Source organism: Stenotrophomonas sp. Ste96 (genome assembly GCF_024519495.1).
GTDB lineage: Bacteria > Pseudomonadota > Gammaproteobacteria > Xanthomonadales > Xanthomonadaceae > Stenotrophomonas > Stenotrophomonas bentonitica_A.
On sequence record NZ_JALJRX010000004.1, the window covers coordinates 55,317 to 225,858 of the forward strand.

163 protein-coding genes and 3 pseudogenes (1 of these 166 running past the window's edge) are annotated in these 170,542 nt (G+C 66.7%); 71 read left to right on the forward strand and 95 right to left on the reverse strand.

Annotation, left to right across the window (positions count from 1 at the left end; translation table 11 throughout):
- Both proC and OC373_RS12355 read right to left on the reverse strand, forming a co-directional pair.
- A protein-coding gene (gene proC, locus OC373_RS12350) for a pyrroline-5-carboxylate reductase (protein WP_046274047.1) crosses the window boundary here: on the reverse strand, nt 1–273 show its 5' portion. The gene continues 549 nt to the left of window position 1, outside the view; 273 of the gene's 822 nt are visible here — the first part of the coding sequence; its start codon is at nt 271–273; its stop codon lies off the left edge, out of view.
- A gap of 27 nt (nt 274–300) precedes the next feature.
- Entirely contained in the window at nt 301–981 is a 681-nt protein-coding gene (locus tag OC373_RS12355; protein WP_019185384.1) for a YggS family pyridoxal phosphate-dependent enzyme, read from the reverse strand.
- Nucleotides 982–1,089: 108 nt separating this feature from the next.
- Between OC373_RS12355 and OC373_RS12360 the strand changes: the two genes are divergently transcribed.
- The 4 genes from OC373_RS12360 (at nt 1,090) to OC373_RS12375 (ending at nt 5,251) form a co-directional block, all read left to right on the forward strand.
- Complete coding sequence (locus tag OC373_RS12360) at nt 1,090–2,127, forward strand: type IV pilus twitching motility protein PilT (RefSeq protein WP_019185385.1); 1,038 nt, start codon at nt 1,090–1,092, stop codon at nt 2,125–2,127.
- 51 nt (nt 2,128–2,178) lie between these two features.
- Nucleotides 2,179–3,315, forward strand: coding sequence for a PilT/PilU family type 4a pilus ATPase (locus OC373_RS12365; RefSeq protein WP_019185386.1), 1,137 nt, complete (start codon nt 2,179–2,181; stop codon nt 3,313–3,315).
- 111 nt (nt 3,316–3,426) lie between these two features.
- Nucleotides 3,427–3,990, forward strand: coding sequence for a hypothetical protein (locus OC373_RS12370; protein WP_070426772.1), 564 nt, complete (start codon nt 3,427–3,429; stop codon nt 3,988–3,990).
- A gap of 277 nt (nt 3,991–4,267) precedes the next feature.
- Nucleotides 4,268–5,251: an aldo/keto reductase gene (locus OC373_RS12375; RefSeq protein ID WP_261997780.1), complete on the forward strand. Its 984-nt coding sequence runs from the start codon at nt 4,268–4,270 to the stop codon at nt 5,249–5,251.
- Between the two features lie 103 nt (nt 5,252–5,354).
- Here the strand turns inward: OC373_RS12375 and OC373_RS12380 are convergent, their stop codons facing one another.
- Nucleotides 5,355–6,176: an alpha/beta hydrolase gene (locus OC373_RS12380; protein WP_261997781.1), complete on the reverse strand. Its 822-nt coding sequence runs from the start codon at nt 6,174–6,176 to the stop codon at nt 5,355–5,357.
- A gap of 204 nt (nt 6,177–6,380) precedes the next feature.
- On the opposite strand from OC373_RS12380, the gene OC373_RS12385 reads away from it, so the two are divergent.
- On the forward strand, nt 6,381–7,088 hold the full coding sequence (locus OC373_RS12385; protein WP_261997782.1) for a YitT family protein: 708 nt from the start codon (nt 6,381–6,383) through the stop codon (nt 7,086–7,088).
- Between the two features lie 10 nt (nt 7,089–7,098).
- Here the strand turns inward: OC373_RS12385 and OC373_RS12390 are convergent, their stop codons facing one another.
- Entirely contained in the window at nt 7,099–7,350 is a 252-nt protein-coding gene (locus OC373_RS12390; RefSeq protein WP_156785748.1) for a hypothetical protein, read from the reverse strand.
- A 171-nt stretch (nt 7,351–7,521) separates the two neighbouring features.
- Nucleotides 7,522–8,058 (reverse strand): DNA-3-methyladenine glycosylase I, encoded by a 537-nt coding sequence (locus OC373_RS12395; RefSeq protein WP_019185392.1) that lies wholly within the window; start codon nt 8,056–8,058, stop codon nt 7,522–7,524.
- A 110-nt stretch (nt 8,059–8,168) separates the two neighbouring features.
- Between OC373_RS12395 and OC373_RS12400 the strand changes: the two genes are divergently transcribed.
- The 3 genes from OC373_RS12400 to OC373_RS12410 are packed head-to-tail and all read left to right on the forward strand — an operon-like array spanning nt 8,169 to nt 10,192.
- Nucleotides 8,169–8,735, forward strand: coding sequence for a YqgE/AlgH family protein (locus OC373_RS12400; RefSeq protein ID WP_261997783.1), 567 nt, complete (start codon nt 8,169–8,171; stop codon nt 8,733–8,735).
- Nucleotides 8,728–9,225, forward strand: a complete 498-nt coding sequence (gene ruvX / locus OC373_RS12405) for a Holliday junction resolvase RuvX (protein WP_019185394.1) — start codon at nt 8,728–8,730, stop codon at nt 9,223–9,225. The genes OC373_RS12400 and ruvX overlap by 8 nt, the downstream gene beginning before the upstream one ends.
- A gap of 16 nt (nt 9,226–9,241) precedes the next feature.
- Entirely contained in the window at nt 9,242–10,192 is a 951-nt protein-coding gene (locus OC373_RS12410; RefSeq protein ID WP_019185395.1) for an aspartate carbamoyltransferase catalytic subunit, read from the forward strand.
- A 25-nt stretch (nt 10,193–10,217) separates the two neighbouring features.
- Here OC373_RS12410 and OC373_RS12415 read toward each other — a convergent pair whose 3' ends face one another.
- The 16 genes from OC373_RS12415 to OC373_RS12490 all read right to left on the reverse strand — a co-directional run bounded on the left by OC373_RS12415 (nt 10,218) and on the right by OC373_RS12490 (nt 23,141).
- On the reverse strand, nt 10,218–11,018 hold the full coding sequence (locus OC373_RS12415) for a prolyl oligopeptidase family serine peptidase (protein ID WP_261997784.1): 801 nt from the start codon (nt 11,016–11,018) through the stop codon (nt 10,218–10,220).
- Between the two features lie 67 nt (nt 11,019–11,085).
- A complete protein-coding gene (locus OC373_RS12420) occupies nt 11,086–11,352 on the reverse strand; it encodes a hypothetical protein (RefSeq protein WP_046274053.1) in 267 nt (88 codons plus the stop codon).
- A 13-nt stretch (nt 11,353–11,365) separates the two neighbouring features.
- Nucleotides 11,366–12,727 (reverse strand): magnesium transporter, encoded by a 1,362-nt coding sequence (mgtE, locus tag OC373_RS12425; RefSeq protein ID WP_019185398.1) that lies wholly within the window; start codon nt 12,725–12,727, stop codon nt 11,366–11,368.
- Between the two features lie 174 nt (nt 12,728–12,901).
- Nucleotides 12,902–14,620, reverse strand: coding sequence for a phosphoenolpyruvate--protein phosphotransferase (ptsP, locus tag OC373_RS12430; RefSeq protein WP_261997785.1), 1,719 nt, complete (start codon nt 14,618–14,620; stop codon nt 12,902–12,904).
- A 59-nt stretch (nt 14,621–14,679) separates the two neighbouring features.
- On the reverse strand, nt 14,680–14,949 hold the full coding sequence (locus OC373_RS12435) for an HPr family phosphocarrier protein (RefSeq protein ID WP_019185400.1): 270 nt from the start codon (nt 14,947–14,949) through the stop codon (nt 14,680–14,682).
- Complete coding sequence (locus OC373_RS12440; protein WP_019185401.1) at nt 14,942–15,334, reverse strand: PTS sugar transporter subunit IIA; 393 nt, start codon at nt 15,332–15,334, stop codon at nt 14,942–14,944. The genes OC373_RS12435 and OC373_RS12440 overlap by 8 nt, the downstream gene beginning before the upstream one ends.
- 197 nt (nt 15,335–15,531) lie before the next feature.
- Nucleotides 15,532–16,428 carry an RNase adapter RapZ gene (gene rapZ, locus OC373_RS12445; protein WP_019185402.1) on the reverse strand — a complete coding sequence of 299 codons (897 nt, stop codon included), beginning with the start codon at nt 16,426–16,428 and terminating at the stop codon, nt 15,532–15,534.
- Nucleotides 16,425–17,375 (reverse strand): HPr(Ser) kinase/phosphatase, encoded by a 951-nt coding sequence (gene hprK / locus OC373_RS12450; RefSeq protein WP_019185403.1) that lies wholly within the window; start codon nt 17,373–17,375, stop codon nt 16,425–16,427. The genes rapZ and hprK overlap by 4 nt, the downstream gene beginning before the upstream one ends.
- Nucleotides 17,372–17,824 (reverse strand): PTS sugar transporter subunit IIA, encoded by a 453-nt coding sequence (locus tag OC373_RS12455; RefSeq protein WP_019185404.1) that lies wholly within the window; start codon nt 17,822–17,824, stop codon nt 17,372–17,374. Before OC373_RS12455 ends, hprK begins: the two co-directional genes overlap by 4 nt.
- Nucleotides 17,825–17,845: 21 nt before the next feature.
- Complete coding sequence (raiA, locus tag OC373_RS12460) at nt 17,846–18,172, reverse strand: ribosome-associated translation inhibitor RaiA (RefSeq protein ID WP_046274055.1); 327 nt, start codon at nt 18,170–18,172, stop codon at nt 17,846–17,848.
- 58 nt (nt 18,173–18,230) lie between these two features.
- Nucleotides 18,231–19,670, reverse strand: a complete 1,440-nt coding sequence (locus OC373_RS12465; protein ID WP_019185406.1) for an RNA polymerase factor sigma-54 — start codon at nt 19,668–19,670, stop codon at nt 18,231–18,233.
- Nucleotides 19,671–19,712: 42 nt separating this feature from the next.
- Nucleotides 19,713–20,432, reverse strand: a complete 720-nt coding sequence (lptB, locus tag OC373_RS12470) for an LPS export ABC transporter ATP-binding protein (protein ID WP_019185407.1) — start codon at nt 20,430–20,432, stop codon at nt 19,713–19,715.
- Complete coding sequence (gene lptA / locus OC373_RS12475; RefSeq protein ID WP_070426778.1) at nt 20,432–21,007, reverse strand: lipopolysaccharide transport periplasmic protein LptA; 576 nt, start codon at nt 21,005–21,007, stop codon at nt 20,432–20,434. Before lptA ends, lptB begins: the two co-directional genes overlap by 1 nt.
- The gene (gene lptC, locus OC373_RS12480; protein WP_019185409.1) at nt 20,985–21,551 is read right to left on the reverse strand and encodes an LPS export ABC transporter periplasmic protein LptC; all 567 of its coding nucleotides are present in this window, start codon (nt 21,549–21,551) and stop codon (nt 20,985–20,987) included. The genes lptA and lptC overlap by 23 nt, the downstream gene beginning before the upstream one ends.
- The gene (locus OC373_RS12485) at nt 21,548–22,096 is read right to left on the reverse strand and encodes an HAD hydrolase family protein (protein WP_070426779.1); all 549 of its coding nucleotides are present in this window, start codon (nt 22,094–22,096) and stop codon (nt 21,548–21,550) included. Before OC373_RS12485 ends, lptC begins: the two co-directional genes overlap by 4 nt.
- 43 nt (nt 22,097–22,139) lie before the next feature.
- Nucleotides 22,140–23,141, reverse strand: a complete 1,002-nt coding sequence (locus OC373_RS12490) for a KpsF/GutQ family sugar-phosphate isomerase (RefSeq protein ID WP_019185411.1) — start codon at nt 23,139–23,141, stop codon at nt 22,140–22,142.
- Nucleotides 23,142–23,194: 53 nt separating this feature from the next.
- Between OC373_RS12490 and OC373_RS12495 the strand changes: the two genes are divergently transcribed.
- The 3 genes from OC373_RS12495 (at nt 23,195) to OC373_RS12505 (ending at nt 25,112) form a co-directional block, all read left to right on the forward strand.
- On the forward strand, nt 23,195–23,428 hold the full coding sequence (locus tag OC373_RS12495; protein ID WP_019185412.1) for a BolA family protein: 234 nt from the start codon (nt 23,195–23,197) through the stop codon (nt 23,426–23,428).
- A gap of 104 nt (nt 23,429–23,532) precedes the next feature.
- Entirely contained in the window at nt 23,533–24,807 is a 1,275-nt protein-coding gene (murA, locus tag OC373_RS12500) for a UDP-N-acetylglucosamine 1-carboxyvinyltransferase (RefSeq protein ID WP_261997786.1), read from the forward strand.
- Nucleotides 24,804–25,112 carry an EF-hand domain-containing protein gene (locus OC373_RS12505; protein ID WP_261997787.1) on the forward strand — a complete coding sequence of 103 codons (309 nt, stop codon included), beginning with the start codon at nt 24,804–24,806 and terminating at the stop codon, nt 25,110–25,112. Before murA ends, OC373_RS12505 begins: the two co-directional genes overlap by 4 nt.
- 33 nt (nt 25,113–25,145) lie before the next feature.
- Here OC373_RS12505 and OC373_RS12510 read toward each other — a convergent pair whose 3' ends face one another.
- The 5 genes from OC373_RS12510 to purM all read right to left on the reverse strand — a co-directional run bounded on the left by OC373_RS12510 (nt 25,146) and on the right by purM (nt 28,872).
- Entirely contained in the window at nt 25,146–25,829 is a 684-nt protein-coding gene (locus OC373_RS12510) for a DUF3108 domain-containing protein (protein ID WP_019185415.1), read from the reverse strand.
- Between the two features lie 2 nt (nt 25,830–25,831).
- Complete coding sequence (locus tag OC373_RS12515; RefSeq protein WP_261997832.1) at nt 25,832–26,575, reverse strand: DUF3108 domain-containing protein; 744 nt, start codon at nt 26,573–26,575, stop codon at nt 25,832–25,834.
- 100 nt (nt 26,576–26,675) lie between these two features.
- Entirely contained in the window at nt 26,676–27,329 is a 654-nt protein-coding gene (gene purN / locus OC373_RS12520; RefSeq protein WP_019185417.1) for a phosphoribosylglycinamide formyltransferase, read from the reverse strand.
- Complete coding sequence (locus tag OC373_RS12525; RefSeq protein WP_019185418.1) at nt 27,326–27,808, reverse strand: hypothetical protein; 483 nt, start codon at nt 27,806–27,808, stop codon at nt 27,326–27,328. Before OC373_RS12525 ends, purN begins: the two co-directional genes overlap by 4 nt.
- Before the next feature lie 8 nt (nt 27,809–27,816).
- On the reverse strand, nt 27,817–28,872 hold the full coding sequence (gene purM / locus OC373_RS12530; RefSeq protein ID WP_019185419.1) for a phosphoribosylformylglycinamidine cyclo-ligase: 1,056 nt from the start codon (nt 28,870–28,872) through the stop codon (nt 27,817–27,819).
- A 108-nt stretch (nt 28,873–28,980) separates the two neighbouring features.
- Here purM and OC373_RS12535 point away from each other — a divergent pair, with 108 nt between their 5' ends.
- Genes OC373_RS12535 through hda form a run of 3 tightly spaced genes read left to right on the forward strand, consistent with a single transcriptional unit; the run spans nt 28,981 to nt 31,981 of the window.
- Complete coding sequence (locus OC373_RS12535) at nt 28,981–30,105, forward strand: DUF2066 domain-containing protein (RefSeq protein WP_235319018.1); 1,125 nt, start codon at nt 28,981–28,983, stop codon at nt 30,103–30,105.
- A complete protein-coding gene (locus tag OC373_RS12540) occupies nt 30,102–31,274 on the forward strand; it encodes an AI-2E family transporter (RefSeq protein WP_046274061.1) in 1,173 nt (390 codons plus the stop codon). Before OC373_RS12535 ends, OC373_RS12540 begins: the two co-directional genes overlap by 4 nt.
- Nucleotides 31,271–31,981: a DnaA regulatory inactivator Hda gene (hda, locus tag OC373_RS12545; protein ID WP_046274062.1), complete on the forward strand. Its 711-nt coding sequence runs from the start codon at nt 31,271–31,273 to the stop codon at nt 31,979–31,981. The genes OC373_RS12540 and hda overlap by 4 nt, the downstream gene beginning before the upstream one ends.
- 195 nt (nt 31,982–32,176) lie before the next feature.
- On the opposite strand, the gene murU is transcribed toward hda, so the two are convergent.
- From murU to OC373_RS12565, 4 genes are read right to left on the reverse strand one after another with little or no spacing between them, the layout of a single operon-like run.
- Nucleotides 32,177–32,890, reverse strand: a complete 714-nt coding sequence (murU, locus tag OC373_RS12550; protein ID WP_261997788.1) for an N-acetylmuramate alpha-1-phosphate uridylyltransferase MurU — start codon at nt 32,888–32,890, stop codon at nt 32,177–32,179.
- The gene (locus tag OC373_RS12555; protein WP_261997789.1) at nt 32,887–33,912 is read right to left on the reverse strand and encodes a phosphotransferase; all 1,026 of its coding nucleotides are present in this window, start codon (nt 33,910–33,912) and stop codon (nt 32,887–32,889) included. Before OC373_RS12555 ends, murU begins: the two co-directional genes overlap by 4 nt.
- Nucleotides 33,913–33,970: 58 nt before the next feature.
- Entirely contained in the window at nt 33,971–34,240 is a 270-nt protein-coding gene (locus OC373_RS12560; RefSeq protein WP_019185648.1) for a GlsB/YeaQ/YmgE family stress response membrane protein, read from the reverse strand.
- A 59-nt stretch (nt 34,241–34,299) separates the two neighbouring features.
- A complete protein-coding gene (locus OC373_RS12565; protein ID WP_019185649.1) occupies nt 34,300–35,793 on the reverse strand; it encodes a M20 family metallopeptidase in 1,494 nt (497 codons plus the stop codon).
- Between the two features lie 253 nt (nt 35,794–36,046).
- On the opposite strand from OC373_RS12565, the gene OC373_RS12570 reads away from it, so the two are divergent.
- The 4 genes from OC373_RS12570 (at nt 36,047) to OC373_RS12585 (ending at nt 39,175) form a co-directional block, all read left to right on the forward strand.
- A complete protein-coding gene (locus tag OC373_RS12570) occupies nt 36,047–36,322 on the forward strand; it encodes a ComEA family DNA-binding protein (RefSeq protein WP_019185650.1) in 276 nt (91 codons plus the stop codon).
- A gap of 408 nt (nt 36,323–36,730) precedes the next feature.
- Nucleotides 36,731–37,792, forward strand: coding sequence for a L,D-transpeptidase (locus tag OC373_RS12575; protein WP_019185651.1), 1,062 nt, complete (start codon nt 36,731–36,733; stop codon nt 37,790–37,792).
- Between the two features lie 27 nt (nt 37,793–37,819).
- Nucleotides 37,820–38,527, forward strand: a complete 708-nt coding sequence (locus tag OC373_RS12580; RefSeq protein WP_261997790.1) for a murein L,D-transpeptidase catalytic domain family protein — start codon at nt 37,820–37,822, stop codon at nt 38,525–38,527.
- A gap of 36 nt (nt 38,528–38,563) precedes the next feature.
- Nucleotides 38,564–39,175, forward strand: coding sequence for a HutD family protein (locus OC373_RS12585; RefSeq protein WP_261997791.1), 612 nt, complete (start codon nt 38,564–38,566; stop codon nt 39,173–39,175).
- 17 nt (nt 39,176–39,192) lie between these two features.
- On the opposite strand, the gene OC373_RS12590 is transcribed toward OC373_RS12585, so the two are convergent.
- The 19 genes from OC373_RS12590 to OC373_RS12680 all read right to left on the reverse strand — a co-directional run bounded on the left by OC373_RS12590 (nt 39,193) and on the right by OC373_RS12680 (nt 58,185).
- The gene (locus OC373_RS12590) at nt 39,193–40,806 is read right to left on the reverse strand and encodes a sulfite reductase subunit alpha (RefSeq protein WP_261997792.1); all 1,614 of its coding nucleotides are present in this window, start codon (nt 40,804–40,806) and stop codon (nt 39,193–39,195) included.
- Nucleotides 40,803–41,783 carry an FAD:protein FMN transferase gene (locus OC373_RS12595; RefSeq protein ID WP_261997793.1) on the reverse strand — a complete coding sequence of 327 codons (981 nt, stop codon included), beginning with the start codon at nt 41,781–41,783 and terminating at the stop codon, nt 40,803–40,805. Before OC373_RS12595 ends, OC373_RS12590 begins: the two co-directional genes overlap by 4 nt.
- Before the next feature lie 119 nt (nt 41,784–41,902).
- Nucleotides 41,903–42,709 (reverse strand): DUF4198 domain-containing protein, encoded by an 807-nt coding sequence (locus tag OC373_RS12600; protein WP_261997794.1) that lies wholly within the window; start codon nt 42,707–42,709, stop codon nt 41,903–41,905.
- A 25-nt stretch (nt 42,710–42,734) separates the two neighbouring features.
- Nucleotides 42,735–43,253: a DUF2271 domain-containing protein gene (locus OC373_RS12605; RefSeq protein ID WP_261997795.1), complete on the reverse strand. Its 519-nt coding sequence runs from the start codon at nt 43,251–43,253 to the stop codon at nt 42,735–42,737.
- Between the two features lie 23 nt (nt 43,254–43,276).
- Nucleotides 43,277–43,915, reverse strand: a complete 639-nt coding sequence (locus OC373_RS12610; protein WP_341987111.1) for a PepSY-associated TM helix domain-containing protein — start codon at nt 43,913–43,915, stop codon at nt 43,277–43,279.
- Between the two features lie 150 nt (nt 43,916–44,065).
- Nucleotides 44,066–46,489, reverse strand: coding sequence for a TonB-dependent receptor (locus OC373_RS12615; protein ID WP_261997796.1), 2,424 nt, complete (start codon nt 46,487–46,489; stop codon nt 44,066–44,068).
- A 140-nt stretch (nt 46,490–46,629) separates the two neighbouring features.
- Nucleotides 46,630–47,064, reverse strand: coding sequence for a hypothetical protein (locus OC373_RS12620; RefSeq protein ID WP_261997797.1), 435 nt, complete (start codon nt 47,062–47,064; stop codon nt 46,630–46,632).
- Between the two features lie 129 nt (nt 47,065–47,193).
- Complete coding sequence (locus OC373_RS12625) at nt 47,194–47,907, reverse strand: tetratricopeptide repeat protein (protein ID WP_261997798.1); 714 nt, start codon at nt 47,905–47,907, stop codon at nt 47,194–47,196.
- A complete protein-coding gene (locus tag OC373_RS12630; RefSeq protein ID WP_019185662.1) occupies nt 47,900–48,589 on the reverse strand; it encodes a Fe2+-dependent dioxygenase in 690 nt (229 codons plus the stop codon). The genes OC373_RS12625 and OC373_RS12630 overlap by 8 nt, the downstream gene beginning before the upstream one ends.
- A 49-nt stretch (nt 48,590–48,638) precedes the next feature.
- The gene (locus OC373_RS12635) at nt 48,639–50,921 is read right to left on the reverse strand and encodes a TonB-dependent siderophore receptor (RefSeq protein ID WP_261997799.1); all 2,283 of its coding nucleotides are present in this window, start codon (nt 50,919–50,921) and stop codon (nt 48,639–48,641) included.
- A 147-nt stretch (nt 50,922–51,068) separates the two neighbouring features.
- The gene (locus OC373_RS12640) at nt 51,069–51,455 is read right to left on the reverse strand and encodes a hypothetical protein (protein WP_083279861.1); all 387 of its coding nucleotides are present in this window, start codon (nt 51,453–51,455) and stop codon (nt 51,069–51,071) included.
- A gap of 89 nt (nt 51,456–51,544) precedes the next feature.
- A complete protein-coding gene (locus OC373_RS12645) occupies nt 51,545–51,877 on the reverse strand; it encodes a non-heme iron oxygenase ferredoxin subunit (RefSeq protein WP_261997800.1) in 333 nt (110 codons plus the stop codon).
- Complete coding sequence (locus OC373_RS12650; protein ID WP_019185666.1) at nt 51,874–52,410, reverse strand: GNAT family N-acetyltransferase; 537 nt, start codon at nt 52,408–52,410, stop codon at nt 51,874–51,876. The genes OC373_RS12645 and OC373_RS12650 overlap by 4 nt, the downstream gene beginning before the upstream one ends.
- Before the next feature lie 107 nt (nt 52,411–52,517).
- Nucleotides 52,518–53,774 carry a cysteine desulfurase gene (locus OC373_RS12655; protein ID WP_070426799.1) on the reverse strand — a complete coding sequence of 419 codons (1,257 nt, stop codon included), beginning with the start codon at nt 53,772–53,774 and terminating at the stop codon, nt 52,518–52,520.
- Nucleotides 53,771–55,033: a Fe-S cluster assembly protein SufD gene (gene sufD / locus OC373_RS12660; RefSeq protein ID WP_261997801.1), complete on the reverse strand. Its 1,263-nt coding sequence runs from the start codon at nt 55,031–55,033 to the stop codon at nt 53,771–53,773. Before sufD ends, OC373_RS12655 begins: the two co-directional genes overlap by 4 nt.
- Complete coding sequence (gene sufC / locus OC373_RS12665; protein WP_019185669.1) at nt 55,033–55,797, reverse strand: Fe-S cluster assembly ATPase SufC; 765 nt, start codon at nt 55,795–55,797, stop codon at nt 55,033–55,035. The genes sufD and sufC overlap by 1 nt, the downstream gene beginning before the upstream one ends.
- Nucleotides 55,798–55,842: 45 nt before the next feature.
- A complete protein-coding gene (locus OC373_RS12670) occupies nt 55,843–56,247 on the reverse strand; it encodes a lysozyme inhibitor LprI family protein (protein ID WP_019185670.1) in 405 nt (134 codons plus the stop codon).
- Complete coding sequence (gene sufB / locus OC373_RS12675) at nt 56,244–57,719, reverse strand: Fe-S cluster assembly protein SufB (RefSeq protein ID WP_019185671.1); 1,476 nt, start codon at nt 57,717–57,719, stop codon at nt 56,244–56,246. Before sufB ends, OC373_RS12670 begins: the two co-directional genes overlap by 4 nt.
- 13 nt (nt 57,720–57,732) lie before the next feature.
- Nucleotides 57,733–58,185, reverse strand: coding sequence for an SUF system Fe-S cluster assembly regulator (locus OC373_RS12680; RefSeq protein ID WP_026070170.1), 453 nt, complete (start codon nt 58,183–58,185; stop codon nt 57,733–57,735).
- A 172-nt stretch (nt 58,186–58,357) separates the two neighbouring features.
- Between OC373_RS12680 and OC373_RS12685 the strand changes: the two genes are divergently transcribed.
- Both OC373_RS12685 and OC373_RS12690 read left to right on the forward strand, forming a co-directional pair.
- Nucleotides 58,358–58,825 carry an SET domain-containing protein-lysine N-methyltransferase gene (locus OC373_RS12685; RefSeq protein WP_019185673.1) on the forward strand — a complete coding sequence of 156 codons (468 nt, stop codon included), beginning with the start codon at nt 58,358–58,360 and terminating at the stop codon, nt 58,823–58,825.
- A 123-nt stretch (nt 58,826–58,948) separates the two neighbouring features.
- On the forward strand, nt 58,949–59,491 hold the full coding sequence (locus OC373_RS12690; RefSeq protein WP_019185674.1) for a type 1 glutamine amidotransferase domain-containing protein: 543 nt from the start codon (nt 58,949–58,951) through the stop codon (nt 59,489–59,491).
- A gap of 39 nt (nt 59,492–59,530) precedes the next feature.
- On the opposite strand, the gene OC373_RS12695 is transcribed toward OC373_RS12690, so the two are convergent.
- From OC373_RS12695 to OC373_RS12705, 3 genes are all read right to left on the reverse strand, one after another.
- On the reverse strand, nt 59,531–60,127 hold the full coding sequence (locus tag OC373_RS12695; protein WP_019185675.1) for a DUF1439 domain-containing protein: 597 nt from the start codon (nt 60,125–60,127) through the stop codon (nt 59,531–59,533).
- Nucleotides 60,128–60,207: 80 nt separating this feature from the next.
- On the reverse strand, nt 60,208–60,519 hold the full coding sequence (locus OC373_RS12700; RefSeq protein ID WP_026070171.1) for a DUF3861 family protein: 312 nt from the start codon (nt 60,517–60,519) through the stop codon (nt 60,208–60,210).
- Nucleotides 60,520–60,806: 287 nt separating this feature from the next.
- Nucleotides 60,807–61,205 (reverse strand): HU family DNA-binding protein, encoded by a 399-nt coding sequence (locus tag OC373_RS12705; protein WP_019185677.1) that lies wholly within the window; start codon nt 61,203–61,205, stop codon nt 60,807–60,809.
- 364 nt (nt 61,206–61,569) lie between these two features.
- Here OC373_RS12705 and OC373_RS12710 point away from each other — a divergent pair, with 364 nt between their 5' ends.
- Both OC373_RS12710 and OC373_RS12715 read left to right on the forward strand, forming a co-directional pair.
- Nucleotides 61,570–62,004, forward strand: coding sequence for an OsmC family protein (locus tag OC373_RS12710; RefSeq protein WP_070426802.1), 435 nt, complete (start codon nt 61,570–61,572; stop codon nt 62,002–62,004).
- Between the two features lie 83 nt (nt 62,005–62,087).
- Complete coding sequence (locus OC373_RS12715; RefSeq protein WP_261997802.1) at nt 62,088–63,761, forward strand: amidohydrolase; 1,674 nt, start codon at nt 62,088–62,090, stop codon at nt 63,759–63,761.
- Nucleotides 63,762–63,776: 15 nt separating this feature from the next.
- On the opposite strand, the gene OC373_RS12720 is transcribed toward OC373_RS12715, so the two are convergent.
- Nucleotides 63,777–64,652 carry a PhzF family phenazine biosynthesis protein gene (locus OC373_RS12720; RefSeq protein ID WP_046273018.1) on the reverse strand — a complete coding sequence of 292 codons (876 nt, stop codon included), beginning with the start codon at nt 64,650–64,652 and terminating at the stop codon, nt 63,777–63,779.
- Between the two features lie 205 nt (nt 64,653–64,857).
- Between OC373_RS12720 and OC373_RS12725 the strand changes: the two genes are divergently transcribed.
- From OC373_RS12725 to murD, 3 genes are read left to right on the forward strand one after another with little or no spacing between them, the layout of a single operon-like run.
- Nucleotides 64,858–67,461, forward strand: coding sequence for a bifunctional aspartate kinase/diaminopimelate decarboxylase (locus OC373_RS12725; protein WP_070426805.1), 2,604 nt, complete (start codon nt 64,858–64,860; stop codon nt 67,459–67,461).
- A 33-nt stretch (nt 67,462–67,494) separates the two neighbouring features.
- Entirely contained in the window at nt 67,495–68,847 is a 1,353-nt protein-coding gene (gene murL / locus OC373_RS12730; RefSeq protein WP_070426806.1) for a UDP-N-acetyl-alpha-D-muramoyl-L-alanyl-L-glutamate epimerase, read from the forward strand.
- Nucleotides 68,828–70,237, forward strand: a complete 1,410-nt coding sequence (gene murD, locus OC373_RS12735; protein WP_070426807.1) for a UDP-N-acetylmuramoyl-L-alanine--D-glutamate ligase — start codon at nt 68,828–68,830, stop codon at nt 70,235–70,237. The genes murL and murD overlap by 20 nt, the downstream gene beginning before the upstream one ends.
- A gap of 48 nt (nt 70,238–70,285) precedes the next feature.
- Here the strand turns inward: murD and OC373_RS12740 are convergent, their stop codons facing one another.
- The gene (locus OC373_RS12740; RefSeq protein ID WP_070426808.1) at nt 70,286–70,882 is read right to left on the reverse strand and encodes an SMI1/KNR4 family protein; all 597 of its coding nucleotides are present in this window, start codon (nt 70,880–70,882) and stop codon (nt 70,286–70,288) included.
- A gap of 206 nt (nt 70,883–71,088) precedes the next feature.
- Here OC373_RS12740 and OC373_RS12745 point away from each other — a divergent pair, with 206 nt between their 5' ends.
- Nucleotides 71,089–71,889, forward strand: a complete 801-nt coding sequence (locus OC373_RS12745) for a dienelactone hydrolase family protein (RefSeq protein WP_070426809.1) — start codon at nt 71,089–71,091, stop codon at nt 71,887–71,889.
- 180 nt (nt 71,890–72,069) lie between these two features.
- Here OC373_RS12745 and OC373_RS12750 read toward each other — a convergent pair whose 3' ends face one another.
- Nucleotides 72,070–73,068, reverse strand: a complete 999-nt coding sequence (locus tag OC373_RS12750) for a polyprenyl synthetase family protein (RefSeq protein ID WP_070426810.1) — start codon at nt 73,066–73,068, stop codon at nt 72,070–72,072.
- 315 nt (nt 73,069–73,383) lie between these two features.
- Between OC373_RS12750 and OC373_RS12755 the strand changes: the two genes are divergently transcribed.
- Nucleotides 73,384–74,997: an alpha-glucosidase family protein gene (locus OC373_RS12755; protein ID WP_070426811.1), complete on the forward strand. Its 1,614-nt coding sequence runs from the start codon at nt 73,384–73,386 to the stop codon at nt 74,995–74,997.
- Nucleotides 74,998–75,232: 235 nt separating this feature from the next.
- Here OC373_RS12755 and OC373_RS12760 read toward each other — a convergent pair whose 3' ends face one another.
- From OC373_RS12760 to OC373_RS12770, 3 genes are all read right to left on the reverse strand, one after another.
- The gene (locus tag OC373_RS12760) at nt 75,233–75,460 is read right to left on the reverse strand and encodes a hypothetical protein (protein ID WP_156785749.1); all 228 of its coding nucleotides are present in this window, start codon (nt 75,458–75,460) and stop codon (nt 75,233–75,235) included.
- 400 nt (nt 75,461–75,860) lie between these two features.
- The gene (locus OC373_RS12765; RefSeq protein ID WP_261997803.1) at nt 75,861–78,620 is read right to left on the reverse strand and encodes a TonB-dependent receptor; all 2,760 of its coding nucleotides are present in this window, start codon (nt 78,618–78,620) and stop codon (nt 75,861–75,863) included.
- Nucleotides 78,621–78,878: 258 nt separating this feature from the next.
- On the reverse strand, nt 78,879–80,945 hold the full coding sequence (locus OC373_RS12770) for a glycoside hydrolase family 97 protein (RefSeq protein ID WP_261997804.1): 2,067 nt from the start codon (nt 80,943–80,945) through the stop codon (nt 78,879–78,881).
- Between the two features lie 233 nt (nt 80,946–81,178).
- On the opposite strand from OC373_RS12770, the gene OC373_RS12775 reads away from it, so the two are divergent.
- The 5 genes from OC373_RS12775 to OC373_RS12795 all read left to right on the forward strand — a co-directional run bounded on the left by OC373_RS12775 (nt 81,179) and on the right by OC373_RS12795 (nt 87,637).
- Nucleotides 81,179–83,380: a Six-hairpin glycosidase-like protein gene (locus OC373_RS12775; protein WP_261997805.1), complete on the forward strand. Its 2,202-nt coding sequence runs from the start codon at nt 81,179–81,181 to the stop codon at nt 83,378–83,380.
- Nucleotides 83,377–84,864 (forward strand): MFS transporter, encoded by a 1,488-nt coding sequence (locus OC373_RS12780; RefSeq protein ID WP_261997806.1) that lies wholly within the window; start codon nt 83,377–83,379, stop codon nt 84,862–84,864. The genes OC373_RS12775 and OC373_RS12780 overlap by 4 nt, the downstream gene beginning before the upstream one ends.
- Entirely contained in the window at nt 84,864–86,585 is a 1,722-nt protein-coding gene (locus tag OC373_RS12785) for an alpha-amylase family glycosyl hydrolase (RefSeq protein WP_070426816.1), read from the forward strand. Before OC373_RS12780 ends, OC373_RS12785 begins: the two co-directional genes overlap by 1 nt.
- 91 nt (nt 86,586–86,676) lie before the next feature.
- A complete protein-coding gene (locus OC373_RS12790; RefSeq protein WP_070426817.1) occupies nt 86,677–87,174 on the forward strand; it encodes a GNAT family N-acetyltransferase in 498 nt (165 codons plus the stop codon).
- Between the two features lie 70 nt (nt 87,175–87,244).
- Nucleotides 87,245–87,637: an SseB family protein gene (locus OC373_RS12795; RefSeq protein WP_070426818.1), complete on the forward strand. Its 393-nt coding sequence runs from the start codon at nt 87,245–87,247 to the stop codon at nt 87,635–87,637.
- A gap of 9 nt (nt 87,638–87,646) precedes the next feature.
- On the opposite strand, the gene OC373_RS12800 is transcribed toward OC373_RS12795, so the two are convergent.
- The 4 genes from OC373_RS12800 to OC373_RS12815 all read right to left on the reverse strand — a co-directional run bounded on the left by OC373_RS12800 (nt 87,647) and on the right by OC373_RS12815 (nt 93,219).
- A complete protein-coding gene (locus OC373_RS12800; RefSeq protein WP_261997807.1) occupies nt 87,647–91,231 on the reverse strand; it encodes a M1 family aminopeptidase in 3,585 nt (1,194 codons plus the stop codon).
- A gap of 13 nt (nt 91,232–91,244) precedes the next feature.
- Nucleotides 91,245–92,138 (reverse strand): ABC transporter ATP-binding protein, encoded by an 894-nt coding sequence (locus OC373_RS12805; protein WP_070426819.1) that lies wholly within the window; start codon nt 92,136–92,138, stop codon nt 91,245–91,247.
- 68 nt (nt 92,139–92,206) lie between these two features.
- Nucleotides 92,207–92,623 (reverse strand): hypothetical protein, encoded by a 417-nt coding sequence (locus OC373_RS12810; RefSeq protein WP_070426820.1) that lies wholly within the window; start codon nt 92,621–92,623, stop codon nt 92,207–92,209.
- Nucleotides 92,620–93,219, reverse strand: a complete 600-nt coding sequence (locus OC373_RS12815; RefSeq protein WP_070426821.1) for a sigma-70 family RNA polymerase sigma factor — start codon at nt 93,217–93,219, stop codon at nt 92,620–92,622. Before OC373_RS12815 ends, OC373_RS12810 begins: the two co-directional genes overlap by 4 nt.
- Nucleotides 93,220–93,332: 113 nt before the next feature.
- Here OC373_RS12815 and OC373_RS12820 point away from each other — a divergent pair, with 113 nt between their 5' ends.
- Nucleotides 93,333–93,659 (forward strand): hypothetical protein, encoded by a 327-nt coding sequence (locus OC373_RS12820; protein ID WP_019185699.1) that lies wholly within the window; start codon nt 93,333–93,335, stop codon nt 93,657–93,659.
- Between the two features lie 140 nt (nt 93,660–93,799).
- Nucleotides 93,800–95,296: a serine hydrolase domain-containing protein gene (locus OC373_RS12825; RefSeq protein ID WP_070426822.1), complete on the forward strand. Its 1,497-nt coding sequence runs from the start codon at nt 93,800–93,802 to the stop codon at nt 95,294–95,296.
- A gap of 6 nt (nt 95,297–95,302) precedes the next feature.
- Here OC373_RS12825 and OC373_RS12830 read toward each other — a convergent pair whose 3' ends face one another.
- Nucleotides 95,303–96,334, reverse strand: coding sequence for a LacI family DNA-binding transcriptional regulator (locus tag OC373_RS12830; protein WP_019185701.1), 1,032 nt, complete (start codon nt 96,332–96,334; stop codon nt 95,303–95,305).
- A gap of 313 nt (nt 96,335–96,647) precedes the next feature.
- Here OC373_RS12830 and OC373_RS12835 point away from each other — a divergent pair, with 313 nt between their 5' ends.
- From OC373_RS12835 to OC373_RS12890, 12 genes and pseudogenes are all read left to right on the forward strand, one after another.
- Nucleotides 96,648–97,187, forward strand: a complete 540-nt coding sequence (locus OC373_RS12835) for a single-stranded DNA-binding protein (protein WP_019185702.1) — start codon at nt 96,648–96,650, stop codon at nt 97,185–97,187.
- A gap of 141 nt (nt 97,188–97,328) precedes the next feature.
- Nucleotides 97,329–98,651, forward strand: coding sequence for a site-specific integrase (locus tag OC373_RS12840; RefSeq protein WP_234500060.1), 1,323 nt, complete (start codon nt 97,329–97,331; stop codon nt 98,649–98,651).
- On the forward strand, nt 98,638–100,218 hold the full coding sequence (locus OC373_RS12845) for a site-specific integrase (RefSeq protein ID WP_234500160.1): 1,581 nt from the start codon (nt 98,638–98,640) through the stop codon (nt 100,216–100,218). Before OC373_RS12840 ends, OC373_RS12845 begins: the two co-directional genes overlap by 14 nt.
- Nucleotides 100,211–102,052, forward strand: coding sequence for a hypothetical protein (locus tag OC373_RS12850; protein ID WP_197581832.1), 1,842 nt, complete (start codon nt 100,211–100,213; stop codon nt 102,050–102,052). The genes OC373_RS12845 and OC373_RS12850 overlap by 8 nt, the downstream gene beginning before the upstream one ends.
- Before the next feature lie 6 nt (nt 102,053–102,058).
- Nucleotides 102,059–102,508, forward strand: coding sequence for a hypothetical protein (locus tag OC373_RS12855; protein ID WP_197581834.1), 450 nt, complete (start codon nt 102,059–102,061; stop codon nt 102,506–102,508).
- Nucleotides 102,509–102,519: 11 nt separating this feature from the next.
- Complete coding sequence (locus OC373_RS12860) at nt 102,520–104,577, forward strand: class I SAM-dependent DNA methyltransferase (RefSeq protein ID WP_234500056.1); 2,058 nt, start codon at nt 102,520–102,522, stop codon at nt 104,575–104,577.
- Between the two features lie 122 nt (nt 104,578–104,699).
- Nucleotides 104,700–105,839, forward strand: coding sequence for a hypothetical protein (locus OC373_RS12865; protein ID WP_197581836.1), 1,140 nt, complete (start codon nt 104,700–104,702; stop codon nt 105,837–105,839).
- Between the two features lie 9 nt (nt 105,840–105,848).
- A complete protein-coding gene (locus OC373_RS12870) occupies nt 105,849–109,091 on the forward strand; it encodes a DEAD/DEAH box helicase family protein (protein ID WP_234500054.1) in 3,243 nt (1,080 codons plus the stop codon).
- Nucleotides 109,092–109,747: 656 nt separating this feature from the next.
- Nucleotides 109,748–110,650, forward strand: coding sequence for a TIM barrel protein (locus OC373_RS12875; protein WP_172838081.1), 903 nt, complete (start codon nt 109,748–109,750; stop codon nt 110,648–110,650).
- Between the two features lie 26 nt (nt 110,651–110,676).
- Nucleotides 110,677–112,363, forward strand: a pseudogene (locus OC373_RS12880) (GMC family oxidoreductase).
- Nucleotides 112,363–112,938 (forward strand): gluconate 2-dehydrogenase subunit 3 family protein, encoded by a 576-nt coding sequence (locus OC373_RS12885; RefSeq protein ID WP_070426824.1) that lies wholly within the window; start codon nt 112,363–112,365, stop codon nt 112,936–112,938. The pseudogene OC373_RS12880 and the gene OC373_RS12885 overlap by 1 nt, the downstream one beginning before the upstream one ends.
- Nucleotides 112,938–113,696: a DUF1080 domain-containing protein gene (locus OC373_RS12890; protein WP_083279942.1), complete on the forward strand. Its 759-nt coding sequence runs from the start codon at nt 112,938–112,940 to the stop codon at nt 113,694–113,696. The genes OC373_RS12885 and OC373_RS12890 overlap by 1 nt, the downstream gene beginning before the upstream one ends.
- A gap of 30 nt (nt 113,697–113,726) precedes the next feature.
- On the opposite strand, the gene OC373_RS12895 is transcribed toward OC373_RS12890, so the two are convergent.
- From OC373_RS12895 to OC373_RS12915, 5 genes are read right to left on the reverse strand one after another with little or no spacing between them, the layout of a single operon-like run.
- Nucleotides 113,727–114,023: a cytochrome c gene (locus OC373_RS12895; RefSeq protein ID WP_070426826.1), complete on the reverse strand. Its 297-nt coding sequence runs from the start codon at nt 114,021–114,023 to the stop codon at nt 113,727–113,729.
- A gap of 19 nt (nt 114,024–114,042) precedes the next feature.
- Entirely contained in the window at nt 114,043–114,909 is an 867-nt protein-coding gene (locus OC373_RS12900; RefSeq protein ID WP_261997808.1) for a sugar phosphate isomerase/epimerase, read from the reverse strand.
- 19 nt (nt 114,910–114,928) lie between these two features.
- The gene (locus tag OC373_RS12905) at nt 114,929–116,053 is read right to left on the reverse strand and encodes a Gfo/Idh/MocA family oxidoreductase (RefSeq protein WP_261997809.1); all 1,125 of its coding nucleotides are present in this window, start codon (nt 116,051–116,053) and stop codon (nt 114,929–114,931) included.
- Between the two features lie 12 nt (nt 116,054–116,065).
- Nucleotides 116,066–117,283 carry a nucleoside permease gene (locus OC373_RS12910; RefSeq protein WP_261997810.1) on the reverse strand — a complete coding sequence of 406 codons (1,218 nt, stop codon included), beginning with the start codon at nt 117,281–117,283 and terminating at the stop codon, nt 116,066–116,068.
- Nucleotides 117,284–117,309: 26 nt separating this feature from the next.
- On the reverse strand, nt 117,310–118,362 hold the full coding sequence (locus OC373_RS12915; protein WP_261997811.1) for a sugar phosphate isomerase/epimerase family protein: 1,053 nt from the start codon (nt 118,360–118,362) through the stop codon (nt 117,310–117,312).
- A 95-nt stretch (nt 118,363–118,457) separates the two neighbouring features.
- Between OC373_RS12915 and OC373_RS12920 the strand changes: the two genes are divergently transcribed.
- Nucleotides 118,458–119,510 carry a LacI family DNA-binding transcriptional regulator gene (locus tag OC373_RS12920; RefSeq protein WP_261997812.1) on the forward strand — a complete coding sequence of 351 codons (1,053 nt, stop codon included), beginning with the start codon at nt 118,458–118,460 and terminating at the stop codon, nt 119,508–119,510.
- Nucleotides 119,498–120,523 (forward strand): AI-2E family transporter, encoded by a 1,026-nt coding sequence (locus tag OC373_RS12925; protein WP_070426832.1) that lies wholly within the window; start codon nt 119,498–119,500, stop codon nt 120,521–120,523. Before OC373_RS12920 ends, OC373_RS12925 begins: the two co-directional genes overlap by 13 nt.
- 13 nt (nt 120,524–120,536) lie before the next feature.
- On the opposite strand, the gene OC373_RS12930 is transcribed toward OC373_RS12925, so the two are convergent.
- On the reverse strand, nt 120,537–122,582 hold the full coding sequence (locus OC373_RS12930; protein ID WP_261997813.1) for a TonB-dependent receptor: 2,046 nt from the start codon (nt 122,580–122,582) through the stop codon (nt 120,537–120,539).
- A gap of 216 nt (nt 122,583–122,798) precedes the next feature.
- Here OC373_RS12930 and OC373_RS12935 point away from each other — a divergent pair, with 216 nt between their 5' ends.
- The 8 genes from OC373_RS12935 (at nt 122,799) to OC373_RS12970 (ending at nt 129,671) form a co-directional block, all read left to right on the forward strand.
- Nucleotides 122,799–123,260 (forward strand): DUF1801 domain-containing protein, encoded by a 462-nt coding sequence (locus OC373_RS12935; protein ID WP_261997814.1) that lies wholly within the window; start codon nt 122,799–122,801, stop codon nt 123,258–123,260.
- 88 nt (nt 123,261–123,348) lie between these two features.
- Nucleotides 123,349–124,473 carry a metallophosphoesterase gene (locus tag OC373_RS12940; protein WP_261997815.1) on the forward strand — a complete coding sequence of 375 codons (1,125 nt, stop codon included), beginning with the start codon at nt 123,349–123,351 and terminating at the stop codon, nt 124,471–124,473.
- Nucleotides 124,473–125,324, forward strand: a complete 852-nt coding sequence (locus OC373_RS12945; RefSeq protein WP_261997816.1) for an alpha/beta hydrolase-fold protein — start codon at nt 124,473–124,475, stop codon at nt 125,322–125,324. Before OC373_RS12940 ends, OC373_RS12945 begins: the two co-directional genes overlap by 1 nt.
- An 83-nt stretch (nt 125,325–125,407) precedes the next feature.
- Complete coding sequence (locus OC373_RS12950; protein ID WP_019186208.1) at nt 125,408–125,842, forward strand: pyridoxamine 5'-phosphate oxidase family protein; 435 nt, start codon at nt 125,408–125,410, stop codon at nt 125,840–125,842.
- Nucleotides 125,843–125,845: 3 nt separating this feature from the next.
- The gene (locus tag OC373_RS12955) at nt 125,846–126,601 is read left to right on the forward strand and encodes a DUF72 domain-containing protein (RefSeq protein ID WP_261997817.1); all 756 of its coding nucleotides are present in this window, start codon (nt 125,846–125,848) and stop codon (nt 126,599–126,601) included.
- Nucleotides 126,594–127,430 carry a DNA-formamidopyrimidine glycosylase family protein gene (locus OC373_RS12960; RefSeq protein WP_261997818.1) on the forward strand — a complete coding sequence of 279 codons (837 nt, stop codon included), beginning with the start codon at nt 126,594–126,596 and terminating at the stop codon, nt 127,428–127,430. The genes OC373_RS12955 and OC373_RS12960 overlap by 8 nt, the downstream gene beginning before the upstream one ends.
- A gap of 121 nt (nt 127,431–127,551) precedes the next feature.
- Nucleotides 127,552–128,229: a methyltransferase domain-containing protein gene (locus tag OC373_RS12965; protein WP_070426838.1), complete on the forward strand. Its 678-nt coding sequence runs from the start codon at nt 127,552–127,554 to the stop codon at nt 128,227–128,229.
- A 215-nt stretch (nt 128,230–128,444) separates the two neighbouring features.
- Nucleotides 128,445–129,671, forward strand: a complete 1,227-nt coding sequence (locus OC373_RS12970; RefSeq protein ID WP_070426839.1) for an MFS transporter — start codon at nt 128,445–128,447, stop codon at nt 129,669–129,671.
- A gap of 146 nt (nt 129,672–129,817) precedes the next feature.
- Here the strand turns inward: OC373_RS12970 and OC373_RS12975 are convergent, their stop codons facing one another.
- The 4 genes from OC373_RS12975 to OC373_RS12990 all read right to left on the reverse strand — a co-directional run bounded on the left by OC373_RS12975 (nt 129,818) and on the right by OC373_RS12990 (nt 135,800).
- Complete coding sequence (locus tag OC373_RS12975; RefSeq protein WP_070426840.1) at nt 129,818–132,016, reverse strand: TonB-dependent siderophore receptor; 2,199 nt, start codon at nt 132,014–132,016, stop codon at nt 129,818–129,820.
- A gap of 331 nt (nt 132,017–132,347) precedes the next feature.
- On the reverse strand, nt 132,348–134,039 hold the full coding sequence (gene mqo / locus OC373_RS12980) for a malate dehydrogenase (quinone) (protein ID WP_261997819.1): 1,692 nt from the start codon (nt 134,037–134,039) through the stop codon (nt 132,348–132,350).
- Between the two features lie 152 nt (nt 134,040–134,191).
- Nucleotides 134,192–134,776, reverse strand: a complete 585-nt coding sequence (locus OC373_RS12985; RefSeq protein ID WP_070427553.1) for a hypothetical protein — start codon at nt 134,774–134,776, stop codon at nt 134,192–134,194.
- 118 nt (nt 134,777–134,894) lie between these two features.
- The gene (locus OC373_RS12990; RefSeq protein ID WP_046272993.1) at nt 134,895–135,800 is read right to left on the reverse strand and encodes a LysR family transcriptional regulator ArgP; all 906 of its coding nucleotides are present in this window, start codon (nt 135,798–135,800) and stop codon (nt 134,895–134,897) included.
- A 134-nt stretch (nt 135,801–135,934) separates the two neighbouring features.
- Between OC373_RS12990 and OC373_RS12995 the strand changes: the two genes are divergently transcribed.
- The 3 genes from OC373_RS12995 to OC373_RS13005 all read left to right on the forward strand — a co-directional run bounded on the left by OC373_RS12995 (nt 135,935) and on the right by OC373_RS13005 (nt 140,285).
- Entirely contained in the window at nt 135,935–136,570 is a 636-nt protein-coding gene (locus OC373_RS12995; RefSeq protein ID WP_019184554.1) for a LysE family transporter, read from the forward strand.
- A gap of 150 nt (nt 136,571–136,720) precedes the next feature.
- Nucleotides 136,721–138,688, forward strand: coding sequence for a S9 family peptidase (locus OC373_RS13000; protein ID WP_070426842.1), 1,968 nt, complete (start codon nt 136,721–136,723; stop codon nt 138,686–138,688).
- A gap of 154 nt (nt 138,689–138,842) precedes the next feature.
- Complete coding sequence (locus OC373_RS13005) at nt 138,843–140,285, forward strand: hypothetical protein (protein ID WP_156785751.1); 1,443 nt, start codon at nt 138,843–138,845, stop codon at nt 140,283–140,285.
- Nucleotides 140,286–140,322: 37 nt separating this feature from the next.
- On the opposite strand, the gene OC373_RS13010 is transcribed toward OC373_RS13005, so the two are convergent.
- Nucleotides 140,323–142,098, reverse strand: coding sequence for an oligopeptide:H+ symporter (locus OC373_RS13010; protein ID WP_070426844.1), 1,776 nt, complete (start codon nt 142,096–142,098; stop codon nt 140,323–140,325).
- Nucleotides 142,099–142,203: 105 nt separating this feature from the next.
- Nucleotides 142,204–143,355 (reverse strand): heparan-alpha-glucosaminide N-acetyltransferase domain-containing protein, encoded by a 1,152-nt coding sequence (locus OC373_RS13015; RefSeq protein ID WP_261997820.1) that lies wholly within the window; start codon nt 143,353–143,355, stop codon nt 142,204–142,206.
- A gap of 223 nt (nt 143,356–143,578) precedes the next feature.
- On the opposite strand from OC373_RS13015, the gene OC373_RS13020 reads away from it, so the two are divergent.
- The 3 genes from OC373_RS13020 to OC373_RS13030 all read left to right on the forward strand — a co-directional run bounded on the left by OC373_RS13020 (nt 143,579) and on the right by OC373_RS13030 (nt 149,179).
- Complete coding sequence (locus tag OC373_RS13020) at nt 143,579–145,549, forward strand: oligopeptide transporter, OPT family (RefSeq protein WP_019184547.1); 1,971 nt, start codon at nt 143,579–143,581, stop codon at nt 145,547–145,549.
- A gap of 154 nt (nt 145,550–145,703) precedes the next feature.
- Nucleotides 145,704–147,767 (forward strand): S9 family peptidase, encoded by a 2,064-nt coding sequence (locus OC373_RS13025; protein ID WP_019184546.1) that lies wholly within the window; start codon nt 145,704–145,706, stop codon nt 147,765–147,767.
- A 173-nt stretch (nt 147,768–147,940) separates the two neighbouring features.
- Entirely contained in the window at nt 147,941–149,179 is a 1,239-nt protein-coding gene (locus tag OC373_RS13030) for a DUF819 family protein (protein WP_261997821.1), read from the forward strand.
- Between the two features lie 204 nt (nt 149,180–149,383).
- Here OC373_RS13030 and OC373_RS13035 read toward each other — a convergent pair whose 3' ends face one another.
- Genes OC373_RS13035 through OC373_RS13055 form a run of 5 tightly spaced genes read right to left on the reverse strand, consistent with a single transcriptional unit; the run spans nt 149,384 to nt 152,422 of the window.
- Entirely contained in the window at nt 149,384–149,869 is a 486-nt protein-coding gene (locus tag OC373_RS13035) for a hypothetical protein (RefSeq protein WP_070426846.1), read from the reverse strand.
- 47 nt (nt 149,870–149,916) lie between these two features.
- Nucleotides 149,917–150,177: a cell division topological specificity factor MinE gene (minE, locus tag OC373_RS13040; protein WP_017355894.1), complete on the reverse strand. Its 261-nt coding sequence runs from the start codon at nt 150,175–150,177 to the stop codon at nt 149,917–149,919.
- A 2-nt stretch (nt 150,178–150,179) separates the two neighbouring features.
- Entirely contained in the window at nt 150,180–150,989 is an 810-nt protein-coding gene (gene minD, locus OC373_RS13045) for a septum site-determining protein MinD (protein ID WP_019184543.1), read from the reverse strand.
- Nucleotides 150,990–151,024: 35 nt separating this feature from the next.
- On the reverse strand, nt 151,025–151,810 hold the full coding sequence (gene minC, locus OC373_RS13050; protein ID WP_070473440.1) for a septum site-determining protein MinC: 786 nt from the start codon (nt 151,808–151,810) through the stop codon (nt 151,025–151,027).
- 15 nt (nt 151,811–151,825) lie between these two features.
- On the reverse strand, nt 151,826–152,422 hold the full coding sequence (locus OC373_RS13055) for a GNAT family N-acetyltransferase (RefSeq protein ID WP_019184541.1): 597 nt from the start codon (nt 152,420–152,422) through the stop codon (nt 151,826–151,828).
- A gap of 138 nt (nt 152,423–152,560) precedes the next feature.
- Between OC373_RS13055 and OC373_RS13060 the strand changes: the two genes are divergently transcribed.
- From OC373_RS13060 to OC373_RS13085, 6 genes are all read left to right on the forward strand, one after another.
- Nucleotides 152,561–153,757, forward strand: coding sequence for a sensor histidine kinase (locus OC373_RS13060; RefSeq protein WP_019184540.1), 1,197 nt, complete (start codon nt 152,561–152,563; stop codon nt 153,755–153,757).
- Nucleotides 153,757–154,398 carry a response regulator transcription factor gene (locus OC373_RS13065; RefSeq protein ID WP_019184539.1) on the forward strand — a complete coding sequence of 214 codons (642 nt, stop codon included), beginning with the start codon at nt 153,757–153,759 and terminating at the stop codon, nt 154,396–154,398. Before OC373_RS13060 ends, OC373_RS13065 begins: the two co-directional genes overlap by 1 nt.
- Before the next feature lie 92 nt (nt 154,399–154,490).
- A complete protein-coding gene (locus OC373_RS13070) occupies nt 154,491–154,655 on the forward strand; it encodes a hypothetical protein (protein WP_160298430.1) in 165 nt (54 codons plus the stop codon).
- Nucleotides 154,656–154,711: 56 nt separating this feature from the next.
- Nucleotides 154,712–155,791, forward strand: coding sequence for an SRPBCC family protein (locus OC373_RS13075; RefSeq protein WP_019184538.1), 1,080 nt, complete (start codon nt 154,712–154,714; stop codon nt 155,789–155,791).
- A 103-nt stretch (nt 155,792–155,894) separates the two neighbouring features.
- Nucleotides 155,895–156,266 carry a DUF423 domain-containing protein gene (locus OC373_RS13080; protein WP_019184537.1) on the forward strand — a complete coding sequence of 124 codons (372 nt, stop codon included), beginning with the start codon at nt 155,895–155,897 and terminating at the stop codon, nt 156,264–156,266.
- A 1-nt stretch (nt 156,267) separates the two neighbouring features.
- Nucleotides 156,268–156,942, forward strand: coding sequence for a DNA-3-methyladenine glycosylase (locus OC373_RS13085; RefSeq protein ID WP_261997822.1), 675 nt, complete (start codon nt 156,268–156,270; stop codon nt 156,940–156,942).
- A 31-nt stretch (nt 156,943–156,973) separates the two neighbouring features.
- On the opposite strand, the gene OC373_RS13090 is transcribed toward OC373_RS13085, so the two are convergent.
- From OC373_RS13090 to OC373_RS13115, 6 genes are all read right to left on the reverse strand, one after another.
- A complete protein-coding gene (locus OC373_RS13090; protein WP_070426849.1) occupies nt 156,974–157,783 on the reverse strand; it encodes a M15 family metallopeptidase in 810 nt (269 codons plus the stop codon).
- 9 nt (nt 157,784–157,792) lie between these two features.
- Nucleotides 157,793–158,350: a PH domain-containing protein gene (locus OC373_RS13095; protein ID WP_261997823.1), complete on the reverse strand. Its 558-nt coding sequence runs from the start codon at nt 158,348–158,350 to the stop codon at nt 157,793–157,795.
- Nucleotides 158,347–159,639, reverse strand: coding sequence for an alpha/beta fold hydrolase (locus OC373_RS13100; RefSeq protein WP_261997824.1), 1,293 nt, complete (start codon nt 159,637–159,639; stop codon nt 158,347–158,349). Before OC373_RS13100 ends, OC373_RS13095 begins: the two co-directional genes overlap by 4 nt.
- A gap of 1 nt (nt 159,640) precedes the next feature.
- The gene (locus tag OC373_RS13105; RefSeq protein ID WP_261997825.1) at nt 159,641–159,829 is read right to left on the reverse strand and encodes a DUF4177 domain-containing protein; all 189 of its coding nucleotides are present in this window, start codon (nt 159,827–159,829) and stop codon (nt 159,641–159,643) included.
- Complete coding sequence (locus OC373_RS13110; RefSeq protein WP_046272204.1) at nt 159,826–160,005, reverse strand: hypothetical protein; 180 nt, start codon at nt 160,003–160,005, stop codon at nt 159,826–159,828. Before OC373_RS13110 ends, OC373_RS13105 begins: the two co-directional genes overlap by 4 nt.
- Before the next feature lie 87 nt (nt 160,006–160,092).
- Entirely contained in the window at nt 160,093–160,962 is an 870-nt protein-coding gene (locus tag OC373_RS13115) for an SPFH domain-containing protein (RefSeq protein WP_070426852.1), read from the reverse strand.
- A gap of 131 nt (nt 160,963–161,093) precedes the next feature.
- Between OC373_RS13115 and purT the strand changes: the two genes are divergently transcribed.
- Nucleotides 161,094–162,281: a formate-dependent phosphoribosylglycinamide formyltransferase gene (gene purT / locus OC373_RS13120; RefSeq protein WP_046272202.1), complete on the forward strand. Its 1,188-nt coding sequence runs from the start codon at nt 161,094–161,096 to the stop codon at nt 162,279–162,281.
- A 148-nt stretch (nt 162,282–162,429) separates the two neighbouring features.
- Here purT and OC373_RS13125 read toward each other — a convergent pair whose 3' ends face one another.
- Complete coding sequence (locus OC373_RS13125) at nt 162,430–163,635, reverse strand: endonuclease/exonuclease/phosphatase family protein (RefSeq protein ID WP_261997826.1); 1,206 nt, start codon at nt 163,633–163,635, stop codon at nt 162,430–162,432.
- A gap of 37 nt (nt 163,636–163,672) precedes the next feature.
- On the reverse strand, nt 163,673–164,428 hold the full coding sequence (locus tag OC373_RS13130; RefSeq protein ID WP_261997827.1) for an arginyltransferase: 756 nt from the start codon (nt 164,426–164,428) through the stop codon (nt 163,673–163,675).
- A gap of 154 nt (nt 164,429–164,582) precedes the next feature.
- Between OC373_RS13130 and OC373_RS13135 the strand changes: the two genes are divergently transcribed.
- Nucleotides 164,583–165,188: an EF-hand domain-containing protein gene (locus OC373_RS13135; protein ID WP_261997828.1), complete on the forward strand. Its 606-nt coding sequence runs from the start codon at nt 164,583–164,585 to the stop codon at nt 165,186–165,188.
- Nucleotides 165,189–165,245: 57 nt separating this feature from the next.
- Here OC373_RS13135 and OC373_RS13140 read toward each other — a convergent pair whose 3' ends face one another.
- From OC373_RS13140 to OC373_RS13155, 4 genes are all read right to left on the reverse strand, one after another.
- A complete protein-coding gene (locus OC373_RS13140; RefSeq protein ID WP_261997829.1) occupies nt 165,246–166,454 on the reverse strand; it encodes an RNA polymerase sigma factor in 1,209 nt (402 codons plus the stop codon).
- Between the two features lie 84 nt (nt 166,455–166,538).
- Entirely contained in the window at nt 166,539–167,048 is a 510-nt protein-coding gene (locus tag OC373_RS13145) for a DUF2007 domain-containing protein (protein WP_070473420.1), read from the reverse strand.
- Nucleotide 167,049: 1 nt separating this feature from the next.
- Nucleotides 167,050–167,958 carry an acyl-CoA thioesterase II gene (tesB, locus tag OC373_RS13150; protein WP_026069994.1) on the reverse strand — a complete coding sequence of 303 codons (909 nt, stop codon included), beginning with the start codon at nt 167,956–167,958 and terminating at the stop codon, nt 167,050–167,052.
- Nucleotides 167,959–168,105: 147 nt separating this feature from the next.
- On the reverse strand, nt 168,106–168,885 hold the full coding sequence (locus OC373_RS13155; protein ID WP_070426859.1) for an enoyl-CoA hydratase/isomerase family protein: 780 nt from the start codon (nt 168,883–168,885) through the stop codon (nt 168,106–168,108).
- 34 nt (nt 168,886–168,919) lie between these two features.
- On the opposite strand from OC373_RS13155, the gene OC373_RS13160 reads away from it, so the two are divergent.
- On the forward strand, nt 168,920–169,369 hold the full coding sequence (locus OC373_RS13160) for a copper chaperone PCu(A)C (RefSeq protein ID WP_019184521.1): 450 nt from the start codon (nt 168,920–168,922) through the stop codon (nt 169,367–169,369).
- Between the two features lie 74 nt (nt 169,370–169,443).
- On the opposite strand, the pseudogene OC373_RS13165 reads toward OC373_RS13160, so the two are convergent.
- From OC373_RS13165 to OC373_RS13175, 3 genes and pseudogenes are all read right to left on the reverse strand, one after another.
- Nucleotides 169,444–169,590, reverse strand: a pseudogene (locus OC373_RS13165) (acyl-CoA thioesterase); the annotation flags it as partial.
- 9 nt (nt 169,591–169,599) lie between these two features.
- The gene (locus tag OC373_RS13170; protein ID WP_019186285.1) at nt 169,600–170,325 is read right to left on the reverse strand and encodes a hypothetical protein; all 726 of its coding nucleotides are present in this window, start codon (nt 170,323–170,325) and stop codon (nt 169,600–169,602) included.
- Between the two features lie 69 nt (nt 170,326–170,394).
- Nucleotides 170,395–170,542 (reverse strand): annotated as a pseudogene (locus OC373_RS13175) (acyl-CoA thioesterase); the annotation flags it as partial.

The window sequence follows — 170,542 nt, forward strand, 5'->3', positions numbered from 1 at the left end:
TTGCTTGCCGTGGGCGATGGCGGTGAGCGAGGCGCAGACATCGCGCAGCACCTGCGGCTTGACCGCCAGCACCCACACGGTGCCCTGTGCGGCAGCTTCGGTCGCGCTGGCGTAGGTCCTGACGCCGAATTCGGCCGTGAGCGCGTCACGCAGCTCGGTCACCGGCTCGGCGACATGGATGCTGGCCGGGGCCACGCCCTGGCGGACCAGGCCGGCGATCAGGCTGCGGGCCATGTTGCCGCCGCCGATGAAGGTGATGGGGGACGTACTCATGAACTCTCCTTGGAACGGGCGGGGCGCTCAGGCCGGTCGCGGGCGTGCACCGAACAGCGCGGTGCCGACGCGGACCAGGGTGGCGCCATGGGCGATGGCCTCAGGGTAATCGCTGCTCATGCCCATCGACAGCGTATCCACCTGCGGGTGCGCTGCCGCCAGCTTGGCAAACAACGTGGCCATGCGGGTGAAAGCGGCCTGCCGGCGTTCAGCGTCAGGCCACGGGGCCGGGATCGCCATCAGCCCGCGCAGGCGCAACTGCGGCGCGGCAGCGATGGCGGTGGCGAGGGCATCGATGTCCTCCGGCGCGCAGCCGTGCTTGCTGTCTTCGTCGTCGATGTTGACCTGGATCAGCACGTTCAGCGGCGGCTGGCCGGCCGGGCGATGCGCGGCCAATGCGGTGACCAGCTTGAGGCGGTCCACGCTCTGCACCCAGTCGAAATGGCGGGCGACGAGTTCGGCCTTGTTCGACTGCAGGTGACCGATCAGGTGCCACTCCAGGCCCAGCGATGCCAGTGCCTCGATCTTGGCGACCGCCTCCTGCACGTAGTTCTCGCCGAAAGCGCGCTGGCCCTGCGCGGCCAGGGCCTGCACGGCCTCGGCCGGCTGGGTCTTGGAGACCGCCAGCAGGACCGGATCTGGCCGCCCGGCGGCCGCGGCCGCGTTGTGCAGGTTCGTCAGGAGGGTGGGCAGAGGCTGGGGGGTCACGGCGGGTCCGGTGGATCAGGGGCTGGCGCGTATTGTGCACATCTCGCTCTATACTGCCGCCCGGGGAAAGAACCTTCCAGTCGCAGCAGTCATGGGGAGTAGCAGCGCATGGATATCGCCGAACTGTTGGCGTTTTCCGTAAAGAACAAAGCGTCGGATCTTCATCTGTCGGCCGGCCTGCCGCCGATGATCCGCGTTGACGGCGATGTCCGTCGCATCAATATTCCGGCCCTGGACCACAAGCAGGTCCACGCGCTGGTGTACGACATCATGTCGGACAAGCAGCGTCGCGATTACGAAGAGTTCCTCGAGGTCGATTTCTCGTTCGAGATTCCCTCGCTGGCGCGCTTTCGTGTCAACGCTTTCAACCAGAACCGCGGTGCGGGTGCGGTGTTCCGTACCATTCCCTCCGAGGTGCTCACCCTGGAAGACCTGGCCTGCCCGCCGATCTTCCGTGAGCTGATCGATCAACCGCAGGGGCTGATCCTGGTCACCGGCCCGACCGGTTCGGGCAAGTCGACCACGCTGGCGGCGATGATCGACCACATCAACAAGAACGAATACGGCCACATCCTCACCGTCGAGGATCCGATCGAATTCGTGCACACCTCGCAGAAGTGCCTGATCAACCAGCGCGAAGTGCATCGCGATACGCACGGCTTCAATGAAGCGCTGCGCTCGGCACTGCGTGAGGATCCGGACATCATCCTGGTCGGCGAACTGCGCGATCTGGAAACCATCCGCCTGGCGCTGACCGCCGCGGAAACGGGCCACCTGGTATTCGGCACGCTGCACACCAGCTCGGCCGCCAAGACCATCGACCGCATCATCGACGTGTTCCCCGCCGGCGAAAAGCCGATGGTGCGCTCGATGCTGTCCGAGTCGCTGCGCGCGGTGATCTCCCAGGCCCTGCTGAAGAAGGTCGGTGGTGGGCGTACGGCTGCGTGGGAAATCATGGTCGGCACGCCGGCCATCCGCAACCTGATCCGCGAAGACAAGGTCGCGCAGATGTACTCGGCGATCCAGACCGGCCAGCAGATGGGCATGATGACCCTGGACCAGCACCTGCAGGACCTGGTCAAGCGCAGCCTGATCACCCGCAACCAGGCACGCGAGTACGCCAAGGACAAGCGGATTTTCGAATAGTGGTAGTGCCGGCCGCTGGCCGGCTCCTGAAAACCTCCGGAGTACACCGCGATGAGCACCACCACCATCGACTTCACCTCGTTCCTCAAGCTGATGGCGCACCAGAAGGCCTCGGACCTGTTCATCACCGCGGGCATGCCGCCGGCGATCAAGGTCAACGGCAAGATCTCGCCGATCACCCAGACACCGTTGACGCCGCAGCAGAGCCGCGACCTGGTGTTGAACGTGATGACGCCGGCGCAGCGCGAAGAGTTCGAAAAGACCCACGAATGCAACTTCGCCATCGGCCTGTCCGGTGTCGGCCGCTTCCGCGTGAGCTGCTTCTACCAGCGCAACCAGGTCGGCATGGTGCTGCGCCGGATCGAAACGCGCATTCCCACCGTGGAAGAGCTGAGCCTGCCGCCGATCGTCAAGACGCTGGCGATGACCAAGCGCGGCATCATCCTGTTCGTCGGCGCGACCGGTACCGGTAAATCGACCTCGCTGGCGGCGATGATCGGCTACCGCAACCACAACTCGACCGGCCACATCATCACCATCGAAGACCCGATCGAATTCGTGCACAAGCACGAAGGCTGCATCATCACCCAGCGCGAAGTCGGCATCGATACCGACAGCTGGGAGGCGGCGCTGAAGAACACCCTGCGCCAGGCCCCGGACGTGATCATGATCGGCGAGGTGCGCACTCGCGAGGGCATGGACCACGCCATCGCTTTTGCTGAGACCGGCCACCTGGTGCTGTGTACGCTGCACGCCAACAACGCCAACCAGGCGATGGACCGCATCATCAACTTCTTCCCGGAAGATCGTCGCAACCAGCTGCTGATGGATCTCTCGCTGAACCTCAAAGGCGTGGTCGCCCAGCAGCTGATCCCCTCGCCGGATGGCAAGACGCGCAAGGTCGCGATGGAAATCATGCTGGGTACGCCGCTGGTGCAGGATTACATCCGCGACGGTGAGATCCACAAGCTCAAGGAAGTGATGAAGGACTCGGTCCAGCTGGGCATGCGCACCTTCGACCAGAGCCTGTTCGAGCTGTACCAGGCCGGCGAGATCAGCTACGAAGACGCCCTGCGCTACGCCGATTCGCAGAATGAAGTACGCCTGCGCATCAAGCTCTCGCAGGGCGGCGACGCACGCACGCTGTCGCAGGGGCTGGACGGGGTGGAGATCTCGGAGATCCGCTGAGCGGGGGCTGTAAAAGCCGGCGCGGCTCTGCGATAGTCGCGCCGTCGCGGGCCACCGCGATGCAGGGGGCGCCGGCACCTCGCCGGTATCAACGTATCAGGTGATGGGCATATGGACATGCACGATCCGTACCGCGCGCCGGCGGCGTCTTCCGCACTGCCGGCGGCGACTTTCGCCACCAACGGCGTCGCAACGTACTACGCACCACCCACGCTGAAGATCGCGGCGTTGTCGCTGGCCACGCTGGGTCTCTATCCGGTGTACTGGTTCTGGCGCAACTGGCGCGCGATCAAGCGCGAAACCGGTGGAGATCAGTGGCCGTGGGCGCGCGCGTGGTTCTCACCGCTCTGGTCGTTCCTGTGCTTCAGCGACCTGCGCGATGTGGCCGCCAATCGCCGCCGCACGCTGGCGATCGCACCGGGCCTGCTGGGCGTGGCCTACTTCCTGCTGTATGTGGCCAGCCGACTGCCCGATCCCATGTGGCTGGTCGCGCTGTTCACCTTCGTCCCGCTGTTGCCGGTCAACAGCCTCCTGCGGCGCTACCATCGCGACGAAGGCATGGACACGCGGGCGCTGGACCGCTTCGGGGTGTGGCACATCCTTGCGGTGGTCGTGGGCGGTCTCTTCCTGCTGCTCACGGTGGTTGCCACCCTGCGCGGCGATGGCGTTTCCTGAGGGCTGGATAATGGTGGCAGTGCGCAACTGATCCTGATCGACGACGAGCACGTGCAGCTGAAGACCTTGGATCCAACAGCTGCAGCAGCGCCGATGCATCACGATCAAGGCTGAAAAGATCACCTGCACGCTACCGGGATGATGCGTATCTGCCTCGTGCATGGATTGATTAGCCACGCTCATGACCGACAGCGCTCCACACCCTCCAATCTTGGCAGCCGGCAGGGCTATGGTGGCATTCCCCCATGACGCCGGTCCCACCGGCAGGAGTACCACCATGCAGACACGTGAACTGGGCCGCAGCGGCCTGCGGGTTTCGGCCCTCGGGCTCGGCTGCATGGGGCTGAGCTACGGCTATGGCCCGGCCACCGACCGTACCGAGGCGATCGCCTTGCTGCGCGCGGCGGTCGAGCAGGGGGTCACCTTCTTTGATACGGCCGAAGCCTATGGGCCGTTCCTCAACGAGGAACTGCTGGGCGAAGCGCTGGCGCCGTTCCGTGACCAGCTGGTGATCGCCACCAAGTTCGGCTTCAAGGATGGCCACGCCGACGCCGGCCTGGACAGCCGCCCCGAGCGCATCCGCGCGGTGGCCGAGGCCAGCCTGTCGCGTTTGAAGACCGACCGCATCGACCTGTTCTACCAGCACCGGGTCGATCCGAATGTGCCGATCGAGGACGTGGCCGGTACGGTCAAGGACCTGATCGCCGAGGGCAAGGTGAAGCACTTCGGGTTGTCCGAGGCCGGCGTCGATGCCATCCGCCGGGCGCACGCCGTGCAGCCGGTGGCGGCGCTGCAGAGCGAATACTCCCTGTGGTGGCGCGAGCCGGAACAGGCCGTGCTGCCGGTGCTTGAAGAACTGGGTATCGGCTTCGTGCCGTTCAGCCCGCTCGGCAAGGGCTTCCTGACCGGGGCGATCAACGTAGGCACGCAGTTCGCGGCCGATGACTTCCGCAACAGCGTGCCGCGGTTTGCGGCCGAAGCCCGCCAGGCCAATCAGGTGCTGGTGGACCGCATCAGCGCGATAGCCGCCGACAAGCGGGCCACGCCGGCCCAGATCGCCTTGGCCTGGCTGCTGGCGCGCAAACCGTGGATCGTGCCGATTCCCGGCACGACCAGGCTGCATCGCCTGACCGAGAATCTGGGCGCGGCTGCGGTGGTGCTGAGTGAGGCCGACCTGCAGCAGATCGGTGCGGCGCTGGACAGCATCGCCATCGTCGGGGATCGCTACAACGCCGAGCGGCAGAAGCTGGTCGCGCGCTGAGCGGGGCGCTGGGCGCACGACACCAGCCAACGCAGCCAGGATCGGCACGCGCGATACCGTCCCGCACATTCGGGTAGGTGCCGACCGTTGGTCGGCACACACCTCACCCGCGAATGAACGCCAACAGATCCGCGTTGATCACGTCCGCATGGGTGGTGCACATGCCATGTGGGTAGCCTTTGTAGACCTTCAGCGTGCCGTGCCTGAGCAGCTTGATGGCCAGCTCCGCCGAATCGGCGATCGGCACGATCTGGTCGTCGTCGCCGTGCATCACCAGCACCGGCACGTCGATCTTTTTCAGGTCGTCGGTGAAGTCGGTTTCCGAGAAGGCCTTGATGCAGTCGTAGTGCGCGTTGATCGCGCCCATCATCCCCTGCCGCCACCAGTTGTCGACGATCCCCTGTTGCGGCGGCGTGCCCTCGCGGTTGAACCCGTAGAACGGAATCGGCACGTCGCGGTAGAACGCCGCACGACCCGCGACCAGTGCCTGCCGGAAGCCGTCGAAGACCTCCTTCGGCGTGCCGCCGGGGTTGGCCTCGCTCTTGACCATGATCGGTGGCACCGCACCGATCAGCACCGCCTTGGCCACGCGCCCGGGCTTGGCCTGCGCGACGTAGTGCGCGACTTCGCCACCGCCGGTGGAATGCCCGATGTGGATCGCATCGCGCAGGTCCAGGTGATCGGCCAGCGCATTGACGTCGGCAGCGTAAGTGTTCATCTCATGCCCGCCGCTGGTCTGTGAGGAGCGGCCATGGCCGCGGCGGTCGTGCGCGATCACGCGATAGCCCTGCAGCAGGAAGAACTGCAGCTGGCTATCCCAGTCATCGGCGCTGAGCGGCCAGCCGTGATGGAACACGAGGGGCTGACCCTTGCCCCAGTCCTTGTAGAAGATCTCGGTGTTGTCGGCGGTGGTGACGTAGGGCATGGCACGGAACTCCTGAGGGAGGGGAGGGCACAGCGGGGTACCCGCACATGCTGCGGCTGGGGGGTGTTCAGCGGGGATGAACGGCGGATGTCGGTCCGGCGTCGGTGGCCCGGCACCTCCGCCGGCGGCGGCTGAATCAATTTCACCAGCAACTGTCACGCCGATCGTGTCTAATACCGCTCCCCACGCCACACCCCCACCCCCATGTCCCTTGAATCCCATGGCCCCGCGCCGTGCGACGACGCTGACGGCCACCTGGTCACCGCAGGCCCGCTGACCCCGCCCCCCGACAGCGCCGGCACCGTGGCCGACGAGAAAGCCCTGCGCCATTCCGTGGCCGAGGACGTGCAGGGCATGATCCTGGCCACGCTGGTGGCGTCGCTGGGCCTGGCCATCTTCGCCAAGGGCGGGCTGATGATCGGCGGCATGGCCGGGCTGGCCTTCCTGGTCCACTACGCCTTCGGCTGGAACTTCGGCCTGGTGTTCGTGCTGGTCAACCTCCCTTTCTACTGGGTGGCCGTGCGCCGGATGGGCTGGGAATTCACCCTGAAGACCTTCGCGGCGGTAACCGCCTGCGGTGTGCTGACCGACCTGCTGCCGCGCTGGGCCGACTTCGCCCACATGAGCTCGCTGTACTCGGCGATCGTCGGCGGCGCGCTGGCTGGCCTGGGCATCCTGTTCTACATCCGCCACCGGGCCAGCCTGGGGGGCATCGGCATCCTGGCGGTGTACCTGCAGCGCACGCGGGGCTGGAGCGCCGGCAAGGTGCAGATGTCGTTCGACACGCTGCTGATGTGCGTGGCGTTCTCGGTACTGTCCCCCTCCAAGGTGATGTACTCGGCGATCGGTGCGGTGGTGCTCAGCCTGGTGCTGATGTTCAACCACCGCCCGGGCCGCTACATGGGCGTCTGACGCCGGTTACTCACCCAGCGGCGGCACCGGCACGACGGTCACGCCGGAGACCCAGCGGCGGCTGCGCAGGTCCAGCGTCGCCGCCGACGTGTGCGACGCCGTCACCATCGATGGTCAGGGCGGCCAACAGCTGGTCGATGTGCGTGAGCAGGCGCCGGTCCGCTGCGATCGCCGCGGCATCGGCATCCAGCGGTTCGCCATCGACATGCATCACCGGGTCGGCCAGCCAGTGCTCGCGGCCGTAGCGCACCTGCAACTGCACCGCCGGGCTGTGCTCGCGCGGGTCAACCGACAGCGGCCGGTTCAGCAGCAGGGTGTCGCCGTAGTAGTCGCCATCGCGTTAGGCGCTCCGGCACGGTGTCCAGGTCGCTTGCGGCAGCCAGCGGGGGCAGGCTCAGGGCAGCGAGCCGCGCAACCCGCACGACGGGGTGCGTCACGCCTGGCGCCAGGCCGGCTTGAGCGTGTCGATGCGCTTGAACACCGGGCAGTCCGGGCTGTGCGCGCCGGGCAGGTAGCCCAGGCTCATCAGGAACTCGCCGGTGATCTCCCCGCCGGTGAAGCGGAACGTCTTCTTGAACAGCTTCACCCAGGCCGCCTTGTCCAGCGGATGGTGGGCATCCAGCCACCCGGCGAAGCTGCCGTGGCTGGCCCGCAGCTGCTGGATCACCTGGGCATTGTGGACGGCCGCGTGCACCTTGAGCCGGTTGCGGATGATCCGGGCATCGTTGAGCAGGCGCTCGATATCGCGCTCGCCATAGGCGGCCACGGTGTCCACGTCGAAGCCGTCATAAGCGGCGCGGAAGCCCTCGCGCTTCTTCAGGATGGTCTCCCAGCTCAGGCCGGCCTGGTTGATCTCCAGGATCAGGCGCTCGAACAGCTCGCGCTCTTCGCGCTGCGGGAAGCCGTACTCGTGGTCATGGTAGTGGCCGTGGACCGGATGGCCGGGGGCGATGAGGCAATAACCGGACACGTGCAGCTCCTTGCGATGGCGGATCAGGCGCGCGGGCCGGGGGCACGCGCGCAGGCCTGCATTATGTCAGCGCGAAAGCGCACATCACGGCCAGCGGCTAGAATGGGGCCATGTCTGAACTGTCCACTTCGCTTGCCCACCACCTGCTGGTCGCGCTGCCGTCGCTGACCGACCCCACCTTTGCCCGTACCGTGGCGCTGATCTGCCAGCACGACGAGAACGGCGCGATGGGCGTGCTGGTCAACCAGCCCTCCGAGTACACCCTCGGCGAGGTGCTGGCCCAGATGGAGATCGCGACCACCAGCGACACCCTGCGTGGCCAGGTCGTGCTCAACGGCGGCCCGGTGCACCCGGAGCGTGGCTTCGTGATCCACGATGATCCGCGCAGCTGGGATTCCAGCCTGGCCGTGGGCGAGGGCGTCTTCCTCACCACCTCGCGCGACATCCTCGAAGCCATGGCGCGCGGCGAAGGCCCGCGCAATGCGCTGGTCACCCTGGGCTGTGCCGGCTGGAGCGAAGGGCAGCTGGAAACGGAAATCGCCGAGAACAGCTGGCTGGCCGTGCCGGCCGATGCCGAACTGCTGTTCAGCACGCCGCTGGACGAGCGCTGGCAGGGCGCGGCCGCGCGCATCGGCGTTGACCTGTTCCGCCTCACCGATTACAGCGGCCATGTCTGAGCCGGCCACGCCAGCGCCCGCCGCGGCCGCACCGCCGACGATCCGCCGTGATGGCACGGTGCTCGGTTTCGATGTCGGCTCGCGCCGGATCGGCGTGGCCATCGGCAGCTCGTTCGGCACCCATGCGCGTGCGATCGCGGTGGTCGATGTGCATGGCAACGGGCCGGACTGGACCGCCGTGGAGCGCCTGATCAAAGAGTGGCGGCCGGATGGCCTGGTGGTGGGCGATCCGCTCACCCTGGATGGCCAGGACCAGCCCAACCGCAAGCGCGCGCAGGGCTTTGCCCGCCAGCTGCGGGAACGTTTCAAACTGCCGGTGGTGCTGGTCGACGAGCGCTCCAGCTCGGTCGAGGCCGCGCGCCGGTTCGCGGTCGAGCGCGCCGAAGGCCGCAAACGCCGCCGCGACGCCGCCGCCCTGGATGCAGTGGCTGCGGCGGTGATCATCGAACGCTGGCTCTCCTGCCCGGATGACGCCACCCCCGTTTCCTGACCCTCAGACCCTGCCCATGACCGCCTCGCAACTCGATTCCGATGGACGCCTGCGCCACCTGCTGACCCTGGAAGGTCTGCCCCGCGAAACCCTGCTGCAGCTGCTCGACCGCGCCGGCCAGATCCGCGATGCGGCCGTCGGGCGGGTGGGCAACAAGCGCCACGTGCTCGGCGGCTCGGCGGTCTGCACGCTGTTCTTCGAACCCTCCACGCGCACCCGCAGCTCGTTCCAGCTGGCCGCGCAGCGGCTGGGCGCGGACGTGCTGAACTTCGATGCCTCCACCTCGTCCACCCGCAAGGGCGAGACCGCCTGCGACACGCTCAAGAACCTGGAAGCGATGGGCGTGCGCGGCTTCGTGGTGCGTCATCCCGATGATGGTGCGGTGGCGGCGCTGGCCGCCGCGGCGGGCGAGGGCACGGCCCTGGTCAACGCCGGTGACGGCCGCAGCTCGCACCCGACCCAGGGCCTGCTGGACATGCTGACCCTGCGCCAGGCCAAGGGCAGCGATTTCTCGAAGATGAAGGTCATCATCGTGGGTGACGTGAAGCACTCGCGCGTGGCCCGCACCGACCTGCACGCCCTGCGCACGCTGGGCGTCGGCGAGATCCGCGTATGCGGCCCGCAGTCGCTGCTGCCGGACGATGACACCCTGAAGGGCTGCATCGTCGGCGACGATTTCGACGCGATGCTGGAAGGCGCCGATGCGCTGATGATGCTGCGCCTGCAGCGCGAGCGCATGGAAGAAGGCCTGGTGCCCTCGCTGGAGCAGTATCACGCGCAGTACGGCCTGGATGCGACGCGCCTCAAGCGCGCCGGCACCGATGCCGCCGTGTTGCACCCGGGCCCGATCAACCGCGGCGTGGAGGTCACCGACGAGGTGGCCGATGGTCCGCAGTCGTGGGTGCTGCGCCAGGTCGCCAACGGCGTGGCCGTGCGCATGGCGGTGCTGGAAACGTTGTTGGGGTAAGCGGCCGGCACTACCGAAAATGCCATTACCGCTTCTGCGCGAACAGCCATTCCCACATCGCCGCATCGGCATAGGTGGCGTCCCAGGCGTTGTGGTTGCCGTCGGGGTACTCGGTGTAACGCACATCCTTCGCGCCGGCCTGCTGGAACGCGGCGTGCAGCTTGCGGTCGTCCTCCGGCGGCACCACGTCGTCCAGCGCGCCATGGAACATCCAGATCGGGACGTTGCGCAGGCGCTGGGCGATGGCCGCGTACGGATCGGCTTCGTGGGCGACGTCCTCCACGAACAGGGTGGGGCGCACTGCACGCGGCGCAAGCACCGCGCCGCAGACCGGCACGATGGCGGCGAAGCGGGTCGGTTCGGCCAGCGCGATGTTCCAGCTGCCGTAGCCGCCCATCGACATCCCGGTCAGGTACTGGCGCTGTGGATCCGCACCGAATTCGGCGATGGCCGCATCCAGTGCAGCCAGCGCGATGCGGTTGTTCTCGCCCGACCACTCCTGGTCATCCGGCGTCTGCGGCAACACCACCAGCGCCGGGAAGGTGGAGGCGTGCTGGCGCAGGTATGGCCCGAGCCCGGCCTGGGTCTGGCGGCGGCCGTCGCGGCCCCGTTCGCCGGAGCCGTGCAGGAACAGCACCACCGGCAGTTCGCCGCGTGAGGCCGCTGCGTTGCGCGGCACGAATACCTGGTAATACGCAGTCTGCCCATCCACCTTGACCGCGCGGCCGACGAACTGGCCCCCGGATGTTTCCGGCGTGCTCGCGCATCCGGCCACCGTCATCATCGCCACCGCCCACAGCAGCCAGCTTCCCCAACGTCGCGCCATTGTCGTGCCTTGTCTGAAATCGATTTCAGTCTAGGCCCGGTAGCGTGTCGGAGCATCTTGCAGTGCATCAGTCCGGGCGCGGCGCCGCGGCGAGGATGTCCAGCTGTTCGATGGCTTCAGGGTGGCCTTCGGCGGCTGCCGCCTGCACCTGGGCCAGGCTGGGGTGGACCACCAGCAGGATCGGGTTCTCGCACTGCGGGCAGTCGAACTGGGCTTCGTCTTCGTGCAGTTCCATCGGCATCTGCCGCGCGCTGCCCTGCCATTCGCAGGCAGCGCAGGTATACGTCGCGTCACGCCAACCGGGGACGAAATAATTGTCGAGGGTCACGGCCATGCGGGGTCCAGGGTCAGTGCAGCAGGATCAGGGTGGCCAGGCCGAGGAAGCTGAAGAAGCCCATGACGTCGGTGACGGCGGTGACCACCACGGTGCCGGCTACGGCCGGGTCGACGTTCATGCGCTTGAGCAGCAGCGGCAGCAGCACGCCGGCCAGGGCCGCGGCGCAGAAGTTGATGATCAGCGCCAGGGTGATCACCAGCGACAGCAGGAAGCTGTGGAACCAGAGGTAGGCGATGATGCCGACCACGGTGCCGATCAGGGTGCCGTTGATCAGCGCGACGCGCGATTCCTTCCACAGCAGGATGCGCGCATTGCTCTGGCCGACCTGGCCCAGGGCGATGCCGCGCACCATCAGGGTCAGCACCTGCACGGCCGCATTGCCGCCCACGCCGGCGACGATCGGCATCAGCACGGCCAGCGCCACCACCTTCTGCAGGGTCAGTTCGAACTGGCCGATCACGCTGGCTGCCAGGAACGCGGTGCACAGGTTGATGCCCAGCCAGACCACTCGGCCGCGCACGGCGCGCTTGATCGGCGAGAACAGATCTTCTTCTTCGTCCAGACCGGCGGCGCCCAGCGCCTGGTGCTCGGCCTGCGACCGGATGATGTCGACCACGTCATCGATGGTGATGCGGCCGAGCAGGATGTTGTTGTCGTCCACCACCGGGGCGGAGACCCAGTCATGATCGGAGAACTGGCGCGCGACTTCATCGGCGCTCTCGCCGACGTCGATCGCCGGCTGTTCGTCATCGATCAGGCGGTTGATCGGGGTGTTGTCCTCATGCGTCACCAGCGCGGCCAGCGAGAGGCGGCCCAGGTACTGATGGCGGCGGCTGACCACGAACAGGTGATCGGTGTGGTCGGGCAGTTCGCCACGCAGGCGCAGGTAGCGCAGCACCACGTCGACGTTGACGTCGGCGCGCACGGTCACCACGTCCGGGTTCATCAGGCGGCCGGCGCTGTCCTCGGGATAGGACAGCACCTGCTCGAGCCGCTCGCGGTTCTCGCGGTCCATCGACTTGAGGACTTCGTCGATGACCGTGTCCGGCAGATCCTCGACCAGGTCGGCAAGGTCATCGATGTCCAGGTCTTCGACCGCGGCGATGATTTCGTCCGGGTCCATGTCGGCCAGCAGGCTTTCGCGCACTTCCTCGCCGACGTGGACCAGTACCTCGCCATCGTCTTCCGGATCGACCAGGCCCCAGACAATCTCGCGCTTGCCCGGGGGCAGCGATTCGAGCAGGTTGCCGATTTCCGCCGGCGCCAAGGTATTGACCAACCGACGGACCGGACCCAACCGCCCGCTGTCCAGTGCATCGGACAACAGCCGCAGCTGGCGCGCCGTCTTGTCGTGGCGTACGGCTTCGGCCATGCGCAGCTCCTGCGGAAAAAGAAAAAGGCCGCTATCCGGTGGAGGATGCGGCATGGGCGGTGGTCACCGCGTCATTATCGCGTGCTTGTGTGTCAATCGGGTAGCGCGCGACCGTTGGCCGTGCCGCACATGCGACGTCGCGCGGTCAAGCGCGTATCGACCAACGGTCGATACCTACCGATGCAGGCCGGCCTTTTCGATCCAGCGTTCGATGCCACGCCGGTCGCGCGCCTGCAGCAGCTTGGGCGCCATCGCCTGCAGCACGGACAGGTCGCTGTCGCGCACCGCGCGGCGCACTTCCAGCAGGGTGCCCGGGTGCAGGCTGAATTCCGTCAGCCCCAGCGCCAGCAGCAGACGCGTCATCAGCGGGTCGCCGGCGATCTCGCCGCACACCGCCACCGGGATGTTGTAGGCCTGGCCGGTGCGCAGGATATGCGCCAGCAGGCGCACCACCGCCGGGTGCAGCGGTGAATACAGCTCGCCGACCGCCTCGTTGTTGCGATCGGCGGCGAGCAGGTACTGGACCAGATCGTTGGTGCCGATCGAGAGGAAGTCGACCAGATCGATGAAGCTCTCCAGCGCGATCGCCGCTGCCGGGACTTCGATCATCGCGCCGAACGGAATGTGTTCGGCCACCTCGTGGCCTTCGGCGCGCAGCAGCTCGGCCTGCTTGGCCAAGCGCCGGCGCACGGCGAGGATCTCCTCGCGGGTGCTGACCATCGGGATGAGGATGCGCAGCTTGCCGTAGGCCGAGGCGCGCAGGATCGCGCGCAGCTGGGTGTCGGCCACCTTCGGCCGCGCCAGCGACAGGCGCACGCCGCGCAGGCCCAGCGCCGGGTTCTCTTCGTTGCTCAGGGTCAGCCCGGTGCGGTCGGCCTTGTCCGCGCCCAGGTCCAGGGTGCGGATGGTGACCGGCCGTCCGCTCATGCCCAACGCGGCATCGCGGTAGGTCTCGAACTGCTCCTGCTCGTCGGGCAGCTCGTTGCGCTGCAGGAACAGGAATTCGGTGCGGTACAGGCCCAGCCCGTGCGCGCCCAGCGCATGGGCCTGGGTGACGTCTTCGCTGGATTCGGCGTTGGCCAGCAGCGCGATGTCGACGTTGTCGCGGGTGCGGCTGGGCTTGGTGCGCAGGCGCCCGAGTTCGCGCTGTTCGCGCGCATGCTCGCGCAGCCGCACGCGGTAATCGCGCAGGTCCGGTGCCTGCGGGTTGATGGTCACCGTGCCGTCGCTGCCATCCATGATCAGCACGTCGCCATCGGCGACCTTCTGCAGCACGTTCGGCACGTTGACGATCAACGGCAGGTGCAGGCTGCGCGCCAGGATCGCGCTGTGCGACAGCGCGCTGCCGCCGGCGGTGATGATGCCGACCACCCCGTGGGCCTGCAGCTGGGCCAGCTCGGACGGGGCGATGTTGTCGCAGATCAGGATCTCGCCGGCCATGCCTTTGACGTCCGGCGGGCGCTTCTGCAGGAAGGCATGGATGCGCCCGATCACATGGTCCAGATCGTCCATGCGGCTCTTCAGGTAGGCATCGTCCATGCCATCGAAGACCTTGGCCAGGCGGTCACGCTGCACGCGCAGCGCGTAGCCGGCGCTGTAGGGGCCACTGCGGATCAGCTCGTCCAGGCCGAACAGCAGTTCGGGGTCATCCAGCAGCAGCGCATGCAGGTCGAGGAACTCGCCGACTTCCTGGTTGAGCGCGCCATGCAGGCGCTGGCGCAGATCGTGCATTTCGCCGCGAGCCGCTTCCACGGCCACGTGCAGGCGCTCCAGTTCGGCCTCGACCTTGGCTGGCGGAATGCGCTGCTCGGCCACTTCCAGGGCGTGCGGCAAGCGCACCCGGGCGCGGCCCAGGGCGTTGCCGCGCGAGGCACCGTGGCCGGACAACAGCATCGCCCCGGACGCGGTCCGGGCCGGTGCGGAGGATCCCGGTCGCGGTTGCCCCCCCATGCTCAGTTGTCCTCGTCGAAACGCCGTTCGAACAGGGCCACCACCGCGTCCATCGCGGCGGCTTCATCCTCGCCGTCGATGCGCACGGTGACCGGGGTGCCCTGGCCGGCGGCCAGCAGCATGACGCCCATGATGCTCTTGGCGTTGATCTCACGGCCCTTGGCGGCCATGGTCACGTTGCAGCGGAAAGGCGCCAGCTCCTGCACCAGCTTGGCAGTGGCGCGGGCATGCAGGCCCAGGCGGTTGGAAACAGTGAGTTCACGTTCAAGCATCGTCGACAATCGCTCCATTGCGAGTGCCTGCCGCGGCTGTGGCAGGCAGTTGATCCAGTCCCTGTTCCGGATAATTCATCACCCGCATCAACATCGGCAGGCTCAGCGCCGAAACCCGGCGTGCCGGGGTGCCCAGACGAGCCAGTTGCCCGGCCAGATTGCTGGGGCTGGCGCCGTACAGGTCGGTCAGGATCAGCACGCCCTGGCCACTGTCCACCCGGCGCAAGGCGGCCGAGGCGAGCGGGAGCAGGACGTCCATATCTGCGTCGAACGGTACTTCGAAAGCTTCGGTCTTCAGCGGCAGGTGCCGCAGCAGACGGGTCGCCACGTCCAGCAGGGCCGTGCCGACACCGGGATGAGTTACGAGGAGAATGCCACAGGTCATTGCCGAACGTTAACAGGTCAACATGAATTGGCGATAGCACGCGTGAAAGACTGCTGTGTTCCGCGGTTCAGCGTGTCGATGACCTGTCCCGGGTCGGCGCAGGACAGGGCGATGGGGAGACGCCGCGTCGAGGGTCGGCCAGGCATGTCGCCACGCCCGGCCCCGGTACTTGCCGGCGGCCGCCGGCGATGCCGTTTTCAGTCAAGTTCGCGATGGAACGTGGCCACTTCCGGCCAGCCCTGGTCGCGGGCATGGCGGGCCATGCGCTCGGCCATGTAGACCGAGCGGTGCTTGCCGCCGGTGCAGCCGAAGGCGACCGTGACATAGCTGCGGGTGTCATTGCCCAGCCGTGGCAGCCAGGTGTCGAGGAAATCGACCAGCTGGCCGGCGTAGCGCTGTACGTCGGGCTGCTCGTCCAGGTGCTCGCGCACGCCGGCATCGCGGCCGGAGAGCGGGCGCAGCTCCGGGTCCCAATGCGGATTGGGCAGGACCCGTACGTCGAACACGAAGTCGGCCTCGGCGGGGACGCCGCGCTTGTAGGCGAACGATTCAAACAGCAGCGACAGCTTGTTGCCGTGGGCGAGCGCGAATTCGGTGACCACCTTGCGGCGCAGCTGGTGCACGTTGAGGCTGCTGGTGTCGATCACCGCATCGGCGGCACGGCGCAGCGGCGCGGTGAGTTCACGCTCGCGGGCGATCGCTTCGGGCAGCGACAGCCCCAGCTGGCTCAGCGGATGGCGGCGCCGGGTGTCGGCGTAGCGCTTGAGCAGGGTCTCATCGGTGGCATCGAAAAACAGCAGCTGCGCATCCAGGCCGGCGGCCTTGGCGTCTTCGCGCCAGTGCGAGAGCTGGGTCAAATCGCTCTGCGCGCGCACGTCGATGCCGACTGCCAGCCGGCGCGGCGCTTCGCGGCCCGGATCACCCAGCAGGCTGCGCACGAAATCCGGCAGCAGGTCGATCGGCAGGTTGTCCGAGCAGTAGTAATCCAGGTCTTCGAAGGTCTTCAGCGCGACCGTCTTGCCGGAACCGGACAGGCCACTGACGATGATCAGGGTGGCGGCGGTCGGGGCGGAGGCGGGGGCGGGGGTGGTCATGGCGTGCGGCGTTCCAACATGTTGCTGTGGCGGGCGATGAACATCGCGGCCGGGTCGATGCCCTTGGTCCGTAGGATGTGCAGGCGCGTGGCGGCTTCGGTCAGCACGGCCAGGTTGCGGCCGGGCATCACCGGCAGGGTAATCAGCGGCACATCCAGGTCCAGCACGTGGCGGGTACCCGAGTCGCCGGTCAGGCGTTCATAGCCGTAAGGGGTGGGCTCGGTCATCGGCTTGGTCAGGTGGACGATCAGCCGAAGGTACTTGTTCTTCTTTACAGCCGTGTCACCGAACATCTCGCGCACGTTGAGCACGCCCAGGCCGCGCACTTCCAGCAGGTCCTGCAGCAGCTCCGGGCAGGTGCCGTCGAGCACGTCGGGGGCGATCTGGGTGAATTCGGGGGCATCGTCGGCCACCAGGCGGTGGCCGCGGCTGAGCAGTTCCAGCGCCAGCTCGCTCTTGCCCGAGCCCGCTTCGCCGGTGATCAGCACGCCGATGGAGTAGATCTCCATGAATACGCCATGCAGGATCACCCGCGGCGCCAGCGTGCGCGCCAGGTGGTAGGACAGGTGGTTGAGCAGTTCGTGCCCACGCTTGGGCGAGATCCACAGCGGGGTCTGCGATTCGTCCGCAGCCGCGCGCAGGTCTTCCGGGCAGGACTGGTTGCGGGTGATCACCAGCGCCAGCGGATGGGACTGCATGATCCGCTCGATCGTTTCCCAGCGCTGGCGCGAGTCCAGCGAATCCAGCCAGGACAGCTCCTCGGTGCCGAGGATCTGCACCTTGTTGGGGTAGATCGCGTTGAGGTACCCGGCCAGCGAGGGGCGGCGGGAGACCTTGTTGCCGGCCTCCAGCTCACGGCGCTCGCCCTGCTGGCCGGCCACCCAGCGCAGGCTCAGGCGGTCGCGCTGCTGTTCGAACAGTTCGCGCGCGGTGATGCTGGTATTCATGCGGCACTCGCCGGCGGGGGGAATTCGATGACCCGACGCAGCGCGTCGCCGTCGCGCGCTTCGCGCAGCGCCTGGCGGATGGCCGGCTCGGAGAACAGCTCGGCCAGCTCGGACAGCAGCATCAGGTGTTGATGGGTGTAGTGCGCGGGCACGGCAATCGCGAAGACCAGATCGACCGGCTCATCGCCGCCGAACTCCACCGGCGATTCCAGCCGCAGCAGCGCGCCGCGGGGGCGTTCAAGCAGCGGGGCACGGCCGTGCGGGATGGCGATGCCGTGGCCGATCGCGGTGCTGCCCAGCGTTTCGCGCTGGCACAGGTTCTGGTACAGCAGCTCGGCGTTGGCTTCGCGGCAGGCCAGCAGGCGGGCTGCGGCCATCAGCACGCTGTCGCGATCGGCGGCCGGCAGCACTTGCGTGCGGACGGCCGCCAGAAGATCAGTCAGAGGCATGTCGGGGTGGAAACGAGGGCATCAGCCCTCATTGTCGCCCACCGGCAGCGGTTGCGGTGCGTGCTGCTGCTTTTTCTCTTTGTGCTTGATAACGAGGCGGTCGAGCTTGTCGGCCAGGATGTCGATTGCCGCATACATGGTCGGGCCGCTGGCGTCCGCGTGCAGAGTCTGCCCGGGAACATTCACACTCGCATCGGCATGGTGCTCCGGCTTGCGGATCGACAGTTGCACGCGGACCTCGCAGTGCTGGTCGAAATGCTTCCTCAGCCGTTCCAGCTTCGTCTCCACGTACTCGTTCAGAGCCGGGGTGATCTCAAGGTGGTCCTTGCCAAACGTCTCGATGTGCATCGGGTTTCTCCTTTGTTCGGATGTGCCAATGAACCTTCCCGCCGGGCGCGGTGGAGCGTCAGACGATTCGTACCCTTTCGTGCGAGGCGGAAATGTTCATGGCTTCACGATACTTCGCCACGGTGCGTCGCGCCACCGGTATTCCCGAGGTTTTGAGCAGGTCAGCCAGCTTGGCGTCAGAAAGCGGCTTGCGCGGGTTCTCGTCATCGATCAGGCGGCGCAGCATGGCCTGGATGGCGGTGCTGGAGGCTTCGCCACCGCTGTCGGTGTCGATGCCGGAGGCGAAGAACGCGCGCAGCGGCAGCGTGCCGCGCGGGGTGCGCACGTACTTGCGGGCGATCGCCCGGGAAATGGTGGATTCGTGCAGGCCGAGCTCGCCGGCCACTTCCCGCAGGGTCAGCGGGCGCAGGGCCTGTTCGCCGAACTCCAGGAAGGCGGCCTGCTGGTCGAGCAGGCAGCGCATCACCCGCAGCAGGGTCTCGCCGCGGGCCTCCAGGCCCTTGAGCAGCCAGCGCGCCTCCTGCAGATGGGCGCGCATGTAACCGGCGTCGGCCTCCCCGCAGCGGCGGATCAACTGTTCGTAGCCGCGGTGGATGACCACCCGCGGCCCAGCGTGGCCGGCCAGGGCCGCGCGCCAGACGCCGTTCTGGCGCCAGACCACGCAGTCGGGCACCACGTAGCTGTCGTGGGAGAGCTCGCCGATCTGGGTGCCCGGGCGCGGGTCCAGCGAGCGCAGCAGCTGCACCGCCACCTCGACCTCGGCCAGCGGCTCGCGAAGCTCGTGGGCGATGCCGGCCACGCCGCTGCGCGGCAGGCGCTCCAGCGGCCCATCGGCGATGCGCCGGGCCAGGGCCAGGCCGGGGGTATCGGCGGGCAGTACCAGCAGCTGCAGGTCCAGGCACTCGCCCAGGCTGCGCGCACCCACCCCGACCGGGTCGAAGCGCTGTATCTGGTGCAGGACGGTCAGGATTTCGGCCTCGTCGGCCTGGATGGCCGGGCGCAGGGTCTCGGCGATGGCCGTGAGCGGCTCGCGCAGGTAGCCGTCCTCTTCGAAAGCGTCGATCAGGGCCGCGCCGATGCTGCGGTCGCGGACCGACAGGTGCGACAGGTGCAGCTGCCAGAGCAGGTGGTCGGCCAGCGATTCGGTCTCGGCCACGCGTTCGGCGGCACTGCCGTTGTCGTCATCGTCGAAGGAGCCGCCACTGCTGCCGCTGGTCCAGTCGCCTTCGCCGGGCGACCACTCGTCGCCGGCGGAGACCTGGTGCTCGCCATCGGCATGGGTATCGGCGGGGGCGGGCGGGGGACTGTCCTCGCCGGGGCTGGCCTCGAGCGCCGGTTCAGCGTTCTCGGCCCAGTCCAGCAGCGGGTTGGTTTCTACCGCCTCGTTGATTTCCAGCTCCAGCTCGGCGCTGGACATCTGCAACAGCTTGATCGCCTGACGCAGCTGCGGCGTCATGACCAGGTGTTGCCCCATCGATGTCTGCAGCCGTGCTTTCATGCCTGTGCCGAACGGAAGGAAGGCGTTGCGGCGGCCGCTGGATCAGAGCTTGAAGGTATCCCCAAGGTAGACGCGGCGGACGTCGGCGTTGGCCAGGATCTCGTCCGGCGCGCCCTGTGCCAGCACGCTGCCCTCGTTGAGGATATACGCGCGGTCGCAGATTCCCAAGGTTTCGCGGACATTGTGGTCGGTGATCAGCACCCCGATCCCGCGCTGCTTGAGATGGGTGACGATGCGCTGGATTTCACCGACCGAGATCGGGTCGACGCCGGCGAACGGCTCATCGAGCAGGATCAGGCGCGGTTTGGCCGCCAGCGCGCGGGCGATTTCACAGCGGCGGCGCTCACCGCCGGAGAGGCTGGCCCCGAGCTGGTCGGCCACGTGGTTGATCTGCAGTTCGTCCAGCAGGCTGGCCAGTTCCTTTTCGCGGCCGGCCTTGTCCAGGTCCTCACGCAGTTCCAGCACCAGGCGCAGGTTGTCGGCCACGGTCAGCTTGCGGAACACCGAGGGTTCCTGCGGCAGGTAGCCCACGCCCTGCTTGGCGCGGGTGTACATCGGGTCGCTGGTGATGTCCTTGCCGTCCAGCACGATGCTGCCGGCATCGGTCTCGACCAGCCCCACGATCATGTAGAAGCAGGTGGTCTTGCCGGCACCGTTGGGGCCGAGCAGGCCGACCACTTCACCGGCCTCCAGGGTCAGCCCGAAATCCTTGACGACTTCACGCTGCTTGTAGCGCTTGCGCAGGCCTTTGGCGACGAGCATTACTTCTTGCTCCCGGCGGCGGGCGGGGTGGCGGGCTTGGCCGCGGGCGTGGCCGGCTTGGCCGCCGGGGCGGCCGGTGCGGCGCCCTTGTTCTTGGGCTGGATCACGGTGCGCACGCGGGTGCCGTCGCCACCGCTCTGCATGTTGCCGGTGCGCGTGTTGTAGGTCATTTTCTGGCCGCTGTTGGTGCCGCGCGGCGACTCGACCTTGTAGTTGCCGGTGAGGATGATCACTTCGCTGTTGACGTTGTAATCCATGTTGTCGGCCCAGGCCTTCATCTTGGAGCCGTCATCCATTTCCTGCTCCAGCGTGGCCTGCTTGCCGGTCAGCACGACGCGTTCGATATCGCCGTTCTTGCGGAACAGATCGGCGTTGGCCGCATGGATCACCAGGGTGCCCTGGGTGATCACCACGTTGCCGGTGAACGTGCACTTGCCCGCATCGTCGGTCAGGTTGCAGTCGTTGCTGTTGGATTCCAGGTTCATCGGCTGGTTGCGGTCGGACGACTTGGCCAGCGCCACGCCGGGCAGCAGCAGGGCGAGCAGCGCGAGCTTAGCGGGCAGCGTTCGGTTCATAGCGGGTCTTGACCTGTGAAAGGAGTTTGTACTGCCGGGTTTTCATGTCGGCTTCAAAGCCGACGCCTGTCTGTGACAGGCCCGGGCGGGTCATGGTGACCCGGGCATCGGTCCTGGCGCGGTTCTCGTTCGGGAACACGTCCAGATGATCGGTGCGGAAGGTGGTGGGCACAACGCCGGGGACCTTGGGGCTGTCGCCGCTGACGTTGCCGATGAGCTTGAGCTGGTCGCCCTTGGCGCTGACCCAGCCGCTGTCCCCGCGCATCTCCCAGTGATTGCCGTCCTGGTCGGGCAGCAGGAACACCGGGGTGGTCAGGGTCATGGTTTCATCGCTGCGCGCACGCTCCAGCAGCGGGGCGCGCAGGGTGGTGGATTCCTTGCCCTGTTCGTCCAGCGCCACGATCTGGAAATCGTGCAGCACGTAATCCTTGGTGGCATCCTCGCCCTCGGCCACGGGGGCCTTGTCGCGATGGTGCAGGGCCAGCCAGCCGGTCAGCAGTGCGGCGACCAGGAGCAGGCCGCCGATGGCGGTACGCACGTTCATGCGCCGAACCTCGCCAGCACGGCGTCCACATGGCCCTGTGCGGCCAGCAGGACATCGCACAGCTCACGCGCGGCACCCTGGCCACCGTCGCTGCGGGTCTGCCAGTGCACGCGTTCGGCGATCCACGGGTGGGCATTGGCCGGCGCGACCGCCAGGCCGACCGCGCACAGCGGGCCGAGATCGGGCAGGTCGTCGCCCATGAAGGCCACCTGGTCCAGGCCGATGCCGTGCTGCCCGCACAGCGCCTTGACGCTGGCCAGCTTGTCGCCGACCGCGATCTGGGTATCGATGCCCAGGTCCGCGCCGCGCTTGAGCGCGGACTGGCTGTTGCGCGCGGTGATCAGCACCGGGTGGATACCGTGGTGTTGCAGCAGTTTCAGGCCGAGTCCGTCCTGCACGTAGTACGCCTTGCTCTCGTTGCCATCCTTGTCGTAGTAAAGCCGACCGTCGGTGAGCGTGCCGTCCACGTCGAAGCACGCCAGCCGGATACGGCCGGCGACGGCATGCAGGTGGGACGGGAAACCGGGCAACGGGGAGTAGGGCATCGTCTGGGGGCAGCTCAGCTGAATGGAGGAAGGCAACTGTGGTTTAAACCACCCGGGCCCGCAACAGGTCATGAATGTTGAGCGCGCCGACCAGATGGCCGTCGGCATCGACCACCATCAAGCCGTTGATCTTGTGGGCTTCCATCAACTGCGCGGCCTCGGCCGCCAGCTGGTCGGCACCGATGGTGCGCGGGCCGCGGGTCATCACATCGGCGATCTTCGCGCTGCGCACGTCCAGGTCGGTATCCAGCGCACGGCGCAGGTCGCCGTCGGTGAACAGGCCGATCAGGTGGTTGTCCGCGTCCACCACGGCGGTCATGCCCAGGCGCTTGCGGCTCATCTCCACCAGGGCTTCGCTGAGGCTGGCGCCGACGTCCACGCGCGGCAGCTCATCGCCGCTGTGCATGACATCGGTGATGTGCAGCAGCAGGCGGCGGCCGAGGCTGCCGGCCGGGTGCGAGCGGGCGAAATCATCGGCGGTGAAGCCACGCGCATCGAGCAGGGCCACGGCCAGTGCATCGCCCATGGCCAGCGAGGCGGTGGTGCTGGAGGTTGGGGCCAGTGCCAGCGGGCAGGCCTCGGCCGGTACGCTGACATCCAGGTGAACGTCGGCGGCGCTGGCCAGGCTGGACTGCGGCCGGCCGGTCATCGCGATCAGGCGGTTGCCCTGGCGCTTGAGCACCGGCAGCAGCATCAGCAGTTCGTCGGACTCGCCCGAATAGGACAGCGCCAGCACCACGTCGGCCTCGGTGATCATGCCCAGGTCGCCGTGACCGGCTTCACCGGGGTGCACATAGAAGGCCGGGGTGCCGGTCGAGGCCAGGGTAGCGGCGATCTTGCGGGCCACATGGCCAGACTTGCCCATGCCGGTGGCGACCACGCGGCCCTTGCCCTGCAGGACCAGTTGGCAGGCCTGGCTGAATGCCTCGCCCAGCCGCTCGGCGACCGCGCCCAGCGCATCGCGCTCGATCTCGAACACGCGGCGGCCGCTGGCGACCAGTGCCGCAGCGTCGGCCGGATGGGGGAGTTGGGGCGAGACAGCCATGCGAGCGCCACGTGGAAGAGTAGAATGAGCGCTCATTTTATTAGGAAAGCCCGTTGGACGCCGAGACCATCCGCAATCTGATCGAAACCGGCCTGCCTGGCGCCCGCGCGGACGTGCAGGGTGACGACGGCGTGCACTTCGAGGCCACCGTGGTCTGCGACGCCTTTGCCGGCAAAATGCCGCTGGCCCGCCACCGCATGGTCTACGCGACCCTGGGCGATCTGATGGGCGGGGCGATCCACGCGCTGGCGCTGAAGACGGTCACCCCGGCCGAAGCGGGCGGTTGATTCCGGGGTACCCCTCACGGTTATCGTTTCAGCCGACCCACGGTCGGCTACCCAGACCATTCAGCCGACCCACGGTCGGCTCTACCTCATTCCAAGTAGATTCCATGGCCAAGATCGTAGTGACCGGCGGCAAGCCGCTGCACGGTGAAGTGAACATTTCCGGCGCCAAGAACGCTGTCCTCCCCATCCTGTGCGCGACCCTGCTGGCCGATGCGCCGGTGGAGATCACCAACGTGCCGCACCTGCACGATGTGGTCACCACCGTGAAGCTGCTCGGCGAGCTGGGTGCCAAGGTCACCATCGACCAGGGCACCCTGTCGCGCGGCAGCGCGATCGTGGTCGACCCGCGCTCGGTGGACCAGCACGTGGCGCCGTATGAGCTGGTCAAGACCATGCGCGCCTCGATCCTGGTGCTCGGCCCGCTGCTGGCCCGCTTCGGCGCGGCCGAAGTGTCGCTGCCCGGCGGCTGCGCGATCGGCTCGCGTCCGGTCGACCAGCACATCAAGGGCCTGCAGGCCCTGGGTGCGGAAATCACCGTCGAGAACGGCTTCATCAAGGCCCAGGCCAAGCGTCTGAAGGGGGCCCACTTCACCTTCGACATGGTCAGCGTCACCGGTACCGAAAACGTGCTGATGGCCGCCGTGCTGGCCGAAGGCACCACCGTGCTGGACAATGCGGCGATGGAGCCGGAAGTCACCGACCTGGCGCACTGCCTGATCGCGCTCGGCGCGAAGATCGAAGGCCTGGGCACCGCCCGCCTGACCATCGAAGGCGTCGAGAAGCTCTCCGGTGGCCGTCATGAAGTGCTGCCCGACCGTATCGAAACCGGCACCTTCCTGGTCGCCGCGGCGATGACCGGCGGCAAGGTCACGGTCAACCGTGCCCGCCCGAACACCATGGACGCGGTGCTGGCCAAGCTGGTGGAGGCCGGTGCGCACATCGAGACCACCGAGGACAACATCACCCTGGACATGGGCGGCAAGCGCCCGCGTGCGGTCAACCTGACCACCGCGCCGTATCCGGCGTTCCCGACCGACATGCAGGCGCAGTTCATGGCGCTCAACTGCGTGGCCGACGGCGTGGGCGTGATCAACGAAACGATCTTCGAAAACCGCTTCATGCACGTCAACGAACTGCTGCGCCTGGGCGCGGACATCCAGGTGGAAGGCCACACCGCGATCGTGCGGGGTGCCGAGCAGCTCAGCGGCGCCCCGGTGATGGCCACCGATCTGCGCGCCTCGGCCTCGCTGATCCTGGCCGGCCTGATGGCCGAGGGTGATACCACCATCGACCGCATCTACCACCTGGACCGCGGCTACGAGAACATCGAAGAGAAGCTGTCCTCGCTGGGCGCCACCATCCGGCGCGTCGCGGCATGATCCTGCGCGGCCGGTTCACCCGCCGCCGCAAGGCGCTGCTGGTCCTGGTGCTGATCGTGCTGGCATGGCTGGGCTACGCCTGGTATGCCGGCATCGCGATCACCCAGGGCATCCAGCAGGAAGACATGGACTGGAACGCCGACGGCACGGTCAGCCGTACCGAGGTGTTCCAGTCGTTCTATGCGGTCGGCGTGGACAAGAGTGTCGACGGCAACCGCCACTGCAGCACCTACTACTGGCGCGATACGCGGCAGCAGATCCGGGTGGACTGCAAGACGGTTTTCGGCGAGGCCAAGCCGGAATGAAAAAACGCCCGCGGAAGCGGGCGTTTTTCTGGGTCAGTTCATGCCTTTGATCGTCAGGTCCAGCGCATCCTTGCCGCTCTCACGCTGCAGCAGGCGCGCGGGCACCGGGAACTCCGGCACGATCCAGGCGATCAGTTCCTTGTTGCCGTCCACGCGCGAGACCTTCGTCGCGTCGTAGGACTTGCCGGCCACGGTGATCTTTTCCTTGCCGACCACCTTGTAGGACATCGGCTTGATCCGGCCTTCGTCGACCATGCGGTAGTTCAGCGGCTTGCCGGCAGCCAGATCCCGCGCGATCGCCAGGTTGATCAGCAGGGCGTCCATGTCGCCGGCCTTGAGCGCGACCGGGCCGCGACGGTCCGGCTTGACGTCGCCGGTCCAGGTCGCCTGGTTGCTGGTCCAGTTGTAGTTGGCGTCCACGTTGCGCTTCTTGACCAGCAGCACCGAGCGGTCGTTGCTGCTCAGCGGGCGCAGGCGGCCGTTGGCTTCCTCGAAGACGGTGTTCTGGCTGAGATCGGCCAGCTGGTTCTTGACGTTGAGGCTGTAGCGCCACTTGTTGGCGCCTTCGCTGGTGAGGGTCATGGTGCCATTGGCCTGCATGCCCATGTAGCTGGCCTGGTAATCGGCCTTGAACGGCTGCAGCGCCATGGCGGGCAGGCTCACGACAGCCAGGGCGCCAGCGGCGATCCAGGTCAGCGGACGGTTCAGTGTGGTCATGCTCAGACTCCTTGGTATTCGATCAGGCGCAGATCAATCCGATCTTCGCCATCTTCGCGTTGCAGGATGCGCACCGGCGTGGGAACACCGTTGGCGATCCAGAGGATGGTTTCATCGTTGCCGCCGTTGGTGCGGTACACCCGCAGCGCGTTGTAGGACAGGTCGCCCACCGGCACGTTCTCCGTGTCCGGCGCGGCCTGGTAGTCGTGCTGGCGGACGCGGCCCACGTCCACATAGCGGTAGTGCATCTGTCCGCCGGGGCGGGCGTCGCGCATGATCGCCAGATTCAGCAGCAGCGCGCTCTGGTCGCCGGGCTGCAGCGGGATCGGCTGGCGGCGTTCCTTCTTCAGATCGCCCAGCCACTGCGCGGTGCCGGCCTGCCAGTCATAGGTGCCGGTCACCTTCTTGCCCAGGAACAGGCCCTTGCGGACGGTGCTCTGGCTCAATGGCACGTAGGTGCCGTTGCGGTTCTCGAACACCGTGCTCTGCTCCAGGTTCAGGCCGAGCACGCTGGCAAAGCCGCTGCGGCCCACCACCTGCATGTCCACCCGCCACTGGTCGCCACCGGTGTGGGTGACGCGCATGGTCGCATCCCCGGCCTGCTTGCCCTTGTAGAGGGCCTGGTAGGTGGCGGTGAATGGCTGCAGCGGCGGCGCCTCCCAGTCCATTGCAGGCAGGGCGGGCAACGGGGGTGTCGCCGTCTCCTGCGCGTGGGCAAGGGCGGCGGTGCACAACAGGGAGGCCATCAGCAGCACGGGCTTGAACAAAGGCGTTCTCATGCGGGCCGGTCGGTGGGGGAAGGGGAAGAATGCCAGCGCCGGGATCAGCGGCGTGTGTGCGCGGCGCTTATCGGTTCAGCTGTCCGGCGCAATCTAGGCGCAGCGGGCTAAACAGGGGGTGACCGTCGAGCTGGAGCTGACCTGCCTGTTCAGTTACGCGGCCGCTGACCAGCAGCCCCAGGCTGGCGATCAGCAGCGGATGCTCCACGGCCAGCACCCGCAGGGCCAGCGCTTCGGCGGTGTCACCGGCCTGCACCGGCACGCGGGCCTGGGCAAGCACGGTGCCGGCATCCAGTTCGGGCACCACGAAGTGCACGCTGGCGCCGTGCTCGGCATCACCGGCTTCCAACGCGCGCGCATGCGTGTGCAGCCCCTTGTACAGCGGCAGCAGGGAGGGATGGATGTTGACCAGGCGGCCATCGAACCGCGCCACGAAGGCCGGGCCGAGGATGCGCATGTAACCGGCGCAGACGATCCAGTCCGGGGCGAACGCGTCCAGCGCATCGGCCATCGCCGCATCGAAGGCGGCGCGGTCCGGGAAGTCCCTGGGCGAGCGCGCCCAGCGCTGGGCCGGGCCGACCTTGAGCAGGGCCGAGGCCTCGGGTTTGTCCGAGAGCACGGCCACGACCTGCGCATCCAGCCGCTGCGCGGCGATGGCGTCGAGGATGGCCTGCAGATTGCTGCCCCGGCCGGAGGCGAGTACGGCGATACGGCTGCTCATGCGGTTTCGAAGGCCGCCTTGACTGCCGGGCGCGACAGCACCACCAGGGTGAACACGCCCAGGGCGGTACCGAACGGCATGAAGATGCAGGCGATACCGGCCACCACCATGCACAGCAGGTAACGCCGGCGCTGCGCCAGGCAACGCCCGGCATAGGCCATGTACCCGGCCAGCACCAGCCCGGCAGCGCAGCCCAGCCCACCGATCAGCACGAACACCCACCCAAGCAGGCGCGGATCGAACGGCGGCGGCGCCTCGCCCGGCGCCAACGGCGGTGGTGCGGCGAAGATGACGGCCACGCCCATCAACAGATAGATCAGCGGGAACAGCGAGAACAGCGCGGTCAGGCCGGCCAGTACATAGTGGAAGACCGACAGCAGTTGCAGCTGCGAGGTATCAACCGCGGTGCCCGGCACGGCCGGCGCCGCTGCGGCGGGCAGCGACGGCGGTTGGGCAGCGGCCTCCAGGCGGGGCTCCATGACCGGGCTCAGCCGATCTTGACGCGTTCGGTGCCATCGGCGGGGGTCACGGCACCGATGGTCCAGTGGTCCAGCCCCTGCGCGGTGACGGCGGCAGCGACCGAGGCCACCTGGTCGGCGGCCACGATCAGCACGAAGCCGATGCCGCAGTTGAAGGTGCGCCACATCTCGCTGTCGGCCACCGCGCCTTCCTTCTGCAGCCACTGGAACACCGGCGGCAGGGTCCAGGCATCGGCCTGGATGTCCAGGCCCAGGCCCTCGGGGACGACGCGGATGATGTTTTCGGTCAGGCCGCCACCGGTGATGTGGGCCATGCCGTGGATCGCCGCGCCATGGGTCTTGAGCAGCGCCAGGATCGGCTTGACGTACAGGCGGGTCGGCGCCATCAGGGCATCGACCAGCTTGACCCCGCCCTCCAGTTCCAGGTCGGCCGGCTGGCCGGCGCGGTCATAGATGCGGCGCACCAGCGAGTAGCCGTTGGAGTGCGGGCCGGAGGAGGCGATGCCGATCAGCACGTCGCCGGCGGCCACGCTCGCGCCGTCCTTCAGTTCGCTCTTCTCGACGCCGGCGACGGTGAAGCCGGCCAGGTCGTACTCGCCCGGGGCATACATGTCGGGCATTTCAGCGGTCTCACCACCGATCAGCGCGCAACCGGCCTCGGTGCAGCCGTTGGCGATGCCGCCCACGACCGCTGCCGCGGTATCGATGTCCAGCTTGCCGGTGGCGAAATAATCCAGGAAGAACAGCGGCTCGGCGCCCTGGACCAGCACGTCGTTCACGCACATGGCGACCAGATCGATGCCGATCGTGTCGTGGCGGCCCAGCTGTTGTGCGAGCTTCAGCTTGGTGCCCACACCGTCCGTTCCCGAGACCAGGACCGGCTCGCGGTACTTGCTGGAGAGGTCGAACAGGGCGCCGAAGCCACCCAGGCCCCCCATGACTTCCGGGCGGAAACTGCGCTTCACCAGCGGCTTGATGCGCTCGACCAGCTCATTGCCCGCGTCGATATCGACACCGGCATCGCGGTAGGTCAGGGGAGAGGGGTTGGACGGGGAATTGGTCACGGGCGTCGGCGCTGCGCTGGGGTGAAAGCGCGATTTTAACAGGCCACGTTGGCGCGCAGGCCCTATTCGGGCAACAATTCCCCCCGGATACGCTCAATGGAAGTCCTGATGCGCCGCAGCCTCTTTTTCATGATGTTCCTCGCGCTGTGCCTGCCGGTGGCCTCGATGGCCCAGAGCGGCCTGCGCACCGAAGGCGATGTGGCCACCGCCAGTGGCGCTTACGAGGCCGAGGTCCCGGTCAACAGCCAGGCCGATTCGGACCGCAACGGTGCCCTGGCCAGGGCGCTGGGCAATGTGCTGGCCAAACTCTCGGGCGACCGCAGCGTGATGAGCCGCCCCGGGGTGATGCAGGCCCTGCGCAACGCCAAGGATTACGTGGCCAGCTATGACTACCGCCAGGACCAGAGCACCTCGGCCGGCGGCGCCCCGAGCTACCGCACGATCCTGGTGGCGCGCTTCCGCGAGGATGACGTCGACGGGCTGATCTCGGCCCTGGGCCTGCCGCTGTGGCCGCAGCCCCGCCCGAAGCCGGTGATCTGGCTGGCCATCGACGATGGCTCCGGCCCGCGTCTGGTCACCGTGCAGCAGGCCAACGCGGCCCGCCCGCTGCTCAACCGGGCCATCGAACGCGGCTACAAGCTGGGCCTGCCCTCGGGCAGCGCGGCCGAGCAGGCGCTGGTCGGCGCGATCTGGCGCCAGGACACGGCCGCCGTTGCCCGCGCCTCGGCGCGCTATGCCCCGCCGATGCAGCTGATCGGCAAGCTCTACCGCGATGGCAGCGGCTGGGTCGCCGACTGGGTATTCGTCGATGGCGGCAAGGAACTGAACAAGTGGAGCACGAAGGACAGTGATGCCCGCCGCGCCATGGCCGGTGGTGCCGACGGCGCCGCCGATGCGCTGGTGCGCCGTTACGCCAAGGCCGGGGCCGCCACCGGTGCCGCCGGGACCTACACGATCGTGGTGCTGGGCCTGAACAGTGCCGAGGACTACATGCGCCTGGCTGCCGGCCTGCGCGAGACCGCGGTGGTGCGCAACGTCACCCCGGTGCGCGCCTCGGGCGACCGCCTGGAGCTGTCGCTGGAGCTGACCACCGGCCTGCCCGGCCTGAACCGCATGCTGGGCGACAACGGCGTGATCGCGCCGACCGCGCCGCTGGCCCTGCCGGTGCCGATCGATGAAACCAACCCCTCGGCCCTGCCGCCGCCCGCCAGCAACGAGTACCGCCTGCGATGATCCTTACCCCCGAAGCGGAAATCGCGCAGTTCCTCAGGCGGTTGAAGTATGTGCTGGTGGCGCTTGCCGCCGGCTGGGTGATCTGGCTGCTCGGCCCGATCCTGACCCCCTTCGTGCTGGCCCTGGCGCTGGCCTGGCTGGGCGATCCGCTGGTCGACCGGATCGAGGCCACCGGCCGCTCGCGCAACACCGGCGTGGTGCTGGTGTTCGTCGCGATGATCCTGCTGATCACCGCCGCGCTGCTGATCCTGGTGCCGATGATCGAGCGCCAGGTCGCCACGCTGGTGGCGGCGATTCCGCAGGCACAGCAATGGCTGATGGAAAAAGGCATCCCGTGGTTCGAGCAGAAGACCGGGCTGGAGGTCATGCAGTGGATGGACCCGGACCGGCTGATCGAATGGGTGCGCAGCCACTGGCAGCAGGCCGGTGGCTTCGCCAAGACCTTCTTCGGTTACGTGCAGCGCTCGGGCTTCACGATGGTCACCTGGGTGGTCAACATCCTGCTGCTGCCGATCCTGGCGTTCTACTTCCTGCGCGACTGGGACAAGCTGGTCGAGCGCGTGGCTTCGATGATTCCGCGCAACCACGTCGGCACCATCACCAACCTGGCGCGTGAATCGGACGAGGTGCTGGGGGCATTCATCCGCGGCCAGTTCCTGGTGATGATCGCGCTGGGCGTGGTGTACGCCGCGGGCCTGTCGCTGGTCGGCCTGAAGCTGGGCCTGTTGATCGGGCTGGTGGCCGGCCTGATCAGCTTCATTCCCTACCTGGGCGCGACCACCGGCATCGTGATGGCCGTGGTGGCCGCGCTGGTGCAGGCGCAGGGCTTCGATCTGAAACTGCTGATCCTGGTCGGCGTGGTGTTCACCGTGGGCCAACTGCTGGAAAGCTACGTGCTGACCCCGCGCATCGTCGGCGACAAGATCGGCCTGCACCCGGTGGCGGTGATCTTCGCGGTGATGGCCGGTGGGCAGCTGTTCGGCTTCCTGGGCATGCTACTGGCGTTGCCGGTGGCGGCGGTCAGCAACGTGCTGCTGCGCTATGCGCACCAGCGCTATCGCCAGAGTGATCTGTATGCCGGTGAGAAGTCGGCGATCGTGCTCGATGCCTACGTCGACAAGCCCGAGATCGTGATCGTGGGCACCCCGAAGGGGCCGGACGCGCAGTGAGTGTCGTGCCGCAGTTGCCGCTTGCCCTGCGCTACCCGCAGGACGAGCGGCTGGAGACCTTCATCGGTGCGCCGGATGGCGCACTGGCGCAGCTGCGCGCCATCGCCGTGGGCGCGGCGCACGACTGGGTCTACCTCGAAGGCGCGCCGGGCACCGGCAAGACCCACCAGGCGCTGGCGATGTGTTCGCTGGCCGAACAGGCCGGCCGCCAGCCGACCTACCTGCCGCTGAAGGCGGTGGTCGGACGCACCCGCGCCGCGCTGGAATCGCTGGAGGGGCGCGACCTGGTCGCGCTGGACGGGCTCGACGCCGTAGCCGGGCAGCGCGAAGACGAAGTGGCGCTGTTTGATTTCCACAACCGTGCGCGCGCCGCGGGGATCACCCTGCTGTACACCGCGCAGCACGCCCCGGACCAGCTGGGGCTGGTGCTGCCGGACCTGCGCTCACGCCTGCAGCAGTGCGTGCGCGTGGTGCTGCAGCCGCTGGACGACGAAGGCCGTGCGGCGGTGCTGCGCGAACGCGCGGCGCGACGTGGCCTGGCCATCGACGAGGCCGCCATCGAATGGTTGCTGACCCGTACCGGCCGCGAGCTGGGCAGCCTGGTCAGCCTGCTGGACTGGCTGGACCGCGAATCGTTGGCGGCGCAGCGCCGCATCACCGTACCGTTCCTGCGCCAGGTCCTTGAAGACGGCCCACACCGCCTGTAGCGCCGACCGTTGTTCGGCTGCCCGGGAGACGGCCCCACCGTGTAGAGCCGACCGTTGGTCGGCTGCCAGGGAGACGGGCCCGCACCGCGTAGAGCCGACCGTTGGTCGGCTGCTCTGGTGGGCTCGGGCGGAGAGCAGCCGACCAACGGTCGGCTCTACCACCGGGTCGCCCAAGGGGGGGATGCCCGCGGTGTTTTACCCGTGCGGGGATTGCAGCTGCGCATCCAGCTGCGCCAACCGTTCCGGCGTGCCCACATCGGTCCATCGGCCGCGATGGTGCTGGCCGGTCACACGGCCCTGCGCCATCGCATGGCGCAGGAGGGGCACGAGGCTGAACTGCGGCGGTGTCGCGCCGGCCCCGGTGGTGTCGCCGATCACCGCCCGCCAGCCATCGAGGATCGCCGGGCGGTACACGCCGATACCGGCGTAGGTGAGCCGCGCGCTGTCGCCGTCATCGCTGACGTGGCCATCGTCGTGCAGGATGAAATCACCGCGCGGGTGCTGCGCGGGATTATCGACCAGCACCAGATGCGCATCGCCGGCAGGCGTGCGCGGCAACCTGGCGACCTCCATATCCGTCCACACATCGCCGTTGATCACCAGAAACGGTGCGTCGCCGAGGATCGGCAGGGCATTGAGGATGCCACCACCGGTTTCCAGCGGCACGGCGCCCTCATCGATGAAGTGCAGGCGCAGCCCCCAGCGCGCACCGTCGCCCAGCGCGGGTGCGAACTGGTCACCCAGCCACGCGGTGTTGATCACCACCTCATCGATGCCGGCTGCGGCAAGCCGCTCCAGATGCCACACGATCAGCGGTTTGCCACCGGCGACCAGCAGCGGCTTGGGCGTGTGCAGGGTCAGCGGGCGCATGCGCTCGCCTTTGCCGGCCGAGAAGATCATGGCCTTCATGGGCGCGCCAGCACGGGTTCGGCGATGCGGGCCAGCGCCGGTTTGATCCGCAGTTCGAACAGATCGAGCAGGGGTGCGAGCTGCGGATGACGCGGCAACACTTCATCCAGATAGCCGATGAAGCGCGGTGCATCCTCGAAGTAGTGACCTTTGCCATCGCGGTCGCGCAGGCGCACGAACAGGCCGAGGATCTTCAGGTGGCGCTGCACGCCCATCCAGTCGGCGTCGCGCAGGAACTGCGGCCACGGCCGCACCGGCAGACCGGCGGCCAGGGCGAGTGCGTGATAGCGCGCCAGCCAGGCGTCCACGCGTTCGATCGGCCAGCTCAGGAACGCATCCTTGAACAGGCTGACCGGGTCGTAGGCGATCGGCCCGCGCACCAGGTCCTGGAAATCCAGCACCGCCGGCCCCCCATCGATCGGCATCAGGTTGCGCGGCATGAAATCGCGGTGGGTCAGCACCTGCGGCTGCTGCAGGGCGTTGTCCATCAGCAGGCGGTGCATGCGCTGCAGGTTCTCGATCTCGCCGCAGTCCAGTTCCAGGCCGAGGTGACGTTGCAGGAACCAGTCGTCGAACAGCCCGGCATCGCGCTGCAACAGCGCCTCGCCGAAGCTGCCCATGCCCTCGGGCACGGGGATCGACTGCAGCCGGATCAGCTGCGCGAAGGCGGCATCGAACCAGGCATCGGCGTTGTCGTTGTCGATATGGCGCGCCAGCGTCGGGCCGCCCAGGTCTTCCAGCAGCAGGAAGCCGTTGTCCTCATCGCGCGCCAGGACCTGCGGCACGCGCACGCCGTTGGGCTCGAGCAGGTCGTGCATGCGCAGCCACGGGCGCACATCCTCCAGCCCGGGCGGGGAGTCCATCACGATGTGGCTGCCGCGCGCGCTGGTGGCGCGCCAGTAGCTGCGGAAACCGGCATCGACCGACGCACGATCAAGCGCAGTGGCCGGGTCGCCGAGGGCGGCACAGGTCCACTGCCGGCGGTGTTCGGCGCGCAGCGGATCGGAAGCGGGATCGTTCATGGACGGGTACGTCGAAGCGGCGCCGGACGGCGCGCGGGAAGAAAGAAGAGGGCGATGCTCAGCGCTTGCTGCTGAACAGCCGCAGCACGGCCAGGACCGCGACCGCACCCAGGATCGCGCCGATGAAACCGGCCGGCTCGCCGCGGGCATACCAGCCCATGTACTGGCCGAACCAGCCGGCCAGCAGCGCGCCGACGATGCCGAGCACGATGGTCAGCAGGCAGCCCATGCGGTTGTTGCCCGGCATGAAGAAACGCCCGAGCAGACCGACGACGAAGCCGACCAGGATGATGTAGAGCCAGCTGGTGCTGCCAAACAGTCCGTTCATGCCAAATGCGTCAGTAGAGGTGGACGCAGCCTAGCAAGGCCGGGCTGCGTCCGCCAACGTCAGCAGCAGCCGTGGCCGCCGTGACGGGTACCGCTGTCGGCGGCGACCGGCGAACCGCTGGTCTCGCCACGCAGGCTGGCCGCGTAATGCTCGCTGATCACCTTGGACACGCACGAGGTCACGCGCTTGCCCATCGGGATGTGCAGGAACTCGTTCGGGCCGTGTGCGTTGGAGTGCGGGCCGAGCACGCCGGTGATCATGAACTGCGCGCCCGGGAACTTCTCGCCGAGCATGCCCATGAACGGGATCGAGCCGCCTTCGCCCATGTACATCGCCGGCTTGCCGAAGAAGGTCTGGCTGGCATCGTCGATCGCCTGGGTCAGCCACGGCGCCATGGCCGGGGCGTTCCAGCCGCTGGAGGCCTTCTCCAGGTCCAGCTTCACTTCGGCGCCGTTCGGCGGATCGCGCAGCAGCGCTTCCTTGAGCAGCTCGCCGCAGGCCTTGCCGTCGGCGGTCGGGGGCAGGCGCAGCGACAGCTTCACCGCGGTATGCGGGCGCAGCACGTTGCCGGCCGAGGCGAGCGGCGGCAGGCCGTCCACACCGGTGACCGACAGCGCCGGGCGCCAGGTGCGGTTGAGCACCAGTTCGGCCAGGTCATCGTTCATCGGGCGCAGGCCGTCGACCATCGGGAATTTCTCGAAGATGGCGGTGTCCACCACTTCAGCGGCGCGCTTGGCCTGTTCCTGGCGCTCGGCCGGGATCTCGACATTCATGCCGTCGATCAGGATGCGGCCGGTGTTCTCGTCCTCGATGCGCGAGATCAGCTGGCGCAGCAGGCGGAAGCTGGACGGGATCACGCCGGAGGCATCGCCGGAATGCACGCCTTCGTTGAGCACCTTGACCGAGAAGTTGCCGCCGGTCAGGCCGCGCAGCGAGGTGGTGCACCACAGCTGGTCGTAGTTGGCGCAGCCCGAATCCAGGCACACCACCAGCGACGGCTTGCCGATGCGCTCGGCCAGGTGATCAACGTAGGCGGGCAGGTCGTAGCTGCCGGATTCTTCGCAGGCTTCGATCAGGATCACGCAGCGCGCGTGCGGCAGGCCTTGTTCCTGCAGCGCCAGCACGGCGGCCAGCGAACCGAACATCGCGTAGCCGTCATCGGCGCCGCCGCGGCCGTACAGCTTGTCGCCGCGCAGCACCGGGATCCACGGGCCCAGGTCATCGTCCCAGCCCGTCATTTCCGGCTGCTTGTCCAGATGGCCGTACAGCAGGATGGTGTCGTCGCCAGTCTCGGCGCCGGAGGCCGGAATTTCCAGCAGCAGCAGCGGGGTGCGGCCTTCCAGGCGCACGACCTCGACGGTCAGGCCGGGCAGATTCTGGGCCTTGGCCCAGGTTTCCATCAGGGTGACGGCCTGTTCCATGTAGCCGTTGGCGACCCAATCGGCGTCGAACATCGGCGATTTGTTGGGGATACGGATGTAATCGACCAATTGCGGGACGATCTCGTTGTCCCACTTTTCACTGACGAATTGGCCGAGCTTGGCGCTGTCCATCTGAACTCCGGAGTGCTTTTGACAAGTCCGTCCATTCTACGCCTGCGCTGGGGTAGGTATTTCCCTACATCACGTCGGGTGTTAGGCCTGCTGTGTGAAGGCGCCGTGGACGATAGGCTGTGTGTATGTGGCGAGGGACGCTGGAACCTTCGACAGGATTGCCGGCAGGGGCCGGTTCCGAGCCACAAGGAGCTACACAGTGGGACCTTGGTTTTCGTGCAGGGCGCTGGTGCTGGGACTGCTGTTGAGCGGAATGGCCTTCGCGGCCGATCGGATCAACATCAATACGGCGGATGCGTCGACGCTGCAGCAGGGATTGGCGAACGTGGGCCCGATGAAGGCCGAAGCGATCGTCGCGTACCGGCGACAACACGGCCCCTTCGAACACGTCGAGGATCTGGCGCGGGTGAAGGGGATAGGGACAGCTACCGTCGAACGGAATCGACAACGGATGACCACCGGGGCCAGGCAGGCGCCGGTCCAGGCACCGCCCAGGAGGGCAGCGCCGGCCACCGTACCAAGGCGCTGAACAACAGGACACGTCGGGACGGGCAGGATGCCGGTCACTGGCTGCCACGGCAGGATGCCGCGGTGGCACCGACCGCTGCAGGGAGGCGGCACGCACGGAGGCGGCGCGGAAGGAGCGGCGCGGACCCACCAGGACGGTGGCATCCAGACCCCGGGAAGGGCTGAGATGGCGGAAGCATATACGGCCGAGTGCACGGAGCATGGCCGGCACCCAGACTGCGCAGGACGCACAGGGGGAAGGCGGGATGCCGACAAGGATGTATCGATTGCCCGGTCTGCACACGGAGGTGTGGCCGGGCAATTACTGTTTGGGGCGAACGAAATACGACGCGTGGCCGCGCGTGGTTTTCGCGAACGCATGGCGGCACTTCGTGTAGCGTGGCGGCATCTCTTCGAATGGATGCACGACATGGCAGTACGCAGCACGCTGTTGAGTCTGGCGCTCGGAACGCTGTTGGCGACCGGGATGCTTCCCGCCACGGCCGCCAACACTGCGCCGACGGCCAGCAGGACGACCGAGGCCCCGCGCGGCCCCACCGATCTCAAGCCCGGCGAGTTCCTCTGGCATCCGGAGATCTCCCCGTCCGGCCCGATCGTGCTGGTGGTCAGCCTCGATGAGCAGCGCGCTTACGTGTACCGCAACGGCATCGCGATCGGCATGAGCACGATCAGCTCGGGCAAGGCCGGGCACGAAACCCCGACCGGTGTGTTCACGATCCTGCAGAAGGACAAGGACCACAAATCCAACCTCTACAACAGCGCGCCGATGCCGTACATGCAGCGCCTGACCTGGGACGGCATCGCGCTGCACGGCGGCAGCCTGCCCGGGCATCCGGCCTCGCACGGCTGCGTGCGGTTGCCGCAGGCGTTCGCGCAGAAGCTGTTCGGCGAGACCCATCGCGGTGATACCGTGGTGGTGGCCGATGCCAAGAGCGCGCCGATGACGCTGGCCTATCCGGCCGTGCTGGCCCCGGTCAGCAGCACCGGCAAGCCGCTGGTGGAGAGCACCGACGCACCCGCGCACTACTGGAACGATGCGGCCGCACCGGCCGGCCAGGTCGGCATCCTGGTCAGCCTGCACGACCAGCGCCTGTACGTGCTGCGCGATGGCGTGCTGATCGGCGAGTCGCGGCTGGAAGCCAAGGCGCTGCCGGCCTTCGAGGGGACCACCCTGTTCGTGATGGGCCAGGGCTACCAGGACAACCCCAGCCCGCTGGACCCGCACCGTCCGCTGCACCGCTGGACCGCGTATCCGCTGCTGGGCCAGACCGCCGCCAATGCGACCCCGGACCTGCTCGCCACGCCGAGCCTGCCGATGGCGCTGCCGCCGGAATTCGCCGAACAGCTGTACAGCGTGCTGGTGCCAGGCACCACGCTGCTGGTGACCAGCCTGCCGGCGGTACGCCCGGTGGCCGATGAACAGAACCTGCAGCCTGTCTTGGAATCCGACGCCGGTGGGTCCACTTTGTAAGGGTTGCCTCCGCCTGGTGAGCTGCCCATGCCCGTTGTGAAATTGCTGCCTGCTGCGTTCTGTGGCCTGATCGCGTCCGCCACGGCGGGCGCGACCAGCCCTGCGCCGGCGCCGACCGGCAGCCCGGTGCAGATGGCCGAGATGCTGGCCAAGGCCGCCCCTGCGGCGGACAAGCACGTCCTGCAGCTGGCGGCGCGTGCGATGCGCTGTGCGCTGCGCCGGCCGGAGCTGGGCGTCGACCCGGGCAAGTTGAGTGTGATCGATTACTCGCGGCCGTCGACCGAACCGCGCATGTGGATTTTCGATCTGACCCGCCAGCGGCTGCTGTTCGAGGAGTGGGTTGCGCATGGGCGCAACAGCGGTGACAACCGCACCCAGCATTTCTCCAACAAGGACGGCAGCTTCATGTCCAGCCTGGGCGCGTTCACCGCCAAGGAAACCTACATGGGCGGCAACGGCTATTCGCTGCGGCTGGAAGGGCTGGAACCCGGCTTCAACGACCATGCCCGCGACCGCGCGATCGTCATCCACGGCGCGCCGTACGTGAATCCCGCGGTCGCACGGCTGCAGGGTCGCCTCGGCCGCAGCCTGGGCTGCCCGGCGGTGCGGTTGTCGGTGGCGCGGCCGCTGATCGACAGCCTGCGCGGCGGCACGATGGTGTTCGCGTACTACCCGGACAAGGACTGGCTGGCGCGTTCGCGGCTGCTGGAACCCGATTGCGGCGGTATGTCCTGACAGGACTGCCCACCTCGGCTCAGGCACACTAGGGCCATGTCCCCCGATACCGTCCTGAGCGCGGCCAGCCGCGTCATTCCCGCTTTCGAGTACCGCCGCGAACGCTGGCGCAATGGCCTGGGCTGGACCCGCGAAATCCTGCGCGTGCCCGACACCGACGATTGGCAGGTGCGCCTGTCGATCGCCGAGATCGAGCAGGACGCCGCGTTCTCGGCGTTTCCGGGCATCGAGCGCGAACTGGTGCTGCTGCGTGGCGAGGGCCTGCGCTTGCGTTTCGACGATGGCGCGCTGCACACGCTGATGCCGCCGCACGACCGGCTGCGGTTTGCCGGCGAAGCGCGGGTGACCGGCGAACTGGTGGACGGGGTGACCCACGATTTCAATCTGATGTGGCGGCGCGAAGCGGTCCAGGCCGAGCTGCTGCATCGCCCATTGGTCGGCAGCATGTTCTTTTTCACCGAACCCGAGGCGGCGTGGGCGATCCATCTGCTGGCCGGCCAGGCCGAATTTGAAGGGGAGCCGTCGTTGGCACCGCTGGCCGCCGGTGATACCGCCTGGTTGGCTGCCGGCGAGCGCCGCCGCTTCGCGTTGCACGGCGGCGGCGAGTTGCTGGCGATCCGCGTCAGTGCGGGTGGCAGCAAGGCCTGATCGGCCGTAGGTAACCCTCAGTACACGTCGCGCCGGTAGCGCCCGGCCACGATCAGCGCTTCTTTGCCGTCGCGGCCCAGCGCCTGCTCGATCACCGCATCCACCGCCGGTGCCATGCCCTGCAGGCTGCCGCAGACCAGGATCGTGGCACCGTCGTGCACCCACTGCTGCAGCGTGTGGATCTGCGCCTGCAGCCGGTCCTGCACGTAGTGATGCTCACCACCGTCGCGACTGAACACCGTATCCAGCCGTGCGATCCAGCCGTCGCGCTGCCAGGCGCGCAGGTCGTCGCCGAAGAAGAAATCGTGCGCGGCCGTACGCTCGCCGAACAGCAGCCAGTTGCGGCGCGCGCCGGCGCTGATCCGCTCGCGCAGGTGCGCGCGCAGGCCGGCGATGCCGGTGCCGTTGCCGATCAGGATCAGCGGCGTTGCGGCCGCCACACCATGGAAGTTCGGGTTGCTGCGGAAGCGCAGATCGATGCGCCCATCGAGCGCAGCGTGATCGCACAGCCAGCCGCTGCCCAGGCCCGGCGTGCCATCGGGCCGCAGCTGGCGGCGCAGCAGCAGCTGCACCTGGCCTTCGGCGGGCAGGGTGGCGATGGAGTATTCCCGGTGCGGCAGGGGACGCAACGCGGCGACCACGGCATCTGGGTCGGCAAGCGCCGCCATCTCCTCAGCACCGGGCAGATGCGCGCGCGAAAGGTGCGCACGCAGCGTCTGCCCATCGATGAACGTGTCGCCCGCCCACGGCGTCTTGCGCAGCCAGGCCTCGACGTCGGCCGGTGCATGCTGCGGCCCGATCTCGGCCACGTCGCCGGCCTGCCAGACCGGCAGGGTGCCATCGGCAGGCACCAGGGTGATCCGATAGGTCGGTGCCCCCGGGCTGCCCGGGTTTTCAAGATGCCGCGCCTGCAGTTGCCAGGGCAGATACTCGGCCGGCGTCCAGTCCGGCAGCTCGGTGGCTTCGCCGCCAAGCTGGCCGAGCAGCTGCTGCCAGTGGCGCAGCGCACCGGGATCGGCATTGTCCACTTCAACCGTATCGAACAGCGGGTGCGCACCACGCTGGCGCAGCCATGCGTCGAGCTGGTGGCCGAAGGCGCAGAAATGGCCATAGCTGCGATCGCCCAGGGCCAGCACGCCGTACTGCAGGTGGGGCAGTGCGGGCGCCTGCGGCATCACCTTGCGCAGGAAGGGCAGGGCATGATCCGGAGCATCGCCCTCGCCGGTGGTGCTGACCACGAACAGCACCTGCGCGCTGCGCTGCAGAAGCTCGGCCGTCACCGCATGCAGCGCACGGATGCGCACTGGCAGCCCGGCAGCGCGCAATGCCTCTGCGCTGCGGTCGCACAGCTGCTGCGCGAAGCCGGTCTGGCTGGCCCAGACCAGCAGGATCGGTGCGGGCCCGTTGTCGGCCACCCGCGCCTGCCGGGGTCGTCCACGCCACCAGATCAGGGTGCAGAACGCGGCATAGAGCACCAGGCTCCCCGCTGCCCAGCGCCAGTGCGCGGCCAACGGTGCGGCTGGCCACCAGGCGTCGCCCAGATGCAGGCGCAGCAGCGCCCAGGCAATGACGCCCAGCAGCACCATCACCATCAGGTTGCCCAGCCACGCACGCGATGGGCGCAGGCTCATGCCGCGCCCACGCGGTCGTCGGCAAGCAACTGCTCGAATGCAGGACTCATGGATTCCTCGCTACCGTGCGCGCCACGGCCGACAAAGCGTGCGGCCAGCGCATGGGTGCGCGCAAATGCCATGCCCTCGTCCCTGCCCATCACGGTCAGCGCCGTGGCCCAGGCGTCGGCCTGCATGGCGCTGTCGGCAACCACGGTGACGGCCGCCGCAGCGCGCGTGACCGGCGCACCGATGCGCGGATCCAGCGTGTGGCTGAACTGCTCGCCGCCCTGCTCGAAGTGGTGCCAGCGATCACCGGAGGTGGCGACTGCGCGGTCCGTCAGTGCCAGCACGCGCGGCGGATAGGTGGCCTGCGCGTCTTCCTCCGGTGCCGATTCCACCAGCACGCGCCACGGCTGGCCATCGGGCTTGTGACCAAACCCGTGCAGCTCGCCGCCAACCTCCACCAATGCGGCGTGTACCCCGTTCTGGCGCAGCCACGCACTGACCTGATCGACACCAAAGCCCTTGGCGATCGCCGACAGATCCAGTGCCAGTCCGCCGGGTTGCAGCAGGCGACCGGGCTGCCACTGCAGGCGTTCCCAGCCACAGCGCGCGCGCGTTGCCGCCAGCGTGTCGGCATCGGGAATCCGCCGGGCCTGCGCCTGCGCCCCGAACCCCCACAGCGCCACCAGCGGGCCCACGGTGGGATCGAAGGCGCCGCCACTGCGCTGCGCGATCTCCAGCGCACACTGCATCACCGTATTGAACAACGGCGGCAGCACCTGCCATTCACCGGCGGAGGCACGGTTGAAGCGCGCGATATCGCTGTCGGCTTCCCACGTGCTCATCTGCGCCACGATGGCATCGAGCTGCGCCTGGATGCCGGCATGCAACGGGTGCAGGTCGCGGGTGCGCGCCACGGCCAGTTTTACCTGCCAGGTGGTGCCCATGGTGTGGCCACCGAGGCGGGCGATGTCGAAATCCGGGTTGTTCATGGGGGGGGCAGGTCGGGCCTTGGTAAGCCCGATGGCCGGAATGCGTCGGGTGAAAAGCCCCCGTCAGGTCGGCGGGGGCAGGTGGGGAGGACGGCGCACGCAACGCACGCCGGATGCCGTTACTCCGGCAGCACTTCCAGCGTGGCCACGTAGCTCAGGCGACGCTTCTTGGCTTCCTTGATCGAGGTCTTGCTGTCCTCGGTGCCGGTTTCCAGCCAGTACATGCCCGCTTCCGGCCAGGTCACGGCGAATTCGCCCTTGGCATCGGTGCTGACCTTGATCTCCTCCTGCGCGTTGCGGTACCGGGTGCCGCCGCGCGTGATCTCCAATTCAAGGCCGGCGGTCGGCTTGCCATCGACCAGCACGCGGAAACTTGCGGCCTCACCGGCGACCAGATCGTTCGGATGGGCGAGCGCGATCATCTCGATGGCCTGGTTGGTCGGCTTCAGCGCGGTGTCGTTCGGGCTACCGTTGGTGACGAAGGTTTCCACGCGACCGACCGACTGCGAGACCTGCAGGTTCCTGGCGTTCTTCGGGACTTCGGTGGCGAAGGTGGCCGGGGTGCCGCGCCAGCGCTTGGGCTTGCCGTCTTCTTCCCAGCTGGCCGACAGGCCGTTGTTGATCGTGGCCAGGCGGTAGGTGCCCTGCTGGGTCAGCTCGACATCGAACACACTGCGGAACTTGCCGGTCGCCGCGTTCTGCGGCTGCACGGTGCTGCCGTCGGGCGCGGTGATGACCAGGTTGTCCAGGCGCAGCGGCACGTGGTTGAAGTAGAACAGGTCGTTGGAGACCGCCGCATCGACGGTGATCCACGGGTTGGTGCCCGCGATCACGGTCTGCGAGGGCTGCAGCCAGGCCTTGTGGGCCAGGGCGGAGAACGGAAGTGCGGCGGCCATGGCGGCGGCGAGGACGAGCGTGCGCTTCATCGAAAAACTCCAGGTGGATGGGGTATCAGGGCTTGGCGGACAGGGTGACCAGACCGAGTTCGGTCGCACCCTGCGCCTTGCCCGACTGTGCGGCCGTGACCGGCCAGGTGAAGGGGATCTTGAGCAGTTCGCGTCCGCCGACTTCGCGCACCGCCTCCACCACGAGGGTGTAGTTGCCCGGTGCCAGCGCCTTGAGCGCGGGCTGCTTGTCGTTGAACGACAGCGCGTGCTTGCCGACCGGACGGGTCGGGCCGGTCACGCCGTCCACCGGCACCTCCAGCGTGCGGCCGCTCTTGCGCCACCACTGGCGCAGGTCGGGCAACCACTTGGTGCCATGGCCTTCGGCGTTGCCGGTCTGCTGGTACCAGACCGAAAGGTTGGCGGCGACCTTCTGGTCGGCGCCTTCCAGCCACACGGCCACATACGGGCGGTGATACTCGGCCACGTTGAGCTTGGGCACCTCGACGTTGATGTCCAGGGTGGTGGCATAGGCCGGCGAGGTGGCCAGCAGGCCGCTCAGGGCGATGGTCAGGGTGACGCGCATGGTGCGGCTCCGGAAGGGGACGGTCAGTGGATGAGGATCAGGGCGATCAGCAGCGGGATCAGCAGGCCCAGGCCGACCAGCGGCCAGGTCATGCGGCGCTGGCGGGCATGCAGGTGCAGCAGGAACAGGCCGGTGATGCAGAACACCAGGCAGGCCACGGCGAAGATATCCAGGAACCAGCCCCAGGCGGGCCCGGCATTGCGCCCTTTGTGCAGATCGTTGAAATAGGAGACCCAGCCGCGGGCGGTGGATTCGTACTCCACCTCGCCCGTTTCACGATCGATGCTCAGCCATGCGTCCGCGCCTGGGCTGGGCATGGAGAGATAGATTTCGCCATCGGACCATTCGGCCGGGCGACGCCCGATCGAGATGCCGAGCTGTGCATCCAGCCAGCGGCTGGCCACGCGCGGGATCGGTGCCTTGCCATCGGCGCGGTCGCCCAGCTTGCCGAGCAGGTCGGCAGGCAGTTCCAGCTGGCGGCTGACCACCTCCGGCGTGGCTTCGATCCGGGAGGCGTGATTCAAGGTGATGCCGGTCGCGGCGAACAGCAGCATGCCGATCAGGCACACCGCCGAGCTGATCCAGTGCCACTGGTGCAGCGTGCGCAGCCAGAAGCCGCGGCGTTGTTGTTGCACGCTGGAAGAAGGAGCGCTGGCGGCCACGGTCGGAAGAGAGAGTACTGAGGGGCGAATTACACCATTGATGAGAATGATTCGCAATTTGTAGACAAAGAAGGCAGCGGCCCGTTGCCGGCCCGCTGCCCGAGGTCAAGACCGGGCGCGGCGTCACCACGGACGCCGCGCCGGTGTGCCTCAGAACTTGGCGTTCAACGAGATCCAGTAACTGCGCCGCTGGTCCTTGGTGGAATAGTCATCCACGCAGTCGTATTCGCTGTCGCTGATCAGCACGCAGGACTGCGACACGAAGTCCTTGTCGAACAGGTTGTTGACCCGCGCGTTGACGGTCAGCCAGTTGTTGATGTCCCAGCTGCCGCCGAGGTGGAAGATCGTGTAGTCCTCGTAATAGCGGGTCTGCGAGCTGCTGACGCCGCCGACATTGCTGACCAGCGTGTCGCGGTAGCGGTCGTAGCGGCCTTCGCCGATCAGCGACAGGCTCACCGCCTCGCTGATCTGCCAGTTCAGGCTGGCATTGGCCATGTGCCTGGCCGGGTTGCCGGTGATTGGCAGGCCCTTGCCGGTGCCGCTGGTCTGCTCGCTCTTGGTCCAGGTGTAGTTGCCGCGCAGCTGCAGGTTGTCCAGCAGATCGACCTGGGCCGCCGCCTCGACGCCGCGGGTTTCGGCCTTGTCGATGTTCACGCTCTGCCCGAAGGTGCTGTAGCCCAGCTCGGCCCAGCCCGGGCCGATGTCCACGCAGTAGCTGCCATCGTTGGGGGCCACTTCGCAGTTGGCGAAGGTGCCGCCGCTGGCGATCTTGTCATCGAACTTGTTGAGGAAGCCGGTGACGTTGAAGCCCCAGCGATCGCCTTCGTAGTACGCGGCGATTTCGTAGTTGGTGCTGGCCTCCGGCTTCAGGTTGGGCGAGCCGACCAGCGGGGTCACGCCCTGGCCACCGAAGCCGACGATGCCGGGGAACAACTGGTCCGGGCGGGGTGTCTTGTAGCCGGTGCTGACGCCGCCCTTGAGGGTCCAGGCATCGTTGGCGTTCCACACCAGGTAAGCGCGCGGGCTGACGTGGCTGCCGAAGATGTTGTGGTCGTCATAGCGCACGCCGACCGTCGCGGTCAGGCTGTCGGTCAGCGACCAGTTGTCCTCGGCGAACAGCGCCCACATGCGGTGCTGCTGCTTCACGTTGTCTTTGTAACCGGCGCCATCCATGCCGAACACGCCGTCGACCATGTCGGTGTCGTTGTACTGGCCGCCCACGGTCAGCTTGTGCGCACCGAAGGTGAGGTCGAGCATCGTGTCCAGCACGTTGCCCTTCAGCTCCATGGTGCGCAGCGGGCGTGGCAGGAAGGCCTGCAGGCGCGCCATCTCGGCCGGGTTGAGCGCGCCCAGTCCGTTGCGTGCACCGGCCGCGCAGTTGGCGGCGGCACCGGTGCGGCGGCAGACATCATTCCACAGCGTCTGCAGATCGGCGCGTTCGTCCAGCGTCAGCGGCAGCGAGCGGCCGAGGTTGTTGCTGGTGATGTGGGTCAGGGTGGTCTGCCAGGTACCGAATTCATAACGGCCCTGATGGGTCAGCGCCAGCTGGTCGCGCTCGTAACGCTGGTAGGCGGTGTAGCCCACGCGCGGCTGCACCACGCGGCGGGTGACGTTGCCGGGGCCGTTCGGGTTGGGGATCGTGGCATTGCCCACGCGCCACAGGCTGGCCAGGCTGTCCAGGGTGCCGGTCTGGCCTTCGCTGTTGTCGTACTTCTGGCGCGACACGTCGTAATCCAGCCACAGCTCGTGGTCGTCATTGACGATGAAGTTCAGGCGCATGCCCGCGTTCCAGTTCGTGTTGGCCACCGCCTTGCCACCGGCACCGAAGCCGATGCTGCGCGACCACATCGTGCCGTCCGGCAGCGGCAGGTCATCCCATTCCGGGTTGGAGGCCTTGGCGTCGTAATAGCTGCCGCGCACTGACATGCCCAGACGGTCCTTGACCAGCGGGCCGCTGAGGTAGACATCGGTGCTGCGCGCGTCACCGAACTGGTCGTCCTGCTGCACCGTAAAGCCCTGGGTGACCGCGCCATGCCACTCGGTCTGGTTGCGGCGGGTGATGATGTTGATCACCCCGCCCATGGCATCGGAGCCATACAGCGTGGACATCGGGCCGCGCACCACTTCAATGCGTTCGATCGCATCCAGCGGCGGCATGTACGAGAACTGGCCACCGCCGAAGTTGTTCGGGTACAGGTTGCCGGCGTTGCTCTGGCGGCGACCGTCGATCAGCACCAGGGTGTAGTCCGAGGGCATGCCGCGCATGGAGATGGTGGCGCGGCCGTTCTTGTCGGTCGGTTCCATGCCCACGTCGATGCCTTCCACGTCGCGCAGCGCATCCACCAGGCTGGTGTAGGGGCGCTTGCTCAACTCTTCGCGGCTGATCACGCTGATGCTGGCCGGGGCATCGGCGATCTTCTGTTCGAAGCCGGCGGCGGTGACCACTACCTTGTCCAGCGTGGTCGGAGCGGCGGCGTCACCGTGGGCGAAGGCCGGGGCGCTCAGCGCACCGAGCAGGGCGAGGGACAGGGTGCAGCGGGACAGGGACGTGCGACGACGATGGCGCTGGGCCATGGGGGCAACCTCGGAAAGGAGAAAACGGACGCGACGTGGCAGGCCGCAGGGCGGCAGCACGCGCAGGAATCAGGAACGCCCGGGGCGGGCGGAACGCGCAGGACCGGAGGCGGGCACGGTGGCGCCGCCGAAGGTCGGCATCAGCCCTGCGGTGGGGCTTGGCCGCGCTGGACGCGCAGGCCGGGTGCGGCAGGCAGCGGCGTGGCCGGTGCAGAGTCAATGGCCGGTACGACCCGCGGCGGCTGTGCCACCAGTGTGGCCATCAGCGAATCCAGCGATTCCACCACCGGCGGCAATGCGGGCGGCAGCGGTGGCGCCGGGGCAGGGCGCACGCTGGCCACTCGGCGTGGCTTGGCGGGGGCTTCTTCCTGTGCGGTCTCACCACCGCCGGCCGGGTGCTCGCCCATTGGCATCTGCAGGACCATCACGGTGCTGCCCGGGGCGGCCCGTTCCAGCACGGGCAGGCCGGCCAGCAGCAGCGACAGCAGGCCCAGCCACGCCAGCACGCTCGACAACGCCCGCTGCCGCCCGCGCATGGCGGGAGCAAAGCTGCGGTGGCGGTGTGGATGGCGCAAGGCGGGCCCCTGTGAACGGCCAGTCGATCAGCCGACCAGCAACGCGGCGGGATTGTAGGTGAGATTCGTTAGCGGACGCAAATGAGAATGATTAATGATTTCGGTCCCTGCGCGCCCCGAACGCAGGAATCAGCTGACCAGTGCCCGGATCGCGGGATGCGGAGAGGCCGCCAAGCTGGGGCGCACGTGAGCCAGAAACGACGCGCTCCCGTGCGCAAGCGCGCGCCGTAGCCAGTCCGCCGCACCGTCGATATCACCGGCGGCGAGCAACAGGGAGGCATGGCTGGCCTGCCCGCGGAAGTCACCGGCCTCGGCCGAACGCCGATACCAGGCCGGTGCCGCACCCGGATCGGCCGGCACACCGATGCCGTCTTCCAGACAGCGGCCGACCAGGTTCATCGATTTGGCATGGCCCAGCCGTGCCGCGCGCAGGTACAGCGCGAATGCGGCGGCGTCATCGCGCGGCACGCCGCGGCCGGTGCCGAGCAGGTTGGCCAGGTTGTACAGGCCCCAGTCCAACTCGGCATCCGCTGCCTTGCGGTACCAGACCGCGGCCAGTGCCAGGTTGATCGGCGTCCCGGTGCCGAGTTCGTGGCAGCGGCCGAGCATGTTCATGGCGAGGGGCAGACCACCGTTGGCGGCGCGCTCGAACCAGAGCACGGCCGCCGCCGCATCGGGCGCGATCCCGCGCCCTTCCATCCGGGCCTGCCCGAGCAGGAACTGCGCCTGTGGGTCGCCGCGCTGCGCGGTCGCTTCCAGCGCGGCGAGCGCGGCGGCCGGATCGTGCTGCAACTGGTCGGCCAGTGCTGCCACGTCGAACGCGGGCGGGGCCGGATCAGACATCGGCCCACTGCCGCAGCAGGTTGTGATACACGCCGGTGAGATTCACCAGCGCAGGGTGTTCGGGGTGGTCATGGGTGAGGCGGCGGATCGAGACATCCAGGTCCCACATCAGGCGCCGCTGGCCGTCATCACGCAGCATGCTCTGGATCCAGAAGAACGAGGCCAGTCGCGTGCCGGCGGTGACGGGGGTGACCTGGTGCAGGCTGGTGCCCGGGTACAGCACCATGTGGCCCGCCGGCAGTTTCACCCGCTGGTTGCCGTAGGTGTCTTCGATCACCAGCTCGCCACCCTCGTACTCATCCGGGTCGCTCAGGAACAACGTGGCCGACAGGTCGGTGCGCACCGGCTGCGGCTGGCCGGGGGCGGTGTAGTCGTAGCGCACGGCGTTGTCCACATGGAACCCGAAGGTCTGCCCCGGCTGATAGCAGTTGAACAGCGGCGGGAAAATGCGACGCGGCAGTGCCGCCGAGAAGAACGTGCTGTTGCGGCCGAGTGCATCGAGGATGGCCGAGCCGACCGCACGCGCGGCCGGATCGGACTCGGGCAACTGCAGGTTGTGCTTGGCCTGCGCGGACTGGTAACCCGCGGTCAGGCGGCCGTCGGTCCAGCCGGCCGTGGCCAGCTGCTGGCGGGCCTGGGTGACCTGCTCGGCGGTGAGGACGTCGGGAATGTGCAGCAGCATGGTGGGCTCCAGCCCCTCCCGCACGAGCGCGCGGGAGGGGGCGTATCGCTTAGAACTTGAAATTGAAGGCCAACGTGGCCGAGCGGCCCGGCGCGATGGCGGCGTAATGCGAAGCGTACGCCTTGGTGAAGTAGGTTTTGTTGGTCAGGTTCTGCACGTTCAACTGCAGGCTGTAGCGCTCGCTGAAGGCATAGCCGACCATCGCATCCCAACGGGTGTAGGACGGCACCCACTTGGTGTTGTTGACGTTGCCGTAGACCTTGTCAACGTAGTTGGCACCGGCGCCCAGGCTCAGGCCCGGCACGAACGACGGCGCCCACGTGGTCCACAGGCTGGCGCTGTGCTTGGCGGTGTTGGGGAACGCGTTGCCGTTGAACGGCGATGGCACGTAGACCCCGTTCACCAGCGCAAAGCCGTTGTCCTCGACCACGGCATCCAGGTAGGTGTAACCACCGAAGACCTGCCACCCCTCCATGATCGTGCCGCTGAAGCCGAGTTCGGCGCCCTTGACCTTCTTGGTGCCGGCGTTCTGCGTGGTGCCCGCATCGCTGGTCACGCGCGCGTTGCTCATCTCGGTCTGGAAGATCGCACCGGTCAGCGACAGGCGGGCATCGAACAGGTCCCACTTGGTGCCCAGCTCGATGTTGCGGCTGCGCTGCGGCTTGAGATCCTGGATGGTCGCGCTGATGCCGTCGGCGCCATCACCGCCGTCCACGCCGACCGGGGTGGAGGAGGTACCCCAGGAGACGTAGATGCTGCCGTTCTCCATCGGCTTGAACACCAGGCCGGCCTGGCCGTTCCAGAACGAGGTGTCGTTGCGCAGATGCTGCACGTTCGCCGCGGCCGTCGGGTTGAACTGATGGGTGTTGTAGTCGTCGAAGCGCGCGCCCAGGTTCAGCATCCACTGCTCGCTGAAGCTGATCGTGTCGAACACGTAGGCCGACTTGGTGCGCGTGGTCTGGCGCACGTCGCGGGCCGGGTCGCTGCGGGTGACCGTGTGCGTGGCCGACCACGGATCGTGCGGGTTCGGGTTGGTGAGGTCGGTGCAGTTGTAGCCGGTGGCCGCGCCGGTGGTCGGGCAGCTCTGGTTGCCGGTCAGCGGGTTGTTGGTGCCTGCGGTGGTCTGGCCATTGGGGCGGCGCACATCGGCGATCGCGTAGGTGCCACGCACGGTCTTTTCGCTGCTGTATTCCACGCCGGCGTTGAAACTGTGGCGCAGCGGACCAGTCTCCAGTTCACCCGTCACACTGGTCTGGTTGACGAAGCTGTCGGTCTGCGTGGCGCGCGCGTTGGTGCGGCGCCAGACGGTGCCGAACAGGTTCGGATTGCCCTTGCTGTCGTCCGGCTGGGTCCACAGGTAATCGTTGCTGGTGTCCCCGTAGCGGGTGATGTTGCGCAGGACGATGCCGCCGAAATCATGCGACAGGTTCAAGGTGGTGATGTCCGCCTTGGTCTTCTGGAAATCGCGGTCGACCAGGCCGTAGAACGCGTCGCGGTTGGTCACGATCGGGCTGCCGTCGCCATTGAGCGCCAGGTTGGGGCCGCTGGTGAACGGGTTGTTGTACGGGAAGCCGCCGGCATCGGGCAGGTCGTCGGTTTCCATGTGGTAGTGGCTGATCACCGCCTGGGTCGGACCGTTCAGACCGAACGCCAGCGACGGCGCGATGCCCCAGCGGCTGCTGTTGACTTCGTCACGGCCGGCCACGTCGGCCTCGTGCTTCATGATGTTCACGCGGGCGGCGATGCCGTCGCCGATCACCTGGTTGGCATCGAGCGTGCCGCGGTAGTAGCTGTCCGTGCCGGCGGCCAGGGTGCCGGCCACGAAGTTCTCCAGCTTGGGCGTCTTGCTGACCAGGCTGATGGTGCCGCCGGCTGAACCGCGGCCGGAGTAGGCCGAGCTCGGGCCTTTGACCACGTCGATCTGCTCGATGGCGAACACTTCACGGGTCTGGCTGCCGGCGTCGCGGATGCCATCGACGTAGATGTCCGAGGCCGAATCGAAGCCGCGGATGAAGGGACGGTCCCCGGTCGGGTTGCCGCCTTCGCCGGCGCCGAAGGTGATGCCCGGCACGGTGCGCAGTGCATCGAGCAGGGTGGTGGCGGCGGTCTGTTCGATCACCTGCTGGGAGATCACGCTGACCGACTTGGGCGTATCCAGCAGCGGCGCGGTGAATTTGGACGATTGCGCACGCACGCGCTCGCCGTGGACGTCGACGCCATCCAGTTCGGTGGCGCGCTGCGGATCGGCAGCGTCGGCCTCGGCATGGGCGATGGCGGGGGCGGCGATGGCCAGCAGCAGGGCGGACGACAACGGAGTCGGGCGGACGGTCATGGTGATTCCTGGCAGGACGGACGAAGGCCGGACAGCGTGTGGCGGTCACGGCGGAGCGGAGGCAGGTGGGGAAAACGGGCAGACGGCCCACGGCGGCGCGATGGCGCGGGCGTGGGCGGGCAGCGACGCGCAGCGTCGCCGCCGGAATCAGGCGTGGGGCGGGGCGTGGCCGGGGTTGAGCCGCAGCGAAGGTTCCAGCCGCTGCCAGCGCAGCGCGTCGGACGGCCACAGCGGGACGACCGCGACCCAGGGCGTGCGGCGCAGCTGGGTCAGTACCGCCGGCGGGCTGGGCTCGGGGTCGGCACCGGTCTCCGCCGCCAGGGTCGGCTCGGCAGGAAGCTCCGGTGCAGGCGTGGACGGCGCCGATGCCTGGCGCGCGCTGTCGGCGCCCAGCAGGCCCGCGGTGTGCGCCGCCGCCGGCGCCGGCCCGGCGTTACCGGCGCCGCCGGCCGTCAGCCAGCCGCAGGCCAGCAGCACCACGCAGAACGTGGCCCACAGGGCGGCGAGACCAAGGGCGGAGCGGTTGGCGGACACGGCTTACCGGGCAGAAGCGGCCGGGTGGCCGCAATGCCTATGGTAATAGGAACAATTCGCGTTTTCAAAACGCCCGCGTTCAGGCCGGCTCAGTCGCGGTCGTCGCGGGCCCAGACGGCGTCGTCTTCCCGCTTGACCGGGAACTTCGCTACCGGCGAATAGGCCGGCGCGCAGAGGGCAGCGCCGTCACGCACGTCGAAACGGGCCCCGTGCAGGACGCACTCGATGCTGCCCTCGCCGGTATCGAAGGTGCCCGAGGACAGTTCGAACTCATCGTGGGTGCACTGGTCTTCGAGTGCGTACAGTTCCCCGTCCAGGTTGAACACCACGATCGGCGTCCCGGTCACTTCGTCGAAGGTGCTCTTCATCTCGCCGGGGAGCAGCTCGGCGCTGGCGCAGACGAAGGTCCAGGTCTCGCTCATGCCGGCACCGCCAGCGGTTTTTCCAGGATCTCGAAGCGCAGATCGTCGCGCTTGGGAATGCCGAAACGCTCATCCCCATACGGGAAGGGCTTCTTGATGCCGGTGCGCTGGTAGCCGCGGCGCTCGTAGAAGGCGATCAGCTCGTCGCGGACGTCGATCACCGTCATCTGCATGACCGGCACGCCCCACTCGCGCGCCGCGTGGGCCTCGGCGGCGAGCATCAGCTGCTTGCCGATGCCGCCGCCCTGCTGGGACGGGTCGACCGAGAACATGCCGAAGTAGCCCTTGCCGTGGTCATCGGCCACGTGCGCGCAGGCCAGCAGCTGGCCATCGCGCTCGGCCAGCAGGATGGTCGAGCGTGGCTTGGCGAGGTCGGCCTGCAGGCCGTCGGCATCGATGCGGGCGCCGTCCAGCAGGTCGGCCTCGGTGGTCCAGCCGGCCCGGCTGGCATCGCCACGGTAGGCGGAGGTGACCAGGGCGATCAGGGCGGGGATGTCGGCGGCAGTGGCCGCGCGGAAGGTCAGGGTGCTCATGCCGCCATTTTAGGCCCGCAGGGGGCGCTACGGAAATGTGCGGGGCGCGCCATGAAAAACGCCGTGGCAGGCCACGGCGTTCGAGTGGGGCGCAGTCTGGCGCGGGCTCAGCCCAGCAGCCTGCGCACCTTGTTGAGCGCCACGATGAAGCGCTCGATTTCCTCATGCGTGTTGTAGAACGCCAGCGAGGCACGGCAGGTGGCGGCGACGCCGTAGTACTGCAGCAGCGGGTGCGCGCAGTGCTGGCCCGAGCGGACCGCGACGCCTTCCAGGTCGAGCAGGGTGGCCAGATCGTGCGAGTGCGCGCCGTCCACCAGGAAGGAGACCACCGCCGCCTTGTCCGGCGTGGTGCCGAAGATGCGCAGGCCGTCGATCCTGTTCAGCTCTTCGGTGAAGTGCGCCAGCAGTTCGCTTTCGCGGGCTTCCACGTGCTCCAGGCCCAGCGACTCGAGGTAATCCACCGCCACGCCCAGGCCGATGAAGCCGGCGATGTTCGGGGTGCCGGCTTCGAACTTGTGCGGGGCGTCGTTGAACACGGTGCCTTCGAAGCTCACTTCCTTGATCATCTCGCCCCCGCCGAGGAACGGCGGCATGGCATCAAGGTGTTCGCGCCTGGCCCACAGGGCGCCGGTGCCGGTCGGGCCGCACATCTTGTGGCCGGTGATGGCGTAGAAGTCGCAGCCGATCGCGGGGATGTCGACCTTGCGGTGCGGCACGGCCTGCGAGCCGTCCACCACGGTGATGATGCCGCGCTTGCGGGCCTCGCGGCAGATTTCGCGGACCGGGTTGACCGTGCCCAGCACGTTGGAGACATGGGCGACGGCGAGCAGCTTGACCTCGGGGGTCATCGCCGCGCGCAGCGCGTCCAGGTCCAATGCGCCCTCCGGGGTGATCTCGGCCACGCGGATCGTCGCGCCCGTGCGCTGGGCGACCAGCTGCCACGGCACGATGTTGGCATGGTGCTCCATGCGCGAGACGAGGATGACATCACCGGCCTTGAGCCGCGGCAACGCCCACGAATACGCGACCAGATTGATCGCGAAGGTGGTGCCACTGCACAGCACCAGCTCGCTGGCACGGACGTTGAGAAAACGCGCCAGCTTGCTGCGTGCGCCCTCGTAGGCATCGGTGGCCTCGGTGCCGAGCGCATGCACCGCGCGGCTGACGTTGGCGTTGTAGCGGCGGTAGAACTCGTCCACCGCGCCGATCACCTGCACCGGCTTCTGGCCGGTGTTGGCGTTGTCGAAGTACACCAGCGGCTTGCCGTGCACTTCGCGCATCAACAGCGGGAAGTCCAGGCGCACGCGATCCCAGTCGGGCGCGGTGCCGGTATCGGCGGCCGGGCGCGGCGTGGACAGGTTCATGCCACGCCCGCCACGGCCAGCGCACGGCTGAGCTGGGCGGTGAGCTGCTCGGTCAGGCGTGCGTCGAGGACGTTCAACGGTTCATGGCAGAACGCGGCGCTCAGCAGTTGCTGCGCGCGATCGGCCGGCAAGCCGCGCGAGCGCAGGTAGAACAGCGCGTTGGCGTCGAGCTGGCCAACCGTGGCGCCATGTGCCGCCTTTACTTCGTCGGCATCGATCACCAGCGTGGGCTGGGTATCGATCTCGGCATCGGCCGACAGCAGCAGGTTCTTGTTGGAGAGGTTGGCGTCGGTGCCATCGGCGCCTTCGCGGATGTGGATGCCGCCGTGGAAGACCACGCGGCTGCGGTTGGCGGCGACGCCACGCCAGACCATTTCCGAGGCGGTATCGCGCGCGATGTGCTCGATGCCCAGGCGCGTATCGACATGGCGGCGGCCATTGCCGAGCAGCACACCGTTGGCGGTCAGCTGGGCGTTGTCGCCTTCCAGGCGGACGTTGAGCTCATGGCGGCTCAGCGCCCCACCCAGCTCCAGGTCCACGCGGCGGTACTGCGCGTTGCGGGCCAGCACGGCGTCGGTGCGCAGCAGCGAGGTGGCGCGGGTGGCATCGGCCTGCACGCGGGCGTGCGAGAGCACGGCATCCTGCGCGAGGTGGACGTGCACCAGGGTGTTGTCCAGGTGCGCGGCATCACCGACATGCAGGTGATGCTCGACCACGCCCAGCGCGGCACCGCTGCGCAGTTCGATCAGGTGGCGATGGTGCCAGGACAGATCGGTCTCGCCGGCCACGCTGATGAAGACCAGCTGCAGCGGCGCCTCGACCTGCACGCCTTCTCCCACGCGCAGCAGCACGCCTTCATCGGCGAGTGCAGCGTTGAGACGGGCGAATACTTCCTCGCTGCGCTCGAAGCGACGGCCAAGGAAACGGCCGGCTTCATCGCCGGCGGCCAGCGCCGAGGACAGCGTGGCCAGCTGCACACCGGCCGGCACCGCAGCGACATCGCTGAGCGCGCCAGACGGGCGGCCATTGACGAACACCAGCCGCGGCGACGGGATGTCGGCCAGCAGGGCGGCATCGACCACGGCCGGGGCGAGCGGGGCGGGCTGGAAGCTGCGACGCTCCAGCTGGCGCAGCGACGTGTATTTCCAGGCTTCGGTACGCGGGCCGGGCAGACCGGCCTGCAGCGCGGCATCCAGCTCGGCGCGACGTGCATCGCTGCCGCAGAAGCCGCTGGCGAGGGAATCGAGCAGGGCGCTCATCAGACCGCTGCCTCCGGCACCACGCGGTCCTTCAGGAAGTGGTAGCCGTGGGCTTCCAGTTCCAGGGCCAGTTCCGGGCCGCCGCTCTGCACGATCCTGCCATCGGCCAGCACGTGCACCACGTCCGGCTTGATGTAATCGAGCAGGCGCTGGTAATGGGTGATCACGATGAAGGAACGGTCCGGCGAACGCAGCGCGTTGACGCCGTCGGCCACGCTCTTGAGCGCATCGATGTCCAGGCCGGAGTCGGTTTCATCCAGGATCGCCAGCTTCGGCTCGAGCACGGCCAGCTGGAAGATCTCGTTGCGCTTCTTCTCGCCACCGGAGAAGCCTTCGTTGACGCCGCGGTGCAGCAGTTCGTCCTTCAGGTGCAGCACGGCCAGCTTCTGGCGCACCAGCTTGAGGAACTGCATCGAATCCAGTTCTTCCTCGCCGCGCGCCTTGCGCTGGGCGTTGAGCGCGGCGCGCAGGAAGTAGGTGTTGTTCACGCCCGGGATTTCCACCGGGTACTGGAAAGCAAGGAACAGGCCGGCGGCCGCGCGTTCTTCCGGCGCCAGCTCGAGCAGGTCACGGCCTTCGAACTGCACGCTGCCTTCGCTCACGTCATAGCCGTCGCGGCCGGCCAGGACATTGCCCAGGGTGGACTTGCCGGCGCCGTTGGGGCCCATGATGGCGTGCACCTGGCCGGGCTTCACGTCGAGCGAGAGGCCCTTGAGAATCTCTTTTTCGCCGATGCGTGCGTGGAGGTTGTCGATCTTCAACATGTCGATAATCGTCTTGTCAGATAAGGGAACTGGAGGCAGCGCGACTCAGAGGTCGTATTCGCTGCGCTCGAGGAATTCTTTGCGCAGGTAATCGGTGCGGGTTTGAGTCAATGCAGTCTTGGCCCCGGAATAGAGCATCGGGTACATCGAGCCGTACAGCATGCGCGGGTCTTCATCCTTGCCAACCGGGTACTGCGCTTCCAGATCGGCATCGCGCAGCTGCACCCACAGGCGCTGGGCGGCTTTGAGGTTGGCCAGCGCCACCGGTGCATCGGCCAGCTTGCCCACCACCTGCCGATACACCGCGTTCAACGCGGCGTCGGCTTCTTCGAACCCTTCGTTGGCGCACTCGTTCATCTGCATCTGCGTGCTCAGGTCATCGCAGGCCGATTCGGCAGACGCCGGCGCCGCAGCCCCAAGCAGCAGGGCCAAGGTCAGCACGCTCTTCATCCGACCGAGCCTTCCAGGCTGACTTCCAGCAGCTTCTTGGCTTCCACCGCGAACTCCATCGGCAGCTCGCGGAAGACCTGCTTGCAGAAGCCGTCGACGATCATCGAGACCGCGTTTTCCTGGTCGATGCCGCGGGCGCGGCAATAGAACAGCTGGTCGTCGGAGATCTTGGAGGTGGTCGCTTCGTGCTCGACCGTCGCGCTGGGGTTCTTCACCTCGATGTAGGGGAAGGTATGCGCGCCGGACTTCTTGCCGATCAGCAGCGAGTCGCACTGGGTGTAGTTGCGCGCGCCTTCGGCGCCGCGATCGACCTTGACCAGGCCACGATAGGTGTTCTGGCCGTGGCCGGCGCTGATGCCCTTGCTGACGATCTTGCTCTTGGTGCGCTTGCCGATGTGGATCATCTTGGTGCCGGTGTCGGCCTGCTGACGATGGTGGGTCAGCGCGACGGAGTGGAACTCGCCGACCGAATCATCGCCAAGCAGCACGCACGACGGGTACTTCCAGGTGATCGCCGAGCCGGTCTCGACCTGGGTCCAGGTGACCTTGCTGCGCGCGCCACGGCACTCGGCACGCTTAGTGACGAAGTTGTAGATGCCGCCCACGCCGTTCTCGTCACCCGGGTACCAGTTCTGCACCGTGGAGTACTTGATCTCGGCATCTTCCAGCGCGACCAGCTCGACCACTGCGGCGTGCAGCTGGTTCTCATCGCGCATCGGCGCGGTGCAGCCTTCCAGGTAGGACACGTACGCCTTGTCTTCGCAGATGATCAGCGTGCGCTCGAACTGGCCGGTGTGGCCGGCGTTGATGCGGAAGTAGGTGCTCAGCTCCATCGGGCAACGCACGCCCTTGGGGATGAACACGAAGCTGCCATCGGAGAACACCGCCGAGTTGAGCGCGGCGAAGTAGTTGTCGCCGACCGGCACCACGGTGCCCAGGTACTGTTTGACCAGCGCCGGGTGCTCCTTGATCGCTTCGGACATGGAGCAGAAGATCACGCCCTTCTCGGCCAGTTCCTTGCGGAACGTGGTGCCGACGGAGACCGAATCGAACACCGCATCCACGGCCACGCCGGCCAGCTTGGCGCGCTCATGCAGCGGCACGCCGAGCTTGTCGTAGGTGTCCAGCAGTTCCTTGGGCACGTCGTCCAGCGAGGCGTACTTCGGGCCCTTCGGCGCGGAGTAGTAGCTCAGCGCCTGCAGGTCGATCTGTGCGATCTGCAGCTTGGCCCAGTCCGGCATCGGCATGGTCAGGAAGTGGCGGTAGGCGTCCAGGCGCCACTGCGTCATCCACTCCGGCTCGTCCTTCTTGGCCGACAGGGCACGGATGGTGTCCTCGTCCAGGCCGGGCGGCAACGAGTCCGATTCGATGTCCGTGATGAAGCCGGCCGAATACTTGCGGCCGAGCTGCTCATGGATCTCGCGGTTGGGGGTATCGCCGGTGGCGACGGTATCGAGGGTATCGGTGGCCATGGGGGCTGCCTGATCAGGAGACGACATCCGCCGCGATCGCGCGGCGGTGGGCGTCAACAAGGGGAAGAGGGGGCAGGATCTGCGCCAGGGTGACCGCGCGCAGCGCTTCGGACACCACGTCGTTGATCATCCGCCAGCTGCTGCGGGCGCCGCACTGCAGCTCGCGGCCGCACTGGCTGTGGTCGTGGGCGCATTCGGTCAGGCCCAACGGCCCTTCCATGGCTTCCACGATCTCGAACAGCGTGATCTGGTCCGCCGCGCGGGTCAGCCGATAGCCGCCGCGCACGCCGCGCAGGCCTTCCACCAGCCCGGCCTGGGCCAGAGGCTTGAGCAGCTTGCTGACGGTCGGCGGTTCCAGACGGGCGAACTCGGCCAGTTCGGTCGCACTGAGTACCTCGCCCGGGCGGGCGGCGAGTACGGTCAGCACGACGGTGGCGTAATCGGTAAGCTTGGTGACGCGGAGCATGGTGGGGGCAGAACCATAAAGCGGACTGAAATTGTACGCTTTTCTCCGCCGGCATCCAACCCGCCCGTTCAGGCGCCCGCAGGGCGGCCTTTGAGGCGTATTGAACCGCATCGCTTTGGCAATCACAAAGATTAAGCGAGAATCGGGGCTTCCCACCGCAACGGTCAGCCAGATGCCCAAGAAGATCCAGGCCCGCAAGTCCACCATCCATGGCAATGGCGTATTCGCGCTGGCGCCGATCAAGAAAGGTGAGCGGGTCATCCAGTACAAGGGTCTGCTGCGCAGCCACGCCGACGTGGATGCCGACGACACCGGGGATGTGGAGAGTGGTCATACCTTCCTGTTCACCCTCAATGACGACTACGTCATCGATGCGAACTACAAGGGCAATGACGCGCGCTGGCTCAACCACAGCTGCGAGCCGAACTGCGAAGCGGTGATCGAGGAAGCCGAGGGCGACAACCGCCGCGAGGACAAGGTCTTCATCGAGGCGATCAAGGACATCCAGCCGGGCGACGAGCTGACCTACAACTACGGCATCACCCTGGCCGAGCGTCACACCGCGCGCCTGAAGAAGATCTGGGAATGCCGCTGCGGCTCTAAAAAGTGCACCGGCACGATGCTCCAGCCCAAGCGCTGACCGCGCTGGCGCTCACCGGCCACGTGCGCCGGTGACTGCGCCGACACGCTGTGCACATCCTGGTCACTGTCGCCCAATGCGTGCCTGGCCACACTGAAGGCTCCTACTTACTGGAGCCGCTCAATGGCACATGCACTCAACGGCAAGCACATCGCGATCCTCGCCACCGATGGTTTCGAACAGTCCGAGCTGCAGGAACCCAAGCGACTGCTGGAGTCCTGGGGCGCCTCGGTGAAGGTGATCGCCCCGGGTGACGCCAGTCAGATCCGCGGCTGGAAAGACAAGGACTGGGGCGAAAACGTGAAGGTCGATGCCCCCCTGAAGGGCGCCAAGGCCGACGACTACGACGCGCTGGTCCTCCCCGGCGGTGTGATCAATCCCGACAAGCTGCGCATCGATACCGACGCGGTGGCCCTGATCAAGGCCTTCGGCGCCGCGGGCAAGCCGGTTGCTGCGATCTGCCACGGGCCGTGGCTGCTGGTCGAGTCCGGCCTGGCCAAGGGCCGCAAGGTGACCTCGTGGCCGTCGCTGAAAACCGATCTGGGCAATGCCGGTGCCGAGTGGACCGATGCCGAGGTGGTGGTGGATGGTGGCCTGATCACCAGCCGCAAGCCGGGTGACATCCCGGCGTTCGCCGATGCCGTGGCCAAGGCGCTGGCCGCTTGATGGATGCAGGCACCGACCGTGGGTCGGTGCCATTTCCGGTTACTTGCTCAGCAAGCCTGCCGGCACCAACGCACCGAGGTCCTGGTTGAAGGTGACCACCAGCTTGCCGTTCTCTACCTGCGCCGACTGCACCTGCAGCGTGCCCAGCACCGCCGCGACCGTCGGGTCGATCTTGTAGATCGGCTCGCGCCGGGCGTAATCGACCAGCCAGGCATTGAGCAGGCCACGCGTGCGCGAATCGAGCTTGCCGCCATTGTTGGCCGGCGTGAAGTCATCGACCGTCGGCTCCTGCAGGTGGAAGCCCTGGGTCTGCGCGTCATAACGCAGGCCACTGCTCAGCTTGACCTTGCCCAGCGGGGCCGGGTTGCCGCCGGCAGTGGCCATGGCGATGTCGAAACCCAGATCCAAGCGGTTGCCTTGCGGCAGGGTGAGCTGGGGATGGCTCATGGTCATCGCGATCAGGCCGCCCAGCGCGTCCTGCGTGCGCGGGAAACTGCCATCGAGGTACTGCTGCACATCGGTGGCGCCCACCGACAACTGACGGCCGGAAATGCTGGGCGCGGCCTGCGCGCCGATGGCGGCGGCCAGCAGCACGGTGCAGGCGGCGAGGCGGGACAACAGCGGGCGAACGTTCATGACGGCAGGCCGTGCGGGGATGAGACGCCAACAATAACCCGCGCGGCTGAATCCAGCTTTGACGCGTGCGGGTGGTGGGCTCAGGGCGCGCCCTGGATCGATTCCAGCGCGGCCAGCACCTCGTCCAGCTGCGGCTGCAGCACGGTCAGCGGGTGGCTGGGTTCATCGGCGTGGCGCTGGGCGAGATCGCGCAGCAGCTGGGTGGCGACGATCGCCGCGGCCCGTTCGTCTCCGCTGAGGCCGGTGTTGCGCCGTGCGATTTCCAGCAGGCGCATCCAGTCCTGCTGCGCGCGATGCTCCAGCTCGATGGTGCAGCGCCCGCTGCACTGCAGGCCGTCCTTTTCGATCGGGGTGACGGTGATGCGGTAACGCTGGGAAGAAGAGCTGGCCATGGCTGCCTGCGCGGTGGGGGACAAGGCCACCATAGGCTGCGATCCGCACCGCGACGACAGGCGCGGTCGCACGCAGTGTTCCACCCTGTGCGTTCCGGCCGGTCCTGCCATCGCGTGGATCACGGCAGGAGAGGCATCTGCGCGGGAAGGGCGCGCCGTTGATGGCTTTGGAAACGCTGTGTTTCGCCAGCGCAGGACCCACCCGCCGCCTCGATGGGATGGCAGAACCTCCAAAAAAAACGGGACGGCGTGAGCCGTCCCGTCGGGTGCTGCAGGAAGCGCGCAGATCAGAGCGCGGCGTCCTTGAGCTTCTTGAGCGGACGCACCTTCAGCTTGGTCGACGCCGGCTTGGCGGCAAACCACTGCTCTTCCTTCGTGAACGGGTTGATGCCCTTGCGCTTCGGCTTGGCCGGCACGCTGACGGTGGAGATCTTCAGCAGACCCGGCAGGGTGAAGCTGCCAGCGCCCTTCTTGTGCACCGAAGCGGCGACGGCGCCTTCCAGCGAGGCGAGCACGGCGCGCACGTCCTTGGCGACAACGCCGGACGCTTCAACGATGTGTGCAACCAGACCAGACTTGCTCAGCACTTCCTTGATCGGCTTGGGAGCGGCCGGCTTCGCGGCTGCCTTCGTAGCGACTTTCTTTACTGCCTTCTTCGGGGCAGCCTTCTTAGCGGTCTTTGCCATGGTTTCCTGTTCCGTGAACGGTTGGTTGTTTGGTCGCGCCGAACCCCGTCGGCAAGCGAAATGTAGGGCAACTATGGGGCGCCGCCAATAGGCAGACGCATAAAAATTCGTGATTTCCACGCCCTTCGTTACCGCGGTGCATCAGGTCATAGCCAAAAAACAGGGTCCGCCCTCGCGGCGGGTGCCATCGGTCATGGACCGTCGCATCCCGACTGTCGCACGAAAACCACTTGAAAACAGCATCCATCCTGATCGCCGATTCAGCTGGGGGCGACACCCGGCGGCAGGCTGACGGCGGCCAGACACGGTGCTAACGCGGACCGGTCTAGGCTGGCCTGGCCATTCATCCCGCAGGAGATCAACGATGGGTATTTCGCGTCATGCCACCGCGCATTGGGAAGGTGACCTCAAGACAGGCAAGGGACAATTGAGCACGCCCCAGAGCGGCTTGATGGATAAAACCCGCTATGCCTTCAGCAGCCGCTTCGGCGATGAGAAGGGCACCAACCCGGAAGAACTGATCGCCGCCGCACACGCCGGCTGCTTCACCATGGCGCTGTCGGCCAAGCTCACCGAAGCCGGTTTCGTGCCGACCTCGCTGGATACCGAAGCCAAGGTCGACCTCTCGATGGAAGGTGGCCCGCAGCTGTCGCAGATCACGTTGAAGGTGAAGGCCGTGGTGCCGAACATCGAGGCCACCCAGTTCCGTGCCATCGCCGATGACGCCAAGCAGAACTGCCCGGTCTCCAAGGCGCTCAGTGCGGTGCCGATCACGCTGGAAGCCGAACTGGCCAGTTGATCGGCGCACGATTGGTGCACAGCAGATTGTGATGGGAGAGCGGCGGCCGCATAGTCGCCGCTTTCCTTTTGTGGGGTGTCTGCATGCGTCCGACTGCTCTCGCTGCCCTGATGGCCTGCCTGCTGGCGGGCACCGCGCAGGCCGATGTCCGCCTGTTGACCGCCGCCACCATCCACACCGGCGATCCGGACGCGCCGACCGCCACCGCGCTGGCATGGGAGACCGAGACCGGGCGCGTGCTCGCCGTCGGTGACCGGCAGGCGATGCTCGAGCTGTATCCACTGGCGGCGCTGACCGACGTCGGCCAGGCGACCGTGATCCCGGGCCTGATCGACGCGCACGCGCACCTGATGTTCCTCGGCGGCACCCTGATGCAGGCCGACCTGACCGGCGCGACCAGCACTGCCGACATCGTCGCGCGCCTGCAGCGCTTTGCGGCGGAGAACCCCGAGGGCTGGCTGCTGGGCAGCGGCTGGGACCAGAACCGCTGGGCGGGCAGACAGTTTCCGACCGTGGCCGATCTCGACGCTGCATTCCCGGACCGCCCGGTCTGGTTGGGCCGCATCGACGGCCACGCCGGCTGGGGCAACAGCGCGGCACTGCGCGCGGTCGCCCAGCGCCCCGGGCAACGCGCGCTGAAGGGCAACTGGCAGCCTGCAGGCGGGCGCATCGTTCGCGATGCCAAGGGCCAGCCGAGCGGGGTGTTCATCGATGAAGCGATGACCCTGGTGCAGGCGGCGATACCGGCCCCGGGCGAGGCCGCACGCGAGCAGATGCTGACCCGCGCGCTCGACAAAGCAGTCAGCCAGGGCCTGACCGGCGTGCACGACATGGGCGTATCGCGCGCCGATCTGGCCCTGATGCGCCGCTTCGCCGACGCCGGCAGGTTGCCGCTGCGCATCGATGCCTATGCCGATGGCAACGGCGACGCATTGGCCGATCTGTGCGCGAACGGGGCCTACCAGCACGCCGGCGGCCGGCTGGAAATGCGCGGGGTCAAACTGTTCATGGATGGCGCGCTGGGCAGCCGCGGTGCGGCGCTGTTGGCCGATTACAGCGATGACCCGCACAACCGCGGCTTGCTGGTCACCTCACCTGAGGACTTCGAGACCGCCGTGCGCAAAGCCGATGCCTGCCATGTCCAGGTCGCCACGCATGCGATCGGCGACCGCGGCAACCGGATCGCGCTGGATACCTATGCACGGGTGCTCGGCGAGCGCCGCAGTGGCGACCATCGCTGGCGCATCGAACATGCGCAGGTGGTCGCGCTGGAGGACATTCCGCGTTTCGCCCAGCTCGGCGTGATCGCCTCGATGCAGCCTACCCACGCCACCTCGGACATGGGCTGGGCGCAGGATCGGGTCGGCCCCGAGCGCATCCTCGGCGCCTATGCCTGGCGGCGGATGCTGGCCTCCGGTGCCCGGCTCGCGCTGGGCTCGGACTTCCCGGTCGAGCAGGTCGACCCGCGGCTGGGCCTGCATGCGGCGGTCACCCGCCAGGATCGTGCCGGCAGACCGCCCGGCGGCTGGCAGCCCGATCAGCGGCTGACCGCAGCCGAAGCGCTGCGCGGGTTCACTTCCGATGCGGCGTGGGCGGGTCATGACGACACCCAGGTCGGACGGTTGCAGCCGGGCCTGCGCGCAGACTTCGTGGTGCTTGATCGCGATCCGCTCAGCGTGCCGCCCGCCGGGCTGGCCGACCTGCAGGTGCGCTCGACCTGGGTCGATGGCGCACCGGTGTACGACGCGGCGCGCTGAGGCGCCGCCTCAGGATCACCAGTCCAGCGTGCCGCGGATGACGGTCTGCACCTGGCCGCCGGACCAGACATCGCCGTGGTCATCGATGCGCAGGGTCAGGCGCGCATCGTGGCCGACTTCGCGGCCCTGGCTGACCACGTAGCCGTGCGCGGTGCCGGGCAGGGCATCGCGGCTGTCCAGCCAGGCGGCCAGCACCGCATTGGCCGCACCGGAGGCGGCATCTTCAAAGCGACGGCCATTGCCGACGAAGGCGCGTACCGCGAGATCCCAGGCCTGGCCCTGGCTGCGCGCATAGGCGAACACGCCCATGCTGTCGGTGGCTTCGGCGAGGGTGGCCACGGCATCCCAGTCCGGGGTGAGTGCGCGCAGGGCCGCTTCGTCTGCCAGTTCAACCACCCACCAGCTGCGGCCACCGGCCATGCGCGCCGGCGGCAGGCTGCCCAGCGGCCAACCGGCCAGCGCGGCCTGCAGGCGCGGATCGTTGGCGGTCGTCACTTCGGCCACCGCTGCACGCGGCGTGCGGATCGCAATGGTGCGGGTAGCGCCGCTGCCGTCCACGCGCAGGGGCAGCGCCCCGGCGATGCCGTCCTGGACCAGCACGCCCTCGACCGGCGCGGCCACGCCCAGTTCCAGCACGGCATGGGCGGTGCCCACGCTGGGGTGCCCGGCGAACGGGACTTCCTTCTGCGGGCTGAACATGCGGATGCCGTAGCTTGCGCCCGGGGCCTGCGGCGGGAACACGAAGGTGGTTTCCGGCAGCCGCGTCCAGCGGGCAATGGCCTGCATCGCCGCCTCGTCCAGCCCCTGTGCATCGAGCACGACGGCCAGCGGGTTGCCGGCGCCGGGGTAGGGCGAGAACACATCCAGCTGCAGGAAACGACGGGAGGTCATGGCAGATCGCTCAACGAAAAACGGGCGGGCAGCTTACCAATCGGGGCTGCGTTCCGGGCCGTGACCGGCGCCCCGCGCACCGGCGACCGGCCAAATCCGCCCGGCCTGGGCCGCCCGGGCCCTGCAACGGCCAGGCTTGGCATAGAATCGGGGGTTCGGCCCGGCGTGCCGGGCGATTCCCCTCACTACCCAAACCTCCACCTCCATGTCAGCTTCCCCCCTTGTCGATCGCTGGATCGTACTGAAGTTCGGCGGCACCTCCGTGTCGCGTCGTCACCGCTGGGACACCATCGGCAAACTGGCGAAAAAACGGGCGGAAGAAACGGGCTCGCGCGTGCTGGTGGTGGTGTCGGCGCTGTCCGGGGTGACCAATGAACTCACCGCGATCGCCGATGGCGCCGCCGACAGCCGCGACCGCGTCGCGGCGCTGGTCGCGCGCCACCGCGCGTTCCTGACCGAGCTGGAGCTGGATGCCACCGCGCTGGACGTCCGTCTGGATGCGCTGGCCGGGCTGCTCGATGATCCCCGTGCCGCCGGGCGGCCGCTGGAATGGCAGGCCGAGGTGCTGGGCCAGGGCGAACTGCTGTCCTCGACCGTTGGTGCGGCCTATCTGCGCGCCAGCGGTCTGGATTTCGGCTGGATGGACGCGCGCGAGTGGCTCGATGCGCTGCCGCCGCAGCCCAGCCAGAGCGAGTGGTCGCAGCGCCTGTCGGTGAACTGCCAGTGGCGTGCCGAGGCCGATTGGGCCACGCGTTTCCGCGCCCAGCCGACCCGCATGCTGATCACCCAGGGCTTCATCTCCCGCCACGCCGATGGCGGCACCGCCATCCTCGGCCGTGGCGGTTCGGATACCTCGGCGGCGTACTTCGGTGCGCTGCTCGGTGCCAGCCGCGTGGAGATCTGGACCGACGTGCCGGGCATGTTCAGTGCCAACCCGAAGGACGTGCCGGACGCGCGCCTGCTGACCCGCCTGGACTATTACGAGGCGCAGGAAATCGCGACGACCGGCGCCAAGGTGCTGCACCCGCGTTCGATCAAGCCGTGCCGCGACGCCGGGGTGCCGATGGCGATCCTGGATACCGAGCGCCCCGAGCTGCCGGGCACCAGCATCGACGGCAATGCCGCAGCGGTGCCGGGCGTGAAGGCGATCAGCCGCCGCAACGGGATCGTGCTGGTCTCGATGGAAGGCATCGGCATGTGGCAGCAGGTCGGCTTCCTGGCCGACGTGTTCGGGCTGTTCAAGAAGCATGGCCTGTCCGTTGACCTGATCGGTTCGGCCGAGACCAACGTGACCGTTTCGCTGGATCCCTCCGAGAACCTGGTCAGCACCGACGTGCTGGCCGCGCTGTCGGCCGACCTCTCGCAGATCTGCAAGGTCAAGATCATCGTGCCGTGCGCGGCGATCACCCTGGTCGGCCGCGGCATGCGCTCGCTGCTGCACAAGCTCTCGGACGTGTGGGCCACCTTCGGCCGCGAACGCGTGCACATGATTTCGCAGTCGTCCAACGACTTGAACCTGACCTTCGTGATCGACGAGGCGGATGCGGACGGCCTGCTGCCGATCCTGCACGCCGAGCTGATCGACAGCGGCGCGATGCCGGTGGAAGAGGGCGAAGTCTTCGGCCCGCGCTGGCGCGAGATCGCCGGCACCATCCGCCCGCGCGAAACCGCCTGGTGGCGGGGCCAGCGCGAGCACCTGCTGACGCTCGCCCAGGCCGGTACGCCGCGTTACGTGTACAACCTGCCGACGGTGCGGGCGCGTGCGCGCGCGCTGAACGCGATCAAGGCGATCGACCAGCGTTACTACGCGATCAAGGCCAACTCGCACCCGGCCATCCTGGAAGTGCTGGAGCAGGAAGGCTTCGGCCTGGAGTGCGTCTCGCACGGCGAGCTCAAGCACGTGTTCAACACGCTGCCGACGCTGTCGCCCAAGCGCGTGCTGTTCACCCCGAGCTTTGCGCCGCACGCCGAATACGATGCCGCGTTCGCGCTGGGCGTCACCGTCACCCTGGACAACGTGGAAGCGCTGCAGCGCTGGCCGGAACTGTTCAGCAACCGCGAGCTGTGGCTGCGCGTGGACCTGGGCCGTGGCGAAGGCCACCATGCCAAGGTCCGCACCGGTGGCAAGGACTCCAAGTTCGGCCTGCCGATCGCGCGCGTGGATGAGTTCGTGCGCATCGCCGGCGAGCTGGGCACCCGCGTGGTCGGCCTGCATGCCCACCTGGGCAGCGGCGTGGAAACCGCGCAGCACTGGCGCCTGATGTGCGATGAGTTGGCCGGGTTCGCCCGCCGCATCGGCAGCGTCGAGACCATCGATATCGGCGGTGGCCTGCCGATCCCGTACAGCGCCGACGACGAGCCCTTCGATCTGGACGCGTGGGCCGCCGGCCTGGCCGAAGTGAAGGCCGTGCACCCGGCGTTCCGGCTGGCGATCGAGCCGGGCCGCTATCTGGTGGCCGAGTCCGGCGTGCTGCTGGCCCGGGCCACCCAGGTGGTGGAGAAGGACGGCATCCGCCGCGTCGGTCTGGATGCGGGCATGAATACGCTGATGCGCCCGGCCCTGTACGACGCCTGGCATGACATCGAGAACCTCAGCCGCCTCAGCGGCTACTCCGAAGCGATGTTCGATGTGGTCGGGCCGATCTGCGAATCCAGCGATGTGTTCGGCAAGCGTCGCCGCCTGCCGGCCTCGACCGCGCCGGACGATGTGATGCTGATCGCCGACGCCGGCGCGTATGGCTACGTCATGGCCAACACTTACAACCAGCGCGAGCTGCCGCGCGAGGACGTCATCGATGATGGCCCGTGACCGCTGCCTGCCGCCTTTCAAACCGGATACACCATGACTGCTTTTGATAAACACCAGGTTGCCGTTTTCCGCTTCGTCCGCTGCGCGTTCGCCGCGGACACCGGCGTGGCGCAGCTGGTCTACGCCTTCGATGACGGCCCGGAACTGATCGAGACGGTCACCATCCCCGGTGCGCCGTTCGTGCTCGAGGGCGACCGCGCCGAAGCGGTGCAGCGCGCCCTGCGCCTGCTGCACCTGATCGCCGGTGTGAGCTATTACAAGGCGGGCGTTCCCGAGCAGGTGCGCATCGACAGCTACGCCATCGATGCGGCCACCGCCGCGCTGGTCGAGACGGTGTACCTCAACGGCCTGGGCGAGTTCGCCTACCGCAATGGCCTGAACCTGCGTGGCCGGTTCCGCCTGCCGGTGGAGGGCGAGGCCTTCGCCGCGCCGGCACTGGGCCTGCGCGAACACGCGCTGGTCGCCATCGGCGGCGGCAAGGATTCACTGGTCAGCATCGAAGCGCTGCGCCACCTGGGCATCGCCGAGACCGTCACCTGGATCGGTGGCTCGCAGCTGATCCGCGCCTGCGCCGAGCGCACCGGCCTGCCGATCCTCAACATCGGCCGCACGCTGGCCCCGGAGCTGTTCGAGCTCAATCGCCAGGGCGCCTGGAACGGGCATATCCCGGTCACCGCGGTGAACTCGGCGATCATGGTGCTGGCCGCGCTGCTGCAGGGCGTGGACCAGGTGGTGTTCTCCAACGAACGCTCGGCCAGCTATGGCAGCCAGATTCCCGGCACCGGCGAGGTCAACCACCAGTGGTCGAAGGGCTGGGCGTTCGAGCAGGCCTTCGGCGAGCACCTGGAGCGGCACGTCGCGGCGGACCTGCACTATTACTCGCTGCTGCGCCCGCTGTCGGAGCTGGCGGTGGCGCGTCAGTTCGCCAAGAGCGATTTCTACGACGCGCATTTCTCCAGCTGCAACCGCAACTTCCACATCCTGGGCGAGCGCCCGGTGAACCGCTGGTGCGGTGTCTGCCCGAAGTGTCACTTCGTGTTCCTGGCGCTGGCTCCGTTCATGCCGAAGATGCGCCTGGTCGGGATCTTCGGCCGCAATCTGCTCGACGATATCGAGCAGGCCCCCGGCTTCGATGCGCTGCTGGAATTCCAGGACCACAAGCCGTTCGAGTGCGTCGGCGAAGGCCGCGAATCGCGTGCGGCGATGGCGACCCTGGCCGCGCGCCCGGAGTGGAATGAAGACGCGCTGGTGAAGCGTTTCGTCCACGAGATCCGCCCGCAGCTGGAGGCCACCGAACTGCAGATCGAACCGCTGCTGGTACTGGAAGGCGAACACCGCATTCCGCCGGCGATCTGGGAGCGCCTGCGTGCGAATTTCGCAGCTTGAGGGCAAGCGCGTTGCCCTGTGGGGATGGGGACGCGAGGGGCGCGCTGCGTTCGGCGTCCTGCAACAGCGGCTGCCATCGCTGCCGCTGACCCTGTTCTGCCCGGAGACCGAGGCCGCCGCAGCGCGCGAGGAAACCGGCGCTGCGCTGACGGTGCGATCGGCGGTCACCGGCGAGGCGCTCGCGGCGTTCGACGTGGTGATCAAATCACCGGGCATCAGCCCGTATGGCGAGGCGGCACTGCACGCCGGGGCGCAGGGCACGCAGTTCATCGGCGGTACCTCGCTGTGGTTCGCCGAGCAGGCCGCCGCCGACGGCATCGTGCACGACACCGTGTGCGTGACCGGCACCAAGGGCAAGAGCACCACCACCGCGCTGCTGGCGCACCTGCTGCGTGCCTCCGGCGCGCGCACCGGGCTGATCGGCAACATCGGCCTGCCGCTGCTGGAAGTGCTGGCGCCGCAGCCCGCGCCGCAGTACTGGGCGGTGGAACTCTCCAGCTACCAGACCGGCGAGGTCGCGCGCAGTGGCGCGCACCCACAGGTCGCCATCGTGCTGAACCTGTTCCCCGAACACCTGGACTGGCACGGCAGCGAAGCGCGCTACATCGAAGACAAGCTGCAGCTGGTCACCGGGGCCGCGCCGCGGATCGCGGTGCTCAACGCAGCCGATCCGCACCTGGCCGGGCTGTCGCTGCCCCGCAGCGAGATCATCTGGTTCAACCAGCCGCTGGGTTGGCACATGCGCGGCGATGTCGTGCATCGCGGTGAGCAGCCGGTGTTCGATACCTCGCATACCCCGCTGCCCGGCCGTCACAACCGCGGCAACCTGTGTGCGGTGCTGGCGGCGATCGAAGCGCTGGGCCTGGACGCAGTGGCGCTCGCGCCGAGGGTGCAGGACTTCCGCCCGCTGCCCAACCGCCTGCAGACGATCGGGACGCGCGAGGGGATCACCTACGTCAACGATTCGATCAGCACCACGCCGCACGCGAGCCTGGCGGCGCTGGAATGTTTCGCCGGGCACCGCATCGCGCTGCTGGTGGGCGGGCATGATCGGGGTCTGGACTGGCACGACTTCGTCGCGCACATGGCGCACGACGTACCGCCGGTGGAGATCGTCACGATGGGCGCCAACGGCCCGCGCATCCACGCACTGCTGCAGCCGCTGGCCGATGCCGGCCGTTTCGGTCTGCATGCGGCCGCCGATCTGCCCGAGGCCATGCAGCTGGCGCAGGCCGCGCTCGGCGGGCAGGGCGGGGTGGTGCTGTTGTCGCCGGGCGCGCCCAGCTATGGCGTGTACCGCGACTACGTCGCCCGTGGCCGCCACTTCGCCGAACTGGCCGGCTTCGATCCCGATGCGATCACGGCGATCCCGGGCATCGGGATCGCCTGATAGGTCGCTGTAGAGCCGACCGTTGGTCGGCTGCCTGGGATCCTGCGATCAGGCGTCTTCTTCATCGATGAACGCGTAGTCCCCATCGATAAGCTGCTGCAGGTATGCGTCGAAGCTCGGCGCGATCACCCGGTAGCTGTCCGGGTCGTGCAGGTAGCGCACCACCTGGCCGACGGTGCCGCCCGGCGCGGGATCGAAATCCAGGTACAGCACCGAAGTGCCACCGTTGTTCATGCAGTGCGAGAAGCACAGGCGCTTGCCCATCGGCAGGTCGGCATCGATGCCGTCGCCGAGAATCTCCGGGTCTTCCTCCAGCCATTCCTCGTAGATCGAGCGGATGCTGTCATCCCACTGCGCGCTGTCCTCGAAGACCTGGTCCACCGAACGCAGGTAGTAGGGGTAATGCCCCTCTTCGACGTCCGAGCCCAGCATCAGCACCACCACCTCGCCGCCCGGGTAGGCGCGGAAATGCGTGCCATCCACCCGCGCCAGCAACGCGACCAGGCTCTCGGGCACCCGCGGCCAGCGCTCACGCAGGCGCTGCAGATCGGCCGTGCTGGCGCCCTCGACCCACGCCCACATCCTCGCATCGTCGTCGGGCAGGCGCGGCACCAGGCCGGAGAGGAAGCGGTCGACAAGGCTCATGGGGTATTCCGTACACGGGGCCGGCCAGCCTGCCATAACAGGGACGGAGGGAGTTAATCCAACAACAGGGACGGCGGTGATCAATCCAGATGAGGTCGGGCGTGGCCGGCCTGCCGGATCACGGGGGGCCGTCGACCCGGCGCTTCTACACGGTGCCGTCAACCGGCCGTCATACACTCGGGGCTCTTTCTGTCGGGAGCAGACGCATGAACAGGCAATGGCGGTGGGGTGCGGCGGTGCTGTTGGGCATGACGGCGTTGCCCGCGCTGGCGGCAATGCAGGCCAAGCCGGTGGAGTGGACCCAGGATGGCACCACGTTCAGTGGGGTGCTGGTCTACGACGACAGTGACAATGACAAGCGCCCCGGCCTGGTGATGGTGCCGAACTGGAAGGGCGTGAACGACTCGGCCATCGCCAAGGCCAAGCAGCTGGCCGGCGATGACTACGTGGTGCTGGTGGCTGATGTGTACGGCAAGGGCGTGCGACCGACGACCGACGCCGAGGCCGGTCCGGTGGCGACCAAGCTGCGCAACGACCGCCCCGTGCTGCGCGCCCGTGCGCTCAAGGCGATCGAGGTGCTCAAGGCCCAGGCCGGCAAGGCGCCGCTGGATGCCAGCCGGATCGGCGCGGTCGGGTTCTGCTTCGGCGGGACCACGGTGCTGGAGATGGCGCGCGCCGGCGCACCGCTGGCTGGGGTGGTCAGCCTGCACGGTGGCCTGGGCTCACCGCTGCCGGCCAAGGCCGGCGGGACGCATCCCTCCGTGCTGGTGCTCAATGGCGCCGACGACAAGAGCGTGAGCAAGGACGACATCGCCAGCTTCGAGCAGGAAATGAACGCGGCGAAGGTCGACTGGGAGTTCACCAACTACAGCGGCGCGGTGCACTGCTTCGCCGAAGCCGATGCCAACAGCCCGCCGGGATGCCTGTACAACGAGCGCGCGGCCAAGCGTGCCTGGAAGGCACTGGATGAATTCTTCGAGGAGCGGTTCGAGACCAGAGCCCGGTGAGGAGCAGTTCGAGACCACCCCCCGGTAGAGCCGAGCGTTGGTCGGCTGCACCGCGCATGGCGTGGTGCGTTCATCGGTGATCGTGGTGCGGGGAGGACGAGCAGCCGACCAACGGTCGGCTCTACCGGTGAGGGATTCACATTGAGCGCGGGCGCGGGCCATCAGCCGTTACGCCCTCGGTCAATGCGAACGCTGCACCGCGTAACGGGCCAGCCCGCGCAGGGCGGCCACGGCATCGTTGTCGGCCAGGCCGTCGAGCGCACGCTCGGCGGCGTCGGCATACTCCTCGGCGCGCGCGCGGCTGTAGTCCAGCCCGCCGGTGGCGTGGATGGCCGCCAGCACTTCCGGCATCGCCTCGGCGTCACCGTTCTGCACGATCTCGCGCAGGCGCTCGCGGGTGGTCGCATCCGAATGCGCCATCGCGTGGATCAACGGGAGGGTGGCCTTGCCCTCGGCGAGGTCGTCGCCCAGGTTCTTGCCCAGCTCATCGGCGTTGGCCGAGTAGTCCAGCACATCGTCGGCAATCTGGAAGGCGTAGCCCAGGTGCATGCCGTAGTCGTACAGCGCCTGCTGGGTGGCCTCATCGACACCACTGGCCAGCGCGCCCAGACGGGTGCCGGCGGCGAACAGCACCGCGGTCTTGCGCTCGATCACACGCAGGTAGGCGGCCTCGTCGGTATCCGGGTTATGCACGTGCAGCAGCTGCAGCACCTCCCCCTCGGCGATCCGGTTGGTGGTGTCGGCCAGGATCCGCATGACCGGCATGCGGTCCAGTTCGACCATCAGCTGGAAGCTGCGCGAGTACAGGAAATCGCCGACCAGCACGCTCGGGGCGTTGCCCCACAGCGCATTGGCGGTGCTGCGGCCACGCCGCAGGCTGGATTCGTCCACCACGTCGTCGTGCAGCAGGGTGGAGGTATGGATGAACTCGATGATCGCGGCCAGCTGGTGGTGTTCCGGACCGGCCTGGCCGACCGCGCGGCCAGCCAGCATCACCAGCATCGGGCGCAGGCGCTTGCCGCCGGCCGAGATGATGTGGTCGGCGATCTGGTTGATCAGCACGACATCCGAGGACAGTCGGCGACGAATCAGCGCATCGACGGCGTCCATGTCGGGCGCAGCGAGCGACTGGATCTGGGGCAGGCCCAGCGCGGGGCGGGTGTCTTCGGTGATGGTCATGCGGTCTGACTTTCAGGCTTGGCCGGAATTATAGGCGGTGCCGTCGTATTCCGCCTGCGAAGACGCGCCTGTGGCCCGGCCAAGGTGCGCGGCAGACGCGGGGCGGGGGCCGGACCCTGCCTATCCTGGGCGCCGCCACCGATGCGCCATGCCCGGTTGGCTGCCGCCCGGCCGGGCGCCGGCAATGCGCCGCACACCGCCATCTGGCGTGAATACGTATGCATCCGACCCCACCGCTGGAGGCGCCCCGCTAAGCTTGTCGGGTTCGTTTCTGGCCCCCTCGCGGGTGCCGTGGAAGCCCGAAGGGGGGCCTCAATGTCGCAGTCTCCATGGTGGCGCGGTGCCGTCATCTATCAGATCTACCCGCGCAGTTTCCTGGATGCCAATGGCGATGGCGTGGGCGACCTGCCCGGCATCATCGAACGCCTGGACTACGTGGCCGCGCTGGGCGTCGACGCGATCTGGGTCTCGCCGTTCTTCAAATCGCCCATGGCCGACTTCGGCTATGACATCGCCGACCACCGCGATGTCGATCCGATGTTCGGCACGCTGGCCGACTTCGACCAGCTGCTGGCCAAGGCGCATGCGCTGGGCCTGAAGGTGATGATCGACCAGGTGTTCAGCCATACCTCGATCGAGCATGCCTGGTTCCAGGAGAGCCGCCAGGACCGCACCAATTCCAAGGCGGACTGGTACGTATGGGCCGACCCGCGCGAGGACGGCACCCCGCCCAACAACTGGATGTCGATCTTCGGCGGCGTGGCCTGGCAGTGGGAGCCGCGCCGCGAGCAGTACTTCCTGCACAACTTCCTGGCCGACCAGCCCGACCTGAACTTCCACAACCCGGCGGTGCAGCAGGCCACGCTGGATTACGTGCGGTTCTGGCTGGATCGCGGCGTGGACGGCTTCCGCCTGGATTCGATCAACTTCTGCTTCCACGATGCACAGCTGCGCGACAACCCGGCCAAGCCGCTGGAGAAGCGCCTGGGCCGTGGCTTCAGCGCGGACAACCCGTACGCCTACCAGTACCACTACTACAACAACACCCAGCCGGAGAACATCGGTTTCATCGAGCGGCTGCGCGTGCTGCTGGACGAGTACCCCGGCTCGGTCAGCCTGGGCGAGATCTCCGCGGAAGATTCGCTGGCCACCACGGCCGAGTACACCGCGCCGGGCCGGCTGCACATGGGCTACAGCTTCGAGCTGCTGGTGAAGGATTTCAGCGCCGGTTACATCCGCGATACGGTGTCGCGGCTGGAAGCGACGATGACCGAAGGCTGGCCGTGCTGGGCGATCTCCAACCACGATGTGGAGCGCGCGGTGACGCGCTGGGGCGGCCATCCGGCCCAACCGCGGTTGGCGCGGATGCTGGTGGCGATGCTGTGTTCGCTGCGGGGTTCGATCTGCCTGTACCAGGGCGAGGAGCTAGGGCTGGGCGAAGCGGATGTGCCGTTCGAGGCGCTGCAGGATCCGTATGGCATCACCTTCTGGCCGAACTTCAAGGGCCGCGATGGCTGCCGCACGCCGATGCCGTGGCTCGATGCGCCGAAGGCGGGGTTCACGACCGGTGAGCCGTGGTTGCCGATTCCCGCCGAGCATCAGGCCGCCTCGGTAGCGACGCAGGAACATGATCCGCATTCGGTGTTGAATGCGTTCCGTCAGTTCCTGGCGTGGCGGCGCACGATGCCGACGCTGTTGGTGGGCGATATCCGTTTTCTTGCGTGCGCCGAGCCGGTGTTGATGTTCGAGCGGGTGCACGGGGAGGAGACGCTGCTGTTGGCGTTCAATCTGTCGGCGGATCCGGTGCGGGTGTCGCTGCCGGTGGGAGACTGGCAGGTGGTGCAGGTGCCGGGTCCGGACGCGGGCGAGGTTGTTGGGAGTGAGCTGGTGTTGCCGGCGCAGTCGATGTATTGCGCGCGACGCGGCTGATCAGGTTTTCCGGTGGTATTGAGAGGGCGGGGCCAGGTGCCTCGCCCTTTTTTTGTCTTGCGTTTGTGCGTTGAGTACAGCCACAGCCACAGCCACAGCGCTCAGGGCTGCGGTCGTGCTGGTTTGGGCGGGCAGGGGTGGGTCAGCGGGACCCGCTGCAAGTACGTCCATGTAAGCTCGTATGCCGCCATCCATGGCGGCATACGGTCCCGCCAACCCACCCCTGCCCACCCTTTCACAGTGTGTCGGTGTGCAAGGGAAAGGCGATGCCGGGCAGGCACGACATCGCACCGGCGAGGCTGATGTTGACCGGAATTCGAAAGGCTTGAGCTGACGCGCTGGTCTCAGGCGTTGAAGCAGTTGAAACAGTTGAAACAGTTGAAACAGTTGAAGCATTCACAACGGTCGTATCGGCCAGTGCGGTCGAGATGATCGGTGTGATCGGAACGGTCCAGGCGGTCACGGCAATCGGGGCGTTCGACGTAGTCGGCACGGTCAAAAGTGTCGAGGCGGCCGAACTGCTCGAGCTGGTCCTAACCGCAGATACCTCGTTCGATCTCCCTTTGCTCTGCTCTGGTTTGCGTTGCAGTGCACTGCACTGCACTCCCACGGCCACCAACCAACTGTCGAAGGGCGGGGGTGTGTGGGTTGGCGGGACCGTTGTGCCGCATGGATGCGGCTCACGAGCCCCCATGGATGGGTTTACGGCGCGTCCCGCGAACCCACACACCCCCGACCAGGCCACGGACAGTCGGCACTGACGCTTTTGAGAGGGCAGAGGGAAACCAACAAAAAACCCGCTGCAAAGGCAGCGGGTTCTTCAAACGCTTGATGCTGGCACTACGTCGCTGAAGCAAGCTCAATCAGAACTTGTAGTTCACGCCCAGCATGTAGGTGCGGCCCCACTCCACGTACTCCAGCGGGCGATCCTTGGTGCCGGCATAGGTCCGATACGGCTCGTTGGTCAGGTTGCTTCCCTGCAGCAGCAGCGTCAGCCCATGCAGGCTGCTGCTGTCGGCGAAGGTGTAGCTGACCTGCGCATCCGTCACGTTCTCGCCGACCACGTATCGCAGGGTGCGGTTGCCGTTGAAATTGCCGATCTCGCCGATGAAGTCCGAGCGACGGCGCTGGCTCACGCGTGCCTCGAACCCACTGCGCTCGTAGTACGCGGTGAAGTTGTACACGCGCTCGGACAGGCCCGGCAGGCTGATCGGATCGCTGCCCACGCTGGAGGCGCTTTCCGGGTCCAGGATCTTGATGTCGCTGTCGTTGAACGTCGCACTGGCCTGCACGCCGAAGCCGCGCAGGCTCTCGGTCAGCATCTCCAGCGGGAACGAGGCGGTCAGCTCCAGGCCCTTCAGCTTGCCACCCTGGCCGTTCTGCGGGGCCGAGAAGGTGCCGGTCGGCAGCACCGGCACGATCATGCCCGGCTGCGGTACGTAGCTGGCCAGCAGGTCGCTGAAGTCGTAGTCATCGCGCGACTGCGTATAGACGTAGGACTTCAGGTCCTTGAAGAACACCGCGGCGGCCACGTAGGCCTTCTCGCCGAAGTACTTTTCGTACGAGAGGTCGATGGCGTTGGCGCGCCATGGATCCAGCAGCGGGTTGCCACCGCTGCCGCCGGGCTTGCCGGTGGCGGTGTCCACGCCGAACTCCAGGCCGGCACGCATCTGGTCCACGCGCGGGCGTGCCACCTGCTTGGCCACGGCGAAGCGCAGCGTCTGCTGGTGCGGGAACATGAAGGCCAGGTTCAAGCTGGGCAGCCAATCGGTATAGGTCTTGCCGTCATCGATCGGCAGGATGTTCTGGCCGTCCGGACGTGAGCGGTCGAAGTAGTTGGACTGCGAGCTCTGGTCGGTACGCACCATCTGTACGCCGATGTTGCCGCGCAGGCCCACCTCGCCCAGGTCCGTGTTGATGTTGGCGCGGATCCAGGCGGTGCTGGTCTTTTCCTGCACCGTCCAGGCCTTGGGAATCAGATAGTCCAGGTTGGTGACCGGGTTGAACACCATGTAGCGGTCCACCGCGGCCGGGACGTTCCAGGCGGGGATGTAGCCGATACCGGCGAAGCCCAGATTGACCGGCGCGTACTGCAGGTCACTGGCGATGTTGGCATCGCCCTGGTCGCCCAGCAGGATGTTGCCCTCGGCCTGGGTCTTGTCCTTGCGGCGGTCGGCGTAGTTCACGCCCACGTCCACATCGGAGAACCACGGCAGCGAATCGGGCATCGCAAAGGTGGCCTGCAGGCGGGCGCCCTTCAGGCGGTCTTCGACCATCGGCACCTTGCCGTAGCCGGAGCCGTAGATGGTGTTGGTCAGGAACAGCGCGTCCGGGTTGGAATAGTCCAGGCCCGGGCTGATCTGTGAGAAACCGTCCGGTTTGACCACCACGCCGACCGAATCCAGCTGCGGCATCGGCGTGAGCTGCAGGTTGTTTTCCAGATTCAGTTCGTTGCGCGTGGCCTTGGAGTAGTTCACATCGGCGAGAACCTTGACCCGCTCGAAGTTGAACTCGTTGTTCCAGCCGAACGCGTCGATCTTGTCCTTGCGCTTGTTGTACATGCCGCGCACCAGCGGGTACACGCCGGTCGCCACGCCACCGGCGAAGGTACCGTCGGCGTTGATCTGCGGGTTGGTGATCAGCAGGCCCGGGGTATAGCCGCCGTTGTAGTTGCTGAGGTTGACCTCGAACTGGTTGGCAGTGTCGATCTGCTCGGCTTCGGTGTGGAAGGCATCCAGCGTGCTGGTCCACACGTTCGACGGACGGAACTGCACGGTGGCCATCACGCCGTCGCGCTCGTTGTTGCCGGTGCGGCGCAGGGCCTTGATGCCATCGGAGAACACGGTGCCCGGCGCCAGGCCGGGGCGGTTGCCCTGGTCGGTCTGCTCGGTGGTCCATGGCTCGTACAGGCCGACCTGGTTTTCCTGGATGGGCATGTCGCTGTGCGCGTAGCCGATCGAGATGCCCAGGGTGTTGTCCAGGAACTGGTCGATGTAGCTGGCGCTGAAACGATTGCCGTACGGGTCGACGTTGGCGGCCTTGCCCAGCGAGCTCTTCTGGTAGCGGCCGCTGATGGCGATCACGCGCTCGGCGAAGCTCAACGGACGCACGGTCTGCATGTCGATGGTGCCCGACAGGCCCTGGCCGACCAGGGCGGCGTCCGGGGTCTTGTAGACAGTCACGCCGTTGACCAGTTCCGAGGGGTACTGGTCGAACTCGACGCTGCGGTTGTCGCCGGTGCTGACCACTTCGCGGCCGTTGAGCAGGGTGGTGGCGAAATCCGGCGACAGGCCGCGCACGCTGATGACCTGGGCGCGGCCGGCCACGCGCTGGGCGGCCAGGCCGGGCAGGCGGCCCAGCGATTCGGCGATGCTCACGTCAGGCAGTTTGCCGATGTCCTCGGCCGAGATCGCTTCGACCACCGAGGTGGCGTCCTGCTTGATCGCGATCGCGTTCTCGATGCCACGGCGGATACCGGTGACCTGGACGGTGTCCAGGTTGGTTGCCGTATTTCCGGTCGGTGGGGTGGTGGTACTGGATTCGGCGGTCTGCGCCGACGCCATCAACGGCGTCAGGGCGACGGCCAGCGCGAGACTCAGCGCGCTGCGCTTGCGGTTCAACATTTTCCCCTCCCAGGCAATGTTGCCAATCGATTTTGTGGTTGCCCGGAGGACCCGGGAGCGTCACGGCGCGGTGGCCGTTGACTGCGTGGCTATGGTAGGCAGCGCGCCTGCCGCGGGAATCACCCTGCATACGTATTCAATGACGTTTGCCGTGTTGGAAGCGATTACAGGTGCGTTGGCGCATGCGCGCCACCGCGCCACCGCGCCACGGTTTGCCGTGCAAACGTCATGGGCCTGCGTCGAGACCTCTGATCAGGTCTACAGCGGGGTAAAGCGGATCGCCTGGCCGCCGCCCGGCGCAAGCACCAGCGTCAGCGCGTCGGCGCTGGTGACCTCGCGGGTCTCGCGCACGAAAGCGAAGGGGTTGCTGCGGAAATCGGCGCCGTCCCCATCGCGATAGATTTCCGCCCGGTAACGTACGCCCGGCTCCAGGAAGCCCAGCGGGATGGGCAGCACGCGGCCATGTTCGTCGGTGATGCTGCCCAGGAACCAGTCGCGGCTGTGGCGGTCCCTGCGCACGATGGTCACGAAGTCGCCCACCTCGCCGTTGAGCACGCGGGTGTCCTCCCAGTCCACCGCCACATCTTCGATGAAGCGGAAGGCCTCACGGTGCTGCTCATAGTGCTCGGGCAGGTCGGCGGCCATCTGGATCGGGCTGTAGATCGTCACGTACAGGGCGAGCTGGCGCGCCAGCGTGCTGGGGATCGCCTGGCCGCCACGGCCCTTCAGGCTGAGGATGCCGGGGGTGTAATCCATCGGCCCGGACAGCATCCGGGTGAACACCAGGTTGACCTCGTGCTCAGGCGGATTCGGCGGCTGTCCCCAGGCGTTGTACTCCATCCCACGTGCACCTTCGCGGGTGATCCAGTTCGGGTAGGTGCGGCGCAGGCCGGTGTCCTTGATCGGCTCGTGCGGGTTCACCGCGATATGCCGTCTGGCCGCCTCCTGCACCACCTTGAGGTGATGGCGGGCCATGAACTGGCCATCGTGCCACTCGCGCCACAGTGGCCCACCCGCCGGGTTGCGCCGATCCACCTGGCCGTCATCGCACACATAGCCGCTCTTGAACGAGTCCACGCCCAGCCGCGCGTAGAGATCCAGCGCCGCGCCGAGCTGATCCTCGTAGTGTTCGATGGCGCAGCCGGTTTCATGGTGGCCGATCAGGTGTACGCCCTTCGTCGCGCCGTAGGTCGACAGCGCCTCGATGTCGAAGTCCGCAGTGGGCCGGGTGAAATCGAATGCGTAGCCGTTGCCGACCCAGTCGCCGTTCCAGCCAGGGTTCCAGCCTTCCACCAGCACGCCGCGGAAGCCATGCCGGGCAGCGAAGTCGATCACGCGTTGGGTCTTGGCCGTGGTGGCAGCATGTCGCGGGCCGGTGGCCCAGCTTTCCTTGTCCAGATGCATCGACCACCACACACCCAGGTACTTGGAGGGCTTCACCCAGCTCACGTCACCCAGCACATTGGGTTCGTTGAGGTTGAGGATCAGGCTGGATTCGACCAGCCCGCCGGCGGTGTCGCTGATCTGCAGCGTGCGCCACGGCGTATCGAAGGGCAGGCTGCGCCGCACTTTCCAGCCTTCGGCCGAGGGTGACAGCTGCGCCCGCAGGCGCTGGCCTTCGGTGCGGCGCAGCCACATGCCGGCGTAGTCCACCAGGGCCGCTTCATGGATGGAGACATGCAGTCCATCGCGGCTGCGCAGCGTCATCGGCGTGTGCGCAAGCGGCACCTGGTCCAGCGGCGTACGCTGGTAAAGATATTCGTAGTGGATCGGCTCGCCGGCCGGAATCCACCAGGCGGTGGCGGTCGGTGCGATCGCGAACTCGGTCAGCTCATCATCGATGATCGCCTCGCGCATCCCCGGCTGCTGCGGGAAGCGATAGCGAAAGCCCAGGCCGTCGTCGTAGACCCGGAACACCACATCGATGCGCCGCTTGGTGCCGCTGCGCTCGACCAGCTGCACCACCACTTCGTTGAAGTGGTTGCGGGTCAGCCGGCGCTCGCCCCAGGGCTGCTCCCAGGTCTCATCGACGCTGCGCGACTGCTGGCCGACCACGGCAAGGTCGCGGTCCAGGCGGCCATCGCGCAGTTGGAAGCCGAGCTTGGAGTTGTCCACCACCGTTTCGCCGAAACGGTCCACCCGGTAGCTGGGGTTGCCACCATCCAGTTGCAGCGACACGCGCAGTACCTTGCCGGGCGACTCGACACTGGCGACAGTGACCGGCTGGGCGAAGGCGGTGGCGCTGAATGCGCAGAGGATCCAGCCCAGCAGGGGCAGGCGACGACGTGCGAAATGCCCGTTTGTTGGATGCGACAGTGACGGCATTTCCCCTCCCAAGGCGGCCGAAAACACCCCCGGACTATAGCGAGGCGGTCACGATTGCCGACCGCCCTGGTCATGAATACGTATGCAGCTCGATGCAGGCTGCGGCGTGCCGTCTACCATGGGCCCAAGGCACCCTGGGAGGGGGCCGCGAGCGCATTGCCGCGAGGCGGTGCGGACCTACAACGCGAGCAAAGGGGAGGGAGGCAACAGGCGCGAGCCGGTTCGCCACTTCGATGCTGAAGATGATCTGCCTGACCGTTGCCCTCGGGGCAGCGATGGGGTCCACCGCACGTGCGGCCGACCTGGACTTCGATGGCCGCCATGCGCGTGCCGAGACCGCCGTTGAAGGTGGCTACCGTCTGCACGCACCGCAGGGCGAGGTGCGCGTCAACGCGCAGCCGATGCGCAGCGAAACCGGCAGTGTGCTGTTCGATGCGCTGTTCGGGCTGGCCCAGCAGGAGATGGATGCCGACCGCGTGGAGGCGATCCGCGACCCGGCCTTCAATCACGGTAAGCCCGTGGACTGCGAGTGCTTCCAGACCGGGGAGCGCTGGCCCTATGTGTGGACCCGCGATGTGAGCTTCGCCGCGGATCTGGCGCTGTCGCGTCTGGATCCGGTACGCACGCGCCAGTCGCTGCAGTTCAAGCTGTCCACCGCACGCGATGGGCATACGCCAGGCCTGTTCGTCGCCCAGGACACCGGCTCCGGTGGCAGCTGGCCGATCAGCAGCGACCGCGTGGTGTGGTTCCTGGCCGCACGCGGGCTGCTGGATGACGCGGCCTTTGCCGACCAGGTCTGGCAGGCACTGCAGGCCACCCTGGCGCAGGATCGTGCAGCGGTGTTCGATGCACGGATCGGCCTGTATCGCGGCGAGACTTCGTTCCTGGATTGGCGTGAGCAGACCTACCCGGACTGGACCCGCGAAGACGTGCGCTTCATCGGCGAGTCCTTCGCGCTGTCCACCAACGTGCTCCATTACCAGGCCCTGCGGCTGGCCGGGCAGCTGGCGCGCCAGCACGGCGATGCGCGGGCTGCCACGTACGGTCAATGGGCCGACGCGCTGGCCCGCCAGATCGACGCGCGCTTCTGGCGCGAGGATGACGGGCAGTACATGAGCTACATCGGTGAAGCCGCGCACCCGGTGCCGTATGCCAAGTACGACCTGCTCGCGCTCTCGCTGGGCGTGCTGGCCGATGTGTTTCCGGCCGATCGCGCGCGGCGTGCCCTGTCGAACTACCCGGCCGTGGCCGGTGGCAGTCCGGTCGTCTGGCCGCAGGAAGCCCAACAGCCGATTTACCACAACCGCGGCATCTGGCCCTTCGTCAGCGCGTACTCGCTGCGCGCGGCGCGCCGGCTGGACGATGCCCCGCGCATCGCCATGGAGATCGAGTCGCTGATGCGCGGCACTGCGCTGGCCGGTTCCAACATGGAGAACTACGAGATGCGCACGCTGGCGGTGCATGTCGATGAAGGTGCCCTCAGCGGCCCGGTGGTCAATTCGCCACGCCAGCTGTGGTCGGTGGCCGGCTATCTCTCGATGGTGCTGGAAGGTGTGTTCGGCGTGGAGGACGACGGTCGTATCGCGCCGAAGCTGCCGGTGTCGCTGGTGCCGACGCTGTTCGGTGCGCAGGACCGCATCCGCCTGGACGATGGCGAACAGCGATACGTGCTGGTGCGACCGAAGCAGCTTGCCGGCGAGCTGTTGGTGGCGGGTGATATCCAGCGCGACGGCACGACCACGACGGTGCAGCTGGTGCCATTGCATGCCACGGGCGCGACGCCATCACCGGCCATCCTGCGTCCCTCGGTGGTGTTCGCCCCGGCCACCCCCGCCGCGCCGGTGCCGCGTGAAACGACGGCAGGCTGGAAGATCACGGTGCCTGCCGGGCACGTGCTGTGGCGCGACGGCCAGCAAGTAGTGCCCGCGCAGGGTGTCGCCACGCTGGTCAAGGACGGTGCCAGCCACTGCCTGAGCCTGACCCGCCGTGCAGGCGCGCTGGAATCGCTGCACAGCCCGATGACCTGCATCGGCCCGCAGCAGGTGCTGGCCGGCGACACGCAGTGGCAGTGGACCGCACCGACCGCCGGCCGCTGGCGTGCACGGCTGCGTTACAACAACCCCAACGGCCCGATCAACACCGGCGTGACCGCAGCGGTGAAGACGCTGGTGCTGCAGTGTGCGGGCCAGCCCGAGCAGCGCCGCCCCATCGTGATGCCGCACAGCGTGGGCGAACAGGATTCAACAGCCGTAGAGTTCGAGACGCCGGCAGGGGCCTGCCGCATCTCGCTGGAGGAGGGCTTCAACATGAGCGCGCTGACCCACTTCGCGCAGTACAACGGCGGCAAGGGCGGCAGCGCGGGCGTGCTCAACCAGGCGCGCGTATCCGCACTGACCCTGATGCCGGTGGCGGCCTCGACGGAGCCGCGCCGATGAGCCGTTCGCCCAAGCCGACGCTGTCGTTCTGGCAGATCTGGAACATGTGCTTCGGCTTCCTCGGCATCCAGTTCGGCTTCGCGCTGCAGAACGCGAATGCCAGCCGCATCTTCGAGACGCTCGGCGCCCCGATGGATGCGGTGCCCGGGCTGTGGATCGCCGCGCCACTGACCGGCCTGCTGGTGCAGCCGGTGATCGGCTACCTGTCCGACCGCACCTGGACGCGCTGGGGCCGCCGTCGCCCGTTCTTCATGATCGGTGCGGTACTGACCACGCTCGCCCTGCTGGTGATGCCGAATTCGCCGACGCTGTGGATTGCGGCCGGCACGCTCTGGGTGCTGGATGCTTCGATCAACGTATCGATGGAGCCGTTCCGCGCGTTCGTCGGCGATCAGCTGGCCCCGCGGCAGCGGCCGACCGGCTTTGCGATGCAGAGCTTCTTCATCGGCATCGGCGCCATCGTCGCCAGCTTCCTGCCTTTCATCCTGGCCCACTTCGGCGTGGCCAATACGGCCGCAGCGGGGCAGGTGCCCGATACCGTGCGCTACGCGTTCTACTTCGGCGCGGCTGTGTTGCTGGCGGCGATCACCTGGACGGTGGTCAGCACCCGGGAGTACTCGCCTGCCGAACTGGCCCGCTTCGACGATGCCGAGCCGGCCGCCGTGCACCACAGTGCGCGCGTGGCCGGACCGCCACCCTGGGCGCAGATCGGTGGCTGGGTGGCGGCCGGTCTCGTGCTTGCCGCCGCCATCGCGTCGCAGCAGGGTGACCGCATGCTGTATGTGCTCGCCGGCTTTTGCGTCGCCTATGGCGTGCTGCTCGGTGTGGCGCGCTGCGTGCCCGGCGCGAACATGCTGGCCACCATCGTCGACGACCTGCGTGCGATGCCACGCACCATGCGTCGCCTGGCGTGGGTGCAGTTCTTCTCGTGGTTCGCGCTGTTCGCGATGTGGATATACACCACGGCCGCCGTCGCCGGTACGCACTTCGGCTCGACCGATACCGCCTCGGCCGCCTACAACGAAGGTGCCAACTGGGTTGGCGTGCTGTTCGGTGCCTACAACGGCTTCGCCGCACTGGCGGCCTTGCTGATCCCGTTGATGGTGCGCGCACTGGGCCTGCGCTGGAGTCACCTGGTCAACCTGTGGCTGGGCGGCCTGGGGCTGATCTCGATGCTGTTCATCCGAGATCCGCACTGGCTGCTGCTGTCCATGGTCGGCGTCGGCTTCGCCTGGGCCTCGATCCTGTCGCTGCCGTATGCGCTGCTGTCCGACAGCGTGCCGGCGGCCAAGATGGGGATCTACATGGGCCTGTTCAATTTCTTCATCGTGATCCCGCAGCTGGTCGCGGCCAGTGCGCTCGGCTTCCTGCTGCGCACGTGGCTGGGCGGTGACCCGATGCACGTGCTCGCACTTGGGGGCGGTAGCCTGCTGCTGGCCGGCCTGTGCGTGCTGTATGTGCCATCCCAACAGGAGCGTGTCTGATGTCCCGGTATTCGTCGTTGTCGCTGGCCCTTTCATTCGTGCTGTCCGCCAGTCCCGCCCTGGCCGTCGAGCGCCCGGACTATGTCGGCACGCGTGAGCCGTTCGCCAGCCAGGCGGTCTACTTCGTGGTCACCGACCGCTTCGTCAATGGCGACCCGTCCAACGATCACCGCGACCAGGGCGGTGCACACCCCACCTTCGACATCCCGGTGCCGTGCCCGGACAAGGTGGACGGCAACATCGGCTATCTGGGCGGTGACTTCAAGGGGGTGCTCGACAACGCCGCGTACATCCGCAATCTGGGCTTCGGCGCGGTGTGGATCACCCCGATCATCGACAACCCGGACCAGGCCTTCACCGGCAGCAAGCCGATCAGCTGCACCAGCACGCTGACCGACCGCGGCAAGACCGGCTACCACGGCTACTGGGGCGTCAACTTCTACACGCTCGACGAACATCTGCCGAGCAAGGACCTGGACTTCGCCGATTTCACCCGTGGCCTGCACGCGGCCGATCTGAAGGTGGTGCTGGATATCGTGGGCAACCATGGCTCGCCCGCGTGGACGATGCCGGTGGCGCAGCTGCAGTTCGGGCAGATCTTCGACAAGGACGGCCGGCTGATCGCCGACCATCAGAACCTCCCGCCGCAGCAGCTGGACCCGGTCCACAACCCGTTGCACGCGTTCTACAACAACATCGGCCCGGTGGACGGGAAGAGCGGCTCGATCTTCGATGGCAACCTGGCCGAACTCTCCGATTTCAACGAGCACAATCCGGCGGTGATGGACTACCTGGTGGGCGCGTACCTGCAGTGGACCGCGCAGGGCGTGGATGCGTTGCGCATCGACACCATCGGCTGGCTGCCACACCCGTGGTGGCATGCCTTCGTCAACCGCATCCGCGCGGAGCATCCGGGCATGTTCATGTTCGGCGAAGCGTTCGACTACGACGCCAGCAAGATCGCCGAGCACACCTGGCCGGCCAATGCGAACGTCTCCGTGCTGGACTTCCCGCTGCGTGGCGCACTGTCGTCCGTGTTCGGCAAAGAACAGAAGGGCTTTGAGACGCTGGCCGAACCGCTGCACCTGCTCCATGGGCCATATGCGAATCCGTACGAGCTGATGAGCTTCTACGACAACCACGACATGGCGCGCTTGGACGCAACCGATGCCGGGTTCATCGACGCCCACAACTGGCTGTTCACCGCGCGTGGCATCCCGGTGATCTACTACGGCTCGGAAACCGGCTTCATGCGCAGCCGCGCCGAGCATGCCGGCAACCGTGCCTACTTCGGCCAGAAGCGCGTCGATGAGGCGCCGAAGAGCCCGATCTACGCGCCGCTGCAACGCATCGCCAAACTGCGTGAGGCCACCCCCGCCCTGCAGCGCGGGCTGCAGGTCAACGAGCGCCTGCACGGCGATGAAGCGGTGTTCTTCCGCGTGCTGCAGCAGGGCGATACCGCCCAGACCGCGCTGGTCCTGCTCAACAAGGGTGACACCGCCCGCACCCTTGAGGTCCGCCGCTATCTACAGGCCGGTACCTGGCGCGACGCACTGGGCGGTGCCAGCCAGACGGTGAAGGGGTCGCTGACTGCCGAGGTACCCGCACACGGCGTGCGCGTGTTCGTGCTGGATGCACCGGTCGACCAGACGGCGCTGCAGCAGCAGTTGAAGGCAGCGGTCGACGACCAGCGTGCGCGCACGAAGCGCCTGGCGAAGTAGCCGGGCGATGCCCAGTCTGCCGTTTGCGGTGGGCCGGGCCTTACAATCGGGCTCGCGACCGCGCAGTGCGGTCTTCCCGAGTAAGGTGTCCATGTCACGCCTGTCCCTGCGCCACGCAACGTCCGGCGACGCCGAGCGCCTGTTCCATCTGATGCAGTTCTACTACTTCGAGGCCTCGGCCTGGAGCGGGGAAGAGGTACGTCCCGACGGCCTGTTCGACTGTGACCGGCGCGACGTCGAGGCCTCGCTGCGCGATGACCCGCAGTGGGCACGGCTGCTGTTCGTCGACGAAGCACTCGCCGGCTTCGTGCTGGTGGACCGGGTGGAACGGGACGGGCACCACTATCCCGAACTGGCCGACCTCTTCGTGCTCCCCAAGTACCGGCGGCAAGGCCTGGCCGCTTATGTGGTCAGCACACTGCTGCGCCCCGGCGAGGGGCAATGGCTGCTCGCAGTGTTCCGCGGCGATCTGGCGGCGCATGCCTACTGGCTGCGGGCCCTGCCGCGGCTCGGTCTCCCGCATGTCGCGCTGGCCGAGGAAGACCCGACGTTCCACCTCTACCTCGTCGGCGATCCGGCCAGCCCGTAGTGCCGGCCGCTGGCCGGCTCCCGGCACCCCCGGCGGTACACTAGCGGCCCCACCCCTACCCCCGCATTCCATGAACGACGCTGCCCCCCAGACCCCGATCGAAACGCTGCTCAAGACGGCAATGGACGGCCAGCTGCCGATCGGCCTGTTCATGAAGGCCTTCGTGGCGTCCGAGGTGGTGCTGCTCACCGGCAGCCTGGTGACCCCGGACGGCAGCGGTTTCGACCCGCTGCTGTTCGACAAGCAGGGCGTGCTGCACGTGTCCGTGTTCACCGATATGAGCCGGGTCGGTTTCCACAGCCAGCAGGCCCCGCACACCCTCCGCATGCTGATGCTGGACGTGCTCAAGCGCGTTCCCGGCGGCTACGGCGTGGTGATCAATCCCGGCACGCCGCTGGGATTTGAGATCTCGCCATCGGGCGTCGGCGAAATCCTGAAGGACTTCGCCAACGGCCCACGCTGACGCTGCGTTCTACTGCAGCGTCACCTTGCGCCGGTTGTCCGAGGAGACCCGATCGATCAGCTTGTTGTAGGGATCGAAGCCCGCTTCATCCGGCTTGCCGTCCACCGTCACGGTGATCGACGGGTTGGCCTCGGAGACGTGGTGGCGCTGCAGGTACAGCACCTTCTGGTCGCGCTCCTTGCCCGACGCAGCGTTGGCGAACACGCCGAGCTCGATCCAGTCGTCCATGGCGCCAGCGGTCTCCTTGCCGTCACCGTCGGCATAGCGCTTTTCGGCATGCAGCTTCAGCGTGACGTCGTACTTGCCGTCCGCCCGCTTGCGCGCGGTCGCGGCCAGCACGCGGTTGTCGTAGAAGCTGATCTTCTCGAACAGATCGGTCACCAGTTGCTGGCGGTCGGCCGGCGTCTCCGCCCGGATGTAGCCCAGCAGTTCGGTCGAGGTGGTGTAGGGCGGTTGCTGGAAGCCCTTGTCCTGCAGGAAACGCTTGAGCGCACGGTTGAGTGCGGCCTCGCCGATCTCTTCGCGCAGGCGGTAGAACGCCAGTGAGCCCTTTTCGTAGTGGATGTACTGCTGGTTCTCCACCCGTGCCAGCGGCAGCTCCTCGATGCCCTCGCTGCCACGCCCGGACAGGTAACCATCCAGTTCCGTCTTCAGGAACTGGCGCATCTGCTGCCGCCCGTACTCCTTCTCCATCACCATCAGCGCCGAGTACTGGGAAAGCGATTCGGACAACATCGTCGCGCCCTGCACGTTGGCACCGATCACCTGGTGCGCCCACCACTGGTGCGCGACCTCGTGGGCGGTCACGTAGAACACGTAGTCCACCTTGTCACGATTGCGCAGGTCGGCGATGAAGCCGATCGATTCAGAGTAGGGGATGGTGTTGGCGAACGACTGGGCGAAACGCGCGTAGCCCGGGAACTCGATGATGCGCACCTGCCGGTGCTGGTACGGCGTGAAGTTGGCCTCGTAATACGCCAGCGACTTCTGAACCGCCTCGATCATGCGGTCCACGTTGTAGCCGTGCCGCGCATCGTAGTACACCTCGATCGGGATGCCCTTGTATGCCGCGCGCTTCACTTCCCAACGCGCCGAGAGGTAGGCATAGAAGTTGAGCATCGGCCGGTCCATGGCGTAGCTGAAGCAGCGCCGCCCGTTGACGGTCGCTTCGTGCTGCAGGTAGCCCGGCGCCAGCGCGATCTGGTCCGGTGCGGTGCAGATCGTGCTGCGGAAGGCCAGCCAGTCGGCATCGTCGGTCACGTAGTTGTTCGCGCGGGCGGCCTGGTCCTCCAGCCTAGGCATGCGGCTCGGCTCGCCGAGGCCGCGCTTGCGGCGTTCGTTGCGGTCGGTGATCTGCACGCCCTGGTTGTACCCGAACGAGGGCAGCAGCCGGCTGTTGAAGAAACTGCCGTTCTCCACCAGGTCGGTGGGCGCCTGATCGGAGGTGATGCCGGTCGGATGCTGGTTGACGCGGAAGTGGATGCGGCGTTCCTCCCCTGGCTGCAGCGGGGCGGTCAGCTGGTAGATGCGATAGCCCAGCTCGGCGTCATGCATCGCCAGCGTCTGGCCGCCCAGGTCGACCGCGGTCAGCTGCTTGTCGTCGTTCATCGCCACGTGCAGCTGCGCGATGGGGGTGGTGTGGGTGTTGCGCACCGTCCAGTACGCATCGATCACCACCGACTGGGTTTCCGGGTGCAGGTCGATCCGGTTGTCCACCGCGACGATGCGCGGTTGCGGCAGGTCGCGGTAGCGCGACAGTTCACGCTCGTAGCGGGCCTGCAGGTCCAGCTGCTGGTCCGGTGAGAGGAATTCGTTGCGGATGTTGGTGCTCCAGTACAGCCAGCCGCCCAGCCCGATGAAGGCCAGCGTTGCGACGGCGGCGCCCAGCCCGGCCGGGCCGCGCAGGCGACGGCCCGCCAGCACCAGGCGCTGGCGCAGGCTGGTGCCGACACCACGGACCCAGAACGCCGAGGCGACACACAGCAGCGCCAGCAGGAACAGCGCCCAGTAGCCCTGGAAAGCCAGTTGCCCCGGCAGGAAATGGCCGTAGCCGTTCATGTTCGAGTACGGCGCGATCGGCCAGCTGCCGAAGTTGTACAGGTTCTGGGTGTAGTCGAGCATGCCCAGCACCGCCTGGCCGATCATCACCACGATCAGCAGCGCGTAGCCGATGAACTTGTTGTTGGTCAGTACCTGCAGCACCAGCGCCAGGCCGCCCATCAACAGGTAGACGACCGAGTCCAGTGCCAGGGTCTTGAGATACACCAGTGGCTCGATCTGCGTGTAGCCCTTGCTCAGCTGTACCGCGATCGCGGCCAGCGCACCGATCGCCTGGAAGCAGGCGATCACCGCCACCAGCGTGGCGAACTTGGCCAGCAGCGGGACCCAGTTGGGGACGGGCATCGCATCGGTGACTTCATTGATCCGGGCCGCGCGCTCTTTCCAGACCAGTTCGCCGGCGAAGAACAGCACGATGATGATCAGCAGCCAGCTGTAGGCGCCCTGCAGGGCGGTCAGCATCTCCGAGGTGACCGGCCAGATCGGCGTGCCGTACAGGGTCTGGCGGAACAGCGCGCCGGGCAGGAAGTTGCACAGCCCCAGTATCAGCAGCACCAGGAACGGCACGCTGCGCAGCACGCCGCTGGTGTCGAAGCGGACCTGGTGCAGGAATTGCCTCCACGCGGTGCCGGCGCCGTGGCCCGGCACCACGCGGGGCACTACGACCTGGCTCGGCCGCTGTGCGGGCGCGGTCGTCACGAGGGCGCTCTTGCGTCCCCAGCGACGTCCGGCGCTGCCGCTGCGTTCGGTGCGGAACAAGGCGAACGTGGCGGCGTACAGTACGGCCGCCACGCCCAGCCACAGCGCGCGGTTGGCCAGCAGCTGACCGGCCACGGCGGGCAGGCCGCTGTTGCGCTCGGCCACCGACCAGTAGCGGATGGTCCGTGACAGCGCGCGCAGGCCGAGCGGCTCGCTCAACACGGCCACCCAGGTGTTGTCGATGTCGCTGAGCAGGGCGGCGCTGACGCCGTACAGCACGAAGTAACCGATCACGCCGATGTAGACCCACAGGATCGAGCGCGTGGTGGCCGCGAGCAACGCCAGCAGCGCCGTGGTGAAGACCAGGTTCGGGATCACGATCACCCCGAAGGCCCACACATAGCTGTACAGCGAGACCGGGCCCATGCGGGCCGGATCCACCCAGGGCATGAACGGCCCCAGCGCCAGGCCCAGGGCGATGATCACGTAGACCAGCAGCCCGCTGACCAGGGCCGCACCGATGCGCCCGGCCAGATAGTCGCGGCGTTTGATCGGGCTGGCGAAGATCAGCTCGGCGGTGCCCAGATCGAAGTCGCGCAGCAACGCGTTGCTGACAAACAGCGTGGAGACCAGTATGCCCAGCAGGGTAAACATGCCCAGCACCGTGGCGATCACGATGGGTGCATTGCTGTGCACGTTGCCGGTGCCACCGCCGATCTGTATCGCGTCGGTGGACGCGGCACCGAAGGCCATCAGCGCGAACAGGCCCGCCAGCAGCCACAGCAGCGGGGAACGGAGCTGCTCGCGCAGCTCGAAGCGGAAGAAGGCAGCGATCATCGGCGGGCTCCGGTCAGGCGGCCCGCGACTGCAGGCGCAGTCGCTGGAAATAGACGTCTTCCAGATCGGGAGCAACGGCGGCGAAGCCGTCGCCGGGGTCGGTCGCGCTGTGCACGTGGATCACCGGCCTGCCACCGACCAGGCGGGTGGACAGCACCACATGGTTGGCTTCGTAGGCGGGCAGTTCGGCAACGTCCACCTGCTTGCGCCAGACCTGGTGCTGCAGCGCGTCGATCGCATCGCTGGGCTTGCCGGTCAGCAGCACCTGCCCCTTGTTCATGATGGCCATGCTCGGGCACAGGTCGGTGACATCCTCGACGATGTGCGTGGACAGGATCACCGCCACGTTCTCGCCGATCGCGGCAAGCAGGTTGAGGAAGCGGTTGCGCTCTTCCGGGTCGAGCCCGGCGGTAGGTTCATCGACGATCACCAGGCGTGGGTCGCCGAGCAGCGCCTGGGCGATGCCGAAGCGCTGGCGCATGCCGCCGGAGTACGTGCCCAGCTTGCGCTTGCGCGCTCCCCACAGATTGACCTGCTGCAGCAGCGCGTCCACCACTTCGCGGCGCTGGGCCTTGTGGGTGAGGCCCTTGAGCACTGCGAAATGCTCAAGCAGATCCAGTGCGCTGACCTTCGGGTACACGCCGAAGTCCTGCGGCAGATACCCCAGCCGCCGGCGCACCGCATCCTTGTCACGCAGCACATCAATGCTCGCCTCGCCCGGAATCGACAACGTGGCGGTGCCGCTGTCCGCTTCCTGCAGCGTGGCCAGGGTGCGCATCAGCGAGGACTTGCCGGCGCCGTTCGGGCCGAGCAGCCCGAACATGCCGCGGGGAATATCGAGGGTGACACCGGCAAGGGCGTGGACCCCATTGGCGTACGTCTTGGACAGCGCGCGGATCTCAAGCATGCGGACAGCTTCCCCTGGGCGATGGATCGGTTATCCGCCCTATTCAGATAGCCTGCATCCGCCGTAAGTCATGGGTGCTTCCGGCCGGACGCCCGCCAACGGGCCGCCAGCCACGACAGCGCCACGCAGGCTGCGCCAGCCAGCAGCCACCCGGTCGCCGCGCTGCCCGCGGCGTGCTCGATCGCGCGCCACCATGCCGGGCCGAACAGCGAAACCAACGCCAGCACCGCGACCGCCAGCACCCCCAGCAGGGCCCGGGAGACCCAGCGTTCGATCCCGGCGTCATGCCGGGCGATGTGCGCGGCGACATCGCGGGCGAAGCGCATCGGCGGCCCGCTCTGCGGCGCAGAGGCGATCGCCTGGGCAATACGCAGGTAATCGGGGGCGTCCGGTCCGGCGCGTTGGCCGCTCAGCGCCGCGCGCAGCCCGCGTTCCTGGGCGTGCCATTCGTCGGGGTCGATCCGGGAATCGTCTGTGCTGCTCATGCGGGCACTCCAATGCGGGATTCGAGCAGTTCGCGCAGCCGCTTGCGGCTGCGGAACAGGTGGCTCTTGATGGTGCCTTCGGCCAGGTCGGTGAGGGTGGCGATCTCGGCGATGGAGATCTCTTCCAGATGATAGAGCGTGAGCAGGGTGCGCTGCAGGGGCGGCAGGGCGTCGATCGCCGCATGCAGGTGCGCGTTGATGTCCTGCTCGCTGGTACGTGCTTCCAGATCGATGCCATCGCCGATCTGTTCGATCAATGCGGTGCCGTCCTCGCCCATGGTGTTCTCCACCAGCGGGATGCGTCGCCGTTCCAGGTGCCGCTTGGCAATCGAATAGGCAACCTGCGCGACCCACGATTTCAGTGCGCTCTCGCCGCGGTATTGATGCAACGTCTGATGGATGCGCAGGAAGGCTTCCTGACACAGCTCGCGGGTGTCGTCGGGGTGGCGGACCATGCGATCGACCACGCGCCAGCAAAGGCCTTGATACTCCCGCACCAGCTGCTCGAACGCCCCGGGCTGGCGCGACAGAATGGCGTCGACCAGTTTCCGGTCGGCATCGAGACAGTCGGCAGGAGGGGGCGGCGACGTGCGCATGTTCCATAGAGATACGTCGAGTGCCTCTCCGGTTGCAACCGTGTTCCGTGCAACCAATCCCGCCGTGGCCGTATCTCAGTGGACAAGCCCCTCCTCAACGGAACGAACGCACCATGGATTACAACCTGATTCTGCCCGTCGTCCTGATCCTCGGCATCGTGTATGCCATCAAGAGCGTGGTCGATGGCCACACGCGCCGCCGTATCGTCGAAGCCCGCGGCTCGGAAGAGCTGGTGCGTTCGCTGCTGGCCGGCGATACCACCAAGCGCCGGCTGGCCGCGCTGCATTGGGGCTGCGTGATGTTGACCCTGGCCCTGGCCTTCGGGCTGGTCGATCTGCTCGGCATCGACCGGGTCACGCCGGGTGCGATCGCGCTGCTGCTCGGGGCGACCGGTCTGGGCAACGTGGTGTACTTCGTGCTGGATCGCCGCTTGAAGTAAGCCAGCGTACGGCCCCCCGACCGATCGCCCGCCGGTTGTCCGCCGCGGCCTGACCGTCGGTATCCGGCGCAGGCCGCGGATGCGGCCGCCCACCCCAGCCGGCAGGTCCGCTGTCGGCTGCTCTGCAACAGGACCCTCGAATGAAACGCATCCTGGCACTCTGTGCCGGCCTTGCCGTGGCCGTGCTGTCTCCGGTCGGCGCCGCCACGCCGCTCGATTTCGCCCCGCTGTCCGCCCTCATCGAACAGACCAAGGCCGCGACCGGCTTGCCGTCCGGTACCGCCGTCGTGGTGGTGAAGGACGGCAAAGTGATCCATGAGGGCTACTACGGTTTGGCGGACATTGCCGCCGGTACGCCGGTCACGGCCGACACCGTCTTCTACATCGCCTCGGCGACCAAGCCGTTCTTCGCGCTGAACGCCCTGCAGAGGGAGGCCGCCGGTGAGCTCGACATGGCGATGTCGCTCCAGCAGATGTTTCCGCAGATGCGCCTGGAAGGTATCGATGCCGAGGCGGTCATCGTGCGTGATCTGCTCACCCATACCGCAGGCGTGGACAACCCCGCCTTGGTCTGGGCCACTGCTTTCAGCGGCGTGCATGACGCTGCCTCGCGGCTGGCGCTGGTGGGCGCGACCCGGCGCGACCCGGACGCGCCCCACGGCACCTTCGGCTACACCAATCTCGGCTACAACCTGCTGAGTATCTGGATGGACCAGCACGACGCGCTGCCGTGGCAGGACCAGTTGCAGCGCGCGGTGTTCGATCCGCTGGGCATGCGCCATACCAGCACCCGGATCAGCCGTGCCCAAACGGCGGGCTGGCCCCTGGCCAAGCCGTACTCACTGGGCAGCGCGCAACCGACCACGGCCCTGTATCTGCGCAAAGCGGACGGGACGATGCAGGCGGCCGGTGGCATGGTCGCCAGCGCACCGGACCTGGCCCGGTTCCTGATTGCGCAGTTCCCGTGCGCGGGCACCCCGGCCTTCGCACCGCAGGTGATCAGCCGTTCGCAGCAGCGGCAGGTCGCGCTGAGCGCGCGCTATCTGGACTTTGCGCGCGATGGTTATGCCTGGGGCTGGTACACCGGGCAGTACAAAGGCCACCGGCTGCTGCACCACTTCGGCGGATTCGCCGGCTTCCACGCGCACCTGTCCTTCATGCCTGATCAGAACATCGCACTGGTGGTGCTCAACAACGAGGACCTGCTGGGCGCACCGCTGACCAATCTCATCGCCGATCACGTGTATGGCGTGCTGCTCCATGAGCAGGGGATCGCAGCGAGCTCCGCCGCCCGCTTCCTGGCCCTGCAGGCAACGGCGGCCCAGGCGCAGCGGAACATGGCGCGTCAGCGCCAGGCGATCCAGGCACGCCCGTGGCTGCGAACGTTGCCGCGCGATGGCTACGTGGGCAGATACGTGCACCCGCTGCTCGGCGAGATGAACGTCGAAGCGGCCGGTGACCAGGCACTGCGGCTGCGTTGGGGGCAGCTGGACGCGGTGGCCACCGCGGGCGAACACCTTGACCAGGTCCGGGTCGAGTTCGTCCCCAACAGCGGCAACTGGCTGACCTTCCACGTGGCCGATGGCCAGGCGCGGTCCCTCAGCTTCGAGAGCCTGAGCTTCCAGCGGGTGCCCTGAACGGACTCAGCGGCGCAGCGAGGATTCCCGCAGCACCTGCTTCACCGCGATGCTCTGGCCTTCCACCGGCTGGCCGTCGATCAGCGCCAACAGCTTTTCCACCAGCAGGTGCCCGGCCTGCTTGGTGTCCTGCTGCACCGTGGACAGCGGCGGGGACACCGAGGCGGCCAGCGGGATGTCATCGAAGCCGGTGACCGCCACGTCCTCCGGCACGCGCAGGCCATGCTCGCGCAGGGCGCGCATCGCACCGATCGCGATCAGGTCGCTGGCCGCGCACAGCCCATCGATACGCTCACCGCGCGCCAGCAGCGCCTGGCAGGCATCGAAGCCGGACTGCTCGGTGGTGATCGCATCGTGCTGCAGCGAGGGCTCGGCGGTGAGGCCTCGCGCCCGCATTGCTTCGACGTGGCCGCGATAGCGCTGCTCGAACTCGGGATAGTGGCTGGAGGCATGGCCGACGAACGCGATCCGGCGGCAGCCCTGGTCGAGCAGGTGGGCGGTGATGTCGAAACCGCCCTGGAAGTTGTCGCTGCCGATCGAGACACCGGGCTGGTCGGGCAGGGAAGCGCCCCAGCGCACGAAGTGGGTGCCTTGCTCGACCAGCCGCTGCAGCCGCTCGCGCGACTCGTGGTAATCGCCATAGCCGAGCAGGATGATGCCGTCGGCCTTGTTGCTGTCCTCGTAATCGGCCTGCCAGTCGGTGGACAGCTGCTGGAAGGAGACCAGCAGGTCATAACCGCGCAGCGCGCAGGCCCGCGTGATCGAGCCGAGCATCGCGTGGAAGAAGGGGTTGATCAGCGAATCGTCATTGGTCGGGTCCTCGAAGAACAGCAGGGCCAGTGTGCCGGCATTGCGCAGGCGCAGGCTGGAGGCGTTCTTGTCGACCTTGTAGTTCAGCTCCCGGGCGATGGCCAGGATCCGCTGCCGGGTTTCGGCGTTGACCATCGGGCTGCCGCGCAGCGCCCGCGACACCGTGGGCTGGGAGACGCCGGCCAGGTGGGCGATATCGAGGGAGGTGGCTTTACCGCGGATGGTCATTTCAGCAGGCGGGGAGACGGTGAAGCGACATCATGCCATGCACCGTGATGGCGGGGCCGGGAGGTCCCTCGGGCTGGCGGCCAGCGGCCTGCGGCGCAGGGACTGAACCGCCGTCACCGTTGCGGCATATGGCTCGAGCAGGTTTCCGGTCGTTCCCGGCCGGAATTCCGACAGGGTCGGGGACGGCGGCGATGATAAGATGGTGCAATCTGGATCCCCCCCAATTCTCCCAAGGGCGGCCCGGCAGATCTGCACCCCGCCCGGGGCTGTGATATGACTGCGGCCTGCCCTCGGACAACGGAAGAGCAACCCTATGGCGCGCGGCATCAATAAAGTCATCCTGGTCGGCAACCTCGGCAACGACCCGGACGTGAAGTACACCCAGGGCGGTATGGCGATCACCCGCATCAGCCTGGCCACCACCAGCGTCCGCAAGGACAAGGATGGCAACCAGCAGGAGCGTACCGAATGGCACCGCGTGGTGTTCTTCGGCAAGCTCGGCGAGATCGCTGGTGAGTACCTGCGCAAGGGCAGCTCGGTCTACGTCGAAGGCAGCCTGCGTTACGACAAGTACACCGGTCAGGATGGCGTGGAGAAGTATTCCACCGACATCATCGCCGATGAAATGCAGATGCTCGGCGGCCGTGAAGGCGGTGGTGGCGGTGGCGGTGGCGGCGAACGTCCGCAGCGCCAGCAGGCCCCGCGCCAGGAGTACGGCGGTGGCGGCGGCGGCGGTGGTGGTCAGCGTGGCGGTGGTGGTGGTGGCTACGGCCAGCAGCGCCCGCAGCAGCAGGCTCCGCAGCAGTCGGCGCCGCCGATGGACGACTTCGCTGATGACGATATTCCGTTCTAGACAACACCTATGTACAAGTGTTGATGAAGATCTAAGAGGAGCCCCGTTTTACGGGGCTCTTTCTTTTCTCCATGGTTCTCGCGTGGTGAAATAAGTCTGATATAGTCATGCACATGGGGAATGGTAGAGGAAGGAGTGCCCGTGCTTTCGGTCCATGTGCTTGGCGAGGGGGAGCGAGTGCCGATGCTTCACGACGAGCAGGGAGTGCCGCTGTTCTATCCGACTCTGTTCGCCACCTCCCAGCTCCGCAATGCCGGGGCGGCCGTCAACACGATCCGAAACAAGCTGGCCGATCTCGTCGTGCTCCTGCGATGGGAGCAACTCCATGGCCGCGACCTGATCTCAGAGTTCCGAAATGGCAGCTTTCTCACGGTGGCAGACATTGCCTCGCTGCGGGATTTCGCCAAGCTCGACATGCGGTATCAGCAGCCTGCCGCGGAGGAAAAGGCAGGGGCACGCAAGACCGGTGTCGTGGACTTCCTGGAAGCGACAGTTGGGTCGAGTCCGGCTCTGGCCACCATCGGTGGGCAGCAGCACTTCAATCGCATCAGCACGTTCGCCGACTACCTGGAGTTCACGGCGTCGGTCGTCACCCTCCATCTGAGCTCGACGCAAACCGCACAGGAAATCGCGCGGATGGCCAAGACCATTCGCAAGCACCGGCCACGCGGGTTGGCCAAGCAGCGAGAGGACGATTCGGAACTGCGTTCGCCTCCCTCCGAGCTCGTCGAGCGGTTCATGGCGATAGGCGCCGAGGGTGACCTGCGCAATCCGTTCCGACACCCGGACGTCCAACTCCGCAATGCCATCATTTTTGGGCTGCTGCGACACACCGGAATGCGGCGAGGGGAGCTGCTGAGTCTGCGGCTCGATCAGTTCGACTTGGGCCACGAACCGCACGTCTGGGTTCGGCGCAATCAGGACGACAAGCATGACTCGCGACGCTACCAGCCGGTAACCAAGACCAAAGAGCGCCCTTTGCCGCTGCCTGAGACGCTCGCCAACCAGATCGACCGTTACATGCTGAAGGTGCGTGCCCAGATCGGCCCGGCTCGACGGCATCCCTACCTGCTTGTCTCGCATCGGAAGGGCAGCACATGGGGCAAGCCGCTCTCAAACTCCGCCCTCAACAGCCAGATCTTTTCCCGTATGCGCGCGGTGGATCCCGCCTTCGAAGCGATCCATCCCCACGCCTTTCGGCACCACTTCAACTACGAGATTTCCGTCAGCATCGATCAGCACAACGCCAAGGTCCGGTCGAAGGACGATACTGAGTCGGTGCTGATCAGTGAGGCAAGGGAGCTGGATGTTCGTGCGTTTCTGAACGGTCATCGCAGCAGGGCCTCGGGCGCGACGTACAACCGGCGCCACATCCGCGAAGCCAGTGACAAAGCCGTTCGTCAGGTGCAGACCGGATTGAAGCGACGTGAGAACGCCAAGGAAAACGACGATGATCCGCGTTAAGCCGAAGCAGCTCGATATCGCGAGGAAGGCTGCTGCTGCGACGGTGTCAATGGACGGCTACCCGTTCGATTCTTCGGGTGACCACTGGCGATTGAACAAGGACGTGCAGATTGCACTAGTCCTTCCTGGGACTATTGACCCGACAACCGAAGCCGGCTTTCGCGCCACGTTGTTGCGTTACGCGGAAGAGGCATCTGCGCGACACACCGAAAACATGGCTACGCGATTCAAGCGATACCTGCGGGACACGGGAGCGTCGCAGGTTACGGTGATCAACCTCATTAACTGGCGCGCGAGACTTGCGCCAGACGAGCAATATCAGCTGGGCGGACTCAAGGGCTTCTTGTTGGCCTGGCACGACTACGGGTTTGAGGGAGTCTCCAAGGAGGTCGTCGACTTGCTCCAAGGCTGGCGAATCCAGGGGAACGAAAAGGGTGTGGCCGTGGCCAGTGGCTGCCCGGACAGCGGGCCCTACACCGACCTCGAGATGGCTGCACTTTTGGATTGGGCGAACCAGGCAGTAGCCCGGAAGGACATCGCATTTGAGGACTACGCCTACTTGCTCACCTTGGTGATGACCGCGCGACGTCCTGTCCAGATCGCGGCCTTAAGGGGCCGGGATCTGATTCGGGAGCCTGGTGTGCGCGCATCAATGTTCAGGCTCCACGTTCCGCGAGCCAAGCAACGCGGCCTCACGTTTCGTGGTGCCTTCAGGTCCCTGGCCATACTCGAAGATCTTTATCTGGTGCTTCGGCAGCAGCATAGGAAGTCCGTTGCCGCAGTATCCGAAGCCATCGGACGATCAGTTGATCCCGCGCTGGCAGGCGAAGTGCCGATCTTTCTCAATAGCAAGCGGCTCGAGGGGGTAGGGCATGTCCACGAGCTAACGGACCTCCTGAAGGGCGTCGCGCCCGATCGACTGCACGCAACTACCGACACACTTGCGAATGCGCTGCAACGTTGCGCGAAAGCTTCGACCGCACGCTCCGAGCGCACCGGCGAGTTCATTCACCTCTCTGCAACGCGATTCCGACACACGCGTGGCACCAAGCTTCGCCGCGAGGGCTTTAGTGCGTTCATCATTGCCGAACTGCTGGATCACTCTGACATCCAGAACGTGCGCGTGTACACAGAGAACACGGCCCAGGAGGCGGTAGTCATCAATGAGCTGATCGGTGCGCAGCTAGCCCCTTTTGCGCAGGCCTGCCTGGGTAGGCTGGTCCACTCGGAGCGCGAGGCCATTCGGGGGGATAATCCCCGCAGTCGCGTGCCGAACGACCGGCAGCACGCAGTGGGGACCTGTGGGAACTATGGTTTCTGCGCCAGTGGTTACCGCGCCTGCTACACCTGCTATCACTTCCAGCCCTGGGTTCATGGGCCGCACGAGGAAGTGCTCGCTGACCTCTACGCCGAGAAGGGACGCGCCCGTGCGGCGGGCTGCGCGGACGTTGTCGTGAATGCCAACGACCAGCTGATCCTCGCCGTCGAGCACTGCGCTGCGATGTGCAAGGGGGCTAGCACGCGTGTGTCCGGCGTGGGCCTGTTGGAGGCCGATGGCCATGGGTGAGGTCGTCCAGTTCGTACCTCGTGCCGACCGCGATGCCGCTGCCAACCTCGTCGAGTTCATTCGGCTGGCAAGAGACGAACTCACGGCTTTTTCCAGCGGCGGTGCCTGGGACTGCGACAAGTGGCAGCACAACGAAACCACCGTTGTATTCGCCACGAGGACGGCGCCCCTCGATAGCTATTCCTTTACGCCCATGGCCGAGCCGTTGAAGCAGTTCGCCAAGGCGTACATCCGCTATCGCTACAGCCATAAGCCGGTGAAGAGTCTAGCGATGATGCTCCAAGCTCTCCGTTGCTTGGAAGCGGGACTGCTGGCGGCTTGTGGCCATGCAGATGTAGTAATGCTGACAGGGGCTTCGATGGACGTTTGCGCCACCAAATGCCGGGAGCTCTATTCCAGCGAAGATGTGCACCACAAGACCGGGCTGCATATGCAGGCCATCTTTGACTTCCTACGTGAAAAGCACCTGGTTCCCTCACTTCCGGCTTGGAAGTCGCCGTTCAAGAAGCCGGTTATCCTGACCGAAGATCTGGGCGAGGCGGGGCGTGCGCACCGGAAGGCAAAGCTCCCTTCGAATGAGGCCATGCTGGCGGTCGCCGACGTGTTCGCACAGGCGGGCGACCCGGAAAGCCGGTTCTACTCGTCGATCTTCGTCCTGCTGATGGCCGTGCCAGCCCGCATCTCCGAAGTCCTTAAGCTGCCCACGGATTGCATTCAATGGGAGGCCGATGACGTGGGAGAGTCCCAAATGTTCCTGCGTTGGCATGCAGCCAAGGGGAAAGGTGCGACGAAGAAGTGGGTCGTGCCCGCGATGCATGACGTCGTGAAGGAGGCTGTCCGCCGTTTGATCGAGATTGGTGGACCGGCGCGCGAGGCGGCCCGGAAGGCGTTCCAACGCTCGGTGCGGCCGTCGACAGGGGCAGGCCTCATCCAGGAGTTTGGAGGCTTCTACTGGCCTTTCGTCGATAACAAGAAGACAGTGAAAGCCTGGGACGCGCTGTGTTTGCATCGGGAGAGTGAGTTCGGCCGCGAGAAGGCTATCCGGCCAAGCTCATGGCGCGTTCCCAGTGCAAACGAGGTAAATGGACGCTTGGGCTCTCGCGAGAGCTTATCCCTCTTTGATCGAATGGGGCTGCGAAATGTCGATGGCACGCGCATCCAACTGACCTCGCACCAGCTTCGTCATTGGCTGAGTACGATATCGGAGCGAGCGGGCATGGACGACTACACCCTAGCGCAGTGGGCGGGCAGAGCTCGGGTGTCCGACAACCACCATTACGACCATCGCTCGCCCGAGGAGCGCCTAGAAGCGTCGCGCGAGCTGCTTGCGAACCGACCCGTACAGATGCCGGAGCGCATCAAGCATCGCCAGCCGGTGACTTACCAGGAACTCGGGGTTGATCGGCCGGGAACGGCCAAGGCAACGCTCTATGGCATGTGCGTCCATGACTACGCCATGGCCCCGTGCCAGAAGCAACGGGAGTGCATGACCTGCAAGGAGCACGTATGCATCAAGGGGGACCACGTGACGTTGGAGAGGATTCGTCTGCTGGAGGCGCAGACGGAAGCTTTGCTCCAGCAGGCCAAGAAGGCTCATGAGGATGGCGACTTTGGTGCCGACCGCTGGGTGGACAATCACAAATGGAAGCTGGCTCACGTCAAGGCAATGCGGATGGCGTTGGAGAATCCCAGCGTTCCGGAAGGCGCGGTCCTCAGGATTCCGGAGGGGCACGACCCCTCTCCGGTTCGTCGTGCCCTCATGGATCTTGGCGTGGTAGAGGCGCCCTCCATGGAGGCGCTTGTTCCGAAGATGATTCCATTTGCCCTGACCTGATCCGCCATGCCGAAGAAAATCATCACCAAGACCACGCTGCCAAAGATCATGCGTGAGCTTGATCGCTGGGAAGGCAAGCTCACTTGGCCACTTTTTTGCGAGCGTGTCGCAAAGGTGCTGGACGTCTCAGCGATTTCGAAGCACACGATGTACCTCTACCCCGCCATCAAAGAGCGGTTTCAGCAGCGACAGAAGGACTTGCGAGAGGCGAGGGATGCACTCCCACGAGACTTCACGCTGGATTCCGCGATCCGGCGGATTGCTGATCTGGAAGCACAGGTAAAGCGGCTTGAAGAGACGAATAATCTGTTGCTTGATCAGTATCGTCGCTGGCAATACAACGCTTATGCCAACAATATGCGAATGGATCTGCTCGCTTGGGACAAGCCATTGCCCGAGGTTAATCGATCTGGCCGCTCCCGCGCATCTAAAAAATTTTCTGCAAGACCAAAATGACTATGAATAAAATGAAAGATGCCAGTACTGCTCTGAGACTCACCGAAGCCCCTAAGGCGTCGGACACCGTCCTGGCCAGCTTCATCTGGAAGAACGCCGAGGACCTGTGGGGCGACTTCAAGCACACTGACTTCGGCAAGATCATCCTCCCATTCACGCTGTTGCGCCGTCTGGAATGCGTGCTGGAGCCCACGCGTGCCGTCGTCCGCGATACCTACGCCAAGTTCAAGGACAAGGGGCTGGATACCGACTTGATCCTGCGCCAGAAGGCTGGCCTGCCTTTCTACAACACCTCGCAGTACTCGCTGGCCACCTTGGGCGCCACCAAGACCAAGTCCAACCTGGAGGCCTACGTCGCAGCCTTCTCGGACAACGCACGCGTCATCTTCGACCAGTTCAATTTCACCGACACGATCGCTCGGCTCGCGCGCGCCGACATCCTGTTCAAGATCTGCCAGAACTTTGCCAACACCGACCTGCATCCGGATGTCGTGCCCGACCGGGTGATGTCCAACATCTACGAGCACCTGATCCGCCGGTTCGGCTCCGAAGTGAACGAGGCCGCCGAAGACTTCATGACGCCGCGCGATGTCGTTCACCTGGCCACGACTCTGTTGCTGGATCCGGACGATGCGTTGTTCCGCAACAATCCCGGCTTAATCCGCACCCTCTACGACCCCACATGCGGCACCGGTGGCTTTCTCACCGATGCCATGAACTACGTGGACGGCTTTGCCGCCCAGGGCAAGGCCCCGCCTGTCATGATCCCGTTCGGCCAGGAACTGGAACCGGAAACTCACGCCGTGGCGCTCGCCAACATGCTGCTGCGCCGCTTGGAGACCGAACCATCGCGCGACCTGGCCGCCAACATCGCCGGCCCCAAGTCTACGCTCTCCCAGGACGCATACGCCGGACAACGCTTCCACTACTGCCTATCTAACCCGCCGTTCGGGAAGAAGTGGGAGAAGGACCAAGCGTTCGTCGAACGAGAGGCCAAGGAGAAGGGCTTCGAGGGCCGGTTCGGTGCAGGCACTCCGCGCGTGTCCGACGGCTCCATGCTCTTCATCCAGCACCTGATCTCCAAGCTGGAGCACCCCGCAAAGGGCGGCGGGCGCGCGGCCATCATTCTGTCGGGATCACCACTTTTCACCGGCACCGCAGGCGGTCATGGACACAGTGAGTCGCAGATCCGTCGTTGGCTGCTAGAGAAGGACTACGTCGAGACGATCGTCGCCCTGCCCAATGACATCTTCTTCCGTACCGGCATCGGCACGTACATCTGGCTGTTGACCAACAACAAGCCTGAAGACCGCCGCGGCAAGATTCAGCTGATCGACGCAACCGAGATGCACAGTCCGATGCGCAAGGCGGAAGGTAATAAGCGCCGCTACGTGAGCGATGCGCAGATCCAAGACATCGCACGGCTCTATGCCGACTGCACGCCCGGCGAGAATGTCCGGATCGTGGACTACCGCGATTTCGGCTATCGCCGGGTCAAGGTACAGCGACCGCTGCGACTGGTGGGTAAGGTGACTGAGGAAGGTCTTGCCACTTTGGCGACCAGCAAGGCCTTCGCCAAGCTCAATGAGATGGAGCAGAAGACCTGGCTCACCCTGCTGCGCAAGTACCTGGGCCAGACCCACCCCTACACCTGGTTCGCCGACCTCCCGGCAATGGCCAGGGAGGTTGGCCTGCCGAAGATCGCCAAGCCCTTGGCCATCGCTCTGGAAACCTCGCTGGGCGTGCGCGACCCCAATGCGCCCGAAGTGCTGGATGCCGATGGCAATTTCGTAGCCGACAAGGACCTGGAAGACTTCGAGACCGTTCCGCTGGATCGACCTATCGACGCCTATATGGATGCTGAGGTGCTGCCCCACGTGCAGGGCGCGTGGGTGGATGCCAGCTTCACGGATGATGAGGATGGAGAAGTGGGTAAGGTCGGCTACGAGATCAACTTCAACCGTTGTTTCTACAAGTACGTGCCGCCGCGCGACCTGCATGAGATCGACGCCGAGTTGAAGGCGGTGGAGAAAGACATCGCCGCACTGCTGGATGAGGTGGCGGAATGAGCGAGCCAATGAAAGCGAGCGGCTCCGCCAGTGGAATGGACATACCGAAGCATTGGAATGTCACCAAGTTCTGGACTGTAGCTCGCCAAGTCTCCCGATCTGGCCTCCCAGATGCGGGTCTCATGTCGGTTTACTTGGATCGTGGGGTGATCCCATATAGCGAGGGCGGCGGTCTCGTCCACAAGCCAAGCGAGTCGCTTGACGCGTACCAGCTTGTCGAACCAGGCAACTTCGTCCTCAACAACCAGCAGGCCTGGCGCGGTTCTGTTGGCGTGTCCAAGCACCGCGGCATTGTCAGTCCTGCTTACCTCATCTTTGAGCTGTCCAAGGAGCTGGACCCCACCTTCGCGAACTATCAGTTCCGGGAAACTCGGTTCGTCGATGAAATGATGCTTAGCTCCCAAGGTGTAGGCGATATTCAGCGCCAAGTGAAGTGGCCTTTACTTCGCCTCGCGAAGGTGTTTCTTCCGCCAATCACAGAGCAACGGGAAATCGCCTCCCACCTCGAGCGCGCCACTACCCGCATTGACGCCCTGGTCGCCAAGAAGACCCGCTTCATTGGGCTACTGCGCGAGAAGCGCCAGGCCATGATCACGCACGCTGTGACCAAGGGGCTGGATCGTAGTGTAGCGATGAAGGCCAGTGGTTCTGCCAGCGGCCTAGACCTTCCGAAGCATTGGAATGTTAGCAACTTCTGGACAGTCTCCCGTCAGATCTCCCGAACTAGTCATCAGAATGTTGGCCTCATGTCGGTTTACTTGGATCGTGGCGTAATCCCCTACAGCGAGGGCGGTGGTCTTGTTCACAAACCTAGTGAGTCTCTGGACGCTTACCAGCTTGTTGAGCCCGGCAACTTTGTGCTCAACAACCAGCAGGCCTGGCGCGGCTCGGTCGGTGTGTCCAAACACCGCGGCATTGTTAGCCCCGCCTATCTTGTGTTCGAGCTGTCTAAGGATCTGAACCCCGACTTCGCGAACTACCAGTTCCGGGAAAAGCGGTTCGTTGATGAAATGATGCTCAGTTCCCAGGGAGTCGGTGATATTCAGCGCCAAGTTAAGTGGCCACTCCTTCGCCTTGCCAAGGTGTTCCTGCCACCTATCGATGAGCAACGGGAAATCGTCGCGCATCTCGACCGCGCCACCACCCGCATCGACACCCTGATCGCCAAGACTGAGCGCTCGATCGACCTACTGCGCGAACACCGCACTGCCCTCATCACTGCTGCCGTCACCGGCAAGATCGACCTGCGCCCCGCGGCCTAAGGACACGCCATGCATCCTGCCTTCAACGACACCGCCCACCGCGAAAAGTATTTCGAGGAGTACATCGTCAAGCAACTCGCCGCGTCCGGCTGGAAGGTAGGCCATACGTCTGGCTACGACCAGAACCACGCCCTCTACCCAGAGGATCTGGTGGCGTGGATCCAGGGAACACAGCCCGCGAAGTGGGCAAAGCTGGTGGCGAGTAACGGCGAGAAGGCCACCGCCACACTCATGGAACGGCTGGCTCAGGTGCTGGAAAAGGACGGCACCGTGCATGGCCTGCGCCGCGGGGTGAAGATCGCAGGTGCAGGCGAAATCAGCCTCAGCGAAGGCTTGCCCGAGGATGCGCGCGACCCGACGGCGTGGGAGCGCTACAACGCCAATATCCTGCGCGTCGTGCCGCAGCTCTTGTACCGCCAAGGCAGCACCTTGGCCATCGACCTGGTGTTCTTCATCAACGGTCTGGCTGTGGCTACCGTGGAGGTCAAGACCGACTTCACCCAGTCCGCCGACGAGGCCGTAACTCAGTACAAGGACGACCGCGTGCCGATGGATCCGGTCACCCGCAGGAAGGAGCCTCTCCTGACGTTCCAGCGCGGTGCCGTCGTTCACTTCGCAATGTCCGACAGCGACATCCAGATGTGCACCAAGCTGGATGGGAAGAACAGCTACTTCCTGCCCTTCAACCAGGGACGTGATGGCCGCAAGGGGAACCCGACCCGGGAGGATGGCGAGTATCCAGTCGCCTACTTCTGGGAACAGGTCTGCCAACGCGATAACTGGCTGCGGATCTTCCACAGCTTCGTGTACACGGAGAAGAAAGAGGTCGTCGACCTGGATGGCAACCACAAAAAGAAGGAAACGCAGATCTTCCCGCGCTTCCATCAGTGGAACGCCGTCACCCGCATGATCGAGGACGCCAAGGGCAAGGGCCCTGGCCAGTCCTACCTATGCGAACACTCGGCCGGTTCCGGCAAGACCAGCACCATCGCCTGGACGGCACATGACCTAATCCGCCTGCGTACCGACGCAGGCGTCAACCTGTTCCATTCGGTCATCGTGGTCACCGATCGCACGGTGTTGGACAAGCAGCTCCAGGACGCCGTCCAGCAGATCGACCACCAGAAGGATCTGATTGCGGCCATCGGCGAGAAGGACACCGGCGTCAGCAAGTCCAAGGAACTGGCCGAAGCCCTGGAGCGTGGTACCCCCATCATCGTGGTGACCATCCAGACTTTTCCCTACGCGATGGAGCAGATCCTGACCAACGGAAAGCTGGCCGACCGAAACTTCGCCGTTATCATCGACGAGGCCCACACCAGCCAGACCGGCACGGCGGCCTCCAAGCTGCAAGCCACGCTTGCCCTGCGCGATGCCAAGGCGATGGAAGGTCTCACCATCGAGGAGCTGCTGGAGAAGATCCAGTCCTCGCGCGCCCGCCCCAAGAACGTCTCCTACTTCGCGTTCACCGCCACGCCCAAGCACGCCACGCTCATGCTGTTTGGGACGCGCCCAGACCCGACCAGGCCGGCCAGCAAGGACAACTTGCCGTTCTCGTTCGACAAGTACCCCATGCGCCAGGCCATCGACGAGGGGTTCATCCTCGACGTGCTGGAGGGCTACCTCCCCTACAAGACCGCGTTCAACCTGGCTGAGCCCGCGAAGGACGGCAAGCGCGTGGAAGGCAGGGCCGCCAAGCGGGCATTGGCCAAGTGGATGTCGCTGCACGCCACCAACGTCACCCAGAAGGTCGAGTTCATCGTCGAGCACTTCGCGGCCAACGTGGCCTCACTCCTGGGTAGCACGGCCAAGGCCATGATCGTGACCTCCTCGCGCGCCGCCGCCGTCCGCTACAAGAAGGCATTCGACGCGTACACCGAGGCTAACCCCAAGCACAAGGCATTCCAGGCCCTGGTGGCGTTCTCCGGCGCGCTCACGGGCAAGGAGGTCATGCACGCCTCTGACGAGCAGTTGAAGGACGATCCGTTCGCCGCTGAGGAGGACGAGCAGTTCACCGAAGCCAGTATGAACCCGCGCCAGTACGGCTCGGATCTGCGTAAGGTGTTCGACCGTCCCGAGTTCCGGGTCATGATCGTGGCCAACAAGTTCCAGACCGGCTTCGACCAGCCCAAGCTTTGCGCGATGTACCTGGACAAGAAGATCGCCAACCCTGTGGAGATCGTCCAGACACTCTCCCGACTCAACCGCACCACTGCCGGCAAGGACACCACGTTCGTCGTGGACTTCGTCAACGATCCACAGTCCATCCTGGATGCGTTCGCGCTGTATGACGCCGGCGCCAAGATCGAGAAGGCGCAGGACCCTAACGTGGTCTATGTGCTCCAGGGCGACCTGGACAAGGCCGACGTCTACACCCAGGCCGATGTCGAGGGCTACACGGCCGTCCGCTTCAAGTCAGCCGCCGCATACACCGCAGGCGACGATGCGACGCACAAGCAGCTCTATGCGGCGACCAGCGTGCCCACCCAGCGCTTCAACGATGCGCTTGCTGCAGCCCGCAAGGCCATCTTGGCCGCCGAAAACGACTTTGAGCATGCCAAGGCTCAGGGCAATGAGGCCGGCATGAAGGCGGCCGACGCCAAGCGCGCTACGGCCGCAGAAGATCTCCAGAGGCTGCTGGACTTCAAGTCAGGCCTGTCCCACTTCGGCACCCTGTACACTTACATCGCCCAGACGATCGACTTCGGCGATCCCAGCCTGGAAGCGTTCGCCAGCTTCGCGCGCCTGCTCTCCAAGCGGCTCAACGGCGTGCCGCCAGATCAGGTCGACGTGTCCGGCTTGCTGCTGACAGGCTTCGACATCAAGGCACAGGACAAGCCCGTCTCTGGTGGTGATGATCAGGACCTAATCCTGCAGCCCGTGGGTCCAGGTGGTGGTGGACAGCCACCACTGCCGGTGTACCTGCGTCAGGTGATCGCCAAGCTCAACTCGATCTTCGGCGAGGCCACGGCGCTGACCGACAAGGTGGCCTTGGTCAACCATGTCGCCGACATCGTGCGCGAGGACGCTAACACTGTCGCCCAGGTCAAGAACAACACACGCGACGTGGCCATGGCCGGCAACATCAAGGGATCGGTTCAATCCGCTCTGGTGCGCGCTCTAGACTCGCACAGCACCCTTGCCGCGCATGTGTTGAAGCATGACCAGCAGGCGCTGGCTCCGCTGGTCGGATTGATCTACGACCTGGTCAAGGCTGGGCAGAACATTGACCGTGCGGAGCTGGGAGCGTAGTCAGCATAGCCGAGCACATAGGGAAGCGGGGGGCCGGTAACATGGGGTGGCCATGGGCCCGACAGAGTGTCGAAATTGCACGTTAGAAATAGCCTGGCGAGCAGTTAACTCGACAGTTCTAGCTCTGCTTGTTTAGAAAAGCGGCGAGGTGAGTTGATGTGGGCGCTTTTTAATTCAGATACTTACGCTGGTCTAGTTCATTGGGATCGGTTGGTTATGTGTGCACAGCCCTTTTGATTTCTGATTTTTACGGATGCAAACAGAAACCCCGGTAAGCCGCTGTGCTTGCTGGGGTTTTTCTTTCGTGCACGGGGAAGCTCTGCTTCCTGCCGGTTTGACGCCTGTCTTCTGCCCGTAGCCATGGCACGATGGGTCACAACTCAAGGGAGAAGCTGCGCCAGGCGACGACTTGCCGGCGATAAGCGGATCCCGCTGCGCGGCGGCACTGTCCCCCCGCAGCCCCGTGAACGCGATTGCGTGGCATGCCGCTCTCCCTTCGCACGCACAAGGCGACAGGCATCACGCGCGTTGTGCCCTGCAGCATGCATTTTCGTGCACCGCGTCTTGCAAAAAAACGATCTCCTCCTCTATGGTGCAATCGATTGCATTGCAGCGGATCGTCAGCGTTTGACACCGGTTGGGAGGCCGGAAGACGGATGTCCATCCATTCGATCAGGGCGGCATCGGGGCCGGCCGGGGGTCTCACGCGGCGCGATGCGCTGCGCATGGCGGCCGCTGCGAGCCTTGCCTTGGGCGCTGCGGCCGTGCTGCCTGCATCCGCCGGCACCGCGCCACTCAAGGGCAACCTGAAGCATTCCGTCGCCCGCTGGACCTTCCCGCAGCAATCGGTGGCCCAGCTTTGCACGACGGTGAAGGACATCGGGTTCGCCGCCATCGATCTGGTCGGCCCGGAAGACTGGCCCACGCTGAAGGCCCATGGCGTCTACAGCTCGATGTGCAACGGCGCGGAGCTGGGCCTCACCAAGGGCTTTGCCGGCCGTGCGTTCCACGACCAGCTGGTGGAGCGCTACACGCGGCACATCGATCTGGTCGCCGATGCCGGCTATCGCAATCTCATCTGCTTTTCCGGCAACCGCAACGGCATGGACCCGCAGGAGGGCATGGCCAATGCCGAGGCCGGCCTCAAGCGCATCCTCGGGCATGCCGAGAAGCGTGGCGTGGTGCTGGTGATGGAGCTGCTGAACTCCAGGGTCGATCATCGCGACTACCTGTGCGACCACTCTGCCTGGGGCGTGGAACTGTGCCAGCGGCTCGGCTCGGACAACTTCGGCCTGCTGTACGACATCTATCACATGCAGATCATGGAGGGCGACATCATCGCCACCATCGGCAGGCATCACGCCTGTTTCAAGCATTACCACACCGCGGGCGTGCCGGGCCGGCACGAGATCGGGGACCAGCAGGAACTCAATTACCCCGCCATCTGTCGCGCGATCCGCGACACCGGTTTCGATGGGTATCTGGCGCAGGAATTCATGCCTGCGGCACCGGATCCCGTCGGTTCGCTGCGCGAGGCCATCCGCCTCTGCGACGTCTGAAACGATATCCACCAGGTGAGAGATCCATGGCAGACAATCATTACGACGCCATCGTTGTTGGCTCGGGAATCAGTGGCGGTTGGGCGGCGAAGGAATTGACCGAGAAAGGCCTCAAGGTCCTGATGCTGGAACGCGGACGCAACATCGAGCACGTCAAGGACTACGTCAACGCGATCAAGGAGCCGTGGGACTTCCCGCATCGCAACCGGCCTACACAGGCGATGAAGGCCGCCTTCCCCGTGCTGATGCGCGACTACGCGCTGGCCGAGAACCTGCAGGGCATGTGGGCCGACGAACAGGAATCGCCGTACATCGAGACCAAACGGTTCGACTGGTTTCGCGGCTACCATGTCGGCGGGCGTTCGCTGATGTGGGGCCGACAGAGCTATCGCTTCTCCGACCTGGATTTTGAGGCGAACCTCAAGGACGGCATCGCCACCGACTGGCCGATCCGCTACGCCGACATCGCGCCGTGGTACGACCATGTGGAGAAATTCGCCGGCATCGCCGGTACGCGCGAAGGGCTGGACGTGCTGCCGGACGGCGAGTTCCTGCCGCCGATCCCGTTGAACATCGTCGAAAAGGACGTGGCCGCCCGGATCCGGAAGGCCTTCGGCGGCACCCGGCACATGATCCACTCTCGCACGGCGAACATCACCAAGCCGATGCCCGAGCAGGGCCGCGTCAACTGCCAGTACCGCAACAAGTGCATCCTCGGCTGTCCCTTCGGTGCCTATTTCTCCACCCAGGCGGCGACGCTGCCGGCGGCGATGAAGACCGGCAACCTGACCCTGCGACCGTTCTCCATCGTCAAGGAGGTGCTCTACGACAAGGACCGCAAGCGTGCGCGCGGTGTGGAGGTCATCGATGCGGAGACCGGCCAGACCTACCACTACACGGCCAAGGTCATCTTCCTCAACGCCTCCTCCTTCAACTCGACCTGGCTGCTGATGAACTCGGCCACCGATGTGTGGGAGGGGGGGGCTGGGCGCTTCGTCCGGTGAGCTGGGGCACAACGTGATGGACCATCACTTCGGCGCAGGGGCCTCCGGTCGGGTCGAGGGTTTTGAGGACAAGTACTACTTCGGCCGTCGTCCCTGCGGCTTCTACATTCCCCGCTTCCGCAACGTGGCCGCTGACAGGCGCGGCTACCTGCGCGGCTTCGGCTACCAGGGCGGTGCCAGCCGCACGGGGTGGTCGCGCGAGATCGCCGAGCTGAATATCGGTGCCGACCTGAAGGAGGCGCTGACCGTGCCCGGTGACTGGCGCATCGGCATGACCGGCTTCGGCGAAATGCTGCCGCACCACGACAACACGATCCGTCTGGACCGGGACCGCAAGGACAAGTGGGGACTGCCGGTGCTGGCGATGGACGTCGCCATGCGCGCCAACGAACTGGCCATGCGCAAGGACATGGCGGCCGACGCCGCCGAGATGCTGGAGGCCGCCGGCGTCAAGGACGTGGAGATGCACGACAACGACTACGCCCCGGGCAAGGGCATCCATGAGATGGGGACCGCGCGCATGGGCCGTGACCGCAGGACATCGGTTCTGAACCAGCACAACCAGGTCTGGGATGCGCCCAACGTCTATGTGACCGACGGTGCCTGCATGACCTCCAGCGCGTGCGTGAATCCATCACTGACCTACATGGCACTGACCGCGCGGGCTGCCGACCATGCCGTGCGCGAACTGAAAGCGGGGAACCTGTGATGGACCGCCGCGAACTGCTGAAAATGATCGTCGCCGCCACCGGTGCGGCGATGGTCGGTCTGCCTGCGCTCGGTCAGGCACAGGCGCCTGCCGCAGGGGCGAAGACGCGCTTCTCCGATGCGGATGTTGGCACGCTGGACGAGATTGCCGAGACCATCCTGCCACGGACGAAAACGCCGGGGGCGAAGGACGCGGGCGCCGGCGCGTTCATGGCGACGTTCGTCAGCGACTGCTACACCGCCCGGCAGCAGGCGACGTTCCGTGCCGGCCTGGCCGATATCGACAAACGCGCCGGCGGCCGCTTCGTTTCACTTGCGCCGCAGGCGCGCACCGAACTGCTGCGCGCGCTGGATGCAGAGGCCAGGAAACACGCAGTGGAGGTGACCGAAACCGGCACCGCCGAGGCAGGAGAACCGATGCCGCACTACTTCACGATGTTCAAGCAGCTCACCATCTTCGGTTTCTTCACCTCCAAGGTCGGCGCGACCGAAGTACTGAAGTACGTCGCAGTGCCGGGTCGCTATGACGGCGATCTTGCCTATGTGCCCGGCACGCCCGCATGGGGGACCAGCTGATGGATCACGCCATGAAGATCACGCCGCTATTGATCGCCGCCGGCGTGTTCGTCGCTGCACCGGCGTTCGCGCAGGCCAACACCGATCCCGCGCGCGACCCGGCGAAGACCGAGGTGTGGACCCCCGTGCCTGCAACCGTGGCCACGCCGCCGGGCAAGGCGCCGTCCGACGCCATCGTGCTCTTCGACGGCAAGGATGCCTCCGCCTGGGAGGCGGAGCAGGGCGGGCGCGTGCCCTGGACCGTCGCCGATGGCGCGCTCACGGTGGTTCCGGGCAGTAAGGGCATCCGCACCCGGCAGTACTTCTGCGACGTCCAACTGCATGTCGAGTGGCGTACACCCGTCGAAACCAAGGGGTTCGACGGACAGAGCCGGGGCAACAGTGGCATCTTCCTGCAGGAACGCTACGAGCTGCAGGTGCTGGACAGCTACAACAACCCAACCTATGCCAACGGCCAGGCAGGCTCCATCTACAAGCAGGCCATGCCGCTGGTGAATGCTTCGCGTGCACCGGGGCAGTGGCAGGCCTACGACATCCTCTGGAAGGCACCGCGCTTCTCACCGGGCGGTGGGCTTGTGTCGCCTGCGCGCATCACCGTCCTGCACAACGGCGTGCTGGTGCAGGACGAGGCCGTGCTGGCGGGCAGGACCGAGTACATCGGTGCGCCTTCGTACGCACCTCACGGGTGCGCGCCGATCTACCTGCAGGAACATGATTCCAAGGTCAGCTACCGCAATATCTGGGTGCGCGAGCTGTAGCGGCACACGGCCAGCGTGATCGCCGGCCGCTTACTTCGCCAGGTAGCTGGCGATGTCATCTATTTCCTGCTGCGACAGCTGGGGGAAGGGCGGCATCAGCCCGCCGCCCTTGCTGATCTTTTCCTTGATCTGCGCGGGTGCCATGCGCTTGCCGATATCGGTGAGCGCCGGGAATGCGCCGGGCATGCCGGCACGATCGGCACCGTGGCAGGCCGTGCAGTTGGCGGTGTAGAGCTTCGCACCGGCGGCCGGGTCATCCTTGCACCATGCGGCTGTCGCAACGCTCATGCTGCCCAGGGCCACGGCCATTGCCAGGATCGTCTTCATGTGGGGCCTCCTTCAGGCGTCAGTGCTGCGCACGGGCGGACGCGTTGGCGGGCAGGTGTTCACGCAGGTAGTCCGCGCCGGTCTGGATGACCTGGGCCGGGTCGCGTGGCTGGTCGTGCTCGAGGATGTACCAGTGCACGCCGGCCGCTGCGGCGGCTGGCAGGATCGCGCGCCAGTCCAGCACACCCTGGCCGACGGCAGCGAAGCCGCCCTCGTCTTCGGCCTGGCCGTTGGGTGCATTGTCCTTGGCGTGTACCGCAAAGAGGCGGCCGCGGAATTTGCCGAGCATCACCGCCGGGTCCAGTCCTGCATGCGCGACCCAGGCCAGGTCCAGTTCCGTCTGCAGGTCCGGCCCGGCCGCTGCGAACAGGAGTTCCAGGCCGGTCCGGCCATTGAAGTCGACCAGTTCGAAGTCATGGTTGTGGTAGGCCAGGCGCATGCCCTTGGCCCGTACCTGCTTGGCGATCGCGCCCAGTTCCTTGCCCAGCGCTGTCCAGCCTGCGGCATCGGTCGGCCGATCCTTCGCGTCCAGGTAAGGCACCACCAGGGTGGTGTTGCCGATCGACCGGTTGAAGGCCACCATGCCGTCCAGGTCCTTGCGCAGCTCGGCCAGTGGCACGTGCGAGGAAATCGCCCTGATCGAATACCGGTCCAGCAACTGCTTGAGTTCGCTGGCGCTGACGCCCTGCGTGCCCACCGTTTCCACCGCATCCACGCCAGCGTCATGGACGATCTTCAACTGCTGGTCGAGCGGGCCGGCGTTGCGCAGTGTGTACATCTGCACGGCGATGGGCTTGTGCGGGCTGGCGGCTTCGTTTGCAAAGACGGGCAGGGCAGCGAGCAGCAGCACGGCGAGGGTGGCGGTTCTGCGAACGGACGTGTTCATCAAGGGATCCTCCCGGGATTCAACCGATGGTGGTCCAGGCGCGCGTCCTGGCCGAGGTGATGACGCGGTCGACGATCAGCGCCGAGCGCACACCGTCTTCAAAGGTGGGCAGGCCATCCGGTCGCTCGCCTTCGATGGCGCGGTAGGTGTCGGCGACAAATGCTTCGAAGCAGTGGCCGTAGCCCTGTGCGTGCCCGGCCGGCAACACCGACAGCCGGCGCTGTTCGGGACTACCGGCGCCTGGCCCACGCACGAAGACTTCCTCGCGCTGGTCGGGCTGGCCGATCCACAGCCGCTCGGCGTCTTCCTGATTGAAGGCCACGCTGGCCCTGGCACCATCGATCTCGAACCAGAGGCGGTTGTGGCGTCCGGCCGATACCTGGCTGACCGTCAACGACGCCAGCGTACCGGCGCTGGTGCGGAACATCGCCGCCGCCACGTCCTCGCTGGTGACCGCCTGCATCGCGCCACCGGCTGCCGCGGTGGTGAAGCTCTGCCCGGTGTCGGTGCTGCGTTCGGCGATCACCGTGTCGAATGCCGCGCTGACCTCGGTGAAGCGCTCGCCGCTGACCCATTCCACCAGGTCGCACCAGTGCGAGCCGATGTCGGCGAACACGCGCGAGGCGCCGCCCAGTGCCGGGTCCACGCGCCAGTTGTTGCTGGCCGGGTCCAGCAGCCAGTCCTGCAGGTAGCTGCCGTGGATGAGGTGCAACGGCCCCAGTTCGCCGTGGGCGATGCGTGCGCGCGCCTCGCGGACCACCGGGTGGTAGCGGTAGACGAAGGGCACCGTGGCGACCAGCGCGTTGGCGGCAGCCAACGCCGCCAGCGCCCGGGCGTCTTCCAGCGTCGTGGCCAGCGGCTTCTCGCAGACCACGTGCTTGCCCGCTTCCAGCGCGGCCTGTGCCATGGGACGGTGCAGATGGTTGGGCGTGCACACGTGCACGACCTGTACCTGTGGATCGGCGACCACCTCCTCGATGTCCCGATAGGCACGCGGGACATTCCATGCCTGCGCTATGTCGCGTGTGCGCTGCGGAGACGAGGCGGCCACGCCGCGGATCTCGGCACCGGCCATCAGCGCCGCGCGACGATGCACCGCGCCGATCATGCCGGTGCCGATGATGGCGATTCCAAGCGTTGGCATCAGGTGCGGTCCTCAGGGCGTGGAAGGTGCGGCCGCGACCACCGGCCGGTCGCGGAACAGCAACAGGAAGGCGATCAGCACGACCAGCGCGACGCCTGCCGGGAACAGCCAGATCTGCTGCCAGTCCGGACCGGCTGCGGTGGTGAAGTGCTCCACCACCGCGCCGGACAGGAACGTACCGATCAGCATGCCCACGCCATACGTGGCCAGGGTGATGAATCCCTGCGCGCTGCTGCGCGCGGCCGGGCCGGCATGCGCATCGGTGTAGATCTGGCCGGTGACGAAGAAGAAGTCGTAGCAGATGCCGTGCAGCACGATGCCGATCACCAGCAGCGAGAAGCCGCTGCCTGCATCGCCGAAGGCGAACATCGCATAGCGCACTACCCACGCCGCCATGCCCACCGCCAGCATCGTCTTCACCCCCAGCCGCGCGAACAGGAACGGCATGGCCAGCATCAGCAGGACTTCGGAGACCTGTCCCAGCGACTGCAGGCCCGCCGCGCCGCGCACGCCCAGGTCATTGAGATACGGGTTGGTGAAGTTGTAGTAGAACGCCAGCGGGATGCAGATGGCGATGGAGGCCAGGAAGAACACCAGGTAGGAGCGCGACTTCAGCAGCCGCAGCGAATCCAGCCCCAGGACCTGTCCCAGCCCGGCATCGCGCTGCTGTGCCAGCGGCGGGGTGTGCGGCAGGGTGAACGCATACAGGCCCAGCGCCAACGAGGCCATCGCTGCCATCTGGAACGTCAGCTCCAGCCGGTGTGCCTGCTCCCAGCCCAGCCAGCCGATCAGTACACCCGCCACGATCCAGCCGACGCTGCCAGCCACCCGCACCAGTGGGAACTGTTTCTCAGGCGATTGCATGTGCCGCATCGCCACGCTGTTGGCCAATGCCAGCGTCGGCATGAACAGCAGCATGTAGCCCATGACGCAGGCGGAGAACATGCTGAAGCTGGTTGCGGTGGACGCCAGCCACATCAGCACCGCGCCGGCCAGGTGCAGCACCGCGAGGATGCGCTGCGCCGCGAAGTAGCGGTCCGCGATCAGGCCAACCAGGAAGGGCGCGACGATGGCACCGATGGACTGGCTGAGGAAGGCCGTCGCCACCTGGCTGGCGCTGGCCTGCAGCGGGCCCTGCACCAGGTAGGTTCCCAGGGTGACGAACCACGCTCCCCAGATGAAGAACTGCAGAAACATCATCGCGCCCAAGCGCGACATGGTGTGCGTCATGGCTTGCCCTCCCAGGCAGTGATGGCTCAGATCCCCAGCATGCGGCGCAGTGATTCCGGATCGGTGCCGCTGTCGGCGAAGTCGTCGAAGGCACGCCCGGTCACGTGGATGATGTGGTCGCGGATGAAGGCGGCCCCCTCGCGCGCGCCATCTTCGGGGTGCTTCAGGCAGCACTCCCATTCCAGCACCGCCCAGCCGGGGAAGTCGTACTGCGCGAATTTCGAGAAGATCGCCTTGAAGTCGATCTGCCCATCGCCGAGCGAGCGGAACCGGCCCGGGCGATCGATCCAGTCCTGGTAGCCGCCATACACGCCACTGCTGGCACTGGGGTGATATTCCGCGTCCTTGACGTGGAAGATGCCGATGCGATCGTGGTTACGGTCGATGAAGCCGAGGTAGTCCATCTGCTGCAGCAGCAGGTGGCTGGGGTCGTACAGGATTTTCGCGCGGGGATGGTGGTCCACCACGTCGAGGAAGCGCTCGAAGGTCGCGCCGTCATGCAGATCCTCGCCCGGGTGGATTTCGAAGCATAGATCCACGCCGCAGGCGTCGAATGCATCCAGGATGGGGCGCCAGCGGCGGCCGAGTTCGGCGAAGGCTTCCTCCACCAGACCGGGTGGGCGCTGCGGCCAGGGATAGAAGTAAGGCCAGGCCAGTGCGCCGGAGAACGTGGCATGCGCGGTCAGCCCCAGTCGCTGGCTGGCCTTGGCGGCCAGCAGCAGCTGCTCTACCGCCCAGGCCTGGCGGGCGGCCGGATCGCCACGCTTGTCCGGCGGCGCGAATCCGTCGAACAGGCTGTCATAGGCGGGATGGACGGCGACCAGCTGCCCCTGCAGGTGGGTGGACAGCTCGGTGATCTGCAGGCCATGCCCGTCCAGCATGCCGATGACATCGTCGCAGTACGCCTGGCTGCGCGCAGCTTCGGCCAGATCGAACAGCCCGGGCGCGCTGGTCGGCACTTGTACGCCAGAATAGCCCAGCCCCGCGGCCCATCCGGCCAGGGTGTCCAGCCGATCGAAGGGAGGTGTGTCGCCGATGAACTGCGCCAGGAACAGCGCTGGACCCTTGAGCGTTTTCAAGAGGATTCGCCCTCGATGCAATCGATTGCATTATCCTAGCAGGGGCATTCGAAAGTCCTGTTGTGCACTGCACAGCGGAAGGAAGAGGTAGCGCCATGGCCACCATCTACGACATTGCAAAGCACGTCGGCGTCTCGGCCGGCACGGTGTCGCGGGCGCTGTCCCGGCCGGACAAAGTGCTGCCGGCTACACGCGCGCGCATCGAGCAGGCCGCTGCAGCGCTGGGCTACGTGCCCAACACGGTGGCCCGGACACTCAAGACCCAGCGCAGCGGCAAGATCCTCGTCACCGTGCCGGATATCGCCAACCCGTTCTTTGCGCAGATCCTGCAGGGCGCGGAGGACGCGGCGCAGGCGGTTGGCTACGCTGTCCTGCTGGGCGATACCCAGAACCTGCCCGAGCGCGAAGAGCGCTACGCGCAGATGCTCCGGCGCAACGAGGCCGACGGCCTGATCGTGCTGGGGCACCGCCTGCCGCCGACGGCGCGCGACATCGTCCAGCAGCGGGGCGCCGCCGCGCCGGTGGTCAACGGATGCGAATTCGACCCCGCGCTGGGCATTCCCAGCGTCCACATCGACAACGCGGCTGCCGCGCGCGCGGTTATGGAGCACCTGTACGGGCTGGGGCACGAGCGGATCGCTGTGGTGGGCGGACCGCCGGACAATCCCCTGCATCAGCAACGGCTGGAGGGGGTCCGGGCCGCCGGCAAGGCGCGTGGCCGCCTGCGCCAGTTGAGCGTCGTGCCGGGCGACTTCACCGTCGAATCCGGACATGCGGCCGGGATGTCGCTGTTGGCGCGCGCGCCCGTGCCGACGGCGGTGTTCTGTTTCAGCGACCAGATGGCGCTGGGCGTATTGGCGGCCTGCCGGGATCTGGGCATCCGGGTACCGGGTGATCTGTCCGTCGTCGGCTTCGACGATCTGGCATCGTCGCGTTACCTCACGCCTCCGCTGACGACCATCCGGCAACCGATGCGGGAGATCGGTGCCCGTGCAGTCAACCTGCTGCTTGCGATCATCGAACGTGTCGATGTGCCGCTTCAGCAGACGCTGGATTTCAGTTTGATGGTGCGAGGGTCGACGGCGCCACCCACACCACATCCACTACCATGGGCCACCCGTCTGGATGCCCCCGCATGTCCATTGTGATTCCCACGCTGCCCAAGCCACCCACCGCCCGCATCGCGGCCTGGCTGCTGATGCTGCTGGGCATGTGGCTGACCTTGAAGCTGGGCCTGGTGGTGACCCTGCTCTCAGGCCTGCTGGTGTTCCACCTGACCCACCTGCTGGCCTCCACCGTCGAGGGCAGGCTGCCGCCCGGACGTGCGCGCGCCTATTCGGTGATCGTGCTGTCGGCGCTGATCATCGGCGCGCTGACCCTGGCCGCGATCGGCATCGCCTCGTTCTTCCGCAATGAAACCGGTGGCCCCGATGCGCTGCTGATGCGCCTGATGGACATCCTCAACACCTCCCGCCACCAGGTGCCGGACCTGTTGCAGCCGTACATCCCGGAAGATCTGCAGGCCTTGCGCACGGCCATGAACGACTGGGCCGCCACCCACCGCCAGCAGCTCGGCATCGCCGGCACCTCGGCTGTGCAGATCAGCGTGCGGATCCTGATCGGCATGGTGCTGGGTGCGATGATCGCGCTGTACGACGAGCTGCCGCTGCCGAAGCTGGGGCCGCTGGCGCGCGAGCTGATCGGCCGCACCAGTCGCCTGGCCACGGCCTTTCGGCAGGTGGTGTTCGCGCAGGTGAAGATCTCCCTGCTCAACACCCTGTTCACCGCCATCTTCCTGCTCGGGGTGCTGCCGCTGTTCGGGGTGCATGTGCCGCTGTCCAAGACACTGGTGCTGATCACCTTCCTGGCCGGCCTGCTGCCGGTGGTGGGCAACATCATCTCCAACACGGTCATCACCATCGTCGCGCTGTCGGTCTCGTTCTACGTGGCCGTGGTCGCGCTGCTGTACCTGGTGGTCATCCACAAGCTGGAGTACTTCCTCAACGCACGCATCGTCGGTGGCGAGATCCAGGCACGCGCCTGGGAACTGCTGCTGGCGATGCTGGTGATGGAAGCGGCGTTCGGTCTGCCAGGGCTGGTCGCCGCGCCGGTGTTCTATGCCTACATCAAGCGCGAACTGCTGGACCAGCGCTGGATCTGAGGGCCGGGCCGCGCTAGAGCTTCAGGTTCAACGAGACATACGCCGAGCGCCCGGGGGCCGGTGAGAACATCGGCTGATCGTCGCCGCCCCAGAAGAAGTTGTCATACCACGCATACGCGTAGTCGCGGCCGGTCAGGTTCTTCACCTGCACGTCCACGCTCAGCCGCTCGGAAAGCCGATACGACGCGCTGGCATCGAGCACCGCGAAGGCGCCGAACCTGCCCTGCGTGTTGCGCTCTTCAATGTAGTAGTCGCCCTGCATCCGGCCCTGCAGGCCGAAGGTCCAGCGCTCGTTGCCGCGGTAGTCCACGCCGATGTTGCTGATGTAGCGCGGCGTGGCGATCACCTCGTTGCCGGCCAGGGCGGTGCCATCGGTGGTGAACGCGCGCACCACCTTGGCCTGCTGGATCGCATGCGAGCCCCACAGCGTCCAGTGGTCGCCCAGGCGCGAGGTGAACTGCAGGTCGACCCCTTCGCGACGGGTCTGGCCCAGGCCGACCGAGGTGCCGGTGGCCGGCATGTTCGCTACTTCATCCGTCGCGTCCTGGCGCCACACCGCGATGCGCGCGTCGGTGCCGACGGCCGGGGTGAACTTGATGCCCAGCTCCTTGCCGGTGTTGATCGAGGGCCGGAAAGTCTCCTGGCCGGCGGTGAGGTAAGCCGGTGCGGTGGAACCGGTCAGCACCTGGAAGGTCCTGCCCCAGTTGGCATAGATGTTGAGTACCGGAGTGATTGCGTAGACCACGCTCAGCTTGGGCTGCCCGATGGTGCCGTAGCGTTGCAGCGGCGCGGTGATGCCACCGGGCAGGTGGGTGCTGCCGGAGAAGCGGTCCACACGGTAGGCCGGCACGATCTTCAGCGCGGAGGTGGGCTGATACACGGCCTGCGCATAGGCACCGAGGTTGTCCAGGGTGTAGCGGTCGTCGTTCTGGATCCGCGCCGGGGTGGAGAAGTCGGTCGGGATGGCGTGGCTGTAGCGCAGCCGGCGGTACGTATTGTCCTGATGCTCGGCGTTGAATCCACCCTCGACCGTCAGCGCAGGCGTGGCCGCCCAGGTCAGCGTGCTGAGCAGGCCGGTCTGTTTCTCATCCCACTGGCGACGCTGGCGCGGCGCGTTGCCGGGCACGTACGCGGTGAAGGTCACCTGCCGGTCGTCCTCGTAACGGTTGTAGTACAGCTTGTTGCTGACATGCACGGCATCGCTGAGCTGCAGATCCAGATGGGTGCTGAGATGGCGCATGTCGCGGTCGTCGACGTCGTTGGCATTCTTGAGCGCGGATCCGCGACGATCGGCTGCCAACTCTGCGGCGGTCATGAAGCCGGGCTCGTCGGCTTCGTGGTGGTACACGCGCGCGATCAGACCGAGATTGAACAGGTCATCGTCGCCGCTGTAGAACCACTTGCCGCCCAGCGAGTATTTCTTCGATCGGTCATGATCGCGGTAGCCGTCGGATGCCTGCGACGCCAGAAAATAGTTCTGGGCGACACCGTTGGCGTCGCGACCGATCGCCACCTGCGCTTCGCGGGTGTTGTAGCTGCCATAGGTGAGCCGCGCATCGGTATAGCTGCCGCCCTGGCGGGTGCCGAGGTTGATGTTGCCCCCGATGTTGTGCAGGCCATAGCGCGGGTCGTTGGTACCGCGCACGACTTCGATGTAGTCGATGTCCAGCGGGAACACCATGTCGATGAAGCGCTGGTTGCCACTGTTGACGTTGCTGGGAATGCCATCGATCAGGATCTTGATCCCGTTGAGGTAGCCCTCGCCATTGAATGCACGGAAGGTCGCCTTGCCGGACTCCGCGCCCTGGCGGGTTTCGGTGAGCTGCATGCCCGGCATCTGGCCGAGCAGCTCCCAGCTGTTGGACACGTTCTTCTCATGGACCTGGTCGCCGCCCATCACATCCACCGAGGTCAGCACCCGGTGGGCGGCCAGGGGACGGTTCGCGCCTTCCCGCACGTGCACGCTGCCGAGGGTGATCGCAGCATCGGCGGATTGGGCGCGCGCTTCGCCGGCGCACAGGGCCGCCAGTACGGCGGACACCATTGCCTTGGTTCTCATCTCTTCGTGCCTCAGGAGCAGGTAGGACAGGGCGTGGACCAGCAGACACCGGACGTCTGCTGTTCTGACCTGCAAAAGAAATAATATAACATTGCAACCAAGCGTCGTTCCATCCCGTAGGCCGCTCGCGCGCCTGTGGCTTGAAGCCCCTTTCGATCGGGTCTATAACGCGCACGAAGGGCGCCGGCCGGGCCGCCCATGGTGATCGGTGTCCCCATGATCCAGCCCAATGCCCGTTCAACGCCGCGCGCCGCAACGGCCAGCGAGCCGTCCGCGTCGCAACAAATCGATGCCCGCATCCAGTCGTTGGAGGATTGGCGCGGCGAGGCGCTGTCCCGGATCCGCGCCTTGATCCACCAGGTCGATCCGGACGTGGTGGAGACATGGAAGTGGCGGGGTGTTCCAGTGTGGGAGCACCACGGCATCCTGTGCACCGGGGAGACCTACAAGGCGGCCGTGAAGTTGACCTTCGCCAAGGGCGCGTCGCTTCCCGATCCCAACGGGCTGTTCAATGCGAGTCTGGAAGGCAACACCCGCCGCGCCATTGATCTGCACGAAGGCGATACGATCAACGCCACCGCGTTCAAGGCGTTGATCCGCGCGGCGATGGCGCTGAACCGGGCGGCCAGAACCGCTGCCCCGGCGCCACGCCGGAAGGCCCCCCGGCGCTCAGCCTGAATCGTCACGACCTCCTGCACTGGAACCGGCGGGCCGAATCGGGAACGATGGGGGGCTGACTCCCCCATCGATATTCCAGGATGTGCCTGTGCTGAGTGTGATCGGCTGTTTGCTTGCGTTGTATCTGGTGTGGCGCCTGATCTGGCCGTTGCGGCTGCCGCGCCCGGTCCGTATCGCGCTTGGCCTGTTGGTGGTGGCCTTGGCGCTGCACCACCGGATCGTGGCGCAGTTTGCCGGGACCATGGCGTCGCCGGAAATTCCCAAGGCGATGATCGCCGTGCTCGCCACCGGCTTCACCACGCTGCTGCTGAGCGCGGTATTCGTGCTGCTGCTGGACGCGCTGCTGCTGATCGCGTGGCTGGTGCGTGCGCGGCGCGTGCTGCCGACGCTGCGTGCGACATGGCTGCGTCCGGCGGCCGGCGCACTGGCGCTGCTGCTGTCTGCCTACGGCATCTGGCAGGGCATGGCCGTGCCCAAGCCGCGTCAGATCGAGGTCGCCATCGACGGCCTGCCGGCCGCGTTCGACGGTTATCGCGTGCTGCAGCTCACCGATATCCACGCCAGCCGCCTGCTCACCGGTGCCTGGGTGGAGAAGGTGGTCGCCGAAAGCAATGCGCTCCATCCGGATCTGGTGGTGATCACCGGCGATCTGATCGACGGCAGCGTCAGCGCCCGTGCCAACGACTTCGCGCCCCTGGCCAGGCTGCACGCGCCGGATGGCGTCATCGCGATCACCGGCAACCACGAGTACTACGCGCAGTACGCCGAATGGATGCAGGCCTTCCGCGGGCAGGGCATGCAGGTGCTGGAGAACACCCATACCCGGGTGCAGCGCGACGGGGCGACGTTGACCATCGCCGGCGTGACCGATCCAGTGGCGGCACGCTATGGCCTGCCCATGCCGGACCTCGGCGCTGCCCTGGCCGGGGCGGACCCGCAGGCGCCGGTGATCCTGCTTGACCACCGTCCGGTCGAAGCCCGCGCCAACGCCGCGCACGGCGTGGCCCTGCAGCTGTCCGGGCACACGCATGGCGGGCATATTCTGGGTATGGACCAGCTGGTCAAGCGCGCCAACGGTGGCTATGTCTCCGGGCGCTACCAGGTGGACGCGATGACGCTATACGTCAGCAACGGTGCCGGGCTGTGGCCGGGCTTCGCCGCGCGGATCGGCGTGCCCTCGGAGATCACCCTGATCACGCTGCGGGCGCGCTGATGGCGTCCGGATGTGCGATGCCCGGGGTGGTGTTGCCGGACACCGAAGCCTGGACCGTCCGCGACCCGGTGGGCCGGGACTACCCGATCTGGGTGTCCCTGCCGGCCGGGTATGCGCGGGACACGCACCTGCGCTACCCGGTGCTGTATGTCACCGACGCGCTGTACAGCTTCCCGCTCGCGCGCAGCGTGCGCAACATGGTGGGGCAGGGCGGTGCGCACCTGTCGCCCTTCATCCTGGTCGGGCTGCCGCCGCAGCAGGGGCTGAGCTCGCAGCAGAGCCGCTCGCGTGACTACACCCCGACCCAACCCAGCCGCAGCCCGGGCGACGATTACACCGATGGCATCACCTACGGCGGCGCTGCGCACTACCGCGATTTCCTGGCCGCCCATGTGCTGCCACAGGTCGAGGCGCGCTACCGCACCGACCCGGCGCAGCGTGCGTTTGCCGGCCATTCCTACGGTGGGCTGTTCGGTGCGTACGTGCTGCTGACCCGCCCGGCGATGTTCCAGCGTTACATCCTTTCCAGCCCATCGCTCTGGTTCGACCAGCACGTGATCAACCGGATCGAGGCGGAGTACGCCGACGCCCATGCCGATCTGAACGCGCGCGTGCTGCTGTCTATCGGCGCACACGAAACCCCGGCGTCGGACGCACCGTTTGCTGCGCGCAACGACATGGTCGCGCATACACGAGCGTTTGCCGAGTGTCTGCGCGGCCGTGGTTATCCAGGCCTCTGGCTCGAGACACGCGTGGTTGCCGATGAGGATCACCTGACGGTCTACCCGGCGATGCTCACCCGCGCGCTGCTGGCCCTGTTCCCCAGCCGGAGCACCGCCCTGGCCGTGTGAAATTTTCGCCAGTGGGCGTGCACGCCTCGGTCACCGCGCAGCGCGGAGGCTGGACGCACACGCCACGCCCACCCGGAGACCCCATGACCACGCTGACCCTGCCCGAACTGGCCAAGAAGATGGCCGGCATCGATTTCGCCATGCTGCAGACCCACACCGCCAGCGGCGAGATCGCCGGCCGGCCGATGAGCAACAACGGTGACGTGGACTACGACGGCGACAGTTATTTCTTCGCCTTCGACAGTGCCGACATGGTGGGCGAGATCGAACGCGACCCGAAGGTCGCGCTGTCCTTCACCGGCAGCAAGTCACTGCTGGGCAAGCCCCCACTGTTCGTGGCCGTGGAAGGCCACGCCACCCTGAGCCGCGACCGCGCGACCCTGCAGGCACATTGGGTTCCGGACCTGGAACGCTGGTTCGAACAGGGCGTGGATACCCCGGGCATCGTGCTGATCCAGGTCAAGGCGACCCGTATCCACTACTGGTCCGGCGAAGACGACGGTGAGATCCGGCTGTAAGCGATGCCGGCCGCCCCCGTCAGGATCGGATGCGCAGGCTGGTCCATTCCCGGCAGGTACGCCGCGTTGACCGGTGAGGGCGAGAGCATGCTGGCGCGCTATGCGACGCGGTTTTCAGCGGTGGAGATCAACTCCTCGTTCTACCGGCCACACCAGCAGCGTATCTATGAACGCTGGGCGGCGAGCGTGCCGGCTGGCTTTCGCTTTTCGGTGAAGCTGCCCAAGGCGGTGTCGCATGACGCCGCGCTGCGCGGTTGCGGCCCGGCGCTGGATCGGTTCCTTGAAGAGACCGCCGGCCTGGGCCGCAGGCTGGGCGGATTGCTGCTGCAGTTGCCGCCCAGCCATGCATTCGATGCACGGGTGGCGGCGGGTTTCTTCGGCCTGCTGCGTCGTCGCACGGATACGCCGGTGGTCTGCGAACCGCGGCATGCCAGCTGGTTCACGCCACAGGCCGAGGCGTTGCTGGGGCGGCACTCGGTAGCGCGCGTCGCGGCCGACCCTGCGCGGGTTGCGGGGGCGGCCCGCCCCGGGGGTGACGCCGCGTGGCGCTACTGGCGTTGGCATGGCGCACCGCGGATGTATTACAGCGAGTACGACGAGGCGGCGCTCCAGTCCCTGGCGCGTGATGTCGCGGCGCACGCCGGCAGCACGCGCTGGGTGATCTTCGACAATACCGCCCATGGGTTCGCCATCGCCAACGCGGCACGGCTGCAGGACATCCTTGGCGGCGCATCCCACCCGGGGGCCGCCGATGCCTGAAGGTCCTTCCATCGTCATCCTGCGCGAGGCGGCGGCGAAGTTCCGTGGCAAGACCGTGCGCCTGGCGACCGGCAACAGCTCACTCGACCTGACCCGCATGGAAGGCCGTCGCGTGGTCGCCCTGCGCAGCTGGGGCAAGCATTTCCTGATCGAGTTCCGAGGCTTCAGCCTGCGCGTGCACATGCTGATGTTCGGCAGCTACCGCATCGATGAGCGCAAGCCTTCCCCGCCGCGGGTATCGCTGCAGTTCGACAACGGCGAGCTCAACATCTATGCCTCGTCGGTGAAGTACATCGAAGGCGCGCTGGAGGACACCTACGACTGGCGCGGCGACGTGATGGATCCCTCGTGGGATCCCAGACTGGCGCGCAGGAAACTGAAGGAACACCCGGACACCTTGATCTGCGACGCGCTGCTGGACCAGGACATCTTTGCCGGCGTGGGCAACATCATCAAGAACGAGGTGCTGTTCCGCACGCGCGTGCATCCTGAATCCACGGTCGGCGCGCTGCCATCGCGCAAGCTGGGCGAGGTCATCAAACAGGCGCGGCAGTACAGCTTCGATTTCCTGGACTGGAAGCGGCAGTTCGTCCTGCGCCAGCACTGGTTGGTGCATACCAAGCGCACCTGCCCCCACTGCGGTGGCCCACTCAGCAAGGCCTACCCGGGGACGACCCGGAGGCGGACGTTCTTCTGCCCTGTATGCCAGCTGCGCTACGGTACGGCGCCGGCCGTACGCAAGGCCGCAGGCAAGGCAGTCCGCAAGGTCGCAAAGGCCACCCCTGGAAAGGCCCCAAGGCGTTCAGCCAGCGCCACCCGCATGGCGTAGGATGGGTTGTCACACGCACGTACGCGCGTCCTGCGCGATCGACGTCCGATCGCCCTCGCTCCTTCCTCCGAGTCCTTCATGCCGCCCCGGGATGAAGACTCCCGTGTCCCACGGAGCGCTCATGCCGGGCTATACCACCCGCATCCTCACCATCCCGGTCGGCGGTCACGACTTCCGTATCCGTGCGCTCAGCGATCTGCAGCAGTTCTCCGATCCTACCGGCCGCGCCGCGCGTGCCGGCATCCACTCCTCGCTGTGGAGCCTGTTCGGCCAGATCTGGCCGGCCGGCCGCGCGCTGGCCGATACCATGAGCCACTTCGACGTGGCCGGTAAGCGCATCCTGGAACTGGGCTGCGGGCTGGGCCTGTCCAGCCTGGTGCTGGCACATCGGGGCGCGGATGTCGTCGCGACGGATCACCATCCGTTGGCCGAATCCTTCCTGGCCTACAACGCAGGGCTCAACAACCTGCCGGCGGTGACCTACCGCGACCTGCCCTGGGAAGTTCCGGATGGCTCGCTGGGCCGCTTCGACCTGATCATCGGCAGTGACATCCTTTACGAACGCGGCCACGCCCACCAGATCGCCGCGATGATGCTGCGGCATGCCAAGCCCGATGCCGAACTGCTGATCACCGATCCCGGGCGCGGCAACGTCGGCGCGTTTTCGCGCGGCATGGCCCTGCAGGGCTTCGATGTGACCGAGGAACTGGGCCTGTTCGAGGATGAGGGCGATGCGCCAGGCCATGGGCGGCTGCTGAGTTATCGGCGCGGCGCCGTCCGCCCGGCGGCCCTCGCCTGAGCGCGGGCCGGGCGCGTTGCGGCGACGGCGTTCCTCCGTGACACGGCGTGCAGATCCGCTGGCGTAGGCTGTCGCCGTCCAGATGCGGCCCAGGCGGCCGGGAGAGCTCCGATGCGATGTCGTCCCCTGTCCAGCCGCGATGGCCTGCCTGTCAGCAGGACGCACGCTTGAGTACGGCCAGCGCCGCGCCGGATGCGCGACCTCAGACCCGCTCGATGATCATCGCTGGGCTGTCCACCGTGGTGGAGTGGTACGACTTCACGCTCTATCTGTATCTGGCCACGGTGTTGTCGCGGGTGTTCTTCGGCGGCGGCGAGAACGCGCTGCTGGCCACGCTGGCCGGGTTCGCGGTGTCGTATCTGATGCGTCCCCTGGGCGCGCTGGTGTTCGGCCATCTCGGCGATCGCTTCGGCCGACGCTACATGCTGCTGGCCTCGATGCTGCTGATGACGCTGGCCATGCTTGCTACCGCGCTGCTGCCCACCTTCGAGAGCATCGGCGCCACCGCCGGTGTGCTGTTGTTGCTGTTGCGCTGCCTGATGGCTTTTTCGGTCGGCGGCGAATACACCGGCGTGGTGGCGTACCTGCTGGAAACCGCGCCCCTGCGGCGGCGCGGCCTGGTCACCTCGCTGGCGTCGGCCGCGAGCGAGGTGGGGGCCCTGTTGGCAGTGGCGCTGTCGGCGCTGACGGTGGCGCTGCTGAGCACGGCCCAGCTGGATGGCTGGGGCTGGCGCATTCCCTTCTTTGTCGGCGCGGCGCTGGCCGGCGCGATCCTGCTGGCGCGCTCGACCATGCATGAGTCGCCCGAGTTCGAGCGGCAGCAGGCCGAAGGCACCGTGCCGGAGTCGCCGATCCGCGACACCTGGCGGCACCACAAGGCCGCGATCGCCCGCACCTTCGCGATCTCCGCACTGGGTTCGATCACCTATTACGTCGGCATTACCTATGTGCCCGCATTCCTCGGTTCGGTGGGGCAGGTGAGTGAATCCGAAGCGCTGTGGCTCTCCACGATCGCGGCGGTGGCGGTGATCGTGGTGACGCCGCTGGCCGGCGCGTTGTCGGACCGGGTCGGTCGCCGGCCGGTGTTGATCGCGTTGGCCGCCCTGTCGGCGTTGCTGCCGTTGACGATGTTCTCGGTGATGGCCGGTGGCAGCCCGCTGGCGATCGGGCTGGCCGCGGTGGTGTTGGCGTGCCTGGCCGGTGGCGTGAGTGCGGTGGCGGCACCGGCGACGGCCGAGCAGTTTCCCGGCGAGGGGCGGCTCAGCGGGCTGGCGTTGGGCGTCACCATGGCGACGGCCTTCTTTGGTGGCGCCACGCCGTTGCTGGCCGAAGTGCTGGTGCGCCACACCGGATGGTCATCGGCCCCAGGCGCGATGATCGCCGGGGTCGCCGTGCTGGTGCTGCCGGTGATGTGGACGCTGCGCGAGACGCGGCCCCGGTAGCACCGGCCGCTGGCCGGCTCCACGCAATCTCGGGTCTTCGAGGAGCCGGCCAGCGGCCGGCACTACCTGTGTACGGTGCGTCGCCACCAAAAAAACGGGCCGCCCGAAGGCGACCCGTTCGTTCAACACAGCGATGTCGTCAGGCCTCAGTATTTCCAGCGCAGGCTCAACGCGACGAAACGCGGCTCGCCATAGTTGTTGTAATCCAGGTTGGCCCAGTAGGTCTTGTCCAGCGCGTTGCGCACGCTCAGGGTCGCCGTCCAGCTGTCGCTGAGGCGGTAGTTGGCGTTGAACTGCACCAGTGCGTACGCCGGCTGGTTCACCGTCACCGTGCCGCCGAGCGGATAAGGCACGTTGTAGCCCTGCACCTTGCTCTGCCACTGCACGCCCGCACCCACGCTCAGGCGTTCGAGCGCGCCGCGCAGCCGCACCTGGGTGTTGAGCTGCAGCAGGTCCTCGGCCGGGTTGGCGTACAGCAGATCAGTGGCGGCTCGGGTCACCTTGACGTGGGTGAAGCCGGCATTGACCGTCCAGCCCGGCAGGATTTCGCCGTTCACGTCCAGTTCCCAGCCGCGTGCCTTGGTCCCGTTGATGCCGATGTAGGCCGAGCTGCCATCGCTGAGCGAGCGCTCCGGCACGCTCGTGTCCAGCACCGCGTAGTTGTCCTGCTTGGCCTCGAACACAGCCGCATTGGCGGTCAGGCGACCGTCGAACCACTGCGACTTGATGCCCGCTTCCAGGTTCGAGCCCTCCACCGGCGCCAGCAGGTTTTCGTTGCGGTCCTTGAAGTTCTGCGGGTTGAAGATCTCGGTGTAGCTGGCATACGCCGCGACCTGCGGGGTGATGTCGTAGACCAGGCCCACATAGGGCGTTACTTCATCCGTCACCTTGTAGGCGCCGCTGGTGCCGGTGTAGGCCCCGGTCGTGCCGTAGGCGCGGGTCAGCGTCTCCCAGCGGCTCAGCCGCGCGCCGGCGATCAGTGCCAGCGGGTCGGCCAGGCGCAGGCGGGTGGCCACGTAGAAACCGCTCTGCGTGGTCTTGGCGACCCGGCGTGCACCGGTACGCGAATAGGTCACTTCGGAGATGTCGCCATCCCAGGTGCGGATGTCCGGGATGTAGTAGCAGCGCTCGGTGCCGCACCGCGCCCAGTCGGTCGGGTAGCGCAGGGCGATGGTGTTGGTGGTGCCTTCCAGGTCCGCCCACTGGCCGCCCACGGTCAGGTCGTGTTCGCGGCCGAACAGCGAGAACGTGCCGCTCAGGTAGGCATCGACGTTGCGCCGGGTGTCTTCCGAATCACCGGCGGCAGTGCGCAGGAAGATACCCGCGCCGGTGGCCGGATCGGGGTAGCCGCTGCCGTAGACGCGCACGTTCTGCACGTTGCCCCGGGTGTAGGCGGTGTTGATCTTCAGCAGCCAGTTCTCGCCGAAACGCTGCTCCAGGTTGGCGAACGCCGTGCTCGTCTCGCGCTGCCAGTAGCTCCACTTCGGGGCGACGTTGGTCGAGCGCGGCAGGTGCGCGAAGTCGCCCTGGCTGTTGAAGAACGGCACGGTGCCCCAGGTCGAGCCGACCGGGTTGTTGTCCTGGGTCTGGTAGCCGACGGTCACGGTGGTGCTGTCGGTCAGGTCACCTTCCAGCACGGCCATGCCGGCCATCTTGTTCTCGTGGTAGCGGTCGTAATACAGATCGCGGTCGGTGTAGGCGGCGACCACTCGGCTGCGGAAACGGCCATCGGCGGTCAGCGGCGCGGTCACGTCGGCCTCCATGCGCTGGTAGTCCCAGCTGCCGGCGCTCACTGCGAAGGAGGCATCGAATTCCTTGCCCGGGCGCTTGCGCAGCAGGTTGACCGTCGCCGATGGCACGCCGGCGCCGCTCAGCAGGCCGTTGGCACCGCGGATCACTTCGACGCGATCGTAGAAGGCGGTGTCGTACTCCTGGTTGGTCGAGCCGCTGTAGGTGGGGATGCCATCGACCTGGAAATCAGTGATGGGAAAGCCGCGGGCGTAATAGAGCGGACGCTGGGTGTCGTAGAAGGAGACGCTCACGCCGGTGACGTTGCGCATCACGTCGTTGATGCTGAACAGCGATTCGTCCTGCAGGCGCTGGAGCCCGATCGAGGTCGCCGACTGCGGGGTTTCCTGCAGGCTGATCGGCAGGCGGGTGGTGCTGGATGGCATCGCGCGCGCACCGACCACGCTGACCTTGTCCAGGGTCTTCGCATCGGCAGTGCTGCTGGCGTCCGCCAGCGCATCGGCGAAGGCCTGCGGGGCGGTCAGCGAAAGGGCGGAAAGCAGAGCCAGGGCCAGCGGGGCACGGCGGGAGCGGAACGGGTGGGCGCGGAGCGACATGGGGGTCTCTGGACGGGAAGTAGGGAAGAAAGGCAACAGGCAGGCAACGCCGGCGCGCAGGCGCCAGGCACGGTAGGTCCATCCTGGGAAAGCAGGTTGCCGGGCAGCTGCGGGGAGACGGCAGTCCGTTGAGACCGTCCAGTACCCGTAGCGACAACCCTGCGATGCGCAAATGTAAATCGTTCTCAGTCGCTTTACAATTCTTGAACAATCGGGCGCGTCCGCGTAAACGTCCGGGCCGCAACGTCACCGGACCTGAAACGCAACCGGCCACCGCAAGGGTGGCCGGAGGGAAAACCGTGGCCAGGCCCGCAGGCCCGCCGGGGCAGGCTTACAGCGCCTGCAGTTCTTCGTTGGCGTTGCGCTTGGCCTCGGCCGGCTGGGTGCCCGGCGGCGGGGTCAGCATCACGGCCGGGCTGGTCTCGCCCGGCACGTCCAGATACGGCAGCTTCAGCGTATCGCTGGTCAGGCGGCGGATCTCGTTGGTCAACGCCGGGCTGTCGTTGAGCTTGCGCCCATACGAGGGCACGATCTCCTTCAGGCGCGCTTCCCAGCCGGCGGCCATCTGCTCGGGGAAGGCCTTCTTGAGCAGGTCCAGCATGATCGGCGGCGACGTTGATGCACCCGGCGAAGCGCCGAGCAGGGCGGCCAGGGTGTGGTCCTGGTCGGTCACGATCTCGGTGCCGAACTGCAGGATCGAGCCCTTTTCCGGGTCCTTCTTGATGATCTGCACGCGCTGGCCGGCGGTGACCAGCGTCCAGTCCTCGCGCTTGGCGTTGGGGTAGTACTTGACCAGCTCGGCCTGGCGGTCGTCATCGTTCAGGCGTGCCTGACCCATCAGGTACTTCACCAGGTCCAGGTTCTCCAGGCCCACGCCCATCATCCCGGCCACGTTGTTGTGGTTCACCGAGGAATACAGGTCGAACCACGAGCCGTGCTTGAGGAACTTGGTGCTGTACAGCGCGAACGGCCCGAACAGCACGACCGGCTTGCCATCCAGCTTGCGTGCGTCCAGATGCGGGACCGACATCGGCGGCGAACCGGTTTCGGCCATGCCGTAGGCCTTGACCGAATGGCGGCCGGCCACCTGCGGCGACTGGAAGGCCAGGAACTGGCCACCGACCGGGAAGCCGGCGTAGTTCTTCGATTCCGGGATGCCCGACAGCTGCAGCAGCTTGAGCGCCGCGCCGCCGGCACCGATGAACACGAAGCGCGACTTGACGGTGGATTCGTTGTCGGACTTCAGGTCCTTGACGGTCACGTTCCAGCTCTTGTCGTCGTTCTGGCGCAGGGCACGCACTTCATGGTTGAGGTGCAGGTTGAAGTTCGGGCTGCGCTGCAGGCCAGCGGTCAGCTGGCGGGTGATCACGCCGAAGTTGACGTCGGTACCCAGCGGCATCCAGGTCGCGGCGACCTTCTGCTTCGGGTCGCGGCCTTCCATCAGCAGCGGGGCCCACTGCTTGATCTGCGCGGCGTCCTCGGAATACTGCATGCCATAGAACAGCGGGTTCTTGACCAGTGCCTGCTGGCGCTTGTGCAGGTAGGCGATGTTCTCATCGCCCCAGACGAAGCTCATGTGCGGGGTCGGGTTGATGAAATCGCTGGGCTGGCTCAGGCGCCCTTCGCGCACCTGGTGGGACCAGAACTGGCGTGAGATCTCGAACTGCTCGGCGATGCCGACCGCGCGCTTGGTCTCGATGCTGCCGTCGGGCAGTTCCGGGGTGTAGTTCAGTTCGGCGAACGCGGAGTGGCCGGTGCCGGCGTTGTTCCAGCCGTCCGAACTTTCCAGGGCAACCCCGTCCAGGCGCTCATAGACCTGGATGTTCCAGTCCGGTTGCAGCTCCTGCAGGAACGTGGCGAGCGTGATGCTCATGATGCCGCCGCCGACCAGGACGACGTCGACCGGCTTGTCGTTGCCGGCGGCCGGGACCGAGCGCTGATGCAGCGGCCAGTACAGGAACAGGGCCGCTGCCAACAGCAACAGCACGAGCAGGCCGAGGACGACCTTCGCTAGTTTTTTCATGGGGATCTCAGGTAGGGAGACATGGGAAGGATGCCGCCGCTGCCGGGAACGCCCGTGAAGACGGGCGTCACAGCGGTACCTTGATCGCAATTTTAGCCCGTTCTGGTACGGATTTGGTGCAACGCAGCATCCGGTGGCTGTGCCGGACCGGCTCAGTCACTGGCGAGAGTGAAGTACTCCAGGAGGAAATAGCTGGCTTGATAGGCTAGTGCTATCAGAGCCAATACCAGATGCGCACGCCGCTGGCGCAGGGCGAAGCCCAGCCCGGCGATCCCCAGCATCACCACGGTATGCACCCAGTAAGCGTCTCCCAGCATCTGCCAGCGGCTGTGGCCCTTGATGGCGGTATCCACCAGATCCAGCAGCGTGACCAGCGCCAACATCCCGAAGAAGCCGCCGCGCCGCTGCAGCAGGTAGTTCTCATAGCTGCCGAACTCGCGCACGTCGTCCGGAAACAGCAGCACGCAGAGCAGGTACCACGACGCGCAGTAGGCGATCACGAACAGATACAGCTCGAAGGTCCACTGGCGGACCTCGCCCAGCCGGAACTCCCACCACCAGAAGGTCACCACCGAAATCAGCGCCCAGACCACCCAGCACAGGTGGATCAGCGAGCAGCCGCGTCGTCTGGGGTGCTCGATGATGCCCGCCAGCCCGCGCAGCAGGGTGGTGATGCTCAGGCCGAGGATGATGCTGAGCACCACGCGGATGTGCAGGTAGACCGGATCGGTGTCCATCGACGTGCCCGCGGCTGGGATGCGGCGATGCTGCATCGGGGCGGGTCATCGGATCGTGTAGGACGGCGTGCGGCCCCGGTACGACAGCCGACCAGCGGTCGGCGCTACCGGTCCGGGGTTATCGCTTCTTGCGCACCAGCGTCGCCGAGGCCGCCAGCACCGCCCGGGTCAGCAGCGCCATCGTCTGTACATCGCCCTTCCAGTGCTGCCAGTACAGCGGCACGTCTTCCCACGCGCGCTGCTTCATGTGCACCAGGCGCCCGGCATCCAGGTGGCGTTTGACCAGCGGCAGCGGGTTCATGGTCCAGCCCAGCCCGCCCAGGTTCGCCTGCACGAACGCGCGGGTGGAGGGAATCCACCAGGTCGGTGCGGTCAGCGGCAGGTCGTTGCCCGCCAGGCGCCGGGCGAAGCGGGCCTGCATGTCGTCCTTGCGGTTGAACACCAGCACCGGCGCCTGGGCCAGCGACTGCGCATTGACCCCCTTGGCGAAGTACTGCTCATGGAAGGCCGGGGTGCAGGTGGCAGCGTAGCGGATGCTGCCCAGCGCGTGGATCTGGCAGCCCTGCACCGGCTCGTCCAGGGTGGTCACCGCGCCCAGCACGGCCCCCTGGCGCAGCAGGGCCACGGTGTGGTCCTGGTCTTCCGAGCGCAGGTCCAGGGTGGTGCCGGTCTGCCGCGCGAACTGCAGGGCGGCCTCGGGGAACCAGGTCTCCAGGCTGTCATGGTTCACCGCCACGGGGATGCTGGCGTGCGGCAGGTCCTCATCGGCGATGCCCATGCGGTGCAGCGCATCGTGCTCGAGCAAGGCGGTCTGTTCGGCCAGCTGCACCAGCACCTGGCCCTCGGTGGTGGCGACCGCCGGGGAGGAGCGTTTGACCAGCAGGCGGCCGACCCGGTCCTCCAGCGCCTTGACCCGCTGGGAGACGGCCGAGGCGGTGACATTGAGCGACTGCGCGGCCCGTTCGAAGCTGCCTTCGCGGATCACCGCCGCCAGGGCACGGAGCTGGGCATGGTCGATGCGCATGATCTTAAGTTCCGCTAAAGATGGTTAAGTAAGTTTAGCTCTACTTTTTCATGTTGCGGCGCGACAATATGCGCCATCCGGTGCTGTACGCCTTGGCGAGGCACCGCCCCCCAGCACGACACAGGTGGTATCCCATGTTTTCGATCATTTCCGGCGGCGCCGGGCTGAGCGCGTGGCTCAGTGGTGCCGCAACCGGCATCGGCCTGTTTGCGGTGGTCGGCGCGCAGAGCGCGTTCATCCTGCGCCAGGGCATCCTGCGCAAGCACATCATTCCGGTGGTGGCGACGTGTGCCGCCATCGATGGCATCTTCATCTTCGCCAGCGTGGCCGGCCTGCGCACGCTGACCCAGGCGCTGCCGTGGCTCACCACCGTGGTGCTGTGGGGCGGCGTCGCCTTCCTGGCCTGGTACGCCTGGCAGTCGGCGCGGCGCGCGCTGGCCGGCGGTGGCGGCATGCACGTGGACGAGGGCGACAGCACCTCGCGCCGCGCGGTGCTGATCTCGGCGGTCGGTTTCTCGCTGATCAATCCGCATTTCTGGCTGGACATGATGGTGATCGGCGGTATCGCCGAGAACTTCGGCAATGCGCGCATGGCCTTCGCCGCCGGCGTGTTCACCGCCAGCTGCCTGTGGCTGACCGCCCAGGGCCTGGGGGCACGCCTGCTGGCGCCACTGTTCACCAAGCCCAAGACCTGGCGCATCCTCGACGGCACCATCGCGGTGATCCTGTCGATCCTGGCGCTCAGCCTCGCGTTCCGCGGCATGCATTGAACTCTCTCCTCGATGCAGGTCCTGGAAATGGCACCGTTCGCGGTGCCATTTTTTTTTTGCACCAACAGGAACATCCCTCTGGTTGGCGGCTCGATCTTCCGCCTAGAATCGCGATCCCGGACATGAGGTCCGATGCAGCAGGGGGAAAGGATGAAGCACGTACAAAGGTTGGGATTGCTGGTATTGCTGGCCATTACGGGCCAGGCCGGCGCGGTGGATCTGGAGCGCTACCTGCGCCGGGATGCCTTCACCGATATCAAGATTTCGCCGAACGGCGACTATTACGCGGCCACCGTGCCGATGGAAGATCGCACCGCCCTGGCGATTCTGCGCAGGAACGGGGGCGAGGTGGTGGGCTCGTTCGTGCCGCCCAGGAACAATCACGCCAATCATTTCGACTGGGTCAGCGCAGAACGTGTGCTGATCGGCCTGGCCGAGAAGCAGGGCTCGCTGGACCAGCCGCGCATGACTGGCGAGCTGTATGCCATGAACGCCAACGGCGGGCGCGGCGAGCTGCTGGTCGGCTACCGCGCGCAGGACAACGGCCCGGGTACCCGCATCCAGCAGAAAAAAGTGGAGGCCGTGGCCGCGTTCCTCGCCGATGACCTGCCCGCGGACGAGCGCAACGTGCTGGTCACGATCTGGCCATTCAACGATGACCCGTTCACCCGTGCCGACCGGATGGATGTCACCACCGGCCGTCGCCAGACCGTGGCGCGCTCGCCCGTACGCCGCGCCGATTTCGTCACCGACAACCAGGGCCAGGTGCGTTTCGCCCATGGCGCGGGAACCGACAACGTCAACAAGCTGTACTACCGGGAAGGGTCGGGCACGACCTGGAAGCTCGTCAACGATGAAGCCCTGAACGGGCGGATCGAAACGGCGATCGGGTTCTCCGAAGACGGTCGGCTGGCGTATTTCAACACCGAGATGCCGCAGGGCCCCGACGCCATCGTGTCCTGGGATCCGGTGACCGAAGAGCGCAGGCTCGTGCTGCGTGATCCCGTGGTGGACGTGCACAAATACATCTACCGGCCCGGCACCTCGATCCCGGTGGGCGCGCTGTACCTGGGTGACACGCCACGCACCCGCTTCTTCGACGAACAGGGCCCCGATGCGCGGTTGTATCGCAGCCTGGAAGCGGCGTTCGGGGGCGATGCGGTCTTCGTCACGTCCAGTACCCGCGACGGCCGGCAGCTGATGGTGGAGGCGTGGTCCGGGCGCAACCCGGGCGATTTCTACATCTTCGACAACGTGGCCAAGAAAGCGGACCACGTCATCAGCCGCAGCAACTGGATCGACCCGGCCGCCACCGCAGAGGTACGCCCGGTGGCCCTGAAGGCACGTGACGGGCTGCCGCTGCACGGCTACCTGACCGTGCCCGCCAAGGCCGCTGCCAAGTCGCTTCCGATGGTGGTGATACCGCACGGCGGGCCTTACGGTCCGTTCGATACCGGCGGGTACGACGCGGAAAGCCAGATGCTTGCCGATGCCGGGTACGCTGTCCTGCAGGTCAACTTCCGCGGCTCGGGCAATTACGGGCGCGCCCATCGGTCCGCGGGTGCCCGCCAGTGGGGCGGCACCATGCAGGACGATCTGACCGATGCAACCCGCTGGGCGATCCGGGAGGGCATTGCCGACGCCTCGCGGATCTGCATCTATGGCGCCAGCTATGGCGGTTATGCGGCGATGATGGGGGCGGCGAAGGAGCCAGGGCTGTACCGGTGCGCCGCCGGCTATGTAGGTGTCTACGACCTGCCGATCATGTTCACCAGTGGCGATATCCAGCGCCGCGGCTCGGGCGAGACCTACCTCAAGGAATGGATTGGCGAGCGCGCCCAGTTGGCGGCGGTATCGCCGGTCAACCTGGCCGACCGCATCAAGGTGCCGGTGTTCCTTGCCGCCGGTGGCGAAGACGAGCGCGCCCCGATCCAGCACACCAGGCGGATGGAGGCGGCGCTGAGAAAGGCCGGCGTGCCCGTGGAGGCGTTGTACTACCCGACCGAAGGCCACGGTTTCTACACCGATCCGCACCGCCGCGAGTACTACACCAAGCTGCTGGCGTTCCTGTCCAACAGCCTGGGCGGAGAGACGGCCTCGGCGTCCGCGCAGCCTTGATCGCTTCATTCGGCGAAAGAACAACGACGGCACCTTGAGGTGCCGTCGTTGTTTGTGAAGGGATTGCTGGGCGCGACAGAATGCAAGTTGTTGCATGGTCCCCGGCGCGACCCCGGGGGATGCTGGCGAGCTCTCCCCTTCTGTGTTTCCCAGCATGTGGCGCAACCTCTCCTCGCCGTCCCGCCTGCGGTCTTTCCTGTGCCTTTCAGCGCCTTTGCTGCTTGTGCTGTTCTCCAGTCCCTCCCGTGCGGCAGACATCGATGACGGTCTGCAATTGACGGTGGAGCAGGCGCTCAAGATCGCAGCGCTCAGCGGCGAGGTGGACGAGTGGTCGATCCGGTTGCACAAATTGATGCGGGGAGGAGAGCCTACGGCGCCATTGAGCGAGCCCGACACCGCGGTACTTCATGACACCGTCCAGTTGCTGACAATGGGCAAGCTGGTGACCGAAAATGTTGTCGCAGTGGCGTACGGCAACCGGCTTGAGGGCACAGGGGCAGGTCGTCTACTGGCGGCATCGCAAGCATGGGGATTTGCCGGCGACGGCGCTCGTTGCCTGGCACAGGACGTCCGGCGCGAGCCGGTTGATGGCGCACCTCCCGCCGCCGCACCCACCGATAGGGTGGGCTATCGCGTCCAGTACGTTTGCATCGCACCACATATGCACAAAAGCCGTGCGCTGACACAGCTGATGACGGCTGTCGTGCAGGGACAGGCCGCACCGTCGGTAGATGCACTGGAGCAGTCGATGTTGGCCGGCGAGCGCCGCGACGAGGCCCGGCCCCGGTCGATGAACGGCAGCCTCCATTTGTCCAGCGATGCACACGGCCGTAACTGGACGAGCAGCGGTGCCATTGTGAGCGAACAACTGCTGGCGGAAACAAAGGTGCCGCCCACTGTGTGGGTGCCGGCGCCGGTGTCGCAGGCTGAATCGGTGCACATGGCGGTGCAGGAACTGATGCAGCGCATGCAGGTTGCGGGGGAAGTGTCGGCGGACCTGCAGGATGCGATCGCCGCGCACCTCCTGCTGCGCTTTCCGGAAGTGTTGTGGGATGCCGTGCGCGAGGACGTCACCGGGTTCGCGCGCGCAGCTGTCCGCCGCGCAGCGACGGCGGAATGCCGGGTGCAGGAGGTGCAGCAGGGGGAGGACAGGTATGAAGCACGCACCGTTCGCCTGGCGCAGGCAGCCTTGACATGCACGTTGCCCGCGCTGGAGTGGACCCTTGCACCTCTGGACGGCCATGATCGTGATGCGACCGCCTTGGCGGCACGCTATCGCCAGTTCCTTCAGCGCGCGACGGAAACGATCGCCACGTCACCTGCACATGCGGCCGCAACCGCAGTGGATTTTCAGGAGGTGTCCGGACCGAATGGCGACGCATGGCACGCCGAGTCAGGTGCTGTGCCCAAGCTGCTGCTGGAGGGCATCCTGCCCGCACCGTTGGTGAAAGAACTCGGCGGCCTGGCCCTGAACGCAGATGCGCTCCATCCGGATATGCGTTTCGAGCATCTTGACGGGCGCAATCTGGACGAGTCTCGACGCGTGCTTGTGCGCCGCTTCCTGCAGGAACTGCGCGCGGCCAGACAGGTGGAATGACGTGACACTGGCGGGGCGCTGATTGCCCGGGGTTTCCCTACTTCACCCCGTGCATCATTCGCTTCAGCAGCGGCGAACAGATCAGTGCGAGTGCCGCGCACCCCAGGCCGATCCACATCAGCAGCCAGAACAGGTGTTCGTAGCTGGCGGCGGCGCTGGCGATGTTCATGGTTTCGCCTTCCGGCACCTCGATCGCGGCGAGCTTGCCGAACAGCGCGGCCAGCGTTTCCGAAAACGCGGTGGCCAGGAACCAGGTGCCCATCATCAGGCTGACCACCCGCGGCGCGGCCAGCTGAGTAACGGCGGACAGACCGACCGGTGACAGGCACATTTCGCCGATCTCCAGGATCAGGTAGGCCAGTACCAGCCACCACACGCTGGCCATCTGCCCGGTCGCGCCCACTTGCTGCGCCGCCAGTGCCAGCGGCACGAACGACAGTGCGGCGAAGATCAGCCCGATCGAGGATTTGACCGGCTTGGACGGGTCCATGCGGCGACGGTCCAGCCACGCCCACAGCATGGCGAACAGCGGCGCGAGCACCACCAGGAACAGGCCGCCCAGGTAAGTCAGCGAGCCGGCGGTCTGCGGAATCACCAGGCAGTCGCGGATCAGCATGACCAGCATCGCCGCGACGATCACGATGAACAATGTGCGTGGCGCGGACGAGCCCGGGCGGCGCTCGGACAGACGCGCGGCCACCACGAAGCCCAGCGGCGCCAGCAGCAGCGAGGCGATCGACCACGGCAGCGGGGTGCCACCCTGGATCACCAGCGACGGCACCAGGTCCTTGGTGAGCAGGCGGTCGGTGAAGGTCACCCAGGAGCCATAGGTCTGCTCGTACAGGGTGAAGAACACCAGCGCCATGAAGATCAGCGCCATCAGCGCGATCATCTGCTGGCGCTGCACCGGCGTGCAGCGGGTGCCGGTGAACCAGGCGAACCAGACCAGCACGCCAGCGAGCACCACGATCATCAGCATCAGCGCCAGGCTGAGTTCACCACCGAGCGCGAACGCACCATTGGCGGCGGCCCACATCAGCGCCGCGACCGGAATCACGCCCAGCACGGCCACGGCATAGATCAGCCATTCGCGGCGGATGCCGAGCACGCGTTGGCGCAGCGCGGGCAGATCGGACGGTTCGGCGTGGCCCTGCAGATACTTCTGGCCCCACAGGAACATGGCCAGTCCGATCACCATGCCGATGCCGGCCGCACCGAAGCCGTACTTCCAGCCATAGGCTTCGCCGAGGAAGCCGCACACCAGCGAGGCGAACAGCGCGCCGAGGTTGATGCCGGCGTAGAACAACGAAAAGCCCGAGTCGCGGCGCGGATCGTTTTCCGGGTACAGCTTGCCGACGATGGTGGAGATGTTCGGCTTGAGGAAGCCCACGCCCATGATGATCAGGGCCAGCGAGAGGTAGGTGATGCCCAGCGCGGCATCATCGCGGACCACCGCGCCATCGACGCGGACCGCTGCGTGACCTTCGAAAGCCATGCCCAGGTGGCCGAGCACCAGCAGCACGCCGCCGAACACCACCGCCTTGCGCATGCCCAGCCAGCGGTCGGCGAGCAGGCCGCCGAAGACCGGGATGCAGTAGACCAGGCCGCCATAGGCACCGAGCAGATCCAGGCCGGCCTTGTCGCCGAACAGGTGGTATTTGGTGAGGTAGAGCAGCAGCAGCGCCTTCATCCCGTAGAACGAGAACCGCTCCCACATCTCGGTGAAGAAGCAGATATAGACGCCCTTGGGATGGCCAAGGAAGTCGTCGGTCGCGGTGGAGGTCGAGGCGGCGGGCAGGACGGCTGCGGTCATCGAGGGCTGGGGCAGGGCGGACAAGGGGGCGAGTATAGGCCCGGGGCGAAGGGTCAGCCGTGCCGTGTCTGGCCGCTCCGCCGTCGTGCTGCCGGCCATGCGCGCTTACAGATAGCGAAGCCAGGCCAGATCCCGCCGCCGCGCCTTGAACCGCGCGAATGCCCGTGTCGGCCAATACAGCGCCACTGCCAGCACCGCGGTGATCACCCACAGGCTCGCCACGTGATCGACCGCGAAGTAGCCGCCGTGGGTCTGGCCCCAGCGGGCTTCGGCCAGCACGTACAGCAGCTTCAGCACATACAGGTGCAGCAGGTAGAAGAACATCGGCGCCGCGCCGATGTCGGCCAATGGCGCCAGCGCCCGGGCCACGCGCGGCTGTTCGTACAGGCGCAGCAACAGCAGGCCGATGCCCAGGGTCAGCAGCAGGAACAGCAGCGAGGGCGGGTACTTGGTCACGTTGAAAAAGCTCATCAGCGTAGTGCCCAACGTGGCCAAGGACTGCCACGGGCTGTCGCCGTAAACGTTGATCGCCCGTAGCAGCACGAAGGCGAGCAGCGCACCGGCACCGGCCATCCACAGGCGGCGCTGGCGCAGGAGGGCATCGCCGCCGCGTGCGAACCACGGGCCGATCACCCAGCCCAGTGCAATCACGCCGATCCACGGCAGCACCGGATACGAGGTACGCAGGCGCAGCCCGTCGGTCACCGTGATCCAGTCGCGCTGGTGCAGCACTTTCCACAACACGGCCAGCGCCCCGTCACCCTGCACGCGGATGCCATCGAGCAGGTTGTGCCCGGCGATCACGGCCAGCGCCAGCACCGCCAGCGCGCCGCGCGGGAGCCAGAGCAGCCCGGCCAGCGCGATCATGCTGATCCCGATTGCCCAGATCACCTGCAGGTAGACGACGCTCGGTGGGAACTGCAGCGTCCAGGCGAAATTGACCACCAGCAGTTCCAGCACCACCAGGAACAGGCCGCGCTTGAGCAGGAAGGCCGAGGCGGCCCGGCGCCCATCCGGTTTGCCGCTGGCGTACAGCCAGGCCGACAGGCCGGTCAGCAGCACGAACACCGGGGCACACAGATGCGCCAACAGCCGGCTGACGAACAGGGCCGGCTCCACCTGGTCCACCACCATCGGGTCGGCCACCTGGGCATGCAGGTAGAAGGTTTCGCGCACGTGGTCGAGCAGCATCAGCACGATCACGGTGCCGCGCAGCTGGTCGATGGAGGTCAGGCGGGAGGTGGGGGAATGCGTCACAGCGGCGCCGGTTACTCGGTGCGATAGGATATAACATAACTAAAGTGGACGGGCCCGGCCTGGGACGTTGCCGAGTCCGGGGTGTGGCCACTCCGGTGGCACGCGCAGGTCAACAGGCGCCTCGATCGGGCGGTGAAGCGTTGCCGGCCAGCGGCCGGCACTACTGGACTTGCCCGTACATGAACGCTAGCGTGGCAGGGATTTTTTGCCAGCAGGGGCTTCCATGAACAACGACGCTGCGCCACGCCAGCTCACTTTCCGTGCGGTGGTGCTTGCCATCGTGCTGGCGGTGATTCTGTCGGCCGCCAACGCCTACCTGGGTCTGTTCGCAGGCCTGACCATCGCCACCGCCATTCCCGCCGCGGTCATTTCCATGGGGGTGCTGCGCCTGCTCGGCGGTGGCACGATCCTGGAAAACAACATCGTCCAGACCGGTGCTTCGGCCGGTTCGTCGATCGCCGCCGGTGTGATCTTCACCATCCCCGCGCTGGTGATCATGGGGTACTGGCCGGACTTCAAGTACTGGTGGGTGCTGGGCATCGCCGGTCTGGGTGGCCTGCTGGGCGTGCTGTTCTCGGTGCCGCTGCGGCGTTCGATGATCGTGGAAGATCCGCTTCCGTTCCCGGAAGGCAAGGCCGCCGCCGAAGTGCTCAAGGCCGGTGAAAACCCGGGCCCGGGCCTGAAGATCCTGGCCGTGTCGGCGGTGATCGGCGCCTTCGTGAAGCTGGCCGCCGAAAGCGGCCTGCGCCTGATCCCGGATGCCTGGGCCACCTCGGCCTACGTCGGTACCTCGAAGATCACCGCCTTCATCGGCACCAACCTGTCCCCGGCGCTGCTGGGCGTGGGCTACATCGTCGGCCTGAATGTCGGCATCGTGGTGGTGTCCGGCTCGATCCTGACCTGGCATATCGCCATTCCGCTGTACCAGGCGTTCTTCATGAACACCGATCCGGCGCTGGCGGCCTCGATCGCCACGGCCAGTTCGACGGAAGCGGCCTTCGCCATCTGGGGCGCGAAGATGCGTTACCTGGGCGTGGGCGCGATGCTGATCGGCGGCGTCTGGACCCTGATCTCGCTGCGCAAGTCGCTGCTCAACGGCGTCAAGAGTGGCTTTGCCGCGGCCCGCAAGAGCGGTGGCCCGGCGCTGGCGCACACCGAACGCGACCTGCCGATGAAGTGGATGCTGGTGGCCCTGGTGGTGTTCACCCTGCCGCTGCTGGCGCTGTACCAGGCCATCGTGGGCCAGTGGCACGTGTCGATCCCGATGACCCTGATCATGATCGTGGCCGGCTTCCTGTTCGTCTCGGTCTCGGCCTACCTGGCCGGCCTGATCGGCTCGTCCAACAACCCGGTCTCGGGCATCACCATCTCCACCATCCTGTTCGCCTCGGCGGTACTGGTGCTGCTGCTCGGCAAGGATGGCCTGACCCCGGTCGGCATTGGCGGTGCGCCGCTGGGCGCGGTGGCCGCGATCATGATCGGCGCGGTGGTGTGCTGCGCGGCCGCGGTCGGCGGTGACAACCTGCAGGATCTCAAGGCCGGCTACATCGTCGGCGCCACCCCGTGGAAGCAGCAGCTGATGCTGGGTATCGGCGCGTTCTCGTGCGCGCTGATCATGGCCCCGGTGCTGAACCTGCTGGCCACCGCCTACGGCATCGGCGTGAAGTCCGAGCTGCATCCCAACGCGCTGGCGGCGCCGCAGGCCAACCTCATGGCCTCGGTGGCCAAGGGCCTGTTTGGCGGCGAGCTGCCGTGGACCTTCATCGGTATCGGTGCGGTGGTCGGTGCGGCGATCATCGCCTTCGACAGCTGGCTGAAGTCGCGCAATGCCCGCTTCCGCGTGCCGGTGCTGGCCGCGGCGATCGGCATCTACCTGCCGCTGGAACTGATGGTCCCGATCTTCCTGGGTGGCCTGATCGCCTACCTGGTGGAGCGCTTCCACAAGATCCGTGGCGATGATGAAGAAGGCCGTGACCGCGTGCACAAGCCGGGCGTGCTGTTCGCCGCCGGCCTGATCACCGGTGAAGCCCTGATGGGCATCGCCATCGCCATCCCGATCGTGGTCAGCAGCCGCGCCGATGTGCTGGCGCTGCCGTTCCACCTGCCGGGCGCGCAGTGGATCGGCCTGGCCGTGCTGTTCCTGGTCGGTTGGCTGATCTACCGCACCGGCAAGCGCGCGGTGGGTTCGGTCTAAGCAACAACGACTCCGATCCGGGTCATGACACACCCCGCTGCGGCGGGGTGTGTCGTTTCTGCGTTCAGCCAATGCGCCGGCATGACCGATGGCCTTTGCATGTGCGGCCCTTGCGGCCCTAACATCGGCGTTTTGCCGTTCCGCGGAGACCCCGATGAAACTTCGTTACGCCCTGCTGCCGTTGTGCCTGCTGACCGCGATGCCCTCGCTGGCGGCCACGCGTGGCCTGGATGTGCGCGACATGATCGCGCTGGATCGGGTCTCCAGCCCGCTGCTCACCGCCGATGGCGGCAACGTCATCTTCGCCAAGCGCGTGGTCGGCACCGACAGCAAGGCCAGCACCGGCCTGTACATCCGCAACCTGCGCACGCGCGACCTGGCCCCGCCCAAGCCGCTGACCCCGGCCGGCTGGAACGTCAATTCCGCCGCGCTGTCGGCCGATGGCCAGACCGTGTATTTCCTGAGCGCCAGGAACGGCAGCCAGCAGCTCTACGCGCAGCCGGCCACCGGCGGCACGCCGCGCCAGCTGACCGATTTCCCGGTCGATGTGGACAGCTTCCACGTCTCCCCGCAGGGCGACCGCGTGGCCTTCAGCAGCGGCGTGTTCCAGGACTGCGGTTCGGACCTGGCCTGCACCAGCAAGAAGCTGGACGCGCACAAGGCGCGCAAGAACACCGGCGAGGTGTTCGACAACCTGTTCGTGCGCCATTGGGACACCTGGGCCGACGGCCGCCGCAACACGCTGTTCGTGGCGCCGCTGCCGGCCGCCAAGGCCGCGGCGGTGAAGGGCGCCTCGGCGATCAGCGCAACGCTGGCCGGCGATGCACCGTCCAAGCCGTTCGGTGGCAATGACGACTTCACCTGGTCGCCGGATGGCAAGAGCGTGGTCGCCGCGATCCGCGTGGCCGGCAAGCAGGAGCCGTGGTCGACCAACTTCGACCTGTACCGCCTGGATGCCGAGGGCAAGCAGGCGCCGGTCAACCTGACCGCGTCCAACCCGGCCTGGGATGCCGGCCCGGTGTTCAGTGCCGACGGCAAGACCCTGTACTACCGTGCCATGAAGCGCCCGGGCTTCGAAGCGGACCGCTTCGGCCTGATGGCGATGGACGTGGCGACCGGCAAGACCCGCGAGATCGCCCCCAAGTGGGATCGTTCGGCCGGCGAGATCGTGCTGTCCGGTGACGGCAGCCTGATCTACACCAGCGCCGACGACATGGGCGAGCACCGCCTGTTCGCCGTGGACATCGCCACCGGCAAGGCCGAAGTGGTGGTGGACGGCGGCAGCATCGGCTCGCCGGTGATCGCCGGCACTACCCTGGCGTATACGAAGAACAGCCTGAAGAGCGGCGACCAGATCGTCGTGGCCGCCTTCGACGGCGCCAACCCGCGCGAGATCACCCCGAGCGCCGGCGAGATGCTGCCCGATGTCGCCTTCGGCGATTACGAGCAGTTCCAGTTCAAGGGCTGGAACAACGAGACCGTGCACGGTTACGTGGTCAAGCCGTACAACTACCAGGAAGGCAAGCGCTACCCGGTCGCGTTCCTGATCCACGGCGGCCCGCAGGGCAGCTTCGGCAATGGGTGGAGCTATCGCTGGAACCCGCAGACCTACGCCGGCCAGGGCTACGCAGTGGTCATGATCGACTTCCACGGCTCCACCGGTTACGGCCAGGCCTTCACCGACGCGATCAGCCAGCACTGGGGCGACCGCCCGCTGGAAGATCTGCAGAAGGGCTGGGCCGCGGCACAGAAGCAGTACCCGTTCCTCAACGGCGACAAGGCATGCGCGCTGGGCGCGAGCTACGGCGGCTTCATGGTCAACTGGATCGCCGGCAACTGGAACGAGCCGTGGAAGTGCCTGGTCAACCATGACGGCGTGTTCGATCAGCGCATGATGGGCTACGCCACCGAAGAACTGTGGTTCACCGAGTGGGAGCAGGGCGGCACGCCGTATGAGAAGGCCGCCAACTACGAGAAGTTCAACCCGGTCAACCACGTCTCGGACTGGAAGAAGCCGATCCTGATCGTGCACGGCCAGCTCGACTACCGCATTCCGGTGGAGCAGGGCCTGGCGGCGTTCACCGCCGCGCAGCGCCAGGGCATCGAGTCCAAGTTCCTGTATTTCCCGGACGAGAACCACTGGGTGCTCAAGCCGCAGAACAGCGTGCAGTGGCATGACACCGTCAACGGCTGGCTGAAGCAGCACATCGGCGAGTAACCCGGTTCGAAGCGCCGCCCCCAGGGGCGGCGTTTGTTCATGGCACCGGGTCTCGTTGGCCGTGGTATCACCGGCGATCGGTGGTGTTGTAACCGACCAACGGTCGGCTCTACCCGTGATTGTTTCCCGAAACGTGCCGAATCGCACGCCCATCGTCCAGGCACTGCACACCCGTGAAAGCACCCGCCCTGATCCAGAACGACATCGTCGTCTTCGGCCTGATCGCCGCCACCCTCGGCGCCGTGTTCTGGACTGCCTCGCGCGAGCAGGGGCCGTGGAAGCGTTTCTACACCTACGTGCCAGCCCTGTTGCTGTGCTACCTGATTCCCGGGGTGTACAACACCGTCGGCCTGATCGATGGCCAGAACACCCATCTCTACAACCCGGTCGCCCGCGACATCCTGCTGCCCGCCGCGCTGGTACTGCTCACCCTGGCCGTGGATATCAAGGGCATCCTGCGGCTGGGACCGAAACTGATCGTGATGTACCTGGGCGCCTCGCTGAGCATCATGGTCGGCGCGGTGGTCGCGTTCCAGCTGATGAAGTGGCTGCACCCGGCAACCGTGGCCGGCGATACCTGGGCCGGTATGGCCGCGCTGGCCGGCAGCTGGATCGGCGGCGGTGCCAACATGCTGGCCATGCGCGAAGTGTTCGAAGTCAACGCGACCACCTTCGGGCAGTTCGCGGTGGTCGATGTCGGTGTCGGCTACGTGTGGATGGCGGTGCTGATCTTCATGGCCGGGCGTTCGGCGAAGATCGATGCGCGCAGTGGGGCCGATACCTCGGGCATCGATGCGCTCAAGCTGCGCATCCAGGCCTTCCAGGCGCAGCACGAGCGCGTGGCCAGCCTGACCGACCTGATGCTGATCGTCGCCGTTGCCTTCGGCGTGGTGGGGCTGTCGCATGCGATCGCCGGTCCGGTCTCGGCGTGGTTCAAGGGCCATGTCGCCTGGGCCTCGCAGTTCAGCCTGGACGCGCCCTTCGTATGGGTGGTGGTGATCTCCACCACCTGTGGCCTGGCGCTGAGCTTCACCCGTGCGCGCAACCTGGAAGGCGCCGGTGCCTCCAAGCTGGGTTCGCTGCTGCTGTACTTCCTGATCGCCTGCATCGGCATGCAGATGGATCTGCTGGCGTTGCTGGACCGCCCTTGGCTGTTCCTGCTTGGCCTGATCTGGATCGCGGTGCACATCGTGCTGCTGTGGGCGCTGGCGCGCGCGCTGAAGGTGCCGTTCTTCTACTTTGCGATCGGCTCGCAATCCAACATCGGCGGGCCGGCCTCGGCGCCCGTGGTCGCGGCGGCGTTCCACCCCTCGCTGGCACCGGTCGGCGTGCTGCTCGGCACAATGGGCTACGCGACGGGCACGTACCTGGCCTACATCGTGGGCATCACGCTGCGCGCGATGGCGGGGTAGAGCCGACCGTTGGTCGGCTGCTGTAACGTCGCGTCACAGCGCACGACAGCCGACCAACGGTCGGCTCTACGGCAGAAGCAACCTGCGCTAAATCAACCAGGCAAGTGCATCTTCACCGTCCTGTTCGCACCGCGCCGAGTGAACCCCCAGGCGCCGATGTGATTGGCGCGTCGCCACGCGCCCGGCGTTACCGCACATGCGGATTTACGCAGGAAGAAGGCCGCGTTCGAGTAACCACGCTCTGGCATCTTCCGCATCCTGCTCGAACCACGCCTTCGTAGACCCCAACCGATACGTATACCCCCACGCATCCATGTCGGCCATCAGGCGCGCGCTGCCTACCCCCGGCAGTTGCCCGGCCAGCACGATCTGCAGGTAGCAGGTGGCGTCTTCTTCGGGTACCGAATCGGTGGCATCGGTGTGCACCAGCGCACGCCGCTCCGGCGGCAGCACGATCAGGTGGCAGGCTTCGTGCAGCATCGAGTGCACGGGCGTGTCATCGCGGACATAGACGTCGCTGCCGATGATGCCGGCTTCGGGTTCGCCCCAATAGCTGCCCGGAATCGGCGCGCCATCGGCCACACGATGCAGGCGCAGATCGTGGGCGGCGAGCAGGGCGTGGGCGTCGTCGAAACGGATATCGCCGAGGCGGGTGACCTGCGGTTCGGCGGTGGGGGCAGCGTCGTTCATGGGTCACCGCTCAACCGCCCCTTCCGAGGCGGAAGGGGCGATGTCGATCAGGGCTGCTGCGGGCCTTCCGGCAAGGCGACGGAAATATCGAGCACATCGTGCTCGCCGTCCTTGACCAGGTCGACCTTGACCGCATCAGCGTCGATGTTGACGTACTTCTTGATCACTTCCAGCAGCTCGCGCTGCAGCAGGGGCAGGTAATCCGGGCCGCCGCGGTGGCTGCGTTCCTGCGCGATGATGATCTGCAGGCGGTTCTTGGCCGTTTCGGCAGTGGTCTTCTTTCGGTTCAGGAAATCGAACAGTCCCATGCTTACCCTCCGAACAGCTTGCTGAAGAAGCCTTTCTTCTCCACGGTGGTGAAGCGCATCGGACGCTCTTCGCCAAGGATGCGGCCAACCGCATCTTCGTATGCCTGGCCCGCCGCCGATTCGGGGTCCAGAATGACCGGTTCACCCTTGTTGGACGCATTGAGCACGTCGCCCGACTCGGGCACCACGCCAATGGCCTTCAGGCCCAGCACTTCTTCGACGTCGGTGATGCTGAGCATCTCCCCGCTTTCCACCCGCACCGGGCTGTAGCGCGTGAGCAGCAGGAAGGCCGGCACGTTCTTGCCGGATTCGGCCTTGTGGGTCTTCGAGTCGAGCAGGCCGATGATGCGGTCCGAGTCGCGCACCGAAGACACTTCCGGGTTCACCACCACGACCGCACGGTCGGCGTAGTACATCGCCAGGAACGCGCCCTTCTCGATGCCGGCCGGGGAGTCGCAGATGATGTATTCGAAGCCGTCGGCGACCAGGTCGTCGAGCACCTTGCGCACGCCTTCCTGGGTCAGCGCGTCCTTGTCGCGGGTCTGCGAGGCAGCCAGCACGTACAGGTTGTCGAAGCGCTTGTCCTTGATCAGGGCCTGCTTGAGGGTCGCTTCGCCGTGCACGACATTGACGAAGTCGTACACCACGCGGCGCTCGCAGCCCATGATCAGGTCGAGGTTGCGCAGGCCGACGTCGAAGTCGATCACGGCCACCTTCTTGCCACGACGTGCCAGCCCGCAGGCCAGGCTGGCGCTGCTGGTGGTCTTGCCGACGCCGCCCTTGCCGGAGGTGACTACGATGATTTCAGCCAAAGGATTTCTCCTGATTCTTCTGTTTGGGGGCTGCGTCAGTCCAGCGCAGCGATCTTGATCTGGTCCTGTTCCAGCCACACCTGCACGGCCTTGCCGCGCAGGGAGTCCGGAACATCGTCCAGTACCTTGTAATGGCCGGCGATGGCGACCAGTTCAGCGTGGAATTCACGGCAGAAAATACGCGCCGTGGTGTTGCCCTGGGCACCTGCCAGGGCACGGCCCCGCAGCGTACCGTAGATGTGGATGCTGCCGTCGGCGATCACTTCGGCGCCGGCGCCGACGGTGGCCATGACGGTCAGGTCGCAGTTCTCCGCGTACAGCTGCTGGCCCGAGCGGACATTGACGGTCTGCATGCGGCCCGGCTTGGGTGCGCCACCGGTGGCCACGGCATTCGGGGCAGGCGCCGCGGGTACGGCGGCAGCGGCACGCGAACGGCGCGGCGGCTCAGCCACCGGCGCGCGGGCAGGCGCGGGGGCCGGCTCGGCTTCGGCACGCTCGTACTGGGCGCGGAACTTGGCCAGCAGCGGCAGGCCGAGCTGCTGGGAGAGCAGGTCGGTTTCGGTGGTGCCATAGGCCAGCGCGACCGGCAGCACGCCGGCCTTGCGCAGGCCATCCAGCAGTGCCTTGGCGGTGGCCACGTCCGGTATTTTGCTGAGTCCGCCGAAATCCAGGATCACTGCGGCACGCCCGAACAGCTTCGGCGCACGCGCCACGCGTTCCTGCATTTCCCGGGTAAGGCGTTCGACATCGAGGGTGCGGATGCGCAGATTGGCGATGCCGACCTGGCCGATCTTCAGTTCACCGGCCTGTTCAAAATCCATGTTCGCTGCCACCGATCAGGTCCCCGTCTGCTGCTGCGCGCGCAGCGGCTCGCGGCGATGGCCCACCCAGGGCACATCCGGCAGCTGGTCGCCGTAGGTGTCGTGCACCCACTGGTAACTGCACAGGTCCTTGAGCAGCATGCTGGCACGCACATCCACGTGGGCCATGTTGTTCTGCCCGACTTCGCGGAAGCCGAAGCTGCCGTGGAAGAGCAGGGCGGCATCGGCGCCGTGGTCCAGGAAGACTTCGCAGGTGAGCTGCGGATAGCGCAGCTCGGCGTAGCTCTGGGCGTCGGCATAGAACGCACGGCCGACACCACCGCCGCGACGGCGGCTGGCGACCACGATGCGGTCGATGTAGAAGAATTTGGTATCCAGCTGCTGCTTGAACCAGGCGAAGTTGCTGCTGTCGTGCTGGCTGTCGCTGCCGAAGCCGATCAGGAAACCGGCCAGGTTGCCGTCGCGCTCGGCGACGCGGAAATACTCAGCGCTTTCATAGAACAGACGCAGGCGGGCGGCATCCAACGGCAGAATGGCCAGGCCGGCATTGTTGTTCAGGGCCAGGACGGAATCGAGCTCGTGCTCGCGCACGTCGCGGATGACAATCGACATTGTGACTCCGTGGGGTAACGCGGTTGGCCCATCGAGGGGCCCTCGGTCCGATTATTGCATGGGTGGCTTCCCCCCGCGAGCCGACAGGCATGACTTCTGTGGGAGTGCAGGGGAACAGGTTCAGCCTACTATGCGTCCATGTTGGGATACCTCAGCCACACCCGAGTACTGCGACTGGCCGGCCTGTTCACCTGGGTCATGGTCGGACTTCCTCTGGTTTACTCGCAGTACGAAGCGCTGTTGCGCCGCGGCGGTGGCGTCGATGCGTGGGCGCTGTGGCTGTTCGCCGCGTACCTGGCCTTCGGTGCCGGCTACTTCTGGCTGACCCGCGGGCTGCGCAACGGCGGCCACTCGCGCTGGTACGACCGGGTCATGCTGGTGCTGCTCACTGCCTCGGCGCTGGGCGTGAGCTACCTGAGCGGTTCGGGCCTGGGCAGCATCCTGATGATGGTCGCTGCCGGGGTCATTCCCTGGATGCTGCCGGTGCGCGGCGGGGTGATCTGGCTGTTGTTGAGCCAGCTGGCGGTCCTGCCGGTCTACTACCTGATCCTGAATTTCTCGCTGTTCGAGGCGGTGATGCAGTCGCTGCTGTATGGCGGCTTCTCCATGTTCATCTTCGTGACCAGCCTGGTGGCCCGGCAGCAGACCGATGCCCGCGAGGAACAGCGCCGGCTCAATACCGAGCTGCGCGCGACCCGCGTGCTGCTGGCCGAAAGCGCCCGGGTCAATGAACGCACCCGCATCTCCCGCGAGCTGCACGACCTGCTGGGCCACCACCTCACCGCCCTCAGCCTCAACCTGGAGGTGGCCGGCCACATCACCGAGGGCCAGGCCCAGGAGCATGTGCACCAGGCCCACACCCTGGCCAAGCTGCTGCTGACCGACGTGCGCGAGGCGGTGAGCCAGCTGCGCGACAGCGGCGCGATCGACCTGGCCGCGGCCCTGCGCCCGCTGACCGAGCAGGTCCCCTCGCTGGACATCCACCTGGATATCGACGAGCCGCTGAGCGTGGAAGACCCCGAGCGGGCCCACGTACTGCTGCGCTGCACCCAGGAAATCATCACCAATGCGGTGCGCCACGCCGGCGCGCGCAACCTGTGGATCAAGGTCCGGCGCGAGCCACCGGGCATCGTGGTGCTGGAAGCGCATGATGACGGGGTGGGGGCCGACGGCATCGTGGTCGGCAACGGGTTGCGCGGGATGCGCGAGCGCCTGCAACAATGCGGTGGTGAGCTGCAGATCGAAACCCGCCGGGGCCAGGGCTTCCGCCTTCGTGCCTCGGTACCCGGCGTGCCAGTATTGATGCTGAGCGCTGTCATTGAAGGAGTGCGTTGATGATTCGCGTCTGCCTGGTCGACGACCAAACCCTGGTGCGGCAGGGGATCCGCTCGCTGCTGGCGCTCGATGACGGCATCGAGGTGGTCGCCGAGGCCGCCGATGGCCGCCAGGCAGTCGAGGTGGTCCCGCAGGTCCGCCCGGACGTGGTCCTGATGGACATGCGCATGCCGGTGATGTCCGGCCTGGAGGCGCTGCAGATGCTGTCGCGGCTGAACCAGCTGCCGCCGACCATCATCCTGACCACCTTCGATGACGACCAGCTGGTGCTGGCCGGGCTCAAGGCCGGCGCCAAGGGCTATCTGCTCAAGGATGTGACCCTGGACCAGCTGGTGGGGGCGATCCGGACCGTGGCCGATGGCGGCTCGCTGGTCCAGCCGGCGGTCACCCAGCGGCTGCTGTCCGGGCTGGAGCACATGCGCAACGAGTTCGTGAGCCTGGACCGGCCCGACCCGCTGACCGACCGCGAGACCGAGATCCTGCGGCTGATGGCCAGCGGCTTCTCCAACAAGGAGATCGCCAATTCATTGGGTGTGGCCGAGGGCACCATCAAGAACCACGTGTCCAACATCCTCTCCAAGCTGGGCGTGCGCGACCGCACCCGGGCCGTGCTCAAGGCCTTCGAACTGCAGCTGGTCTGAGCCGGGCGGACCGGCGGAGGCCATCGTGCAGCCGCCGGTCCCGACGTATTTGCCGAATTTCGTGAAACCCTTGCGGCGCAAGCGATGCGGGGGTGTTTTCGGGCCTGACGGCCGAATCCGGCAAAGAAATATTGTCCATCCGCTACGTGCTGACACGCGCGATGCGTTATCTTTCCGCTCCTTGTCTATGCAAAACCGCTGCCGACATGGAAACCGGTGTGCCAACCCTGATCAACAACACCGGCGAAGCCTGCTAGGATTGGCGCTTCGCTTCAATCAACCCGGCCGTGGGATCGGCCCCGGAGACTCCTGAATGACCCGTATTATCGAGTTCCTGATCGCCTTGGGGATCGTGGCTGGCCTGTTCGTCATCATTGGCGTATGTCTGCCGGGCGAGCGCCATATTTCCGAAAGCATCGAGACCAACCGCAAGATGACGATCGTGTTCGACACGGTCAACAGCCTGCGCCGCTTCAAGGACTGGAACCCGCTCTTGCTGCGCGATCCCGCCGTTGAACTGAAGCACTCCGGCCCCGCTGCCGGCGTCGGCGCACGCCTGGACTACACCTCCAAGGAAGGTTCCTTGGGCCAGGGTAGCTGGGTGATCACCGAGTCCGAGCAGAACAAGCACGTTGCCATCGCCATCGAGGACGAGAGCAAGGGCCACGACAAGGTGACCAACTTCACCCTCGAGCCGACCGGCAAGGGTGGCCGCAACGTCAAGATCACGCAGGACTACAACGTCAAGTACGGTTTCAACCTGTTCGGTCGTTACGCTGGCCTGTACGTCAGCCGTCACGCCGGCGACGACCTGAAGCTGGGTCTGTCGCGCATGGCCAACATGCTGGCCACCGTGCCGAACGTGGACTACCGCACCGCCGAAGCCCCGCTGACCGATCTGGCCATCGTGGACGTCCCGGCCGAGGACCTGCTGGTCGTCACCGCCGGCAACGTGGACCGCGGCCAGGAGACCATCACCAAGTCCATCAAGGACAACCAGGAGTGGATCAAGCGCGTCATGGAGGCCAACAACCTCGAAGCCGCCGGTCCGTTCCGCATCATCACCACCGATTTCGGCGCCGAGAAGTACGCCTTCGACGTGGCCCAGCCGGTCAAGAAGAAGGGTGCTGAAGGCGCGACTGCCGAAGCCCTGACGGTGAAGATCGACGGTGGTGCCCCGGTCAAGTACGTGCATGTCGCTCCGCACCGTTCGGCCCACGCGGCCTACACCGGCCACATGGCTGGCCTGGACATCGCCCGCAACGCCCTGCGTGCGTGGTCGGTGACCGGCGGCAACGAAGTGATCGATCGTCCGTACGAGTCCTGGAAGGACGGCGTGGACAAGTCGTTCACTCCGGAAGGCACGTACGACATCTACTGGGCCGTCAAGTAAACCGACGGTTGCCGTGATGTAACGCACGACCTGAAACGCGCCGCTTCCTGCGGCGCGTTTTTTTTTGGCTCCGCCAGCGGGGCACTGTCTGAAGGACGCAAGCATGCTCAACCTGGAACGACGCACGCGCAAACCCTCCCTGCTGGCCGGCCTGGGCGGCCTGCTGGCGGCCACCGCGGTCGGGCTGTCGGCCTATGCTTCGCACGGCATCGCCGACCCGCTGGCGCAGTCGCACGTGACCACGGCGGCGCTGTACGCGTTCGGGCACGGCGTGGCGCTGGCGGTGCTGGGCCCCACGCAGCAGAACACGCTGGGCCGCCTGGCGCTGTATGTCCTGCTGATCGGCACGCTGCTGTTCTCCGGCAGCCTGGTGGCTGGCGCGCTGTGGAAGCTCAGCACCCAGCTGGCGCCGGTCGGTGGCACCGCGCTGATGGTGGGCTGGCTGGCCTACGGCCTGAATGCGCTGAGGCGCTGACATGCCCCGGTACCGCCGCGGCTTCGATGTTGATGAAGCGCATGACTGGTTGAGTCGGCGCGACCGGCGGCTGGGCACCTGGATGAAGCGGCTCGGCCCCATCCAGGCGCAGCCCGGCTGGGCGAAGACCTTCGACCCGGTCGATGCGCTCGCGCGCGCGATCCTGTTCCAGCAGCTCAGCGGAAAGGCGGCCTCGACCATCGTCGGGCGCGTGGAGACCGCCATCGGCAGCCCCCGTCTGCATGCCGATACGCTGTCGCGCATCGACGATGCGGGGCTGCGGGTGTGCGGGGTATCGGGCAACAAGACACTGGCGCTGCGCGACCTTGCGCGGCGCGAGGCGGCCGGCGAGATTCCCGACCTGCGCCGGATGTCGGTGATGGACCACGACGCCATCATCGATGCGCTGGTGCCGATCCGCGGCATCGGCCGCTGGACGGTGGAGATGATGCTGATGTTCCGGCTCGGCCGCCCGGACATCCTGCCGGTGGATGACCTGGGAGTCCGCAAGGGTGCCCAGCGCGTGGACAGGGCCGAGCGGATGCCCAGCCCGAAAGAGCTGCTCGCCCGCGGCGAGAAATGGGGGCCGTTCCGGACCTACGCCAGCCTGTACCTGTGGCGGATCGCCGATTTCACGGTGGATCCGAAGGCGACGACCGATCGGTCGCAGGGGTGAGGCTACGTGGCCGGCGGCTTCGGCGCCCCGGTCAGGGTGTGGCGGCGCGCCAGCACCAGTGCCACGGTTCGTAGACGATCCCGTGCGGGTTGTCGCGCGGGTAGCTCAGCTGGAACCCGAAGCGCCCGGCATGCTCGCCCAGCCACGCGAACGCGGCAGTCGACTCGAACGATTCTTCCGCCGGCGGTTCGCCCGGGGTGCCGATATCCAACGCGTAGCCGCTGTGGTGTTCGCTGTACCCGGGCGCGGCGTTGACCGTGAGGATGTCCTCCACGCTCAGCCCACGGCCGCGCTTGCGCGCGAAAATGCCGAGCTGGTAATCGTGGCTGCGGTAACCGGAGATCGCATCCAGTGCGATGCCATCGGCGGACGCCTGCTGGCGCAGGCGTTGCCAGCCCCGGGCGGCCTCACGGCGCAGCCAGAGGGGGCGACGGTAGCGGTCGAACCCGGCCAGGTGCAGCTGCGCCGGTTCGGCCTCCAGTGCCAGTCCGGTCGCGGCCTCGTAGGCATCGGCATCAATCCCGAGGGTTTCGAGGCGATGCTGCAGTCCACTCAGGGGCAGCACCGCATCGGGCGCGCCGCCACGGCGGTGCTCCAGCAGCTGGCGGTCCAACGCATCCAGCGCCTCCTCGATGCCCGGCTCGCGCATCAGGCGCGGCACCAGCGGCAGCACGCCGTGGGCGGTAGCGACGGCGAGGTAGCGCCCATCGCGCTTGCGCCGCAGTACCCACTGGGCGCGGGCCAGGGCGCGCGCGTCGGCAGAGCCGCGTGCACGCAGCAGGCCGCCGGGCCACAGTTCGATCTCGGCGGTGTTGATCAGCAGGGCGGGAGATCGGCGCATGCGGTCAGCTTAGTGCGCGCGCGGCGGTCCGGCCAGCGTCTGCAGCGCATCGAGCAGTGCCCGTGGGCGCTCCGGGCTGACCAGCACGGCGCTGCCATCGCGCAGCGGCAGGTGCAGCACACGGCTGCTGTCGGTGATCAGGCAGAACGCCTTGCTGCGGTCGGCCATCCGGTAATGACCGGACTGGAACCCGGGCATGCCGTAGCCGTTGGTCTTGATCGTGGGCTTGTAGCGGCCATGCTCGGCGAAATCGACGATGCGCGCCTCATCCAGGCGCATGGCGCTCACCGGCACGCGCTTGCGGTAGAAGGTCGACTGCACCTCCAGCGTGTCCTGGTGCAGCACGATGCGGCGGCGGGTGTACGCCCAGGTCAGCGCGGCCGCCAGCACCGCCAGGAACGGCAGGGTGATGAACAGTTCGGTGTGTGAACGCTCCGGCGCGTCCAGCGCGGTCCCCACCATCAGCCCGGCCACGAGCAGCAGTGGAACCCACAGCCACAGCAACCGCCAGGCTGGTGCCGGGGCGACCTCGATGCTGCGTGGTAGAGCGGAACTGCGCGTGCTCATGATCGCTCCTTGATCCAGCGGGCAACATCGTCGATCAGCTGCGGCAGCACATGGCCGGGGCTGGCGTATTCCTCCAGGGTGCCGGGGCCTTGCCCGGCCATGCCGAGGTGGTTGAGGCTGGGGTAGTCGCGGAAGGTGACCGATCGCTGGCGCGACAGTCCGCGTTTCCACAACTGCCAATCCGTATCGATCACCTGGATGTCGCGGCCGCCCTGCAACAGCAGGATCGGTTGCTTCAAGGCGCGCGCATCGGCGACCGGGTCAACCTCTTCAAAGGCGCGCCAGTAGGCGGCCGGCAGGCCCAGCGGCAGGTCCTTGGCCGGCACGTCGGCAGTGCCGCGTGCGGCGGCGATCTGTGCATCGAGCGTGTCCAGGAAGGCCTGTTCCTCCGCGCTGATCTGGCCCCGCAGCCCCAGCAGGTAGCGGTTCTGCTCCGGCAACAGCGTCAGCAGTGAGCGGGCCGGTGCCGACCACAGGATCAGACCGGCCACCTTGTCCGACTGCTGTGCGATGCGCGGCGCCAGCATGCCGCCTTGGCTGTGGCCCATGACGTACAGGTGAGCTGGGTCGATGCCAGGCGCGCCGGCCAATGCGATGATCGCGGCAACGGCGTCGTCAGTGGTCTCATCGTCCATGGTGAAGTCACGGCCAGCGAACTCCTGCGGGCGTACCTTCGTACGCTTGTCGTAGCGCAGCACCGCGATGCCCTGCGCCGCCAGGCCGCGCGCCACGTCCAGGAACGGGCGATTGGGGCCGACGGTTTCATCGCGATCCTGTGGGCCGGAACCGTGCACCAGCACGACAGCGGGGAAAGGGCCGCGGCCGGTCGGCATCGCCAGCGTCCCTGGCAGCGCACCGGTCGGTGTGGGAACCTCGAACGAGGATTCGCGGTAGGGCGCATCGGCCGGCGGCGCGGGTGCGGCTGGCGCCGCCGCAGGTTTGAACATCAGGCCCGCCACGCGCTGCTGCGCGTCCACAACGATCTGCGCATCCAGCGCGCCCTTGGCGAACGTCAGGGGCACGACGACGAGGGTCATGCCCTCGTGCGTAGTGGTGCGTGGCGTCCCGCGCTCGCGAAGTTCGCCCAGCGACTGCCAGAGGGTTCGGAGTTGCGCGGCGGGAACGGCCTTGGCCATCTCTGGCGTGAACATCGCCTCGGCGGTAGTGGTCCTGTCTGCCTGGAGGTGATCCAGCAATGCGCTCGCCGTCTGTTCCGGTGACGTGGCGTGGGCGAGGGTGCTTGCGCACAGCATCAGGAGGGTCGATCCCCAGCGTGCCAGCGTCCGCATCTCACGCCTCCTTCTTGAAGATCGCCACTGCCGTGGTGAAGGGGGGTGCGGACACCAGGCTGATCACATTGACCAGTTCCCACCCCAGCTGGCCGTGTCGGGTCAGTGCGTCCTGGATCTGCTCTGCTTGGACGATGCCCATCAGATTCGGTTTGATTTCAACGGTCAGATACGTCCAACGTGCGCTCATGACTTGCTCTCCTTGTCGGTGGTAGGTCTGGGAAGGCGTCCGGCCTTGCGCAGCGCATCGCGCAGCACGTATTCGATCTGCGCGTTGAGGCTGCGCAGCTCGTCGTCGGCCCAGCGCTGCGCCGCCGCCAGGACGTCGGCATTGATACGCAGCGGGTACGCTTTCTTTTCGGTCATGCGGGGTCCTTTATCCACACCCCGTGCCGTCCCCTCGGCGCCGGGCTGCGTTGGTAAGTGCCGACCCTGGGTCGGCACGTGGGTGCATCAATACAGCGAACCGGCGTTGACCACCGGCTGGGTGCCACGGTCCGAACACAGCACGGTCAGCAGGTTGCTCACCATGTGCGCCTTGCGCTCTTCATCGAGCTGCACCACGCCGTTCTTCTGCAGTTCGGCCAGGGCCATCTCAACCATGCCGACCGCACCGGCCACGATCCGCGTGCGCGCAGCAATGACCGCGTTGGCCTGCTGGCGCTGCAGCATCGCCTGGGCGATTTCCGGCGCGTAGGCGAGGTGGCTGATGCGCGCATCGATCACCTGCACCCCGGCATCAGCCAGGCGCTCGGCCAGTTCGTCCTTGAGGTGCTGGGAGATCTCGGCGGCATGGCTGCGCAGCGACAACTGGCCCTCCTCGTGCTGGTCATACGGGTAGCTGGTGGCCATCGCACGCAGCGCCGATTCGGACTGGATGTGCACGAAGCTTTCGTAGTCGTCCACGTTGTAGACGGCCTCGGAGGCGTCCACCACCTGCCACACGATCACCGCGGCAATCTCGATCGGGCTGCCGTCCAGCTCGTTGACCTTCAGCTTGCCGCTTTCGAAGTTGCGCACGCGCTGGCTCACCTTGACCTTGGTGAAGAACGGGTTGTTCCAGCGCAGGCCGTTCTCCTTCACGGTGCCGACGTACTTGCCGAACAGGCTGACCACCACCGCCTGGTTGGGCTGCACGGTATACAACCCGACCAGGCTGACCAGGGCGGTGGTGGCCAGCAGCAGGCCTGCCACGATCAGCGCCGGGTTGCGGTTGCCACGCTCCACGCCGGCCACGAACAGCCAGGCCGCCAGCCCGGTCAGGGCCAGGACCAGCAGCAGGAAGGGCAGGCCGGACAGCGAGCGGATCGACTTCTCTTTCATGGCAGGGCGTCCTTGGGTAGTTGATAGGACGATATCAAATTGATATCAGTCCGCAAGTGCCGGGCCAGCCGGCCATGGGGCGGCCGCAGCGGCTAGAATGCCCTCCCGTCTCTGTTGCCCGGAACACCGCCATGTCCACGCTCGGTACGCCGCTGTCTCCTTCCGCCACCCGTGTGCTGCTGCTGGGGTCCGGTGAACTTGGCAAGGAGGTCGCCATCGAACTGCAGCGGCTGGGGGTGGAGGTGATCGCCGCCGACCGTTATGCCGATGCCCCGGCGATGCAGGTGGCACACCGCTCGCACGTGATCGACATGCTCGACGCGATGGCGCTGCGCGCGCTGATCGCGCAGGAGAAGCCGCACCTGGTGGTGCCGGAGATCGAGGCGATCCACACCGAGACGCTGGTCCAGCTGGAACAGGAGCAGGGCCTGCGGGTCGTGCCGACCGCGCGTGCCGCGCGCCTGACCATGGACCGTGAGGGCATCCGCCGTCTGGCCGCCGAGACGCTGGGCCTGCCGACCTCGCCGTACCGCTTCGTGGATACCGACGCCGAGTACCGTGCCGCCGTGGCGGCGATCGGGCTGCCGTGCGTGGTCAAGCCGGTGATGTCCTCCTCGGGCAAGGGCCAGAGCACGCTGCGCAGCGAGGCGGACATCGCCCCGGCCTGGGAGTACGCGCAGACCGGCGGCCGTGCCGGGGCCGGGCGCTGCATCGTGGAAGGGTTCATCGACTTCGAGTACGAGATCACGCTGCTGACCGTGCGCCATGCCGGTGGCACGTCGTTCTGTGCCCCGATCGGCCATTGGCAGAAGGACGGGGATTACCGCGAGAGCTGGCAGCCGCAGCCGATGTCGCCGCGTGCGCTGGCACGGGCGGAGGAGATCTCGCAGGCGATCACCGATGAGCTGGGCGGCTGGGGTCTGTTCGGGGTCGAGTTGTTCGTGAAGGGCGACGAGGTGTGGTTCAGCGAGGTGTCGCCGCGTCCGCATGACACCGGTCTGGTGACGTTGGCTTCGCAGGAGCTCAGTGAGTTCGCGCTGCATGCGCGCGCGATCCTGGGGCTGCCGATTCCGGTGATCCGCCAGAGCGGTCCGTCGGCCTCGTGCGCGCTGTTGGCACACGGCGAGGGTGTCCCGTTCTTCAGCAACGTGGCCGCGGCGCTGGTGCATCCGGATTCGGCACTGCGGTTGTTCGGCAAGCCGAGCGTGCATGGGCATCGCCGGGTCGGGGTGACACTGGCGCGGGGGGCGGACATCGATGAGGCGCGGAAGATCGCGCGTGAGGCCGCCGAGGCGATCGGGATCGAGTTGCGGTCGTGAGGCAGGGCGCCTTGGGTGCTGCCGGTGTGAGGTGATCGGGCTGCCCGATCACCTCCTCGTGGAAGGTCGGTTGCGCGGTTCGAACAGCGGAGCAAACGAAAAACGGCGAGCCTTGGCTCGCCGTTTTTTGTTAAGAGCGACGCGGGCCTTACTTCAGGTCGACCCACACCAGGTGGTGGTCGCTGCCGTCGGCGATTTTTGCTTCCGGGCTGTCATTGGACGGCCAGAACACGCCGCTGCCGATGTAGCGGAAGCCGACCGAGGGCAGGACGTAGTCCAGGCGCATGGTGCCGGATTTGGGGCCGAAGTCGCCGGTGGCGTGGAAGGGGGCGCCCTTGCGGACGATGCCTTTTTCGGCGTAGGCCAGGCTGGTCTGCTCTGCGCCGACGCTGCGCGGGGTGGGGTAGCGCAGGACACGCGGGTTTTCGATCAGTTCGACGATGGCTTCGTGGCGGCCGTCGCCGTCGATCGGGTCGTTGTTGAGGTCGCCGAGGATGACGAAGCGCGCATCCTGCGGAAGGCCGCCACAGTGGCCACGGTCATCGCACAGCCAGGACGTGTCGCGGTCCTTGAGGTAGTCGTGCCACAGGCGCAGTTCGTCGTGGTTGCGGGCGGCGTTGCGCTTTTCCGGGCCGTCGAAGACCGGCGGGGTGGGGTGCGAGACCAGGGCGTGCACGGTGCCGTTCGGGGTGTTCACCGGCACGTCCCAATGCGACTTGGAGGACAGGCGCAGCTGCGACCAGACGTGGTCGTTGTAGAAGGATTTACCGGTGCGCGGATCGATCGGGCGCAGCGCGCCGGGCATGGTGCTCCACTTCAGCAGCTGGAAGCTGCGGACCTTGGCCTCGTCGATCGGGTAGCGCGACAGCACCAGCATGCCGTACTGGCCCGGGTGCAGGCCGTAGCCCCAGGCATCGTTGCCACGGGCGCGGCCTTCGCCGCCGATCTCGCCGTTGTTGTCCAGGTCCAGGCCGCTCTGCACGCCGGTGTTGACCGGGGCGAGGTAGCGGTAAGCGTAGTGCAGCGGCTCGCCGCCGCCGGGCTGGGCGGCTTCCAGGTAGCGCTGCTGGAACAGGTCGGCGGCGCGGTGGGCGTCGTCGTAGTCGAACTCGTTGAGCAGCACCAGATCCGGGCGGACCTGCTGCAGGACGGCGGCGATCTTGCGCGCGTGTTCGCTGTCGCCTTCGAGCTCGGCGATCAGGCCGCCGGTCTCGTCGCTGTACAGGGAGGTGTTGTAGGTGGCGATCCGCAGCGGTGCGGAAGCAGTCTCCGGCATGGCGGCGGTCTTGGCAGGGGTCTGTGCGCAGGCGCCGCAGAGCAGGGCCAGGGCAAGGATCAGGGGATGGGCTTTCATCCGCCTATTTTGCACCCGGCACGGTGTCAGTGTTGCGTCAGCGGCCGTCCCGTTCGTCATCGAAGGCGTGCCAGCGGCGCCCATCGTAGGCCTCCAGCGGGCGGAACCGTCGCTTGTAGTCCATTTTGCGGTGGTCGCGGATCCAGTAACCCAGGTACAGGTGCGGCAGCTGCTCGCGCTGGGCCCAGGCGATCTGCTGCAGGATCGCGAAGGTGCCCAGGCCGCGATGGGCCTGGTCCGGGTCGAAGAAGGTATAGACCGCCGAGAGCCCCTGCGGGGTCACATCGGTCACGGCGACAGCGAGCAGGGGGCCGCGGTGGCCGTCCGCGGCCGGGCCGCGGATCTCGATGAAGCGGCCCTGCGACCAGCGCCCGATCAGGAACTGGTCGAACTCGTGCGGGCCGTGCTCGTCCATGCCGCCCTGCGCGTGGCGGTGGGTGAGGTAGCGGTGGTACAGCGTGAACTGCTCGTCGGTCTGCTCGGCCGCGACGATGCGCACTTCCAGGTCCGCATTGCGGGCCAGGCAGCGGCGCTGGCTGCGGTCCGGCGCGAAGCGGGCCACGGGGATGCGCACGGCCACGCAGGCGTGGCAGTCGGCGCAGTGCGGGCGGTAGACCAGATCGCCGGAGCGGCGGAAGCCCCAGCCCAGCGCCATCGGGTACAGCGTGCCCAGCCGCGGATCGTTGGGATCGAGCACCAGATCGCGTGCGGCCCGTTCCGGCCAGTAGCCACAGGGGTGGTCGCCGGTCTGGAACAGTCGCAGCTCGTCGTCGCGGTCGCCGTGTATTGCCATGCCCACAGCATAGCCCCGTGCCGTCGCAGCCGGCGCGACTGTCTGCCAAATGAACGTGGCCGGCCGGGCTGTCAACGCTGCTGGCGCCCACGCGTTGTTACCGGTGTGGGTGCCATGCACCACACGCAGAATCCCTTACGAACCGGAGTTACCCATGCGCAACCGCAAATCCCTCCTGCTGCTGGCCCTGCTGCTGTCCACCGGTGCTGCCGGCCTGGCGGTCGCCGCCGATACCCCCGTCGCCGGCGACAAGCCTGCCCGCGCCAAGCTGGATACCAATGGCGATGGCTTCATCGACCGCACCGAAGCGGCGAAGGCCCCGCGCCTGGCCGCGCAGTTCGACACCCTGGACACCAACAAGGACGGCAAGCTCTCCCGCGAGGAACTGCCGCGCGGGCACGGCAAGCGCCACGGGCGTGGCCCGGGTGGCCATGGCGACTGGATGGCCAAGCTGGACACCAACAAGGATGGCCGCATCAGCCGTGAGGAAGCCAAGGCCGATCCGCGCTTGGCCGCGCGCTTCGATGAGATGGACGTCAACAAGGATGGCTACCTGGACAAGGCCGACCGCGAGCTGCGCATGAAGCAGCATCGTGACGCCTGGTTCGCCGCGGCCGACACCAACAAGGACGGCCAGCTGAGCAAGGCCGAGTTCGATGCAGCCAAGGGCCCGTTCGCTGGCCCGCGTGGCGATCATCGCGATGGCAAGCACCGCGACGGCAAGCCGCCGATGGCGCCGAAGGCACCGGCGGCGAAGTAAGCATCCCGCTGAAGCGGCAGGACGAGAGCGCCGGTCATCGACCGGCGCTTTTCTGTTTCAGATGCGGCCGTTCCTGTACATCGCCCAGACGATGGTGCCGACCACGAACAGGTTCATCACCCACAGCGCTTTGCGGCCATACAGCGACTCGTATTTCCAGTTCGGGCCGGTGCGTCCATGGCGCGCCGCATCGCGCGCGATCATCGGGGCCATGATCCGCTGCAGCGGAACGAGACACTGATAGTTGATCAGGCCAAGCCCGATCGCCAACGCCACCACGGGCCAGTACCAGGCCAGCGGCAGGAAGCTCAGGGCGAAGACGGCGACGCACGTCAGCATGGCAGTGAACGTGCTGTAGTGCACGAACCCGCGGATGGCGGTTCGCTCACTCTCGTTCTCGGCGTAGGAGAGCAGGTAACGGCCCCCCAGGTAGCTGCCCAGTACGCCCCCGACCACGCTGCCGGCGATCGCGCCCCAGGCGAAATCCGGCGGCAGCACGTGGCTCTGGCTGGCCGCCGCACTCAGTGAACCCAGGGCGGCACCGCCGGAAACACTGGCACCGCCCAGCCCGAGCTTGCTGGTACCCAGCCCGGTACCGAGCAGGATCGCGGCACTGGCCGTACCGGGCGCGGCGACCAGCACCATCGAGACCACCGTCGTGGCGAACGCGGCACTCGGCGCGCTGCTGCGTGCGAACTCGCTGAAGCGGCGCATCATCTCGTCGCGCACGGTGGCACGTGCGCGCGAGAGGCGCTTGCGCACGGCGGCGTCGCTGAGGCCGAGCAGATCGGCGACCTGCTGCGAGCTCTGGCCTTCGCGGTAATACAGCAGCAGGGTCTCGCGGCTGTCTTCGGGCAGCGCCGAGATGATCTCTTCGGCCGCCAGTTCCTCTTCCACCCGCTGCAGGTGCTCCGGAGCGCTCGGGCTGGGGTCGGCAGCCATGTTGATGGCGATTTCGGCGGCTTCGCCGGAGAGCGGACGGCCGCGGTTGGCGCGCAGCCAGTCGCGGGCCAGGTTGCGGGTGATCTGGCGCAGCCATGGCAGGAAGCTGGCATGGCTGTGCAACTGGTTGAGCTGCTGCCAGGCCTTGATGAAGGCCTCCTGCGCGATGTCCTCACTGGCGTGCACGTCGCGGGTGATCGCCAGCGCGATCGCGGTGACCGTGTTCTGGCAGGCCAGCACGATGCGGCCGTAGGACTGCTGGCAGCCACCGGCGGCGGCGGGCAGCTCGCGTTCGAGCGTGGTGGTCAGCGGATGCGGCGTCATGGTGTCCTCCCCCGGGGATGGTCCCATCATGACGCGTGCCGGGCCCGGATGTGACCGGGTCGTGCCAGCGGCCGGCACGACCTGTTATTCGGTGGGCTGGATCCGGACCCGCACTTCCTCTTCTTCCGGCGGCGTGGCGGCCGGTGCGGTTGGCGTCGAGGCCGGCTGGGTCACCGGTGCCGGGGCGGGCGCCACCACCGGCGCGCCGCGGTGGCGCATGACCACCACCATCGCCACGGCAGCGATCACCAGCAGCAGGCCGATGCGGATGCGCCAGGCCCAGTTGCGCGGGGCGTCGGCCTGGGCGACCTCGTCGCGGAACGCGAACTGCGCGGTCGGGTGGTCGCGGCGGGTGGTTTCCAGCAGGCGTGCATCGCGCAGGATCTCGCGCGCGCGCGGCTGGTCGTCGGCATGCACCACCCACAGGGTCGGATGGGTAGTGGCCTTTTCCTTGTCCAGATAGCTGAACTGGCTCCCGCGCTTGCTGTGGTACGAGCGCCCGTTGGTGATGCGCACTTCGATGCCGGCGTCGCGCAGCAGCTGGGCCACGCCTTCGACGGTTTCCACGCGCTGGCTGTTGAAGATCTGTCTCATGTCAGTCCTTGGCCGGTACGGCGGCGGCCGCGGCACTGTCCTCGACCACCCGGATCAGGCCTTCCTGCGCGGTGCTGGCGACCAGGATGCCGTTGCGGGTGAAGAACTGGCCACGCGCCAGTCCGCGCGAATCCTGCGCGCTGGGGCTGTCGAGCGAGTACAGCAGCCAATCGTCGGCGCGGAACGGGCGGTGGAACCAGATCGCGTGGTCCAGCGAGGCCATCTGCACGTGCGGCTGGTAGTAGCTGATGCCGTGCGGGAAGGTCGCGGTGCCCAGCAGATGGAAATCCGAGGCGTAGGCGAGCAGCGCTTGGTGCAGCTCAGGGGCATCGCCAACGGTCTCGTTCAGGCGCAGCCACACCTGGTGGTACGGCGGACGCTTGGGCGGATTGAGTTCATCGCGCGGGTACACGTGGCGGAACTCGAACGGGCCGCCGCGCGAGAGCCAGCGCTGCACCTTGATCGGCAGGCGATCCAGGACCGCCTGCGGCAGCGGCTGGTTCGGCTCGATGTCTTCGGGCTGCGGCACTTCCGGCATCTTGTGCTGGTGCTCGGCGCCGGTCTCGGCCTGCTGGAACGAGGCCGCGCAGAAGAAGATCACCTTGCCGTGCTGGATCGCGGTGACCCGGCGCACGGAAAAGCTGCCGCCATCGCGGGTGCGGTCCACGTCATAGACGATGGGATGGTCGATGTTGCCCGCGCGCAGGAAGTAGGCGTGCAGCGAATGCACGTGGCGGCCGTTCTCGACGGTCTTCTGGGCGGCCGACAGCGCCTGGCCCAGCACCTGGCCGCCAAAGACGTACTTGGTGCCGATATCGCGGCTCTGGCCGCGGAACAGATTGTCTTCCAGGCGTTCGAGCGAGAGCAGGTCGATCAGCTCGGAAACGACGGGTTCGTGCGTGGCGGACAAGGGAAGCAACCTGGGGTGGGCGAACGCAAATTATAGGGTAGTGCCGGCCCATGGCCGGCAACCACGCACCACTTCGATCATTCATTACCTGGTTGCCGGCCAGCGGCCGGCACTACCGGTGTGCGCGGGTGCGTCAGCCGTGGCGGGTCATCCCTTGCCCAGCCGGGCCACCAGCCCCTGCAGTGCCTGCTGGGCGTCCGGGGCGTACCAGGCCTCGACGAAGCGGTCGAGCTGGATCAGATCGGCGTGCAGGGCCTCGTGCAGGTCGGCGCGGGCGATGGTGCGGGTCAGCAGCATCGGCTGCCGCGGCAGCTTGAGCAGGGCCTGCAGCCAGACCACGGCGCGGGCGACGACCAGGTCGGCATCGACCACCTCATCGACCAGCCCGATCTCCAGCGCACGCTCGGCCGGCACCATCTCGCCGCCGACCAGCAGGGTAGTGGCCCGGTGATGCCCGACCACGCGGCGCATCAGGCGCTGGATCCCTTCCGGCGCAACCAGCCCGACCTGGACCTCGTTCAGGCCGATCACGGTGGGATGGGCGGCATCGGGGCTGCGCGCGATGATCCGGTAGTCGCAGCACAGGGCGAGCACGCAGCCACCGGCCGGGGCGTGCCCGGTCAGGGCGGCCACTACCGGCACGCGGCATTCGGCCAGCGTGCGCACGGCGCCGAAGAAGGCCTGCCAGCTGTCCAGCAGCTTGTGCTTGTCCTCGCCGTGGCTGAGCAGGTGCGGCACGTCCATGCCAGCGCTGAAGATGCGCTCGCTGCCCGAGAGCACGATGCCGTGCACGTCATCGGCCATGGCCTGGTTGATCGCCTGGATCAGGTGCCGGCACAGCTCGGTGTCCAACGCATTGACCGGGGGACGCGCCAGCCGCAGTTCGCGGATGGGGCCATGGTTGATCACCTCGATGAGCGTCGTCATGCTGCAGTCTCGTTGCGGACAGGGAACGAAGCCGATGATAACCAAACCATTCGTGTGCGTATTGTTGGGGGTGTGTGCGTTCGCAGCATCGGCGGTGGCCATGGCGGCGGAGCCCGCCTGCGTGTCGCTGCGCGATGGTTGGCTTCGCCTGCCTCCGGGCGCGATGCCGATGGCGGCCGGCTACGGCCAGATCCGCAATGACTGTCGCGCCCCGGTGGTGGTGGTCGCTGCGGGCAGCCAGGCGTTCGGCGATGTGTCGCTGCACGAAACCACGCTGGTGGACGGGGTCAGCCGCATGCGCGCGGTGGAGCGCCTGCCCATCGCGGCGGGCGCGACGGTCGAGCTGAAACCCGGTGGCCTGCACCTGATGTTGATGCAGCCGGAGGTGGCGCTGAAAGCGGGGGCGCAGCTGCCGTTGCGGCTGAGCCTGGAAGACGGGCGCAAGGTGGATGGAACGTTGCAGGTGCGCAGCGCGCTACCGTAAACCTTCATGGGGCGTAGAAGGGTAGTGCCGGCCGATGGCCGGCACTACCTTTCAGTTCGGCGCGGCGAAACCTGTCAGCTCGACGCGGTACGGATCGCCTCGGGCAACGGTGCGCTCTTGCCGGTCTGCGTGTCCATCCAGACCACCACCACGTTGCCGTCCGAATACAGCGTGCTGTCGTTCTTCTCGTCCACGATGCGGTGGCCGATGGTCACGCTGCTAAGGTAGCTCTAAGACCAGTCGAAGGAGAACAGCACCGTTCGGCTTACCGGTTCGTACAACATCACGATCGCATCGGCGCCTGCCGCGCACCAATTGTAGCCGGCCACCTCGGCCACGGCGAAGAACTTGTGGCCGTCGCGGGTAACGGTTACGTCTTCCATATCCGCAGTACGGTCGCGTTCGTGCATGACTGGAAGAATCGAAATCTCGAAAGCTGGCGGGATTTCTGCCGTCTCTGTCCAGTTTCCCCATGAAATCGGCCCGCCCAACGTATCAAGGAATGCATGCTCCCTGGGCTCGCCATCGCCGTAACGTGAGTAGCTGGCCAGTTTGCTGTGCTGCTGGAAGTACGCTTTGGCTTTGGCATGGCTGTCACGCATTTCGGCGACGTGCGTGCGCCCACCTTCGTCTTCTACTGCATCTCCCTGAAAGTATCCCTCGTTGCCGAGAAAGCGCATGCGGTCATCCGCAGTCAGCTCGAAGGCGATCCAGTTGCTGCCGGTGAAATCATTATGCTGATCTTCGGTGTTGTCACCGATGCAGCCCTCATACGGCTCGATCGGGCACAGCATGGTTGCCACCTGGCCAGCCAGTTCCGGGCGCAGCACGCCAAGGTCGATCTTCAGCAGCGGCAGCAGGTGCTGGCTGAGCCAAGCCTGGTCGGCAGGGAAGACGTCGTTGGGGAAGGGGACCATGCCGGGCAGCAGGTCGCGCAGTTCGGTCTGGTGGATCATCTCAGTCCTTTGAAGGTTCTCGGTGGCAGAGTCGAGCAGCCTCGACTCTACCAAGTGCTGCCAGGCTCGTCAGCTCGATGCCGTACGGATCGCCTCGGGCAACGGTGCGCTCTTGCCGGTCTGCGTGTCCATCCAGACCACCACCACGTTGCCGTCCGAATACAGCGTGCTGTCGTTCTTCTCGTCCACGATGCGGTGGCCGATGGTCACGCTGCTG

Coding starts and splice junctions, on each gene's coding strand:
- minE (WP_017355894.1), bottom strand. CDS start 150,177: ATGGGACTGTTCGATTTCCTGAACCGAAAGAAGACCACTGCCGAAACG.
- OC373_RS12850 (WP_197581832.1), top strand. CDS start 100,211: ATGGGTGAGGTCGTCCAGTTCGTACCTCGTGCCGACCGCGATGCCGCT.
- OC373_RS12890 (WP_083279942.1), top strand. CDS start 112,938: ATGGATCACGCCATGAAGATCACGCCGCTATTGATCGCCGCCGGCGTG.
- OC373_RS12765 (WP_261997803.1), bottom strand. CDS start 78,620: ATGTTGAACCGCAAGCGCAGCGCGCTGAGTCTCGCGCTGGCCGTCGCC.
- OC373_RS12775 (WP_261997805.1), top strand. CDS start 81,179: ATGCTGAAGATGATCTGCCTGACCGTTGCCCTCGGGGCAGCGATGGGG.
- OC373_RS12615 (WP_261997796.1), bottom strand. CDS start 46,489: ATGGCCCAGCGCCATCGTCGTCGCACGTCCCTGTCCCGCTGCACCCTG.
- OC373_RS13055 (WP_019184541.1), bottom strand. CDS start 152,422: ATGTCGATTGTCATCCGCGACGTGCGCGAGCACGAGCTCGATTCCGTC.
- OC373_RS12720 (WP_046273018.1), bottom strand. CDS start 64,652: ATGACCTCCCGTCGTTTCCTGCAGCTGGATGTGTTCTCGCCCTACCCC.
- mgtE (WP_019185398.1), bottom strand. CDS start 12,727: ATGGCCGAAGCCGTACGCCACGACAAGACGGCGCGCCAGCTGCGGCTG.
- OC373_RS12985 (WP_070427553.1), bottom strand. CDS start 134,776: ATGGACACCGATCCGGTCTACCTGCACATCCGCGTGGTGCTCAGCATC.
- OC373_RS13115 (WP_070426852.1), bottom strand. CDS start 160,962: ATGAAAGAGAAGTCGATCCGCTCGCTGTCCGGCCTGCCCTTCCTGCTG.
- OC373_RS12820 (WP_019185699.1), top strand. CDS start 93,333: ATGGATTACAACCTGATTCTGCCCGTCGTCCTGATCCTCGGCATCGTG.
- OC373_RS12855 (WP_197581834.1), top strand. CDS start 102,059: ATGCCGAAGAAAATCATCACCAAGACCACGCTGCCAAAGATCATGCGT.
- OC373_RS12950 (WP_019186208.1), top strand. CDS start 125,408: ATGACCACGCTGACCCTGCCCGAACTGGCCAAGAAGATGGCCGGCATC.
- OC373_RS12685 (WP_019185673.1), top strand. CDS start 58,358: ATGCCCAAGAAGATCCAGGCCCGCAAGTCCACCATCCATGGCAATGGC.
- OC373_RS12650 (WP_019185666.1), bottom strand. CDS start 52,410: ATGAGCACCCTGACCTTCCGCGCGGCCACTGCCGCCGACATCCCCGCC.
- OC373_RS12710 (WP_070426802.1), top strand. CDS start 61,570: ATGGGTATTTCGCGTCATGCCACCGCGCATTGGGAAGGTGACCTCAAG.
- OC373_RS12680 (WP_026070170.1), bottom strand. CDS start 58,185: ATGCTCCGCGTCACCAAGCTTACCGATTACGCCACCGTCGTGCTGACC.
- OC373_RS12400 (WP_261997783.1), top strand. CDS start 8,169: ATGTCTGAACTGTCCACTTCGCTTGCCCACCACCTGCTGGTCGCGCTG.
- OC373_RS13105 (WP_261997825.1), bottom strand. CDS start 159,829: ATGAGCGCACGTTGGACGTATCTGACCGTTGAAATCAAACCGAATCTG.
- OC373_RS12365 (WP_019185386.1), top strand. CDS start 2,179: ATGAGCACCACCACCATCGACTTCACCTCGTTCCTCAAGCTGATGGCG.
- OC373_RS12935 (WP_261997814.1), top strand. CDS start 122,799: ATGATCCAGCCCAATGCCCGTTCAACGCCGCGCGCCGCAACGGCCAGC.
- OC373_RS12945 (WP_261997816.1), top strand. CDS start 124,473: ATGGCGTCCGGATGTGCGATGCCCGGGGTGGTGTTGCCGGACACCGAA.
- OC373_RS12870 (WP_234500054.1), top strand. CDS start 105,849: ATGCATCCTGCCTTCAACGACACCGCCCACCGCGAAAAGTATTTCGAG.
- OC373_RS12790 (WP_070426817.1), top strand. CDS start 86,677: ATGTCACGCCTGTCCCTGCGCCACGCAACGTCCGGCGACGCCGAGCGC.
- OC373_RS13130 (WP_261997827.1), bottom strand. CDS start 164,428: ATGGCAATACACGGCGACCGCGACGACGAGCTGCGACTGTTCCAGACC.
- OC373_RS13155 (WP_070426859.1), bottom strand. CDS start 168,885: ATGACGACGCTCATCGAGGTGATCAACCATGGCCCCATCCGCGAACTG.
- OC373_RS12565 (WP_019185649.1), bottom strand. CDS start 35,793: ATGGACAGCGCCAAGCTCGGCCAATTCGTCAGTGAAAAGTGGGACAAC.
- OC373_RS12420 (WP_046274053.1), bottom strand. CDS start 11,352: ATGGCCGTGACCCTCGACAATTATTTCGTCCCCGGTTGGCGTGACGCG.
- OC373_RS12600 (WP_261997794.1), bottom strand. CDS start 42,709: ATGAAGCGCACGCTCGTCCTCGCCGCCGCCATGGCCGCCGCACTTCCG.
- OC373_RS12465 (WP_019185406.1), bottom strand. CDS start 19,670: ATGAAAGCACGGCTGCAGACATCGATGGGGCAACACCTGGTCATGACG.
- OC373_RS12785 (WP_070426816.1), top strand. CDS start 84,864: ATGTCCCGGTATTCGTCGTTGTCGCTGGCCCTTTCATTCGTGCTGTCC.
- OC373_RS12605 (WP_261997795.1), bottom strand. CDS start 43,253: ATGCGCGTCACCCTGACCATCGCCCTGAGCGGCCTGCTGGCCACCTCG.
- OC373_RS12455 (WP_019185404.1), bottom strand. CDS start 17,824: ATGCCTCTGACTGATCTTCTGGCGGCCGTCCGCACGCAAGTGCTGCCG.
- ruvX (WP_019185394.1), top strand. CDS start 8,728: ATGTCTGAGCCGGCCACGCCAGCGCCCGCCGCGGCCGCACCGCCGACG.
- OC373_RS12795 (WP_070426818.1), top strand. CDS start 87,245: ATGAACGACGCTGCCCCCCAGACCCCGATCGAAACGCTGCTCAAGACG.
- OC373_RS12800 (WP_261997807.1), bottom strand. CDS start 91,231: ATGATCGCTGCCTTCTTCCGCTTCGAGCTGCGCGAGCAGCTCCGTTCC.
- OC373_RS13010 (WP_070426844.1), bottom strand. CDS start 142,098: ATGACCGCAGCCGTCCTGCCCGCCGCCTCGACCTCCACCGCGACCGAC.
- OC373_RS13035 (WP_070426846.1), bottom strand. CDS start 149,869: ATGAACGACGCTGCCCCCACCGCCGAACCGCAGGTCACCCGCCTCGGC.
- OC373_RS12690 (WP_019185674.1), top strand. CDS start 58,949: ATGGCACATGCACTCAACGGCAAGCACATCGCGATCCTCGCCACCGAT.
- lptB (WP_019185407.1), bottom strand. CDS start 20,432: ATGCTCGTCGCCAAAGGCCTGCGCAAGCGCTACAAGCAGCGTGAAGTC.
- OC373_RS13125 (WP_261997826.1), bottom strand. CDS start 163,635: ATGAAAGCCCATCCCCTGATCCTTGCCCTGGCCCTGCTCTGCGGCGCC.
- OC373_RS12575 (WP_019185651.1), top strand. CDS start 36,731: ATGGCAGTACGCAGCACGCTGTTGAGTCTGGCGCTCGGAACGCTGTTG.
- mqo (WP_261997819.1), bottom strand. CDS start 134,039: ATGAAAAAACTAGCGAAGGTCGTCCTCGGCCTGCTCGTGCTGTTGCTG.
- OC373_RS12920 (WP_261997812.1), top strand. CDS start 118,458: ATGGCCACCATCTACGACATTGCAAAGCACGTCGGCGTCTCGGCCGGC.
- OC373_RS12995 (WP_019184554.1), top strand. CDS start 135,935: ATGTTTTCGATCATTTCCGGCGGCGCCGGGCTGAGCGCGTGGCTCAGT.
- OC373_RS12900 (WP_261997808.1), bottom strand. CDS start 114,909: ATGAACACGTCCGTTCGCAGAACCGCCACCCTCGCCGTGCTGCTGCTC.
- OC373_RS12810 (WP_070426820.1), bottom strand. CDS start 92,623: ATGAGCAGCACAGACGATTCCCGGATCGACCCCGACGAATGGCACGCC.
- OC373_RS13075 (WP_019184538.1), top strand. CDS start 154,712: ATGACCCGTATTATCGAGTTCCTGATCGCCTTGGGGATCGTGGCTGGC.
- OC373_RS12375 (WP_261997780.1), top strand. CDS start 4,268: ATGCAGACACGTGAACTGGGCCGCAGCGGCCTGCGGGTTTCGGCCCTC.
- OC373_RS12725 (WP_070426805.1), top strand. CDS start 64,858: ATGTCAGCTTCCCCCCTTGTCGATCGCTGGATCGTACTGAAGTTCGGC.
- purT (WP_046272202.1), top strand. CDS start 161,094: ATGTCCACGCTCGGTACGCCGCTGTCTCCTTCCGCCACCCGTGTGCTG.
- OC373_RS12715 (WP_261997802.1), top strand. CDS start 62,088: ATGCGTCCGACTGCTCTCGCTGCCCTGATGGCCTGCCTGCTGGCGGGC.
- ptsP (WP_261997785.1), bottom strand. CDS start 14,620: ATGCTGTTGTCCGGCCACGGTGCCTCGCGCGGCAACGCCCTGGGCCGC.
- OC373_RS12925 (WP_070426832.1), top strand. CDS start 119,498: ATGTCCATTGTGATTCCCACGCTGCCCAAGCCACCCACCGCCCGCATC.
- OC373_RS12415 (WP_261997784.1), bottom strand. CDS start 11,018: ATGGCGCGACGTTGGGGAAGCTGGCTGCTGTGGGCGGTGGCGATGATG.
- sufC (WP_019185669.1), bottom strand. CDS start 55,797: ATGTTGAAGATCGACAACCTCCACGCACGCATCGGCGAAAAAGAGATT.
- OC373_RS12965 (WP_070426838.1), top strand. CDS start 127,552: ATGCCGGGCTATACCACCCGCATCCTCACCATCCCGGTCGGCGGTCAC.
- OC373_RS13135 (WP_261997828.1), top strand. CDS start 164,583: ATGCGCAACCGCAAATCCCTCCTGCTGCTGGCCCTGCTGCTGTCCACC.
- OC373_RS13140 (WP_261997829.1), bottom strand. CDS start 166,454: ATGACGCCGCATCCGCTGACCACCACGCTCGAACGCGAGCTGCCCGCC.
- OC373_RS13000 (WP_070426842.1), top strand. CDS start 136,721: ATGAAGCACGTACAAAGGTTGGGATTGCTGGTATTGCTGGCCATTACG.
- OC373_RS12960 (WP_261997818.1), top strand. CDS start 126,594: ATGCCTGAAGGTCCTTCCATCGTCATCCTGCGCGAGGCGGCGGCGAAG.
- OC373_RS12655 (WP_070426799.1), bottom strand. CDS start 53,774: ATGAACCTGTCCACGCCGCGCCCGGCCGCCGATACCGGCACCGCGCCC.
- OC373_RS12705 (WP_019185677.1), bottom strand. CDS start 61,205: ATGGCAAAGACCGCTAAGAAGGCTGCCCCGAAGAAGGCAGTAAAGAAA.
- OC373_RS12905 (WP_261997809.1), bottom strand. CDS start 116,053: ATGCCAACGCTTGGAATCGCCATCATCGGCACCGGCATGATCGGCGCG.
- murL (WP_070426806.1), top strand. CDS start 67,495: ATGACTGCTTTTGATAAACACCAGGTTGCCGTTTTCCGCTTCGTCCGC.
- OC373_RS12360 (WP_019185385.1), top strand. CDS start 1,090: ATGGATATCGCCGAACTGTTGGCGTTTTCCGTAAAGAACAAAGCGTCG.
- OC373_RS12595 (WP_261997793.1), bottom strand. CDS start 41,783: ATGAACAACCCGGATTTCGACATCGCCCGCCTCGGTGGCCACACCATG.
- OC373_RS12865 (WP_197581836.1), top strand. CDS start 104,700: ATGTCGGTTTACTTGGATCGTGGGGTGATCCCATATAGCGAGGGCGGC.
- OC373_RS13005 (WP_156785751.1), top strand. CDS start 138,843: ATGTGGCGCAACCTCTCCTCGCCGTCCCGCCTGCGGTCTTTCCTGTGC.
- lptA (WP_070426778.1), bottom strand. CDS start 21,007: ATGAACCGAACGCTGCCCGCTAAGCTCGCGCTGCTCGCCCTGCTGCTG.
- OC373_RS13090 (WP_070426849.1), bottom strand. CDS start 157,783: ATGCGCCGATCTCCCGCCCTGCTGATCAACACCGCCGAGATCGAACTG.
- raiA (WP_046274055.1), bottom strand. CDS start 18,172: ATGCACATCGAGACGTTTGGCAAGGACCACCTTGAGATCACCCCGGCT.
- OC373_RS12490 (WP_019185411.1), bottom strand. CDS start 23,141: ATGGCTGTCTCGCCCCAACTCCCCCATCCGGCCGACGCTGCGGCACTG.
- sufB (WP_019185671.1), bottom strand. CDS start 57,719: ATGGCCACCGATACCCTCGATACCGTCGCCACCGGCGATACCCCCAAC.
- OC373_RS12700 (WP_026070171.1), bottom strand. CDS start 60,519: ATGGCCAGCTCTTCTTCCCAGCGTTACCGCATCACCGTCACCCCGATC.
- OC373_RS12875 (WP_172838081.1), top strand. CDS start 109,748: ATGTCCATCCATTCGATCAGGGCGGCATCGGGGCCGGCCGGGGGTCTC.
- OC373_RS12910 (WP_261997810.1), bottom strand. CDS start 117,283: ATGACGCACACCATGTCGCGCTTGGGCGCGATGATGTTTCTGCAGTTC.
- OC373_RS12580 (WP_261997790.1), top strand. CDS start 37,820: ATGCCCGTTGTGAAATTGCTGCCTGCTGCGTTCTGTGGCCTGATCGCG.
- OC373_RS13060 (WP_019184540.1), top strand. CDS start 152,561: ATGTTGGGATACCTCAGCCACACCCGAGTACTGCGACTGGCCGGCCTG.
- OC373_RS12590 (WP_261997792.1), bottom strand. CDS start 40,806: ATGAGCCTGCGCCCATCGCGTGCGTGGCTGGGCAACCTGATGGTGATG.
- OC373_RS12835 (WP_019185702.1), top strand. CDS start 96,648: ATGGCGCGCGGCATCAATAAAGTCATCCTGGTCGGCAACCTCGGCAAC.
- OC373_RS12990 (WP_046272993.1), bottom strand. CDS start 135,800: ATGCGCATCGACCATGCCCAGCTCCGTGCCCTGGCGGCGGTGATCCGC.
- OC373_RS13110 (WP_046272204.1), bottom strand. CDS start 160,005: ATGACCGAAAAGAAAGCGTACCCGCTGCGTATCAATGCCGACGTCCTG.
- OC373_RS12555 (WP_261997789.1), bottom strand. CDS start 33,912: ATGAACGATCCCGCTTCCGATCCGCTGCGCGCCGAACACCGCCGGCAG.
- rapZ (WP_019185402.1), bottom strand. CDS start 16,428: ATGACCACCCCCGCCCCCGCCTCCGCCCCGACCGCCGCCACCCTGATC.
- OC373_RS12585 (WP_261997791.1), top strand. CDS start 38,564: ATGTCCCCCGATACCGTCCTGAGCGCGGCCAGCCGCGTCATTCCCGCT.
- OC373_RS12780 (WP_261997806.1), top strand. CDS start 83,377: ATGAGCCGTTCGCCCAAGCCGACGCTGTCGTTCTGGCAGATCTGGAAC.
- OC373_RS12560 (WP_019185648.1), bottom strand. CDS start 34,240: ATGAACGGACTGTTTGGCAGCACCAGCTGGCTCTACATCATCCTGGTC.
- OC373_RS13025 (WP_019184546.1), top strand. CDS start 145,704: ATGAAACTTCGTTACGCCCTGCTGCCGTTGTGCCTGCTGACCGCGATG.
- OC373_RS13020 (WP_019184547.1), top strand. CDS start 143,579: ATGAACAACGACGCTGCGCCACGCCAGCTCACTTTCCGTGCGGTGGTG.
- OC373_RS12635 (WP_261997799.1), bottom strand. CDS start 50,921: ATGACCGTCCGCCCGACTCCGTTGTCGTCCGCCCTGCTGCTGGCCATC.
- murU (WP_261997788.1), bottom strand. CDS start 32,890: ATGAAGGCCATGATCTTCTCGGCCGGCAAAGGCGAGCGCATGCGCCCG.
- sufD (WP_261997801.1), bottom strand. CDS start 55,033: ATGAGCGCCCTGCTCGATTCCCTCGCCAGCGGCTTCTGCGGCAGCGAT.
- OC373_RS12695 (WP_019185675.1), bottom strand. CDS start 60,127: ATGAACGTTCGCCCGCTGTTGTCCCGCCTCGCCGCCTGCACCGTGCTG.
- OC373_RS12970 (WP_070426839.1), top strand. CDS start 128,445: ATGATCATCGCTGGGCTGTCCACCGTGGTGGAGTGGTACGACTTCACG.
- OC373_RS12755 (WP_070426811.1), top strand. CDS start 73,384: ATGTCGCAGTCTCCATGGTGGCGCGGTGCCGTCATCTATCAGATCTAC.
- OC373_RS12930 (WP_261997813.1), bottom strand. CDS start 122,582: ATGAGAACCAAGGCAATGGTGTCCGCCGTACTGGCGGCCCTGTGCGCC.
- OC373_RS13065 (WP_019184539.1), top strand. CDS start 153,757: ATGATTCGCGTCTGCCTGGTCGACGACCAAACCCTGGTGCGGCAGGGG.
- OC373_RS12885 (WP_070426824.1), top strand. CDS start 112,363: ATGGACCGCCGCGAACTGCTGAAAATGATCGTCGCCGCCACCGGTGCG.
- lptC (WP_019185409.1), bottom strand. CDS start 21,551: ATGAACGTGCGTACCGCCATCGGCGGCCTGCTCCTGGTCGCCGCACTG.
- OC373_RS12570 (WP_019185650.1), top strand. CDS start 36,047: ATGGCCTTCGCGGCCGATCGGATCAACATCAATACGGCGGATGCGTCG.
- hprK (WP_019185403.1), bottom strand. CDS start 17,375: ATGAATACCAGCATCACCGCGCGCGAACTGTTCGAACAGCAGCGCGAC.
- OC373_RS12505 (WP_261997787.1), top strand. CDS start 24,804: ATGATCCTGCGCGGCCGGTTCACCCGCCGCCGCAAGGCGCTGCTGGTC.
- OC373_RS12630 (WP_019185662.1), bottom strand. CDS start 48,589: ATGCTGCTGCACATTCCCGACGTCCTCACCGCCGAGCAGGTCACCCAG.
- purN (WP_019185417.1), bottom strand. CDS start 27,329: ATGAGCAGCCGTATCGCCGTACTCGCCTCCGGCCGGGGCAGCAATCTG.
- OC373_RS12410 (WP_019185395.1), top strand. CDS start 9,242: ATGACCGCCTCGCAACTCGATTCCGATGGACGCCTGCGCCACCTGCTG.
- OC373_RS12525 (WP_019185418.1), bottom strand. CDS start 27,808: ATGGAGCCCCGCCTGGAGGCCGCTGCCCAACCGCCGTCGCTGCCCGCC.
- OC373_RS12805 (WP_070426819.1), bottom strand. CDS start 92,138: ATGCTTGAGATCCGCGCGCTGTCCAAGACGTACGCCAATGGGGTCCAC.
- OC373_RS12370 (WP_070426772.1), top strand. CDS start 3,427: ATGGACATGCACGATCCGTACCGCGCGCCGGCGGCGTCTTCCGCACTG.
- OC373_RS12485 (WP_070426779.1), bottom strand. CDS start 22,096: ATGCCCTACTCCCCGTTGCCCGGTTTCCCGTCCCACCTGCATGCCGTC.
- OC373_RS12845 (WP_234500160.1), top strand. CDS start 98,638: ATGATCCGCGTTAAGCCGAAGCAGCTCGATATCGCGAGGAAGGCTGCT.
- OC373_RS12625 (WP_261997798.1), bottom strand. CDS start 47,907: ATGTCTGATCCGGCCCCGCCCGCGTTCGACGTGGCAGCACTGGCCGAC.
- OC373_RS12670 (WP_019185670.1), bottom strand. CDS start 56,247: ATGAAGAGCGTGCTGACCTTGGCCCTGCTGCTTGGGGCTGCGGCGCCG.
- OC373_RS12435 (WP_019185400.1), bottom strand. CDS start 14,949: ATGCTTGAACGTGAACTCACTGTTTCCAACCGCCTGGGCCTGCATGCC.
- murA (WP_261997786.1), top strand. CDS start 23,533: ATGGCCAAGATCGTAGTGACCGGCGGCAAGCCGCTGCACGGTGAAGTG.
- OC373_RS12860 (WP_234500056.1), top strand. CDS start 102,520: ATGAAAGATGCCAGTACTGCTCTGAGACTCACCGAAGCCCCTAAGGCG.
- OC373_RS12895 (WP_070426826.1), bottom strand. CDS start 114,023: ATGAAGACGATCCTGGCAATGGCCGTGGCCCTGGGCAGCATGAGCGTT.
- OC373_RS13100 (WP_261997824.1), bottom strand. CDS start 159,639: ATGCGGACGCTGGCACGCTGGGGATCGACCCTCCTGATGCTGTGCGCA.
- OC373_RS12440 (WP_019185401.1), bottom strand. CDS start 15,334: ATGACCTGTGGCATTCTCCTCGTAACTCATCCCGGTGTCGGCACGGCC.
- OC373_RS12975 (WP_070426840.1), bottom strand. CDS start 132,016: ATGTCGCTCCGCGCCCACCCGTTCCGCTCCCGCCGTGCCCCGCTGGCC.
- OC373_RS12515 (WP_261997832.1), bottom strand. CDS start 26,575: ATGGCCTCCCTGTTGTGCACCGCCGCCCTTGCCCACGCGCAGGAGACG.
- OC373_RS12825 (WP_070426822.1), top strand. CDS start 93,800: ATGAAACGCATCCTGGCACTCTGTGCCGGCCTTGCCGTGGCCGTGCTG.
- OC373_RS12745 (WP_070426809.1), top strand. CDS start 71,089: ATGAACAGGCAATGGCGGTGGGGTGCGGCGGTGCTGTTGGGCATGACG.
- OC373_RS12750 (WP_070426810.1), bottom strand. CDS start 73,068: ATGACCATCACCGAAGACACCCGCCCCGCGCTGGGCCTGCCCCAGATC.
- OC373_RS13085 (WP_261997822.1), top strand. CDS start 156,268: ATGCCCCGGTACCGCCGCGGCTTCGATGTTGATGAAGCGCATGACTGG.
- OC373_RS12510 (WP_019185415.1), bottom strand. CDS start 25,829: ATGACCACACTGAACCGTCCGCTGACCTGGATCGCCGCTGGCGCCCTG.
- OC373_RS12380 (WP_261997781.1), bottom strand. CDS start 6,176: ATGCCCTACGTCACCACCGCCGACAACACCGAGATCTTCTACAAGGAC.
- OC373_RS12385 (WP_261997782.1), top strand. CDS start 6,381: ATGTCCCTTGAATCCCATGGCCCCGCGCCGTGCGACGACGCTGACGGC.
- OC373_RS13080 (WP_019184537.1), top strand. CDS start 155,895: ATGCTCAACCTGGAACGACGCACGCGCAAACCCTCCCTGCTGGCCGGC.
- OC373_RS13145 (WP_070473420.1), bottom strand. CDS start 167,048: ATGAGACAGATCTTCAACAGCCAGCGCGTGGAAACCGTCGAAGGCGTG.
- OC373_RS12955 (WP_261997817.1), top strand. CDS start 125,846: ATGCCGGCCGCCCCCGTCAGGATCGGATGCGCAGGCTGGTCCATTCCC.
- minC (WP_070473440.1), bottom strand. CDS start 151,810: ATGGATTTTGAACAGGCCGGTGAACTGAAGATCGGCCAGGTCGGCATC.
- OC373_RS12770 (WP_261997804.1), bottom strand. CDS start 80,945: ATGCCGTCACTGTCGCATCCAACAAACGGGCATTTCGCACGTCGTCGC.
- OC373_RS12740 (WP_070426808.1), bottom strand. CDS start 70,882: ATGAGCCTTGTCGACCGCTTCCTCTCCGGCCTGGTGCCGCGCCTGCCC.
- OC373_RS13170 (WP_019186285.1), bottom strand. CDS start 170,325: ATGATCCACCAGACCGAACTGCGCGACCTGCTGCCCGGCATGGTCCCC.
- OC373_RS13160 (WP_019184521.1), top strand. CDS start 168,920: ATGATAACCAAACCATTCGTGTGCGTATTGTTGGGGGTGTGTGCGTTC.
- OC373_RS12540 (WP_046274061.1), top strand. CDS start 30,102: ATGATCCTTACCCCCGAAGCGGAAATCGCGCAGTTCCTCAGGCGGTTG.
- OC373_RS12830 (WP_019185701.1), bottom strand. CDS start 96,334: ATGACCATCCGCGGTAAAGCCACCTCCCTCGATATCGCCCACCTGGCC.
- OC373_RS12535 (WP_235319018.1), top strand. CDS start 28,981: ATGCGCCGCAGCCTCTTTTTCATGATGTTCCTCGCGCTGTGCCTGCCG.
- OC373_RS12645 (WP_261997800.1), bottom strand. CDS start 51,877: ATGAGCGAGACCTGGACCTTCGTCTGCGCCAGCGCCGAGCTGCTCCCC.
- OC373_RS12815 (WP_070426821.1), bottom strand. CDS start 93,219: ATGCGCACGTCGCCGCCCCCTCCTGCCGACTGTCTCGATGCCGACCGG.
- OC373_RS13095 (WP_261997823.1), bottom strand. CDS start 158,350: ATGAGCACGCGCAGTTCCGCTCTACCACGCAGCATCGAGGTCGCCCCG.